This is a genomic window from Paractinoplanes globisporus DSM 43857 (assembly GCF_000379645.1).
GTDB lineage: Bacteria > Actinomycetota > Actinomycetes > Mycobacteriales > Micromonosporaceae > Actinoplanes > Actinoplanes globisporus.
Genome location: NZ_KB903357.1, coordinates 55720 through 284811, shown reverse-complemented (window position 1 = coordinate 284811; position 229092 = coordinate 55720). Strand labels below are relative to the sequence as shown.

Annotated in this window: 199 protein-coding genes and 1 pseudogene (2 of these 200 cut by a window edge); 91 read left to right on the top strand and 109 right to left on the bottom strand. The window is 71.4% G+C overall.

Features of this window, described 5'->3' with window-relative positions:
- From A3CQ_RS56685 to A3CQ_RS0149080, 4 genes are all read right to left on the bottom strand, one after another.
- On the bottom strand, window positions 1-442 hold the beginning of the coding sequence (locus A3CQ_RS56685; protein WP_020518347.1) for a right-handed parallel beta-helix repeat-containing protein. Its footprint begins 1118 nt before the window's first position; the window shows 442 of its 1560 coding nt (coding positions 1-442); it begins with the start codon at window positions 440-442; its stop codon lies beyond the left edge, outside the window.
- Window positions 443-573: 131 nt separating this feature from the next.
- Entirely contained in the window at window positions 574-2814 is a 2241-nt protein-coding gene (locus A3CQ_RS56680) for a glycosyl hydrolase family 95 catalytic domain-containing protein (protein WP_020518345.1), read from the bottom strand.
- An 11-nt stretch (window positions 2815-2825) separates the two neighbouring features.
- Window positions 2826-3782, bottom strand: a complete 957-nt coding sequence (locus tag A3CQ_RS0149085; protein WP_020518344.1) for an acetylxylan esterase — start codon at window positions 3780-3782, stop codon at window positions 2826-2828.
- A 4-nt stretch (window positions 3783-3786) separates the two neighbouring features.
- Window positions 3787-5883 carry an alpha-galactosidase gene (locus A3CQ_RS0149080; RefSeq protein ID WP_020518343.1) on the bottom strand — a complete coding sequence of 699 codons (2097 nt, stop codon included), beginning with the start codon at window positions 5881-5883 and terminating at the stop codon, window positions 3787-3789.
- A gap of 116 nt (window positions 5884-5999) precedes the next feature.
- Here A3CQ_RS0149080 and A3CQ_RS0149075 point away from each other — a divergent pair, with 116 nt between their 5' ends.
- Window positions 6000-7154 carry an ROK family transcriptional regulator gene (locus A3CQ_RS0149075; protein ID WP_020518342.1) on the top strand — a complete coding sequence of 385 codons (1155 nt, stop codon included), beginning with the start codon at window positions 6000-6002 and terminating at the stop codon, window positions 7152-7154.
- A gap of 32 nt (window positions 7155-7186) precedes the next feature.
- On the opposite strand, the gene A3CQ_RS0149070 is transcribed toward A3CQ_RS0149075, so the two are convergent.
- The 4 genes from A3CQ_RS0149070 to A3CQ_RS56675 are packed head-to-tail and all read right to left on the bottom strand — an operon-like array spanning window position 7187 to window position 11361.
- Window positions 7187-8008, bottom strand: a complete 822-nt coding sequence (locus tag A3CQ_RS0149070; RefSeq protein ID WP_020518341.1) for a carbohydrate ABC transporter permease — start codon at window positions 8006-8008, stop codon at window positions 7187-7189.
- Window positions 8005-8889: a carbohydrate ABC transporter permease gene (locus A3CQ_RS0149065; RefSeq protein WP_020518340.1), complete on the bottom strand. Its 885-nt coding sequence runs from the start codon at window positions 8887-8889 to the stop codon at window positions 8005-8007. The genes A3CQ_RS0149070 and A3CQ_RS0149065 overlap by 4 nt, the downstream gene beginning before the upstream one ends.
- Window positions 8882-10162 carry an ABC transporter substrate-binding protein gene (locus tag A3CQ_RS0149060; RefSeq protein ID WP_020518339.1) on the bottom strand — a complete coding sequence of 427 codons (1281 nt, stop codon included), beginning with the start codon at window positions 10160-10162 and terminating at the stop codon, window positions 8882-8884. The genes A3CQ_RS0149065 and A3CQ_RS0149060 overlap by 8 nt, the downstream gene beginning before the upstream one ends.
- Window positions 10159-11361, bottom strand: coding sequence for an ROK family transcriptional regulator (locus tag A3CQ_RS56675; protein ID WP_020518338.1), 1203 nt, complete (start codon window positions 11359-11361; stop codon window positions 10159-10161). The genes A3CQ_RS0149060 and A3CQ_RS56675 overlap by 4 nt, the downstream gene beginning before the upstream one ends.
- Before the next feature lie 72 nt (window positions 11362-11433).
- Between A3CQ_RS56675 and A3CQ_RS56670 the strand changes: the two genes are divergently transcribed.
- The 3 genes from A3CQ_RS56670 to A3CQ_RS0149040 are packed head-to-tail and all read left to right on the top strand — an operon-like array spanning window position 11434 to window position 15387.
- Window positions 11434-13548: an alpha-N-acetylglucosaminidase gene (locus A3CQ_RS56670; RefSeq protein WP_063713689.1), complete on the top strand. Its 2115-nt coding sequence runs from the start codon at window positions 11434-11436 to the stop codon at window positions 13546-13548.
- Window positions 13545-14441, top strand: coding sequence for an N-acetylmuramic acid 6-phosphate etherase (locus A3CQ_RS0149045; protein ID WP_020518336.1), 897 nt, complete (start codon window positions 13545-13547; stop codon window positions 14439-14441). The genes A3CQ_RS56670 and A3CQ_RS0149045 overlap by 4 nt, the downstream gene beginning before the upstream one ends.
- Window positions 14431-15387: an N-acetylglucosamine kinase gene (locus tag A3CQ_RS0149040; protein ID WP_026207066.1), complete on the top strand. Its 957-nt coding sequence runs from the start codon at window positions 14431-14433 to the stop codon at window positions 15385-15387. The genes A3CQ_RS0149045 and A3CQ_RS0149040 overlap by 11 nt, the downstream gene beginning before the upstream one ends.
- A gap of 18 nt (window positions 15388-15405) precedes the next feature.
- Here A3CQ_RS0149040 and A3CQ_RS0149035 read toward each other — a convergent pair whose 3' ends face one another.
- Genes A3CQ_RS0149035 through A3CQ_RS0149025 form a run of 3 tightly spaced genes read right to left on the bottom strand, consistent with a single transcriptional unit; the run spans window position 15406 to window position 18951 of the window.
- Entirely contained in the window at window positions 15406-15891 is a 486-nt protein-coding gene (locus A3CQ_RS0149035) for a glutathione peroxidase (protein WP_020518334.1), read from the bottom strand.
- A gap of 45 nt (window positions 15892-15936) precedes the next feature.
- Complete coding sequence (gene fadD8 / locus A3CQ_RS0149030) at window positions 15937-17502, bottom strand: fatty-acid--CoA ligase FadD8 (RefSeq protein WP_020518333.1); 1566 nt, start codon at window positions 17500-17502, stop codon at window positions 15937-15939.
- A gap of 3 nt (window positions 17503-17505) precedes the next feature.
- The gene (locus A3CQ_RS0149025) at window positions 17506-18951 is read right to left on the bottom strand and encodes an aldehyde dehydrogenase (protein ID WP_020518332.1); all 1446 of its coding nucleotides are present in this window, start codon (window positions 18949-18951) and stop codon (window positions 17506-17508) included.
- 147 nt (window positions 18952-19098) lie between these two features.
- Between A3CQ_RS0149025 and A3CQ_RS0149020 the strand changes: the two genes are divergently transcribed.
- Window positions 19099-20733, top strand: coding sequence for an FAD-dependent oxidoreductase (locus tag A3CQ_RS0149020; protein WP_020518331.1), 1635 nt, complete (start codon window positions 19099-19101; stop codon window positions 20731-20733).
- 71 nt (window positions 20734-20804) lie between these two features.
- Here A3CQ_RS0149020 and A3CQ_RS56665 read toward each other — a convergent pair whose 3' ends face one another.
- From A3CQ_RS56665 to A3CQ_RS0149005, 3 genes are all read right to left on the bottom strand, one after another.
- Window positions 20805-22994, bottom strand: coding sequence for a putative bifunctional diguanylate cyclase/phosphodiesterase (locus tag A3CQ_RS56665; RefSeq protein ID WP_020518330.1), 2190 nt, complete (start codon window positions 22992-22994; stop codon window positions 20805-20807).
- Between the two features lie 13 nt (window positions 22995-23007).
- A complete protein-coding gene (locus A3CQ_RS0149010; RefSeq protein ID WP_020518329.1) occupies window positions 23008-24240 on the bottom strand; it encodes an FIST signal transduction protein in 1233 nt (410 codons plus the stop codon).
- Between the two features lie 91 nt (window positions 24241-24331).
- Window positions 24332-25576: an SGNH/GDSL hydrolase family protein gene (locus tag A3CQ_RS0149005; RefSeq protein WP_020518328.1), complete on the bottom strand. Its 1245-nt coding sequence runs from the start codon at window positions 25574-25576 to the stop codon at window positions 24332-24334.
- A gap of 136 nt (window positions 25577-25712) precedes the next feature.
- Between A3CQ_RS0149005 and A3CQ_RS58365 the strand changes: the two genes are divergently transcribed.
- Window positions 25713-26567, top strand: coding sequence for a DedA family protein (locus A3CQ_RS58365; protein WP_157297221.1), 855 nt, complete (start codon window positions 25713-25715; stop codon window positions 26565-26567).
- Here the strand turns inward: A3CQ_RS58365 and A3CQ_RS0148995 are convergent.
- From A3CQ_RS0148995 to A3CQ_RS0148980, 4 genes are read right to left on the bottom strand one after another with little or no spacing between them, the layout of a single operon-like run.
- Entirely contained in the window at window positions 26475-28187 is a 1713-nt protein-coding gene (locus A3CQ_RS0148995; protein WP_020518326.1) for an amylo-alpha-1,6-glucosidase, read from the bottom strand. The genes A3CQ_RS58365 and A3CQ_RS0148995 overlap by 93 nt on opposite strands.
- Before the next feature lie 27 nt (window positions 28188-28214).
- Entirely contained in the window at window positions 28215-29024 is an 810-nt protein-coding gene (locus A3CQ_RS0148990; protein ID WP_020518325.1) for a carbohydrate ABC transporter permease, read from the bottom strand.
- A complete protein-coding gene (locus tag A3CQ_RS0148985; protein WP_020518324.1) occupies window positions 29021-29902 on the bottom strand; it encodes a carbohydrate ABC transporter permease in 882 nt (293 codons plus the stop codon). Before A3CQ_RS0148985 ends, A3CQ_RS0148990 begins: the two co-directional genes overlap by 4 nt.
- The gene (locus A3CQ_RS0148980; RefSeq protein ID WP_020518323.1) at window positions 29899-31155 is read right to left on the bottom strand and encodes a sugar ABC transporter substrate-binding protein; all 1257 of its coding nucleotides are present in this window, start codon (window positions 31153-31155) and stop codon (window positions 29899-29901) included. Before A3CQ_RS0148980 ends, A3CQ_RS0148985 begins: the two co-directional genes overlap by 4 nt.
- 226 nt (window positions 31156-31381) lie before the next feature.
- Between A3CQ_RS0148980 and A3CQ_RS0148975 the strand changes: the two genes are divergently transcribed.
- Window positions 31382-32395 carry a LacI family DNA-binding transcriptional regulator gene (locus A3CQ_RS0148975; RefSeq protein ID WP_020518322.1) on the top strand — a complete coding sequence of 338 codons (1014 nt, stop codon included), beginning with the start codon at window positions 31382-31384 and terminating at the stop codon, window positions 32393-32395.
- Between the two features lie 91 nt (window positions 32396-32486).
- The gene (locus tag A3CQ_RS56655) at window positions 32487-34670 is read left to right on the top strand and encodes a CBM35 domain-containing protein (RefSeq protein WP_157297219.1); all 2184 of its coding nucleotides are present in this window, start codon (window positions 32487-32489) and stop codon (window positions 34668-34670) included.
- Here A3CQ_RS56655 and A3CQ_RS56650 read toward each other — a convergent pair.
- A complete protein-coding gene (locus A3CQ_RS56650) occupies window positions 34660-35160 on the bottom strand; it encodes an Lrp/AsnC family transcriptional regulator (RefSeq protein WP_211216831.1) in 501 nt (166 codons plus the stop codon). The genes A3CQ_RS56655 and A3CQ_RS56650 overlap by 11 nt on opposite strands.
- Window positions 35161-35387: 227 nt before the next feature.
- Here A3CQ_RS56650 and A3CQ_RS0148960 point away from each other — a divergent pair, with 227 nt between their 5' ends.
- A complete protein-coding gene (locus A3CQ_RS0148960; RefSeq protein WP_020518319.1) occupies window positions 35388-36374 on the top strand; it encodes an aldo/keto reductase in 987 nt (328 codons plus the stop codon).
- 46 nt (window positions 36375-36420) lie between these two features.
- Window positions 36421-37149: a peptidylprolyl isomerase gene (locus tag A3CQ_RS0148955; RefSeq protein WP_051115569.1), complete on the top strand. Its 729-nt coding sequence runs from the start codon at window positions 36421-36423 to the stop codon at window positions 37147-37149.
- A 38-nt stretch (window positions 37150-37187) separates the two neighbouring features.
- On the opposite strand, the gene A3CQ_RS56645 is transcribed toward A3CQ_RS0148955, so the two are convergent.
- Entirely contained in the window at window positions 37188-37823 is a 636-nt protein-coding gene (locus A3CQ_RS56645) for an NAD(P)-dependent oxidoreductase (RefSeq protein WP_020518317.1), read from the bottom strand.
- 125 nt (window positions 37824-37948) lie between these two features.
- On the opposite strand from A3CQ_RS56645, the gene A3CQ_RS0148945 reads away from it, so the two are divergent.
- Window positions 37949-39340: an MFS transporter gene (locus tag A3CQ_RS0148945; protein ID WP_020518316.1), complete on the top strand. Its 1392-nt coding sequence runs from the start codon at window positions 37949-37951 to the stop codon at window positions 39338-39340.
- Between the two features lie 77 nt (window positions 39341-39417).
- Complete coding sequence (locus tag A3CQ_RS0148940; protein WP_020518315.1) at window positions 39418-40116, top strand: hypothetical protein; 699 nt, start codon at window positions 39418-39420, stop codon at window positions 40114-40116.
- A gap of 27 nt (window positions 40117-40143) precedes the next feature.
- On the opposite strand, the gene A3CQ_RS0148935 is transcribed toward A3CQ_RS0148940, so the two are convergent.
- Window positions 40144-40770 (bottom strand): TetR/AcrR family transcriptional regulator, encoded by a 627-nt coding sequence (locus A3CQ_RS0148935; protein ID WP_020518314.1) that lies wholly within the window; start codon window positions 40768-40770, stop codon window positions 40144-40146.
- 121 nt (window positions 40771-40891) lie between these two features.
- Here A3CQ_RS0148935 and A3CQ_RS0148930 point away from each other — a divergent pair, with 121 nt between their 5' ends.
- Window positions 40892-41449: a carboxymuconolactone decarboxylase family protein gene (locus A3CQ_RS0148930; RefSeq protein ID WP_020518313.1), complete on the top strand. Its 558-nt coding sequence runs from the start codon at window positions 40892-40894 to the stop codon at window positions 41447-41449.
- Window positions 41450-41470: 21 nt separating this feature from the next.
- Window positions 41471-42277, top strand: a complete 807-nt coding sequence (locus A3CQ_RS0148925) for a helix-turn-helix domain-containing protein (RefSeq protein WP_026207062.1) — start codon at window positions 41471-41473, stop codon at window positions 42275-42277.
- Window positions 42278-42297: 20 nt separating this feature from the next.
- On the opposite strand, the gene A3CQ_RS0148920 is transcribed toward A3CQ_RS0148925, so the two are convergent.
- Window positions 42298-42981, bottom strand: a complete 684-nt coding sequence (locus tag A3CQ_RS0148920) for a class I SAM-dependent methyltransferase (protein ID WP_026207061.1) — start codon at window positions 42979-42981, stop codon at window positions 42298-42300.
- Between the two features lie 85 nt (window positions 42982-43066).
- Here A3CQ_RS0148920 and A3CQ_RS0148915 point away from each other — a divergent pair, with 85 nt between their 5' ends.
- Both A3CQ_RS0148915 and A3CQ_RS0148910 read left to right on the top strand, forming a co-directional pair.
- Window positions 43067-43498: a VOC family protein gene (locus A3CQ_RS0148915; protein ID WP_020518310.1), complete on the top strand. Its 432-nt coding sequence runs from the start codon at window positions 43067-43069 to the stop codon at window positions 43496-43498.
- Between the two features lie 20 nt (window positions 43499-43518).
- Complete coding sequence (locus A3CQ_RS0148910; RefSeq protein WP_020518309.1) at window positions 43519-44409, top strand: alpha/beta hydrolase; 891 nt, start codon at window positions 43519-43521, stop codon at window positions 44407-44409.
- A 51-nt stretch (window positions 44410-44460) separates the two neighbouring features.
- Here the strand turns inward: A3CQ_RS0148910 and A3CQ_RS0148905 are convergent, their stop codons facing one another.
- Complete coding sequence (locus tag A3CQ_RS0148905; RefSeq protein WP_020518308.1) at window positions 44461-45153, bottom strand: alpha/beta fold hydrolase; 693 nt, start codon at window positions 45151-45153, stop codon at window positions 44461-44463.
- Window positions 45154-45281: 128 nt separating this feature from the next.
- Between A3CQ_RS0148905 and A3CQ_RS0148900 the strand changes: the two genes are divergently transcribed.
- Window positions 45282-48038 carry a helix-turn-helix transcriptional regulator gene (locus tag A3CQ_RS0148900; RefSeq protein WP_157297217.1) on the top strand — a complete coding sequence of 919 codons (2757 nt, stop codon included), beginning with the start codon at window positions 45282-45284 and terminating at the stop codon, window positions 48036-48038.
- 115 nt (window positions 48039-48153) lie between these two features.
- Here the strand turns inward: A3CQ_RS0148900 and A3CQ_RS0148895 are convergent, their stop codons facing one another.
- Window positions 48154-49764 (bottom strand): methyl-accepting chemotaxis protein, encoded by a 1611-nt coding sequence (locus A3CQ_RS0148895; protein ID WP_063713688.1) that lies wholly within the window; start codon window positions 49762-49764, stop codon window positions 48154-48156.
- 92 nt (window positions 49765-49856) lie between these two features.
- Window positions 49857-50207 carry a nuclear transport factor 2 family protein gene (locus A3CQ_RS0148890; RefSeq protein WP_020518305.1) on the bottom strand — a complete coding sequence of 117 codons (351 nt, stop codon included), beginning with the start codon at window positions 50205-50207 and terminating at the stop codon, window positions 49857-49859.
- A gap of 127 nt (window positions 50208-50334) precedes the next feature.
- Here A3CQ_RS0148890 and A3CQ_RS0148885 point away from each other — a divergent pair, with 127 nt between their 5' ends.
- Both A3CQ_RS0148885 and A3CQ_RS0148880 read left to right on the top strand, forming a co-directional pair.
- Window positions 50335-53430: an ATP-binding protein gene (locus tag A3CQ_RS0148885; protein ID WP_020518304.1), complete on the top strand. Its 3096-nt coding sequence runs from the start codon at window positions 50335-50337 to the stop codon at window positions 53428-53430.
- A 6-nt stretch (window positions 53431-53436) separates the two neighbouring features.
- Window positions 53437-53829, top strand: a complete 393-nt coding sequence (locus A3CQ_RS0148880; protein ID WP_051115568.1) for an SRPBCC family protein — start codon at window positions 53437-53439, stop codon at window positions 53827-53829.
- A gap of 51 nt (window positions 53830-53880) precedes the next feature.
- On the opposite strand, the gene A3CQ_RS0148875 is transcribed toward A3CQ_RS0148880, so the two are convergent.
- Entirely contained in the window at window positions 53881-55065 is a 1185-nt protein-coding gene (locus A3CQ_RS0148875; protein ID WP_020518302.1) for a beta propeller repeat protein, read from the bottom strand.
- A 144-nt stretch (window positions 55066-55209) separates the two neighbouring features.
- On the opposite strand from A3CQ_RS0148875, the gene A3CQ_RS0148870 reads away from it, so the two are divergent.
- The 3 genes from A3CQ_RS0148870 to A3CQ_RS0148860 all read left to right on the top strand — a co-directional run bounded on the left by A3CQ_RS0148870 (window position 55210) and on the right by A3CQ_RS0148860 (window position 57502).
- On the top strand, window positions 55210-55434 hold the full coding sequence (locus A3CQ_RS0148870; RefSeq protein ID WP_020518301.1) for a hypothetical protein: 225 nt from the start codon (window positions 55210-55212) through the stop codon (window positions 55432-55434).
- Between the two features lie 378 nt (window positions 55435-55812).
- Window positions 55813-56178 (top strand): DUF5994 family protein, encoded by a 366-nt coding sequence (locus A3CQ_RS58360; protein WP_020518300.1) that lies wholly within the window; start codon window positions 55813-55815, stop codon window positions 56176-56178.
- A gap of 181 nt (window positions 56179-56359) precedes the next feature.
- Window positions 56360-57502: a PP2C family protein-serine/threonine phosphatase gene (locus tag A3CQ_RS0148860; protein WP_245577687.1), complete on the top strand. Its 1143-nt coding sequence runs from the start codon at window positions 56360-56362 to the stop codon at window positions 57500-57502.
- Between the two features lie 4 nt (window positions 57503-57506).
- On the opposite strand, the gene A3CQ_RS0148855 is transcribed toward A3CQ_RS0148860, so the two are convergent.
- From A3CQ_RS0148855 to A3CQ_RS0148845, 3 genes are all read right to left on the bottom strand, one after another.
- Window positions 57507-57698 (bottom strand): hypothetical protein, encoded by a 192-nt coding sequence (locus tag A3CQ_RS0148855; protein ID WP_020518298.1) that lies wholly within the window; start codon window positions 57696-57698, stop codon window positions 57507-57509.
- 4 nt (window positions 57699-57702) lie between these two features.
- Window positions 57703-58662: a nitroreductase family protein gene (locus A3CQ_RS0148850; protein ID WP_020518297.1), complete on the bottom strand. Its 960-nt coding sequence runs from the start codon at window positions 58660-58662 to the stop codon at window positions 57703-57705.
- A gap of 162 nt (window positions 58663-58824) precedes the next feature.
- Window positions 58825-59163, bottom strand: a complete 339-nt coding sequence (locus A3CQ_RS0148845) for an STAS domain-containing protein (RefSeq protein WP_020518296.1) — start codon at window positions 59161-59163, stop codon at window positions 58825-58827.
- A 190-nt stretch (window positions 59164-59353) separates the two neighbouring features.
- Between A3CQ_RS0148845 and A3CQ_RS0148840 the strand changes: the two genes are divergently transcribed.
- From A3CQ_RS0148840 to A3CQ_RS0148825, 4 genes are all read left to right on the top strand, one after another.
- Window positions 59354-60280 carry a YihY/virulence factor BrkB family protein gene (locus tag A3CQ_RS0148840; protein ID WP_051115579.1) on the top strand — a complete coding sequence of 309 codons (927 nt, stop codon included), beginning with the start codon at window positions 59354-59356 and terminating at the stop codon, window positions 60278-60280.
- A gap of 77 nt (window positions 60281-60357) precedes the next feature.
- The gene (locus A3CQ_RS0148835) at window positions 60358-61395 is read left to right on the top strand and encodes a fatty acid desaturase family protein (protein WP_020518294.1); all 1038 of its coding nucleotides are present in this window, start codon (window positions 60358-60360) and stop codon (window positions 61393-61395) included.
- Window positions 61396-61533: 138 nt separating this feature from the next.
- Complete coding sequence (gene trhA, locus A3CQ_RS0148830; protein ID WP_020518293.1) at window positions 61534-62211, top strand: PAQR family membrane homeostasis protein TrhA; 678 nt, start codon at window positions 61534-61536, stop codon at window positions 62209-62211.
- A gap of 16 nt (window positions 62212-62227) precedes the next feature.
- Window positions 62228-62809: a hypothetical protein gene (locus tag A3CQ_RS0148825; protein WP_020518292.1), complete on the top strand. Its 582-nt coding sequence runs from the start codon at window positions 62228-62230 to the stop codon at window positions 62807-62809.
- A 70-nt stretch (window positions 62810-62879) separates the two neighbouring features.
- On the opposite strand, the gene A3CQ_RS61925 is transcribed toward A3CQ_RS0148825, so the two are convergent.
- On the bottom strand, window positions 62880-63038 hold the full coding sequence (locus A3CQ_RS61925; protein WP_020518291.1) for a hypothetical protein: 159 nt from the start codon (window positions 63036-63038) through the stop codon (window positions 62880-62882).
- 107 nt (window positions 63039-63145) lie between these two features.
- Window positions 63146-63586 carry a hemerythrin domain-containing protein gene (locus A3CQ_RS56630; RefSeq protein ID WP_020518290.1) on the bottom strand — a complete coding sequence of 147 codons (441 nt, stop codon included), beginning with the start codon at window positions 63584-63586 and terminating at the stop codon, window positions 63146-63148.
- A 251-nt stretch (window positions 63587-63837) separates the two neighbouring features.
- On the opposite strand from A3CQ_RS56630, the gene groL reads away from it, so the two are divergent.
- Entirely contained in the window at window positions 63838-65409 is a 1572-nt protein-coding gene (gene groL / locus A3CQ_RS0148810; protein ID WP_020518289.1) for a chaperonin GroEL, read from the top strand.
- Window positions 65410-65536: 127 nt separating this feature from the next.
- Here groL and A3CQ_RS56625 read toward each other — a convergent pair whose 3' ends face one another.
- The 5 genes from A3CQ_RS56625 to A3CQ_RS0148785 all read right to left on the bottom strand — a co-directional run bounded on the left by A3CQ_RS56625 (window position 65537) and on the right by A3CQ_RS0148785 (window position 70843).
- The gene (locus A3CQ_RS56625) at window positions 65537-66772 is read right to left on the bottom strand and encodes an ADP-dependent glucokinase/phosphofructokinase (protein ID WP_020518288.1); all 1236 of its coding nucleotides are present in this window, start codon (window positions 66770-66772) and stop codon (window positions 65537-65539) included.
- Between the two features lies 1 nt (window position 66773).
- On the bottom strand, window positions 66774-67637 hold the full coding sequence (locus A3CQ_RS0148800) for a ketose-bisphosphate aldolase (RefSeq protein WP_020518287.1): 864 nt from the start codon (window positions 67635-67637) through the stop codon (window positions 66774-66776).
- A gap of 77 nt (window positions 67638-67714) precedes the next feature.
- Window positions 67715-68560 carry a carbohydrate ABC transporter permease gene (locus A3CQ_RS0148795; protein ID WP_020518286.1) on the bottom strand — a complete coding sequence of 282 codons (846 nt, stop codon included), beginning with the start codon at window positions 68558-68560 and terminating at the stop codon, window positions 67715-67717.
- Window positions 68561-68563: 3 nt separating this feature from the next.
- Window positions 68564-69499, bottom strand: coding sequence for a carbohydrate ABC transporter permease (locus tag A3CQ_RS0148790; RefSeq protein WP_026207055.1), 936 nt, complete (start codon window positions 69497-69499; stop codon window positions 68564-68566).
- A gap of 54 nt (window positions 69500-69553) precedes the next feature.
- Window positions 69554-70843 carry an ABC transporter substrate-binding protein gene (locus A3CQ_RS0148785; RefSeq protein WP_211216825.1) on the bottom strand — a complete coding sequence of 430 codons (1290 nt, stop codon included), beginning with the start codon at window positions 70841-70843 and terminating at the stop codon, window positions 69554-69556.
- A 274-nt stretch (window positions 70844-71117) separates the two neighbouring features.
- On the opposite strand from A3CQ_RS0148785, the gene A3CQ_RS0148780 reads away from it, so the two are divergent.
- Window positions 71118-71948 (top strand): DeoR/GlpR family DNA-binding transcription regulator, encoded by an 831-nt coding sequence (locus tag A3CQ_RS0148780; protein ID WP_040434261.1) that lies wholly within the window; start codon window positions 71118-71120, stop codon window positions 71946-71948.
- A gap of 10 nt (window positions 71949-71958) precedes the next feature.
- Here A3CQ_RS0148780 and A3CQ_RS0148775 read toward each other — a convergent pair whose 3' ends face one another.
- Complete coding sequence (locus A3CQ_RS0148775) at window positions 71959-72519, bottom strand: hypothetical protein (protein ID WP_020518281.1); 561 nt, start codon at window positions 72517-72519, stop codon at window positions 71959-71961.
- Between the two features lie 124 nt (window positions 72520-72643).
- On the opposite strand from A3CQ_RS0148775, the gene A3CQ_RS0148770 reads away from it, so the two are divergent.
- Entirely contained in the window at window positions 72644-73636 is a 993-nt protein-coding gene (locus tag A3CQ_RS0148770; RefSeq protein ID WP_040434260.1) for a GlxA family transcriptional regulator, read from the top strand.
- A gap of 77 nt (window positions 73637-73713) precedes the next feature.
- A complete protein-coding gene (locus A3CQ_RS0148765) occupies window positions 73714-74310 on the top strand; it encodes a cysteine dioxygenase family protein (protein WP_020518279.1) in 597 nt (198 codons plus the stop codon).
- Here A3CQ_RS0148765 and A3CQ_RS0148760 read toward each other — a convergent pair.
- Window positions 74290-75198, bottom strand: a complete 909-nt coding sequence (locus A3CQ_RS0148760) for an aldo/keto reductase (protein WP_020518278.1) — start codon at window positions 75196-75198, stop codon at window positions 74290-74292. The two genes, A3CQ_RS0148765 and A3CQ_RS0148760, sit on opposite strands and share 21 nt — an antisense overlap.
- Window positions 75199-75264: 66 nt before the next feature.
- Here A3CQ_RS0148760 and A3CQ_RS0148755 point away from each other — a divergent pair, with 66 nt between their 5' ends.
- The 4 genes from A3CQ_RS0148755 (at window position 75265) to A3CQ_RS0148740 (ending at window position 79292) form a co-directional block, all read left to right on the top strand.
- Entirely contained in the window at window positions 75265-75996 is a 732-nt protein-coding gene (locus A3CQ_RS0148755; protein ID WP_020518277.1) for an SDR family NAD(P)-dependent oxidoreductase, read from the top strand.
- Window positions 75968-76783 carry an N-acyl homoserine lactonase family protein gene (locus A3CQ_RS0148750; protein WP_211216824.1) on the top strand — a complete coding sequence of 272 codons (816 nt, stop codon included), beginning with the start codon at window positions 75968-75970 and terminating at the stop codon, window positions 76781-76783. Before A3CQ_RS0148755 ends, A3CQ_RS0148750 begins: the two co-directional genes overlap by 29 nt.
- Before the next feature lie 107 nt (window positions 76784-76890).
- Window positions 76891-77943, top strand: coding sequence for a lysylphosphatidylglycerol synthase transmembrane domain-containing protein (locus A3CQ_RS56620; protein WP_157297213.1), 1053 nt, complete (start codon window positions 76891-76893; stop codon window positions 77941-77943).
- Between the two features lie 23 nt (window positions 77944-77966).
- Window positions 77967-79292: an ATP-dependent 6-phosphofructokinase gene (locus A3CQ_RS0148740; protein ID WP_020518274.1), complete on the top strand. Its 1326-nt coding sequence runs from the start codon at window positions 77967-77969 to the stop codon at window positions 79290-79292.
- Window positions 79293-79314: 22 nt separating this feature from the next.
- Here A3CQ_RS0148740 and A3CQ_RS0148735 read toward each other — a convergent pair whose 3' ends face one another.
- From A3CQ_RS0148735 to A3CQ_RS0148695, 9 genes are all read right to left on the bottom strand, one after another.
- Complete coding sequence (locus tag A3CQ_RS0148735) at window positions 79315-80064, bottom strand: carboxymuconolactone decarboxylase family protein (protein WP_020518273.1); 750 nt, start codon at window positions 80062-80064, stop codon at window positions 79315-79317.
- The gene (locus tag A3CQ_RS62400; protein ID WP_020518272.1) at window positions 80061-80915 is read right to left on the bottom strand and encodes an NAD(P)-dependent oxidoreductase; all 855 of its coding nucleotides are present in this window, start codon (window positions 80913-80915) and stop codon (window positions 80061-80063) included. The genes A3CQ_RS0148735 and A3CQ_RS62400 overlap by 4 nt, the downstream gene beginning before the upstream one ends.
- Window positions 80912-81268 (bottom strand): cupin domain-containing protein, encoded by a 357-nt coding sequence (locus A3CQ_RS0148725; RefSeq protein ID WP_020518271.1) that lies wholly within the window; start codon window positions 81266-81268, stop codon window positions 80912-80914. Before A3CQ_RS0148725 ends, A3CQ_RS62400 begins: the two co-directional genes overlap by 4 nt.
- Window positions 81265-82152: an NAD(P)-dependent oxidoreductase gene (locus A3CQ_RS0148720; protein WP_026207052.1), complete on the bottom strand. Its 888-nt coding sequence runs from the start codon at window positions 82150-82152 to the stop codon at window positions 81265-81267. Before A3CQ_RS0148720 ends, A3CQ_RS0148725 begins: the two co-directional genes overlap by 4 nt.
- Window positions 82149-83075, bottom strand: coding sequence for a DUF6282 family protein (locus tag A3CQ_RS0148715; RefSeq protein ID WP_020518269.1), 927 nt, complete (start codon window positions 83073-83075; stop codon window positions 82149-82151). The genes A3CQ_RS0148720 and A3CQ_RS0148715 overlap by 4 nt, the downstream gene beginning before the upstream one ends.
- Window positions 83076-83085: 10 nt before the next feature.
- Window positions 83086-84153, bottom strand: a complete 1068-nt coding sequence (locus A3CQ_RS0148710; protein WP_020518268.1) for an ABC transporter ATP-binding protein — start codon at window positions 84151-84153, stop codon at window positions 83086-83088.
- On the bottom strand, window positions 84150-85844 hold the full coding sequence (locus A3CQ_RS58355; protein ID WP_020518267.1) for an ABC transporter permease subunit: 1695 nt from the start codon (window positions 85842-85844) through the stop codon (window positions 84150-84152). Before A3CQ_RS58355 ends, A3CQ_RS0148710 begins: the two co-directional genes overlap by 4 nt.
- Before the next feature lie 5 nt (window positions 85845-85849).
- Window positions 85850-86860 carry an extracellular solute-binding protein gene (locus A3CQ_RS56610; RefSeq protein WP_020518266.1) on the bottom strand — a complete coding sequence of 337 codons (1011 nt, stop codon included), beginning with the start codon at window positions 86858-86860 and terminating at the stop codon, window positions 85850-85852.
- A 78-nt stretch (window positions 86861-86938) separates the two neighbouring features.
- Window positions 86939-87682, bottom strand: coding sequence for an IclR family transcriptional regulator (locus A3CQ_RS0148695; RefSeq protein WP_020518265.1), 744 nt, complete (start codon window positions 87680-87682; stop codon window positions 86939-86941).
- A 217-nt stretch (window positions 87683-87899) separates the two neighbouring features.
- On the opposite strand from A3CQ_RS0148695, the gene A3CQ_RS0148690 reads away from it, so the two are divergent.
- Window positions 87900-88730, top strand: a complete 831-nt coding sequence (locus A3CQ_RS0148690) for an SDR family NAD(P)-dependent oxidoreductase (RefSeq protein ID WP_020518264.1) — start codon at window positions 87900-87902, stop codon at window positions 88728-88730.
- On the opposite strand, the gene A3CQ_RS0148685 is transcribed toward A3CQ_RS0148690, so the two are convergent.
- Genes A3CQ_RS0148685 through A3CQ_RS56605 form a run of 3 tightly spaced genes read right to left on the bottom strand, consistent with a single transcriptional unit; the run spans window position 88718 to window position 91521 of the window.
- Window positions 88718-90409: a thiamine pyrophosphate-binding protein gene (locus tag A3CQ_RS0148685; protein WP_020518263.1), complete on the bottom strand. Its 1692-nt coding sequence runs from the start codon at window positions 90407-90409 to the stop codon at window positions 88718-88720. The two genes, A3CQ_RS0148690 and A3CQ_RS0148685, sit on opposite strands and share 13 nt — an antisense overlap.
- Window positions 90406-90804, bottom strand: a complete 399-nt coding sequence (locus tag A3CQ_RS0148680; protein WP_020518262.1) for a carboxymuconolactone decarboxylase family protein — start codon at window positions 90802-90804, stop codon at window positions 90406-90408. Before A3CQ_RS0148680 ends, A3CQ_RS0148685 begins: the two co-directional genes overlap by 4 nt.
- A gap of 39 nt (window positions 90805-90843) precedes the next feature.
- Window positions 90844-91521 (bottom strand): GntR family transcriptional regulator, encoded by a 678-nt coding sequence (locus A3CQ_RS56605; RefSeq protein WP_040434286.1) that lies wholly within the window; start codon window positions 91519-91521, stop codon window positions 90844-90846.
- A 106-nt stretch (window positions 91522-91627) separates the two neighbouring features.
- Between A3CQ_RS56605 and A3CQ_RS0148670 the strand changes: the two genes are divergently transcribed.
- From A3CQ_RS0148670 to A3CQ_RS56600, 3 genes are read left to right on the top strand one after another with little or no spacing between them, the layout of a single operon-like run.
- Complete coding sequence (locus A3CQ_RS0148670; protein ID WP_063713687.1) at window positions 91628-92410, top strand: HpcH/HpaI aldolase family protein; 783 nt, start codon at window positions 91628-91630, stop codon at window positions 92408-92410.
- Window positions 92400-93308 (top strand): cupin domain-containing protein, encoded by a 909-nt coding sequence (locus tag A3CQ_RS0148665; protein ID WP_020518259.1) that lies wholly within the window; start codon window positions 92400-92402, stop codon window positions 93306-93308. Before A3CQ_RS0148670 ends, A3CQ_RS0148665 begins: the two co-directional genes overlap by 11 nt.
- Window positions 93305-94753: a flavin-containing monooxygenase gene (locus tag A3CQ_RS56600; RefSeq protein ID WP_020518258.1), complete on the top strand. Its 1449-nt coding sequence runs from the start codon at window positions 93305-93307 to the stop codon at window positions 94751-94753. The genes A3CQ_RS0148665 and A3CQ_RS56600 overlap by 4 nt, the downstream gene beginning before the upstream one ends.
- Here A3CQ_RS56600 and A3CQ_RS0148655 read toward each other — a convergent pair.
- The 8 genes and pseudogenes from A3CQ_RS0148655 to A3CQ_RS0148620 form a co-directional block, all read right to left on the bottom strand.
- On the bottom strand, window positions 94737-95582 hold the full coding sequence (locus A3CQ_RS0148655) for an N-acyl homoserine lactonase family protein (RefSeq protein WP_020518257.1): 846 nt from the start codon (window positions 95580-95582) through the stop codon (window positions 94737-94739). The genes A3CQ_RS56600 and A3CQ_RS0148655 overlap by 17 nt on opposite strands.
- Window positions 95579-96142, bottom strand: coding sequence for a carboxymuconolactone decarboxylase family protein (locus tag A3CQ_RS0148650; RefSeq protein ID WP_020518256.1), 564 nt, complete (start codon window positions 96140-96142; stop codon window positions 95579-95581). The genes A3CQ_RS0148655 and A3CQ_RS0148650 overlap by 4 nt, the downstream gene beginning before the upstream one ends.
- Window positions 96139-97074: a DUF6282 family protein gene (locus A3CQ_RS61555; protein WP_020518255.1), complete on the bottom strand. Its 936-nt coding sequence runs from the start codon at window positions 97072-97074 to the stop codon at window positions 96139-96141. Before A3CQ_RS61555 ends, A3CQ_RS0148650 begins: the two co-directional genes overlap by 4 nt.
- 487 nt (window positions 97075-97561) lie before the next feature.
- Window positions 97562-97761, bottom strand: a pseudogene (locus tag A3CQ_RS59955) (helix-turn-helix domain-containing protein); the annotation flags it as partial.
- Window positions 97762-98024: 263 nt separating this feature from the next.
- A complete protein-coding gene (locus tag A3CQ_RS0148635; RefSeq protein ID WP_020518253.1) occupies window positions 98025-98858 on the bottom strand; it encodes an ABC transporter permease in 834 nt (277 codons plus the stop codon).
- Window positions 98855-99766 carry an ABC transporter ATP-binding protein gene (locus A3CQ_RS0148630; protein WP_020518252.1) on the bottom strand — a complete coding sequence of 304 codons (912 nt, stop codon included), beginning with the start codon at window positions 99764-99766 and terminating at the stop codon, window positions 98855-98857. The genes A3CQ_RS0148635 and A3CQ_RS0148630 overlap by 4 nt, the downstream gene beginning before the upstream one ends.
- Complete coding sequence (locus A3CQ_RS0148625) at window positions 99763-100872, bottom strand: LolA-like protein (protein WP_020518251.1); 1110 nt, start codon at window positions 100870-100872, stop codon at window positions 99763-99765. Before A3CQ_RS0148625 ends, A3CQ_RS0148630 begins: the two co-directional genes overlap by 4 nt.
- 12 nt (window positions 100873-100884) lie before the next feature.
- Window positions 100885-102057, bottom strand: coding sequence for a PP2C family protein-serine/threonine phosphatase (locus tag A3CQ_RS0148620; protein ID WP_020518250.1), 1173 nt, complete (start codon window positions 102055-102057; stop codon window positions 100885-100887).
- A 127-nt stretch (window positions 102058-102184) separates the two neighbouring features.
- Here A3CQ_RS0148620 and A3CQ_RS0148615 point away from each other — a divergent pair, with 127 nt between their 5' ends.
- Window positions 102185-103657, top strand: a complete 1473-nt coding sequence (locus A3CQ_RS0148615; protein ID WP_020518249.1) for an alpha/beta hydrolase — start codon at window positions 102185-102187, stop codon at window positions 103655-103657.
- A gap of 60 nt (window positions 103658-103717) precedes the next feature.
- Here A3CQ_RS0148615 and A3CQ_RS0148610 read toward each other — a convergent pair whose 3' ends face one another.
- From A3CQ_RS0148610 to A3CQ_RS0148600, 3 genes are all read right to left on the bottom strand, one after another.
- Window positions 103718-104494, bottom strand: a complete 777-nt coding sequence (locus tag A3CQ_RS0148610; protein ID WP_157297211.1) for an esterase/lipase family protein — start codon at window positions 104492-104494, stop codon at window positions 103718-103720.
- 27 nt (window positions 104495-104521) lie between these two features.
- Window positions 104522-104779, bottom strand: coding sequence for a hypothetical protein (locus tag A3CQ_RS0148605; RefSeq protein ID WP_020518247.1), 258 nt, complete (start codon window positions 104777-104779; stop codon window positions 104522-104524).
- Between the two features lie 141 nt (window positions 104780-104920).
- Window positions 104921-105940, bottom strand: a complete 1020-nt coding sequence (locus tag A3CQ_RS0148600; protein WP_020518246.1) for a methyltransferase — start codon at window positions 105938-105940, stop codon at window positions 104921-104923.
- Between the two features lie 133 nt (window positions 105941-106073).
- Between A3CQ_RS0148600 and A3CQ_RS0148595 the strand changes: the two genes are divergently transcribed.
- Genes A3CQ_RS0148595 through A3CQ_RS0148585 form a run of 3 tightly spaced genes read left to right on the top strand, consistent with a single transcriptional unit; the run spans window position 106074 to window position 108048 of the window.
- Entirely contained in the window at window positions 106074-106454 is a 381-nt protein-coding gene (locus tag A3CQ_RS0148595; RefSeq protein WP_040434282.1) for a YciI family protein, read from the top strand.
- Between the two features lie 5 nt (window positions 106455-106459).
- Window positions 106460-106765 carry a YciI family protein gene (locus A3CQ_RS0148590; protein ID WP_245577686.1) on the top strand — a complete coding sequence of 102 codons (306 nt, stop codon included), beginning with the start codon at window positions 106460-106462 and terminating at the stop codon, window positions 106763-106765.
- Complete coding sequence (locus A3CQ_RS0148585) at window positions 106762-108048, top strand: RNA polymerase sigma factor (RefSeq protein ID WP_020518243.1); 1287 nt, start codon at window positions 106762-106764, stop codon at window positions 108046-108048. Before A3CQ_RS0148590 ends, A3CQ_RS0148585 begins: the two co-directional genes overlap by 4 nt.
- On the opposite strand, the gene A3CQ_RS0148580 is transcribed toward A3CQ_RS0148585, so the two are convergent.
- The 6 genes from A3CQ_RS0148580 to A3CQ_RS0148555 form a co-directional block, all read right to left on the bottom strand.
- Window positions 108045-110729, bottom strand: coding sequence for a cadherin-like domain-containing protein (locus A3CQ_RS0148580; RefSeq protein ID WP_084699538.1), 2685 nt, complete (start codon window positions 110727-110729; stop codon window positions 108045-108047). The genes A3CQ_RS0148585 and A3CQ_RS0148580 overlap by 4 nt on opposite strands.
- 152 nt (window positions 110730-110881) lie before the next feature.
- Window positions 110882-112819, bottom strand: coding sequence for an elongation factor G (locus A3CQ_RS56595; RefSeq protein WP_040434259.1), 1938 nt, complete (start codon window positions 112817-112819; stop codon window positions 110882-110884).
- 141 nt (window positions 112820-112960) lie between these two features.
- Entirely contained in the window at window positions 112961-113332 is a 372-nt protein-coding gene (locus A3CQ_RS0148570) for a hypothetical protein (protein ID WP_020518240.1), read from the bottom strand.
- Window positions 113333-113372: 40 nt separating this feature from the next.
- Window positions 113373-114101, bottom strand: a complete 729-nt coding sequence (locus tag A3CQ_RS0148565) for a phosphotransferase (RefSeq protein ID WP_020518239.1) — start codon at window positions 114099-114101, stop codon at window positions 113373-113375.
- Window positions 114102-114119: 18 nt separating this feature from the next.
- Window positions 114120-115022, bottom strand: a complete 903-nt coding sequence (locus A3CQ_RS0148560) for a patatin-like phospholipase family protein (RefSeq protein ID WP_026207048.1) — start codon at window positions 115020-115022, stop codon at window positions 114120-114122.
- A 56-nt stretch (window positions 115023-115078) separates the two neighbouring features.
- A complete protein-coding gene (locus A3CQ_RS0148555; protein ID WP_020518237.1) occupies window positions 115079-115558 on the bottom strand; it encodes a MarR family winged helix-turn-helix transcriptional regulator in 480 nt (159 codons plus the stop codon).
- Between the two features lie 94 nt (window positions 115559-115652).
- Here A3CQ_RS0148555 and A3CQ_RS0148550 point away from each other — a divergent pair, with 94 nt between their 5' ends.
- Complete coding sequence (locus A3CQ_RS0148550) at window positions 115653-116519, top strand: alpha/beta fold hydrolase (RefSeq protein ID WP_020518236.1); 867 nt, start codon at window positions 115653-115655, stop codon at window positions 116517-116519.
- Here A3CQ_RS0148550 and A3CQ_RS0148545 read toward each other — a convergent pair.
- From A3CQ_RS0148545 to A3CQ_RS0148535, 3 genes are read right to left on the bottom strand one after another with little or no spacing between them, the layout of a single operon-like run.
- On the bottom strand, window positions 116513-117097 hold the full coding sequence (locus A3CQ_RS0148545) for an NIPSNAP family protein (RefSeq protein ID WP_020518235.1): 585 nt from the start codon (window positions 117095-117097) through the stop codon (window positions 116513-116515). The genes A3CQ_RS0148550 and A3CQ_RS0148545 overlap by 7 nt on opposite strands.
- A complete protein-coding gene (locus tag A3CQ_RS0148540) occupies window positions 117094-117519 on the bottom strand; it encodes an Rrf2 family transcriptional regulator (RefSeq protein ID WP_020518234.1) in 426 nt (141 codons plus the stop codon). Before A3CQ_RS0148540 ends, A3CQ_RS0148545 begins: the two co-directional genes overlap by 4 nt.
- 60 nt (window positions 117520-117579) lie before the next feature.
- Window positions 117580-118410 carry a GNAT family N-acetyltransferase gene (locus A3CQ_RS0148535; RefSeq protein WP_020518233.1) on the bottom strand — a complete coding sequence of 277 codons (831 nt, stop codon included), beginning with the start codon at window positions 118408-118410 and terminating at the stop codon, window positions 117580-117582.
- Between the two features lie 129 nt (window positions 118411-118539).
- Here A3CQ_RS0148535 and A3CQ_RS0148530 point away from each other — a divergent pair, with 129 nt between their 5' ends.
- Window positions 118540-119445 (top strand): SPFH domain-containing protein, encoded by a 906-nt coding sequence (locus A3CQ_RS0148530; protein ID WP_020518232.1) that lies wholly within the window; start codon window positions 118540-118542, stop codon window positions 119443-119445.
- On the top strand, window positions 119438-120064 hold the full coding sequence (locus A3CQ_RS0148525; RefSeq protein ID WP_020518231.1) for a hypothetical protein: 627 nt from the start codon (window positions 119438-119440) through the stop codon (window positions 120062-120064). The genes A3CQ_RS0148530 and A3CQ_RS0148525 overlap by 8 nt, the downstream gene beginning before the upstream one ends.
- Before the next feature lie 141 nt (window positions 120065-120205).
- Here the strand turns inward: A3CQ_RS0148525 and A3CQ_RS0148520 are convergent, their stop codons facing one another.
- On the bottom strand, window positions 120206-121183 hold the full coding sequence (locus tag A3CQ_RS0148520) for a LacI family DNA-binding transcriptional regulator (protein WP_020518230.1): 978 nt from the start codon (window positions 121181-121183) through the stop codon (window positions 120206-120208).
- A gap of 290 nt (window positions 121184-121473) precedes the next feature.
- Here A3CQ_RS0148520 and A3CQ_RS0148515 point away from each other — a divergent pair, with 290 nt between their 5' ends.
- The 9 genes from A3CQ_RS0148515 to A3CQ_RS0148475 all read left to right on the top strand — a co-directional run bounded on the left by A3CQ_RS0148515 (window position 121474) and on the right by A3CQ_RS0148475 (window position 139719).
- Window positions 121474-122727 carry an ABC transporter substrate-binding protein gene (locus A3CQ_RS0148515; RefSeq protein ID WP_020518229.1) on the top strand — a complete coding sequence of 418 codons (1254 nt, stop codon included), beginning with the start codon at window positions 121474-121476 and terminating at the stop codon, window positions 122725-122727.
- Between the two features lie 2 nt (window positions 122728-122729).
- On the top strand, window positions 122730-123635 hold the full coding sequence (locus A3CQ_RS0148510; RefSeq protein WP_245577685.1) for a carbohydrate ABC transporter permease: 906 nt from the start codon (window positions 122730-122732) through the stop codon (window positions 123633-123635).
- Window positions 123635-124441 carry a carbohydrate ABC transporter permease gene (locus A3CQ_RS0148505; protein ID WP_020518227.1) on the top strand — a complete coding sequence of 269 codons (807 nt, stop codon included), beginning with the start codon at window positions 123635-123637 and terminating at the stop codon, window positions 124439-124441. The genes A3CQ_RS0148510 and A3CQ_RS0148505 overlap by 1 nt, the downstream gene beginning before the upstream one ends.
- Window positions 124442-124444: 3 nt before the next feature.
- Window positions 124445-126334 (top strand): glycoside hydrolase family 127 protein, encoded by a 1890-nt coding sequence (locus A3CQ_RS0148500; protein ID WP_020518226.1) that lies wholly within the window; start codon window positions 124445-124447, stop codon window positions 126332-126334.
- A complete protein-coding gene (locus A3CQ_RS0148495) occupies window positions 126262-131832 on the top strand; it encodes an OmpL47-type beta-barrel domain-containing protein (protein ID WP_444510687.1) in 5571 nt (1856 codons plus the stop codon). Before A3CQ_RS0148500 ends, A3CQ_RS0148495 begins: the two co-directional genes overlap by 73 nt.
- A 13-nt stretch (window positions 131833-131845) precedes the next feature.
- Window positions 131846-134851, top strand: a complete 3006-nt coding sequence (locus A3CQ_RS0148490; protein WP_211216822.1) for a family 43 glycosylhydrolase — start codon at window positions 131846-131848, stop codon at window positions 134849-134851.
- 11 nt (window positions 134852-134862) lie between these two features.
- A complete protein-coding gene (locus tag A3CQ_RS0148485; protein ID WP_020518223.1) occupies window positions 134863-135483 on the top strand; it encodes a hypothetical protein in 621 nt (206 codons plus the stop codon).
- A 16-nt stretch (window positions 135484-135499) separates the two neighbouring features.
- Window positions 135500-136420 carry a COG1470 family protein gene (locus tag A3CQ_RS0148480; protein ID WP_020518222.1) on the top strand — a complete coding sequence of 307 codons (921 nt, stop codon included), beginning with the start codon at window positions 135500-135502 and terminating at the stop codon, window positions 136418-136420.
- Window positions 136417-139719 (top strand): beta-L-arabinofuranosidase domain-containing protein, encoded by a 3303-nt coding sequence (locus A3CQ_RS0148475; protein ID WP_020518221.1) that lies wholly within the window; start codon window positions 136417-136419, stop codon window positions 139717-139719. The genes A3CQ_RS0148480 and A3CQ_RS0148475 overlap by 4 nt, the downstream gene beginning before the upstream one ends.
- A 7-nt stretch (window positions 139720-139726) precedes the next feature.
- On the opposite strand, the gene A3CQ_RS0148470 is transcribed toward A3CQ_RS0148475, so the two are convergent.
- From A3CQ_RS0148470 to A3CQ_RS0148455, 4 genes are read right to left on the bottom strand one after another with little or no spacing between them, the layout of a single operon-like run.
- Window positions 139727-140812 (bottom strand): NAD/NADP-dependent octopine/nopaline dehydrogenase family protein, encoded by a 1086-nt coding sequence (locus tag A3CQ_RS0148470; RefSeq protein ID WP_020518220.1) that lies wholly within the window; start codon window positions 140810-140812, stop codon window positions 139727-139729.
- The gene (locus A3CQ_RS56590; RefSeq protein WP_020518219.1) at window positions 140809-141591 is read right to left on the bottom strand and encodes an amino acid ABC transporter ATP-binding protein; all 783 of its coding nucleotides are present in this window, start codon (window positions 141589-141591) and stop codon (window positions 140809-140811) included. The genes A3CQ_RS0148470 and A3CQ_RS56590 overlap by 4 nt, the downstream gene beginning before the upstream one ends.
- The gene (locus tag A3CQ_RS0148460; protein WP_020518218.1) at window positions 141588-142331 is read right to left on the bottom strand and encodes an amino acid ABC transporter permease; all 744 of its coding nucleotides are present in this window, start codon (window positions 142329-142331) and stop codon (window positions 141588-141590) included. Before A3CQ_RS0148460 ends, A3CQ_RS56590 begins: the two co-directional genes overlap by 4 nt.
- 15 nt (window positions 142332-142346) lie before the next feature.
- A complete protein-coding gene (locus A3CQ_RS0148455; RefSeq protein ID WP_026207043.1) occupies window positions 142347-143282 on the bottom strand; it encodes a substrate-binding periplasmic protein in 936 nt (311 codons plus the stop codon).
- Window positions 143283-143411: 129 nt separating this feature from the next.
- Between A3CQ_RS0148455 and A3CQ_RS0148450 the strand changes: the two genes are divergently transcribed.
- Window positions 143412-144635, top strand: coding sequence for a CdaR family transcriptional regulator (locus A3CQ_RS0148450; protein WP_020518216.1), 1224 nt, complete (start codon window positions 143412-143414; stop codon window positions 144633-144635).
- A gap of 16 nt (window positions 144636-144651) precedes the next feature.
- Here the strand turns inward: A3CQ_RS0148450 and A3CQ_RS0148445 are convergent, their stop codons facing one another.
- Window positions 144652-146565: a glycoside hydrolase family 15 protein gene (locus tag A3CQ_RS0148445; protein ID WP_020518215.1), complete on the bottom strand. Its 1914-nt coding sequence runs from the start codon at window positions 146563-146565 to the stop codon at window positions 144652-144654.
- 96 nt (window positions 146566-146661) lie between these two features.
- Window positions 146662-147993 (bottom strand): aminomethyltransferase family protein, encoded by a 1332-nt coding sequence (locus A3CQ_RS0148440; protein WP_020518214.1) that lies wholly within the window; start codon window positions 147991-147993, stop codon window positions 146662-146664.
- A 122-nt stretch (window positions 147994-148115) separates the two neighbouring features.
- Between A3CQ_RS0148440 and A3CQ_RS0148435 the strand changes: the two genes are divergently transcribed.
- A complete protein-coding gene (locus A3CQ_RS0148435; RefSeq protein ID WP_020518213.1) occupies window positions 148116-148673 on the top strand; it encodes a TIGR03086 family metal-binding protein in 558 nt (185 codons plus the stop codon).
- Window positions 148674-148696: 23 nt separating this feature from the next.
- Window positions 148697-149635 (top strand): sigma-70 family RNA polymerase sigma factor, encoded by a 939-nt coding sequence (locus A3CQ_RS0148430; protein WP_020518212.1) that lies wholly within the window; start codon window positions 148697-148699, stop codon window positions 149633-149635.
- A 10-nt stretch (window positions 149636-149645) separates the two neighbouring features.
- Here A3CQ_RS0148430 and A3CQ_RS0148425 read toward each other — a convergent pair whose 3' ends face one another.
- From A3CQ_RS0148425 to A3CQ_RS0148415, 3 genes are read right to left on the bottom strand one after another with little or no spacing between them, the layout of a single operon-like run.
- Window positions 149646-151895: an FtsX-like permease family protein gene (locus A3CQ_RS0148425; protein WP_020518211.1), complete on the bottom strand. Its 2250-nt coding sequence runs from the start codon at window positions 151893-151895 to the stop codon at window positions 149646-149648.
- On the bottom strand, window positions 151892-152569 hold the full coding sequence (locus A3CQ_RS0148420) for an ABC transporter ATP-binding protein (RefSeq protein ID WP_020518210.1): 678 nt from the start codon (window positions 152567-152569) through the stop codon (window positions 151892-151894). The genes A3CQ_RS0148425 and A3CQ_RS0148420 overlap by 4 nt, the downstream gene beginning before the upstream one ends.
- On the bottom strand, window positions 152566-153093 hold the full coding sequence (locus tag A3CQ_RS0148415) for a PadR family transcriptional regulator (protein WP_020518209.1): 528 nt from the start codon (window positions 153091-153093) through the stop codon (window positions 152566-152568). Before A3CQ_RS0148415 ends, A3CQ_RS0148420 begins: the two co-directional genes overlap by 4 nt.
- 116 nt (window positions 153094-153209) lie before the next feature.
- Here A3CQ_RS0148415 and icmF point away from each other — a divergent pair, with 116 nt between their 5' ends.
- The gene (icmF, locus tag A3CQ_RS0148410; protein ID WP_020518208.1) at window positions 153210-156401 is read left to right on the top strand and encodes a fused isobutyryl-CoA mutase/GTPase IcmF; all 3192 of its coding nucleotides are present in this window, start codon (window positions 153210-153212) and stop codon (window positions 156399-156401) included.
- A gap of 20 nt (window positions 156402-156421) precedes the next feature.
- On the top strand, window positions 156422-157156 hold the full coding sequence (locus A3CQ_RS0148405; protein ID WP_040434280.1) for a helical backbone metal receptor: 735 nt from the start codon (window positions 156422-156424) through the stop codon (window positions 157154-157156).
- A 7-nt stretch (window positions 157157-157163) separates the two neighbouring features.
- Here the strand turns inward: A3CQ_RS0148405 and A3CQ_RS0148400 are convergent, their stop codons facing one another.
- Window positions 157164-157694, bottom strand: a complete 531-nt coding sequence (locus tag A3CQ_RS0148400; RefSeq protein WP_020518206.1) for a Uma2 family endonuclease — start codon at window positions 157692-157694, stop codon at window positions 157164-157166.
- A gap of 142 nt (window positions 157695-157836) precedes the next feature.
- On the opposite strand from A3CQ_RS0148400, the gene A3CQ_RS0148395 reads away from it, so the two are divergent.
- The 4 genes from A3CQ_RS0148395 to A3CQ_RS0148380 all read left to right on the top strand — a co-directional run bounded on the left by A3CQ_RS0148395 (window position 157837) and on the right by A3CQ_RS0148380 (window position 163555).
- A complete protein-coding gene (locus A3CQ_RS0148395) occupies window positions 157837-158217 on the top strand; it encodes a DUF2255 family protein (RefSeq protein ID WP_026207042.1) in 381 nt (126 codons plus the stop codon).
- A 14-nt stretch (window positions 158218-158231) separates the two neighbouring features.
- On the top strand, window positions 158232-159254 hold the full coding sequence (locus tag A3CQ_RS0148390; RefSeq protein ID WP_020518204.1) for an aldo/keto reductase: 1023 nt from the start codon (window positions 158232-158234) through the stop codon (window positions 159252-159254).
- Between the two features lie 146 nt (window positions 159255-159400).
- Complete coding sequence (locus A3CQ_RS0148385) at window positions 159401-161068, top strand: S8 family serine peptidase (RefSeq protein ID WP_245577683.1); 1668 nt, start codon at window positions 159401-159403, stop codon at window positions 161066-161068.
- Window positions 161069-161134: 66 nt separating this feature from the next.
- Window positions 161135-163555: a putative bifunctional diguanylate cyclase/phosphodiesterase gene (locus A3CQ_RS0148380; RefSeq protein ID WP_020518202.1), complete on the top strand. Its 2421-nt coding sequence runs from the start codon at window positions 161135-161137 to the stop codon at window positions 163553-163555.
- Between the two features lie 9 nt (window positions 163556-163564).
- On the opposite strand, the gene A3CQ_RS0148375 is transcribed toward A3CQ_RS0148380, so the two are convergent.
- Window positions 163565-164719 (bottom strand): acyl-CoA dehydrogenase family protein, encoded by a 1155-nt coding sequence (locus tag A3CQ_RS0148375; RefSeq protein WP_020518201.1) that lies wholly within the window; start codon window positions 164717-164719, stop codon window positions 163565-163567.
- Window positions 164720-164787: 68 nt separating this feature from the next.
- Between A3CQ_RS0148375 and A3CQ_RS0148370 the strand changes: the two genes are divergently transcribed.
- The 3 genes from A3CQ_RS0148370 to A3CQ_RS0148360 all read left to right on the top strand — a co-directional run bounded on the left by A3CQ_RS0148370 (window position 164788) and on the right by A3CQ_RS0148360 (window position 167901).
- A complete protein-coding gene (locus A3CQ_RS0148370) occupies window positions 164788-165294 on the top strand; it encodes a MarR family transcriptional regulator (RefSeq protein ID WP_026207041.1) in 507 nt (168 codons plus the stop codon).
- Window positions 165295-165421: 127 nt separating this feature from the next.
- Entirely contained in the window at window positions 165422-166324 is a 903-nt protein-coding gene (locus tag A3CQ_RS0148365) for an ABC transporter ATP-binding protein (RefSeq protein WP_020518199.1), read from the top strand.
- Window positions 166321-167901 carry an ABC transporter permease gene (locus A3CQ_RS0148360; protein ID WP_020518198.1) on the top strand — a complete coding sequence of 527 codons (1581 nt, stop codon included), beginning with the start codon at window positions 166321-166323 and terminating at the stop codon, window positions 167899-167901. The genes A3CQ_RS0148365 and A3CQ_RS0148360 overlap by 4 nt, the downstream gene beginning before the upstream one ends.
- 56 nt (window positions 167902-167957) lie before the next feature.
- Here A3CQ_RS0148360 and infA read toward each other — a convergent pair whose 3' ends face one another.
- Window positions 167958-168182, bottom strand: a complete 225-nt coding sequence (infA, locus tag A3CQ_RS0148355; protein ID WP_020518197.1) for a translation initiation factor IF-1 — start codon at window positions 168180-168182, stop codon at window positions 167958-167960.
- A 25-nt stretch (window positions 168183-168207) separates the two neighbouring features.
- The gene (locus A3CQ_RS63885; protein ID WP_026207040.1) at window positions 168208-169086 is read right to left on the bottom strand and encodes a GNAT family N-acetyltransferase; all 879 of its coding nucleotides are present in this window, start codon (window positions 169084-169086) and stop codon (window positions 168208-168210) included.
- A gap of 272 nt (window positions 169087-169358) precedes the next feature.
- On the opposite strand from A3CQ_RS63885, the gene A3CQ_RS0148345 reads away from it, so the two are divergent.
- Window positions 169359-169970 carry a carboxylesterase family protein gene (locus tag A3CQ_RS0148345; protein WP_026207039.1) on the top strand — a complete coding sequence of 204 codons (612 nt, stop codon included), beginning with the start codon at window positions 169359-169361 and terminating at the stop codon, window positions 169968-169970.
- Here the strand turns inward: A3CQ_RS0148345 and A3CQ_RS0148340 are convergent.
- From A3CQ_RS0148340 to A3CQ_RS0148315, 6 genes are all read right to left on the bottom strand, one after another.
- A complete protein-coding gene (locus A3CQ_RS0148340) occupies window positions 169950-170606 on the bottom strand; it encodes a response regulator transcription factor (protein WP_020518195.1) in 657 nt (218 codons plus the stop codon). The two genes, A3CQ_RS0148345 and A3CQ_RS0148340, sit on opposite strands and share 21 nt — an antisense overlap.
- The gene (locus A3CQ_RS0148335; RefSeq protein WP_020518194.1) at window positions 170603-171715 is read right to left on the bottom strand and encodes a sensor histidine kinase; all 1113 of its coding nucleotides are present in this window, start codon (window positions 171713-171715) and stop codon (window positions 170603-170605) included. The genes A3CQ_RS0148340 and A3CQ_RS0148335 overlap by 4 nt, the downstream gene beginning before the upstream one ends.
- Window positions 171716-171719: 4 nt before the next feature.
- The gene (locus tag A3CQ_RS0148330; protein ID WP_020518193.1) at window positions 171720-172541 is read right to left on the bottom strand and encodes an ABC transporter permease; all 822 of its coding nucleotides are present in this window, start codon (window positions 172539-172541) and stop codon (window positions 171720-171722) included.
- Complete coding sequence (locus A3CQ_RS0148325; RefSeq protein WP_020518192.1) at window positions 172531-173421, bottom strand: ABC transporter ATP-binding protein; 891 nt, start codon at window positions 173419-173421, stop codon at window positions 172531-172533. The genes A3CQ_RS0148330 and A3CQ_RS0148325 overlap by 11 nt, the downstream gene beginning before the upstream one ends.
- Window positions 173422-173563: 142 nt before the next feature.
- Window positions 173564-175759 (bottom strand): alpha-L-rhamnosidase C-terminal domain-containing protein, encoded by a 2196-nt coding sequence (locus A3CQ_RS0148320; protein WP_020518191.1) that lies wholly within the window; start codon window positions 175757-175759, stop codon window positions 173564-173566.
- A 160-nt stretch (window positions 175760-175919) separates the two neighbouring features.
- On the bottom strand, window positions 175920-177011 hold the full coding sequence (locus A3CQ_RS0148315) for a LacI family DNA-binding transcriptional regulator (RefSeq protein WP_020518190.1): 1092 nt from the start codon (window positions 177009-177011) through the stop codon (window positions 175920-175922).
- A gap of 305 nt (window positions 177012-177316) precedes the next feature.
- Here A3CQ_RS0148315 and A3CQ_RS0148310 point away from each other — a divergent pair, with 305 nt between their 5' ends.
- From A3CQ_RS0148310 to A3CQ_RS0148295, 4 genes are read left to right on the top strand one after another with little or no spacing between them, the layout of a single operon-like run.
- Window positions 177317-178210 (top strand): carbohydrate ABC transporter permease, encoded by an 894-nt coding sequence (locus A3CQ_RS0148310; RefSeq protein ID WP_020518189.1) that lies wholly within the window; start codon window positions 177317-177319, stop codon window positions 178208-178210.
- On the top strand, window positions 178207-179028 hold the full coding sequence (locus A3CQ_RS0148305; protein ID WP_026207036.1) for a carbohydrate ABC transporter permease: 822 nt from the start codon (window positions 178207-178209) through the stop codon (window positions 179026-179028). Before A3CQ_RS0148310 ends, A3CQ_RS0148305 begins: the two co-directional genes overlap by 4 nt.
- Window positions 179029-179074: 46 nt before the next feature.
- Entirely contained in the window at window positions 179075-180331 is a 1257-nt protein-coding gene (locus A3CQ_RS0148300) for an ABC transporter substrate-binding protein (protein ID WP_020518187.1), read from the top strand.
- Complete coding sequence (locus tag A3CQ_RS0148295) at window positions 180324-181565, top strand: glycoside hydrolase family 1 protein (RefSeq protein WP_020518186.1); 1242 nt, start codon at window positions 180324-180326, stop codon at window positions 181563-181565. Before A3CQ_RS0148300 ends, A3CQ_RS0148295 begins: the two co-directional genes overlap by 8 nt.
- Window positions 181566-181647: 82 nt before the next feature.
- On the opposite strand, the gene A3CQ_RS0148290 is transcribed toward A3CQ_RS0148295, so the two are convergent.
- The gene (locus A3CQ_RS0148290; RefSeq protein WP_020518185.1) at window positions 181648-183606 is read right to left on the bottom strand and encodes an alpha-L-rhamnosidase-related protein; all 1959 of its coding nucleotides are present in this window, start codon (window positions 183604-183606) and stop codon (window positions 181648-181650) included.
- Between the two features lie 93 nt (window positions 183607-183699).
- Entirely contained in the window at window positions 183700-184119 is a 420-nt protein-coding gene (locus A3CQ_RS0148285; RefSeq protein WP_020518184.1) for a hypothetical protein, read from the bottom strand.
- Between the two features lie 140 nt (window positions 184120-184259).
- Between A3CQ_RS0148285 and A3CQ_RS0148280 the strand changes: the two genes are divergently transcribed.
- Window positions 184260-184640, top strand: a complete 381-nt coding sequence (locus A3CQ_RS0148280) for a PaaI family thioesterase (RefSeq protein ID WP_020518183.1) — start codon at window positions 184260-184262, stop codon at window positions 184638-184640.
- Between the two features lie 3 nt (window positions 184641-184643).
- On the opposite strand, the gene A3CQ_RS0148275 is transcribed toward A3CQ_RS0148280, so the two are convergent.
- From A3CQ_RS0148275 to boxC, 3 genes are read right to left on the bottom strand one after another with little or no spacing between them, the layout of a single operon-like run.
- Window positions 184644-185504 (bottom strand): amidohydrolase family protein, encoded by an 861-nt coding sequence (locus A3CQ_RS0148275; RefSeq protein ID WP_020518182.1) that lies wholly within the window; start codon window positions 185502-185504, stop codon window positions 184644-184646.
- An 8-nt stretch (window positions 185505-185512) separates the two neighbouring features.
- The gene (locus A3CQ_RS0148270; RefSeq protein WP_020518181.1) at window positions 185513-187078 is read right to left on the bottom strand and encodes a benzoate-CoA ligase family protein; all 1566 of its coding nucleotides are present in this window, start codon (window positions 187076-187078) and stop codon (window positions 185513-185515) included.
- 4 nt (window positions 187079-187082) lie between these two features.
- Window positions 187083-188741, bottom strand: coding sequence for a 2,3-epoxybenzoyl-CoA dihydrolase (gene boxC / locus A3CQ_RS0148265; protein ID WP_020518180.1), 1659 nt, complete (start codon window positions 188739-188741; stop codon window positions 187083-187085).
- Window positions 188742-188841: 100 nt separating this feature from the next.
- On the opposite strand from boxC, the gene A3CQ_RS0148260 reads away from it, so the two are divergent.
- The gene (locus A3CQ_RS0148260; protein ID WP_020518179.1) at window positions 188842-189681 is read left to right on the top strand and encodes a PaaX family transcriptional regulator; all 840 of its coding nucleotides are present in this window, start codon (window positions 188842-188844) and stop codon (window positions 189679-189681) included.
- Window positions 189682-189703: 22 nt separating this feature from the next.
- On the opposite strand, the gene boxB is transcribed toward A3CQ_RS0148260, so the two are convergent.
- Window positions 189704-191182, bottom strand: a complete 1479-nt coding sequence (boxB, locus tag A3CQ_RS0148255) for a benzoyl-CoA 2,3-epoxidase subunit BoxB (protein ID WP_020518178.1) — start codon at window positions 191180-191182, stop codon at window positions 189704-189706.
- Window positions 191183-191302: 120 nt separating this feature from the next.
- Between boxB and A3CQ_RS0148250 the strand changes: the two genes are divergently transcribed.
- Together A3CQ_RS0148250 and A3CQ_RS0148245 are read left to right on the top strand one after the other, a co-directional pair.
- Window positions 191303-191617: a PadR family transcriptional regulator gene (locus A3CQ_RS0148250; RefSeq protein ID WP_245577682.1), complete on the top strand. Its 315-nt coding sequence runs from the start codon at window positions 191303-191305 to the stop codon at window positions 191615-191617.
- Window positions 191617-192531, top strand: coding sequence for a hypothetical protein (locus tag A3CQ_RS0148245; RefSeq protein WP_020518176.1), 915 nt, complete (start codon window positions 191617-191619; stop codon window positions 192529-192531). Before A3CQ_RS0148250 ends, A3CQ_RS0148245 begins: the two co-directional genes overlap by 1 nt.
- A gap of 2 nt (window positions 192532-192533) precedes the next feature.
- On the opposite strand, the gene A3CQ_RS0148240 is transcribed toward A3CQ_RS0148245, so the two are convergent.
- Window positions 192534-192830, bottom strand: a complete 297-nt coding sequence (locus A3CQ_RS0148240; RefSeq protein WP_020518175.1) for a hypothetical protein — start codon at window positions 192828-192830, stop codon at window positions 192534-192536.
- Window positions 192831-193177: 347 nt separating this feature from the next.
- Window positions 193178-193966, bottom strand: a complete 789-nt coding sequence (locus tag A3CQ_RS0148235; RefSeq protein ID WP_020518174.1) for a maleylpyruvate isomerase family mycothiol-dependent enzyme — start codon at window positions 193964-193966, stop codon at window positions 193178-193180.
- 87 nt (window positions 193967-194053) lie between these two features.
- Between A3CQ_RS0148235 and A3CQ_RS61550 the strand changes: the two genes are divergently transcribed.
- The 3 genes from A3CQ_RS61550 (at window position 194054) to A3CQ_RS0148225 (ending at window position 196063) form a co-directional block, all read left to right on the top strand.
- On the top strand, window positions 194054-194191 hold the full coding sequence (locus A3CQ_RS61550) for a hypothetical protein (RefSeq protein WP_157297207.1): 138 nt from the start codon (window positions 194054-194056) through the stop codon (window positions 194189-194191).
- A 41-nt stretch (window positions 194192-194232) separates the two neighbouring features.
- Window positions 194233-195414, top strand: coding sequence for an EAL and HDOD domain-containing protein (locus A3CQ_RS0148230; RefSeq protein ID WP_245577681.1), 1182 nt, complete (start codon window positions 194233-194235; stop codon window positions 195412-195414).
- A gap of 94 nt (window positions 195415-195508) precedes the next feature.
- Window positions 195509-196063 carry a dihydrofolate reductase family protein gene (locus A3CQ_RS0148225; RefSeq protein WP_020518172.1) on the top strand — a complete coding sequence of 185 codons (555 nt, stop codon included), beginning with the start codon at window positions 195509-195511 and terminating at the stop codon, window positions 196061-196063.
- Here the strand turns inward: A3CQ_RS0148225 and A3CQ_RS0148220 are convergent.
- Together A3CQ_RS0148220 and A3CQ_RS0148215 are read right to left on the bottom strand one after the other, a co-directional pair.
- A complete protein-coding gene (locus A3CQ_RS0148220; protein ID WP_020518171.1) occupies window positions 196039-199056 on the bottom strand; it encodes an AfsR/SARP family transcriptional regulator in 3018 nt (1005 codons plus the stop codon). The two genes, A3CQ_RS0148225 and A3CQ_RS0148220, sit on opposite strands and share 25 nt — an antisense overlap.
- A gap of 37 nt (window positions 199057-199093) precedes the next feature.
- Window positions 199094-202033, bottom strand: a complete 2940-nt coding sequence (locus A3CQ_RS0148215; protein ID WP_026207035.1) for a helix-turn-helix transcriptional regulator — start codon at window positions 202031-202033, stop codon at window positions 199094-199096.
- A gap of 92 nt (window positions 202034-202125) precedes the next feature.
- Between A3CQ_RS0148215 and A3CQ_RS0148210 the strand changes: the two genes are divergently transcribed.
- Window positions 202126-202491, top strand: a complete 366-nt coding sequence (locus A3CQ_RS0148210; protein ID WP_020518169.1) for an RICIN domain-containing protein — start codon at window positions 202126-202128, stop codon at window positions 202489-202491.
- Window positions 202492-202546: 55 nt separating this feature from the next.
- On the opposite strand, the gene A3CQ_RS0148205 is transcribed toward A3CQ_RS0148210, so the two are convergent.
- Complete coding sequence (locus A3CQ_RS0148205; RefSeq protein WP_020518168.1) at window positions 202547-204076, bottom strand: glycosyltransferase family 39 protein; 1530 nt, start codon at window positions 204074-204076, stop codon at window positions 202547-202549.
- 97 nt (window positions 204077-204173) lie between these two features.
- On the bottom strand, window positions 204174-205832 hold the full coding sequence (locus A3CQ_RS0148200; protein ID WP_020518167.1) for a S8 family serine peptidase: 1659 nt from the start codon (window positions 205830-205832) through the stop codon (window positions 204174-204176).
- 259 nt (window positions 205833-206091) lie between these two features.
- On the opposite strand from A3CQ_RS0148200, the gene A3CQ_RS0148195 reads away from it, so the two are divergent.
- A complete protein-coding gene (locus tag A3CQ_RS0148195) occupies window positions 206092-207411 on the top strand; it encodes a neutral zinc metallopeptidase (RefSeq protein ID WP_020518166.1) in 1320 nt (439 codons plus the stop codon).
- Window positions 207412-207444: 33 nt separating this feature from the next.
- On the opposite strand, the gene A3CQ_RS0148190 is transcribed toward A3CQ_RS0148195, so the two are convergent.
- The 3 genes from A3CQ_RS0148190 to A3CQ_RS0148180 all read right to left on the bottom strand — a co-directional run bounded on the left by A3CQ_RS0148190 (window position 207445) and on the right by A3CQ_RS0148180 (window position 212907).
- On the bottom strand, window positions 207445-208419 hold the full coding sequence (locus A3CQ_RS0148190; protein WP_026207033.1) for a helix-turn-helix transcriptional regulator: 975 nt from the start codon (window positions 208417-208419) through the stop codon (window positions 207445-207447).
- Window positions 208420-208475: 56 nt separating this feature from the next.
- On the bottom strand, window positions 208476-212195 hold the full coding sequence (locus A3CQ_RS0148185) for a S8 family peptidase (protein ID WP_026207032.1): 3720 nt from the start codon (window positions 212193-212195) through the stop codon (window positions 208476-208478).
- A gap of 82 nt (window positions 212196-212277) precedes the next feature.
- Window positions 212278-212907, bottom strand: a complete 630-nt coding sequence (locus A3CQ_RS0148180) for a TetR/AcrR family transcriptional regulator (RefSeq protein ID WP_020518163.1) — start codon at window positions 212905-212907, stop codon at window positions 212278-212280.
- A gap of 85 nt (window positions 212908-212992) precedes the next feature.
- Here A3CQ_RS0148180 and A3CQ_RS0148175 point away from each other — a divergent pair, with 85 nt between their 5' ends.
- Genes A3CQ_RS0148175 through A3CQ_RS0148150 form a run of 6 tightly spaced genes read left to right on the top strand, consistent with a single transcriptional unit; the run spans window position 212993 to window position 220431 of the window.
- Window positions 212993-214336: a cytochrome P450 gene (locus tag A3CQ_RS0148175; RefSeq protein ID WP_020518162.1), complete on the top strand. Its 1344-nt coding sequence runs from the start codon at window positions 212993-212995 to the stop codon at window positions 214334-214336.
- A 9-nt stretch (window positions 214337-214345) separates the two neighbouring features.
- On the top strand, window positions 214346-215920 hold the full coding sequence (locus A3CQ_RS0148170) for a succinic semialdehyde dehydrogenase (protein WP_020518161.1): 1575 nt from the start codon (window positions 214346-214348) through the stop codon (window positions 215918-215920).
- A gap of 25 nt (window positions 215921-215945) precedes the next feature.
- Window positions 215946-217127 (top strand): acyl-CoA dehydrogenase family protein, encoded by a 1182-nt coding sequence (locus A3CQ_RS0148165; protein WP_020518160.1) that lies wholly within the window; start codon window positions 215946-215948, stop codon window positions 217125-217127.
- Window positions 217117-218091: an acyl-CoA dehydrogenase family protein gene (locus A3CQ_RS0148160; RefSeq protein WP_020518159.1), complete on the top strand. Its 975-nt coding sequence runs from the start codon at window positions 217117-217119 to the stop codon at window positions 218089-218091. The genes A3CQ_RS0148165 and A3CQ_RS0148160 overlap by 11 nt, the downstream gene beginning before the upstream one ends.
- On the top strand, window positions 218088-219602 hold the full coding sequence (locus tag A3CQ_RS0148155) for a class I adenylate-forming enzyme family protein (protein WP_020518158.1): 1515 nt from the start codon (window positions 218088-218090) through the stop codon (window positions 219600-219602). The genes A3CQ_RS0148160 and A3CQ_RS0148155 overlap by 4 nt, the downstream gene beginning before the upstream one ends.
- 10 nt (window positions 219603-219612) lie before the next feature.
- Window positions 219613-220431: an SDR family oxidoreductase gene (locus tag A3CQ_RS0148150; protein WP_020518157.1), complete on the top strand. Its 819-nt coding sequence runs from the start codon at window positions 219613-219615 to the stop codon at window positions 220429-220431.
- Here A3CQ_RS0148150 and A3CQ_RS62395 read toward each other — a convergent pair whose 3' ends face one another.
- Window positions 220432-222153 carry a serine/threonine-protein kinase gene (locus A3CQ_RS62395; RefSeq protein WP_051115566.1) on the bottom strand — a complete coding sequence of 574 codons (1722 nt, stop codon included), beginning with the start codon at window positions 222151-222153 and terminating at the stop codon, window positions 220432-220434. It abuts the gene before it with no gap.
- 259 nt (window positions 222154-222412) lie between these two features.
- A complete protein-coding gene (locus A3CQ_RS0148140) occupies window positions 222413-224617 on the bottom strand; it encodes a putative bifunctional diguanylate cyclase/phosphodiesterase (RefSeq protein ID WP_157297205.1) in 2205 nt (734 codons plus the stop codon).
- 155 nt (window positions 224618-224772) lie between these two features.
- On the opposite strand from A3CQ_RS0148140, the gene A3CQ_RS0148135 reads away from it, so the two are divergent.
- Entirely contained in the window at window positions 224773-225594 is an 822-nt protein-coding gene (locus tag A3CQ_RS0148135) for a helix-turn-helix domain-containing protein (RefSeq protein ID WP_020518155.1), read from the top strand.
- 14 nt (window positions 225595-225608) lie between these two features.
- A complete protein-coding gene (locus A3CQ_RS0148130) occupies window positions 225609-226391 on the top strand; it encodes an SAM-dependent methyltransferase (protein WP_020518154.1) in 783 nt (260 codons plus the stop codon).
- Here A3CQ_RS0148130 and A3CQ_RS0148125 read toward each other — a convergent pair whose 3' ends face one another.
- Complete coding sequence (locus A3CQ_RS0148125; RefSeq protein ID WP_020518153.1) at window positions 226392-226598, bottom strand: DUF397 domain-containing protein; 207 nt, start codon at window positions 226596-226598, stop codon at window positions 226392-226394.
- A 269-nt stretch (window positions 226599-226867) separates the two neighbouring features.
- Between A3CQ_RS0148125 and A3CQ_RS56580 the strand changes: the two genes are divergently transcribed.
- Window positions 226868-227494 carry a GGDEF domain-containing protein gene (locus tag A3CQ_RS56580; RefSeq protein ID WP_020518152.1) on the top strand — a complete coding sequence of 209 codons (627 nt, stop codon included), beginning with the start codon at window positions 226868-226870 and terminating at the stop codon, window positions 227492-227494.
- A 14-nt stretch (window positions 227495-227508) separates the two neighbouring features.
- Here the strand turns inward: A3CQ_RS56580 and A3CQ_RS0148115 are convergent, their stop codons facing one another.
- The gene (locus A3CQ_RS0148115; RefSeq protein WP_020518151.1) at window positions 227509-227994 is read right to left on the bottom strand and encodes a MarR family winged helix-turn-helix transcriptional regulator; all 486 of its coding nucleotides are present in this window, start codon (window positions 227992-227994) and stop codon (window positions 227509-227511) included.
- Window positions 227995-228053: 59 nt separating this feature from the next.
- Between A3CQ_RS0148115 and A3CQ_RS0148110 the strand changes: the two genes are divergently transcribed.
- Together A3CQ_RS0148110 and rph are read left to right on the top strand one after the other, a co-directional pair.
- The gene (locus tag A3CQ_RS0148110) at window positions 228054-228857 is read left to right on the top strand and encodes a hypothetical protein (protein WP_026207030.1); all 804 of its coding nucleotides are present in this window, start codon (window positions 228054-228056) and stop codon (window positions 228855-228857) included.
- 86 nt (window positions 228858-228943) lie between these two features.
- On the top strand, window positions 228944-229092 hold the start of the coding sequence (gene rph / locus A3CQ_RS0148105; protein WP_020518149.1) for a rifamycin-inactivating phosphotransferase. 2449 nt of this gene lie beyond the right edge of the window; 149 of the gene's 2598 nt are visible here — the first part of the coding sequence; the start codon lies at window positions 228944-228946; its stop codon lies beyond the right edge, outside the window.

Sequence of the window (229092 nt, the reverse complement as noted above, 5' to 3'; positions counted from 1 at the left end):
TCGCGGCGACGTCGACGAACAGCGGGTTGTCCGCGCGCCAGGTCCGCCCGGCCACCGGGTCGTGGATCTGCGTGTACTCCAGGCCGTCGACCCCAGACCAGTACGGCCGCCCGGTCGCCGGGCTGGTCTCGCCGAGCCAGGTGATGTGGGCGCCGTCGACCTCGTACGGGCTGCCCGGCGGGATGGACAGGATGCGCCACGCGCGCCCCGCGGTGGCGCCGGCCTCGGCGACCGTCGCATCGATGACCTTGGGAGCGGCGTAGTCGACGGAGAAGTTCGTGAACGTCACGTTGGTCGAGCGGATCGCCGCGAACGCCGTCTGCAGCCCGTGAAAAATCAGCTCGGCGCCGCGGCCGTCGATGGTGACGTCCCGCATGTCCTCGACCAGCAGCCCGATCCTCTTCTCCCGGTAGCGGGGGTCCGCGCCGACTGTGTTGGACACGTACAGCTCGCGGGTTTCGGCCTGCTCGGGGTACAGGTGGTACGTCCCCGCCGAGAAAGCGATCTCGACGGGGCCGCGGAGCGTCCGGGCCCGCCTGAGCGCGGCCGCGACCGCGGACGCGGAGTCGACGGTCAGGCGGTGAATTCGAGCCCCTCGAAGGTGGTGTCCCGGTAGCGGACGCGGGCCACGGCGCCCGTCGAGGAGTGGATCCGGGCCTGCCGCAGCTCGCCGTCGCGCCAGGTCAGGTCGACCGTGAAGCCGCCGCGGGCGCGCAGGCCGCGGACCGAGCCGTCGCGCCAGGTGGAGGGCAGGGCGGGCAGTAGCTCGATCTCCTCGCCGTCGGACTGCAGCAGCATCTCGGCGATGGCGCCGGTACCGCCGGAGTTGCCGTCGAAGGAGTAGATGTTCTGCGGGGCACCGGCGATGCCGCCGGCGGAATAGCTGAGCAGGTTCGCCTCGCTGGCGTCGGCGATCAGCCGGGTGATGTGGGCGAGCGCCCGGTCGCCGTCGAGCAGGCGGGCGTAGAAGGCGGCGAAGTTCGCCTCCACCCACTCGGTCTGCTCCCACCCGGCCGCCTGCTGCCGGCGTTCGATCGTGACCGCCGACGCGCGGGCCAGCGCGGGCGTGCCGCGCGGGGTGATCTGCCGCTCGGGGAACAGCGCGACCAGATGCGCCGTGTGCCGGTGGGCGGGATCGGCCTCGTCGAAGTCGTCCAGCCACTCCTGCAGCTGGCCGTGCCGCCCGATCCGGAGCGGGGACAGGCGTTCCCGGGCCGCCGCCACCCGCGCGCGCAACGAAGGGTCGACGTCGAGAATGGTGGCGGCCCGGCCGCAGATCCGCAGGATCGCCTCGGCGAAGACGCGGTCGACGGTGTTGCCCATCGCGATCGAGCACGTCGCGCCGTCCGGCGCCAGGTACCAGTTCTCCGGTGACTCGGAGGGCCCGGCCACGAGCCAGCCATGGGCCGGTTCGGGCACCAGATAGGAGAGGAAGAACAGCGCCGCGTCCCGCAGGACCGGGTACGCCTGCTCACGGAGGTACTCCTCGTCGAGGCTGTACTCGTAGTGCTCCCACAGCTGCAGGGCGATCCAGGCCCCGCCGGTGACGTTCAGGCCCCAGCCGATGCCGCTGCCGGGCGCGGTGTAGCCCCAGGCGTTGGCGATCGTGTGCGCGACCCAGCCGTCCGCGCCGTACATCTGCCGGGCCGTGATCTGCCCGGTCTCGGCGAGGCGCCGGACGTAGCGGACCAGCGGGGCGTGGCACTCGGCGAGGTTGGCCGACTCGGCGGCCCAGTAGTTCTGCTGGGTGTTGATGTCGAGGTGGAAGTCGTTGCTCCAGCCCATGCTGCTGGCGAACCCGTCGTTCCACACGCCCTGCAACGCCAGCGGTAGCGGCGAGTCCTCGCGCGAGCCCGCGATGGTGAGGTAACGGCCGTACTGGAAATAGAGGGCGATCAGGTCGTCGTCCCGCTCACCCTGGGCGAGCTTTTCCCGCCGTACGTCGGTGGGCAGCGCGACGGCCGCACCGAGGTCGAGCGACACCCGCCGCATCAGCCGCTGGTGGTCCTCGACATGTGCGCTGCGCAGCGCGTCCCATCCGGTCCCGGCGACCAGTTTTTCCGCCCGCCCGGCCGGGTCCTCGCCGGCCCAGTCGGTGCCGACCGCGATCAGCACGACGACCGCGTCCGCCCCGGTGACTGTGACCGTGTCGGCATCGCGCCGGAACGTTCCGCCGTCGATCTCGAACCGGGCGCGGATCTCGACCGCGGTGCCGTCTTTTCCGTTGCTGTGCAGGGATTCCACGGCCCGGCCGCTGAACGCGAGACCGTCCTCGGTGGTGGTGGTCGCGCCGGGCAGGACGGTGTCGTCCAAGGTGGCCGTGAAACTGACGGCGGCCGGGTGGTCCGCGGTCAGGCGCATCGCGATGACACCGTGCGGGTGAGAGGCGAAGATCTCGCGTACGCGATGGGTCTGGTCCTGATCGAACTCGACGCGGACGACACCAGTGTCGAGGTCGAGCTCGCGCCGGTAGTTCTCGGCGGCGCCATCGGCGAAATCGAGGCGCAGCCGGGGGAGCGGCACGTTGGTGCCGAACGACGACGGGCGGCCGGTCAGATGCTCCGCCGCGAGCCGCTGGGCGTCCCCGTACCGCCCGGCGAACCACAGCCGCCGGATGTCCGGCAGCTCGCGCAGCGCGGTCGGGCTCACGTCGGTGTCGGACGGCGCCCCCGACCACGCGGTCGACTCGGACAGCCGGATGGTCTCGGTGCCGGTGCCTCCGTAGACCATGCCGCCGAGCCGGCCGTTGCCGATCGGCAATGCCTCGAACCAGCGCTCCGCCGGCCGATCGTAGAAGAGAATGGTGGAGGACATCGGCGGTCTCCTCAGGTCAGCTGATCGCGAAGCCAGGGCAACTGGACCGGCGCCTGGAACGTTCCGCCGCCCTCGTGCCGGTTGTACGGCCAGACCTGCATCTGCTTCGGTCCGGCGTAGTGGTTGTAGGCGGCGTACACAGTGGACGGCGGGCACACGTCGTCCATGAGGCCGACGGAGTACAGGGCCGGCGCGGTGGCCCGGGCGGCGAGGTTCACACCGTCGAAATAGGACAGTGTGCGGAAGACCTGTTCGATCCGGTCGCGGTTGGTCGCGCAGAAGACCGAGAGCTCCTGGTACGGGTGCGAGTCCGTGATCTCGGTGGCGCGCCGGAAGCCGGTCAGGAACGGCACGTCGATGAGCGCGGCCCGGACCCGGTCATGCAGGCCGGCCACCGCCTGCGCGATGCCGCCGCCCTGGCTCGCGCCGGCCACCACGATGCGGTCGGGGTCCACCTCGGGCAGAGTCGCCGCCAGGTCCACCGCGCGCAAGGCGTCGGTGAACAACCGGCGGTAGTAGTACTGCTCGGGATCGAGCACGCCGCGGACCAGCAGACCGGTGTGGTGCGGCGTGCCGTCGCCCGGCAGGTCGGGGGTGTCGCCGTCGCCCTGGCCGCGGGAATCCACTACCAGCACGGCGTATCCGGCCGCCGGCCACAGCAGCCACTCGTGCGGCCGGCCGCGCCCACCGCCGTACCCGATGAATTGCACGACGCACGGCACGGCCTCGCTCGCGGTGGCCGGCACGAGAAGCCAGGCGGCCACCCGCTGACCGTCGTAGCCGGCGAACCGTACGTCGAATACGCGCACGCCCGGCAGCAGCGCGTCGTACGGCATCAGCTCCGCCGCCAGATCGTGCTTGCGGGCGGCGGTCAGCGTGCCGGACCAGAACGCGTCGAAGTCGTCCGGTTCGACGCGGGCCGGGCGGTAGTCGCGCAGCTGGGCGAGGGGAAGGTCGAACATGGCCATGGCGTCAGTCCTCGATGCGGATGAGCTGGACGAGGGCGCTGGCGTGGTCGCCCTCGGGCAGGGGGAGGGGAAGGCCGGACCGCAGCAGGACCGCTCCGGAGTGGACGGTGCCGGTGTCCTGGTCCCGGTAGCTGGAATCGGGGTCGAGCGCGGTCAGCCGCAGCGGCGCGGGTTCGTGGCCGTACGGGCGCGAAGGGCACCACGCGAGCACCACGAACTGGTCCTCGTGCGCGTATCCGACCGCGGTCAGCGCGCCGTCTCCGGTCAGCCGGTATGCCGTGCCGTACTGGACCGCGGGCCGGATCCGCTTGTACGTGGCGACCAGCTCGGCGGCCTCCTTCAGCTCGTCCTCGGACCATGTCGTCAGGTCGCCGCCGATGCCCAGCGCGCCGGCCATGGCCACGTGGAACCGGAAGCGCAGCGGTGTCTCCCGGGCCGTGGCCACGTTCGGGCTGTCGGTCACCCACGCCCCCATCACCTGGGCCGGGAAGAGCTGGCTGAAGCCGTGCTGGATGGCGATCCGGTCGACCGGGTCGGTGTTGTCCGACGTCCACACCTGGTCGGTGCGGGCGAGGATGCCGAGGTCGGCGCGTCCGCCGCCACCGGCGCAGGCCTCGATGCGCAGGCCCGGATGGTTGGCGCGCAGCCGGTCCATGATCTGGTAGACCGACCGCGTGTGCTCGATCCACAGCCGGTCGGGGTCGGCGTGGCCGGGCCATCCGGCCTCGGTGAACGGGCGGTTGGCGTCCCACTTGAGAAAGTCGATGTCGTGCTCGTCCACCAGCCGGTCGAGCCAGTCATGGGCCCACGCGGCGGTGTCCGGCCGGGCGAGGTTGAGCACGAGCTGGTGCCGCATCTCCGTGCGGTCGCGGTGGGCCATGTGCAGCACCCAGTCCGGATGCGCCCGGTAGAGGTCGCTGTCCGGGTTGACCATCTCCGGCTCGACCCACAGGCCGAAGCGCATGCCGAGCCGGTGCACCTCGGCGGAGAGCGGCCGGAGGCCCCGGGGAAAGCGGTCCGGGTTGGGCGTCCAGTCGCCGAGGCCGGCGTGGTCGCTGACCCGGCCGCCGAACCAGCCGTCGTCCACCACGAACAGCTCGACGCCGAGCCGGGCCGCCCGCGCGGCCAGGGCCGTCTGGCCGGCCTCGTCGACGTCGAACCCGGTGGCCTCCCACGAGTTGTAGAGCACCGGCCGCGGCTCGCCGGGCTCGGGAAGCACATGCCGGCGGACGTACGCGTGCCAGGCCCGTCCGGCCGCCCCGAACCCGCCGGTCGTGAAGACCCCGGCGAACACCGGCGTGGTCAGGGTCTCGCCGGGCGCCAGCGACCACGTGAGCCCCTCGTGGCCGTGGCCGCCGGTCCACGTCGTCCGGCCGGCCGGGTCGCGGTGCAGGGTGATCCGCCAGCTGCCGCTCCAGGCCAGCGCCGTGCTCCACACCTCGCCGTGCTCCTCGCCGGCCGTGCCGTCGTCCAGGGCCAGCCAGGGGTTGGCGTGGTGGCTGGTCATGCCGCGCCGGCTGGTGAAGACCGTCTCGGCGGTGACGACCTCGGCCCGGCGCAACTGGAACTCGCTGTTCCAGCCGCCGACGAGGTGGCTCACCCGGTAGCCAGTGCGGTGCGGCAGGGTCCACGCCGCGCTGTCGCACCGCTGCACCGTGATCGGGAGCTGCTCGTCGCGGTTCTCGACGGTCGTCCACCGCTCGATCACGTCGCTGTCGTCGTGCACCCGGTAGTGCAGGGTGACGCGCAGCGGGTAGTGCCGGTCGTCCAGGTGGATCCGCAGGTGCCCGTCGTCGGCGTCGTGGCCGGCGTAGCGCCACTCGACGCCGCGGGTGCCGTCGGCGAACCGCACCTGCAGGCTGGGCGGCCCGAAGCGGGCGCCGCCCTCCACGGCCAGCTCCTCCGCCCCGCCCGCCGCGTCGAAGCTGCTTCCGGCCGCCGGTGTTCGCTCGGCCAGTTCCCCCGCCTGAGCCGGTGTCAACGCCCCACCCCAGTGCACGTGCCGCACGTTGTCGTCCGCGTCGAGCCGGACGGCGTACGACGTGGACGGGGTGCTCAGCAGCCACAGGCGCTGGGCGGGCTCGAACAACAGGTGGGGCATCTGGATCCTCGGTGGTGATCGTGGGAGGGTGACCGATGGGTGCGGCCGAGCGTATGGCGGCGTTCTCGGCTAAATCAATACTTGACGAAGGAAATTATTGAGCCTAGATTTCGTCCATGTTTCCCGAAGTCGAGGCCGTCGCGCCCGCGGTGACCGCCGTGTTCACGACCGTCCTGACCGAGGGTCCGATCAGCCGCGTCGCCCTCGCCCGCCGGCTCGACCTGTCGTCGGCCGCCGTCACCAAGGCGGCGCGCCCGCTCATCGAGATGGGCTACCTCGAGGAGCTGGCCGCGACCGAACGGACCGGGCCGGGCGCCGGCCGCCCGGCCAGCCCCCTCGCGATCCGGGCCGACCGCGAGTTCTTCGTCGGCGTGAAGATCACCGGTGACGAGCTCATCGGCGTCGTCTGCGACCTGCGCGCCGAGGTCCGGACGACCGCGCACCGGCGACTGGCCGTTCCGCAGGTCGACCACGTCCTCATCGAGCTCGGCGAGCTCGTCGACGAGCTGCTCGACGGTCCCGGCGACTACCGGGCCCGCACCCGCCGCCTGGGCCTGGCCGTCTCCGGCGACGTCGACCGCTCGACCGGCCTGGTGCGGTACTCGCCGTTCCTGCACTGGCACGACCTGCCCCTGCAGGAGCGGGTTGAGAAGATCACCGGGCTGACCGTCACGGTGGAGAACGACGTGAAGGCGCTGACCACCGCCGAGCACTGGTTCGGCGAGGGCGTCGGCGCCGAGTCGTTCGCGCTGGTGACCGTCGGCGCCGGCATCGGCTGCGGCCTGGTCGTCAACGGCCGTCTCGTCTCCGGCTCGCACGGGGTGGCCGGCGAGATCGGCCACATCGGCATCGACGTGAACGGTCCCGCCTGTCACTGCGGCGGCCGCGGCTGCGTCGAGGCCATCGCGGGCGCCGACGCGATCGTCCGGCAGGCCCAGGCGGCCGCCGGCCGGCCGGAGCTCAGGTTCGACGACGCGGTGGCGCTGGCCCGCGCGGGCGACGGCCCGGTCGGCGCCGTCTTCGCCCGGGCCGGGGACGCCATCGGCTCCGGCATCGCCGCGGTGGCCAACCTGGTCGGCCCGTCCCGCATCGTCGTCTCGGGCGAGGGCCTGGCCGCGTACGACCTGTTCGAACCACACATCCGGGCCGGCTTCCAGCGGCAGGCGTTCGGCGCCGCGGCCGACTGCCCCCTGTCGATCCGCCCGCTGCCGTTCGAGGAGTGGGCGCGCGGGGCGGCGACCGTCAGCATCCAGGCCCTCGTCGCCGCCTGATCGCCCGCGATCCGCGCGCCGGAGCCGTGGCGTCAGCCCTTGACGGCGCCCTGGGTGAGGCCGTTGACGAAGTTGCGCTGGAAGGCCAGGTAGACGACCACGATCGGGCCGATCACGAGAAGGCTGGCGGCGGAGACGAGCGGGATGTTGGTCGAGTACTGACCGACGAAGAAGGCGAGACCGGTGGGTGCGGTGCGCCGCCCGGGGTCCTGCATGAGCACGATGATGAGCAGGAACTGGTTCCACGACCACATGAAGTACAGCACCCCGAGCGTGGTGATCGCCGGCCAGGAGATGGGCAGCAGGACCCGCCGGAGGACGGTGAAGCTGCGCGCGCCGTCGACGCGGGCGGCTTCGAGCAGTTCGGCCGGGACGGACGCGAAATGGTTCTGCATCCAGTAGACGCCGAACGGCATGAACAACGCGGTTTCGGCGAGGATCGCGCCGGCGTACGAGTTGGTGAGGCCGACCTGCTGGAGGTCGAAGTACAGCGCGACCACCACCAGTTCGATCGGCAACGTCAGGCCCAGGACGAACGCGACGGACAGCGCCCGGCCGCCGAGCGGGTTCAGCGTGGCCAGCGAATAGCCGGCGAGGGCGGCCAGGACGAGCGCGAGCGGCACCACGCCGGCGGCGATGAGGACGCCGGAGAGCATCAGCCGGCCGAAGTCGGCGGCCCGCCACGCGTCGGCGAAGTTCGACCAGGTCCAGGTCGTGGGGATGCTGATGCCGGAGACCTGCGCCCCGGAGGGCTGCAGCGCGGTGAGCACGATGCTCACGAACGGAAGCAGCACGGCCACGGCCATCAGGGTCAGCACGAGATATCGCGCGGTGGTGGCCGCTCGCGGCGTCATGGCCTCTCCCGGGTCAGCCGCCGGATCGCCGTCACGAAGACGATCACGACGATGGTGAGCACCACGGCCAGCGCGGCCGCCCGGCCGATGTCGCTCTCGTTGAAGGCGAGCCGGTAGACGAGCAGGCCGGGCACGGTGGTGCGGTTGACGGGGCCGCCGTTGGTGGTGACGAAGGCCAGGTCGAAGCTGGCGAGCGCGGCGATGGTGGTGATGACGCTGGCGATGGTGATCTCGCCGCGCAGGGCGGGCAGCGTGACGGTGAAGAACCGGCGCACCGCACCGCCGCCGTCGAGGGCGACCGCCTCGTACAACGAAATGTCGATCTTCTGCGCGCCGGCCAGGAACAGCACCATGCACAGGCCGCTCATCGCCCAGGTGCCGATCAGGCCCAGCGCGATCAGCGCGAAGTTGTAGTCGCCGAGCCAGGCGCGGGTGATGCCGCCAAGTCCGACGGCGCGCAGGGCCTGGTTGACCAGCCCGTCGTCGGCGTACAGCCACCGCCAGGTGATGCCGACGGCGACCATCGGCAGCACCTGGGGAAGGAAGAAGACGATCCGGAACCCGGTCATGCCGCGCACGCCGCCCTGCAGCAACGCCGTCAGCAGCAGCCCGATCGCGCACGGGATCACCGCGAAGAACACGATCAGGACGATGGCGTGCCACAGCGCGGGCCCGATCGCCGGGTCGGTGAAGACGCTGCGATAGTTCGACAGGCCGGCCGGGGTCGCCGCCGAGATGCCGTCCCAGTGCAGGAACGACAGGTACGCGGTGTGCACCGCCGGCCAGAGCGCGAACCCCGCGTACACCAGCCCGGCCGGCGCCACGTACGCCAGGGCGGTCAGCCGGCGTACGCGGCGCGCGGTGGTGTTGCCGTCAGGCATGGTATTGGGTCCACGACTCCTGCAGGTCGGCGAGGAACTGGTCGGGCGTCGTCTTGCGGCTCAGCAGTCCCTGCACGCCGGCGGTCAACCGGTCGATCATGTTGGGGGAGGCGAAGTCCGGGAAGGGGACGATGCCGTTGTCGTCGACGACCGTCTTGAAGCCGCCGGCGATGTCGGCGAGCACGCCGGTCGCCTTCGGCTGCACGGTGTTGTCGACCGGCATGAATCCCGTGTCGAACTGGATCGTGGCCGCCTGCTCGGAGCGCATGAAGTCCAGGAAAGCGGCGGCCTCGTTCGGGTGCTTGGTCTTTGCCGAAATGGAGTAGGCGACGCTGGCCCCGGAGGCCACCGCCGACGCCCCGGGAAGCAGGAAGAAGCCCACCTTGTCGCCCATCTCCTTGGCGATCGCCCCGGCGGCCCAGTTGCCGGTGATGAGATACGCGCTCTTGCCCTGCACGAAGTTCGCCTGGGCGTCGCTGTCCGCGGTGGCGTTGGCCGACGCCGGCACGTACCCGGCGGCGGACCAGTCGGCGAGCTTCTGCGCGGCCGTCCGGGCGCCGTCCGTCACGATGGTCGAGCCGGGCTTGCCGTAGACCCAGTCGCGGTACTGCTGCTCGTCGCCGAGGACGTTGGTCAGGGCGTTCCACACCTGGAAGCCGCCCACCTGCAGGCCGCCGACGCTCAGCGGGGTGGTGCCGGCGCGCTTCACCGCGGCCAGGCTCTGCTCGAACTGGTCGAGCGTGGTCGGCGGTTTCGCGACGAGGGACTTGTTGTAGTAGACGCCGAGCACCGAGAGGGCGCCGGGCACGGCGTAGAGGCCGCCGGTGCCGTACTGCTTCGCCGACGCGTCGGATTTGAGCACCTCGAGGCTCGAGGCCGGGAATCCGCTGCTCCAGCCATAGGCCTTCTCGTACGGGCTGAGGTCGTAGACGAGACCGGCCGGCACCAGCGAGCGCATGGCGCCGGGGTTGTACTCGGCGATGTCGGGCGGGGTCGGGGAGGCCATCGACAGCTTGATCGACTTGACGTAGTCGGAGAACGGCGTCTGCTGACCGGTGATGGTGATGTTGGGGTGCTGGGCGTGGAACGCGTCGATGAGTGCCTTGGTCGGCGGGTCGTCGGTGTAAGCCAGGGTCAGCGTGACCTGGTCGCTGGTCAGCGTGGTCGAGACGTCGGACGGGGCGGCGGGCTTGCCGCCGCTGGTGTCGGCGCAGGCCGCGAGCGCCGCGACGGCGATCGTGGCGGCGAGCGGACGGAAGAACTTGTCTCTCATCTGTTCTCCTGTGACATCAGGGCTGGTGTTTCGAGTCGTTCGCGTTCGACCCAGGACAGCGAGTGGTGGATCGCGCCCAGCACGATGGCGTCCGGGCCGAGGGTGGAGATCTCCAGGCGCGGCTGGTTGAGCCGCTCGGACCGCAGAGCGTCGGCGAGCGCGTCGAGCAGCGCCGGCCCGAGCACCGCGAGGTCGCCGCCGATGACGATCACCTCCGGATCGAGGAGCGCCCGGATGGCGGCGATGCCCTTGGCGAACCGGCCGCTGATCTCGCGGATCGCGGCGAGCGCCCAGCCCGTGCCGCTCGCCGCCGCGGCCGCCAGTTCGGGCAGGGCCGGCGGCTCGGGCAGGCCGCCCTCGCGGGCCGCGATCCGCAGCAGCTCGCGGCGGCCGACCCAGCGCTCGAACGGACCCAGGTCCTGGTCGTCGGCCACGGTGCCGAGGCCGGTGACGTCGAGGTAGCCGAGGTCGCCGGCGTCGTTGGAGGCGCCGCGGTAGAGCTCGCCGTGCAGGACTATGCCGGCACCGATCCGTTCACCCCAGTCGACGAAGACCAGCGCCTGCTCGGCGTGCGGGGTGCCGCGCCACCGCTCGCCCTTGGTGGCGAGTTTGATGTCGTTGTCCACGGCGACCGCCGCGCCGACCGCCGCCCGGATGCCGTCGACGATGGCGCCGCCGACGGCCTCCGGCATGCTCACGCTGAGCGTGACGTGACCGGTGGCCGGGTCGACGATGCCGGGCGCCGCGGCGGTAACGTGCCAGACGTCGGCCGGGCGGAGGCCGGCCCGCTCCAGCCCGCCCGTGACCGCCGCGGAGAGGGACTCGGCGAGGGCCGCACTGCTCGCCCGGTTCACCGGGAAGCCGGCGTCGGCGGTGACGTCGCCGGCGAGATCGGCGACCACCAGCCGTACGTGCCGGGGCTGCACGTCCACCGAGAGGACGTGGCCGGCCTCGGCCCGGAAGCGGACCATCTGCGGCGGCCGTCCGGCCGGGCTGGCGGCGCGGTCGGGCGCGGAGATCTCGACCAGGCCGGTGGACTCGAGCACCGACAGCGAGCGGGTGACCGCCTGCCGGGAGAGCCCCGTCTGCTTGGCGAGCTCGGAGACGCTTGCCCGGCGGGCGTCGCGCAGTCGCCGGAGGATCGCGGCGGCGTTGACCTCCAGCATGAACTTCGTGCCGACGGCGACTTCAGTCTCCATACCCTCTCCGATCTTGGAATTGTGGGTACCGTAACATACTTACGTACCGTACAGAAGTAATAGGATGTCGCCATGTCAGCACCGTGGAACTCGGCCGTTCAAGGCCTCTGGGCTCGCGTTTCCGGCGGCGCGCCGCCGTTGCGGGTCGATCAGCTGGAGGGCGTACGGCGGTTCGCCGTCCACGCCGAGGGCGGTGTGCTCGCCGTCGCCGCCAGTGACGCGCTGTCGGCGTGCGTGGCCGTGCACCGATATCTGACCGAGGCGTGCGGCGTCCGGGTCACGTGGGGCACCGAGCTCCCGCTCGACCTGGGCGAGCTGCCGGACTCGCCGGTGCTCACCGGCCGGGCGCGGGTGGAGGAGTTCTACTACCTCAACTTCTGCACGTTCGGATACTCGACCGCCTACTGGGACTGGGACGAGTGGGAGCGGGAGATCGACTGGATGGCGCTGCACGGCGTCACGATGCCGCTGAGTCTCGTCGGTCATGAGGCGGTGCTGACCCTCGCGTACACGCGTCTAGGTCTGTCCGATCGGGAGATCCGGGCCTTCCTGGGCGGTCCCGGTTATCTGCCGTGGCTCTACATGGGGTGCCTCGACAGCTTCGCCGGGCCGCTGCCGGCCACCTGGGCCGCCCGCCATCTGGACCTCGGCCGGCGGATCCTGGAGCGCCAGCGCGAGCTCGGCATGACCCCCGTGCTGCCCGCGTTCACCGGGCACGTGCCCGCGAGCCTCGCCCCGGCCGGCGCCCGTACGCGGGAATGGCAGGGCCTGCCGACCACCGTGGTGCACCCTGGCGAGCCGCTCTTCCGGCGCCTCACCACCGAGATCGTCACCGCCCAGCGGGAACTGCTCGGCACCGACCATCTCTACGCGGCCGACCCGTTCATCGAGATGATTCCGGCCGATACGGACGACGACGCCGGCTACCCGGCCGAGGTGGCCGCGGCGATCGTCGGCGGCCTGCGGGCGGCGGATCCGGCTGCCACCTGGGTGCTGCAGTCGTGGCCGTTCTCCTATCAGGCCCACTACTGGAGCCGGGAGCGGGTGGACCGGTTCCTGGCCGGCCTCCCGGGCGACGCCGTCCTGATCCTGGACCTGTGGGGCGAGGCGGACCCGCAGTGGGCCCGGCTGGACGGCTACGCGGGCCGCCGCTGGATCTGGAACGGCCTGCTGAACTTCGGCGGTCGCAGCGAACCGGTGGCCGATCTGCGCTCGGCGGCCGGCAACCTCGAACAGGCGTTGGCCGCCGGCCGCCCGCCCGCGGGCCTGGGCCTCACCATGGAGGCGATCCACACCAATCCCGCCTTCTTCGAGCTGATCGCGGACCGCGCGTGGGCCGGCGAGCCACCCGTTCTCGGCGACTGGCTGCGAGAATTCGGCCGGCAGAGGTACGCGACCACCAGCGCGACGGCCGCGCGGGCGTGGGCGAAGCTCGGGGAATCGGTCCTGGCCGCCCACGCTCGTGCCATCTTCCCCGAGCGGTTCATCTCGATTCTGGTCACGCGGCCCCGCTACGACGCCGAGCCCGATGTCCGCGCGGCCCTCTTCTACCGACCGCCCGACCTGCTGGACGCCTGCCGAGCGCTGCTCGACCTGGATCTGCCCGGGCCGGCCGAGGACGATCTCGTGCTGTCCTGCGCGGCGCTGCTGGTGCGGATCATCGACTTCCGGTACGCCGCCCTGGTCGCGGCCGCGTCGACCGGCCACCTCGATCCGGCCGCCGGTGCCCGCTTCCTCGACGCCTTCGACGACCTCGACGACCTGGTGGCGACCCGCCCGGCCCTGCGGCTGGACACCTGGGTCGCCGGCGCCCGGCGGTGGGCCGACGACGCGGAGAGCCGGTGGGTGCTCGAGGACAACGCGCGCCGCATCCTGACCGCGTGGACCACCACGGACGACCCCCGCCTCGACGACTATGCCGCCCGGATCTGGGGCGGCCTCGTGGCCGGGTATTACAAGCGTCGCTGGGAGAGCTGGCTGAAATTCCTGCCCCAGGCGCTCGCGCCGGGCGGCCGGGCCGCCGCGCAGGCGGCCCTCGACGCCGAACTCGTGCGGCTCACCGAAACCTTCATCGCGGCCGGGCCGCCCCCGACCGGCCCGGCCGGCGACGCCCGCGCGGCCGCCCGGCGAGCGCTGGACCGGTACGGCGACGAGTTTCAAGCGATCGAAAGGACCATCGCGACGTGACCCACACCAGAGCGACCGAACAGAGGGATCCCGGCACCGTCGACATCGACCGGTGGCCGAGCGACCGCATCGTCGAGACGCTGCTCGCCGCGGACACCGCCGCGCTCGCCGCGGCATCGGCTGCCGCTCCCGCGCTGGCGGCCGCGGTCGACCGCGCCCTGGAACGCATCGGCCGGGGCGGCCGGGTGCACTACTTCGGCGCGGGCGCGTCGGGCCGGCTCGCGGTGCTCGACGCCACCGAGGCGACCCCGACGTTCGGCACCCCGCCCGGGTTCTTCACCGCGCACTTCCCCGGCGGGGCGGCCGCCCTGGTCGACTCCACCCTGGACTATGAGGACGCGCGGCCGGCCGGGTACGACGACGCCGGAGGAGTCCGGGCCGTCGACGTGGTGGTCGGCGTCACCGCCTCGGGGACCACGCGGTACGTCGCCGGCGCACTCGCCCGGGCCCGCGAGACGGGTGCCCTCACGGTGCTCGTCACGTGCGTCCCGGACTCGCCGCTGGACGCGGACCTCACGGTCGTCGCGCGGACCGGGCCGGAGGCCATCACCGGGTCCACCCGGCTCGGCGCCGGAACGGCCACGAAGGCGCTGCTGAACGCGTTCTCCACGGCCCTGATGGTGAGGTCCGGCCGGACCTGGTCGAACCTGATGGTCCACCTCGTCGCGACGAACGCGAAGCTGACCGGCCGCGCGACCGGCATCATGGCGATGGCCACCGGCCTGGACACCGAGGAAAGCGCCGCGGTCCTGGCCCGCAGCGGCGGTGACCTGCCGCTGGCCCTGGTGCACGCCCTTTCCGGCCGTCCGCTCGACGAGTGCCGCCGGGCCCTCGGCGGAGGCCGTGGCGTGCGCGCGGCGCTCGAGGTCCTGGCTGTCGTCGATGAGGCCTGACGGCGTGGCGTACGTGGGGATCGACGTCGGCGGCGGCGGTATCCGGATCCGTGCCCAGGTGCACGGGCGGCGGATGGGCGTACACGATCAGGGTCCGGTGCCGCGCGCGGGTGGCCGGATCGACGCGCCCGCCCTCGGTGCCCGGATCGGCGGGCTGGTCGCCGGCATGGACCCCGGCCTCACCGCCGATCGCGTCGCCGTCGGCCTCACCGGCATGCCCGGGCTCCTCGAACGTCCCGCCGAGCTGGCCGGTCACCTTCATCGGAGAATCGCGTCGAGGACCGTCATCATCGCCGGCGACAGCCTCACCACGCACCTCGGCGCGCTGCGAGGGCGGGCCGGCTGCGTGGTGGCGGCCGGTACCGGTGTGATCGTGCTGGGCACCGACCACGCGGCGACGTGGAACCGCGTCGACGGCTGGGGTCACCTCCTCGGCGACGAGGGGAGCGGCGCGTGGATCGGGGCGCGGGGGCTGCGTGCCGCGCTGCGGCATCACGACGGCCGGGATGAGGCGTCCGCCGCTCTGCACCACCGCCTCCGTCAGCGTTTCGGCACGGTCGACGACGCCCTGCACGCGATCTACGGATCGGCGGCCCCGGCCCACGAGCTCGCCGCGTTCGCCCCGGACGTGGCGGCCGCCGCCCACGATGGCGATCCCGTCGCCCGGCAGATCTGGCGCCGGGCGGGCGCGCACCTGGCGGCGGCCGCGCAGGCCGCGGGGCACGGCCTGCCGCCGGAGTACTCCTGGGGCGGTCGGCTGTTCGACGCCGGCGAACTCCTGCTCGACGCCTTCCGCGACGACCTGGCCAGACGCGTACCCGGCGCGCGCCTGTCGCCGCCGTCCGGGCAGGCCGCGGACGGCGCGCTGCTGCTGGCGCAACGCGGCCTGCCGCCCGACCGGCCCACCAGGGCGCCGTACGCGGTGGAGTTCCCCCCGATCGGCTAGCGGCGCCCGTCGGACGGGTCAGGCCGGCAGCGACGCCTCGATCGCGGCGACGACCGACGCGTCCTCGGGGTCGGTGCGCGGGCCGAAGCGGACGACCGTGCCGTCGGGGGTGACCAGGAACTTCTCGAAGTTCCAGCGGATGTCGCCGGTGTAGCCCTCGGCGTCGGGCACGCTCACCAGCTCGGTGTACAGCGGGTGCCGGTTGTCGCCGTTGACCTCGATCTTCTCGGTCAGCGGGAAGGTGACGCCGTAGGTGGCCGAGCAGAACTCGGCGATCTCGTCGGCGGTACCCGGTTCCTGGCCGCCGAACTGGTTGCACGGGACGCCGAGAACGGTGAAGCCGCGGTCGGCGTACCGCTCCTGAAGTCGTTCGAGGCCGTTGTACTGCGGGGTGAGGCCGCACTTGGACGCCACGTTCACCACCAGCGTGGCGACGCCGGGCCGGGGGCCGAGCTGGAGCGAGGGGTCGGTTCCGCCGGGGACCGTCACGTCGAAAATCGTCATGACGCCCAGAATAATGTTCGCGTTCGGGTAGCCGCTCCGGGGCGCTCAGCCGAGGTCGTGGCCGGCGTAGGCGGCCCGCAGCGCCTTCTTGTCGGGCTTGCCGAGTGCGGTCAGCGGGAGCCGGTCCGCCACGATCACGTGCTTGGGCGCCTGGACCGGGCCCTTCCGGTCGCGGACCAGGGCCTTGAGCTGGTCGGCGAGGGTGGCCGGGCCGTCCGCGCCGCCCTCTCGCAGCACCACGATCGCGGTGACCGCCTCGCCCCAGGTCGGGTCCGGTACGCCGATGACGCCCACCTGCGCCACCGCGGGGTGGGTCGCGATCACGTCCTCGACCTCGCGCGGGAACACGTTGAAGCCGCCCGTGACGATCATGTCCTTGACCCGGTCGACGATGTGCCAGTAGCCGTCCGCGTCCTCGCGCGCCACGTCGCCCGTACGCAGCCAGCCGTTGCCGAACGCCGCCGCCGTCGCCTCCGGTTTGTTCCAGTAGCCGGCGGCGAGCAGCGGCCCGGCCACGCAGATCTCGCCCGGCTCGCCGGTCGCCACCCGGTCGCCGCGCTCGTCGAGCAGCGCCGTGCGCAGGAACGCGGACGGCCGCCCGCAGGAGGTCAGCCGGGCGTCGTCGTGCTCGCCGCGGGGCAGGTAGCTGATCGCCATCGGCGCCTCGGACTGGCCGTAGAACTGGGCGAAGATCGGCCCGAGCCGGTCGATCGCCTCGCGCAGCCGCACCGGGTTGATCGCCGCCGCGCCGTAGTAGACCGTCTGCAGGCTGGACAGGTCGCGGGTGCGGGAGTCCGGGTGGTCGAGCAGCGCGTACAGCATGGTCGGCACCAGCATGGTGGCGGTGATCCGCTGCTCCTCGATCGTGCGCAGCACCTCGGCCGGGTCGAAGCGGGGCAGCACGACCATCGACCCGCCCTTGATCAGGGTGGGGACGAAGAACGCGGCGCCGGCGTGTGACAAGGGTGTGCACACCAGGAACCGGGGGGCGTCCGGCCACTCCCACTCGGCCAGCATCACCTGGGCCATGGTCAGCATCGACTGGGCGGTGCCCATGACCCCCTTGGGCCGGCCGGTGGTGCCGCCGGTGTAGGTGATCGACACGATGTGATCGGGCTCGAGCGAAGCGGGCCTCAATGGGCCCGGGCGGTAGCCGTCCGCCGCGGCGACGAGGTCGACGGCGCCGGCCAGGGACGACGGGGCCGGGCCGATGGTGAGCACCTGCTTGAGGCCGGGCGCCTTGGCCAGCAGCCCCTGAGCGCGTTCCGCGAAAACCGGGTCGACGATGAGTGTCCCGATGCCGGCGTCGTTGATCGCGTACGCGTGGTCGTCGAGCGAGCCCAGCGGGTGCAGCGCCGTGCGCCGCGCGCCCAGCACCTGGCCGGCCGCGACGATCAGCAGCACCTCGGGGCGGTTGGTGGACAGCAGCGCCGACGGGCCCGCCCCCAGGGCTTCCAGTGCCTGCACATAGCGGCTGGCGGCGGCGGCGACCTCGCCGCCGGTCAGGGTGGCGCCGCCGAGCTCCATCACCGGCTTGTCGCGGTGCCGGTCCAGCGCCGCGACGACCAGGTGGCCCAGGTGGTTGGGTTGCCGCATCGCCTCCTCGGTCATCGGTCAGCCCATGGGGAGCGCGACGGACTTCAGCTCGACGTAGCCGTCGATGCCCTCCGGCCCGAACTCGCGGCCGATGCCGCTGGCCTTGAAGCCGCCGAACGGCGAGTTGAAGTCGAGCAGGTACTGGTTGATGCCGACGGTTCCGGTACGCACCCGGCGGGCCACGTCGACGCCGTGCTCGACGTCGGCCGTCCACACCGTGCCGGCCAGGCCGTACTCCGAGTCGTTCGCGATCCGTACGGCCTCGTCCTCGCCGTCGTAGGGGATCACGCACAGCACCGGGCCGAAGATCTCCTCCCGGGCGATCCGCATCCCGTTGTCCACGTCCGCGAAGACGGTCGGCCGCACGTACCAGCCCGTGTCGAGGCCGTCCGGCATGCCCGGGCCGCCCACCACGAGGCGCGCGCCCTCCTGCTCGCCGAGCTCGATGTACGAGCCGACCCGCTCCTGCTGGCGGCGGGCCACCATCGGGCCGATGTAGTTGGCCATGTCCAGCGGATCGCCCACGGTCAGCCCGTCCACCATCGCCGCGATCGCGTCGACCACCTCGGCGTACCGGGCGCGCGGGGCCAGGATGCGGCTCTGCGCGATGCACGCCTGCCCGCTGTTCATCAGCGATGCCATCTGCAGACCCTGCGCGACCTCGCCCGGGTCGGCGTCGTCCAGCACGATCGCGGCGGACTTGCCGCCCAGTTCCAGCGTCACCCGGCGCAGGTCGTGGCCGCAGAGCGCGGCGATCCGCCGCCCGGCCGCGGTCGAGCCGGTGAAGGCGACCTTGTCCACACCCGGATGCGTGACCAGATGCTCGCCGACCTCACGCCCGGCCGGCAGCACGCTGACCACCCCCTCCGGCAGCCCGGCCTCGTCGAGAATCTCGCCCAGGACGAGACCCGAGGCGGGCGTCTCGGGCGCCGGCTTGAGTACCACCGTGCACCCGGCCAGCAGGGCCGGCACCAGCTTGGCGAGCGTCACGAAATGCGGCACGTTCCAGGGCGTGATCACCCCGACCACGCCGGCGGGCTCCCGCCGCACCACGACCGGGCTGCCGAACGAGCCGACCCGCCGCTCCTCCCACGGATAGCCGTCGGCGGCCTCGACGAACGCCTCCAGCGCCATCGCGGTGGCGCCGACCTGCCCGACGTGCGAGAACCAGAGCGGCGCGCCCATCTCGGTGCTGATCAGCTCGGCCAGCTCCTCCTGCCGGGCCAGGTAGGCGGCCGCGAACCGCTGTACGGCGGCGAGCCGCTCGGCCGGGTCGGCGCGGGACCAGGGCCCGTCGTCGAACGCCCGGCAGGCCGCCTCGACCGCCCGGTCCACATCCTGCTCGGTCGCCTCGGGAGTGCTGCCCAGCGGTTGCTCGGAATGCGGCGAGACCACCCGGATCCGCCGGTCGGAGGCCGGCGCCGCCCACCGGCCGCCGACGTAGAGCTCCTTGTACTCCAGCATCGTTGCTCCTCACCGGACGGACGCAGAAAACTAGAACGCGTTCTCGTTACCATATACTGCCCACCGGCCCGGGAAAATGGTCGCGAGCCCGCCGTGTTCCCGGTGCCGCGCCGCGGTCATCCGCGGCGTCGCGTACCTTCGGTCGACGTGAGCACTGTCCCGGCACCCGACGAGCGCACCCGCTACTCCTCCCGGCGGACCGACGAGATCGACGTCCAGTCCTGGCCGGCGCTGGGCGACGGCGAGCGCAAGCTGCTGGAGTCGGCCGGCGAGGTGATCCGGCCCGAGCCCGGCGAGGTGCTGTGGGACGGCGGCGAGTCGTACGACTTCTATCTCGTACGCGCCGGCGGGATCTGCCTGATCGACCGGCGCGACGACCGGACCGTGTTCGTGGTGGAGCCCGGCGACTTCCTCGGCGAGCTCGGGATGCTGATGGGGCAGCCGGCCTTCCTCGCGGGCGCGGCGCTGCCCGGGAGCACCTTGCTGCGCGTACGTGTCGAGGACCTGCGCCGGCTCATCGCCACCTCCGTGGAGCTCGGGGACCTGTTGCTCTCCGCGTTCGACGCCCGGCGGCGCATGCTGACCCGGTGGGGCGAGGGCGGTCTCGTCCTCGCCGGCGACGACGATCGCGGCCTGCATCGGTTGCAGGAGTTCGCCGAGCGCAACCACCTGCCGTACCGGACGGTGCTGCGCTCGGACCAGCCGGCATGGGCCGGCCTCGCGGCGACGACCGCGCTCCCGTCGACCGGGGCGGCCGTGGTGACCGGCCAGGGCCGGGTCCTCGCCGACCCGACGACCCGCGATCTGGCCGCCGCCACCGGTCTCGACCTCTCCGGAGTCGGCGACCGGGCACGCTGCGACCTCCTGATCGTCGGCGCCGGACCGGCGGGTCTGGCCGCGGCCGTCTACGGTGCCTCCGAAGGGCTGGACGTCGTGCTCGTCGAGGACGTCGCGCCGGGCGGACAGGCCGGCACCTCGTCGCGGATCGAGAACTACCTGGGCTTCCCCCGCGGCATCGCCGGCAGCGAGCTGGCCCGGTCCGCGATGCTGCAGGCGGTCAAGTTCGGGGCACGGTTCGTCTCGCCGCGCTCCGTCACCGGGTTGTCGCGGGCGGCGGACGGATTCCAGGTCCGGCTCGACGACCAGAACGACGTCGCCGCCCGGGCCGTGGTCGTCGCCAGCGGCGTCCGGTACCGGCGACTGCCGATCCCGGGCATCGCCGACTTCGAGGGCCGTGGCGTCTACTACGCCGCCACCGAGATCGAGGCCCGCGCCTGCCTCGGCCGCGAGGTGGTGGTGGTCGGCGGCGCCAACTCGGCCGGCCAGGCGGCGCTGTTCCTGACCCGGCACGCCCGCCGGGTCCACGTCCTCATCCGCCGCGACAGTCTCACCGACACTATGTCGAGCTACCTCGCCCAGCGCCTCCTCAACCACGAGCGGATCACGGTCCACCCGCGGTCGGAGCTGACCGCCGTGCGGGGCGAGGACCGGCTCACCCACCTGACCTGGCGGGACGGGCGCCGGCAGGAGGACGTCGACCTGGCGGCCGGCGGCCTGTTCTCGATGATCGGCGCACAGCCGCGAACCACCTGGCTGCAGGGCGTGGGCATCGACCTCGACGACAAGGGTTTCGTGAAGGCCCACGGTGCGTTCGAGACCTCGGTGCCTGGCCTGTTCGCCGTGGGCGACGTGCGGGCCGGGTCGGTCAAGCGGGTGGCCTCCGCGGTGGGCGAGGGCTCGGTGGTGATCTCCGCGGTGCACGCCTATCTGCGAGACCATTGACGTTTTCGGAGATGTCCCGTCGGGTCGAGGCCGTTCCTCGCCGAGAGCCGCTCGTCGTGCGCCCGCGGCGGTCAGGCCGCCCGGGCGGTATGTGACAGCCGGCTGTTCAGGTGCGCGTGGAGGTGCTTCGTGGCGGCCTGCGCCGGGAGCGGGCGCGCGAGGTGATAGCCCTGGCCGAGGTGGCAGCCCAGGCGGCGAAGCACGGCCAGCTGGTCCGCGTCCTCGATGCCCTCCGCCACGGTCTGCAGCCTCAATGCCCGGCCGAGCTCGATCACCATGCGTACGACCGCAAGGTCTTCGGGGTTCTGGTTCATGGAACCGACAAAGGACCGATCAATTTTCAGTTCGTCCACGGGGAAGCGCCGAAGGTAGGACAGCGACGAGTACCCGGTGCCGAAATCGTCCACCGACAGGTTGACGCCGAGCTCCTTGAGCTGCCGCATCTGGTGGGCCGCCGTGTCCGGGTCCTTCATCATCGCGGTCTCGGTCAGCTCGAGGGTCAGGGCGGCGGCGGGGACGCCCTCGGTCCGGAGCACGTCGGCGACGTGCGGGACGAAGTCCCGGTCGAGCAGCTGCCGCGGGGCGATGTTCAGGTTCAGCCGCAGCGCCGGGAACCGGGGAAGCCACTGCGCGAGCTGACGGGTGCCCTCCCCGAGCGCCCACCGTCCCAACTCCACGATCAGGTTGCTCTCCTCGGCGAGCGGGATGAACTCGGCCGGCGCCACGAGACCGCGGCGGGGGCAGGTCCACCGCATGAGGCCCTCCATGCCGATCGGCCGGAGGCTGCCGAGGTCGACAAGCGGCTGGTAATGCAGTTCGAGGTCGTCCTGATGCAACGCGCGCTGCAGATCGGCGAGCATGTCGAGCCCCGCGACCGTCTCGGTGAGCATGCGCGGCTCGAAGACCACGACCTGCGAGGCGCCGCCCTTCTTGGCGGCGTACATCGCGACGTCGGCGTTGCTGAGCAGGTCATCGGCGTTGTCGGCGCCGGCGCAGCGGTCGGCGACGCCGACGCTCGCGCCGATCAGCACGTCGCGGGAGGCGATCCGGAACGGCTGGCGGAGCGAGTCGATCAGGCGCTCGGCCGCCGCCACGGCCGTCTCCAGCGAGGCGTCACGAAGGAGCACGGCGAACTCGTCGCCGCCGATGCGTGCCGCTGTGTCGGTGGGCCGGAGGCGTTCCGAGATGCGGCGGGACACGGCGGCCAGCAGCTCGTCGCCGGCCGCGTGGCCGAGGCTGTCGTTCACCGCCTTGAACCGGTCGAGGTCGATGAACAGCACGATGTCGTCGCGGCGCTCGGCGAGAGCGTCGCGAAGGCGCTCGAGGAACAGCGTGCGGTTGGGCAGGCCGGTCACCGGATCGTGGTGGGCCTGGCGCACCGCCGCGACGGTGCGTGCGTCGGTGAGGGCGAGGCTGGCCTGCTGGGCGAACGCCACGAGAAGGTCCACCTGCTCACCGCCCGCACCGCCGTCGATCACAGCGACCAGGCTCCCGGCGATCGTGCCGCCGACGGACACCGGCGTGGCTATAAGGCCAAACCTTTGCGCCGGTACGTCGTGAGAGACGTGGGATCCCGTGCTGATCGACTCGCGGGCGACGTCGAGCACCGCGTCGCCGGGACCTGCGTCGCCGGACACCACGGCCAGTTCGTGAGCCGCGCCGGGCTCGGCGAGAACGAGTACTACAGAAGAACCATTCAACAGTTCGGCCGCACCGGCCGTCACGGCGTCGAGAACTTCGGGGAGCGGACGGCGCGCCGACACCGCCTGCTGGATGGTGAGCAACTGCTCCAGCAGGCGCTGCCGGGCACGCAACTCCGCCACGAGCCGAAGCTCGTGCTCGCGCATCGTCCGCTCGGCGGTCAGGGCGCGGACGTTGCGCAGCACCAGGCTCAGCAGCTGCGCCATGGCCTGGACGGTCTGGCGCTCGGCTCCCTCCAGGGCCGTCTCCCGGCGGCCGACCACGAGGAAGTCCGGCGTGCCCCGGCCGAGACGCGCGGCGAAGGTGTGCATCGACCCCACCCCGGGCAGCTCCACCGACCGGGCGAAGGCGAGGGTGCTGAGCAGCTCACCGCCCGCCCCGCCGGCGCCGAGACCCCAGGCGGCCCGCACGGTGCCGTCGATGACCACGGCGGCGATCTCCGCGTCGAGGACCTCGGCGGCGCGCTCGACGGCGAGTTGCACGACGACGTTCTCCTCGTCGCTGCCGCTGATGGTCGCGAAGTATTCGGTCAGCTGCGATGCCGACCATTGGTCCGTCATGGGATCCCCATCATCACGCGAAAGCGAGAGAGACCATCGTGAGGTGATGCATGCCGTTCGCGCCGCGGTATCGAGCGATCTCGCCGTACGAGTAGAAGCCCCCGAACGGTATGCCCGGGAAGGCGCGCCCGATCTCGGCGATCTCCCGGTGCACGCCGACGGGTCCCAGTTCGCGGCGGCGCACGGCACAGTCGAAGGTGAGCAGGCCGATCGGGGTGGCGTCGCCGAGCGTACGCACGGCGTCCGCGCAGGACGCCGTGGCGCCCGCCACCAGCGACTCGACGTCGCCCTCCATGACCCACGCCAGCCCGCCCTGCGGGATCCCGGCCGAGACCAGCACCGAGCCGTCCGACGGGTCCAGCCCCTGGATGACGCGGATCTCGTCGCCGGAGCGGGTCGCCACGCCCAGCGGGCACTCCAGCGCCCGGAGCCGGAACGAGTCCGACCCCTCGAGCACGGAGCGATCGAGGCCCATCCGGCCGAGGAAGACGTCCATGGCCGGCTCGTTGTCGAACTCGAAGACCTTCAGGCCCTCGCTGTCCGTGACGACCATGGGGTCGCCGGATCGACGCCACCCGTGCGCCACGCCCAGCCCGACCGGCGCCGGCGAGCCGATGGCGACGCCGACCACCGTGCCGCTGAGGATCTCCACCCCGTTGCTGTCGCCGGCGAACTGACAGGTCCGTTCGAACTGCCAGTTGTCGCTGGCCACGCCGCCGATCAACGGGACGGCCGCGCCGGCGGTGCCGTACGCGCCGCGAACGATCTCCACGTTGTCGTCGAGAAGCGCGTCGACGAACAGCAGCAGCACCTTGTGTGGGTGATCCAGCAGGGCCAGGCCCGATGCGGCCTCGCCGCCCGCGGCCCTCTCGTTGCCCGGAACATCACGGCCGACGGCGATCTCGTAGCCGAACCCGTCGCCGCCGAACGCCACGACCGACACCGAGAAGTCGGCCGGCTCGCCCGAGGTCGCCATCGGCTCGACGGTGGAGCAGCCCGCGATCTTCGTCGCCGGGCCGGCGTGGGCCCGGACACCCTCGATGAGCGCCGTCATGTCCATGTACTCGCGGGCGAAGACGAGCACCAGACCCGCGTCCGGCCGGTCGGCGACCGCGGCCGCCGTGGCCTGGGCGCCGGCGGTGAATCCATCGGAGTCCGTGCTCGAGCCGACGCCGAACCATCGACCTTCCACGCGGTCGGCGCCGGGCTGGTCGAGGTTCAGGTGGTCCTGCATGAGATCGGCCATGTCGCGTCTATCGGCACGGCCCACCCGGACATGAGCGGGTCGGCCCGGCGAAGTCCCGGCACGTGACCGCGGACTTCGCCGGGCGTCCCGTCTACAGCTCGTCGAGATCGATGGTTTGTGCCATGGCGCGCATGCCGGCGTCGTTCGGGTGCAAACCGTCGCCGCCGTCGTAGGCCGGGTTCAATCGGTCGGGGTCGGCGGGGTCGGCGAGCGCCCGATCGAAGTCGGCCACCGCGTCGTACTCGCCGCTGGTACGGATCCAGTCGTTGACCGCGTCGCGGACCTGCTCGCCGCGCTCGGTGTAGTAGCCGGGATAGATCACCCCGGCGAACGGGAGGATGGTGGCGCCGATCATCTTGACCCCGCGTGCGTGGGCGGCCCGGATCAGCGTCCGGTACCCGCCGATCAGCTGCTGCGCGGTGACCGGCACGGCCTCCGGCCCCTCGCCCAGGCCGATGTCGTTGATGCCTTCGAGCACGATGACCGTACGGACACCGGGCTGGCCGAGCGCGTCGCGGCCGAACCGTGCGGTGGCCCGGTCGCCGAACCCGGGGTTGTTGTCGGTGAGGACCTTGTTGCCGCCGATGCCCGCGTTGACAACGGCCTTGTGGCTTCCCGCGGCGACCAGCCGTTCGGCCAGCTCGTCGGGATAGCGGTTGTTCGCGTCCGGCGTCGAGAACGACCCGTCGGTGATGGAGTCGCCGAACGCGACGACGGCGTCGCCGGGCCGGCCGGAGACATCCACGCCGGCCAGGTAGTACCAGGATTGCGACGTTTCGGTATAAGCGTCGGAGGATTTGTCGGTCAGATGGTTGCCCGCGGCCCGGTAGGACGTCGCGAGCGCGAACGGGTGGAAGGTGGCCGGTCCGGTGCGGTCGGCGAAGTACAGCGTCACGGTCAGTTCTTCCAAGGCCGTGACCCGCAGGGACACGGCGTCCGAGTTTGCCTGCCGGCCGGCCGGGACGACGGTGGAACGCCGCCCGTTGAAGGTCACCGGGCGCAGTGAGCCCGGCTGGACCGCCGCGCCGTCGGCGGCCCGGGCGATCGAGGCGCCGGTCACCCGTAGGGGTCCCGCGCCGTACACATTGGAGATTCGGATGCGGACCTCGGAGCCGCCGCGGCTGACCCGGACCGGCTGCCGGAGCGACTGGTTCTCGAAGCCGTCCGCCCAGTTCGTGCCGCCGAAGGGATCCGGCGCCGCGGCGATGTTCGCGGTCTCCCAGGTCGCGGTCCAGTGGCGTCCGGGATGTGCCTGGGCCGGCGTGGCGGTCATGGAGGCCACCACCAGCGACGTGAGCAGCGCGATGAGCGTCGCGCGCAGAGCCCTGATGCTCATTCCTACCTCTCTTCGCTGTATTGATCGATCTGTCTGGATAGTTAGACAGTCTGGCCGATCCGAACTCATCGGTATCAGGGGTTTATCGGGGTATGGCCGGATGGCTCGGCGCGGGGAGATCAACCAGGCTGAGCAGGTGATCGCAGACCTGGTGAACGCGGCGACGGCCTTTGTCGGTCAACTTTCCACGTTCGACGAGTGGAAGGTTCTCCTGATCACGTTCGTGTCGACCGGGATCGAGATGACCTTCCTGGCCGGGCTGCTGGTGCCGGGCGAGTCCGTGGTCATGCTGGCCGGATCGCTGCCACACGGGCCGGTCGGTGTCGCGGCCGCGGTCGTGGCCGGCACGGCGGGCGGGCTGACCGGGCAGATCTGCGGGTACGCCGTGGGCCGCGCCTTCGGACCGCGTCTGCGCGGCACGCGGCTGGGTCGCCGGATCGGCGCCGAGCGTTTCGACCGGGCCGAGGCGTACCTGCGTGATCGGGGTGCCCCGGCGCTGGTGGCGGTGCGTTTCGTGGCCGTCATCCACGCCGTCGTGCCGATTGTCGCCGGCATCGTGCGGATGCCGTTCGGGCGCTTCCTCGGCTGGTCGGCGCTGGGCACGGCCCTGTGGGTGGGCGCCTTCGCCGGGCTCGGCGCGCTGACGGCGGGGGCCGACACGACCGGCGGCGTGACGGTGGTGCTCACCGCGATCGGCGCGACCTGCCTCGGCGTGGTGCCGTTGGGCGCCCGCCTGATCCGGCGGGCCTTCGCCGGCCGGTCGGCCAAGACCCGCGCCGGCGCCGTGGACGGGCTATCCACGGACGGGCTGGCCACGGACGAGCTGGCCCTGGAAGGGCTGGGCCAGCATGGGCTGGGCCGGGACAGGCTCGGCCCGGGCTGGCTCGGCCTGGAGGGGCTAGGCCTCGACGGGCTGGGCCGATCGGCGCTGGTGAGCGGCGGCCAGGATGAGGTAGCTGCTCGCGGTCCAGGTGTAGGCGCGGTCGCGTAGTCCGGCGCCGGTGGTGGCGTCGAAGTTCTCGGCGAACCCGGATCTCTCGCACAGTGCCCGGAAGCGTTGGCTGATGGTGTCGGCGAGGTCGATCAGGCCGGCCCGGCGCAGGCCGTCCTCGATCAGGACGGTCGGTGGCGCCCAGATCGGGCCGCGCCAGTATCCGTCGGCCGCGTAGTCGGGTGAATCGACGGGTTCGGTGGCCAGGCCGTGTTCGGTGAGGTGCCGTTCGATCCCGGCGGCCAGCTCGGCGCCGATGTCCGGCGGCAGGTCGGCGCCGAGCACGATGGGCATGAGGTCGAGCAGGCTGCCGCTGGCGCGCAGCCGTCCGGTGCCGGCGGTGCGGGCGACGAACCGGGAGCCCTGCCACAGCGTGCCGAGCATTGCCTTCCGTACCGTCTCGCGCTCGTGGCCCCACTGCCGGGCCTCGTCGGGGCGGCCGAGCTCGGCGGCGAGGGTTCGCAGCTCCGCCAGTTGCAGGATGAGGTACGCGGCAAGGTCGGCCGTCTCGATGACGCGGTCGCCGTCGAACGTGGTGGCGTTGTCCCAGCCGCTGTCGTTGCCGTGCTGGTAGTGCGGCAGGTCGTGACCGGGCACCCGTCGGCGGTCCAGCCAGAACCGGGTCCACGCGGCCAGTCGGTCGTACACCTGGACCAATTGGTCGTCGCCGAGCGGGAGTTGTGCGCGCAGCCGGCTCAGCGCCCACCCGTGGATCGGCGGCTTGACGAAGTTGTAGAGCACCTCGGAGTGGGCAACCGAGTCGGGCAGGGCGCCGGTCGGGTCCTGATGGTCGAACGGGAGCTGGAACTGGTCCCAGGCCAGGGCGGGATCGCCGGCGGCGAGGGCGAGCGCGTTGAAACAGTGGTCCCAGCTCCAGACCTTGTCCATCCAGTGCTTGGACATCAACACGCCGGGCCGGCCGAGGAAGCCGGCCGGCTCGACCGTGGCCGACCAGAGGACGTACGCCGCCAGCTCGGCGGCCGGAGTCTCCGCCGCACGCCACGGTGCTACCGAGTCCACGAAGGCGCCGAACTGCCGGGCGGTCCCGGCGGCCGCCTGATCAAAAGTGAGCGCGGCGACGAAGGGGGAGCGGCCGGCGTCGTACTCCTCGATGGCCAGCTCCCACGCGTCTCCGGCGACGGTGAGGTGGCGGTCCCGCGGGCCGAGAGCTTCGATCCCGGCGGCGGCGGACGTCCCGGCGAGCACCGTGATCCGATACCGGCGCCCGGTCTCGTAGGAGGTCAGCACGTAGGCGCCGTCGACCGGGTCGCGGTACAGGTAACTCCCGCTGAACGGGGTCAGGGCGCCGGCGACGACGTCGATGCGAAGCCCGAGGCCGTTCCCCCGTACGCGAATGGTGTCTGCGTCTTGATAGGTCAGTTCAATGTGATGGTTCTCGTGATGCCAGGCCAGCAGCGACGGGGTGGCGACGATTCGCGTTTCCGCGCGCGCGTCCCCGTGCAGCGGGACGAAACGCAGCACCGGGTGCATGCCGGTCTGATGGGAGACCAGGTGCAGGTCGTCGGCGTGGGTCTTCTCCGCGATGACCGGGGATATGTCGAACCACGATCCGCGGTACGAGAACGGAATGTCGCGGATGCCGAAGGTAGGACCTTGCACGATGCCTGCTTTCAGTCATTCAGTCATTCAGTCTTTTACGGCGCCGGCGGTGACCCCGGCCGCGACGTACCGCTGGGCGATGACCAGCAGGACCGCGGCGGGGATGGAGGCGACCACGGCGGTCGCCATGATGGCGTTCCACTGCTGGTTGTTGTTGCCGATGTAGTGGTAGATGCCGAGCGTGACAGGCTGGTGGGCGCCGCCGCCGTCGAGGGTGCTGGCGAAGACGAAGTCCGACCATGCCCAGAGAAAGGCGAACAGGCTGACGGTGACGATCGCATTGCGGCTGACCGGCAGGATGATCGAGCGGAAGATACGGAACGTCGCGGCGCCGTCGATCCTCGCGGCGTCGGTCAGCTCGTCCGGGATGCCCGCCATGAACGCCGTGAAGATCAGCACGCCGAACGGGACCGCGATCGTCGAGTCGGCCAGGATCAGCCCCGGCACGCTGTTGAGCACGCCCGCTTTGAGATAGATCGCGTAGAAGCCCATCGCCATGATGATGCCCGGGATCATCTGCGCGATCAGCAGAACAAAGCTCAGCGCCCGCCCGCCGCGGGGGCGGAGTCTCGCGAGCGAGTATCCGGCCGGGGCGGCGAGGCCGACGGTGAGCAGCACCGTTCCGGCCCCGACAAGCAGGCTCGTGCCGAGGTAGGGCAACTGCTGGTCGAGAACCGCCCGGTAACCCTCGACGGTGCCGCCGAACGGGAACAGATGCGGCGGGCTGGCGCGCATGTCGGTGTCCCGGGTGAAGGACACGTTGATCATCCAGTAGAGCGGGAACAGCATGATCGCGGTGAGCGCGACGCCGGCCGCGGTCTTGAGCCGCCGGGTCACCGCGCCTCCTGCCGTCGCTGCACCCGGATGTAGATCAGGCCGAAGGCCAGGGCGATCACGATGAGCAGGTTGCCGACCGCGGCGCCCGGGCCGAACTTCGGCAGCAGGCTGCCGAAACCGAGCCGGTACGACCAGGTGGCGAACGTGGTCGAGGAGTCGGTCGGGCCGCCCTTCGTCATGATCCAGATGATGTCGAAGACCTTCAGCGTGTAGATCAGACCGAGCAGGAGCGTGATCGCCGAGACCGGCCGCAGCAGCGGGAACGTGACCCGCCAGAAGCGCTGCCATCCGCTCGCGCCGTCCAGCGCCGCCGCCTCGTGGATGTCGGACGGAATAGCCTGCAGACCGCTGTAGAGCACGACCAGGTTGAACGGTATGCCGATCCAGACATTCGCGATGATCACCGACACCAGCGACCAGTGCGGCGAGGTGAGCCAGTTGACCGGGCCGGCACCGGCGAGTCCGAGCGCCCAGTTGACGATCCCCGAGTCGCTGTTGAGCATCCACGACCAGGTCGACGCACTCACGATCAAAGGCAGCAGCCACGGTACGAGGAACAGCGCGCGCAACATCGCCGACAGCGGAAAGGTCTGGGTGAAGAACACCGCTAAGGCCATACCAATGGAGAACTGGAAGAGGATCGACACGAGCGTGAACACCACGGTGTGCGCCAGCGCCGGCCCGAAGGTGGGGCTCTCGAACAGCTGGGCGTAGTTGCCGAAGCCGGCGAACGGCGCACCGCCCTGCACGAACGAGCGCACGGTGTAGTTGCGCAGGCTCAGGTCGAGGTTGCGGTAGAGCGGGTAGGCGTAGAAGGCGGCAAGGTAGAGGACGACCGGGGCGAGGAACGCCCAGGCCGTCCACCGACCGGATTTCATTTGGCGGCCGTCGACTGGGCGGCGGTCAGCGCGTCCTGGGGCGACTGGGATCCGCTCAGCGCGGCCTGCACGGCGGTCCACATCGGCTCGGAGATCTTCGGGTACTTCGTGCCGAGGTTGTCGCTGGTCCGGCCCTTCGCGGCCCCGACCGCCTCGACCCAGACCTTCAGCTCCGGGTTCTGCGCGACCTGCTTCTGCTGCACGGCGTCGGTGGCGGCGACGTACGACAGGGTGGTGTCCGTCGTGAGCGCGTTGTCTGAGCTGGTCAAGCAGCTGATGATCTTCTCAGCGGTGGCGTAGCGGCCGGTGTCCTTCTGCACCGGTGCGGTGACGAACTCACCGCCCGTGGGCGCCGGGGCCGTGCCGCCGGCCTGGGACGGGATCGGGATGATGCCGTACTCGAAACCGGTCTTTTTGGCGTTGGCCAGCTGCCACGTGCCGTTCTCGCTGAACGCGAAGTCGCCGGTGGCGAACTCCTGCCAGCTGGTGGTCTGCGTGTTGTTGATGACCGAGTTGGGGGCGTAGCCCTTCTTCAGCCAGTCCGTCCAGAGGCTCAGCGCGGCGACGGCCTGCGGCGAGCCGAGCTGGGTGAGGTTGGCGCCCGAGCCCCAGAACCAGGGCAGGAACTGGAACGAGCCCTCCTCGGTGCCGATCGCCGAGAACGTGATGCCCTTCTTGCCGGCCGCCTTCACCTTCTCCAGCGCCGCCGTCAACGAAGCCCAGTCCTTGATGGTGGCCGGGTCGACCTTGGCCGCGTCGAGAACCTTCTTGTTGTAGTAAAGGGCCAGCGTGTTTGCCCCGATCGGAATGCCGTAGGTCTTACCGTCGAACTGTCCGGCCGCCAGCAGGTTGGGCTCGACGGCCGAAGTGTCGATCTTGGTCTCGTCGGTGGTGGTGAGCACGCCGGCCTCGGCCAGGGTGGAGACGACCGGGTTGTCGACGATCAGCACGTCGGGGGAGTTGCCCTGCTGGGCGGCGAGCAGCGCCTTGTTCGTCAGATCCGAGGTGTCATAGCCCGTGCGTTTGACCGTCACGCCCGCGTCCGTGCCGCACTTGGTCAGCAGTGTCACCCACGCCGAGCTGTCGTCGAACTGCGGATACGGATCCCAGATCTGGTAGGTGCCGCTCGCGGTGGTGCCGCCCGAGCCGGATGAACCGGACGAGCCGGACGAACAGGCAGTCGCCATGGTGGTCAGGAGGACGGCGGACAGTGCGACGGCCGCGTGCCGGCGTCCGCGACGAGTGATCTTCATGAGGTTGAGCCCCTTCACCTGTGGGGGTGCGAACCGATTCGACGAACCGATTCGACGGGACGGTAGATCGCTCATGCGGCCGTGGTCAAGGCCTGCGTTCCGGTATTGACATACTTCGGCACGCGGTCATACGTTTGCCGCGAACCGATTCGACGCAGTGGTGTCCCGGAGTCCGGCCCGGCCGGTCGCTGCGTCATGATGTCCAGACCCGAGGCAGGAGGACGCGATGAACATCGGCGAGATCGCCCGGCGGGCCGGCGTGTCCCGCAGCACCGTGTCCTACGCGCTCAGCGGCAAGCGGCCGGTGACCGAGGAGACCAGGCGGCGGATCCAGGCGGTGATCGACGAGCTGGACTACCGGCCCAACGCCGCCGCCCGGGCACTCAAGGAGGGCCGTACCCGTACCCTCGGTCTGGTCATCCCGCCGGCCAGCCTGCGCCTGACCGACATGCAGCTCGGCTTCGTCGCCAGCGTCGTCGAGGCGGCCGCCCACGCCGACCTGGACGTGCTGCTGTCGCCGTCCGGCGGTGATCACGACCGTTCGTTCGAGCGGGTGGTCTCCGGCCGGCGGGTGGACGGGGTGATCCTCATGGAGATCCGGCTCGAGGACGCGCGCGTCGCCCGGCTGCAGCAGGCCGGCCTGCCCTTCGTCACCATCGGGCACACCGCCAACCCGCACGGCACCTGCTGGGTCGACGTCGACTACGCCACCCTCATCGCCCGCTGCGTCCACCACCTCGCGGACCTCGGCCACCGCGACATCGCCCTGATCAACCGGTCGGCGGAACTGGTCGCCGCCGGCTACGGCCCCGCGCACCGGGCCCTCGAGGGCTTCGCCGAGGCCGTGGCCCAGCGCGGCCTCACCAGCACCGCCCTGACCTGCGGCGACGACGCCCCGGCCGGGGAGACCTGCATCGAGCGGCTCCGCGAGGACCACCCCGAGATCACCGCCGCGGTCACCGTCAACGAGGCGGCGCTGCCCGGTATTCAGCGGGGACTGGAGCGCGCCGGGGTCAGCGTCCCCCGTGATTTCTCGATCGCGGGTGTCGCCGCCCGGCACTGGGCCGAGGACTTCCGCCCGCAGCTCACCGCGGCCGACGTGCCGACGCTGGAGATGGGCACGAGCGCCGTCGACCTGCTGCTGGAACGCATCGCGGCGCCGGACGCGCCCGTTCGCCATCTCCTGCTGACCCCGCCGATCTCGCTACGCGCGAGTACCGGACCCGTCCCCATCAGGTAATCCGCGTCCACCTCCCACGCGCCGCGCCAACCGGGCCGGCGTGGCGATCACTCCTGCCCTCCGCACGTGCAGTAGAAGAGGTGATTGTCCGATGACACCCCGATCGAGACTTGGCCGCCGCGTCCAGGCGGCGGTGCTGAGCCTGGCGCTGACGGTGCCCTTGCTCGCCGCCGCTGGGAGCCCGGCCGCTGCCGGAAGCGCCGCCGCTGGGAGCCCGGCCGCTGCCGGAAGCGCCGCCGCCGCCGACCCGGCGCCGGTGAAGGCGCTCGGTGTGAACCTGGCCGAGACGACCGGGCCGGCGACCGGCGTCGGTGAAGGCTTTCTCTACGGCCTCACCGAGGACGGCAGCCAACCCGACGACCAGTACCTGAAACCGTTGCACGTCAACGCCTTCCGCGGCGGCGGCTGGTTCTCCGGCGGCTGGATCAAGGACAAGTATCAGTACGGCGACGCGACCAAGGCGGACATCGCCTCGATCATCGCGCAGGCCAAGCGGCTCCGGAAGTCGTCCGACCGCCCGGTGCAGTACCAACTGCTGCTCAGCGACCTGTACGGCGCCAACGCCGGCGAGCCTGCCGACACGGTCTGGCCCTGCGCCGACGGGGACTGCTCCAACTGGATCACGTTCCTCGACACCACGATCGGCGCGCTCAAGGGCTCCGGCGTCAACTTCGCCTTCGACATCTGGAACGAGCCGGAGTTCTCGTTCTTCTGGGGACCCGGGGTCAACACGCCGCAGTACTTCCAGATGTGGGACACCGCGTACCGGGAGATCCGGCGCCTCGCCCCGCACGCCACCATCGCCGGTCCGTCCTTCGCGTTCACCCCGGCCCGGATCCCGGAGGAATGGACTACCTGGCTGACCCACGTCAAGGCGGCGCACACCGTGCCCGACATGATCACCAACCACGACGAAGGCGACGTCGACGACCCGGTCACGGTCGCGCAGGACCTCGATCGCGACATCGCCGCCGCCGGTCTGCGGCCGATCCCGCTGTCGGCCAACGAATATCAGCCCGCGGACCGGCAGACCGCCGGCGTCACCGCCTGGTACCTCGCACGGTTCGCGCAGTCCGGCTACACCAACGCGATGCGCGGCAACTGGCAGTGCTGCATGATCCCCAACCTGACCGGGGTCCTCGCCCGGACCGGCAGCGGCTGGGCGCCCACCGGTAACTGGTGGACCATGCGCACGTACGCCGATCTGACCGGCTCGCTGGTCGCCACGTCCGGCCAGGTGGGCACGACCGCGATCTCGGCCGCGAAGGACCCGTCGCAGCACCGCGCCGTCGCCGTGGTCGGCGATTCAGATGGATATACCGGCCCGGCCACCGTCACCTTCACGGGGCTGTCGTCGACGCCATGGCTTCTGCACGGCAAGCAGCTGCACGTCACCGTGTACCGGATTCCCGACCGGACGCCGCTCTACGCGCCGCAGGTCGTCGTCAACAAAACCCTGACCATTTCCGGCGGTACGGTGGCCATACCGTTTGACTTCCAGGCCGCGCACGACGCGTTCGCGGTCTACCTGTCCTGGGACGACCCGCAGACCGTCACCGTCCAAGGGCCGGAAACCCTGACCGCGGGCGCCACCTACGACGTCCCGGTCACGTTCACCAACAGCAGCGGCGTCGTCGACCACGACGTACGGCTGTCGTTGACGGCGTCGTCCGCCTCGCTCGCGGTCCACTGCGCCCGGGGATGCTCCACCGTGCCCACCTTGGCACCGGGCAGGACGGCCACCGCGATCTACCGGGTGACGGTGACGTCGGCCCTTCCCGTCGGCGGCTACCGGTTGACCGGCACGGCCACCGCGGCCGTACCCGGTCGGAAGATCACCGCGCAGGACGCGGCCGAGATCGCGGTGCCGTGCGGCATCGGCGACATCTGTGAGTCGGAAACCGGAACGTTGGCCGGCGGCGCCTGCTCCGCCACCGATCACCCCGGGTACACCGGCTCCGGCTTCGTCGCCTGCTTCACCGCACCCGGACCCAGCGCCACCCAGCAGATCGGCGCGCCGGTCGCCGGCACGTACACCCTGGATCTGCGTTACAGCGCCGGCCCCGACGGACCGGCCGGCACCCGAACGGCGTCGGTCTCCGTCAACGGCGCCTTCCAGCGGCAGATCGCCCTGCCACTGACCGGAAGCTGGAACACCTGGGCCGACGCCACCACCGACGTCCAGCTCGCCGCCGGAACCAACACGGTCACCGTCTCCTACCAGGCCTCCGACACGGGCTGGTTCAACCTCGACCACATAGTCGTCAGCCCCTAGATTCATCGACCCGTCCGTCGCCGTCCGGGCGACGGACGGGCTCCGCCGCCGCGGCCGGAAGCGGCAGCGGCCGGGTCGGCACGGGTGTGGAGACCACGATCGAGGTGGTCGTCTGTCCGAAGAGGAGGAACTTGTCGAGAACCTCCTCGAGCTCGCCGATCGACGGCGCGTGCATCTTGAGCAGGAAGCAGTCCTCGCCGGTGATGCGATAGCACTCGACCACCTGTGCCGTCTCCTGTGCCGCCTGGGCGATCTTGGGCAGCTGGCCGGGGCCGGGCCGGATGCGGACCAGCGCGGTTATCGGCATGCCGAGCGCGGCCGGGTCGATGTGCATCCGGTACCCGGCGATGACGCCCGCGGTTTCCAGCCGCTGCACGCGTTCGGTGATGGCGGGCGCGGACATGCCGACCCGGCGGGCGAGTTCCGACATCGACAGGCGCGGGTTGTCCGTCAACTCGGACAAAAGACGCAGGTTGACGGGATCCAGCAGCCTTGCCCTTGGATCTCCAGGCACGTAGACCCTCCGACCTTCATATTGTCCTTCCTTTGGAAGCTACCCCCGCGCGGGAGCCGGCCGGGAGCGGCCTGACGGTGGACCGCCGACGACGCCTTGGATCTGTAGGGAAGTCGGGTCTCCGACCTTCATCTTCCCCTTCACGCGGCGTCCCGTGCTTCGGAAGATAACTCCCATCAACGAACTCGATGGAGAGGACGACGATGCGGTACGTCCGTTTGGGCTTGTCCGGTCTGAAGGTGTCGCGGATCGGCCTGGGCATGATGAGCTACGGAGATCCGAGCGCCGAGGCGTGGTACCTGTCCCAGGACGCGGCCGAGCCGATCGTCCGGCGCGCGGTGGATGCCGGGGTGACGTTCTTCGACACCGCCGACATGTACTCCGACGGCGCCAGCGAGGAGATCACCGGACGGCTGCTCGGCAAACTCTTCGGCCGGCGCAGCGACTATGTCCTCGCCACCAAGCTCTACTACCCGATGGGGCCCGGCGCCAACGACCGCGGACTGTCCCGCAAACACATCATGGACGCCGTCGACGCCTCGCTGCGGCGGCTGGGCACCGACCACATCGACCTCTACCAGATCCACCGGTGGGACCCCGAAACACCCATCGAGGAGACCATGGCGGCTTTGCATGATGTCGTACGCGCGGGCAAGGTCCGCTACCTCGGCGCCTCCCTGATGTACGCGTGGCAGTTCGCAAAGGCGCAGTACACGGCCCGGGCCGGCGGCTGGACCCGCTTCGTGTCGATGCAGACCCGCTACAACCTCGTCTACCGCGAGGAGGAGCGGGAGATGCTCCCGTTCTGCGCCGAAGACGGGGTGGGTGTGCTGCCGTACAGCCCGTTGGCCCGGGGCCTCCTCGCCGGCGCCCGCGAACGCGGCGGCGTACGGCACACGCCGCGGGCGATCGCCGAGCTCGGTGACAAATTGTGGGAGGAGGAGAACGACCGCGACTTCGACATCGTCGACGCGCTGCGCTCGGTCGCCACCGAACGCGCCCTGCCGCCCGCGCAGCTCGCGCTGGCCTGGGTGCTGGGCAAGCCGCCGGTGGCCGCCCCCATCGTCGGAGTGACCAAGCCCCACCACCTCGACGACGCCCTGGCCGCCGCCGACCTGTCCCTCAGCGACGAGGAGGTGGCACGGCTGGAGGCCCCGTACCGCCCGCGGGCACCGTACGGCCATTCCTAGCCTCCCGTGCTTGATCATATCAATGGCCATCGATTAGACAGGGCAGGTGATCCAGACATTTCTCCACCGAGTAGTTGTCGTGATCCTCGCGCTGGTCGCGTTCGGCGTTGGTTCCGCCGGGCCGGCACTCGCGACCGGCGCGGTCCCGTCGCAGCCCACCGGCGGCCCGTGCCAATACACGCCGACACCGGACGATCCCGCCGCACGTCCGGTGCCGCTGCCCCGCGACCCGTCGCCGACGCCGAGCCACGGCATCGCGTACGCGCTGCTGCTCACCAACCTCGGCCCGATCCCGCTGCGACTCGACCGGGCCGCGGCGCCGTGTACGGTGCAGAGTTTCCTGCACCTGATCCGGCACCGCTTCTACGACCGCACGATCTGCCACCGGCTGACCGCGTACCCGACGCTGAGCGTGCTGCAATGCGGCGACCCAACGGGCACGGGTGAGGGCGGCCCCGGCTACCGCTACAAGGACGAACTGCCGACAAACCTGCCACCCGCGCCGACCGACCCGACCGGCGCGCGCCGCGTCTATGCCCGGGGCGTTCTGGCCATGGCCAACGCCGGACCGGACACCAACGGCAGCCAATTCTTCCTTGTGTACGCCGACTCCGCGTTGCGGCCGAACTACACGATCTTCGGCACGGTCGGCCCGGTGGGTCTGCGCACGCTCGACCGCGTCGCCGCCAGAGGAGTGGAGCCCACCGCCGACGATCCGGCGCCCGTCGACGGCGCGCCGGCGCGGCGCACCGAGATCCTGAGGGCGCTTCACTGAGCACGACGCCATCAGTGACCGGCTAGCCGCGGAGCCGGTCAGCTTCCGATGCCGAGGGCGGCGTTGATCGGCTCCCCGCCGGTCACGCACCGCAGGAGGCAGTCGGCGAGGTCGGCACGCGAGACGCGGAAAGCGCCGCGCACGTTGCGGCCGACAACGGTCCGGTACGTGCCGGTGTGCGGCCCGTCGTTGAGCATCGGCGGGCGCACGATCGTCCACGCCAGGTCGCCGGCGCGCACGACCTCCTCCATCCGGCGCTTGTCGGCGATCGTGTTCTTCAGCAGCAGGGTCGCCAGCAGCGGCTTCAGAACCAGGCGGGTCAGCGGGCCGTCGCCGTCGGTGGTGAGGGTGCCGGCGCTGACCACCACCAGGCGGCGTACGCCCGCCTTGCTCATGGCCTGGACGATACTGGCCGCGCTGTCGCCGCAGACGGTGGTCGGCGCCCGGCCGTCCCGGGACCCCACCGCGGAGACCACGGCGTCGTGGCCGGCGATCGCGGGGCCGATCGCGGCGGGGTCCATGACGTCGGCCTCCACCAGGCTCAGGCCCGGATGGGACTCGGTGAGCCGGTCCGGGTCCCGGACCACCGCCGTGACCTCATGGCCCGCGGCGCAAGCCTGCCGAATGAACTGTCGCCCGGTGCCTCCGGTCGCCCCGAACAGCGCGATCCGCATCGTTCCTCCATGCCGTGAGTTGAGCCATATCGTCGCACAGGTTGAACACCGGTGTACGAGTTCCTGCTAGCTTACAACTCGAACGTGGTTGTTCAAGTTAGTGGAACCTGGGGAAAGGATCGGCCATGGTGGGTACGCCGGATCGGCGCCGATGGTGGCTGCTCGGCTTGCTGAGCGTGGCTCAGCTCATGCTCGTCCTCGACGTGACGGTCGTGAACGTGGCTCTGCCGGACATCGGCGCCGACCTGGCGTTGCCTCGCGGGGTCGTGCCGTGGGTGTTGACGGCGTACACGCTGACGTTCGGCGGCCTCATGCTGCTCGGCGGGCGCGCCGCCGACCAGTTCGGGGCCCGGCGGATCCTCATCGGCGGGCTGGTGATCTTCGTAGGCGCGTCCCTGGTCTGCGGGCTCGCGACCGGCGGGACCATGCTGCTGGCCGGGCGTGCGGCGCAGGGGATCGGCGCGGCGCTGATGTCGCCGGCCGCGCTGTCGGTGGTCAGCACGACCTTTTCCGGCAAGGACCGGGCACGGGCGTACGGCGTCTGGGCGGCCGTCGGTGGTGCCGGCTCCGCGCTGGGGGTGGTCCTCGGCGGCCTGCTGGCGTCCGGCCCGGGCTGGCGGTGGGTGTTCGTCATGAACGTGCCGGCCGGACTGGCTCTCCTGGCGCTGCTGCCCATCCTGCTTCCCGCCGATCGCCGGCTCCGCGCCGGACGTGGTGCGATCGACGTGGCCGGCGCGCTGTCGGTCACCCTCGCCACGGGTGCCGCGATCTACGGGCTCGTCAACGCCGGTGGAAACGGCTGGCTCGCGGCGTCGTCGCTCGTGCCGCTGGCCGCGGCGGCGCTGCTCTACGGGGTCTTCGCCGCGGTCGAACGGGCGGCCGCGGCACCGTTGATGCCGCCGCGGCTGCTGACCCGTCGCCCCGTACTTGCCGCGGCGCTGCTGATGCTGGTCGCCACCGGGCTGCTGGTGGGCATGTTCTTCCTCGGGTCCTTCTCCCTCCAGCGTCTGCACGGCTACAGCGCCGCCCGGACGGGCCTGGCCTTCCTGCCGATCGCGCTCGGCACGATCATCGGGGCACACAGCGGCAGCCGGGCCGTGCCGAAGGTCGACCGGCGAGCGCTCGCCGTCGGCTCGCTGGCGATCATCGCGGGCGGCTGCGCGCTGGCGGCCGTCGCGGACGGTCCGGCCGGCATGGTGGCGGGGCTGAGCCTGGCGGCGATCGGTGCCGGCGCCGCCATGGTCACGGCGGTCACGACGGCACTGGCCGATGTCACCCCGAGCGAGGCGGGGACGCGATCGGGAGTCGTGAACACCTTCCACGAACTCGGCGGAGCGCTCGGGGTCGCCCTTCTGTCCACCGCGGCCGCGACGGGCACGGCCGGCGAGATCAGCACGGCCGGCGTCACCCTCGCCCTCGCGGCCGCCGCGGCCGGGGCCGTGGCCGCGGCGGCGCTCAGCCTATGGGTGGTACCGGCCGGGGTCGCACCTATGGACGCGCCACACCCCGTCCATTGACGCCGAACCACCACACCCGCGCCCAGCAGGGCCGGACAGCTGCCAACGACTCGAATTGGGAAACGAGGAGAACAAACATGAGCGCCGACCGCTCGGCACACCCTGCCGCGGATGCCATCGACACCCGGCTCGTACGGGCCATCGTGCGGCTGACTGCGACGATCGGAGGGCCGCTCTTCCTGGTCACCGTGATCCTGCACCCGGCACGCGACGGTCATGACATCGCGGCGCACGCCGGCTGGTACGCCTTTACCCACTCCATGGAAGCGATCAGCCTGCTCATCCAGGCGATCTGCCTCGCCGGTGCGCTGGCTCTGGGCATGGGCGGGCTCCGCGCGCGCGGGCTTGCCGCATGGTTCACCGCGCTGGCCGGCACCGTCCTCTGGTTCGGCCTCATCGTCTACGACGGCGGCCACAACCCGGTGACGGCCAGGTACGCGCCCGACCTCGTGCACACTTCCGGAGACCTCGACGTCGAGGGCGGCATCATCGTGCTGGCCGCCAACGTCCTCTTTCCGCTGGGGTACGTTCTGCTCGCCATGCAGCTCAACCGTTCCGGGCAGCGGTGGACCGGCCTGCTGCTGGGTTTCGGCGGCGTGCTGTACGCGATCGGCGGCACGGTGGCGCTGTTCGGCTTCGGACCACACTCGATGGTCACGTCGGTCCTGGAAATCGCCGGCGCCGCGCCGTACGCGTTCGGATACCTCATGCTCGGCCGATCCGGCGGCCAGATCCACCGGGCGACCGCAGCCGCCGCCCGGACGGAGCTCGCGTGACCATCGCAGCATCGACCGATGCGCGCATCAGCCGAGAGGCGTACGGGCGTTCTCGCCGGGTGGAGTGAAGGCGGCGATCAGGGTGGCCGAGATGAGCCCCGGAACCTGGTCGACCTTGACGCGGCCGGCGGCGGCCTCCTCGGCCGCGGCGTGCATGAGACTGAAAACCGTCGTGATCAGCCAGCGTTTCGGCAGGTCGGTGCGGAACGCCCCGGTGCGCTGTCCCCGCTCGACCAGTGCCCGGACCCGGCGCAGGACACGGTCGTGCACGCTGCGGATGCGATCGGCGGGGAGCTCACGCTGCGCGGCCAGCAGAACGTTGCGGAACTGGTCCACGATCTGCCACGACGACGCGACCAGGCGGGTGAGCGCCTCCACCGGGTCACCGGCCGTGTCGGTCGCGGCCAGAACCTGGTCGGCCCGCTCGATCGTGCGCACCAGGGCGGCGTCGACCAGCTCGGCGCGGGTCTTGAAGTGACCGTAGAGCGTGACGCGCCCGACGCCCGCGGCCGCGGCGATGTCCACGACGCTCGCCTCGGGATCGCGAGCGAGGCAGGTCACGGCCGCGTCGAGGATCGCCTGGACGCTGCGGCGGGCGTCCGCACGCTGCGCTCGCGGAGCCGCGGTGCGGGTGCCGCTCGCCGACGTCGCCACGTTCTTCCCTCCGACCAGCTCACCGTAGTTCGGACAACCCTGTTCACTTTACCGCGAGCCGGCGCGGGGTTTACCTCGGAGGGAATTGTTCTGCGCCGGCCGCGGGCGCAGTGTCGACGGCATGACCAACTATCCGGTCCACACCATTGACACGGCGCCCGACTGGGCCAAGCAGCCCCTCGCCCGGCTCCAGGAGGCCTTCGGCTTCATTCCGGCCGCCGCCGGGATGATGGCGAACTCGTCGCCCCTGATGAATTCGTTCTTCTCGGCATTCGGCTATTTCCGGGGCGAGGGCACTTTCACCCCCGCCGAACGGCAGGTGCTGTTGCTGTCGAATGCGGTGGCCAACGAATGCGCGTGGGCGGTGGCTTTTCACTCGCTGGAGGCGATCGAGGACGGTGTGCCGCCGGCGGATGTGGAGGCCATCCGGCGGCGAAGCCTTCCCGCCGATTCGCGATCGGCCGCGTTGTCGGCCCTCGCCCGTGCCCTGATCGGCAAGCGCGGACACCTCGACGAGGCCGGCACCGCCGCGTTCCTCGCCGCCGGGTTCGACGAGAACCAGATCCTCGAAGTGATCACCGCCGTGGCGATCTCGGCGATGACCAATTACGCGGCGACCGTCGCGGACCTCGAAATCGAAGACCGATTGCGGCCGTACGCCTGGAACGGTAACGCCTGAGCCCGCGGGCATACTGTGGTGATGTCCGACGTCGGCACGCTGATCCGGCATTGGCGGCGCGCCCGGGGCCTGAGCCAGTTGGCGCTGTCCGCCGAGTCCGTCGTCTCGCTCCGGCACCTGTCGTTCATCGAGACCGGCCGGGCGAGCCCGTCGCGGGCGATGGTGCTGAAGCTCGCCGAGGTGCTGGACGTGCCCTTGCGGGAGCGCAACAGTCTCCTGCTCGCCGCCGGGTTCGCCCCGGTCTACCGGGAATCGGCGCTCGACGTTCCCGAAATGGCCGCGATCCGCGCCGCGCTCGACGCGATCCTGACGCACCAGGAACCGTACCCCGCCCTGGTGATGGACCGGGAATGGAACATCCGGCGTACCAATGCCGCGGCCGCCCGCTTCTTCGGCTTTCTGCAGGCCGGGCACGACACGGCGGCGCCGGGCCCGCCGAATGTGCTTCGCCGGATGTTCCACCCCGACGGTGTCCGGCGCTACGTGCGAAATTGGCCGGACGTGAGCGAAGCGCTGGTGCGCCGGGTGCGGCGAGAGGCGGTCGGCGGTCTCGCCGACGAGCGGGCACAAAGCATTCTGCGGGAAGTTCTCGCCTACCCGGGCGTCCCGGCCTCGCTCAAGTCACTGGACGCCACCGTTCCGACATTGCCGGTGGTCCCGATTGAATATGCGCGCGACGGTCGCGAGTTCGACTATTTCTCGACTGTGACTACGCTCGGCACCGCGCAGGACATCACACTTCAGGAATTGCGCATCGAGTGCTTCTTCCCGGCGAATGAGGAAACCCGCCGGCTCGCGTACGCCCTGGCGGAGTCCGCGGCCAGCTGAAGCGCGCCGCGGTCCGATCGTCACCGTCGCAGCGTGCAGACGTGCATGGAGCCCAGTTGTGCGTCGGCGTACGCGTCGGCCGGCGGTATCCGGTAGCTCGCGAGGATCTGTACCCGGTCCGCGGGCAGGTGCCTCCGGCCGGGGTCGCCGACGAGCACCTGCGCTCCGCGGGCCGCGGCACGTTCGAGGAAGGCGAGCATGCGGCTGGCCATCGGCTCGATGTAGAAGACGTCACCGGCCAGCACCACCTCGGCGTCGCCTCCGTCGCCGTCGAGCAGGTCGGCGTGGCTTTCGATGACCGGTACGGCGTTGGCCGCGGCGTTCAGCCGGATAGCCGCGACGGCGTACGGGTCGATGTCGTTCGCGATCACCGACGAGGCCCCGGCCTTGCCGGCGGCGATGGCGACCAGCCCGGAGCCGGAGGCCACGTCCAGGACCCGGCGGCCGGCCACGATCTCTGGATTGTCCAGTACGTACCGGGCGACGGCCCGGCCACCGGCCCACGCGGAAGCCCAGAACGGCGGGACCGGCATCGCCTGCGAGCGCGCCTCCATCCGGGCCCACCACACCGTGGCGTCCTCGGCCACGTACAGCCGGACCTCGGGCACAAAGGGCACCTCGGCCAGCCGGAGCCGGTCCAGCCCGCTGCCCGGTGTCGCCACCTCACGCTCGAGATCGAGTAGGGCCTGTCCCGCTGTATTCATCGATCAAGCATGGACCCCGCCGCCGCAACCGCCTTCGCCGCCCCCGGCATCCCGTACCGTCGGTGCTGAAACGGGGGTGGTCGCCATGTACGACCCGAAGCGGGGATACCCGGTCGTGGTGCCGTGCGTGCTGTACGACGACCTGGTGTCGGCGGCGGAATGGCTCACCACCGTGCTGGAGATGCGGCAGGTGGTCCGGGCGGAGCTGCCGGGCGGCTGGGTCGGGCACATCGAGCTGGAGCGGGCCGGTTCCATCATTCTTCTGGGTCGCCGGGGCGGTGAGTCCGCGGGCGCCAACAGTGTCACCCAGGTGTTCGTCGACGATGTCGCGACCGCCTGCGGGCGGGCCGCCGGCGCCGGTGGGACCGTGCTGGAGGCGCCGGCGGACCGTCCGTGGGGCGTGCGGCAAGCCCTCGTGACCGATCTCGAAGGCCAGCGATGGGTGCTCTGCGAGCATCTCCGCGACACCGACCCGGCCGACTGGTACGGCACGGTCTTCGGCCCCGTGCCGGGCTGACGAGGCGGAAGGAAGCGATCGTGAGCATCACGACGGAAGACCGGCGGATCGAGGGCCCGCACGGTGAGGTGCCGGTGCGGATCTACCGGTCCGGCGAAGGCGGCGCGGCGTACGGCCTCGTCTGGGCGCACGGCGGAGCCTTCGTCGGGGGTGACCTCGACATGCCCGAGAGTGACTGGGTCGCCCGGCAGCTCGCCCGCCGCGGGGTCGTGGTCGTAGCCGTCGACTACCGGCTGGCCCCGGTGCCGGAAGTATGGCTGGCGGCCGGCGGCGATGACCGGCTGCCGCCGGGGCCGGCGGAGCGGTTCCACTATCCGGTCGCGTCCGAGGAGGTGGCCTCGGCCTTCGCCTGGGCGACGACGTGCGACGCGCGGATTCCGGCCGGCGACTGGGCCATCGGTGGCGCCAGCGCCGGGGCCAACCTGACCGCCGGCGCTGCCCTGCGACTGCGGGATGCCGGCGGTCCGTTGCCCCGGACGCTGCTGCTGGCCTATCCGGTGGTGCACGCCGAGCTGCCGCCGTTGCCCGCGGAGCTGGCGGCGAAGGTGCGGGCCCTGCCGCCGCAGAGCGCTCTGGGCGCGGAGGCGGTCAGCATGCTGAACCTCAATTACGTCAGGGATCCCGAGGCGCTGAAGGAGCCGTACGCGTTCCCCGGTGGCCACGACCTCTCCGGTCTTCCGCCGACGTTCGTCGTCAACTCCGACCGGGACAGCCTGCGGGCGTCCGGCCAGAAGTTCGGCGCGGAGCTCGCCGCGGCCGGAGTCGACGTCGTCGTGATCCGCGAGGACGGAACCGCCCACGGCCACCTCAACGAGCCGGACAATCCCGCCGCGCTGCGCACCGTGACGCGCATGGCCGACTGGCTCACGTCGGGCAGCCTCCTCGGCGTCGCGCACGAACGGGAAGACTGACCCGGGCGAAGTGGGCGCTGCCTCCGGGGCAGAGCCCACCACGCGCCGGGGTCAGCGGCCGGCCGAGGCGGCGGCCTGCTTGATGAGGTCGGCCGTGGCCTGCGGCTGGGACACGTAGACCGAGTGGCTGGCGGCGACCTCGCTCACCGTGGCGCCGGCGCGTTCGGCCATCGTGCGCTGCGCCGAAGGCGGGATCATGCGGTCGTCGCCGGCCACCAGGTACCAGGCGGGCCGGACGCGCCAGGCCGGGCTGGTGATCTGGCCGCCGAGGGCGTCGAGCCCCCACGGGACCTGGGAGTCGGCCATGAAGCGGGCGTCGGCCTCCGGCAGGTCACCGGCGAACGAGGCGTGGAAATTCTCGCGGTCCAGGAACAGGAAGCCGTCCTGGGGCGGCAGGATCGGCGGCTGCGGGCCGTCGGCCGGGAACGTGCTGATCAGGGTGTTCACCGACTCGTTCGCGTCGGGCACGAACGCGCTGATGTACGCCAGCGCGGCCACCGACTCGTCGGTGCCGGCCTCCGAGATCACCGCACCGCCGTACGAGTGACCGACGAGCACGCACGGGCCGTCCAGGGAGCGCACGACTCGGAGGGTGGCCAGGACGTCGCCGGCGAGCGACAGGGTGGGGTTCTGGACCACCGCGACCCGGAAACCGTCCGCGGTGAGCAGCCGGTGCACGTGCTGCCATCCCGACCCGTCCACGAATCCTCCGTGGACCAGGACCACGTTCTTGATCTGAGACATGACCTCTCTCCTTCGAGCGACTGCGATTCCACGGCGCGAGGACCGCGTACGACAGATGGTCCGGTCGGCGGCGACGACGAGGCATCAGGGAATCCCCTCGGCGCGAGTGGCTGGTGGATGATGTCGGCGTGAGCGTGGGACCTGACCTGTACGGCCGTGACGACGCCCTGCGGGCGGTGGCCGAGCTCATGGCGGGCGGGGGCAGCGCGGTTGCCGTCGGCGACCCGGGCTCGGGGAAGAGCACTCTGCTCAGGGCCGCCGCCGACCTGGGCCGGAGCCGGGGGAGACGGGTGCTGTCGATCACGCCGACCCCGTTCGAGCGGGGGCTGCCGTTCGCCGGCCTGGCCGAGCTGGTCGGCCAGACCCCGGCCGGACTCGACCGGCACCTTCCGGAACCGCAGCGACGGGCGCTCGCCGTCGCCCTGCGCCGGACCGAGGCCGACGGCCGCGAGGTCGATGCCCTGGCCGTGCCGCTGGCCGTCGGCGGGCTGCTGACCAGCCTCTGCGAGTCGGAGCCGGTCGCCCTGCTCGTCGACGACCTGCAGTGGCTCGATCAGGCGAGCGCCGGCAGCCTCGGCTTCGCCCTGCGCCGCGTCGTGGACGACCCCCGGCGGCTCAGCCTCCTGGTCGCGACGCGACCCGACCCGTACACGGGGCAAGATCTGATCCGAAGCCTGCCCGGGCCCCGGCGGGAGATCCTGCTGCGCCCGCTCGACGAGGCGGCGATCGGCCTGCTGCTCCGCGAGCGCCTCGGCCCGCGGTGGACCCCGCCGATGAGTGCCGGGGTGGCCCGCGCGAGCGGCGGGAACCCGCTGCTGGCTCTCGAGATCGGGCGGGCCATGCAGGACGGCGTGCCCGGCCGGCAGACCCATGATCCGGTTTTCCCGATGCCGCCGAGCCTGGTCGAGCTCCTCCGCGAGCGGGTGGAGAAGCTGCCTGAGGACGCGCGGGAGGTCCTCCTGCTGGCCTCGGCCGCGGGCCGGCTCACGCTGGCCCAGCTGCGCCGGATCGCCGAGCCTGCCAAGCTGCGAGCCGCCCTGGAAACGGCCGCGGACGCCGACGTGGCCGTCGTCAGCCCCGAGTCGGCGATCACCTTCACGCACCCGCTGCTGGCCTCGGCCATCTACGACGCCGCCGCGCCGGCCGACCGGCGGTGGGCGCACCGCCTGCTCGCCGAGAGGCTCGACGACCCGGTGGAGCGCGCGCGTCACCGGGCGACCTCGATCACCGAACCCGACGAGACGGTGGCCGGTGAGCTGGAGAGCGCGGCCGACGTCTCCCGTGGCCGCGGCGCCCTGCACCTGGCCGGCGAGTTGCTGGAGGCGGCGGCGCTGGCCACCCCGTCGGAGGCGGACACCGCGGCCGGATTCCGGCGCCGGCTGCGCGCCGCCGACACATACATCGACGCCGGAGATTCCCTGGCGGCGCAGGCGGCGCTCGACATAGCAACGGCGCTGGCCACTCTGGCCCAGCAGCAGGCACAGATGCTGGTCCGCCGGGCCCGCCTGGCCGACTATCTGGTCGGGGCGCGTTCCCTCGCCGAGCAGGCGTTCCGGCTGGCGCCGAGTGCGGGCGTGGTCCGGGCCGAGATCCTGATGACGCTCAGCGACTACCACCGCATGGCGGGCGACGGCCGCGGCGCGCTGCGGCTGAACGGGCTGGCGATCGCCGAGACGGAGGCCATCCGGCGCCCGGACCTCCAGCTCGAGGCGCTGAACCAGCGGCAGGCCACCGAGCGGCACTGGGGCCTGGGACGCCCCGAGGAGACCGTGCGGGAGATCGAGCGGCTGGCCGCGGCCTCGGAGCTGGAGCCGTCCGCCGCGGAATGGGCGTGGGCGCACAGCTTCTACGCGGCCTGGAACGACGACGCGGCCGAGCGGTACACCCGGGACGGCATCGCCCACACGATCGAGACCGGCCGGTACGGCGACCTGTCGAGCCTCTACATCTGCCTCGTTCTCGTTCTCATCCGCCGGTCGCGGGTGCGCGACGCCCAGGCCGCGGTGGCGGAGGCCGACGGCCTCGGCGCGTGGGGGACCCACGCCCCGCAGGAGAACATGGCCCGCATCCTGGTCAAGGAGTACGCGGGTGACCTGGACGGCGCCCGCGAGCTGGCCCGGGACGCGGTCGCGAAATCGCGGACCAGCGGGCTGACGTACTGGCGGGGCGGCTTCCTCGCCCAGCTCGGATTCATCGAGACCTCCGCGCGGAACTGGCCGGCGGCGCTCGAGCCGCTGCGCGAGCTGGCCGGCATCTTCGCGGAGACGGAGATGGTCGACCTGGAGCAGTTGCTCTGGGCGGTCGACTATGCCGACGCCGCCCTGCAGACCGGTGCCACCGACGAGGCCGAGGCCGCGATCGCTGTCCTCCGGCGCCAGGCCGCGGCCGGCCGGCCGGAGGCGGAGGTCGCCGCCGACCGCTGCCAGGCGCTGGTGAGCGCCGTGCGCGGTGACGTGGACGGCGCGGTGACCGAGCTCCGTGCGATCGTCGACCGGCCGGGAACCGAGTGCCCGTTCGAGGCGGCCCGCTCCCGGCTGGCCCTGGGCCAGGTCTACCGCCGCGCCGGTTACAAGGGCATGGCCGTCGAGACGCTGACCGCGGCCGCCGACGCCTTCGACGAGCTGGGCGTACCGCGATGGGCGGAGCGGGCGCGCGACGAAGCCGGCCGCAGCGGGCTCCGGCCGGCGACGGGCCTGCTCACCGCGACCGAGAGCCGGGTCGCCGAGCTGGTCGGATCGGGCCGGTCGAACCGGGAGACCGCCGCCGAGCTATTCATGTCGGTGAAGACCGTGGAAACCAATCTCACCCGCATCTACCGCAAGCTGTCCGTACGCACGAGAACCGAGCTCGCGAACCTGCTGAACCGATCGGACCCGGACGGCTAGGGATCACTCCGGGCGCAGGGCCGCGGCCGGCTCCCCGGGCTCGGCGGCCTCGCTCGGGCCGGCGCTGACCGTGCTGTGCTCGAGGAACTGCCGGGTGTTTCCGAAATGCGGTGGGTCACACCCGGAAGCGGGCCACCACCGACTGAAGTTCCTGGGACATCTGGGCCAGGTCGTGGGCCGAGCGCTGGGTCTCGGCCACGGTCGCGGTGGTGGTGCGGGCGGCCTCGGCGACGCCGGCGATGTTGCCGGCGATGCTGGAGGTTCCGCTCGACGCCTCGCCGATGGAGCGGCTCATCTCGTTGGTGGTCGCGGTCTGCTCCTCGACGGCGGAGGCGATCGTCGTCTGGTAGTCGTTGATCTGGGCGATGATCTCCGAGATCCGGCCGATCGCGGCCACGGCGCCGTCCGTGTCGGCCTGGATCGCCTCCACCCGCTGGGAGATGTCCCCGGTGGCCTTCGCCGTCTCCTGGGCGAGGTCCTTGACCTCGCTCGCCACCACGGCGAAGCCCTTGCCGGACTCGCCGGCCCGGGCCGCCTCGATCGTGGCGTTGAGCGCGAGCAGGTTGGTCTGCTCGGCGATCGCGGTGATGACCCGGACCACGTTGCCGATCTCGGCCGACGACTCGCCGAGCTTGGCGATGCTCGCGTTGGTGGCGGCGGCCTCGGTGACCGCCTGCGAGGCGACGCCGGCCGCGTCGTTGGCCGACTGGGAGATCTCCCGGATCGCCGAGCCCATCTGCTCGGTTCCGGCGGCCACGGTCTGCACGCTGCGCGAGACGTCCTCGGAGGCGGCGGCGAGCAGGCCGGTCTGGGAGGAGGTCTCGTGGGCGGTGTTGGCGATGGCCTCCGCGGACACCGACAACTGGCGGGACGACTCGGCGAGGGTCCGCGAGGAGTCGGCGAGCGCGGCGACGGTCTGCCGGATGGAGGCCGTGGCCTGGTTCACCGCGCCCGCCATCATCCCGACCTCGTCGGCGCCGGTCGCGGCCGCGCTCCCGGTCAGGTCGCCGGCCGCGACGGCGTCGAGCACGGTGCGGACCCCGGCCAGCCGCCGGGAGATGCCGCGGCCGATCAGCAGGGCGAGCGCGACCGACAGGAACACCCCGGCCAGCACCAGGATGAGGATCGTCCGGCGGGCGCCGACGGCGTCCTGATGTGCTCCGGTGCTGGCCTTCACCGCCTGCGCGCGCTCGAGGGCCATCAGCTTGTCGACGGCGGTGTTCATCGTGGCCTCGGAGTCGCCCCACAACTTGTACTGGTCGGCGAGCGAGGTGGGCAGGGTGACGCCGTCCGGCGGAGCGTCCTTGAACAACAGGAGGTTGACCAGCGCCTTGTACTGCGTCCAGGCGGCGCCGAAGGCCGTGGTCTGTGTCTGCCAGACGGTCGACGGGTCGGGCACGGACGCGTACTGGCTGCCGGCCGCGTCCACCGCGGCCTGGCCGTCCTTGGTGAGCTTCTCGTCCGCCGTCTTGTCGGTGGCCGTCTGGGCGCCCTGGTAGAGGAAGAGCGCACGATACATGTCCGACATGCCGTTCTGCAGGCTGACCAGCGAATCCAGCCGGCTCAGGTTGGCCGTCTTGAGCCCCTGGACGCGTACGTCCAGTGAGCCCAGCCGGGCCCAGGCGACCCCGGCCGTCCCCATGGCCACGACCGCCACCACGGCCACCGCCAAGACGATCTTGGCGCTCACGCGCATGTTGTTGAGGCGATTCGCTCGCGCACTCATGTTTTTCTCCGATGTCTGACGATGCCCCCTTCCTCCAGTTCGGTGGGATCGCCCATCTGCTGAGCGCCAACGCGAGGGCCGCCTCGCAGCGGTCAGGAGTCCCAGACCTGGATGGCGGTCTGGTGCCGGATCCGGCCGCCGGCCGTGGCCGCGACGGTGGCGCAGACGACGGCGGTGCCGTCCGGGTACCGGCAGTGCTGTGTGTACGCGAGCCCGTCGGGCGTCGCCACGCTGTCGCGGACCTCGTGCTGGATGTTGCGACCGCAGACGTCGCGGTAGTAGGCGCCGATCGCCTCGATTCCGGACAGGACGAGCGGCGCCGCCGGCGGGTGGTCCTTGTCCAGGACGGTGAGGGTGGCGTCGTCGGCGTACCAGGCGAGGACGCCCTCGGCGTCGCGGGCCTCGATCGACTTGCTCAGGGCGGTGATGTCGGTGGTGGTCATGGAAACCTCCTGGTCGATGCGATGGGTAGATGCGATGGGTCGTTCGATGGGATGAGCTTGCGCGGCGCCCGTCCGGTTAGCGTCAGAGCTGCGTCAAAGCCGTCCGGCGGGGGCCTACGCTGGCGCCATGCTCCGGCTGCGACTGCTGGGTGCGCTGACCGCTGAGATCGACGGCCGGCCCGTGACGATGCCGTCCAGCGAACGGGCCCGGGCGTTGATCGGCTGGCTGGCGCTGCACCCCGGTTGCCACGCCCGGAACACGGTCGCGGCCCGGCTGTGGCCGGACGCCCCGCAGGCCGCCGCGCGGGCCAGCCTGCGGACCTCGGTGTGGGCCGTCCGCCAGGCGTGGGGACCGGCCGCGGACGTGATCGTCTCGTCCCGCCTGGAGATCGGGATACCGGCCGGGCGGATGTGGGTGGACGTGCTCGACGACACGGCCGCCGCCGGCGACGAGGCCCTGCTGCCGGGCATCGACGACGAATGGGCCGACGAGGCCCGCGCGGCCCACGTCGAGCGGCGTCGGCAGAGCCTCGCGGAGGCCGCCGCCGAGGCGGAGAAGGACGGCCGGTGGGACGACGCGGTGCGTTTCGCCCGGGAGCGCTGCCGGCTCGACCCGCTGGACGAGACCGCCCACCGCGCCCTGCTGGACCGGCTGACCGCGGCCGGCGACAAGGCCGGAGCGGTGCGGGCGGCCCGCGACTTCACCGAGGTCCTGCGCTCGGAGCTCGGGGTACGCCCGGCCCCGGCGACCCGGGCCGCGCACGCCCGGCTGCGGACCGGCACCACCGCCGATCGCCGTCCGGCGCTGTTCGGCCGCGGCCCGCAGCTGCAACGGCTGACCTCGGTGTGGCGGACGGCCGCCGACGGCGCCGGACAGGTGGTCGTGCTGTCCGGCGAGGCCGGGATCGGCAAGACCAGCCTGCTCGCCGAGGCGGTCCATCGGGTCAGCACGGGCGGCGGGCGTACCGCGGTGGCGGCCGGGACGGGCGCGGTCGGCGAGACCCCGTTCGCCCTGTGGCTCGAGCTGGCGCGCCAGCTCGTCGCCACGGTCGTGCCACCACCGCGCGGCGCCGGCTGGCCGGTGGAACTGAGCCGGCTCTCGCCCGAGCTGGGCGCCCGCCTCGGACATCCGGAGGCGCCGCCGGCGGTGACCGCCCCGGAGCTGGAGCGGTTACGGGTCTTCGAGTCGGTGCTGCGCCTCGTCGAGTGGTCCTGCGTGGATCGGCCCGCGCTGATCGCCGTCGACGACGCCCACCGCGCGGACCGGGTCAGCCTGCGGCTGACCGCGCACGTCGGCCGGCGGCTGACCCAGTTGCCGCTGTTGCTCGTGGTCGCCCGCCGGGATCGCCCGGCACGTCCGGAGCTGGACGCCGTCCTGGCCGACCTGGCCGGCCGATCCGTCCCGGTCACCGAAATCCACCTCGGCCCGGTCAGCGACGCCGAAGTGGCCGCGATCGCGGCGTCCCTGCTGGTCGACGACACCGCGGCGCCCGTCGACGACGCCGTGGTGCGCAAGGTGATCACCGCGGCCGAGGGCAATCCGCTCCTCGCGGTGGAGAGCGCCCGGGTGCTCGCGGCCGGCGGCGCCGGGCCGCCGCCGAACCTGCGGACCGCCGTGCGGGCCACCTGCGGCCTGCTTCCGGCGGACGCCCAGACGCTGATCAACCTGCTGGCCGCGGCCGGGCGGCCGCTCGCCAGCGCGGAACTCGACGGCCTGGGGATGCCGGGGCTGGGCCTGGCCGAGGAGGCCGCGAGCGCGGACGGCCTGCTCGTACGCCGGGACGGCCGGTTGGGCTTCCGCCACGAGCTGCTCCGCGAGGCCGTGTACGCCGATCTGCCGAATCCGGCGCCGTTGCACGACCGGATCGCCGTCGCCCTCGATCACCGTGACCGGGCCGAGGTCGCGCACCACCTGAGCCTGGCCGGCCGGGACGAGCAGGCGGCGGGGGAGTGGGCGGCGGCCGCCGCGTACGCCCGTTCGGTCGGGGCCTTGACCGAGGCGGCCGAGTTCCTCACCCGCGCCGTCGACCGGACGCCCGGCGCCGGCGATCTGTGGCTGGAGCTGGAGGAGATCCGGGCGTGGCTGGGCCAGCACGCCGAGATGGAAGTGGCCTGGGAGCGTGCCCTCGCCCTGCTGGATCCGGCCGACATCGCGCCGGTCTGGTGCCGTCGCGGCCGCCAGCTGCGTACCGTGGTCTGCCATCCCGAGGCCTCCCTGCGGGCCTACCGCCGCGCCGAGGCTTTCCTGACCGACGCGTCGAGTGCGGCCACCCGCGCCGACGTCCTGATCGGACTGGCCTGGGGCGAGGCGGTGGCCGGTGATCCCGCCGCCGCGGACGACCTGCTCGCGGCGGCCGAGGCGTTCCTTCCCCCACAACCCGATCCGGAGGTACGCGCCGACATCGTCGAGATCCGGATGCAGGGGCTGATCCGGCAGGGCCGCTTCGCCGAGTCGGCCGCGATCGCCGAGGCCGCCGGACCCGACGCCGCCCGCCGGGGGCTGCCCGGCCGCGCGTACGCGCTGTGGCTCAACGCCGCGTGCGCGCTCGCCTGCGCGGGCGACTATGACGGCGCCCTCGCCTTCGCGGACCGGGCGGTGGCCACCACCGAGCCCGTACCCGTGCTGCTGCTCGGCAGCCTGGCCGCCCGCGCGCACATCCTGGCCCGCCTGGAGCGGCACACCGAGGCGGCCGACACGACCCGGCGGCAGCGGTCCCTCGCGGAGCGCCTCGACTCGCCCGCCCTCGCGGCCACCGCGGCCCACGACGCCGGTCTGGTCGCCCTGGCCGCCGGCGATCACGCCGAGGCCGCCGCGCGGCTGGGGGAGGCCCTCGACGCGCGGGCCGCGGTCAGCCGGCCGTCGGCGGGACTGTTCCGGGCCGAGGCGCTCGCGCTCGCCGGTGACGCGCGGGCCGCCGCCGCCCAGCTGCGCGCGGCCATGCTCGAACCGGTCGGCCGGGCGGACCAGCCGTGGGCGCTCGTGCCGCGAATAGCGTGGGTGCAGGGCCTCATCGCGCGGGTCCGCGACGACCGCGTGCTGGCCCGCCGGCGGTTCGAGGAAGCGGCCGCCGGCTGGCGGTCGATGCTGGACGCCGTCTCCGAGATCACGGCCGAGGGATACACCGCCGCCCTCGTCGACCTCGGCCGGCCACCGGTAGCCGGGCTGGTGGAACCGCGGCGGGAACTCGAGCGTGTCGAGAACGCGATGACTTCGTGGAGGTGATCACCGATGCCTACATTCACTCTCACCGCACGAGCCGAGGCACCGGTCGAGGAAGTGTGGAAGCTGCTGCACGATCCCGCGCGCTTCCCGGAGTGGTGGGCGGGCATCGAGACCGTCGCCACCGCCGGGGACGGCCGGTACACCATGTGGCCGACCGGCTATCCGGACTTCCCGATGGCGCAGCAGCTGCGGGCCGACGCCCCGGACGGCCGGGTGACGATCTCCTGCCTGGTCTCCGACCTGGTCTTCCGCTGGCGGCTGCGCGCGGACGACGAGGCGACCGACATCGACGTCGAGGTCGAGATCCCGGACCGTGAAGCGCATCGGCTGCCGGACCAGCGCCGGCAGCTCGAGCTCTCGCTGGCCACGCTCACCGCGCTGGCGGCCCGGATCAGCTGATGGCCGGATGGGCCGTCACCGGCGTGGCGTGACGGCCCATTGGTCCGATGGTCAGCTGCCCGTGCCGCGCATGGACAGCGTGCGGTCGCTGATGGAGCCGCTCCCGTTGAGGTCCCAGCGCGTCCCGGCGGCGAAGACCGTCGGGCCGGTGGTCGCGGCCACGGAGTAGAGCAGCCCGCCGATCTGCTGCTGCGGCACGGTCTCGCTGGTGAACGCGGTGCCGTTCCACCGCTGGACGATCGGCTGGCTCTGCCCACCGGCCGAGGCATAGCCGACGGCCCACACCTGGTTCGGCGCGACGCCGGCGACGCCGTACAGGATGTTGTTGCCGGATCCGCCGGTCGGCGCCGTGGGGATCTCGCTCCAGGTCAAACCATTCCAGTGGTACGCCACCGGCGTGGAATAACCATTCTTCGAGCCGACCGCCCACACGTCGTTCGCGGACAGCGCGGCGACCGAATGCAGGAACGTGCCGGATCCCGACTCGGGCATGGGCGTCTCCGTCCAGGCGGTCCCGTTGTAGTGGACCGCGAGCGGGTGCCCGAGCACGCCCTTCTCGCCGCTGTTGGTGTAATAGCCGACCGCCCAGACGTCGTTCGGCCCGGTGCCGGCGATGCCCTCCAGGGAGGTGCCGGACGTTCCCGGGTCGGGCGCGGTGACCTGCGACCAGGCGCTGCCGTTCCAGTGCAGCATCAGCGCCTCGCCGTGCAGGGAGCTGTCGTAGTACCAGCCGACCGCCCAGGCGTTGCCGGTCGAGAACGCTTTCACCCCGTACAGCTGCCGGAAGTTTGTTCCTGGTTGTGGTGTCGCGACCGTGGACCAGGAGGTGCCGTTCCAGTGCTCGGCGAGGGTGGTGCGCGGCATCCCGTTGACGCCGGACGACCCGTTGGCGTAGCCGACCGCCCACGCGTCGGTCGCCGAGCTGGCGTCGACGTCGCGCAGCTCGTTGTAGTATTGGGTGGCGTTCGGGCTGGTCACGGTCGACCACGAGGTGCCGTTCCAGCGCTCGATCAGGGTGCGCGGGGCGGCGAGGTTGGTGTCGTACCAGCTACCGACCGCCCACGCGGAGGTGGCCGACAGCGCGGCGCTGCCGTAGAGCTCGTTGGCGATGGTGCCGCGGTTGGGTGTGGTGAGCACGGACCACGAGGTGGCCGCGCGGGCCGGCGCGGCGACCGCCGCCACGAGCGCGAAGCCCGCGACCACGGCCAGGCCGCTCCGGTAAGCCTTTCCGGACATGGCAGAACTCCTCCGTCGCGGGCGGCCGGGTCCACAGTCCGGCCACCGTACGGGAGGACGATCGCATCAGGCGCTGGAACGGACCTGACGCGGCGCTGAAATGCGTTCCGGCCGCTCAGACCCCGCTGGGCTAGCGTGGTGGACATGGCGACCACGGTGTTACGCGTCCGGCTCATCGGTGGTGACCGCATGGACATCACGTACGGCAGATCCGATATCTCGGACGAGGACGAGGTCGTGGAGCACGTGATCTCGACGCTGGCGCAGGATTCGGGAATGCTGCGCGCCCAGCACGGCGATCGGCTGATCGTGCTTTACGGCCGAGGTGTCGCCGCGATCGAGGTCGCGCCGCGCGGTGCTGTGCTGTAGGCCCCGCTGACCGCGAAGGGGTGGCGGTGCCGGCACATCGCATCGGCTCCATGGTCGATGGCCGACAAGGGCCGTCCGGCGCCGTCGGTGCCGGGCGCGGGAGACGGCGCCACGAACAAAGTGGCGTGGTCGTGATTCGGTGTCATTCAGTACCTTCAGGTCGGTGACGCCCAAAAGTCGGCGTTACCCCACCGTACGCGCCTTCCACTCGATAGCGAGTACGGTGGGTGTTGATCGATGGCGCCGTCATCGGTGCCGGCCTCGGCCGGTGTGCGTGGCCGGAAGCCGCGTGCCCCACGGCCTCGATAGACCTCGTCCTCGCCCGCTCGACCGGGTTGGGCCCGCGCCTGCGACGGTCCCCGGACGACGGGAATGCCCATGGCACGCCTGAAATACCCCTCCGATTCAGCGCATTTCGACCCGCCTCGGGTGCGGCTCGAGCCGGTCCGTGACCATCACCTGCTGCTCGACGGCAGTTGGTGGCCCGACTCGGGTGATCTGGACGTGGAGTTGCACGCGCTGCTGCCGATCCTCGATCGGGTCCGCGGGCCGGTGACGCGGCTGCTGCTCAGCGCCGTGGGCTGGACGACCCGGCCGCACCAGGTGGTCGACGTCGATCGCACCGTCAGCGTCGGCTACCTGTCCGATCAGCCGCCGTCGATGATGACCGTTCTCTGCGCCGACGGCGGTACCTTCATGATGCGTGTCATCCCGTGCGGGCCGGCGCCCGAGAGACTTTCGTAGCTGTCGCTCTGCTTCGGGGATGAGAGACTCGGCTCGTGAAGCAAGCAGTGCGCCCGGCCATCGATCGCGTCCGCCCCTAGTGCGGGATCGAGGCCGCCGGTTTGGTCCCGGGAGCGAGCCGGCGGGCCGCGCGGCCCCGGCGGATGTCGCGTTCCCGGCGGATGTCGCGTTCCCGGCGCTGGTGGAGGACGACCTCGACGACCTTTACGACAACGCGCCGTGCGGCTTCCTCTCCACGCTGCCGGACGGCACGATCGCCAAGGTCAACGCCACCCTTCTCGCCTGGCTGGGGTACACGGGCGCGGACCTGATCGGTCGCCGCCGCTTCGTCGATCTGCTCGCACCCGGCAGCCGCCTCCTCTACGAGACGCGTTACGTGCCACTCCTGCGGCTGGAGGGCGAGGCCCGGGGCGTCGCGCTGGAGATGCTCGCCGGCGACGACCCCGTACTGCCGGTTCTCATCACCTCCACGGTCAAGACCGGGCGGGACGGCGTTCCGCTGCTGATCCGCACCACCGTCTTCGACGCCCGCGAGCGACGCGCGTACGAGAACGAGTTGCTCCTGGCGCGTCAGGCCGCCGATCGGGAACGGGACCGTCTCCGCCTGCTCGTCGGCGGGCTCCAGCGCAGCCTGCTGCCCGCGTCACTGGCGGTTCCGCCCGGCATGACCACGGCTTCCCACTACCGCATGGCCGCCCCCGACGAGGTCGGCGGAGACTTCTACGACCTCTTCCGGCTGCCGGACGACCGGTGGGGGTTCTTTCTCGGCGACGTACGCGGGAAGGGGATAGCCGCCGCCGCGGTGACCGCCGCCGCCCGGTACACGCTGCGCGCGGCCGCCGTCTACGACCCGGAGCCGGCCGCCGTGCTGCGGAATCTCAACACCGTCCTCTACCAGGACTACGCCGCGCCCGAGCACCGGCACTGCACCGTCATCTTCGGTGTGCTCGAGCGGCAGGGCGACGGCTTCACCGCAACCGTCGCCTCCGGCGGTCACCCGCCGGCCCTGGTGGTCCGCGCCGACGGCTCCGCCGCGTACCACCCCACGATGGGCGGCACGCTGATCGGCATTCTGGCCGAGCCGCGCCTGGTGACCCGGACGATCTCCCTGCGGGCGGGCGACACCTTGATCCTGTACAGCGACGGGCTGACCGAGGCGCGAACCCGGACCGGCCGGCGGTACGGCGACGAGTCGCTACGGCAGTTCGTGCGGAATCTGGGTCCGGCCGGCGCCGCGGCCGTCGTCGACGCGCTGAGCGGACTGCTCACCACGTTCGCCGAGGTCGACGACGACGTCGCGGTGATCGCGCTGACCGTGACCTAGCGGTTCACGCGTGCCCGGGGTGGATCGACAGACGCACCCCGGTGCCGGTCTCCTCGACCATGAAGCCGTCCGCGGGCTCGTCGCCGGTGAGCATCGCGTCGTAGAGCTCGGCATTGGTGATGTCGATCCGGCCGCCGGCCCGAGCGATCAGCACGATCAGGACGGCTCGCAGGTTCGTGTCACTGAGGTAGCGCACGCGGTCACCTTCCTCGAACTTGCAAGATCCGGTCGATGGGCAGGCGCGGGCTGCGCGGCGCGACCGCCGGGCCGTGCTGGTGTCCGAGACGCATTGCCAGGTACGGGTGGCCGAGATCGGCGAACGTGCGGCGCAGCGACTGCCGGGCCGGCAGGCGCTCGATCGGCGCGCTGAACGGCAGCACGGACACGTCCATCGCCGTCGCGACCAGCCAGGCCGCCGACAGCGCCTCGCCGGCGCGTAACCAGTCCGCCCTCTCGTCGCCGGGACCGAAGAGCACCGCGAACGTCGCCGCCCGGTCGTGCGCGGCCGCCTGCCGGGGCAGACCGAGATCCCCGCCGGCGCCGGCGATCCGGTCCCGGCCGGCCCAGCGCGCCAGCTCGTCGTACCACTGTGCCTCGACCGGATCGACCTCGTGGGTGGGCTCCGACGCCAGGACCAGGCGCAGGATCTCGTCCGGACGCAACACGTGCAGCCGTACGCCCTCGTCCTCCACGGCCGTACGGAGCGCGGCCAGGTCGGCCGAGCGCAGCGGGCCTCCGGTGACCGGGCGTGGATCGGTGTGCCGCAGCCGGATGTTCTGGGCGCCATGCGCGGCCCGCCGGCCGATCGGGGCCACCGCGTCGATGCGCAACCGGGCCAGGTGATCGGGGTCGGCGTCGTCGGGCTGCCGGGTGGTCGTCGCGCGCCAGCCCTGAGCGGCCAGGGCCAGCCGGGCGTGCTGCAGGGCCGCGCCGCAACCGATCTGGGCGAGCCGCCCGTCGGGATCGCCGGCATGGGCCATCCGGCCCGGTTCGAGGAACAGGTCCAGACCGTCGTCGGACAGCCGCCACTGCCATGGCTGAGCGTTGTCGGCGGACGGCGCATACCGGGCGGCGGAGACCGCACGGTACAGCGCCTCGGTCGAGGTGCGGGCGTCGATCGGCCGGGCCACGGGCACGTACGAGGGAGAGTCGGTCGGCATCGCCTTGGTCCTGTCGTCGGGCCCAGGTGAGCGCCGGTCCCGAGAAGGCACGGCAGGGGACAAGGTCCATCGAGGACGGGTGAGATCCGTCATGGGCCCTCGGTCAGGGCCGGTTCACGGACGTGTGACTCCGAATCTTCACCATACGCTCTCCGGCCGTGGTCAGGCCGTCTCCGTGTCATCCGATACCAGCAGGTCGTAGAGCCCGCTGATCTCGAGAACACGGCCCACCGCTCGCGACACCCGGCCCACGACGAACCGGCGGCCGACCTCGCCGGCGTGGTGGTAGGCACTGACCAGAATGCCGAGGGCCGCCGAGTCGAGGAAGCTGACGGCGGCCAGGTCGGCGACGACGCGTACGGTGTCCGGCTTGTCGAGCTCGTCGATGAGCAACGCCCGCAGCGGCTCGACGGCGGTGAAGTCGATTTCTCCGGTCAGGAGAACGATGCGGGTTCCGTCGTCGGAGGTGATCTCGGCCGTCCATGGCGGGCTGCTGGTCATTGCCGCGTCCTCGGGTCGCAATGGTGCGCTCGGCCGCCGGCACCGCAACGCTTGGCCTGAAAACATCCTCATACCCGCGGCCACCGAGATCATGCGCCGTGACCGCGCTCGGCGTCGCCGGCTCGCCCGGACAGCCGCCATGGGCGAATACTGGCTGCTTAGCCGAGCGGCCTGGGGGTATGCCGTGGCCGTGACGGCTCAGCGTTCCGTGCGGTGGGTGGGCGCCTGGCGGCAGCTGCGTCGCCGGGTGGGGTGGCTCGATCATGTGATCCGGGCCGGCGTGCGTTACGACGAGGCCGACGGCGGCCGGCTCGCCGCCGCGGTGACGTACTACGCGTTCTTCGCCACCTTCGCGATGGGGTTGCTGGGCGTCGCGATCTTCGGCTTTCTCCTGGACGACCCGTCGGTGCTGAGGTCGGTCGAGCGCTACGTCGCGGAGGACCTGCCGCACCTCGACGTGCAGGCGCTGCGCAACGCCCGGGGCGCGGTCGGCGTCATCGCGTTCATCGGCCTGCCGATCACCGGGTGGTTCTGGGTGGATGCGTTGCGCTCGTCGATCCGCCGGATCTGGCGGCTCGCCGAATATCCCGGCCGCCTCGCCATCCGGGTGCTCGTGGACCTGCTCGTACTGGCCGGGCTGGGGTTGCTGCTGACCGCCTCGCTGGCGGTGGCGTACGCGACCACGGTCGCGGCGAACCGTCTGGTCGATGCCGCGAACACCGACGGCGACCTCTCGCGATGGCTGCTCAGCGCCGTCGGGCTCCTGGTGGGCATCGGGGTGAACACGGTTCTCGCCTGCGCCGCGCTGACCGGACTTCCACGCGTACGGATGCCGCTGCGGCGCCTGCTCGGCCCGGCGGTGCTGGTCGCGCTCGGCTTGGAACTGCTCAAGACCCTCGGGCGCCTGTACGTGCAGCACACCGAGGCCAATCCGACCTATCAGCTCGTCGCCGGCTCGGTCGGACTGCTGGTCTTCCTGAACGCGATCAACCAGATGGTGCTGTTCGCGGCGGCGCTCACGGCGACGAGCACCGCCGGTCACACCTCGGATTTCGCCGTCGATCCCGGGCGGGAACCTCGTCCAGCTCGTACGGCGATCGGGCCGGCCGACGAATAAACAAGGGTGCTGGCACCCCTTGCCCGGGGGGTGCCTGCACTCCTGATTTCGTGGTCCGGCGCGCCGAGACTGAGACGATGACGGTAACCACAGCACGACCGCGGGCCACCGCCGGCAGCGATTTCGCGGGCTTGAACCGGCTGGTGAACGCGAGCGGCCTGCTGCGGCGGAAACCGGCCTACTACGCCCTGCGCATGACGATCGTGGGCTTGATGGTCGCGGGCGGCTGGGCGGCCTTCTTCCTGATCGGGTCCTCCTGGTGGACGCTGCTGGTGGCGGCGTTCATGGCGGTGACCTTCGCCCAGCTGGGGCTGCTCGGGCACGACCTGGCCCACCGGCAGGTCTTCCGGACCAAGCGGCCCAGCGAGATCGTCGGCCGGATCGTCGCCAACCTCGGCGTGGGCATGAGCTACGGCTGGTGGATGGACAAGCACACCCGCCACCACAACAACCCCAACCACGACGACCTCGACCCGGACGTCGCGCCCGAGGTGCTGATCTGGGCCAGCAAGTCGGCGCTGGGCCGGCGGGGTCTGGCCGCGTTCATAACCCGTCATCAAGCGGGGCTCTTCTTCCCGCTGCTGACCCTGCTCAGCACCGACCTGAAGGTGTCCAGCCTCAAGGCCTTGCGCGCCGGCATCGTCAAGCGGCCGGTCCTCGAGTCCGCGCTGCTGCTGGTGCACGCGGTCGCGTACCTGTCGGTGCTCTTCATCGTGCTCTCGCCGCTGCAGGCCGTCGCCTTCCTGGTCGTGCACCAGGCGCTGTTCGGTGTCTACCTGGGCATGACGTTCGCGCCCAACCACAAGGGCATGCCCCACCCGACCGGCGACGAGGACTACCTGCGCAAGCAGGTGGTGACCTCCCGCAACGTCCGCGGCGGCCGGCTCACCGACATCGCCCTCGGCGGCCTCAACTACCAGATCGAACACCACCTGTTCCCCGCCATGCCGACCCCGAACCTGCGCAAGGTCCAGCCGATCGTGCGGCAGTACTGCGCCGAGGCCGGCGTGCCGTACGAGGAGACCGGACTGATCGAGTCGTACCGGCAGGCGCTGCGGCACCTGCACGAGGTCGGAGCCCCGCTGCGCACGGCCCGGCGCACCCGGCGTCCATGATGGATGCGGGTCAGGCGTGGACCAGGACGCCGGCCGACACGGTCGTGTCCGCGGCGGTTGACATCAGCGGCGACTGATCGCATCGCTGCGAGCGGATCGAGCGTTTATGATCCGAATACTCGAGGTGATGCCGTGTCGATGGATGGGTCGCCGGCCGCGGTCTGTTACGACGCCGCCCACGGAGTCGATTACCCCAGGCCGCGGCTGCGTGGTGTGCTGCATCAGGTGTCGTTCGTGGTCTGCCTGGTGGCCGGACCGCTGCTGATCGTCGTCGCGCACGGCGTGACCGCCAAGATTGCCGCCGGGGTTTACGCGGCCGGCGTCACCGGGATGTTCGCCGCCAGCGCCCTGTACCACCGGATCAGGTGGCGGGAGACGGCACGCCGGCGCATGCAGCGCCTCGACCACGCCATGATCTTCATTCTGATCGCCGGCACGTACACCCCCGTCCTCCTGCTTCGCATGCCCCAGCCGTACGGCGTGATCGGGTTGTTTGCCGTCTGGGGACTCGCCCTGGGCGGCCTTGCCGTGCACATGGTCTGGCTCGACGCGCCTGAGCGGCTGATCGGCGGCATCTACCTCGGCCTGGGCTGGCTCGCGGTGCCCGCCTTCCCCGTCCTGCTGCACCGCATGGCCCCGGGCGGGCTTGTCCTGATCATCGCCGGCGGACTGCTCTACACCCTCGGCGCCCTCGGCTATCACCGCCGCTGGCCCAACCCCGCGCCCACCGTCTTCGGCTTCCACGAGGTCTTCCACACCTTCGTCACCGCCGCCGTCGCCTGCCACTACCTCGCGATCGCGTTCTTCGTCCTGTAACGAGAGGCCAGATCCCATGATCGCGGCCCTGGTGACGACCGCCGCCGTCTCGGCCGCGTCCGCGTTCGTCCCGGCCATACCGATCGAGGCCTACCTGGTCGCGGCGGTCACGACGACCGGCGCCGATCCGGTGGCACTCGGTATCGCGGCCGGACTGGGCCAGACGGCCGGCAAGCTGTTGACCTTCCTGGCCGCGCGCGGCGTCGTCCGGTCGAGCCGACTCCGGCGATGGCTGGAACGGCGCACCGGGCCAGCGGGAGGTTCGCCGCACCGCACATGGGCGCGCCTCGCCCTGGCCCGCGAACGCATGGCCGCGGCCCTGAGCCGCGCCGTGCCGCCGGCGATCGGGCGCTGGTCGAAGGCCGCCGCCCGGTCCGTACGTGTCGCGTCCAAGCGGCTGATCGTCCTTCTGGACCGACCCGTCCTCGCGGTGCCGACCGTGTTCCTGAGTGCGCTACTCGGCATACCGCCGCTGCTGGTGACCACTGTCTACGCTGCCGGCACCCACATGTCGGCCACAACCTTCGGTGTCATCTGCCTCGTCGGGCGCTCGATCCGCTTCATCGCCATCGCGCTCGCCCCCCAGCTGGTGAAGTAACTCTTCCCGCCGTCAAGCACACCGGCCTGGACGACGATCCCGGTGTCCTTGCCCCGCGGATCACGGACGGCTAGTGGCGGACCGACCGGCGGCGGACCACTCCGATCGCGGCGGTTCCGATGAACAGGACGATCCCGATGATCGCGAGCCAGAGCAGTCCGTTGATGGCGAAGCCGACGATCGTCAGAATGAGCCAGAGCATGAGAAAGACGATCAAGAGTACGAGCATGACTGCTGAGCCTCCACACCCGGCGCATGAGCAGCGCGCCGATTACCGGCAGCCGGGGTCTGGGGCGACAATTTCACCGTACGCCCGTTTTCGGCCTGCCGCTTGTCTCAGCCGGCCATGATCCGGACATCCTGCATCGCGCCGGCCATCATGTGCAGCCGGTCCGCGGGGACGTAGCGGCGCAGCAGCGGGAACTCGTCTCTCTCCTCGTGCGCGGCGTGGCTGAGCAGCGCTCCGGACAACGCCGCGAACCTCTCGTCGAAGGCCGGGTGCTCGACGCCGAGCCGGCCGAGCTCGGCGAGCGACCGATCGAGCCGTTCGCCCTCCACCTGACAGGCGAGGGCGACGGCGTCGCCGTCCGGGCCGCTGTTGCGGACGGCCGGATGGGCAACGGACCGTTCCGCGAGCTCGTGCAGGTGGACGGCTTGTTGCAGGGCGGCGAGCGGGTACTTCTTCCGGTTGCGCTCGGCGCCTCGGACGGCGGCGCACAGCCGGCGGATCTCCTCGTGCTCGCGACGCAGCACGTCCACGGCGTCGGGCAAGATCACTACCTGGAAATCTTCCACGGTCGGCCTCTCGGCGGGACGAACGGCGCCGGGGTCCAAGGCGATGACACCGCCGACTGTACGCGTCGCTTGTGCTTTCGGGGGATGGGTGCTCCACTGTCGTTAGCACTCGCCTGGTGCGAGTGCCAACCGAATGGGATGGAGCCCCCGGGAGGGGGACCGTGGCAGCGGCCATCGCAGGTCGGCCCGAGCAGGTGCTGCACGTGGGCACGACGATGGTGAGGATTCCACAGATGGCGAAGTTGATCGCGTTCGGTGAAGAGGCTCGCCGTGGCCTGGAGCGGGGCATGAATGTCCTCGCCGACACGGTGAAGGTGACACTGGGCCCGAGGGGCCGCAACGTCGTGCTGGGCACGAACTGGGGCGCACCCACGATCACCAACGACGGGGTGAGCATCGCCCGGGAGATCGAGCTCGACGACCCGTACGAGAAGCTCGGCGCCGAGCTGGTCAAGGAGGTCGCGAAGAAGACCGACGAGATCGCCGGGGACGGAACGACGACGGCGACCGTGCTGGCTCAGGCCCTGGTACGCGAAGGGCTGCGCAACGTCGCCGCCGGCGCGAGTCCGATCGCGCTCAAGCGCGGCATCGAGCAGGCAGTCGCCGCGGTGACCGAGGCGCTGGCCAAGCAGGCCCGGGACGTCGAGACCAGGGAGCAGATAGCGGCCACCGCGTCGATCTCGGCCGGCGACACGGCGGTCGGCGAGACGATCGCCGAGGCGATGGACAAGGTCGGCAAGGAAGGCGTCATCACCGTCGAGGAGGGCAACACCTTCGGCCTCGAACTCGAGCTCACCGAGGGCATGCGCTTCGACAAGGGCTACATCTCCCCGCACTTCATCACCGACGCCGAGCGGCTGGAGGCGGTGCTCGACGACCCGTACGTGCTGATCGTCGAGGACCGGATCTCGAACCTGAACGATCTGCTGCCCATCCTGGAGAAGGTCATCCAGGCGGGGAAGCCGCTGCTGATCGTCGCGGAGGACGTCGACGGCCAGGCCCTGGCGACGCTGGTCGTCAACAACCTCCGGGGCACGTTCACGTCGGTGGCGGTCAAGGCGCCCGGCTTCGGTGACCGGCGCAAGGCCATGCTGGCCGACCTCGCCGTGCTCACCGGCGGCCAGGTCGTCACCGCGACCGTCGGCATCACCCTGGACAACGCCGGGATCGATGTTCTGGGCCGGGCCCGCCGGGTCGTGGTGACCAAGGACGAGACCACCGTCGTGGACGGCGCCGGCGACGCCGCCGAGATCAACGGGCGGGTCGCCCAGCTCCGGGCCGAGATCGACGGCAGCGAGTCCGACTACGACCGGGAGAAGCTGCAGGAGCGGCTGGCGAAACTGGCCGGCGGGGTTGCGGTGATCAAGGTCGGGGCGGCCACCGAGGTCGAGCTCAAGGAGCGCAAGCACCGCATCGAGGACGCCGTGCGCAACGCCAAGGCCGCCATCGAGGAAGGCCTGCTGCCCGGGGGCGGGGTGGCGCTGGCCAACGCCGCCGACACCGCGTTCGACAAGCTCGACCTGACCGGCGACGAGGCCACCGGCGCGAACATCGTGCGGGTCGCGCTCACCGCGCCGCTGCGGCAGATCGCCGAGAACGCCGGACTCGAGGGCGGCGTCGTCGTCGGCAAGGTCGGCTCACTTCCGGCCGGTCACGGTCTCAACGCCGCCACCGGCGAGTACGTCGACATGATCGAGGACGGCATCGTCGAACCGGCCAAGGTGACCCGGTCGGCGCTGCAGAACGCCGCGTCCATCGCCGCGTTGTTCCTCACCACCGAGGTGCTCGTCGCCGACAAGCCCTGACCCGGCGCGGAAATGCCGATCACCTGGACCTGACCGTCGAGAAGGAGCGGCCGCGATCGCGTCGGCCGGCACCCGGCCGGCGCCGCGGTAGAACGTCCCGGGCTGGTTGGGGGCCGTGTCTCGACGGTCATGTGGTCTGGCCTTCAGTCCGTAAAGGGGCGGGGTTGGATTGACCATTCTGGGCCAGGACGGTGAGGAAGCCGCCGACGAACGTGTCGCCGAGCCCGACGGTCGTCGGGTTCTCGGCGCGCAGCGCGAAGCCGGGGACGCAGTCGACACGCTCGCCCAGGCGCGAGCGCAGGGCCGCCGCGAACGCGACCGACTCGGGCCGCCGTGGCATCCGGCGCAGGCGTTCGACGTCGTCGTCCGTGAAGTCGTCGCCGTAGCAGTAGCGGGTGGCCGCCATGACGGTGCCGGTGTCGAGGGCGGCGGTGCGATCGCGCGCGCCGAGCGCCGCGGCCCAGTACTTCGTGTGCAACACCAGCGCCGGCACCGGGATGAGCGCGTGCAGGGCGGTGAGTGCCTCGGCGACCTGATCCGGGTCCAGCAGGTCGACCGTCGTTCCCAGGTACGCCTGCAGCTCGTCCTCGTTCAGCCCGTACACGTCGATCTCGTCGAGCAGAGCGTCGCGGACCCGGCGGCTGAAGGCCGGCTCGTGGTAGGCGGCGTCCTCGAAGTAGGTCACCGCGTCCGGCGGCAACTGCCGCATGTGCTCGCGCAGGAGGGCCAGCCGCGCGTCGAGCTCGGCCTCGTCGCGCATGGCGTTGAGACCCGAGATCAGGAAGACGGACGCGTGGCTGAGCCGGGCGCCGAGATCGCCGGTGAGCCGCATGTCGCCGTTGGCCGGGTCGTTCACGTAGATCAGGCGGTTGGGGGACGGCGCGACGATGTCGAGGTCGCCGGCACGGATCCGCAGGCCGCGGTCGTACTGGACGATGAGGTGGGGATAGAAGGTGTCGTCGGCGCCGCTGTTGACATAGACCGTGTCCGGCGGCAGGAGCCGTCGGAAGGTGTCGTTGACGGTCACCAGGTGCAGCGTCGACGGCACGCCGAGCCGGCTCATCAGGATCCCCGCCCGCACCGAGGTGCCGCCGAGAGTCTCCCGGTGCGGGAATCTGTTCGCGAAGGCCGACAGGGCCGGGGCGGAGGCGACGTAGTGCTCGCCGCCCGCGCCCCGGGCCACGTATCCCAGGATCGACACCACCAGGTCCCGTTCGCCGACGACCGGACCGGCCGGCGCCGTCAGCTCTTCGGCGACGATGCCGTAGTCGGCGATCAACTGCGCCAGGGCGGAGGCGGTCAGCTTCAGCTCGTAGTCGACACAGCCGCCGAGGCCGAGCAGTACGCGGGACGGGTCGGCCATGTCAGTAGAGCGAGCCCTTGCCGGCCGCGCCGAACAGCTCGATCTTCTGGGCGGCGACCACCTTCATGGCGTCGATGCACGCGGGCTGGATGGCGTTCGGCTCGCGCACCTTGGGATCGTTGCCGAGCACCTCGCGCATCTTGTTGTGGTAGGCGACCTTGATGTCGGTCGAGATATTGATCTTGTTGATGCCGATCCGGGCGGCCTCGCGGATCTCGTCGTCCGGGTTGCCGGAGCCACCGTGCAGCACCAGCGGGATCTGCACCCGGCTCTTGATCTCCTTGAGCAGGTCGAGCTTCAGCTCCGGCTTGAGGTGCGCGGGATAGAAGCCGTGGAACGTGCCGATCGCGATGGCGAGGCTGTCCACGCCGGTCTGCTCGACGAAGGTGACCGCGTCGTCCGGGTCGGTATAGATGATCTCGGCCGCGCCGGCCTCGGCGTAGCTGTCGTTGCCGCCGATCGTGCCGAGTTCGCCCTCCACCGACACGCCGAGCACGTGCGCGGAGTCGGTGACCTTCTTGGTGAGCGCGAGGTTCTCCTCGAACGGCTTGAGCGAGCCGTCGATCATCACCGAGGTGAAGCCGTACTTGATGGCGGTCAGGACCTCGTCGTAGGTGGCGCCGTGGTCCCAGTGGATCGCGATCGGCACGGAGGAGCGGTGCGCCCGCGAAACGATGCCGGCGATCATGTCGGGGCCGACGTGCTTCACCTCGTCGGGGTGGATCGCCACGATCAGCGGCGCGTTCGTCTCCTCGCTGATCTCCACGATCCCCTTGAACATCGCCCAGTCGCTGATGTTGAAGGCGGGCACGGCGAAGCTGTGTTCGTTGGCGACGTCCAGAATCGCCTTGCCGGTCGTCAGCATTACGGTGTTTCTCCTTCGAAAGGGGGCACTTACTCCGGTTTAGGGCGGTGGCGGGGCGGTTGGATGGGGGGCGTAGCTCAGGCCTTCACGGCGCCGGCGGTCAGGCCGCCGATGAAGCGCCGCTGGAAGAGCAGGAAGAGGACGAGGACGGGGATCGAACCGAGGATGCTCATCGCCATCATCTGGTTCCACTCGTACGAGTGCTGGCCCATGAGCAGCTGAATGCCGATCGGCACGGTCCGCATGTCGTCGGTGCGGGTCAGCGTGAGAGCGAAGAGGTACTCGTTCCACGAGATCATGAACGTGTAGACCCCGACCGCGATCAGGCCGGGCACCGAGATCGGCACGAGGATCCGCCACAGCGCGGTCCAGCTGGTCCCGCCGTCGACCTTGACGGACTCGTCCAGCTCGCGGGGCAGCGTGTTCAGGTACGCGGTGATCATGATGATCGCGTACGGGAGGGTGAACACCATGTGCGTGAGGATCAGGCCGGGATAGGTGTTGTACAGCCCGAGCGCGACGACGAGGCCGAAGTACGGGATGACGAGCGTGATCGGCGGCACGGCCTGCACGCTGACGATCACGGCGTTGACGGTCTTCTGGAACGGGAACGTGAAGCGGCTGAACGCGAACCCGGCCATCAGGGCCACGAGCAGCGTCAGGATGGTCACCGAGAAGGCGACGATGTAGCTGTTGAGGAAGAACCGCAGCTGGGTGCTGCTGCCGAGGATCTCCCGGTAGGCGTCGAACGAGAACGTCTTGGTGATCAGCCGCGGCGGGTTCTGGAAGACGTCCCCGTTGCCCTTGAACGACGTGGACAGCATCCACAGGACCGGCAGGCCGGCGAACAGGCCGCCGAGGACGAGCCCGGTGATCACGCCGGCCTTGGCGAGCGTGCGGCGGGTCTTGACGGTGGTGGCCATGTCTCACCGCTCCCTTTGCTGGCGTACGTAGAAGAAGGCCAGGACCATCGTCAGCAGCAGCACGATCACGGCGGCGGCGGACGCGGTCGAGAACTCGTACTCGCTGAAGGCCTGTTTGTAGGTGTAGGTGCTGAGCATCTCGGTGGCGTGCAGCGGACCGCCGCCGGTCGTCAGCCAGATCAGCGCGAACTGCTGGGACGTCCAGATCAGGTCGAGCACGGCCATGCTGATGATCACCGGCCGCAGCTGGGGCAGCGTCACGTGCCGGAACCGCTGGAGCCAGTTCGTGCCGTCGACGGCGGCCGCCTCGTACAGGTCGCCGGGAATGCCCTGAAGCCCGGCCAGCAGGCTGATCATGAAGAACGGGTAGCCGGACCAGATGTTGATGAACGTGACCACCCAGAGCGCCTTGCCCGGGTCACCGAGCCAGTTCACGCCGTCCTGGATGAGCCCCAGCGAATGCAGCACGTAGTTGACCACGCCGGACGGGTCGAGCAGCAGCCGCCAGATGACGGCGATCACCGCGATCGTGAACAGCCAGGGCAGGATGTACACGATCCGGAAGACGGCCTTGGTGACGCCGCCGAGCAGCGGGGTGTTGAGCATCATCGCGAAGGCCAGGCCGAGCAGCAGGTGGGCCACCATGCTGACCGAGATGAAGATCGCGGTGTTCTTGATCGCGATCAGGAAGTCCGGGTCGGTGAGCACCTTGGTGTAGTTGGCGAACCCGGCGAACACCGGGTTCTCCTGGACGATCACGTTGTCCCGGAACGAGTAGCTGATCACCATGACGATGGGGACCACCATCAGGACCACGATCAGGATGGCCGTGGGGGACAGGTAGCCGTACGGGACCAGGCGCCGGGCCAGCGTCTTCTTCTTCGGCGGCGCCGCCTGCTCGACCGGCGCGGCGGCCTTCGAGGCCATCAGGGATGTCATCGCTGTCTCCTAGATCGGGCGCCGCGCCGTTGCCGAGCGCGGCGCCCGGACGGGCTAATCGATCACCGACGACCAGGACTCCTGCGCCTTGGCGAGCGCGTCGTCGACGCTCGACTTGCCGGTCAGCACGAGCTGGAGCTGCTCGTCGAAGCTGCGCATCAGGTCCTCGGACTTGGCCAGGCCGACGAACTCGTTGGCCGGGTAGCCCTGCTGGTAGATGTCGAACGCGGTCTTGAACATCGGGTCGCTGCCGCTGAAGTCGGGCTTGGCGTTCTTGTTGCCCGGGAAGCCGTTGGCGATCGTGCTCAGCTTCGCGTTGGTCTCCTGGCCGAGCAGGTAGGAGACGAACTTGAACGCCTCGGCCTTGTGCTTGGTCGAGTTGGAAATTCCAATTCCCCAGCTGGCGTACGGGATGCCGCGCTTGCCGGTGTAGGTGTCCTCGGCCGGCAGGGCCGCCACCTCGAACTTCAGGCCGGGCTTGTTCTTCTTGATCAGGTTGATGTGGGCGAGCGAGTCGATCATCATGCCGACCTGGCCGTTGGTGAACTTCTCGACCTTGTCCTGCTCCTTCATGGTGAGCGAGCCGGGTGCGATGACGCCCGCGTCGTTCAGGCTCTTCACGTACTCGACGGTGCTCTTGACCGGCGCGCTCTGCAGGTTGGGCTTGCCGTCCTGCAGCATGCTGCCGCCGGAGGCCCACAGCCAGGACATGACGTCGTTCTGTACGCCGTTGGGGACCGCGGTGTCGAGCGGGAGCGCCCAGCCCTTCACGTCACCGCCGGACGCGCTGATCTTCTTGGCCGCGTCGAGGAACTCGGTGCGCGTGGTGGGCACCTTGGCCACGCCGGCCTTGGCGAGCAGGTCCTTGTTGACGAAGAGCGGGTAGACGAAGTTGACCACCGGGATCATGTACGTCTTGCCGTCGACCTGCACCTGGCTGGCGAGCTGGCCGCTGTCGTAGTTCGCGTCGGTCATCAGCTTGGACAGGTCGGTGATCGCGCCCTGCTTGGCGAAGTCGTTCACCCAGGCGCCGTCGAGACCGACGACGTCGGGCAGCGTCTTGGAGGCGGCGCCCGTGACCAGTTGCTGCTTCGTCGCATCGTACGGCGCGCTCAGCAGTTTGATCTTGATGGTCGGGTTCTGTGCCGTGAAGTCACTGACGATCTTGTCGAACTCCCCGGCCGGAAGCTCGGCCCCCCACCACTGGGCGAACTCCAGCGTCACGCTGCCGTCGGACGCGGTGTCACCCGAGTCGCCCGAGCCGCACGCCGCCACGAACGCGACCGTCGCGGCCGCCGTCACCGCCCCTATCACTCGCTTCAGCCGGGATGCACGCATCGTCATGGAGGGCTCCTTCTATATCGAGATCTTCCTGTTCTCTGCCGTGTTCGCGTCACGTTAGCAGCGTGTTACCGACGCAGACAAGAGAAGAACTGCAGAAAACAGCGGAGTGCGGCATACTGTTGCGTCATGAGGGCGGCGTGCAGTCTTAGTTTGCCAAGGCGGCACGGGCTTTCGAGGGCACTTGCCCATCCCTGCGGCTCTTCGCGGCTCTTCGCGGCGGCGTGCTCAGTGGACACGCATTTGTGGCATACTGCCGACTGACAAGGGGGAATCAGTGAGCGTTGACAGGGACGAGCGGCCCCGTCTGCCTGCCGGACGCAAGGCTCAGCTGGCCGCGTACGTGGCCGACACCGGCCAGGTCACCGTGGGTGAGCTGGCCGAGCGCTTCGGAGTCTCGATCGACACGGTGCGCCGCGATCTCGACCAGCTGGCGGCCGAGGGCAGTCTCGTGCGCACGTACGGCGGCGCGGTCAGCCTGTCCACGGTCTCCCGCGCCACCGACCGCGCCGTCGACCAGCGGCTCACCGTGCAGGAACGGGAGAAGGAGAAGATCGCGGCGCTGGCCGCGGCGCTGGTCCAGGACGGCTCGACCATCATGATCAACGGCGGGACCACCACGCTTGCGCTCGCCCGCGGCCTCGGCCAGCATCGCGACCTCACCGTGGCGACGAACAACCTGCTGGTGCCGGGCGCGCTCCCGCCCACGGCCGTCCGCGACATCTACGTCTTCGGCGGCGCGGTGCGCGCGCTCACCCTGGCCACGGTCGGCCCGGTCAGCTTTCGTGCCAACACCGGCGCCGAGCTGGACATCAGCTGCGATCTGGCGCTGATCGGCGTCGGCGCGGTCGCGGCCGACGCCGGCTACACGACGAGCAACCTCGCCGAGGCCGCGATGATGCAGGAGATGATCTCCCGGGCGGCGCGGGTGGCGATCCTCGCCGACTCCTCGAAGTTCGGCCGCCGGCTGTTCGCCCAGGTGTCGGAGCTCGGCGCCGCCGACTACCTGATCACCGACACCGCGCCGCCGCCCGACCTGCGCGACGCCCTCTCGTCGAGCGGCGTGGAGCTGCTCCTCCCCGGCGGTTCGGCTCCCCGGCCGGCGTAATCCTGGGGGGTCAGTCCAGTCCGAGCGCGACCAGGATGGCCACCCCGAGAGTCGCGTCCAGGGCCAGGCAGAACGCCGCCATCGATCCGGGTACCACCCGGCGCCGCAGCAGGTGCGCGAGGTCCCAGACGCTGTGCAGCAGCAGTCCGGTTGCGACGAGCCCGGCCGCCCACCCCTGGCCGAACAGTCCGCCCACGGCCAGCAGACCGAAGACCGCCACCGCGGCCCATTGCAACGCCAGGCCGGTCGAGCGGTGGCGCAGGACGGCCCAGGTGAGGACGCCGACGGCGAGCACCAGGAGGATCCAGGTGGCGACGGCGTTCCCCCCGGCGAACCGGGTGACGGCGATGACCAGGCAGGTCAGGACGAACACCGGCCAGGCGGCGCGGGGCGTCCGCAGGGCCGCGCTGCCGGCGTAGATGAGGGCGGCGGAAGCGAGGATCCTGCTCAGCGGCGCGGTGGCGCCCCCGTCGAGGAGGATCAGCGCGGCGGCCGCGATCCCGGCGAACAGCAGCAGGACGGTGCGCACGGGCGACAGGCCGACGATCAGCGGCGGGGATTCGGTGTTCACTCGTGCAGGCTGACAGCGGCACACGGGCCTGACGACGGGTGGCGGTGAGCACGTCCGAAAACTTGGCGAGCATGTCGGGAGGACATCTCGCGTGCGCGGGCCCGGCGCCCCTAACGTGCGTCTCATGCAGACCCGGGCCGAGGAGCCGCGTCGCGTACTCGTCGTCGCCTTCGAGGCGGCGGAGCTGCTCGACATCGCCTGCGTGGTCACGGCATTGCAATACGCGAACCATTTCTGCGGCCGCACGATCTACCTTCCGGTGGTGGCGTCGCCCGGCGGGACCGAGATCAACACGGCCACCGGGCTGGTGCTGAACGCGCAGACCAGCCTGGAACGGGCCCGGGGCCCGTTCGACACCCTCATCGTGTCCGGCGGTACCGGGTACGTGAAGGCGATGGAGAACGCCCGCCTGGTGGCCCACGTCCGCCGCCTGGCCCGCGAGACCCGGCGGGTGGCGTCGGTGTGCACCGGCGCCGGCGTGCTGGCGGCCGCGGGGCTGCTCGACGGACGCCGTGCCGCCACGCACTGGGATCACGCGGCGTTCCTGCGGGACCGGTTTCCCCTGGTGCAGTTCGACAGCGACCCGATCTTCATCGCCGAGCCGGACGTCTGCACCTCGGCCGGTGTGACCGCCGCGCTCGACCTCACGCTGGCGTTCATCGAGGCCGACGTCGACGCGGCCCTGGCCCGGGACGTGGCCCGGCAACTGGTGGTCTACCTGCAACGCCCGGGGAACCAGGCGCAGATGAGCATGTTCACCGCGCCGCCGCCGGTGGCGAACACGGTCGTGCAGGACACGGTCGCGTACGCGGGCGCGCATCTGGACCAGGAGCTGACGACGACCACCCTGGCCGGCCGGGCCGGCGTCAGCGAGCGGCACCTGAGCCGGCTGTTCCTGCGGGAGCTGGGTGTCACCCCGGGCCGGTTCGTCCGCCGCGCCCGCACCGAGGCCGCCGCCCACCTGCTCGCCGGTACCGACCTGACCGTCGAGGCCGTGGCGAGACGCTGCGGGTTCGGCACGGCCGAGGCGCTGCGCCAGGCCTTCGTCAGCGCTATCGGCGTCTCGCCCTCGCACTACCGCGCGACCCAGTCGCACACCGTCCGGACGAGGCCGTGACGACGTACTCCCCAAGTTTCCGGACCTTTGCGAGCCGGAGGAATGATGCCGGGCGTTTCTTGGCGCAGGGTGGCGACATGAGCGACCACGACTTGCGTGACTTCATCGACGATGTCGCCGTCATCGTCAAGGACACCGACGACGAGAACGAGATCACCCGGCGGATCGCGGCCCGGTTGTCCGCCCTGCTGGCCGGCGACTACCGGATCCCGGCCGAGCTCACCCGGCCGTCGCCCGAGCACCACCTCAACTACCCGCTCCACATCGCGGCCGACAACAGCTGGTGCATGGTGGCCGTCGTCTGGAGCCCCGGTCAACGCACCCCGGTCCACTCCCACGAGACCTGGGGTGTCGCCGGAATCTACGCCGGCGCCGAACACGAGTTCCGCTACGTCAAGCCGGCGGCGGACGGGACCGGCCGGCCGCTGACGCCGGCCGGGGAGCAGGTGTGGCGGGCCGGGCAGGTCACGGTGTGCTGCACCACCGACGACGACGTGCACGCCGTCGAGTCGGTCGGTGGCGAGGCCACGGTCGGCATCCACGTCTACGGGGGCAACATCGGCACCATCCGCCGCCGGTCGTACGACCCGGCCACCGGCGCCGTCGACTGGTTCGTCTCCGGCTGGGATCAGAGCCCCGCCCTGGCCGGAGCGTCAGCTCCACGGCAGGCGTGACCGCTCCTGCCAGTACTCGGCGGCCGGCACGGCAAGATTCAACGGCGGAGCCGCGTAGTGCACCGCTCGCAGGTTCGATGCCAGCTGGGCGGCGGTCGCGGCCCCGGAGAGCACGATGGCCGCCCACGGCTGGTGCAGCGCCGCCGCGAGCGCCGCGACGTCGCCGGGCGCGTCCGCACCCACGGCGAGCCGGCCGTTGGCGAGCGCCTCCTTCACGATGACCAGGCACCCGGCGTCGTTCGCCTCGGCGAGCGCCGGGCCGGCGCTGGGCTCCAGCAGATTCCAGGTGGCCTGCACACTGCGGAACAGCGGCCGCCCGCCGACCCGGACACCGAGCGCGGCCCGGATCGCCTCGGCCTGGGCGGGACCGCTGGTCGACAGCCCGATCACCGTGCCCCGCTCGGCGAGGCCGGCGAGCCGGCGGTGCAGGACCACGTCGTGCAGCGCGGGACTGTCCGGTGTGACCGAGTGGATCTGGTAGAGGTCGAGGTGGTCGCCGAGCAGGGCCCGGGTCTCGGCGAGCTGCCGGTCGAAGGTGGCCACACCGTGGTCCTTGACCTCGTTCACCTCGGCGTCCGTCCGCCAGCCGGCCGTGTAGGTGTAGCCCCATTTGCTGCCGACGACGATGTCGACGGCGTCCGGCCGGGCGGCGATCCACTGGGCCAGGAACTCCTCGGCCCGGCCGTAGGAGCGGGCGACGTCGAAGTACCGGACGCCGGCCGCATACGCCCGGTCGAGGAGCTCGTGCGCGCGGGCGCGCATCGCCTCGACGGTCCGGTCGGCCGGCAGGTCCGCGGCGCGACCGAGATTGATGTAGCCCGGCCGGCCGACGGCCGCCAGCCCCAGCCCGATCCGGGACGCCCCCGCGAGGCGATCGACTATTTCCATGGTCCGCAGGATAGGCCGTTCGCCGGGACCTTGAAGAATGTGTGACGGTCATACAATAATGGCCGCATGGAGCTGGTTGCTGTCGTCACCGGGGCGGCCCGGGGGATCGGGCGCGAGGTGGCGGTGCGGCTGCGCGACGCGGGTTACCGGGTCGTCGCGGCCGACATCTCCCCGGCCGTGGGTGAGCTGGCCGAGTCGGGCCACATGGTGCCGGTCGTCGCCGACGTCACCGCGGACGACGCCCCGGCGGCCGTGATCGGGCGGGCCGTCGGCGAGTTCGGCCGGCTCGACGTGCTGGTCAACAACGCGGCCCGGTTCCTGCGGCGGCCGCTGCTCGACACCGGCGACGACGACTTCGATCTGCTGTTCGGCACCAACGTGCGGTCGGTGTTCCGGCTCACCCGGGCGGCGCTGCCGCACCTGATCGCGAGCGGCGGCTGCATCGTCAACACGGCCTCGATCTCGGGGCTCGTCGGTATCGCCAACCAGAGCGTGTACGCGATGACGAAGGGCGCCATCGTCCAGCTGACCCGGCAACTCGCGATCGAGTGCGCCGCGCGGGGCGTACGCGTCAATGCCGTCGCCCCCGGCGCGGTCGACACCGAGTTCATGGCCGAGGCCCGCGCCGCCGATCCGGACCCGGCGGCCAGTCTCGCCGTCACGCTGGGAAACCACCCGATCGGGCGGATGTCGACGGCGGCCGAGGTGGCGCGGGCGGTCGTCTTTCTCGCCGCGCCCGAGTCGGCCGGCATCACCGGTACGATCTTGAGTGTGGACGGTGGCTATGTCGCCCGGTGAGTACCAGGTGACGATCGTCAAGTACGGCACCCGGCAGACGACCCGAGGCGACGTCTATCTCAACTACCACCTGTACGGCGAGCCGGACGGCCCGATCGGGATGGACTACTTCTTCTGGGTCGTCCGCGACGCCGAGCGCACGATCGTGGTGGACACCGGCTTCTCGGCGGCCGGCGGCGCCCGTCGCCGGCGCACCACACTGCTCGACCCGGCCGCGGCGTTCGACGCGCTCGGTGTCGACCGCGCCGCCGGGCCGCCGGTCGTGGTCACCCACGCCCATTACGACCACATCGGCAACCTCGGCCTCTTCCCGGCGTCGCCCCTGATCGTCGCCGCCGCCGAGTACGACTTCTGGACCGGCCCGTACGCGCGCCGCACGCTGCTGCACCACTCGGTCGAGGACGAGGAGATCGACGGCCTGCGCGGGGCCGATCGGGACGGCCGGCTGCGGACGTTCGATGACCAGCTCGACCTGGCACCGGGCGTACGGCTGATCCGGGTCGGAGGGCACACCCCCGGGCAGAGCGTCGTGCTGGTGAACACCGGCGCGGGCCCGGTGCTGCTGGCCTCCGACGCGGTGCACTACTACGAGGAGTACGAGCGGAGCATGCCGTTCAGCCAGGTGTCCGGCCTGGTCGACATGTACGCGGCGTTCGAGCGGATCCGCGCGATGGTCGCCTCCGGCCAGGTGCGGCACCTGGTCGCCGGCCACGACCCGGGCACGCTCGCCCGCTTCACCCCGGTGCCGGACGGCCCTCTCGCGGGCCTGGCGGCCACCATCGCCTAGATGTCTGTTCATCCGCGCTACCGAAACCGGTCGCGGAACAGCCGCCGGAGGGGACCTCCGTGGACGGATGATGGGCCGAACGACGTTTCCCCCTGGTGGAGGATGACGTGTCGGCGCGTTCGGGCGTTTCCGCGGTCCGTGGGTGGCAGGTCGCACTGCTGCCGATCGCCCTCGCCGTGGCGGCCTGGGCCGCCGTCCGGGCCGCGACCGCGGGAGCGTCGTTCACGACGGCGATCGGGCTCATCGGCGAGCTCACGCCGGCGCAGGTCCTGGGGCTGGGCCTGGTCTGGTTCCTCGGGCTGTACGCGCACGCGATCGCGCTCGCCGCGTCCCTGCCCGGGCTGACCCGCCTCCGCGCCCTGACGCTGAACCTGACCGGAAGCGCCGTGTCGAACGTCCTCCCGCTGGGCGGCCTGGCCGGCGCCGCCCTGAACCTCACGATGATCCGCTCCTGGGGACACGGCAGCCTGGACTTCGCCCGCTTTGTCGTGGTCTCGAAGTCCTGCGACGTCATCACCAAACTGCTGCTGCCCGCGGTGGCACTGCTCGCGCTCCTGAGCTCCGGCGCGCTCGCACCCGCCTCGGCGGGCCCCTGGACCATTCCCGCGGCCGTCGCCTTCGCGGCCGGATGCCTGCTGCTGTGGGCGTTGTGCGGCCGGGCGACGCCGCTCCTGCGCCTGGTCGAGCTGGCGGGCCGGGCGTGCTCCCGCCTCACTCGCCGGACGGACCGGCCCGTGGGCGCGTCCTGGCGGGCGACGGTGCTGGATCTGCTGGCGGGTGTGGACCGAATCGTGCGTCAGGGCCGCGTGGCGCTGACGCTGGGCATGGCCGGCTACTGGCTCGGCCAGGGCGCGCTGTTGTGGTGCTGTCTCCGAGCCGTCGGCGTGGACGCGATGCCGGCCGTGGTGTTCGCCGGGCTCGTCGCCGAACGCCTGATGACGCTCACGGTGGTCACCCCCGGCGGCACCGGCCCGGCGGAGGCGGGAATGGTCGCGGTCCTCATCGCCCTCGGCGCCGACGCCACCGGTTCGCTGGCGGGTGTGCTGCTCTTCCGCGCCTTCGTGGTCGTCGCGGCGATACCGGCCGGCGCGCTGGCCGGCCTCGGCTGGTGGTCCGCCCGGCAGGTGCGCGGGAGAAATCCCGGAGGACGCCGGCCGTAACGAACGACGCCTACGCTTCCGGCATGGTTGAGGCGACGGACCTGCGGGTGCGGACGCTCGGCGCCGGCCGGATCCGGTCGCCGCTCGGCGGGCTGGTCACCCGGCACGGCACCACGGAGCACTACGTCGACGAGGCCGACCGGGTGCTGTTCGACGACACGCTGGCGATGCTCGCGGCGCGCACCGGGGAGCCGCCGTCGTTCGAGCCCGGCGGCCCGCGCCGGCAGATCTTCTTCCACCCGTCCACGGTCCGCGTGGGCATCGTCACCTGCGGCGGCCTCTGCCCCGGCCTCAACGACGTGATCCGCGGCCTGGTGCTGGAGCTGACCTCGCACTACGGGGTGACCCGGATCCTCGGGTTCCGCAACGGCTACCGCGGCCTGGTGGCCCGGCACGGCCACGACGTGGTCGAGCTGACCCCGGCCGGCGTCGAGCACATCAACGAGCACGGCGGCACGATCCTCGGCACGTCCCGCGGCAACCAGGACCCGGCCGAGATCGTCGACCACCTCGAGCAGCGCGGGGTGAACGTCCTCTTCGTGATCGGCGGGGACGGCTCGATGCGCGGCGCCCAGCGGATCACCGCCGAGATCGCGGCCCGCGACCGTCGCATCGCCGTGGTCGGCGTCCCGAAGACCATCGACAACGACATCCCCTTCATCGGCCAGAGCTTCGGTTTCCAGACCGCGTTCGGCAAGGCGACGGAGTCGATCCGCGCCGCGCACAACGAGGCCCGGGCCCAGCCCGGCGGCATCGGCCTGGTGCAGCTGATGGGGCGGCACAGCGGCTTCATCGCCTGCTACGCGGCCCTGGCCACCAACGACGCCGACTACGTGCTGATACCGGAGGTCCCGGTCGACGTGGATGGCTTCCTGCCGCACCTGCGCCGCCGGGTCCGGGAGCGGGGCCACGCCCTCGTGGTGGTGGCCGAGGGCGCCGGTCAGGAGTACCTGGAGCAGATCGGCTCCGACGCCTCCGGCAACAAGCGCCTCGGCGACTTCGGCGTCTACCTGCGCCGCCGCATCGTCGACGAGTTCGCCGCCGCCGGCGAGGAGGCCAACCTCAAGTACATCGATCCGAGCTATCTGATCCGCAGCGTCCCGGCGAACCCGTACGACAGCGTCTACTGCCTTCGCCTGGCCCAGGCGGCGGTCCATGCCGCCATGGCCGGTCGCACCGACATGGTCGTCGGCACCTGGCGCAACCGCTTCGTGCACATTCCCATCCCGCTGGCCGTCTCGACCAGGAACCAGGTGGCCGCCGACGGCGACCTGTGGATGTCGGTCCTGGAGGCCACCGGCCAGCCCGCGAGCTTCGCCGGCACGCACCGGGCCACCGCCGTCGCCTGACCCGGGCCGGCCGGGCTCGCGGCTACGCGTCCATCTCCTCCAGGAGGATCGGCGCGGCCGCGGTCACGCCGTGGATGCCGAGCACCGAGGCGATCTCCATGACCTCCAGGATCTCCTGCGCGGTCGCGCCGTGCCCGAGGGCGTTCTCGATGTGCAGCTTGAGGCCCCGGGCGTACAGGTGCGTCGCGGCCGTGTCGAAGGCGATGTAGACGAGCTCCTTGACCTTCGGGTCGAGCGTGCCGGAGCGCCACGGCACCGACGAGAACGCCGTGTAGGCCTCGAACATCTCCGGGTCGAGCTCGAGCATCTCGTCCCAGAACGCGTGCCAGTACCCGCGCGTCGCGGTGAACTCGGCCTTGATCTGCTCCTGCCGCTCGGAGAGCGGGGCCGGCCCGGTGCGCAGGCCCTTCTCCTCGAGCACCTCGACCAGGATCGGCACGCCGATGTTCATGGCGTGGATGCCCAGCGTGGCGGTCAGCTCCAAGACCTCCATGATCTCCTGCGGGGTGGCGCCCAGCTTCAGCGCCGCCCGGATGTGCTGACGGACGCCCGGCAGGTACATGTGGGTGGCGTTCGCGTCGATCGCGATGTAGATGAACTCCTTGACCTTGTCGTCGAGGTGGTTCTTGCGCCACGGCACGGCCGAGAGCTCCAGGTACGCCGCCAGGAACTCGGGGTCCAGCCGCAGCACACCCTCCCAGGTGTCGCTCCACGCTCCGCGTACCCGGATGAAGTTGGTCTTGATCTCTTGCTGGCGGGCGGTGAGCGTCACGGGATCTCCTTGCGCAGCCAATTGACGATCTCGGTGTGGTCGGCGGTCTCCGCCAGCGATTCCGCCGCGCGTGCCCACAGGTCGGTGGCCGCGTGCCCGAGCGGATCCGGGGCGCCCACCTGGTCGGCCAGGGCGGTCGCGATCCGCATGTCCTTGAGCATCAACCGCAGACCGAATCCGGAGTCGTACGTCTGCGGAAGTATGAAGTTGGGCCATTTGTTCTCGGTCGAGCCGCTGCGGCCGCTGGAGCCGTTGAAGATCTCCAGCATGGTCGCCGGGTCGAGGCCGAACCGCTCGCCGGCCAGCATCGCCTCGCAGGTGACCAGCAGGTGGGTGGCCGACAACAGGTTGTTGAGGGCCTTGACCGCGTGGCCGCTGCCCACCGCCCCCGCCCGCGTCGCGTGGCCCAGGCAGGCCAGGATCGGCGCGATCCGCTCGAGGTCGGCCGGCTCGCCGCCGGTCATGATGGTCAGCTCTCCGGTGCGGGCCCGGGCGACGCCGCCGGAGACGGGAGCGTCGACCAGCGTGACGCCCTGGTCCGCCAGGGACGAAGCCAGCGCCCGGGTCCGCAGGGGTTCGGACGAGCTCATGTCGACGACGACCGTTCCCGGCGCGAAGCGCCCACTGTGGATGATCGCCTCGACCACGTCCGAGCTCGGCAGCATCAGCACGACCGTCGCGGCGTCCCGCAGCGCGGCGTCGAGATCGCGGGCGGCGGTCCCGCCGGCGTCGGCCAGGGCCTGCCGGGCCGCCGGGGCGACATCGAAGCCGCGTACGTCGTGGCCCGCGCGCACGAGGCGGGCGGACATCGGGCCACCCATGTTGCCGAGCCCGATGAAGGCGACCGTCATCCGGTGACCTCCTCCGCCCACCGCGTCGCGCCCAGGGAGACCGCCGTGTGCGTCATGAACGAGCCGGGCGCGGCGCCGTGCCAGTGCCGTTCCCCGGGCGGCACCCACACCGTGTCCCCGGCCGCGATCTCCCGGGGCGGAGAGCCGTCGGTGCAGATCAGCCCGCGCCCCGCGAGCACCTGCAGAATCTGCCCGTTCTCGTGGGTGTGCCAGAAGGTGCGCGCGCCCGGCGCGAAGAACACCGTGGTGATGGTGGTCCCGTCGGTGGCGGGCAGCACCGGGTCGAACCAGGCCTCGCCGGTGACCGTCGCCGGCCGCTGCTCCGAGGGGCCTTGCCCGCGCACGATTCTCATGGCTTCTCCTGCAGGCGTACGCCGCCGGAGAGGTCCCCGATGGCGTCGACGACGGTGTTGCTGATCCTGTCGGCGTACCCGAGCGCGCGGGCCATGCCGAAGGTGGCCACCGGGCCGGCCGCGTTGAGGCCGGCTACGCCGAGCCGGGCGGCCAGCTCGACGTAGAGGTTGACGTCCTTGAGCATCAGCGAGTTGGTGAGGCCGCCCTCGAGGTAGTCCCCGTGGATGATCCTCGGGAACCGGTTGAGGGTGGCGAAGTTGACGCCCGAGCTCGCGTTGAGCACGGCGAGCAGCACCTCCAGGTCGAGACCGGCCTTCTTGCCGGCGACCATCACCTCGGCGGTGGCCGACAGCGCGATCGCGTTGAGGAAGTTGTTGAGCAGCTTGACGGTGTGGCCCGCCCCGCTCGCTCCACAGTGGAAGATGTTGGTGGCGAACAGCTCGAGCACCGGGCGAGCCTCGTCGAGCCGGTCCGCCTCGCCGCCGACCATGAGCGTGAGCGTGCCCTTCTCGGCCGCCGCGGCCCCGCCGGAGATGCCGGCGTCCAGGTACGCCACCCCGCGCCCGGCGAGCAACCCGTGCAGCCGCACGGTCGAGTCGGGCGCGGCCGTGGACAGGTCGACGACGATCTGCCCCGGCCGCGCGCGGGCGAGCACGCCGTCGTCGCCGAGCACCACCGCCTCGACGACGTGGCTGTCCGGCAGCGACAGCAGCACGATGTCGCTGCCGTCGGTCACCTCGCCCGCCGACGATGCCGCCCGCGCCCCGGCGGCCGCGATGTTCTCGGGGCGCACGTCGTAGCCGAGCACCTCGTGCCCGGCGCGCACGATGCACGCGGTCATCCGGCCGCCCATGTTACCGAGTCCCGCGAATCCGATCCTCATTTCAGCAGCAGCTGTTCCGCGTTGGCGCCGACCAGCTGCCGGATGTCCGCCGCGGGCAGGCCCGCGTCGAGCAGCCCCCGGGCGGCCCGCCGGTAGAGGGTCACCGGCAGCGGGTTGTTGCGCTGGCCCGAGTCGGACGAGATGACGGTCTGCCCGACGCCCACCGCCTCGATGAAGGACAGCAGCTCGCCGAGGTCCCGGCGCCGCTCGGGATGGCCGTAGTACATGACGGCACAGTGCTCGATGAAGACACCCTGCCGCGCCCAGGCCGCCGCCTGCTCGACCGAGGCGCCGACCACGAAGACCGGGTGGTTGACCACGATCCGCCGGACGCCCGCCTCGAGCGCCGCGTCGATCAGCCGCTGCGACTCGGTGACGCCGAGGTGGCCGCAGGTGAGCACGGCGTCCTCGGACGCGATCACGTCGAGGATGTCGCGCACCTCGGGCCGCACCGCGCCGCTGTCGTCGAGGATCGAGATGATCTCGTTGGGCCGCAGGTCGACCTCGGGCGTGGGGAAGCCCGAGTCGTGGTGCTCGTGATGGTGGACGTGGGCGGCGGAGGAGAGCGTGGGGAACCAGACCATCCGGCCGCCCATCCGCAGGGCGAGTTCCACGGCGTACGGGTTGAGGCCGCCCACCGTGCGGTTGAGGGCGATCCCGCCGTACACCTCGGTCGAGATCTCGTCGAGGCCGGCCGCCCGCAGCGCGAGGATGTCGGTGACCATGCTGTGGTGGTGCGACTTGGCGACGATCGCGCGGAAGCCGAGGCTCGACGCGTCGCGGGCGGCGTCGAGGATGCTCATCCGCCGGGGGAACGGGCTGGGGCCGGGGTGCTGGTGCAGGTCGACGGCGCCGACCAGGAGGGCGTCGGCCTCGGCATCGGGGATCTTGCGGTCCTCGTCGGTTTCGAAGGCGTAGTCCACTGCGATCTCCTTAGGGCTCGGCGGTGACCAGGACCTGGTCCTCGGGGCGCCAGTGGGCGATGACCCGCGCGCCCGGTTCGATGGCCGGCGACGTGCCGGCCGGCAGGACGGTGCAGCCCACCGAGTCGTCGCCGAAGGCGAGTTCGACCCGGTGGAATGTGCCGTAGAACGAGACGTCGGTGACCACCGCGGGTGCGGTGTTGGCGCCGGCCGGCACGGACTGCTCGTCGAGGGCGACGGCAATCCTTTCGGGCCGTACGACCAGGGCGCCGTCCCGGGGCCGGCCGGTGATCGTCCACTTGCGGTCGTGCCAGGCGTACACGTCGGGGGCGACGAGCCGCCCGGCGAAGACGGTGGACTCGCCCAGGAACCGCGCCACGAACAGGGTCGAGGGCCGGTGGTACAGCTCGGCGGGCGTGCCCACGGCGACGATCCGGCCCGCGTCGAAGATCGCGATGCGATCGGACAGCGTCATGGCCTCGTCCTGGTCGTGCGTGACGAAGACGAAGGTGAGCCCCAGCTCGTCGTGCAGCCGCTTGATCTCGCGCTGCAGGGTCTGCCGCAGCTTGCGGTCGAGCGCGCTGAGCGGCTCGTCGAGCAGCAGCACGCTGGGCGAGAAGACCACCGCGCGGGCCAGCGCGACCCGTTGCTGCTGCCCGCCGGAGAGCTCGTGCGGGCGGCGGTTACCCATGCCGGCCAGGTCGACCAGGTCGAGCGCTCCGCCGACGAGCCGCTCGGTCTCGGCGGCCGGCACCTTGCGCTCGCGCAGCGGGAACGCGACGTTCTGGGCCACCGTGAGGTGCGGGAAGAGCGCGTAGTTCTGGAAGACCATGCCGAAGTTCCGCTTGTGCGGCGGCATCTGGGTGATGTCCCGGTCGTTGAGCCGGACGCGCCCGGAGGTGGGCTCGGTGAACCCGACGATCATGTTGAGCGTCGTGGTCTTCCCCGAGCCGCTGGGTCCGAGCAGCGTGATGAACTCGCCCGGCTCGATGTCGAGGGTGACGTGGTCCACCGCCGGCGGTTCGGTGGAGCCGTACCGCTTGCTGAGGTCGACGAGCTCGACCCTTCCACCTTTCATCGGATGCCTCCCTGGCGACGCCGGGCGCCGGCGACCTGTGCCAGCAGGATGGGGACGCTGACCAGCACGACGATCACGCTCGACGCGGCGGAGATCGTCGGGTCGATCTGGACGGTGACGCTGTTGTACATCTGGACCGGCAGCGTGATCGCCCCCGGCGCCTGCAGGAACAGGGCGATGACCACCTCGTCCAGCGAGGTCACGAAGGCCAGCACGGCGCCGGAGAGGATGCCCGGCAGCACCAGCGGCAGGGTCACCCGCCGGAACGCCGAGACCGGGCTCGCGCCGAGGCTGCCCGCCACGGCGGCCAGGCGGACGTCCATGCCCTGCAGCCGCGCGGTCACCGCGATCACCACGAACGGGATGGCCAGCGCGGTGTGCGCCAGGATGATCCCGATGAGCGTGCCGCTCAGGCCCACCCGCAGGAACGCGGAGAACACCACCAGGGCGACCAGGATGTGCGGGACGATCATCGGGGAGAGCAGGAACCCGTTGATCGCGCCGCGCCAGCGCGAGCTCACCCGGGCCAGCCCGAAGGCCGCCATGGTGCCGAGCACGGTGGCGAACAGCGCGGTGAGGATCCCGGCCTGCAGCGAGTTGAGGATCGACGCGGTCCATTCCGGCGACGTGAACAGCTCGTGGTACCAGCGGAGCGACCAGCTGTGCGGCGGGAACGTGAAGGTCTGTGAGGCCGAGAAGCTCATCGGGATGACCGTGAGCGTGGGCACGACCAGCAGGATCGCGACGATGGCCGTGTAGGCCCGCAGCCACGGGCGAACCTCCGACGAGCGCCCGCCGCCGGCCGTGAGCCGCGCCGGCTGGCCGCCCGCGGCGACGGCGGCGATGTTCTGCCCGGCCAGGCGGCGGGCGAAGCCGAGGACCACCAGCGTGACCACGAGCAGGAACATCCCCATCGCGCCGGCGCCGCCGAAGTCGAGCAGCTCCCGGGCGCGCACGTTGATGACCTGGGCGATCATCGCGGTCTGGGTGGAGCCGAGCAGGGCGGGCGTGACGTAGAAGCCGAGCGCCAGCACGAAGACCAGGGACATGCCGGCCACCACGCCGGGCATCGAGAGCGGCAGGTAGACCCGGCGGAACGAGCGGGCCCGGGGCGCGCCGAGGCTCTGCCCGGCCGCCACCAGCCGGCCGTCGATCTGCGACATCGCGCTGTACATCGGCAGCACCAGGAACGGCAGGAGCACCTGGGTCATCGCGATGCCGACGGCCAGGGGAGTGCCGAGCAGGGTGACGCCGCCCAGGCCGAACGGCCGCAGGAGGTCCTGCACCACGCCGCCGTCCTGGAGCAGCACCATCCAGGCGAAGTTGCGGGCCAGCATGCTCGTCCAGAAGGGAACCAGCACGACGGTCACCAGCACCGCCCGCATCGTGCGGCCGGCCAGCGTCATCGCGTACGCGTAGGGATAGGCCAGCAGCACCCCCACGAGCGACACCACCAGCGCGATCAGCAGCGTCCGGCCCAGCACCCGCAGCGTGTAGCCGTCGGTGAAGAGCGAGGCGTAGTTCCCGAGCCCGGCGTTCGGCTCGGTGAAGCTGTCCACGACGACGTTGACCAGCGGCACCACGAACAGGATCACCAGCGCGGCCACCGCCGGCAGCAGGAGCGGCCAGCCGGAGGCGCTCGCCCGGGCGATCCGGGCGGGCGCCACCGCCGTGGCGGTCGGGACGGCCATCTCGGTCAGCCGACCTTCCAGCTCGTGTAGCGCTTGGTCAGGGCGTCGGTGTTGTCGATCCACCACTGCTTGTTCTGCTCCAGCGCGGTGCCGCGGTCCGACAGGAAGGCGTTGTACTTCTTCTGGTCGGCGGTGTAGTCGATGGCGTTCACGTCGATGTCGGTCCGGGCAGGCGCCACCCCGGTCAGCTTCGCGTACGCGGTGGCCTGGGCCGGCTCGGTGACGAAGGCGAGCATCTGCTCGGCGAGGTCCTTGTGCGGCGCGCCCTTCGGGACGAGCAGCGCGCCGATGTCGGTGGTGGTGAAGTCCCAGACCGGCACGAGGTTGGCGCCGCTCTTGGCGGTGGCGATGGTCCGCGCCGAGACGGTGATCGTCATGGACGCCTGCTTGTCGACCAGCATCTGCTGGATCTGGCCGTAGCTGGTCGCGAAGACCAGCGAGCTCTTGATGGTGTCGAGCTTCTTGAACGCCCGGTCCAGGTCCAGCGGGTAGACCTGGGCGGCCGGCACCCCGTCGGCGACGAGGGCGGCCTCGAGCAGGCCGGCCTTCGGGTAGTCGAAGACGACCCGCTTGCCCGGGAACTTCTTCACGTCGAAGAAGTCCTTGATCGTCGTCGGCTTGGCGGCCGGGAAGAGGTCGGCGTTGTAGCTGAAGATGTTGGCGTACCGGTAGGTCGGGACGAAGCAGTCGCCGGTGGTCCCGGCCGGGAACTTGCTGCGGTCGATCGCCGGGTCGTTCAGCTTCTCGAAGAGCTTGTCGCAGTAGGCCCCGGCGTAGATCCAGCTCATGTTGGCCAGGTCCCACGTCGCCTTGCCGGCCGTCACCATCGTCTTGACCTGGGCGACCTCGGCCGGGCTCACGTTGGTGAACGTGGTGCCGGTCTTCGCGGTGAAGGGCTGCTGCAGGGCCGTCTTCTCGTCCTCCTGGAACTGCCCGCCGGTGCTGGCCCAGGTCAGTTTCTGGTCCGACGAGCCGCCGCCGGAGTCGCCGCCCACGCCGCAGGCGGACAGCGTCAACAGAGATATAGTTATAGCGGTAAATATGCGGTATGTCCTCATCGTGCCAGCCTTTTCTGATGGCTCCGGACTCGGGTGTCAGTCCGCTCGGCCGTCGAGCGGGTTGAGCATGCGCCGGCTGATCGACTCCGCGCCCGACAACAGGGCGCGAGCCACCGGACTGTCGATTTCCTCGGGTACGAACTGAGCGATGCCGACCACGGCCAGCGTCGCGAGGAGCTGGCCGGTCGGGTCCACGACCGGCGTGGCCACGGCGCTGACGCCGTTCTCGTGGCTCACCCGGACCGCGATCCCGGTCCGGCGCACGTCGGCCAGCTCCGCCGAGGTCGCGTTGACCGGCGGTGCGCCCGGGCGGAACCGGTAGAAGGACTGGTCCCGGTGGGCCCAGAAGATGACGGTCTGTGCGGCGTCCGGCCCGAGCTGGCTGCCGACCGCGATCGAGACGTGCGCCGTCCGGCTGCGGTCCTCGCAGACCTGGGCCACCACCGGACAGTGGCCGTTCCAGACGCTGAGCACCACCGTGTGGCGCACGCTCGCGCTGATCTCCTCCATCACGGGACCGGCCAGGTCGAGAACCCCGAGCCGGGACAGGGCCATGGTGCCCAGCTCGGCGAGCAGGACGCCGAACTCGTAGTGGTTGCGGTCGCGACGCTGGAGAAGGCCGTGGTTCTCCATCGACGCCAGGTAGCGGTGTGCCGTGGACTTGCCGACGCCCAGCTCCTCGGCGGCCGAGACCAGGTCGATGGTCTCGCTCGCCGCGAGCAGCCGGAGCAGCTGGACCACGCGGGCGACCACCTGGAGGTCTCCGCTGGCGATCTCCATGACGTGCCCTCCCTCGGTGTTGTGGGGCCCGTCCCGCAATGCGGGGTGGTCATCCGGATATCCGGTACGAGGAATCTAGGTGATCCATCCCGACGCGTGTCAAGGTCCGGACGAGATTTCCGCCGTACTTCTCGGAAGTTAAATCTCCAGGGGTGACCGGAGACCGGCCGAGGTGGCATGATTGTATGATTGCCCTACAATCCAGAGGAGACCGGGGATGCGCGGACTGGCCGGCAAGGTGGCCGTGGTGACGGGCGCGGCCGGAGGCATCGGCGCGGCCACCGCGCGGCGGCTCGCGGACGAGGGAGTCCACGTCGTCGCGGTGGACACCGACGAGGAGCGGGCGGCGGCCGTGGCCAAGTCGCTCGCCACCGAGGGGCACTGGGTGCGCGCCGACGTCTCGGCGGAGGAGGACGTCGCCCGGTACGTGGCCGCCGCCGTCGACCGGTTCGGCCGGATCGACCTGCACCATCTCAACGCCGGCATCCCCGGCTCGTTCGCCACGCTGCCCGAGCTCAGCGCGGCCGAGTTCGACCGGGTCATGGCGGTCAACGTCCGCGGCGTCTTCCTGGGCGTCCGGGCGGCCTTCCGGCAGTACGCGGCGCAGGGTGGCCCCGGGAGCATCGTGCTCACCGGCTCGATCGGCAGCCTGCGCGGCAGCGCCGACCTGTTGGCGTACCAGACGTCCAAGCACGCGGTGCTCGGCCTCCTGCGCGGCGCCGCGATGTACGGCGGCCCACTGGGCGTGCGGGTGAACGCCGTCGCGCCCGGCATCGTGCCCACCGGCCTGTTCGCCGCCACGCCCGAGGTGGCCGGCGGCAAGGACGACATGTCGCGCCGGGCCGCGAGCACACCGCTGCGGCGGGCCGGCACCGGCGACGACGTGGCCGGCGTGGTCGCGTTCCTGCTCGGCGACGACGCCGCGTACATGACCGGGGAGGTCGTCTCGGTCGACGGCGGCGCGAGCATCGTGAGCACGGTCCGGCCGTCCGGCGGCGCCGGCGCCTGGGACTTCGCCGCCTACGACCGCTCTCTCTACGGCTCCTGACCGGTGACCGGCAGGGGCGCGACCACGCCGATGTCGGTGTGCACGTCGACCACCACCGGCCGGTCGGCGCTCAGGGCAACCTCGAGCGCCTTGGCCAGGTCGCCCGGCCGGTCCACCCGGATGCCGAGCGCGCCCATCTCCTCCGCGATGCGGGCGAAGTCCACGTCGCGGTAGGTCCACAGCTCCCGGGAGCGGCCGGTGGGCTGTCCCCCGTACGCCCGATCGAAGCCTCTTTTGCTCTGGTTGCCGCCGCCGTTGTTGTTCACCACCGTGACCAGATTGATCCGCCGCCGGACCGCGGTCTCGATCTCGCCGAGGTGGTAGTACAGCCCCGCGTCGCCGGTGAACGCCACCACCGGCCGCTCCGGCGCGCCGCACTTGGCGCCGACTCCCGCCGAGAACGCCCAGCCCAGGTGGCCCGCGCTGCGCAGATAGCCCTGCCCCGGCGAGGTGGTGTCGTGGAACTGCGCCATCCACATGCCGGCATGCCCGGTGTCGACCGTCAGGACCGCGTCGGCGGGCAGGCCCGCGGTCAGCTCGGCGGCGATGCGCTCGGGCCGGATCGGCACCGCGTCGCTGGTGAGCACCTCGCGGTAGCGCGCCCGCCAGCCGGCCTTCAGCCGATCCACCTCGGCGAGCCAGGCCGTCCGGTCCGGTGTCCCGTGATCCGCGGCCGACGCCAGCATCCGGGCCAGCGTGAGCTTGGCGTCGGCGGCGATCGACGCCCGCAGCGGATAGTTGCGCCCGAGGTGGGACGGCTCGATGTCGATCTGGATCGCCGCGGTGCCGATCGGCGGCACGGCCCAGAAGTGCGTCGTCATGCCTCCGGTGCGGGTGCCGACGAAGCAGACCAGGTCGGCCCGGGCGACGACCTGGTTGGCGCATTCCCGCGAGTACGAGCCGGCCACGCCCGCCGAGAGCGGATGGGTGCCCGGGATCGTGTCCTTGCCGTTCGCGGAGGTCGCCACGGGGATGCCCAGCGCCTCGGCCAACGCGACGAGCTCGGCCCCGGCCCCCGAATGCCGCACCCCGCCACCGGCGACGATGACCGGCCGGTCCGCCCCCGCCAGCAGCCGCAGCACGTCGGCCACGCTCTCCTCGTCCGGCGCGGTGCGGATCGGTGGTACGAGGCCGAACTCCGGCTCGACCAGCGGTGAGGCGTCGGTCTCCTCGGCGTCGAGCTGACCCTCGTTGCCCCGGATCTGCAGGTGGACCGGGCCGGGAGCGCCGGTGGTGGCCACCCGGAACGCGTGCCGGAGCATGTCGGGGAACCGGCCGGCGTCGTCGACGGTCGCGTTGAGCTTGGTCACCGGCCCGAACGCGGGCAGGTCGTCGACCTCCTGGTAGACGTGGCGGAACTGGGTGGCCGGCGACCGGCCGCCGGTCAGCGCGACCACCGGGGAGCCGGCCAGGAACGGCTCGCGCAGGCCGGCCGCGAGGTTCAGCGCCCCGACCACCTGGGCCATCGCGACGCCGGGGCGGCCGGACACCCGGGCGTAGCCGTCGGCCATGTAGGCGGCCGCCTTCTCGCCGTGCGTGACCACCCGCTCGATGTGCGGATGGTGGCGTTCGAGCTCGGCGAGCGTGCGGCGCAGGATCGCCGGCACCAGGAACACATGCGTCACGCCGTAGCCGTCGAGCATGTCCGCGACGACCCGGGCGCCGGTGCGGCCGGTCATGCGGCCGGGGCTTCCGTCAGCACCTCGTTGATCACCCGCTCGGCGAGCCGGAACGACTCGAGGGCGGCCGGCGCGCCGCAGTACGCCGCGGTCTGCAGCAGCACCTCCTGGATCTCCTCGACCGTGCAGCCGTTGCGCAGCGCGCCGCGCACGTGCACCGAGAACTCGTGCGGGCGGTTCAGCGCGGTCAGCATCGCGAGGTTGAGCAGGCTGCGGGTGCGCCGGTCGAGACCGGGCCGCGACCAGATGTCGCCCCAGCAGCTCGCCGTCACGTACTCCTGGAGGGACCGGGTGAAGTCGGTGGCCTGCGCCATCGACCGGTCCACGTGGGCGTCGCCGAGCACCTCGCGCCGCAGCCGGGTGCCGCGCTCGAGCCGGCCGTCGTCATCAGTCATGGATGGAGCGTACGACGGTCATACAATCTTGCGGAAGGCTCAGCCCGCGTCCTGCTCGGCGAGCGCGACCCTTCCGGCCCGGCCCGCCTCCTCGACGTGACGGGCGCAGGCGGCCCCGGCGGCGTCGGCGTCGCCGGCCTCGACGGCGTCGACGATGGCGTGCAGCTCCTCGAGGCTGTGCCGCAGCCGGCCCGGCACCGACAGCGAGAGCGAGCGCAGCACGCTCACCCGGGCGTGCAGGCCGGCCACCACCGACCGCAGCGCGTCGTTGCCGCCGCCCTCGAACAGCACGTCGTAGAACGCGTCCTTGGCGGCCAGGATCGGCGCGCCCCTCGCCGCGAGCCGGTCGATCTTCTCGAGCGCGCGGGTCAGGGCCTTGCGCTGGGCGGGGCTCGCGTTCGCGACGAAGAGCCGGCCGGCCAGCGCCTCCAGTGCGGAGCGCACCTCGTAGAGCTGGCGCGCTTCCTCGGCGCTGACGCTGGTGACCACGGTGCCCTTGTTGGGGATCGCGGTCACCAGGCCCTCGGCGGCCAGCTCGCGCAGGGCCTCGCGCACGCTGGTGCGGGAGACGCCGGTGAGCTCGACCAGCTCGCGCTCGATCAGCCGCTGGCCCGGCGCGAGCCGCCGGTCGATGATCGCCTGGCGCAGGTTTTCCGTGACCTGCGAACGGATGAGGGCCGGGGCGCGCTCCACCCGCAACGCATCGGCTCGGGTCATCGCCATACCCCCTGTTCCGCCGTGGTGGCTGCCATCGTACCGGTTGTGTCAGATCGTATGACGATGATACATTCCCGAGACCCAAAACCCCTTGTGAGGAACCATCATGGCGCGATTGGGTTTCGCTCGCCGGCTGGCCACGGCCGACCGGTGTCTCTTCGGTACCTGGGTCAAGATCCCGGCGCTCGAGCCGGTCGAGATCCTGGCCGACGCCGGGTACGACTTCATCGTGATCGACCAGGAGCACGCGCCGCTGACGCTCGAGTTCACGTACCAGGCGACCGTGGTGGCGCAGGGCGCCGGCCTGTCGGTCCTGGTCCGGGTGCCCGACCGCAGCGGCAGCCACCTGCAGCGGCTGCTCGACGCCGGCGTCGACGGGATCCTGGTGCCCCGGGTGACCACCGTCGAGGAGGCGGCCACGACCGTCCGGCAGATGCTCTTCCCGCCCGCGGGCGACCGCGGCATGGGCATCACCTCCCGGGCCGGCCGGTGGGGCGGCCTCGACCGTACGGAGTATCTCCGCTTCGGCGACGAGGAGGTCATGCGCGCCGTGCAGCTCGAGGAGCGCGCCGCGATCGAGGCGGTCGAGAAGATCCTCGACGTCCCCGGCCTCAACGGGGTCTTCCTCGGCATGGGTGACCTCCAGCTGTCGTCCGGCCTTCCGCAGTCCGACCCCGACCTCCAGCGGCTCACCGACCGGTTCCTGACCGCCGCGGGGGAGCGGGGCGTCCCGGCCGGCACCGCCGTGCAGACCGCGGCCCAGGCCCGCGAGGCCGCCGATCGCGGCTTCCGGTACGTGATGGTCAGCAACGACACCAGCCTGCTCAGGAGCGCCGCCTCGTCCGTCGTGGCCTCGCTTTTGGAAATGGGAGACCCTCATGGCGTATGACCCCACCGACCTGCGCTCCACCCTGCCGTCGGCCGCGGCGACAGCGACGCCCGAGCGGTTCTCCGGTTCCGAGCACGTCAGGCTCCGCGACCTGGCGCCCGCCGAGAAGACCGGCGATGTCGCAACCTGGTACGCCCGCGGCCAGAACTTCGTGGTCGGCTACTCGGACATCGATGGCACCGCCACCTTCACCCGTTCGCGGCAGCCCGACGAATATGTGGTGCTGCTGGCCGACGACGCGCTCGCGGCCGTCGTCGACGCGCCCGGCGAGCAGGTCTCGGCGCGCGGCCGCACCATGCTGGTCGTGCCACCCGGCGACAGCACGGTCACGGTCACCGGGACGGGCCGCGTGCTGCGGCTGCTGACCACGCGCTCGGAGGACGTGGCCACCCTCGCCGCCAACGCGGACTCCTACGCCGAGCCGCACGAGAACATCCCGCCGTTCGAGCCCTGGCCCCAGCCGCTCGGCGGGTACCGGGTGCGCGCCTACGACCTGACCGTGCCGCCGCTGGCCAACCCGGCGTTCCGCCTCTACCGCTGCACCACGTTCATGGTCAACTTCATCGACCCCAAGCAGGGCCCCCGCGACCCGTCGAAGCTCTCGCCGCACAAGCACGACGACTTCGAGCAGTGCTCGATCGTGCTGGCGGGGGAGTACACGCACCACATCCGCTGGCCGTGGACCACCGACAAGGCCCAGTGGCGCGCGGACGAGCACGAGACCGTGCTCGCCCCGGCCGTCACCGTCATCCCGCCGCCATCCCTGCACACCAGCGAGGCGATCGGGGCCGGCGCCAACCACCTCATCGACGTGTTCTCGCCGCCGCGGTTCGACTTCTCGGCGATGGAGGGCTGGGTGTTCAACGCCGCCGACTATCCCGCGCCGGACGCCCGATGACGGCCCTGCGGGTCGCGATCATCGGCGCGGGCCTGGGCGGCATCGCGGCCGCGGTCAAGCTCCGGCGGCTCCGGGACGTCTCGTTCGTCATCTTCGAGCAGTCGGCCGGGGTGGGCGGGACCTGGTTCGACAACCGCTATCCCGGCTGCGAGGTCGACGTGCACTCGCACGCGTACTCGTTCTCCTTCCTCAAGTACGACTGGCCGCGTACCCACGCGACCCAGCCCGAGCTGCTCGCGTACGCCGAGCACGTGGTCGAGCGCTTCGGCCTGACCCCGCACCTGCGGCTGAACACCCGGGTCACCGACCTGGTGTGGGAGGAGTCGACCGGCCGCTACACGCTGTCCACCGAGCACGGCGACAGCGCCGAGTTCGACGCGGTCGTCTCCGCGCTCGGCCTGCTCAGCGTGCCGCGCTATCCCGAGTGGCCGGGGCTGGACACCTTCGCCGGTCCGTGCTTCCACACCTCGCGCTGGGAGGAGCACGACCTCGCCGGCAAGTCGGTCGCGGTGGTCGGCACCGGGTCGACCGCCGTGCAGATCGTCCCGGCGATCGCGCCGGTCGCCCGCCGGGTGCACGTCTTCCAGCGCGAACCCGGCTGGATCGAGCCCAAGAACGAGCGCGAACTGAGCCCGCGCGAGCGCTGGGTCTACCGGAACGTGCCGCTCGCCCAGCGGCTGAGCCGGGCCTTGATCTTCCACCGCGGCAACCGGCGATTCCGGGGGTACGACGTGGGCTCGCGCCGCCAGCGGCGGATGCGCGAGCTGTGCCAGGGGTTCATCGCCCGCGCCGTCGACGACCCGGCGACCCGGAGCGCGGTGACCCCGGACTACCCGTGGGGCTGCAAGCGACCGGTCCTGTCGTCCACCTTCTATCCCGCGCTGAACCGCGACAACGTCGAGCTCGTGCCGCACGCGGTGCGCCGGGTGACCCCCACCGGCGTGGTCGACGAGACCGGCACGGAACGCGACGTCGACGTGGTCGTGCTCAGCACCGGCTTCCAGCCCACCCGCTTCCTGGCCGGCATCGACGTCAAGGGCCGCGACGGTCGCAGCATCCACGACGCCTGGCGCGAGCGGGCCAGCGCCTTCCTCGGCATCACGGTGCCGGGCTTCCCGAACTTCTTCCTCCTCTACGGCCCCAACACCAACGGCGGGGTGTCGGTCATCGCGCAGCTGGAGCGGCAGGCCGAGGTGGCGGTGCGGGCCGTGCGGCGGATGGCGCGCACCCGGCGCACCGTCGACACGTCGCCGGCGGCGGCCCGCCGGTACCTCGCGTGGATCGACCGGCGGATGACGACCAGCGCGTCGGCGATGAACGCCGGCTGCCACAACTACTACCACGACCCGGCCGGGCACAACGTGACCCAGTGGCCGGGCGGCCACCTGCTCTACGCGGCGGCCACCCGGGTCCTCGCCCGGTTCGGGATCAGGACAGCACCGTAGGGTGCCCGCCGGCCAGCGACACCTCCGCCACGTGCAGGCCGTCGTCCCACGCGGCCGACGGGAAGCGGGACCACACCGCGGCCTCGTGGAACGGAAGGATCCGCCCGGTCTCGCCGCCGACCGCGGCCAGCATCCGGTCGGCGAGATCGAGCCAGGCCGCCGCGCCGCCCGTGGTCATCGCGATCGGCGCGAGGACGCCGTCGCCGCGCAGGCCCTCGAGGTTCTCGTAGCTGTAGACGTTGTCCCCGGCGAACAGCCAGGCGCCGTCCGCCTCGTTGGTGACCGCGACCAGCTGCGAGCCGGCCGTATGGGTGTCGTGGGCCGGCCACAGCTCGAGGCCCGGCGCGACCTCGGCCGGGCCGTCGGCCAGCGTGTGCGGGCGGGCGGCGAGCCGGCCCGGCAGGTCGGCCTGGCACGACCGGGTCAGGAACTCGTACCGGGCGGGCCGCGCGGCCGCGGCGAGGTAGCTCTCGATCTCCCGCCGCTGGATCCAGACGTGCGCCTCCGGGAAAGCGTCGACGCAACCGGCGTGGTCGAAGTGGTTGTGAGTCAGCAGCACGGTGTCCACCTGCCCGGGACGCACACCCACCCGGGCGAGCACGTCGACCGGCGCGCGCCAGCGGGTCTCGCCGTACTTCGCGGTGAGCCGCCCATAGGCCGCCTCGTCCGCGAAGCCGGTGTCGACCAGCACGCAGCGGTCGGCCGAGCGCAGCAGACCGAAGCAGTACGGCATCCGCCGGTGGCCCTCGTTCGGCTGGGCGGCGAACAGGTTGCTCGCCGGGAACCGGTCGACGTAGCCGTACTCGAGGATCCAGACGGACCAGCTCACGACGGCGGCCGGACGTCGAAGACCGCGAGCTGCCAGGCCACCATCGTGTAGTAGCCGACGATGGTGACCAGCTCGAACAGGCCGGCCTCGCCGAGCGCGCCGACCGCGGTCGCGTACTCGTCGTCGTCGAGCGTGCCCCGCCCGAGGATCCGCACGGTCGTGCGGAAGCAGCACGCCTCGACCTCGGACAGGCCGGCCGGCTCCTTGCCGTCCGCCAGTGCCGCGAGGTCGTCCGGGGTCAGGCCGGCGGCCGCGCCCGCGAGCCGGTGGGCGTGCAGCTCGAAGGGGCTGTCGTGGTGCTCCCCGACGAGCAGGATCGCGATCTCCCGGGCCCGGGCCGGCAGCCGCGAGCCGAACCGGACCGCGCCGCCGATCTTCTGCAGCGCGTGGCCGAACGCCGGGCTGAGGATCCAGACCGCGGGCGGCCCCTGGAGCCGTCCGTCCGGCGTGACCAGCGTGAACGGGCTGTCCGGCGCCGCGCGCGGGCCGGTGGCGTACCAGTCGTAGAGGGCCCGCTGGTCGTCGGTCATGTCCGCCGGATCGACGTCGTCGACTCTCATGCCGGTTCTCCCAGGAACGCTCGGGGGTTGGTGGAAACCATGGTGCCGATCTGCCCGGCGGTCCAGCCGAGATAGGCGAGCTGCTCGACGAACATGCGCAGGCACTCCGGCTCGGGCGGCGCCCATCGCGAGAACACGTCGGTGGTGAGGATCGCCCGCCCCGGCCCGACCGCGGCCAGGGCCTCGTGCACGTCCCGGATCGTCAGGTGCCCGTCCGGATGCACCAGCGGCGCGTTGCAGAACTCGAGGAAGGCGCCGGTGTCGGCGAGGTCGCGCAGCACGGCCGGGTCGGTCGTGTAGTGCAGTGGATGGGTGATCAGCAGTCGCTGGCCGGCCCGGGCGCAGTAGGCGGCGACCGCCCGGCTCTCCGCGACGGAGGCGTGCCCGGTGGCCAGCGCGAGGCCGAGCGCGCGGCAGGCATCGACGACGGCGCGGGCCCGCCCGGACAGCGCGCCGGAGCCGTCGAGCAGCGTGACGGTCGTCCGCGCGTGGTATTCCGCGAACGACGGCGCGGCCCGCCGCAGCAGCATGGCGATGTACCCGTCGCGGGCGGCGTCCGCGGCGGAGCCCCAGGTCGGCAGGAACACCACCCGGGCGCCGTGTGCCGCCGCCAGCTCGACGACGCTGGGTTCGAGCCCGCCGGCCGGCGGGTTGAGCGTGATGCTGCCGTGCACGGTGAACCCCGTCCCGGGCAGCGCCTCCCGCACCGCGCGGGCCCGGTCGGTGGTCGACCACAGGTGGGACTTCAAGACCCACCCCGCCATCCCGTACGCCCGGGCGAGCCGCGCGACGGCGATGTCGTCGCCCCGGTTCGGCAACTCCGCCGACACGTCCGGCTGCCCGTGGACGTGCACGTCGATCGCACCGCGCAACAGGCGGTCGAACTGATCGGGCTGGGCCGCCGCGAGCAGCTCCTGGTTCGGCTCGGTCATCCGGCAGATTGTATGACGGTATGACGACAGACTCAATGACGCGTCAGGTCGGGTCGAGGCCGACGAAGCGGAGCCGCCGGCCACCGAATCCCAGGACGCTCTGGACTTGGTGGCGAAGGAGCCGCCCGGCGCGGCCGAGGTGGAGGAGCTTCGCATAGGCGCGTGGCCGGCGGTTTGCGGCTCACACCGGCCGGGATGCGCCGCCCGGGCAGAAACTGGTGACCGGCGAAGACATCGGGCAGGTGGTGCTTCGCCCACCGCGACGTGTCCTCGCCCTCCAACCACACTGAGTCACACTCCGGGCAAAGCAGGAACTCCGCTCCGTCCTGGATGCTCCGATAGATGTTCTTTTCGCCCTTCTTCTCGTTGTGGTGCAGGACGAGGATGGCCTGCACGATCGCGGTTGCGCGGCGGGGGCAGCAGCCCGGCGGGGTTCACGACCTGACCGCGGCCCGCACCCACACCATCATCGACACGATGGCTTCGCGACGTAACGCCAAGCGGTCGTGACGCCGATCTGGAATCCGCAGGCCAGCCGGGTCAGGGTGTCGCCGTTACGCAGGTAGGCCAGAGCGAGCAGGGCCTGCCGGCCGGGTCGAGCCGCCGCCACCAGGATCGCCGCTGGTCACACCGGTTTCGGAATCGCGGCAGGGTAAGACAGCACAGCGAGGCTCCCGGTTGGGGCATCGGATCTCAGCAATGTCCCGCGGGGGGCGACCGGGCGAGATCCATCGCTGCGCCACGTTCACCACATTTGACGGATATCGTCCGCCGAGAGAGGCCGGACTCGCCGCAACCACGTAGCAGCCCGGGCCATGGCACGCCCAGCCGGACCATACCCAAAGCCGGGCGGGCCGACGCGGCGCGCTCACGGCCGTAGCCGATCGGACGCAGACCTACGCTCGGCACGAGCGTAGGTCTGGAGGACCCGAGACGATGAACGCGGCGCGTCAGTTCGCGATGTCCTTCGTGAGGAAGTTTGCCCAGGCCGCGCCGAGCAAGACCACCAGGTAGACCAGCTGGATGCCGGCGCCCCGCTCGATGTCGCGCCACAGGACCGGCTCGCGGAAGAAGTCGACCCAGGCCAGCCAGTAGCGGGTCGGCAGGTAGGGGCGGATCGCCGCCGCCGCGTCCAGCGTGACCAGGACCTGGCTGGTCACCAGCACGGCGAGGGCGCCCATCGCGGCGCCGAGTGCCGAGTCGGTGACGGTCGAGAGGAACAGCGCGATCGCGGCCACGCCGAGCATCGAGATCACGATGTACGCCACCGTGCCGAGCAGGCGGAGCACCAGGCCGGCCGGGCTGATGGTGACCCCGGACAGCGAGGTCACGTCGGGCGGCAGGGTCACGCCGGCCGCGCTCGTGCCCACCCCGAAAAGCACAAGCCCGGTGACGTACGACGTGATCAGCACCGTCATGATCGCGAACAGCACGAAGGTCACCAGCGAGACCAGCTTGGCGACCAGCAGCCGGGAGCGGCCGACCGGGCGGATCAGCAGGTAGCGCAACGTGCCGGTTGACGCCTCGCCGGCCACGGAGTCGCCGGCCAGCACCGCCACCGACACCGGCAGGAAGACCGGCAGCACCAGCGCCATCGCCGCGGCCGGGTAGAGCGTGCCGTTGCTCAGCACCGCCGACAGGAAGGCCCCACCCTGACCGGGCGGCGGCGGGATCCGGGTGGTGGCCAGGAAGACGGCCACCGTGAACGGCAGGGCACAGAGCAGGCCCGCGATCACGTACGTCCGGGGGCGCCGGAAGAGTTTCGCGAGCTCGACCCGGATCATCGGCCCGCCTCCACCCGGTCGGCGCTGGTGGTGGTCGCGTCCAGCACGACCTGTTCCAGCGTGCGCCGCTCGACGGCGAGCGCGGTCACCGTCACCCCGGCCGCGACCAGCTCGGCGTTGAGCGTGCCCGGGTCGTCGTGGCGTACGGTCAGAAATTGTCCTTGATGGTTTTCGACGCGGCCGTCCAGCAGGGCCAGCGCCCGTTCGGGAGTCGGCGTGCCCACGGTCACCCGGCCGGTCGGTGTGCGCAGATCGTCCAGTTCGTCCTGCACGACCAGACGTCCGCGGTCCATCACGCCGACCCGGGTGCAGAGCGCGTCGACCTCGGCGAGCAGGTGGCTGGAGAGGAACACGGTGGCGCCCTCGCCGTTCAGCTCGGCGAGCAGGTCACGGATCTCCCGGATGCCGCGCGGGTCGAGCCCGTTGGTCGGCTCGTCCAGGATCAGCAGCCGCGGTGTGCGCAGCAGGGCGCCGGCCAGTCCGAGCCGCTGCCGCATGCCCAGCGAGTACGCGCGGACCGGTCGGCGGTCGATGCCGGCCAGGCCGACCCGTTCCAGCGCCTCGTCCACCCGTTTGCGGCGATCCCGTCGCGAGCCCCCGGGCCCGGCCGCGTCGAAGAGTGCCAGGTTGGTGCGCCCGGACAGGTTCGGGTACGCGCCCGGGCCCTCGACCATCGCGCCGATCGAGGGCAACACCTCCCGGACCCGTTTGGGCACCGGTTGCCCGAGCACCTCGATCTCGCCACGCGTCGCAAAGACAAGACCAAGCAGCATGCGTACGAGGGTGGTCTTGCCGGAGCCGTTCGGGCCGAGCAACCCGTACCGGTCGCCCTCGCGGACGTGGAGGTCGACGCCGTCCACCGCGACGGTGCGGCCGAAGCGCTTGGTGAGGTCCCGGGTAGTGATCATCCAGGCGCCTCCGCCAGTCCGACGGCGAGCCGTTGCATCAGTGGCGTCCCGACCAGGCCCGCGACCAGGTACGTCCGGTTGCCGGCCCGCACGGCGAGCACGCTGAGCAACCCGGTGGCGATCACGGCGGCGTCGACCCCTTCGATCTTCTGCCCGTACGTCTCGATCTGCTGGTACGCGGGCCCGCCGAAGCGCCCGGGCAGCGCGGCCACCACGACCGAGCTCAGCCCGGTGCCGTAGACGCCGGCCGCGGACAGGCCGGCGATCGCGTCCCGGCGCGGAAGGCCCGCCAGCGCGGCCGGCAGTGCCACCGGCCGCCTCCGGTTGATCGCGCCGAGAATGTCGGGCGCGGTGGTGGTCGTGTACCCGATGCCCGGCCGCGGCGCCGGCGGGATCAGCACGGCGTCGTCCGGCGCGCCGAAGTGGATCTCCAGGAAGCGGGTGACGAACACCGGCCGGCTGCCGCCCTTCGCGGTGATCTCGGTCTGCAGCGGCAGCCCGTTCCCCGGGTCGGCCCAGACGTCCACATGGTCCACGGTGGTGTCCGCGCTCGCCGGGATCAGCCGCAGCCCGGCCGCCTCGACCCCGGCGACCCGCTTGCCGCCCAGCTCCTCGACCCGGTCACCGGCGGCGGTGGTCAGGATCCGGCGCGCCAGCTCGGGCGGGGTGAGGTCGGCGGCCCGCGGGAGGCGTACCGGCTGGTCGCCCTCGATCCGGGTGAGCTGGTTGTCGCCGAAGTCCCAGACGAACTGCGCCTGCGGGGTCTGGTAGAGGTCCCGCTCGGTGCCCTCGCCGAGCACGTCGACCCGCCAGCGGTCCTTGGCCGCGTACCACGTGCGCATCTCGGTGGTCCCGCTGGCCAGGGCCGTGACCTGCGCCAGGTTGGGCAGCGCGGGCAGCCCGAGCAGGCCGGTGCTCTGCGCGTACCCGTGATAGGCCTGCGCGCCGGATGCGGCAATCCGGGCCCGCAGGGTCGCGGGCTCGACGCCGGCCGCGGGGGCGGGCCAGACCGCGATCGTCACCGGGACAGCGGCGAGCACGGCGACGAGCCCCAGCACGAGGGCCCACCGGCGAAGTCCCTGCGCGGCGACGACGGTGCGGACCATAGGCCAGCAAAGCTACCCGCGCCAGCGGAGCATCGCGGCGGTGGCGTCGTCGCGCAGTTCCCCCTCTTCGTAGGAGACGATGGCGCGGATCAGGCGGCGCATCGTCTCCGCCGCCGGGGTGCCCTGGCGCAGGGCGTCCACCAGGAACTCGCTGAGCCGTTCCACTCCGAACTGCGTGCCCGACGCGTCCCGCGCCTCGGTGATGCCGTCCGTGTAGAGGACCAGCGAGTCGCCCGGCTCCAGCTGCTCCTCGATGACGCGCGGCGGGCGCGCGACCATGTGGCCGAGGCCGAGCGGCAGTGCGTTGGGCGCGGGAAGCGGGGGGAGTGCCCGTCCGCCTCGCACGAAGAGCTCGGCGGGATGACCGGCACTGATCCGCCGGTACCGGCCGGTCGGCATGTCCAGCTCGGCCACCAGCGCGGTGACGAAGGCGCCCGGATACTGCGCGCGGATCCACTTGTCGATCGACCGGCACGTGTCGGTCAGGGAGAGGCCGGACCGGCGGGCGTTGCGGTACGTGTTCAACGTCAGCGTGGTCAGCGCGCTCGCGGCGATCCCGTGACCGACCGTGTCGAAGAGCGCGACGTGCAGGACGTCACCGTTGGCCGCGTAGTCGAACGCGTCGCCGCCCACGTCGTAGCACGGTTCGAGCACGGCGGCGACCGTGGTCCCGTCGACCGTCAGGGTGAGCGGCGGCAGCTGGTTCCAGATGATCTCCGCGGCCAGCTGCATGGGCAACCGCCGGCGGGTGTGCTCGACCGCGTCGCCGTAGAAGCGCCGGCTGGCGATCAGCTCGGCGACCAGGGCCGCGATCACCTCGAGGTCCTGCCGCGCGGAGTCCGGCGGGCGGGCCTTGACCCGGAGCTCGAAGACGCCCAGCCGCTCGGCTCCGTGCAGCAGCGGCAGCCACAGCACTCCGCCGTCGCCCTCGTCGAGCCACTGCGGCTGGGCCGTCGTGAAGGCGCGGCCGGCCGGCGTGCCGTCCACCGCCCGCACGGTCGCCCGGGCGGCCCCGCTTGCGCGCAGCGGGTGCAGCGCCACCTGACCGTAGTCGACCAGGAGCACGGTGGCGGTACGAGCGTCGAGCAGGGGCGCGGCCGACGCGAGCACCCTCGGCAGGTCCTCGGCCCGGCCGTGGTGCCTCAGATCCATGAGCCGGCGTACGGCCTCCATCGACGCGAGCATCAGACCCATCTTCCTGCCCGTACGGCGAAACCGCAGCGCGACAGCGTGGCGACCACCCCGGGCGGATGATGCCGCCGGGGGCGCAACCGACCAGGCTGGTGCATTCGCGACGGTTCGGAGGAATGCCGTGAGAACACGTCTGCTCGCCCTTGCCCTGACGCTCGGGATCGTCGCGGCCGCACCGAGCGCGTCGGCGGCGGTGGGAGCGTCGGGTACCCGGCCGAACCCGTATCCGATCAGCTGGACGCCGTGCCCGGACCGGCCGGACGCCCAGTGCGGCACCATGCGAGTGCCGCTGGACTGGTCCCGGCCGGGCGGCGAGAAGATCACACTGGCCATCGCCCGCCGCCTGGCCACCGACCGCGCCCACCGCGTCGGCGCGCTGTTCGTCAACCCCGGCGGGCCCGGAGGCGAGGGCGCCGCGATCGCCGCCAACGCCGACCTGATCTTCTCGCCCGAGCTCGTGGCCCGCTTCGACATCGTCGGCGTCGACCCGCGGGGCATCGCCGGCAGCACCCCCGTGACCTGCCGCGTCCCGGGACCGCAGCCCGGCTACACCCTGTTCCCGCGTACCGAGGCGCAGTTCGCGCAGATGGTCCGGCAGAACCGCGAGCTCGGCCGGGGCTGCCTGGAACGGACCGGCGCGCTGCTCGGCCATGTCGACACTGTCAGCGTTGCCCGCGACCACGAGGCGGCACGGATCGCCATCGGTGAGCAGAAGTTCAACTGGCTGGGCCTGTCCTACGGCACCCAGATCGGGGCCAACTACGCGGAGCTCTTCCCGGGCCGGGTCCGGGCGATGGTGTTCGACGGCGCGCTGGACCACAGCGCGTCGAGCGTGGGCCTGCTGGCCGACGAGATCGCCACCGTCGAGGACGCGTTCAACCGTTTCGCCGAGTGGTGCCGGACGACGTCGGCCTGCGCGATGGCGGGACAGGACGTGGCTCGCGCCTACGACGAGATCGTCGCGCGTGCCGACGCGTCGCCGATGCCGGTGCCCGGCGCGGACCACCCGGTCACCGGTGAGGACATCCGGATGGCCACGCCGCCGTTCCTGGAGTTCAAGGAACCCACCGTCTTCGCCCCGGTCTCCGGCTGGCTCCGGCTGGGCGCCGCGATCCGCGACACCCTGGCCGGCGACGCGTCGGCCTTCGCCACCCCGCCGCTGCAAAGCCCCACCGAGGGTCTCTTCGGTGCGCTCTCGGTGGTCTGTCAGGACTATCAGCTGGAGGTGCGGACCTTCGCGGACATGCAGCGCCGCATTCAGCTCGGCCGGTACCTGGCGCCCCACCTGCAGGGCGGGAGCCAGAGCTGGCTGATCAATCGCTGCATCGGCTGGCCGGTGCCGCCGTCGAACCCGTCCCGCGCGCTGGACGTGCGCGGGGTGCCCCCGATTCTGATCGTCAACGCGACGCACGACGCCAACACCACCTACAAGTGGGCGCACGTCGTCGCCGGGCAGATCCGGGGCAGTGTGGTCTTCACCCGGGTCGGCGACGGCCACACGTCGTACCTCGTCTCGCCGTGCGCCCGCGCCGTGATGGACCGCTACCTGATCGATCGGACGCTCCCCGGCCCGGACCAGGTGTGCACCGACTGATACGCACACGAACCAACCCACCCTGTGCGACCGGCACGGAACGGCGGTTCCGAACGGTCCCTAGCCGGGACCGGTCGGGCAGGCGGTCGGCTGGGTCAGGGGGGAGGTGCCGAGGGCGCGCAGCACCAGAGCCGTCACGGACGGGTCGGTGGGCAGGTCGCCGTGGGCCACCCGGGCGGTGGGGCAGATGCTCTGCAGGGGCACGTTGATCGCGCCGTCCAGCCGGGCCGAGTCGGGCGGTTGGACGGTCTCGTCGTTCTCGGTCCAGATGGACAGCCAGGGCAGGCCGTCCGGCAGCGGGCCGTCGATGCTGGTCAGCAGGTCGCTGCCGGGAGCCAGCTCGCGACAGGCTCGCGGGCAGGCATCGGGTGCCAGCGCGGCGCCTTCGCCGGCGATGCGGGCGCCGTGCAGCGGGGAGCCGAGCGTCACGATCCGCCGGGCCACCTGGGCGCCGTCGTGCCGGTCCACCCAGAGCCGGGTCACCACGCCGCCGGCCGAGTAGCCGATCACGTCCACCGACGACGAACCGTCGCGCAGCGCGGCGCGTACGGCATCATCGAGGACTTTGGCCTGCGCTAGCAGGTCGCCGGTGCCGTCCCCGGGCAGCGTCAGCACGTCGGTGGTGCGGCCGGCCTCGTTCAGTCGCTCGGCAAGCCGGCTCAGGGCGGTGCGACTGCCGCCATAGCCCGGAACCAGCAGTACGGTGCCGGGCCGCGCCTGATCGGGGCGGACACCGCTGTCCCTGCCGCCGAAGATCCGGACGCCGGCCACGACCACCAGCGCGACGATCACGGCCGCGGCGGCGCCGCCCAGCAGCAACCGCCGTCGAGGTGACACCCCTCCATCATGCCGCTCCCCGCCGGACTACCTCCGAGGGTCGGCGGCGGGCGCGGAACGGAACACGGTCGCCGCGGGACGCTGCGCCGCCTTCGGATCGGCGACGACCGGCTCAGGCGATTCGGCCCCTTCCGGGTCGTGGATGCGGCGGTGCAGCCCCTCCGCCTTCTCCCGCATCTGCCGCAGCGTGAGGTCGTCCCGCTCACCGACCAGCTCCACCTCGATCCGGCAGAACCGGTCACACGGGTATTCGACGACGAACGTCGCCTGCGCGCCGGCCGTCACCGCAGCTCCGAGGCGCTGACACCGTCGAGTTCTTTTCGCATGTCGCGATCGTAGTCGCGAAGCCGATCGCCAGTCCCGCCGACGGTGCGTTCCCGTAGGACACACCGGCGGGGAGCCGCCCTCCGGTACCATCCCGGCCGCCTACGGCTCAACCGGCACTGCCTCGATCACGGAGACATCCGTGGTGGTGGGCACGACGCGGGTCACGCGCAGGCCGGCCGCGCCGAGCAGGGCCTCGTACTCGGCGCGCGTGCGTTCCTGACCGCCGGGCCCGACCAGCATGTTGAGATCCGAGAACGCCGCCGGCAGGTCCGCGGGCGGATACGGCGGTCCGGTGAGCACCCGCTCCAGCACCAGCATCACCGAGCCGGGGTGCATCGCGCGGCGGCAGGTGCGGGCGATGGCCAGGGCCCGCTCGTCGGGCCAGTCGTGCAGGATCGACTTCAGCAGGTAGGCGTCGGCGCCGGGCGGGACGGCCGTGAAGAGATCGCCGGGATGGACCTCGCAGCGATCGGCCACGCCGGCCGCCGCGAGCACGGCCGGTGCGGCCTCGACGACGTGCGGCTGGTCGAGCAGGAGGCCGCGCAGATACGGGTGGCGGCTCAGCACCGTCGCGAGCAGGGCGCCGTTGCCGCCGCCGACGTCGGCGACCGTGCCGAACCCGGCGAAGTCGTACGCCTCGAGGACGGCGTCGGCGACGTGGCGGGACAAGGCGGCCATGGCCGCGTCGAAGCCGGCGCCGGCCGCGGGGTTGCGGGCGCGGTACTCCCACACGGTCGCGCCGTGCACCGATTCAAAGGCATTTTCGCCGGTACGGACGCTGTGCTCGAGCGCGCCCCAAGCGCCCCACATCGACGGGGCGCCGGCGAACGCGGCCCAGTCGCCGAGGCCCTCGGCGCGCAACTCGGCGCCGAGCGCGGTCGAGGCGAAGCTCCCGTCGGGCGCCTCCGCGTAGACGCCGGCAGTGGCGAGGGCGCGCAGCAGCCGGTGCAGTGCGCGCGGGTCGCAGCCGGTGACCGCGGCCAGGTCGTCGGCGGTGCGCGGGCGCTCGGCGAGGAGGTCGGACAGACGCAGTACCGCCGCGACGTACAGGGCCTGCGAGATCCGGAACCCGTTGATCAGGCCGAGCAGGTGGCGGCGACGATCGGCATGCTCGCTCATGAGGAGGATCGTCGCAGGCCCGGCGGGGTGCGTTCACGGGTAACTTCCGGGATGGTGTCGTATCGGGGCGCGGCCGTTCGTGGAATTGGTGTGGGTCGGCCGGCCCGCACCTCGGGAGCAGGAGGAGACGACCGTGACGGAGTATCTGATCACCTTCAACGACGAATGGGTGCCCGACCACACGGAGCAGCAGATCAACGACAAGGCCGTGGCCGCCCGGGTCGTGCTCGAGGAGATGAAGGACCAGGATGTCCTGATCTTCACCAACGGCGGTCTCGATCGGTCCACCGCGCTGTGCAGTGTCGAGTCGGTCGACGGCAAGGCCGCCTTCACCGACGGGCCGTACGCCGAGACCAAGGAGCACCTCGGCGGCTTCTGCGTCGTCCAGGTGTCCGACGACGAGGCGGCGCGATACTGGGCCGGCCGGCTCGCGACCGCGCTCGACTGGCCGCAGGAGGTGCACCGGTTCCGGATGACCGGGCAGTCTCGGCGTACCGGCGCCGAACCGAAGTGAGCCCGGTGCCCAGGTACCTGCTGTCCGCCTACGGGCCCGCCTTCCCCGACACCGGCGCCTTCGACGAGAGGCTTCGGAAGGACGGCCACCTCGTCTTCGCCGGCGGCCTGGAACCCGCGATGACGGCCACCACCGTCGACGGGCGCGGGGCTCTCACCGATGGGCCCTACCTGGAGACGCAGGATTCCCTCGGCGGCCTCTGGGTCATCGAGGCGGCCGACCTCGACGTGGCGCTGGCGCTCGCCGCCGAGGGGTCGAGGGCGTGTCGCGGCAGCGTCGAGGTCAGACCATTCCGAACCGCCAAATCGTGATCGGTACTACCGCCGAACAGGCAATCACCCGGACCCACCAGGAGGAATGGGCCCGGCTGGTGGCCGACCTCGCGCGCCGTTTCGGCGACCTCGACGTCGCCGAGGAAGCGACGGCCGAGGCCTTCGCCGCGGCCGCGGAGCGGTGGCCACGCGAGGGCGTACCGCCGAATCCAGGTGGTTGGCTCGCGACCACCGCCTCCCGCAAGGCGATCGATTGGCTCCGTCGCGAGTCGCAGCGCGACGCCAAATACCAGGCGGCCCGAATGGTGTACGACGACTCCCCGCCCGAGCCGACCGGACCGGTCGAGGACGACCGGCTCCGGCTGGTCTTCACCTGCTGCCACCCCGCGCTCGCCATGGAGGCCCGGGTGGCGCTCACCCTGCGCCTGATCGGCGGGCTCACCGTCGCCGAGATAGCCCGCGCCTTCCTGGTGCAGGAGACCGCGATGGCGCGACGGATCACGCGCGCCAAGGTGAAGATCAAGGCGGCGCACATCCCCTACCGGGTGCCCTCGGCCGGCGACATCCGGGAGCGGCTCGCCGGCGTGCTCGCGGTCGTCTACCTCATCTTCAACGAGGGCTATCTGGCCGGCGAGGGCGACGACCTGGTGCGCGCCGACCTCACCGACCAGGCTGTCCACCTCGGCCGCCTGCTCCGGACGCTCCTGCCGGACGACGGCGAGGTGGCCGGCCTGCTCGCGCTGATGCTCTTCACCGACGCCCGGCGCTCGGCACGCGTGTCGCCCACCGGAGAGCTGGTGACCCTCGCCGAGCAGGACCGCGGCGCTTGGGACCGCACCCTGATCGCCGAGGGCAACGCCCTGGTCCGCGAGCGCATCCGGGCGGTGGCGGCCGGCGGCGGCCCGCCCGGGCGCTACCAACTTCAGGCCGCGATCAACGCGGTCCACGCCGAGGCCCCGTCCGCCCGCGACACCAACTGGCCCGCGATCGTCGCCCTCTACGGCAGCATGCTGCAGATCGACCCCTCGCCGATCGTGCGGCTGAACCGCGCGGTCGCGATCGCCGAGGTCGACGGCCCCGAGGCCGCCCTGGCCGAGATCGACCAACTGGCCGGACCTCTGGACGGCTACCACGCCTTCCACGCCACTCGAGCCGACCTGCTGCGCCGCCTCGGCCGCACCGGCGAGTCCCGGTCGGCGTACAACCGGGCCATTGGTATGGCCGGCAACGCCACGGAACGGTCCTACCTCACCCGCCGCCGTGACCAACTCCCCGGCGCCGGGTCCGGGACGTCCACGCGCCCCGGACCCGGCGGGTGCTAGCGGGCCCCGGTCATCAGGACGAAGCTGAAGCGGTACTCGCGGTGGTGCTTGAACTGCCCGATCGTCGCCGTCGACCCGGCGTCGAGGGTTCCGGTGCCGGTGTAGGTGCGGGACCGCTTGGCGTAGTCGACGATCCGGACCGTCGACGAGGCGTTGCGGCGCGTGCCGTCGGCCGTGATCGTCACCTTGATCGGGCGGCCCCGCCCGTCGCGGATCGTCGCCGTGCCGCGGATCGTCGTGCGGCCGCCCTTGGTGGTCACCTGGTACGCGCCGGCCACGACCGTGCCCGAGACGACGTCGCCGTGCCGGCCGGAGACCGTGAAGACCAGGCGCTGCCGGGTGGGCGGCGCCGGCGCCGTGACGTGCACGGTGACGGTGGCCGGGGCCGACCGTGCCCCGGACGGGTCGACGGCCACGTAGCCGAAGGTGTCGTCGCCGGTGAACGACGGGCTCGGCGTGTAGGCGAACGAGCCGTCGGCCTTGAGCGCCACGGTGCCGTGCTTGGCCGCGGTCGCCGGCGCCGCGGTCAGGGTGTCCCCGGTGTCGCTGTCGGTGTCGCCGTTGAGCACGCCGGGCGCGGCGACCACGAGTTGCCGACCCTGCGGCACGGTGAACTCGTCCGGCGCGGCGACCGGCGCCGCGTTGACCGCCGACTCGATCGTCACTCCGTCGATGTCGACCGACGGGAAGCCGGGCGTCACGTCGCAGGCGTCGCCCTGCCCGTCCGCGTCCTCGTCGTTCTGGTCGGGGTTGGCCGTGGCCGGGCAGTTGTCGCTGCCGGCCGGCACCCCGTCGCCGTCCTCGTCCACGACGACCGGTGCGGTGGCCGCGGCCGCCTGCCCGGAGCTGCTCGTCACGGTCACCTTGACCAGGCCCTGGTACTTTCCGGGATACGTCCAGCTCACCGTGGGTGTGGCGGTGGTCTTGTCGACGGTGCCGTCGTTGTCGAAGTCCCACCCGTAGCTCAGCGTCCCGCCGGCCGGGTCGAACGAGCCGGAGGCGTCGAACGCGACCGGCTTGCCGGTGGCGCCGAGGTAGCCCTCGCCCACCCAGGCGTACGGCGCGGTCACCGACGACTGGACGATGTCGCCGATCGCACCGGCCACATCGGCGGTCCCGGTCGCCTCGAGCACCTTGCCCCCGGTCCCGTCGGCGAGCGGCTTCAGGTTGTCCGCGGCCCCGGTGTCGACCACATTGATCACCGCGGGGTCGATCGCGTTGGCGTGCGCGATCACCTTGGCCGCGGTGAGGCCGCTGACCGGCTCCGGATCGTGCGCCGGCGCGTCGGTGAAGACGATCACCTCCTTCTTCACGCCCGGACGCCAGTCCAGATTCAGGGCGGAGGCGATACCCGAGTACGCCGATTCCGGCGTGTCGCCGCCGCCGTTCGCGGTCAGCGTGGCCACCGCCGACTTCACCACCCCGGAGTCCGACGTGAAGCCCTGGTCGACGCGGCCGGCGTAGTCGTCCGGGTCACCGGTGTAGTCCGGCTGGTCGCGGAAGCTGACCACGGCCATCCGGTACGACGACGTGCCGGCCGCGAGCTTGTCGGCCACCGCGTCGACCTGGTTCTTGACCGCGTCGATCGTGCTGGACATGGACCCGGTCGTGTCGATGACGAAGGCGAGGTCGAGACTGCCGCCTTCGGCGGCCGGGTGCCCGGCGCCGAAGCTGTTGCGGGCCGCGAGCAGGGCCGCATACGCGTCGTGTCCCGCGCTGTTCGGGTGGTACCACTCGTCCGTGGTCAGGGTGGCGAGTTTTTCGTTCAGCCACGACTGCGGGTTGCTGTGCGTCGGCCGTGGGTCCGGCTCGTGCCCGTCGAAGGTGCCGATCACGTTGTCGATGTAGGTCACGAACGGCTTCCCGGCCGCGGTGTTGGCGGCGGCGACCGCGGCCTGCTGCGCGGTCCGGCCGTCCACGCCGAGCTTGCGGACGTTCGTCCCGGCGTCGTACGTGTCGGTGACCTCGTGCAGGAGGTTGTGCGACTTGAGGACGTACGAGTAGGACCCGATCAACTGCGGGTAGCCGAGCAGCACGATCTGGGCGTCCGGCCGCAGCTTCGCGCGCAGCTTGGCGAAGGCGTCGGTCAGGTTCGCCCGCACCCCCGCCAGCCCGGTCTCGGCGTCGTTGACGTGCGTGCGGCAGTGCCCGGGATCGCGCAGGCCGACGATGAAGCACTGCTTGACGATCTCGGAGAACTCGACGTCGTCGCCGCCGAAGGTCAGCAGCACCAGGTCGGTGTCGGCGCCGACCGAGTCGATCTGGGCGTCCAGCGTGCCCTGGCATTTGCCGTCGCTCAGCCGGGCGACCGTCTCGTCCGGCGCCTGCTTGGGGCATGCGATCCCGCTCGGATAGCTGAACGGCTTCAGGGGCCGCTTGCTGGTCAACGTCTTGATCACGCCGCCCGAGCAGGCCCGGTTGACGACCTCCGGCGCGTAGCCGTTGGCGCTCAGCGTCCGCGCGTACCGCATGGCCCAGTTGTTGGTGCTGCGAAAACATCCGGACAGCGCGGTGTACGACCCGGCGCCGTTTCCGGAGGAATATGAATCGCCCACCACCACGATTTTGATGGGCTGTTCACGGGTCGCGGCCTGTGCTTCCGGCCGGAGACTGAAACCGACGATCCCCGCCGCGGCGGCCACCACGGTGGCCGTGATCAATGCGATTCTTCGATGCCCCATGGCACTCCCATCAGTGTGGATGCGGCCACCATCGCAATGCTGGGCAACAATTAGCAATGCCGGTTACAGCGGTTCGGGGTCAGTGCGACGGGCACGAACAAAGGCCGATCATCCGATGCATTCCAGAAACACCCTAAAGTGGTACGCCTATTTCACGGCCGCATTCGGTGCCGAGTTGGCGGTTCCCCGCGTACCGGCTGGTATCCGGAGAAGGCCGACTCGAGCACGCCGTCCCCGTTCGTGACGGCCGGCAGTCGGCTCTGAAGGGCTTGAACCTCGGCGGCCGGCAGCTCGGCCTCGATGCTGACGTCCTGGCCGTGCATCGACTGTGCCCGGACCGCCGCGCCCTGCCGCGCGAGCATGGCAAGGATGCTGCCCACACTCGCCGCCGGCGCATCGATCCGCGCGCGGGACATCGGCTCGCAGACGTAGGTTCCGGCGTTGTGCAGAGCCCGCATCAGGACCAGCGGCGTCAGTTTGCGGAAGTCGGCGGCCGTGCTCGTCGGCCCGCGTCTCGACGGCGGTCCGTCGGCGACGCTGTAGTTGCTGCTGGTCATGGTGACGAGGCAGTCGTTCACTGCCCAGCCGTACAGACCCTCCTGGAGCGCGGCGCGGACGTACTGCTCCATCGCGCTCGCGAATTCTCCGACGGTGCCGAAGACGTACAGCGGAATCGATTGATAGCCGACGTCGAGGCGGAACGCGAATCCGGTCGCGGCCGGTTCGACGCGCAGGCCGATCGCGGCGTGGAAGGGGTTGGTCGCGCTGTTGAGCGTCTCCTCCGCCGCGCCGGCGCCGGCCGGCCGCTCGATGTACAGCGGCGTGGTCTCGCGGAACGTCACCGCGATGCCGTAGTCGGCGGCGAGCGTCGCCTCGATGACCTCCTTCTGGACCTCGCCGTAGAGCGATACGGCTACCTCGCCGGACGGCTCGGAGCGGATGTTGATGAGCGGATCCTGCTCCACGAGCTGGGTCAGGGCGGCCCGCAACGCGACGTGCTGCTCGTGCCGGTCGGGCGTGATCCGAGCCTCCAGGGTCGGCGGCGCGAAATGATGCGGCACCGTGTCGTCCTGGTGCACGCCGATCTGCTCGCCGATGCGGACGTGCGCGAGACCCCACAGCTTGCCGATGTCACCCGCCTCGACGGCGCCCCGGCGCACCCACGCGCCGCGCTCGAAGACGCTGATCCCGGTGACCTTGTCCTCGTCGTGGTGCACGCGGTCGCGTACGCGCAAGGCACCCGAGAACATCCGCACGTACGCGATCTTCTCGCCGCCGGTACCCCGCTCGATCTTGAAGATGCGGCCGGAGCGCGGTCCGCGATCGTCGCGCTCGGCCACCGGCAGCAGGCCGACCAGCCCGCCCATGAACTCGGCCGTGCCGGTGCCGGTCATCGCCGAACCCACGTAGACCGGGTACACGAGTGATTTCGCCGTCTGCTCGGCGAGAGCCGCTCGCAGCCGGGCCGGCGTGACCCGGGCCGGATCGGCCACGTACGCCTCGAACAGCGCATCGTCCTCGTCGACGAGCGCTTCGACCAGCGCGGAATGGAGTCTGTCCGGCTCGGGTTCGACGGTCGCCGCCGCTCGCGTGCCGGCGCCGACGGCCCGGGTCAACGGCACGGCGCGTACGGCCAACCGCCGTTCGATCCCGCGCAGCACGGCGTCCACGTCGGCGCCACCACGGTCGATCTTGTTGATGAACATCAACGTCGGCACTCGCAGGCGCTGCAGCGCGCGCATGAGCACGCGCGTCTGCGGCTGCACGCCCTCCACCGCGGAGATCACCAGCACCGCGCCGTCGAGTACGCCGAGAACCCGATCCACCTCCGCGATGAAGTCGGGGTGGCCGGGCGTATCGATGATGTTGACCGACACGTCGTCGATCACCAGCGAGGCGACCGCGGAGCGGATCGTGATTCCGCGCCGGCGTTCCAGGTCGAGCGAATCAGTCAGCGTCGTACCGTCGTCGACGCGCCCGATCGCACCGATGGCGCCCGCCTCGAAGAGCAGGCGCTCGGTCAGCGTCGTCTTACCGGCGTCGACATGAGCCAAAATTCCAAGATTGAGTGCGCGCGACAACAGCCACATCCTTCGAACCGGTGAACAGGATTTCGAGAGACATGACAGCTGTGCGCATTCGGACTCCTCGGGTCGGCAATTCCCGCCAGCTAATCACGGGTCCGGGCCGCGGGCGACCGATTTAGTGACACCGCCCGGGCGGACGGATCATCAGGCGGTGGCCGTGGGAGTGATACCGGCCGCCGTGTCGAGCTCTTGCAACAGTTCGTGAGCGGCCAGCTCGATGTCCTTGTGGCGCCATTCCGCGGCTCGGTAGACGCAGGCGATCAAGCCGGTGCGGTGGATGCGGCGGAAGTCGCCGTAGACGAAGGCGTACCGGCCCTTGGTCTCGTCGCCGGCGCCGTCGGTGAGGCCGAGGTGCCACGCGCCGTACTCCTCCCACGAGTGCCGTTCCAGGAACGCGTTCTCGGCGTCGGCGCGTGGCTGGACGCTGCCCCAGTCACTGTCGAGCACGTACTGCCGGGCTTGGATGAGTTGCCGCGCGCGCTCGCTCGCCGCGGGATTGACGTAGTAGGTGGCCATGCCTACCTGGTTACCCCGCGAGGTGAGGGCCGATGCGTTCTCAGACCGCTCGAACCTCGGCGAGCCGCTTGATCGAGTACGCGTCGTCCCAGCAGACGGCGGCCTCCCAGGCGGCCGACGCCTGTGCGGCGATGTCGTGCGCGCGGTCGTCGAGGCCGGCGGCGTTGCCGGGCAGCACGAGGTCGAGGTCGGGGACGTCGACGTGCGCCTCGTCCCAGTCGATCAGCGCGACCCGGTTCGCGGTCATGCGTACGTTGCCGGGGTTGGGATCGCCGTGCACGACGCACGTCGGGCGTCCGGCCAGCCGTGCCCACGCCGCCCGGCATCGGGCAACGCCCTCCGGCGGCATCGCCCCGAGGTCGACCTTCGTCCCGGTCTCGGCGTGCAGGAGGTCGGTCGACGATCGCCAGCCCGGGCGCTGCGGCCGGTCCCGCGTCAGCCGGTGCAGCTCGCGGAGTGTGCCGGCCACGCGACGCCAGTCGGCCTGCGACTCGGGCGGTCCGCCCTCGAGGTAGGTCATCACCACCAGACCGTCGGCGAACAGCCGGCCGTCCGTGGTCGGGATCGGCACCGGCACGGTCAGGCCCGCACGGTCGAGGTAGTGGAGGAGGTCGGTCTCCCACGCGAGATCGGCGTCGCTCCGCCCGCCGAGACGACCGACGGCGAGTTGCCCGTCGACGCGTACGCGCCACACGTCGTTGGCGACGCCGCCGGCGAGCGGTTCGACGCGATCGGCCTGACGCCACTGCCCGAGTGCCTCCCACCCCACGGGCCACACCTTATGGGGTCAGTACCCGGCGTCGTCCAGCGCTTTTGTGGCGAGCTCGCGGCCGAGGGCGATCATGTCGGCAGCGCGGTGGAACTCCAGCACGCCGCCCGCGGAGACCGGCACCGCGATGTGCACGTCCGGCGGCAGGCCCGCCATCCGGTACCGGGCGATCATGTCCTGCATCGCGTCCAGCGAGTCCGTGATGACCTCGGACAGGCGCGGGCCGGCCGGAACGACGACCCCCTCCGCCGATGCCCCCGGGCTGCCGGCGTCGGCGCGATGCTGCATCGCCTGACGCAGGCGCGCCCGCCACTCCCCGGAACGTTGCCGTTTGGCCGCCGTACGGATCGGCGCGGCGGACTCGTGATCCGGGCGGCGGCCCAGCAGGGAGACGGCCACGGTCAGGTCGGCCGATGCCGAGGCGGTCGGCTCGATCGGCACCGGGTTGAGGAGTCCACCGTCGGCCAGCACCCGACCGTCGGTGAGCACCGGCGTGATCAGCCCCGGGATGGCGATCGACGCCCTGATCGCCGAGCGCAGGGACCCCTTCTGGAACCACACCTCCCGCCGGGCGGTGATGTCGGTGGCCACCGCCGTGTACGGGATCGGCAGATCCTCGATCTGCGTATCGGCGAGAAACGTGCCGAGGTGATCGATCAGACGATCTGCTGTGATCATGCCGGGCGCCGACCACTTGGGGTCGAACAACCGCACCACGTCCCGCTGCTTGAGCCCGGCCGCCCACTGCGTGAACTCGGTCAACTGCCCGGCGGCGAACACTCCGCCCACCAGCGCGCCCATCGACGACCCGGCGACCGCGACGATCTCGAAGTCCCGCTCGCCGAGCACCTCGATGACGCCGATGTGCGCGAACCCGCGCGCGCCACCGGACCCCAGAGCCAACGCGACTCGTCGCGACACGCCCCGATGCTAGTGGCGGCGGCCGAGGTCCAAGGGGGCGGACGCCATTTCGTCGCTCAGGCCGATCCGTCGAGGTCGCGGGCGAGCCATCCCGGTGTATCGAAACGGATGGGAACCGCGCCGACGAGTTTCGTCAGGTGGCCTTCGAGGGTGGCGAGCTGGGCCGCCCCGATCTGTCGCTCCCACTGGGCACGTAACTCGTCGAAGATCGCTTCGCCCTCGCGCATGACCTCGAAGCCGAGTGGAGTGACCTCGAGGCGCTTGCGTCGGGCATCGCGGGGATCGGGCTCACGCGTGACGTAGCCGCGTTCCTGCAGCACAGCGATGGTCTTGGCCGCCGATTGCTTGGTGATGGACAGTTGGCGGCCCAGTTCGGAGGCGCTGTCGGCTCCGGCCGCGATGGCCCGCATGGCGAAGTCATGAACCGGCCGCACGTCGTGGTAGCCGCGGCGGGCCAGCTCTTCCTTCGCGGCGTCGACGAGGGTGCGGAAGCCGCCGAGCAGGAGCAACGTCAGATCAGCGCCGGAGCGGGACATGCCTTCAGGCTACGGCCCGCCCCCACTGGACGAACGACAGTCAGGCTGTCTATTGTCGTAATCGACACCCTGACTGTCTATTCGAGGAGAAGCCATGGCGGACATCGCCCACCACACCGCCCACGTCAACGGCACCAGCCTTCACTATGTGAGCGCCGGCACCGGCGGATCGGCGATCCTGCTGGTCCACGGCTTCCCCGAAAGCTGGTGGGCCTTCCACAAACTGATTCCCCTACTCGCGACGGCCCACCGCGTCTTCGCCGTCGACCTGCGCGGCTTCGGCGACTCGGACAACGGGCCGGGCACCTACGACAGCGCCACGTCGGCCGCCGACCTCCACGAGCTGATCGCTCACCTCGGCGTCGGCCCGGTGCATCTCACCGGGCAGGACGTCAGCGGCGCCACCGTCTTCCGCCTGGCGACGACCCACCCCGAGGATGTCCGCAGCCTGACCGCGATCGAGACGGGCCTGCCCGGTTTCGGCTGGGAAGCATTCGCCGATGTCGCCCACGGCGGCGCGTGGCACGTCGGCGTCCTCGCCGCCCCGGGCATCCCCGACATGCTGCTGGCCGGTCGCGAACGGGCATTTCTCGGCCAATACGTGTTCCCGTCCATGACCGCCGTGCCGGAGGCGATCACCGACGCCGACATCGACGAGTTCGTACGCGGTTACGCGCGGCCCGACGGCTGGCGCGGCGCCGCCGGCCTGTACCAATCGCTGCTGCGCGAGGGGAACGAGATCAAGCGTCTCGCCGAGTCACCCGGCCTCACCGTGCCGGTGCTCGCCGTCGGCGCCGGCGGCGGCTCGTTCACCGCGGCCACCATGTCGCGGGCCGCGTCGACAGAAATCCGCTCAGCTCAGCTGGACGGCGTCGGCCATTACGCCGCGATGGAAGCACCGAACGAGCTCGCGAAAGCCGTCATGGGCTTCCTCGACAGCGTCGATGCAGCACATCAATGAAGGCTGGAACGGCTGGTAGGGCGGAGGCGGAAGTGTTCCACCTTCACCACCTCCGCCGGGACGTCGGCCCGCAGCGGCGACCGGGTGAGCCAGACCAGCGCATGCTCCCCCTCGCGGACCGGCAGCCCGGGAAAGTCGTTCGCGGCATACTCGGTCTCCAGCACGGCCAAGGTGTCCGCCGAGCGCTGGGCGGGGGCGGTGAAAGGGCCGGCCCAGTACCAGATCGTCGCGTGCAGGACCGATTCCGGGTCGGCGGCGCCGCGGTCGAACACCGGCACCGGGACGATCTCCCGGAGCAGCAGGACATCGTCCGAGTCGAGCATCGTCGCGTTCGCCGCCGGTCCGTGTTTCGCCCAGGCCGGGCCGGAGTAGAAGGATGTCAGGCCTTCCCGGCGCGACCGCATGTCGGTGAATCCGCGCAGCCACACGAACTGGCCGGGCCGGTCGAGATCGCGGAACTGGCCGAGCACGGCCATCCCCAGTTCCTCCTGCGTCTCGACGAACTCGCGATCGAACAGCTCGATCAGCTCGTCGCGGCGTCCCGCACGCAAGGTGTAGCGGCGCAACTCGACAATCATTCCAAGATCCTTTCCAGTACGCCGGTGACGGTCGAGCGGGCCAGCGCCGCCCGGAACGCTTCGGTCGCCTCGTCGTACAGGTCGGTGAGCACCGGACGGATGCCGCGTCCGACCGGGCACTGCAGGTTCGGTTCGGAGCTGTGCAGGGCGAGCAGCGGCTCCGGCGAGACAGCGAGCCAGACGTCCAGCAACGTGATCTCGCCGGCCGGCCGGCCGAGGGAGAAGCCGGCGCCGTTGCCCCGGCGTGCCGTCACCAGGCCGGCCCGCTGCAGGTCACCGAGGCTGCGCCGGACGATGACCGCGTTCGTGTTGACGCTGGCCGCCACCTCGTCGGAGGTGAGCACCTCACGACCTCGCCGCCGGGCCAGCTCCAGCCAGGCGAGGGCGTGAGCCGCGATCGTCAACCTGCTGTTGGCCGCCACCCCGACAGTCTCACCGGCGAGCGCCCCGGAAGCAACTGTCCTTGTTACATTCGATCGCCGTCAGTCGGGCAGCGCGTAGTAGTCCTCGGTGATCACTGGCTCGAAGCCGAGCGAGGTGTAGAGGTTCAGCGCGCGGTCGTTGTCCGTGGCCACTTCCAGGTGGACCGTGGTGGCGCCGGCGGCGCGGGCGGTCCGGCACATGCGGTGCAGCACGTCGCGGCCGATGCCGCGGCCCTGCTGGCCGGGGTGGATCGCGAAGCCGTAGATGCCGGCCCGGTCGCCCTCCACGTACAGCCGGGCGGTGCCGATCGGCCGGCCGTCCTGCTCGACCACGAGGGCGTTCGGGTCGTGGGTGGCGGTCGAGGGTGGCTCCCAGTCGAACGCCAGGCGCAGGATCTCGCGTAGCGCCTGCTGATCGGCGGGCGTCGCGGCGCGTACGGCAATATCGGCTTTTGCCGGAACCGAAGCCGGCTCGCCGTGCAGTTCCAGGGCGTGCTCGCTGTGCTCGAGACGCCCGCCCCGCCGCAGGGCCAGCGACCGGCCCGCGGCCGAGGGGCGCGGCACGACCAGCAGAACCGCATCGTGCTCGCGTTCGCGGCACAGACCCTGGGCGGCATCCAGCAGCGCGGTGCCGATCCCCCTCTTGCGGGCGGCGGGATCGACCATGCCGGCCAGTTCGAGAGTGGGCGCGCCGTGCGCGTAGATGCCCAGGAAGCCGAGCAACCGGTCGCCGTCCCACCACAGGACGTCCTCGGCGTCGTCGCCGGAGCGGTGGCGCAACGTCTCCCACTCCAGTTTCAGCCGGCCGCCGTCGGCATCGACAACCCGGCGCTCCAGGTCGGCGATGGCGTCAAGGGCCGCCGCGGACAGCCCGGTACTGAGTTCGACCACGACGTCACCCCATCACGCGGGTCAAGCGGATTTCCGCCGTACGCCGCCGACAGCGCCCGGGCGATGTCATCAGCGAGGGATGAGCCGTCGCGGACGGCGGGACGCGACGATGTCGGATGTGAGGCCTCGATGAGCGCAGTCGCCTGGATCATTCTGCTGATCTTCCTGCTCTCGGCCCTCGGCCTGCTGGGCTGGGTGGTGCTGGGCAACTCCCTGGTGCGGGTGCCGTCGGGCAGCCTCGGGTTGCTGATGGCCAAGGGGCGGGCGACCGATCAGACATTGTTGCCGGGACCGCATTTCGTGTTCGCGTTCCGCCGGCGGATGGTGGAGGAGTACCCGTCGGTGGAGATGGCCTACCGAGCCGACGGGATCGGCGACCCCGCCGACGGAAACACGGGCGGCGGGTCGGCGACGCTGGAGAGTCCGGGACCGCCGCTCCGGGTGACGCTCGGTGATCGGACCGAGGCGACGGTCGCGATGACGGTGCGGTTCCAGCTGGTGCCCGAGCGCCTGCGCGAGGTGCATGAGCGGTTCGGGCCGTACGGCATCTTCGGCGTGGTCCGCGACCAGAGCGCACGCGCGATCCGGGCCACGCTCTCCGACACCGATTTCGGGATCGAGCAGTTCTTCGGCGCCGACCGCACGGCGTGCGAGGAGCGGCTGGCCGAGGCGGTCCGCAAGGCCGTGCAGCCCGACGGGATCAAGGTGACCGGGTTCGTGCTGGGCGCGGTCGAGCTCGGCAAGACCGGCGAGGTCATCCAGGCGACCGTGCGGGCGCGGTACGAGCTCGAACGGGAGCGTGCGGAGGCGGAGACCAGGTCGGTACGTGCCCTGAACGACGCGAACCTGGAGGAGCGTCTGGGTGCTCCCAGCGACGCGGCGTGGCGGTACCGGGAGACCGACCTGTGGCGTGAGCTGGTGGAGCGAACCAACGCGCTGCAGGTCGCGCTGCGGGCCGGCCCCGGGTCCGCGCCTCCTCCCGGACGGGCCGCGGACGACTCCGCCAACCCGGCCGGGGCCCGGCCTGATGAATGAGGAACGCACCTTCGGTGACCGGGTGCTGGAGGTCATCGCCGTGGTGCTGCTGGCCGTCTCCACGCTGGGCACCGCCTGGTGCGGTTATCAGGCCTCCCAATGGTCAGGCGTTCAGACCGAGTACAACCAGCAGGAGACCAACCATCGGCTGGAGGCGAACCGGCAGTTCGCCCGGGCCATCCAGACCTTCTCGTACGACTCCAGCGTGATCGCGTTCTACGCGCAGGCGGTGCAGGCGCACAACACGAGGCTGGCCGACTTCTACCGCACCGTCATGGCGCGCAAGGACCTGCTGCCGTTCCTGGACAAGTGGGAGGCGACGGTCCGCGCCGGCGGCACGCCGACGCCGCTGCTCGAGGATCCGCAGTACATCGGGGCTCAGGCCGGCGGGTACCAGAGTGAGCAGGAGGCGGCCGAGCAGGCCGCCCGCGCGGCGCAACAGGCGGCCGACCGGTCGCAGGTCTACACGCTGAACACGATCCTGCTGGCCGTGGCGCTGTTCTTCGCCGGAGTCACGTCCTCGTTCCGATACCGATCCGCGCGCATCATGCTGATCATGCTGGCCCTTCTGACCCTGGCCATCGCCGCGACGAGGCTGGCCGACCTGCCGGTCGCCTGACGGGTCGCCCGCCTGACGGGTCGCCCGCCTGACGGGTCGCCCGCCCGACGGGCCGGGTCGAGCGGGCCGGGTCGAGCGGGCCGGGTCGAGCGGGCCGGGTCGAGCGGGCCGGGTCGAGCGGGCCGGGTCGAGCGGGCCGGGTCAGTCGAGAGGGGCCGTGGACTCCCGCGTGATCAGGCGGGGGCCGATGGTCTCGATGCCCGAGCCGAGCGTGCCGTCGATCGCCGCGAACAGCCGCTGGGCGGCCAGCCGGCCGAGCTCCTCGAGGTTCATGTCGATCGTGGTCAGCGGCGGGCGGGCGTTGACCGCGAGGATGTTCCAGTTGTCGAAGCCGATCACGGCGACCTGGGCCGGAACGGCGAGTTTCTCCTGGTGCAGGACGTCGAGGACGCCGCGGGCGATCTCGTCGGAGCCGGCGAAGATGGCGTCGATGCCGGGGTCGCGCTGCAGCAGCATGCGGGTGGCGCCCCGGCCCCACGCCTCGGACCAGGCGCCGAACCAGACCTGGTCGCCGGCCAGCGGGAGGCCTTCCTGGGCCAGGCGGTCGAGGGCGCCGCGGGCGCGGTCCTGCGCGGCGCCGTAGGACGGGTCGCCGGTGATGTGGGCGATGCGCCGGCGGCCGTGCCGGATCAGGTGGTCGACGGCCAGGCGGCCGCCGCCGACGTTGTCGGTGACCAGGGACAGGTCGGCCGGGTTGTCGGAGGGGGAGTAGGCGTAGATGACCGGAACCGGAAGCTCGCCCAGGGACGGCCGCGCGTCGGGCCGGGCGCCCACCACGATCAGCCCGTCGACCCGCCGGGACAGCAACGCGCGCAGATGATGCCGTTCGCGAAGATTGTCGCCCCGGGCGTCGCAGAGGAACACCGACGTCTGGTCGGAACCGAAGGCGTCCTCGGCCCCCATGAGGATCGGAATCGAGAATCGGCCCTCGAGGTCGGACGTGAGCAGACCGACCGTTCCGCTGCGCTGAGTGATCAGCCCCTGCGCGAGCGTGTTGGGGGAGAACGACAGCGCCTCCGCGGCCTGAATGACCTTGGCACGAGTCTCGGCGCGTACCTGCGGCTGGTTGTTGAGCGCCTTCGACGCGGTCGCGATCGAGACGCCGGCCAGCTTGGCCACGTCACGCAGCGTAGATCGGCCGGCCGGGCGTGGACCGTCCGCACTGGACCCCGGCTCTATCGGACCCCTTGACAACAGTTTTTCCTCCGTATTACGTTCCTGAAAACCTTTTCGGTCTTCCGCAAACTCCCCCGGAAACGCCCCACCTGCGTATGAGAGTACCTGTGGCGACGTCGCGACCGAAACGGCCCGAAAACCTTTTGTGGTGTGTCTCGGAGGGCAACGTGCGGCTCGACATATCCAACAACATCCGCAGAGCGATCGCAGGCATCGCTGTCGCAACACTGACCATGACCGGGCTGGCCGCGTGTGGTGGCGGCGACGACAAGGGCTCGTCCGCCGCACCGGCCGCGGCCGGCGTCGACGGCGTCGACGACGGCTCGGAACTCACATTGTGGACGCGTGCGCCGCTGGAGCTGCAGGCCAAGGCTCTGGTCGAGGCGTACAACGGCAGCCACAAGAACCAGGTGAAGCTGACCATCGTCCCCAACGACGACTACGTGGCGAAGGTGGGCGCGGCGGCCGGCAGCGGCGACCTGCCCGACCTGTTCGCGGCGGACATCGTCTACGTCCCCAACTGGGCCAAGGCCGGCCTGTTCGCCGACCTGACCGACAGCATCGCCAAGCTCCCGTACGCCGACAAGATCAACAAGGCGCACCTGGACGCCGGCACCTTCGAGAACAAGAGGTACGTGCTCCCCTTCGTACTCGATCTGTCGGTGATGTTCTGGAACAAGGATCTCTACAAGGCGGCCGGTCTCGACCCGGAGAAGGGCCCGACCACCCTCAAGGAGTTCAAGGACCAGGCCCTCGCGGTCCAGAAGCTGAAGAAGCCGGGCGTCTACGGCACTTTCTTCGGCGGCAACTGCGGCGGCTGCAACGTCTTCACCTGGTTCCCGATGGTCTGGGCCAGCGGTGAGGACGTGATGAACCCCGAGGGCACCAAGTCGCTGCTCAACGGCACGGCGGCCAAGGAGGTCTACTCGACCTGGCACGACCTCCAGGCGGCCGGCGCCATCGCTCCCGGCTCCAAGGAGGAGACCGGCGCCACCTGGGTCGCGGGCTTCCAGGAGGGCAAGGTCGGCGTGATGCCGTACCCGGCGACGCTGCTGACCACCGCCGACAAGACCGTCAAGACCGGCGTGGCGGCGCTCCCGGGCGTCAACGGCGGCGGCTCCACGTTCGTCGGCGGCGACGGCATCGGCGTCTCCAAGGACTCGAAGAAGTCCGCGCAGGCCTGGAACTTCCTCGCCTGGATGATGTCCGAGAAGGGCCAGGTCGACGTCCTGGCGAAGAACGGCACCTCGGTGGCCCGCAGCGACCTGGTCAACAACCAGTACTCGGCCAAGGACCCCCGGGTCGCGCTGATCAACGAGGTCGCGGGCCGGCCGGAGAGCAAGACCCCGGTGGCCATCAACTTCCAGCAGGCGTTCAACGCCCCGGGCAGCCCCTGGGTCACGTTGTTCCGCAACCAGGTCTACGGCGACGGAGCCAACCTGGACAAGGACAACGACGCCATCAGCCAGGCCCTCAGCCAGCAGTGACAGTGCGAAGCATTCCCGCTGTCGCGGCGGAGACCCACCCCCGCCGGCGGCGTCGCTGGTCGTCGTCGCTGGCGGGGTGGGGGTACGCGCTCCCCACCGCCGCGTTCGTCCTGATCTTCTTCGTCGTGCCGATCGGCATCGTGGCCCGGATGTCGGTCTCCGACTGGAAGCTGTTCACCGGCGACCGGGGCTGGAACTCGGGGAAGAACTTCCAGTCGGCCCTCGACGACCGGCTGCTGTGGCCGGCGGTGTGGTTCACCGTCAAGTACACGGTCGTCACCACGGTCATCCTGCTCGTGCTGGCCCTCGGGCTCGCGCTGCTGGTGCAGGAGTCGTCCCGCTGGACCGGCTTCCTGCGGACGTCGTTCCTGATCCCGTCGGCCCTCGGCCTGGCCTCCGCCTCGCTGTTGTTCTACGCCCTCTACTCCCCGCAGAGCAGCCCGCTGCTGGGCTTCACCGACAAACCCATTTCCTTCCTGGGTACGCCGATGTCGGCGCTGTGGTCGACCGTGGTTCTGATCGTGTGGCGCTACGCCGGCTTCTACATGCTCCTGCTGGTGGTCGGGCTGCAGAGCATCTCCGGCGACGTCTACGAGGCGGCCCGGCTCGACGGCGCCAACCGGTGGCAGACGTTCCGCCGGATCACCCTGCCGCTGCTGCGGCCGTCCCTGGCGCTCAGCACGATCCTGTGCGTCACCGGCTCGCTGCTGGCCTTCGACCAGTTCTACATCCTCACCAAGGGCGGCCCGGACAACAGCACGATCACCATCGTCCAGCTCGTCTACAACTCGGCCTTCCAGGGCCGCAACGACCTCGGCCGGGCGGCCGCGCTGTCGATCCTGGTGCTGGGCGCCCTGCTGATCATCAATCTCGTTCAGTTCCGCAGTCTCCGCGGCAAGGAGAACTGATGCTGCGCACTCCCACCCGCGTCTTCACCGGCGCGCTGGCACTCCTGTTCCTCTTTCCGCTCGTCTGGGCCGCGGTCGCCTCGGTCAGCCCGCAGGGCGGCACCGCGCAGACCCACGGCTGGGGTCTCGGCAACTACCAGACTCTCGCCCACTACCAGGCCGGCATCGTCCAGTACCTGCTGAACTCCACGGCGGTATCGCTGATGACCGTCGCGTTCACCCTCGCCGTGGCCACGCTGGGCGGGTACGCCTTCGCGATGTTCAGCTTCCCCGGGAAGAACGTGCTGTTCCTGGTGACGCTGGCGATCCTCATGGTGCCGTACGCGACGCTGCTCATCCCGCTGTACGTGCTGCTCAACGACCTCGGCCTGCAGAACTCCCTGGTCGGGCTGGCCCTCGTGCTCACCATGTTCCAGCTGCCGTTCGCGGTGTTCATGATGCGCATCTCGTTCGAGGCCGTGCCCAAGGAACTGCGCGAGTCGGCGCTGGTCGACGGCTGCGGCAGCTTCCGGGCCCTGTGGCACATCCTGCTGCCGGCCGTCCGCGCCGGCCTGGTCACGGTCGGCATGTTCGCCTTCCTGGCCGCCTGGAACGACTTCATCACGCCGCTCGTGCTGATCAGCGACTCCAGCAAGGCGCCCCTGCCGCTGGCCGTGGCCAACATGCGGCAGCAGGTCATGGGGATCGTCGACTACGGCGCCACCGAAGCCGGCGTGGTCGTGCTGGCCCTGCCCTGCATCTTGATCTTCCTCGCCCTCCAGCGGCACTACGTCCGTGGGTTCATGTCCGGCGCTCTCAAGGGTTGACACGTGACCGTCTCCATCAGCAATGACAAAGCCACCCCCGCCGCACCCACGACCGGAAGACTGCGCCCGCTGGGCCTGCGCGAGATCACCCTGAAGCCGGGCTTCTGGCAGCAGCGTCAGGACACCAACCGGAACGCGTCCCTCGCGCACATCGAGCACTGGCTGGAGAAGACCGGCTGGCTCGGCAACTTCGACGCCGCCGCCGAGGGCCGGTTGCCCGGCGCCCGCCGCGGCCGCGAGTTCTCCGACACCGAGACCTACAAGCTCCTGGAGGCGATGGCCTGGGAGTACGGCCGGACCGGTGACCCCGCCCTGGACGAGCGCTACCGGGCGATCGTCCGCCGGGTCGCCGCGGCGCAGGAGCCCGACGGGTACCTGAACACGAACTTCGGGCGGCCCGGCCAGGCCCCGCGCTACAGCGACCTGGAGTGGGGGCACGAGATCTACTCGTACGGCCATCTGATCCAGGCCGGCGTGGCCCGGGCCCGGGCGACCGGCCCCGACGAGCTGTTCCAGGTCGCCGTGCGGGCCGCCGACCACGTCTGCGAGGTGTTCGGGCCGGACGGGATCGCCTCGGTGTGCGGGCACGCGGAGATCGAGCCCGCCCTCGTCGAGCTGTACCGGGTGACCGGCGAGCGCCGCTACCTCGAGCAGGCCCGCCTGTTCGTGGAGCGCCGCGGCAACCAGGTCCTCGCCGACATCGAGTTCGGCCGCTCCTACTTCCAGGACGACATGCCCACGCGGCAGGCGGAGGTGCTGCGCGGGCACGCGGTCCGGGCCACCTACCTGGCCGCGGGCACGGTGGACGTGGCCGTCGAGACCGGGGACGCCGGGCTGCTCGATGCCGTGACCCGGCAGTGGCGCAACGCGGTGGCCCGGCGCACGTACCTGACCGGCGGCATGGGCTCGCGGCACCAGGACGAGGCCTTCGGCGACGACTACGTGCTGCCGCCCGACCGGGCGTACTCGGAGACCTGCGCCGCGATCGGGTCGGTGATGCTCAGCTGGCGGCTGCTGCTGGCCCACGGCGACGCGGAGTACGCCGACCTGATCGAGCGCACGCTGTTCAACGTCATCGCCACCTCGCCGGCCGACGACGGCCGCGCCTTCTTCTACACCAACACCCTGCACCAGCGCACGCCCGGCACCGAGCCGGCGCCGGACGTGCTCGTGCCGCGCGCGGCGTCCAGCCTGCGCGCGCCGTGGTTCGCCGTCTCCTGCTGCCCGACCAACCTGGCCCGCACCTACGCGAGCCTCGCCGCCTATCTGGCGACCGTCGACGACGACGGCCTCCAGATCCACCAGTACGCGGCCGCCACGATCCGCACCGGCCGATTCGGCTGCGAGATCGACACGAGTTACCCCCACGAGGGGCGCATCACCGTCCGGATCACCGAGTCACCCGACACCCCTTGGACGCTCAGCCTCCGAGTGCCGCACTGGGCCACCGGCGCGACCCTCGACGGCCGTCCGGTCGAACCCGGCTGGGCCCATCTGAACCGCCGCTTCTCCCCGGGCGACGTCGTAGTTCTCGAACTGCCCATGCAACCCCGCATCACCGCGCCGGATCCGCGCATCGATGCCATCCGCGGCTGTGTCGCCGTCGAACGCGGACCGATCGTGCTCTGCGCCGAGTCCGTGGACCTGCCCCCGGGCGTCGACCTGAACGCCCTGCGGGTACTCCCGCACGCCGAGGAACGCGACGGTGCCGTTGTCGTCACCGGCCTGACCGTCCAGCCGCCGCCACACGGCTGGCCGTACGGCATCGCGCCCGAACCCATCACCGGGACCGTCGACGTCCCGCTGCGTCCTTACCACCGATGGGCCCGCCGGGGCCCGTCGACCATGCGCGTCTGGCTGCCCCTCGCCGACGGAAGGACCAACCAGCAGTGAAATTCGCACCCTATGGGGTCGTCGCGGCAGTTCTTGCGACGGTCCTGATGCCCCCTGCCGCGGCTCAGGCCGCTCCCACCGCCGACACCCCGTACCCCACCTTCAAGGGCGACGCCGACCCGGTGCCCGCCGAGGGAACCGGCTACCACGTCCGCAACCAGCTCCAGGCCATCTTCGACGCCGATGTCGCCGCCGGCGCCGGATCGAGCACCGACCAGGACTTCTGGATCGACCGCATGCTCGCGCGCACCGGCAACCAGCCGGGCGGGTCGAACGGCGACGCCAACCAGTACCTGTTCAGCCGCGGCCGGGCCGTGTTCATGAAGACGCACAGCCCCGGCGTGCTGGGCTTCGGCGGCGAGGTCGCCTACATCGAGTCGATCGCCGACGGTCAGGGCGCGTACACGATCACGGCCGCGGTGAACGGCGCGGACGTCACGCTGACCGAGGACGCCGCGTCCCGCAAGCAGACCCCCAGCTACTTCCGCGGTGTCTTCACCAACACCGCGGCCGGCCTGCGGATCGTCGAGACCAAGTTCATCACCGACAAGAACGTCGCCGTGACGAACCTCGACCTGTCCAGCACGAACGGCGCCGCCAAGGACGTCGTGCTGACGGCCACCTCGGCGTTCGCCAAGACGGTCGCCGACGACAGCGGCGAGCTGACCGGCTCGACGATCGCGTTCAACAAGCTCACCACGATCTTCCCGCGGTTCTCCGGCGACGGCTTCGCGCCGGTCGACGGCACGCTCAAGCAGACGGTCGCGGTGCCGGCGAGCGGGGCGGCGAAGACGAAGCTGCAGCTCGGCTTCATCACCAAGGAGCAGCCGGACTCGACCACCGAGTACCTGCACTACAAGGGACTGGCGCCGGCCGCCGCGTACACCGAGCAGGTCACGGCGTACAACCGGTGGTGGGCCGACAACGTGCCCTACCTGGACACGCCCGACAACAACATCGACAAGACGCTGTTCTACCGCTGGTGGCTGATGCGGTACAACTTCCTCGACGCCGACCTGCCGGGCAACGACTACCAGTTCCCGACGTCGATGGAGGGCGTGCTCGGCTACAACAACGCGATCGTGCTGAGCGTCGGCATGTTCGTCGACGACCTCAAGTACTTCCGGGACCCGGTCTACTCGTACGGGCCGTGGGTGTCCGCCGGTGAGGTCGCCAAGAGCTCGAAGTACGTCGACAACCCGGGCGACCCGGCCAACTGGTCCAACAGCTATACCGAATATCTCTCCGAGGCGGCCTGGCGGTCCTACCAACTGCATGGTGGTCCATCGGTCATCGCCGAGAACCTGGCCAAGTACGCCGAGAACGACGTCAAAGGCCTCCAGCAGGCGTACGACACGAACGGTAACGGCCTCATCGAGTACAACTGGGGCGCGATGACCGGCAACGACGCCGACGCGGTGTCGTTCGACTGGCGCAAGAACCAGAACATGGACCGTACCGAGAACGCGTACCTGTACTCGAACGCGAAGGCCTCGGCCGCCGCCTACCGGACCGCCGGTGACACGGCCAAGGCCGACCAGATGGACCAGCTCGCCGAGCAGATCAAGGCGGCCGTCCTGCAGTACCTGTGGGAGCCGGCCCGGACCACCCCGGACGAGATGGGGCTGTACGGCAACCTGCTCAAGCACAGCCTGGTCAACGGCAACGTCAAGGTGCCGTGGAAAGAGATCAACAACTACTACCCGTTCGCGGTCGGCCTGATGCCCAAGCCGGGCGACGCCGACTACACCCAGCCGTACGTCGAGGCCCTGCGCCTGTTCGCCGACGACAAGCAGTACCCGATCTTCCCGTTCACCACGGCCAACCAGGCCGACAAGGCGGCGGCCGCCGCGCAGGGCGACCCGGGCAGCAACAACTTCTCGGTCATCAACTCGACGGTCGATTTCCGGATGCTCTCCTCGGTGCTGCGGAACTACCCTTCGCCGTATCTGAACGCCGAGTCGTACAAGAAGCTGCTGTACTGGAACGCCTTCGCGCAGTACCAGAACGGCGACAACCGCTACCCCGACCAGAACGAGTTCTGGGCCGACGGCTCGACCGCCAACGGCGGCACCGTGGGGTATCGCTCGTGGATCCACCACACGATCCTCGGCGCCACGAACTTCACCATGATCGAGGACGCGATGGGTCTGCGCCCCCGCTCCGACGCGAAGGTGGAGCTCGACCCGATCGACATCGGCTGGGACCACTTCACCGCCAACAACATCCGCTACCGGGACAAGGACCTGACGGTCGTGTGGGACGCGCCCGGTGGTACGAAGTACTACGGGTCTGACGTTCCCGAGGGCTATTCGGTCTACCTCGACGGCCAACTGGCCTTCACCGCCGACAAGCTCGGCAAGATCGTGTACGACCCGGCCACCGGCACCGTCCAGGCGGCGCCCGGCGTCACGGTCCTCACGCACGCGCAGAGCGAGGTGCAGGCGCCGCAGGACGTGCGGTTCGCGGCGGACGCGCGGATCGTCGACGTGATGGCCAAGGCCGGCGCCGACATCAACCCGGCCAGCACCGGCAAGCCGGACGTCGCCCAGGGCAAGCCGGCCACCGCGACGTTCTCGGCGAGCGGCCGAACCCCGGCCGGCGCGGTCGACGGGACCACCGTCAACGAGCCCTTCTGGGGCACGGCCGGTTCACCCAACGCGTCCGACTCGATCGACATCGACCTTCAAGGTCAAAAGAATATCGACGACGTACGCGTGTACTTCTACAAGACCACGACGACGGCGACCGTGGCCGGGTACGCACCACCGGCCCAGTTCACGGTCCAGTACGACAACGGCGGCGGCTGGACGACGATCCCGGGGCAGACCCGGTCGCCGGCCTACCCGCGCGGCAACCTCAACCAGGTCCGCTTCCCGTCGCTCGAGGCGAGCAAGTTGCGGGTCACCGTGCAGCACGCCCCGGGCTTCAAGACCGCCGTCAAGGAGGTACAGGCCTTCGACTCCGGCGTCGCCGCGCCGCAAGCGGTCAACGCCCCGCCGTTGGCCGACGCGTGGCTGGACTCCTCGTACAGCGCGGCCGGCTCGGCCCGGCTGATCGGCCTCGCGCAGGACGACGGCAACCCCGGCACCGCGCTCACCTCGGCCTGGACGGTGGTGGACGCGCCGGACGGCGGCTCGGCCGCCTTCGACCCGGCGAACGCGCCCAGCACGGTCGCCCGGTTCACCAAGTCCGGCCGCTACACGCTGCGGCTGACCGTCGGCAACGGCACGGCGACCGCGACCAAGGACGTCGTGGTGCAGGCGACCGCGCTGAGCGAGGGCTCGATCAATGTGGCCTCGACGGCGACCCCGACCGCCAGCTTCACGGCCGGCTGGAACTCGGTGAACGCGGTGAACGACGGCAAGCCGTCGCTGTTCACCGGGGGCGCGCAGACCGACCTGTGGGGCACCTGGACCGGCAACGAGCCGGCCACCAGGTGGCTGCAGTACGACTTCCCATCGCCCGTACGCGTCGACAAGGCGTCGATCGACTTCTGGTCCGACTCCACCACCGGCGGCAGCGGGGTGTCCGTGCCGAAGTCGTGGAAGCTGCAGTACTGGGACGGCACCGCGTTCCAGGACGTGACCGGCGCGACCGGTTTCGACCCGGCGGTCCGCGGCAGCACCAACAACGTGTCGTTCGACCCGGTCACCACGACCCGGCTGCGGGCGACCTTCAACGCGCTGCCCAACGCGGCCGGCACGGCGTACTCGGCGGTCGGGGTCTCGGAATGGCGGGTCTTCGCCGCCGCCGCGAGCTCGATCCAGGCCGTGGACGCCCGCACCCAGGTCGGGGTGGCACCGGCGCTACCGGCCACGGTGAACGTCACCTACGCCGACGGCAGCACGCTGCCGGTAGCGGTGTCGTGGGGCCAGATCGACCCGGCCAAGCTGGCGGCCGTCGGCGACTTCACCGTCTCCGGCTTCGTCAACGGCACCACGCTGACCGCCACCGCCCACGTGTGGGTCCGCGGCAGCGACCCGGTCCAGATCACCACGATCGACCCGGTCACGGTCGCCACCAAGGTCGGCGTCGCCCCGGCGCTGCCGGCCGGCGTCACCGCCGGCTACAACGACGGGTCCCGCCAGAGCGGCATCGCCGTCACGTGGGCCGCGATCGATCCGGCTTCCTATCAACATGCGGGCACCTTCGACGTGAGCGGCCAGGTGGCCGGCACCGACAAGACCGCCACCGCCACCGTGGTCGTCGGCGACGGCGGCCCGAAGGACGAGATCGCCCCGGTCCCCGTGCTCTCCACCGACCCGGCGCTGCCGACCGGCTGGACGAACACGAACGTCACGGTCACCGCGACGGCCACCGACAACCAGGACGACCACCCGAAGATCGAGGTCGCGGTCGGCGCGGGCGCCTTCGCGGCGTACACCGCACCGGTCACCGTCTCGGCCGAGGGCTCGACCGTGGTGAAGGCCCGAGCCACCGACCAGGCGGGCAACGTCTCGCCGGTCACCCAGGTCACCGTCGGCATCGACAAGACCGTCCCGTCGGTCACCGCGTCGCTCGACGNGGCGAGCCGGTCGGTGACGATCACCGGCGTCGACAGCGGCTCCGGCGTGGCGGCGGTGCAGTATCGCCTCACCGTCGGCGGCGTGGTCACGCAGGACTGGACCACGGCCGGTGGCCTGGTCCCGATCGGATCGTCGGCCACCACGGTCGACTACCGGGCGGTCGACAAGGCGGGCAACACGTCGGGCACCGGGACCCTCGAGGTCGCGGCCGGGCAGGCCCCGGTCAACGTGGCCCGGACCGGCACGGCGTCCGCGTCGTACACCCCGGGCTGGGTGACTGCCGACAACATCGCCGACGGCGTGCAGCCGACCGGTCCGGTCGGGCCCAACACCGACGTGTGGAACACCTGGCCGCAGGTCGGCGAGCAGTGGATCCAGCTCGACTGGGCGTCGCCGGTCACGGTCGACCGCAGCCGCATCTGGTTCACCGATGACGTCGATGCCTCCGGCGCCGGGGTCGCACCGCCGGCGTCCTGGAAGATCCAGTACTGGGACGGCAGCGCGTGGCAGGACGTCGTCTCTCCCTCCGCCTACGGCACGTCCGCGACCGCGTGGAACACGGTGACCTTCACCAAGGTGACCACCACGAAGCTGCGGGCCCTGCTGCAGTCGAGCGGGACCGAGGACGGCATGGGCGCTCCGGGCGTGCAGGAGTGGGAGGTCTACGACGTCCCGGGCAATCCCGACCCGCAGTTCGACGTCCAGGTTCAGGCCAAGACCCAGTGCATCGGCGGCAAGGCGTACGTCGCGGTGAACGCGGTCAACGCCGATACGACCTCCTTGGACATCGAGCTCATCACACCGTACGGCTCGAAGAAGGTCCAGGCGGTTGCCCCCGGCAAGACGGCCTACCAGCAGTTCAACTCGCGGGCGGCGATCGTGGCCGCCGGGAACGCGACCGTCAAGGTCACCGGCGGCTCGGTCACCACCCAGATCGCGGCGCCGTACGGCGCGGTCAGCTGCGGATAACAGGAGAAGCACCGTGAGACTGCTGCGCGCAGCGGCGGTCGCGGGGATGGTCGTGGCGGGGATGCTCTGCGCACCCGCCACGGCCGCCCTGGCCGCCGATTCGTACACCTTCATCCACCCCGGCAACCCGATCCTCGCCGACGGCTCGTACTACTCGGCCGATCCGGCGCCGCTGGTCGCCGACGACCAGCTGTACATCTACACCGGCCACGACGAGGCCGGGCCCACCACCAACGACTTCCAGATGAACGAATGGGGCGCGTTCCGCACCTCGGACGTCGCCTCCGGCACGTGGACCCACTACCCGTCCCTCGCCCGGCCCGAGACCCTGTTCAACTGGGCCACCCCCGGGCGGGCCTACGCCGGCCAGGTCGTGCATGGCCCGGACGGCCGCTACTACTGGTACCTGCCGGTCAGCGAGCGGACCAGCACCGCCGCCGACAAGTTCGCGATCGGCCTGGCCGTCTCGGACAGCCCGACCGGGCCGTGGACCGACTACGTCGGCGGGCCGCTGATCTCGCAGCGCGTCCCGACCGCCAACGACATCCAGAACATCGACCCGACCATCCTCGTCGACAAGGGCCGGGTGTTCGTCTACTGGGGAACGTTCGGTCAGCTGCGCTGGCTCGAGTACCAGCCGGACATGAAGACGCCGATCGGCACCCAGAAGTCCGTCACCGGGCTGACCGGGTTCTTCGAGGCGCCCTGGATCTTCGAGAGGAACGGAACCTACTACCTCGCGTACGCGGGGAACAACGCCGGCCCGACCTCCGCGTGCACGCCGGCCAACTACCACGCCTGCATCGCGTACGCGACCGCGACCTCACCGACGGGACCGTGGACGTACCGCGGAACCGTGCTCACGCCGGTGTCGTCGACGACCAGCCACCCGGGCATCATCCAGTACCACGGCCAGTGGTACCTCACCTATCACACGGCCGATGCCGTGGGTGGCGGGCACTTCCGCCGCTCCGTGGCGATCGACAAGGTCGAGTGGGACGACACCCAGTCGCCGCCGCGGATGAAGCAGGTCGTCCAGACACCGGTCAAGGAGCGCGACCGCATGCCGCGGGCGAACATCGCCCAGGAGGCTAAGGTCACCGTCTCCAACGACCCGGTGCCCACGCAGTACTGGGTGAAGGCGCTCAACGACGAGATCGTCCGGGCCAACCCGCTGCCGCCCGACATGTGGGGCACCTGGACCGGCAGCAACCCGCCGCAGCAGTGGGTCCAGTACACCTGGGACCAGCCGATGCGGATCAGCGGCTCGCAGATCGACTTCTGGAACGACCAGGCCCAGGGCACCGGCGTCGGCGTAGCCGCCCCGGCCCGATGGAAGATCCAGTACTGGAACCCGGCCACCGGCCAGTGGGCCGACGTGCCCAACCCGAGCGGCTATCCGACGAGCACCTCGGGCTTCCAGAACACGACCTTCGACCCGGTGACCACGACGCAGGTCCGGGCCACCTTCGACGCGTCGACAAACGGCAGCACGTACTCGGCCGTCGCGGTCGAGGAGTGGAAGATCCTGGCCGCCCAGCCGGCCACGGTCGCCGCCCCGCCGCTGACCGTGGAGACCGGCGAGACCGAGCTGCCGGGCACCGTGCCGGTCACCTTCGGGCCGGAGACCCTTCAGGTGCCGGTCTACTGGGATCCGGTCACCGCGGCCGACGTCGCCGATCCGGGAACGTTCCAGGTCCAGGGGGACGTGCTCGGCTACGCGGCCGGCAAGGTCAGCGCGACCGTCACGGTCATCTCGCCCGGCGACACCGCCGGTGACGTGACCGCGCCGACGCTGACGCTCACGCCCAGCGGCAGCGCCGGAACCGGCGGCTGGTTCAGATCGGGAGTCAGGGTGCGGATCGCCGCCACCGACGACCGCGGCGGCCGGACCACGATCTCGTCGGCCGTCGACAGTGGACAGCCGGTGATCGCGGAGCCGGTGCGCTACACCGACGTCACGGTCACCGGCGACGGGCAGCACACGGTCAGCGCGACCGCCACCGACCGCGCCGGCAACACGTCGGCCGCGGCCGGTCTCCCAGTGAAGATCGACGCCACCGCGCCGGTCAGCGCCGGGACGGTCGCCGGCCGTGCCGTGACGGTCGCCGCCACCGACGCCACGTCGGGCGTCGCGCGGATCGAGTACGCGATCGACACCGGGGCGTGGACCGTCTACTCCGGACCGATCGCGGCGCCCGACGCCAACAAGCACACCGTGTCGTTCCGGGCGACCGACAACGCCGGAAACCTCGAGACGGCGAGGGCGGCGACCATCCCGGCCGACCTGTCCGGGCCGCTGTCCGGCAACGTCGGGCCGATCGCCACGCCGACCGCGTCGTACACGGCCGGCTGGAACAGCGTCACCGCGCTCAACGACAACGCCGACGTCGCCAACCCGGGACAGGCGCAGATCTGGGGCACCTGGTCCGGCACCCGGCCGGCCACCCAGTGGATCCAGTACGACTGGTCGCGGCCGATCCGGCTCACCGGCGCCGAGCTGAAGTTCTGGCGCGACTCGAACAAGGGCACCGGCGACGGCGTCGCCGAGCCGGACGGCTGGAAACTCCAGTACTGGGACGGCAGCGCGTTCCAGGACGTCGCCGGGGTGACCGCCTACGGCACCAGCTCGACCGCGTTCAACACGGTCAGCTTCACGCCGGTCACCACGTCACGGCTGCGCGCCACCATCGACGCCAACTCCAACGGCACCACGTACTCCGCGGTCGCCGTCACCGAGTGGCGCGTCTTCGCCCAGGAAATTCCCGTTACCGCCACGGCCGCGCCCCGGTGCATCGCGGGCAAGGCGTACCTCGCCGTCGACGCCCACAACGGCGGCGAGTCTCCTGTGGACATCACGGTCGAAACCCCGTACGGAAGCAAGGTTTTCCCGGCGGTGAAGACCGACGCGTATCAGTCCTTCGCGGCCCGCGGCACCACGATCCCGGCCGGCGCCGCCACGGTGACCGTGTCCGGCACCACCCTCCATGCCCCCTACGGCGCTCTCACCTGCAACTGATAGGAGCACGAATGAACATCCCGAAGAAGCGGCTGATCGCGGTGGCCGCGCTGGCCGGCGTGACCGCGTTCCCGACCGCCGCCGTCGCGGACCCGGGCGACTCGGCCGACGTCGACGTCACCGTCGACATCGCCCCGATCAAGGTGCCCGGCGTGCTGGCGATGACCGTGGCCGGCGGCGCGGTGGCGCTGCACGAGAACGGATCCACGCTGACCGTCCGGCAGTTCACCGGCACCCTGCCCACGGTGACCGTCACCGACACCCGCACCGCCGACGAGATCCCGGCCGGCTCCAGCTGGGCCGTGCTCGGCTCCTCGAGCGACTTCACCGGCACCTCCGGCCAGGCCCCGATCACCGCCGACCACCTCGGCTGGAAGCCGCGCCTGGTCGACGGCGGCAACAGCGAGGGACAGGTCAGCGAGGGCGAGGAGGTCGTCACGTCGCTGGACGAGCCGACCCAGCCCGGCAACAACGTCGGCCTCACCGACCAGGAACTGCTGGTGTCCACGTACGACTCGGCGTCGGTCACCGGCGACGCGTACTCCGTCGACGCCGACCTGTTCCTGCGCACCCCGGCCGACGTGGCGGCCGGCTCCTACAAGTCCAAGCTGACCCTCTCCCTGTTCGAGTAAGGAAAGGACCCCTCCCATGATCGTCCAGGTGATCGCGGCCGTTCTGCTGGCTGCCACCCCGGTCCATGCTGACGCCAAAGTCACCTGGACGGTCCAACCGGCCGACGGGAGCCGGTGGATCGAGCGCACCCTCGACCCCGGCCAGAAGGTCACCGAGAAGCTGGCGGTACGCAACCTGGGCACCACCGACACGGTGTTCGCCCTGAGCGCGGCCGACGGCTACCTGACCGGCCAGGGCCACTTCAACATGCTGTCGTCGGACAAGAAGTCGGTCGACGGCGGCACCTGGATCACCGTGCAGCCCAGCGTCGCCGTCCCCGCCGGCCAGACCCGGGTCGTCCCGTTCACCATCACCGCGCCGGCCGGCGCCACCCCGGGCGATCACCCGGCCGGCATCGCCGCGTCGGTGCTCAGCAGTTCCGGCACCGTGCAGGTGGAAAGCCGCGTCGGCTTCCGGGTCATGCTCCGCGCCAGCGGGACCGTCCGGGCCGCGCTCGCCGCGCAGCGGGTCACCGTCCACTATGAGCGCTCCTGGAACCCGCTGCGCTCGGGCACGGTCCACGTCACCTACACGGTGGCCAACACCGGCAATGTGCGGGCCGACGCCCGCGCCTCCGTTTCCGTCGCCGAGCTCTTCGGCGCCCACCATCGTGACGGCGGCGCGGCCGCGGGGGAGCTGCTGCCCGGCGGCACCCGCCCGGCCGACGGCCGCGTCCACGGCGTCTGGGGGCTCGGCCCCGTACACGCGAAGATCCTGCTCTCCCCGGCCGATCCGGCCGGCCCCGCCGACGTGACGGTGTGGGTCGTGCCGTGGCCGCAGCTTTTCGCGGTGGCACTGCTAGTCGCACTCGTCCTCGTCCTGCGGGCCCGACGGCGCCGGTTCGCCCGGTTGCTGGAGGAGGCCCGCCGGGAATCGAGAAAGGATCGCCACCAGTGACTTCGCTCAACCGCCGGCAGCTGTTCCAGCTCTCCGCCCTCAGCGCCGCCTCCGCCGGTTTCCTGGCCGCGCTTCCCCCCGGCGCGGCCTCGGCCGCCATGTCGATCGACCTCGGACCCGGATCGACCGCCCCCGTCCGGCCGTTCCCGCTCGGCGACGTGCGGCTGGGGAACGGACTGCTGCAGACCAAGCGCGACCGCACCAAAGCCTTCCTCCGGGCGTACGACGAACGACGGTTCTTGGTGTTGTTCAACAACCAGGCCGGCCGGCCCAATCCGGCGGGCGTCGCGGTGCCGGGCGGCTGGGAGGACGGCGGTCTGCTCAGCGGACACTGGGCGGGGCACTACCTGACCGCCCTCGCGCAGGCCTACGCGGACCAGGGCGAGGCCGTCTACAAGACCAAGCTCGACTGGATGGTCACCGAGCTCGCCGCGTGCCAGGCCGCCATCACGGCCCGCCTGGGAGGAACCGGCGGCGGTGAGCAGCCGGCGCCGGTCATCGGCCGCGTTCCCGGCAAGTTCGGCAACGCGCTTCGCCTGAACGGCCCGAGCAAGGCGCAGTACTGCACCCTGCCCCAGGAGGCGATCAACCAGCTCACCAGCTTCACCATCGCCACCTGGATCAACCTCGGCTCCACCGCGAGTTGGACCCGGCTGTTCGACTTCGGCCAGTCGACCGGCATCAACATGTTCCTGACCCCGCGGGCGGGAGTGACCGGCAACGTGCCGCGGTTCGCCATCACCGTCGGCGGATCGGGCGCCGAGCAGCGGATCGACGGCTCGTCGGCGCTGCCGACCGGCCAGTGGGTGCATCTCGCGGTGACGCTGTCCGGCGGCACCGGCATCCTGTACGTCAACGGGCAGCCGGCCGGCACGAACACGGCCATGACACTGAACCCGTCGAACCTCGGCAACCCCGGCAACCGGTGGATCGGCCGCTCGCAGTACGGCGATCCGTTCCTGGACGCGACGATCGACGAGTTCCACATCTTCGACCGGGCACTCACCCAGCCGGAGCTGGCGTCCCTGCTGGAGTCGCCGGCCGGCACCACCGGCGGCGGCAACATCGCCTGGTACAAGTTCGACGAGACGGACGGCACGGCGCTCGAGGACGCCTCGCCCAACGGCCGCGACGCCGGCATCGTGGCCGCCTCCACGGCCGGGCCGGCCGACTGGATCCCGACCCACCCCGGTTACCTCGGCGCCGTCCCGGAGGACGCGGTGCTGCGCCTCGGGCCGCCGCGCTGGGCGGTCTACGGCGGCAACGCGGACACCAACACGTGGGCGCCCTGGTACACCCAGCACAAGATCATGCGCGGACTGCTCGACGCGTACTACCTCACCGGCAACGCCCAGGCCCTCGAGGTCGTCACGACGATGGCCGACTGGGCGCACCTGGCGCTGACCGTCGGGGACAAGAACCATCCCGGATACGCGGGCCCGCTGACCCGCGACGACCTCAACTACATGTGGGACCTCTACATCGGCGGCGAGTTCGGCGGGGCCAACGAGGTCTTCCCGGAGATCTACGCGCTGACCGGCGACGCCAAGCACCTCGAGACGGCCAAGTGCTTCGACAACCGCGAGTCGCTCTTCGGGGCCACCGTGGAGAACCGGGACATCCTCGTCGTGACCCCGGCCAACCGGCCCGGCCGCCGCCGCGACGTGCGGCTGCACGCCAACACCCACGTGCCGCAGTTCATCGGGTACCTGCGCATCTTCGAGCACGGCGGCGCGGCCGAGTACTTCACCGCGGCCAAGAACTTCTACGGCATGGTGGTGCCGCACCGCATGTTCGCCCACGGCGGCACGAGCGGCAACTACCCGGGCTCCAACAACAACCTCGAGCTCTTCCAGAACCGGGACAACGTCGCCAACGCGGTGGCCACCAGCGGCGCCGAGAGCTGCACGACGTACAACCTGATGAAGTTGGCCCGCAATCTGTTCCTGCACGAGCACGACCCGGCCTACATGGACTACTACGAGCGCGGCCTGCTCAACATGATCGCCGGGTCCCGCGCCGACACCACCTCGACCGGCGACCCGCAGGTCACGTACTTCCAGCCGCTCGGGCCGGGCGCCGTGCGCAGTTACGGCAACACCGGCACCTGCTGCGGCGGCACCGGCCTGGAGAACCACACCAAGTACCAGGAGACGATCTACCTCAAGTCGGCCGACGAGGGGACACTCTGGGTCAATTTGTACGTCCCGTCCACGCTCACCTGGGGATCCTTCACCATCACCCAGTCGACGTCCTTCCCGCGCTCGGACAGCGTGACGCTCACGGTGGACGGCGCCGGACCGCTCGATCTCAAGCTGCGAGTGCCCGGCTGGGCCACGAAGGGCTTCACGGTCACCGTGAACGGCGTCGCGCAGAACCTGGCGGCGCAGCCCTCTTCCTATGTCACGGTGAGCCGCACCTGGAGCCCCGGCGACGTGGTCGAGATCCGGATGCCGTTCAGCATCCGGATCGAGCGGGCCCTCGACCGCCCCGACACCCAGGCGATCTTCTGGGGGCCGGTGCTGCTGCAGGCCCTGGGCGGCGGCACCGCCTGGCGCGAGCTGACGCTGTACCGCGGCCTCAAGCGGGACGGCGACTACTCGCGGGCGGCGATCACCGCCGGGCCGGTCACCGCGGCCGGCGATCCGACGTTCGTGGCGGGCGGGCTCACCCTGCGGCCCTACTACATCAGCGACAACCAGGCCACGTCGTCCTACTTCCGCCGGACCGAGCCGGCGGTCGTGTTCGGCTCGATCGACACCGGGGTCGCCAACCGGAAGCGCAACGACGGGCTGCCGCGGTACGACGTCCCGGTCACCGGCGTCACCTCGCCCGGCACCGACGGCCCGACGTTCCTCGACCTGCTCTGGGACCAGGCGCCGTTCGCGACGCACAGCCAGTTCGTCACGGCCGTCAGCGACACGGCGGCGGCATTCGTGACGGCGGGCGTGTACTCCGCGGCCGAGCGCGACACCATCGTCGCCGCGGCCGTGGCGGCGGCCGGGGAGCTGGCGCCGCCGGTGTCGCTGAAGGTCGAGGTCGAGGCGCGCACGCAGCGGGTCGGCCCGACGATGTACGTCGCGGTCAACGCCCGCAACGCCGACCAGGTGCCGCTCACCATCGAACTCATCACCGCGTACGGCTCACGAACCGTTCCCGGCGTGGCGCCCGGCCACTCGGCGTACCAGTCCTTCAACACCCGCGCCGCGTCGATCCCGCCCGGCACCGTCACCGTCAAGGCCACCGCCACCATCGACGGCGAGACGGTGACGGCGCAGTTCGAGGCCGCCTACAGCTGATCCGCTCTCACCCGCGCTTGCCGGTGCGGACGTAGGACCTGATCTCCTCCGGGGACAGGCCGTCCAATCCCAGGTCGTCGCGCGTCCGGCCCTCGGCCCACCAGTCACGCTCGTTCACGACGTTGTAGATGTTGATGATCGAGTCGATGACCGGCGTTGCGACGCCGATCGCTTTGCCGATGATGCTCCACGGCACCAGGCCGTACGGGGCATCCTCGGTGAAGTACCGGCTCGAGACGGTGTGCGGCCCGGCGATCGGCGTCAGCGAGATGTTCCCGTGGATGCTCATGTAGAGCTCCTGCCAGGTGTACCCCTCGTCCAGGCCGGTGAAGTCCTCGATCGGGGTCAGCCGGTAGCCGAGCCGCCGGCCGATCTCCTTGCGCTCGTTGTCCACCTGGATGTTGATCCGGCACGAGCCGGGGGTGACGCCGTGCTCGTAGAGGAAGAACGGCCGCTTCGCCGAGTTCTCGATCGCGGTGACGCTCAGCAGGCACGGGCCCGCGTGCACGCCGGGGTTCACGATGCTGAGCCCGGCCTCGAGAACATCGGAATACACCTTCTCGTACGGGTGGATGGCGCGCATGTCGTCGATCAGGCCGGCGCCCTTCTCGGCCGGCAGGAACGCGATGTTGACCGGGTTGAAGCCGTGGATGACGACCCGGCACGGCGCCTCCAGCCGGGTGTCGTAGGGCAGGTTGTTGACCTCCGCGACGACCGGGCAGTCCCGGTCGCCGAACGCCGTCCGGAACAGCAGCCCGGCGAACGCGCCCGGATAGACCACGATCACCTGGTCGCCGGTGACCCGGCCGCGCAGCAGCCGGGTGTACGCGTCGTGGGCGAACGCCGGCGTCACGACGAGGATGTACCGCACTCCGTCGATGGCCTCGCCGATGTCGCTGGTGACCTTGTTGAGCCGGAAGCTGCCGTTGATCATTCCGGACGAGTGGATGGTCCGGGTCTCGAACACCTCCCGCATGCCGTCGGAGAACTCGGGCATCTCGAACAAGTTCACCGAGAACCCGCGGGAGGTGAGGTCGACTGCCATCGCGTGTGCCCCGTGGCCCCCGCCGAGCACGGCAACGGTTTCCTTCACGAATGTGTCTCCTGGTCTGTGATCTCGTCGAACGATGTCAGGAACTCCCTGGTCCGCGCGTGCGTGGGATGGTCGAGCACTTCGGCCGGCGTGCCCTGCTCGATGATCCGGCCGCCGTCGAGGAAGACCACCCGATCCGAGATGCGCCGGGCGAACGGGACCTCGTGGGTGACGATCACCATGGTCATCCCGTCATCCGCGAGCTCGCGCATCACGCGCAACACCTCGCGGGTGGACTCCGGGTCGAGCGCGGACGTCGGCTCGTCGAACAGCAGGACCTTGGGCTGCAGGGCCAGCGCGCGGGCGATCGCGACCCGTTGCTGCTCGCCGCCGGACATCTGGTCGGGGAAGGCGAGTCCCCGGTGCGCGAGGTGCACGCGCTTGAGCAGCCGGACCGCCGTCTCGAGCGCCTGCTTCTCCGGCACCCCGGCCGCCTTCCGCTGGGCGACCATGACGTTCTCCACGGCGGTCAGGTGCGGGAAGAGGTGGAAGCGCTGGAACACCATGCCGACGGACTGGCGGAGCCGGGCCAGGTCGTCGCAGACCACCCGGCCGCCGGCGAACACCTCCTCGCCGGCGATCACGATCCGGCCGCGGTCCGGCTTCTCCAGCAGGTTGACGCAGCGCAGCAGCGTGCTCTTACCGCCACCGCTCTGCCCGATGACGCTGACGATGCGGCCCGGCGCCACGGTCAGGTCCACGTTGTCGATCACCGTCCGGCCGTCGAACGACTTCACCAGGCCCTCGATGGTGACCACCGGGGTCTGCCCGCCGGTCATGCGGTCTCCAGCAGTTCCCGGGCGGCGCGCAGCCGCCGGGACCGGGCCGGTGACAGCGGGGAGCCGGCCCGCACCCGCCGTTCCAGCCACAGCAGCCCCTGCGACAGCGGGTAGCAGAGCGCGAAGTAGATGGCGCCGATGACGAGGAAGACCTCCATCTGCTCGAAGGTCTGCGAGGCGACCGAGTTGCCCACGGCCATCAGCTCGCCGGCGGCGATGACGGTCAGCAGCGACGTCGACTTCAAAAGGTCGACGAGCATGGTGTTGGTGCCGGGCAGCGCGAGCCGCAGCGCCTGCGGGAAGACCACATGCGCGAAGGTGGACCAGCGGTTCAGGCCGAGGGCCTGCGCCGCCTCGCGCTGAGCGCCGTGGACGCCGACCAGAGCGGAACGGAAGATCTCAGAGAGGTACGCGGCGTAGAAGATGGCCAGGCTGAGCGCGCCGGCCTCGAACACGCCCAGTTTGATGCCGAACTGGACGATGCCGTAGTAGGTCACCGAGATGATCACCAGGAGTGGGATGTTCTTGAACAGCTCCGTGTAGACGGTCGCCGGGAGGCGGACCAGGGCGATCCGGCTCGTCCGCATGAGGGCCAGGACCAGACCCAGCAGCGCTGCGGCGACGAAGCCGAGCGCCGCATACTCGATCGTTTTCAGCAGGCCGTCCAGCAGCGTCGAGGTCCATTCCGACCAGGCGACGTGGAACGGCCAGTACCCGTGGCTCTGCAGCCAGGAAATCATGTGGCGCTCCCCGTTTCAGATGGTCGGTAGTTTCCAGCCGGCCGGGCGGTCGACGCCCTGGCGCAGGGTCTCCAGATAGGGGTCCGGCTTGCAGAACTGGTTCGGATCGCCGCCCCATTTGGTCACCATCGCCGCCAGCTGACCGTTCTGGTAGAGCTTGTCGATCTGCTCGTCGAGGGCCTTTTCCAGTGCCGTCGACTTCTTCGGCAGATAGAAACTGACCTGGATCTGGCGGAAGTCCTTGAACGCCGGTTTCGCGGCTATCTGCGCGTCGGTCGGCGGCGTCAGATAGGCGAGCTGGAATTTCGAGTTCGGTTGCACCTGCCGCTGATAGGTGACCAGCAGCGGGTCGATGAAGCCGACGTCGATGCGCCCGGCGGCGAGGTCGGCGAAGAATCCGTTGGCGTCCGGGTAGACCTTGGTCTGTGCGCCGTCCACGGCCTTGATGGACTGTTCCCAGACGTACCCGCTGACCGTGCCCAGCCGCAGCCCCTTCAGGTCGTCCACGGTCTTGTACGGCTTGTCGCCGACCACGGCCATGGCCGCCGGCGAGTAGTAGACCGGATCGGTGAACAGGCCTTTCTCGGCACGGTCCTTGCTCCAGCCGATACCGCCGATGGTGACGTCGGCCCGGCCGGACTGCACGGAGTTCAGCATGCCCTTGAAGTCGGTCATCTGAGTCTCGATCCGCAGGCCGAGAGCGCCGGCCGCGGCCTGCAGGATCTCGGCGTCGAGGCCCACCATCGTGCCGTTCTTGATGTCGGTGTACGGCATGTAGGGCTCGATCGCGACCTTGAGTTTGCCCTTTTCGATCGTGCCCAGGCCGGCCGCGGCCGAACCATTCGCTGTCGCCGTCGTCTCGGTGGAACTACAACCGGCGGCCAATAGCACGCCGGCCGCCATGACGACCGCCAAGGCCTTGGCCGGCGAAATCATCCGTCGCTCACTCATCGGACCTCATCCTCGTCGCTCGTCCGGCGGTGTGATTTTGCTGATATTAAGCTCGCTCAGGGGCGAAGTCATTGGGCGTTTAATATAGATGTCTACCTTGATTAGCAAGAACAGTTGTACGCTTTGCACATGGCCCATCCGGTCGTCGCGCCCGTGCTCACGCCGCAGCTCGCCCAGGAGATCGCGGGCGACACCACCGACATCATCGGGTTCAACGTGCTGATCACCGACCGGGACGGCATCGTGATCGGCAGCGGCGAGCGGGCCCGGGTCGGCACCTTTCACGAGGCGTCGATCGACGTCGTCCGCACCCAGCGGTCGGCCACCCACAACGCGGCCGAGGCGCACCAGATGCGGGGCGTGCGGCCCGGCATCACCCTTCCGATCGTCATCGGCGACACCGCGGTCGGCACCGTCGGCATCACCGGCTCACCGGTCCAGGTGCGCCGGTTCGGGCTCGTGGTCAAGCGGCAGACCGAGATCCTCCTGCAGGAGTCCGGGCTGCTGCGCTCCCGTCTGGTGCGCGAGCAGGCGCTCGACGAGCTCGTCCGGGACATCGCCCACTTCAGTGCCGACCTGGGCGAACCCGACCTGGTGGCGTACCGGGCCGCCGAGCTGGGCTATGACCTCGGCGGGTGGCGGATCGCCGTCGTCGTCGACATCTCGGCCCCGAGCGGCGGCGGCGCCCACCCGGCGCCGGCCGATCCTGACGACGCGGTCGAGCCGACCCTGCGCCTGTCCGTCCTGGGCACGATCCGCGCCCTGGTCGCCGGGCCGGACGACATCGCGGCCGCCATGCCCTCGAACCGGTTCGTCGTCCTGCACCGGGTCAGGCCGGCCGGCGCTTCTTCCGGCGACAGCCGGGCCGAGGGCGAGCGTGAGAGCTGTGCGCGGCTCGTCGACCAGATCGGTCGCCGGCACGGCCTCGACGCCGTCGTGGGGATCGGTACGCCCGCCGCCACGATCGCTGGACTCCACGACTCGTACCAGGATGCGAGCACCGCGGCCCGCCTCGGCCGGCGGCTGCCCGGCCGCCCCGCCGTGAATACCATCGACGAGCTGCGGATCCATCAGCTCCTCGCCGCCACCGGCCAGCAGCCGAGGAACCGCTTCGTCGACGCCCTGACGGCCAGGCTGCGCGCCGAGAGCGACTGGCCGGCGCTCCGCGAGACGGTGCTGACCTGGTGCGACAGCGGGTTCAATCTGGTACGCGCGGCAAACGCCCTGCAGATCCACCGCAACACCATGGTCTATCGGCTCAAGCGGATCTCCCGCCTGACCGACCGGCCGCTCGGCGACCATCGGGCGACGCTGGCGCTGTACCTGGCCTGCCTCGCCGAGCAACTCGACTAGGCCCTGGCCGCGTGGTTCACGAGCCGGGGTTGGCCGGGTTGAACTGGCCGGGGATCAGGCTCTGTTCGGCGCGGATGACGTGCATGACGGCGTTGATCAGGGCCAGGTGGGTGAACGCCTGCGGGAAGTTGCCCAGGTGCCGGCCGCTGTACGTGTCGATCTCCTCGGCGTACAGCTCGAGCGGGCTCGCGTACGCCAGCAGCCGTTCGCACAGCTTGCGGGCCTGATCCACCTCGCCGATCTCGACCAGGGCGGAGGCCAGCCAGAAGGAGCAGATGGTGAAGGTGCCCTCCTCGCCGGAGAGGCCGTCGTCGGTCTCCTCGACCCGGTAGCGCAGCACCAGGCCGTCCACGGTCAGCTCCTCGGCGATCGCGCGCACCGTGGTGCGGATCCGCGCGTCGGTCGGTGGCAGGAACCGCATCAACGGCAGGAGCAGCAGCGAGGCGTCCAGCGCGGTCGAGCCGTAGCGCTGGACGAAGACCCCGCGGTCGTCGACGCCCCGGGCGCAGACCTCGGCGTGGATCTGATCGGCCAGGGTTTGCCACTTGTCCGCGTACTCCGGCTCGTCGTACAGCCGGGCCAGGCGTGCTCCGCGGTCCAGCGCCACCCAGCACATCACCTTGCTCGACACGAAGTGCTGCGGCGCGCCGCGGACCTCCCAGATGCCGCGGTCGGGCTCCTCCCAGTGGGCGGCCGCCTGCTCCACCTGCTGCTTGAGCACCGGCCACAGGGACTCCGGCAGCTGCTCGCGGGAACGGGCGTGCAGATAGACGGAGTCGAGCACGGCGCCCCACACGTCGTGCTGCCGCTGCTTGTAGGCCGCGTTGCCGACCCGTACGGGGAAAGCGCCCTCGTAGCCGGAGAGGTGCGGGAGAGACTCCTCCTCGATCTCCCGTTCCCCGCCGACCCGGTACATCACCTGCAGTTGGTGGCCGTCGCGGCAGGCGTCCTGGATGAAGTAGAAGAAGTCGTTCGCCTCGCGGTCGAAGCCGAGCGTGTACAGGCCCCACAGCGCGAACGTCGAGTCGCGCACCCACGCGTAGCGGTAGTCCCAGTTGCGCTCCCCGTGCGGCGTCTCGGGCAGCGCCATGGTCGCCGCGGCCAGCAGCGCACCGGTCGGGGCGTACGTGAGTCCCTTGAGAGTCAGCGCGCTGCGTTGCAGGTAGCTTCGCCACGGATGGTCCGGGAAGTTGCCCAGCGTGATCCACTGCCGCCAGTACTCCGAGGTGCGCTCCATCCGCTCCCGGGCCTGGTCCAGGGTGCGTGGCGGTGGAAGCGGCGACCAGGCCAGCGCCACGAAGTGCCAATCGCCTTCCACCATCCGGGTGCGCGCGTGCAGCCCGCGCCCCTCGATGCCGGGGCGCAGATCGGTGGTCAGCCGCAGCGTGAGATCTCCGCCCTCCGGCGGCTCCGCGACGACCTCGCCGTAGCTGGGGCCCTCGTACCGCCAGACCGGCTCCCGCCGGCCGTAGTCGAACACCGGCTCGCAGGTCATCGAGAGGTCGACAGATCCACTGACACATCTGACCGTACGCAGCAGGCAGTGCTCGGCGTCGAAGTCGGTGGGCGAGCGGCGGTGGGTGTGCGAGCGCTCGTCGATGTTGTGCCACGGCCCCATGCAGAGGGCGTCCCGGACGATCAGCCAGCCGGTCCGCGTCTGCCAGGTCGTCTCCACCATCAGGCTGCCCGGCATGTAGCGACGGGCGGCCGGCACCATCTCGTCGTACGGTCCGAGCCGGAACGAGCCGGCGCTCCGATCGAGCATCGTCGTGAACACGCTCGGCGAGTCCGGCCGGGGCAGGCACATCCACTCGACGGCCCCGTTCGGCGCGATCAGGCAGGTCGCCTCGCAGTCGGACAGGAAGGCATAGTCGGCGATCGGCGGGAACGGACTGCGGGCCCACGGTTGCGATACCGGCTCCTCGCTCATGACTGGATGCTCTCCCGCCCGGGCCGACGGCACCAGGGGGAGAACGGCCGCTGTGCCGTCTGCTGACAATCCGGGCGCCGCCGCCCGCCGATCGGCTCAGTTGCGGCGGTACCGGGTGCGGGCGTGGTCGTCGAAGGGCGCCGGGTGGACGGTGGCGCGCAGCCGGGGGCATTCGAGGTCGGCGTCGGGGGCGGTGCCCGGGCCGGGGTGCTGGCCCCAGACGATCTCGACCTCGGTGCCGGGCTCGGCGAACCGGGTCTCGACCAGGGCGAGCGCGAGGACGGTGCCGGCGGGCTGGAGGTAGTCGGCCTGGTAGGTCACGCCGGCCAGGGTGTCGTCGCGCTCGACGCGGAAACGGCTGTAGTCGTGGACGAAGCCGGGGTCGGCGCCGAAGACGTGGTGCAGGTCGTCACGGTCGAGCGCCAGGGTGACCTTTTGCCGGCGTACGTCGTCGCGGGCCTTGCGCAGTGCGTCGCGGCCGATGAAGTCGTGGTCGAAGGAGATCGAGCGGCCGTAGCCGAGCTCGTACGGCGTGCAGTAGAAGTCCTCGATGTTCTCCGAGAAGAAGCTGCCGCCCAGGGGACGCTGGCCCTCGATGCCGTAGAGCGGCAGCCAGCGGCGGTAGTCGAGGAGGCCGGGATCGGTGTAGAGGGCCGGGGTCGGCGACGGGATCCAGCCGCTCTCCGCGCCGGAGGTCGGGTAGGCCATCGCGCCGACCCGGACGAGACCGAACTCGACCCCGGCGGTTAGCAGCGCCTCCTCGACGAAGTCGTGGTCCGCGTAGTCGCCGATGAACTCGTAACCGGGCTGGCCGGCCATGCCGTGGCGCAGAGCGCGGAAGGTGCGGTCGCCGAGGCGTACCGGCGTGGTGTGGAAGAATTTTGTGGCCGGCAGCGGCCCGCCGAAAACGCGCGCCACCAGGTCGGTCGCGAGCGGCCCCTGGACCTGGAAGCGGAAGAGCACCGGGTCGGCGCCGCCGCGGTACGCCGAGGACGGATCGGTGCGGAACGTGACGTCATACCCGCCGGTCTGGCCGTGGTAGGTGACCCAGTTCTGGGCGACGGGGATGCCGCTGAGCGTGTAGCGGTGCTCGGACTCGCGCAGGAGGATCCCGTCGCTGAGGATGTTGCCGTCCGGGGCGACCGGGATGAACTGCTTGGCCTGCCCGACCGCGAAGGTCCGATAGTTATTCGCGCTGACCTCGTCGAGCAGGCGGGTCGCGTCCGGGCCCTCGATGACGGTGTCGAACATGTGGTGCGAGAGGTCGGCCAGCGCGACCGCCTCGTGCCAGGCGGTCTGCTCGGCACGCCAGCCGGTGTACTCGGGCGGCAGCACCTCGGGCGTCCACGGCGCGGAGTCGGGTTTCCACACCAGGTTGATCGGCGAGCCGGCCTGCTCGATGCCGTCCTGGAGGCTTGGCGGGGTCATGTGGCGAAGTTAACAGGCTCCTGAAAACTTTTAAAGCCCCTGAAACATGGTGATTCCTTTCCGGTGGGCGCTAGGTCTAACTGTTTGACTCGCGGATCCGCCGCGGGAAGGGAGTGTGGACCATGCTCGAGAACCGACTCGACCGGGCCTTCGCCAGTACCCGGAGCGTGCTGTCGACGGTCAAGCCCGGCCAGTTCGACCTGCCGACGCCCTGCGCGTCCTGGGACGTACGGTCGCTGATCAACCACTTCGTCGGCTCGGCCCGCTGGGCGGGCGACATGATCGCCGGCGCGGACGGCACCCCCGAGCAGGACTACGCCGCCGGCGACTTCCTGGCCGCGTACGACGAGTACGTCGCCGCCGCTCTCGAGGGGTTCGCGGTGGACGGTGTGCTGGACCGGACGGTTTCCCTGCCGTTCGGCGAGATGTCCGGCGCGGACCTTCTGGACATCGCGTGCACCGACCAGTTCACCCACGGGTGGGACCTGGCCCGCGCCACCGGGCACGACACCGACCTCGACCCGGAGCTGGCCGGGGCCCTGCTCACCCGGGCCCGGGTCACGATCCTCGACGCGTTACGGGGGCCGGAGGGGGTGGCGCCGTTCGGGCCGATCGTCGAGGCGCGACCGCGGGCCAGCGCGGCCGACCGGCTCGCCGCCTTTCTCGGCCGGGCGGCATGACCCGGGCCGTAGATTCGGGCATCATGGCTCCGGACAATTTCGTCAGCGACACCGAACCGTACCGGCGTGAGCTACTCGCCCACTGCTACCGGATGCTCGGCTCGATCGACGACGCCGAGGACGTGGTCCAGGAGACGTATCTGCGGGCCTGGCGCGCGTACGGCGCCTTCGAGGGCCGCTCCTCGGTGCGTACGTGGCTGTACCAGATCGCGACCAACGCGTGCCTGACCTCGCTGCGGCACCACAGCCGGCGGGTGCTGCCGTCCGGCCTCGGCGGCCCGGAACCGGACCCGGCGACCGAGCCGGTGCCGGCGCCGCCCGGGGTTTCCTGGCTGCAGCCGGTGCCCGACGCAGCGCTGACCGGGGACGCGGCCGACCCGGCCTCGCTGGCGGTCGCCCGGGAGGGCCTGCGGCTGGCGCTCATCGCGAGCCTCCAGTACCTGCCCGGCCCGCAGCGGGCCGTGCTGCTGCTCCGCGACGTGCTGGCCTTCCCGGCGGCCGAGGTGGCCACCCTGCTGGGCACCACGACCGCGTCGGTGAAGAGCACGCTGCAGCGGGCCCGGGCCCGGCTCCGCGAGGTGTCCCCGAGCCCGGAGGACATCACCGCCCCCACCGAGCCCGCGGCCCGCTCGCTGCTCGACCAGTACATCGCCGCGTTCCAGAACTCGGACGCGGCGAGCCTGGAGCGCCTGCTCAGCCGGGACGCCACCCTGGAGGCGACGCCGTTCCGCACCTGGTTCGCCGGCCGATCGACCTGCGTGCCGTTCCTGCGCCAATGGGTGCTCGGCGAGCCCGGCGACTGGCGCATGCTGCCGACCACCGCCAACGGGCAGCCGGCCGCGGTCGGCTACCGGCGGGGCCGCCCGTACGGCGTCGTGGTCCTCACCGTCACCGGTGACCGCATCACCCACGTCGTCTCGTTCCAGGAGCCGTCCCTGGTCGAACGGTTCGGCCCGGCCTGACGGCGCCCGGCTATTCGAAGCGGGCCTTCTCGGTGGCCGTGATCCGGCCGAGAACGGGCAGGCAGGCCGCGATGATGGCGACCGAGACCAGCAGCCCGCCGGTCACGGTCAGCGCGTAGCTCGGGTGCGGGAGCACGACGCCGTGCCGCCCGGGCGCCAGCGCCCGGGCGATCGGGTACGCGACCGTCACCCCGACCCCGGCCGCCACCGCGGTCGCCGCGACCAGCGGCAGCACCGTCTCCAGCAGGACGGCTCGGTAGAGCGTGCCGACGCCGGTACCGGTCACTCGCATCAGGGTGAACGGCCGCTTGCGCTCGACCAGGCTGCCCGAGATCGCGACGGCCAGCCCGCAGCCGGCGACCAGCAGCGTGACGCCGGCCAGGACCGTCACGATCCGCTGGATCTCCAGGAACAGCCGGGCGCGGACGTCGCCGACCTCGCCGAACGTCATCGGCATCTCGAAGGAGTCGATGTCGTCGCGGTAGCCGCTGAGGACGGTCCGTACCCGCTCCAGCGTTGCCGGGCCGTCCACTCCGACCAGGAGGTCGCTGAGCAGTTGCCCGCCGCTGCCGTCCTCGGCCGTGACCGGGCTGTCCGACCGTATGAACGGCAAATATTCATTCAAGGCACGCAGGTTGTCGGTATACATGGCGCTCGCATCCATCCGCACGGCGCCGGCCCCGGCCGGGCAGGCTCCGAGCGCGGGCAGCCGGTGCGCGTCGGAACACCGGACGTCCACTCCGCCGTCGCCGGCGAGCGGTCCGTCGGCCGGCAGTTCCGCCTGGCCGGTCCGCGCGGGCCGGTAGAGCGGAACGGCGACGGCGCCGGGGATCGTGGCCACCTTCGCCAGGAGCGTGGCGGCCTTCTCCGGGGGCAGCCCGGGTATCGTCCCCGGACCGGGCTTCTCCTGGTCGCCCACGAAGAAGCCGACCCGCAGCACGTCCCGCAGGGGGCTGGTCCGGGTGGTGTCCTGGGAGGCGAGAGCCGCCGGCACCAGCGCGGCGAGCGTCGTGCCGACCATCACGGCCAGCATCAGCCCGCTGACCGCCCGGAACGAGGCTCGTGGGTTGTCGGCCAGCCGCCGCGCGGCCAGCAGGCTCGATCCACCGACCGTCCACCGGGCGAGCAGCCGCGCGGACATCATGGTCAGCCATGGTCCGGCGATCATCAGGCCGGTCATCACCAGGACCAGCGCCAGGACCGCGAAGCCCGGCGTCCCGCGGCCGTCCGCCGGTGCGATCACGAGCGGGATCGTGAAGAGGGCGAGTCCGGCCAGCAGCGGCAGCACCCGCCAGAACCGGGGCGGGGGAGGCGTGACCCGGCGGGTGACGCCCAGCGGCGAGATCCGCACCCGGCGCAGGGAGACCAGGCAGGCCACGGCGGCCGCGGCCGGCACCGCGAGGACGGTGCCGACGAATCCCCAGACGGTCGGGGTGATCGTGTCGTCGAAGAACCGGAAGCCGAGCAACGGGATGTGGCCCAGCAGCGGGCGCAGAGCGGCGTAGAGGCCGATGCCGCCCAGGGCGCCGAGCAGCGCGCCGAGCACCGCGTCCACCGAGGCGATCACGTTGATCTGGGACCGCTCGCCGCCGACCAGCCGGATCGCCGCGTACCGCTCCTCGCGCCGGGCGGCGGCCATCCGGGTCGCGTTGCCGATCAGCACCAGCAACGGGACCAGCAGGGCGACCGCGCCGAGCGCGAATCCGAACTGGTAGAACGCCGAGGTGGACAGGCCGCGCGGGGCCGTCTGGATCGCCGCGGTGCGCAGCGTGTGGGGTGACGCCGCGAGCTCGGCCGGCCGGTGCCCGATCACGACGACGAGGTCGTCCGGGCTCTGCAGGCCGGCCGCGCCGATGGTGCCGGCCATCGTGCCGGGGAACCGGTCGCCGAGCTCGTCGGCGGGCGTGGCGCGCAGCAGGGCGGCCAGCGCGGGCGAGGCGTAGTACTGACCGGCGGACGGCATGGCCGGCAGACCCGGCACGACCGGGCCGTCCGGCTTGAGGGTGGCGACGTCGAGCCGATCGATGGTCCGGCCGCCGAATTCGTCCTCGCTGTAGCTCCACAGCAGGGGACCGTTGGCGTCGGTGGTGGCCGTGCACTGCCAGCACGGTTTCGCGATGGTGTCGCGGTACGCGTGGTACATCGCGAGCACCGACAGCAGCAGCCCGACGCCGATGGCGACCGAGAGCGCGGTGACCAGCAGCCGGGCCAGCGCCTCGCGCCCGCTGCGCAATGCCAGGTGGATCCCGACCCGGATCATCGGACCCGCGCTCCCGCGTCGATGACCTGCCCGTCGCGTACGGTGATCTGCCGGTCGGCGTGCGCGGCGACCCGCGCGTCGTGCGTGACCAGCAGGACCGAGGTGTGCTCGGCCCGTACCGTGTCCACCATCAGGTCCATCACCATCTCGCCGGTGAGCGAGTCGAGGGCCCCGGTCGGCTCGTCGGCGAACAGCACCTCCGGCCCGGTGACCAGCGCTCGCGCCACCGCGACCCGCTGGGCCTGACCGCCGGAGAGCTCGCCCGTGCGGCGGCCCTCGAGCCCGGTCAGTCCCAGGCGCGGGAACCAGGACCGGGCCTGCTCGTACGCGGCGGTGCGCCTCTTGCCGGACAGCAGCAGCGGCAGCGCGACGTTGTCCACGGCGGTGAGCTCGGGCACGAGCTGGCCGAATTGGAAGACGAAGCCGAAGGCGGTACGGCGCAGCCGGGTGCGCTCCCGATCGGACAGGGAGTCCATGCGGCGGCCGCCGAACGTGACCGTGCCGTCGTCCGGGGTGAAGATGCCGGCCAGGCAGTACAGCAACGTCGACTTGCCGGACCCGCTCGGCCCCATCACCGCGAGGATCTCCCCGGGTTCCAGCGACAGGGACGCCCCCTGCAGCGCCACGGTGGCGCCGAACGATTTCGTGAGGTCGTTGGCGTACAGGATGCTCATCGGCTGATCTCTTTCCGGAGTTGGTCAAGACGGGCCGCGGTCAGGTCGATCCAGCGCAGGTCGGCCTCGAGGTGGAAGAGGCCGTAGTCGGCGAGCAGCGTCCGGCTCAGCGGGCCGGCCTTGCGCATCGCGGTGAGCTCGCGCATGCGTTCGAGGTGCGCGTCGCGCTGGGCGTCCAGGTACGCCGAGGCCGGCCGGCCCGACAGCAACGCGAGGACGACCTTGACGAACAACGTCGCCTGCAGCATCGGTTCCGGGCGCTCCGGCGCGCCGAGCCACCCCTCGACCTGGGCGACGCCGGCGCCGGTGATGACGAAGCGCTTGCGGTCCGGCCCGCCGCCGGGCACGGCGTCCAGCACCTCGATCTGGCCGTCCCGTTCCAGCCGGTTCAGGGTGCCGTAGAGCTGGCCGAACGACAGCGGCCGCCCGTTGTCGGCGAACAGCGAGTCGTAGGAGCGTTTGAGCTCGTAGCCGTGGCTGGGCTCGGGTTCGAGCAGGCCGAGGAGCGTGGTGGGTACGTTCACCCGGGCACCGTAACGCCGGTGTATTACCCGAGAGAATACCCTGAGGTGATAGTTCAGGGTTATCTCCGGGACGAATACTTGGACATACGATAGTTGGTCGTCCTACTATCTGTTCCATGGCACTCCACACCCCGGTCCATCCCGTCCGCTTCGTCACGGCGGCGAGCCTGTTCGACGGGCACGACGCGGCGATCAACGTGATGCGGCGCCTGCTGCAGTCGCAGGGCGCCGAGGTCGTCCACCTCGGGCACGACCGCAGCGTCGACACGATCGTGCGGGCCGCGGTCGAGGAGGACGTGCAGGGCGTGGCGATCTCGTCCTACCAGGGCGGCCACGTCGAGTACTTCACCTATCTGGTGGAGAAGCTCGCCGAGGCCGGCGCCGGGCACGTGCGGGTGTTCGGCGGCGGTGGCGGCGTGATCGTGCCGGAGGAGATCGCGCTGCTGGCCGAGCGGGGCGTCACGATCTTCTCGCCGCAGGACGGGCAGCGGCTGGGCCTGCCGGGCATGATCAACGAACTGATCCGGGCCTGCGACGTCGACCTCGCCGCGACGGAACCGGACGTCGAGGCCGTGCTGGCCGGCGACCCGGCCGCGCTGGCCCGGGCGATCACGGTGCTGGAGGCGGGCCGGTCGTCCTCGGCTGCCGCGGCTTTTCAACGGGTCGGCCGCACCGTGCCGGTCCTGGGCATCACCGGCACCGGCGGGTCGGGCAAGTCGTCGCTGACCGACGAGCTGCTACGCCGGCTGCGGCTCGACCAGGAGGACAAGCTGCGGGTCGCCGTGCTGGCGATCGACCCGACTCGGCGGCGCGGCGGTGGCGCGCTGCTCGGCGACCGCATCCGGATGAACGCCCTCGAGGCCGGGCGTACGTTCTTCCGCTCGCTGGCCACCCGCACCGCCGGGGCGCAGCTGCCTGAGCACCTCGACGACATCCTGGCCGCGGTGAAGGCGGCCGGCTTCGACCTGGTCATCGTGGAGACGCCGGGCATCGGGCAGGGCGACGCCGGGATCGTGCCGGTCGCCGACGTCGCGCTGTACGTGATGACGCCGGAGTTCGGCGCCGCCTCGCAGCTCGAGAAGATCGACATGCTGGACTTCGCCGACGTCGTGGCGATCAACAAGTTCGAGCGGCGCGGCGCCGAGGACGCTCGGCGCGACGTGGCGCGGCAGCTTGTGCGCAACCGGCAGGCGTTCGGCGTGCCGTGGCAGGAGATGCCGGTGTTCGGCACCAGCGCCGCCCGCTTCAACGACGACGGCGTGACCGCGCTCTACCAGCACCTGCGGGAGCTGCTCGTCGCCGAGGGACTGCCGGCGGGGGCGGGGACGCTGCCGGTCGTCGACGTCCGCACGTCGTCCGGGCTGACCAGCGTCGTGCCCTCGTCCCGCGCGCGGTACCTCGCCGACATATCCGATGCGATCCGTGAATATCACAGAACAACAGACCAACAGGCCGATGTCGTACGCCGTCGGCAGGCGCTCCGCCTCACGGCCGAGATGCTGGGGGAGGACGCGGCGGCTTCACGGGTCCGCGAGCTGCAGGCCGAGACCGACGGCGAGCTGCTGCCCGCGACCCGCGCGCTGCTGGCGGAGTGGCCCTCGCGGGTCGCCGACTACTCCGGCGACGAGTACGTCTATCGCGTACGGGACAAGGAAATTCGCACGCCGTTGACCCGCGAGACCCTCTCCGGCTCGAAGATCCGCCGGGTCGCGCTGCCCCGCACCCGGGACGAGGCGGAGCTGCTGTCGTTCCTGCGCCGACAGAACCTGCCGGGCTTCTTCCCGTTCACGGCCGGGGTGTTCCCGTTCAAGCGGGAGGGGGAGGCCCCGGCGCGGATGTTCGCCGGCGAGGGCGACGCGTTCCGCACGAACCGGCGGTTCCACCTGCTCTCGGCCGGGCAGCCGGCGACCCGGCTGTCGACGGCGTTCGACTCGGTGACCCTCTACGGCCGCGACCCGGACCTGCGGCCGGACATCTACGGCAAGGTCGGCACCTCGGGGGTCTCGATCGCCACCCTCGACGACATGAAGGCCCTCTACGACGGCTTCGACCTCTGCTCGCCGACCACCTCGGTGTCGATGACCATCAACGGGCCGGCGCCGGCGATCCTGGCGATGTTCCTCAACACCGCGATCGACCAGCAGCTCGCGCTGTCGCCCGACGAGCCGCGCGACGAGGTTGTCGCGCGCACGTTGTCGACCGTGCGCGGCACCGTGCAGGCCGACATCCTGAAGGAGGACCAGGGGCAGAACACCTGCATCTTCTCCACCGAGTTCGCGCTGCGCTGTATGGGCGACATCCAGCAGTTCTTCATCGACAACCGGGTGCGCAACTTCTACTCGGTGTCGATCAGCGGGTACCACATCGCCGAGGCGGGGGCCAATCCGATCAGCCAGCTGGCCTTCACCCTGGCAAATGGATTTACCTACGTCGAGTCGTACCTGTCGAGGGGTATGAAGATTGATGATTTTGCCCCCAACCTGTCGTTCTTCTTCTCGAACGGCATGGACGCCGAGTACACGGTGATCGGCCGGGTGGCCCGGCGGATCTGGGCGGTCGCGATGCGGGAGCGGTACGGCGCGGGGGAGCGCTCGCAGAAGCTGAAGTACCACGTGCAGACCTCGGGCCGGTCGCTGCACGCGCAGGAGATGGACTTCAACGACATCCGCACCACGCTGCAGGCGCTGTGCGCCATCTACGACAACGCCAACAGCCTGCACACCAACGCGTACGACGAGGCGGTGACGACGCCGAGCGAGCATTCCGTGCGCCGGGCCCTGGCCATCCAGATGATCATCGACCAGGAATGGGGCCTGGCCGCCAACGAGAACCCGCTGCAGGGATCGTCCGTCGTCGACGAGCTCACCGACCTGGTCGAGGAGGCGGTGCTGGCCGAGTTCGACCGGATCGCCGAGCGCGGCGGCGTGCTGGGCGCGATGGAGACCGGGTACCAGCGCGGCCGCATCCAGGACGAGTCGATGCTGTACGAGCACCGCAAGCACGACGGCACCCTGCCGCTGGTCGGCGTCAACACCTTCCTCGACCCGAACCGTGGCGACACGCCGCCGCCGACGGTCGACCTGGCCCGCGCGACCGCGGAGGAGAAGGAATCCCAGCTGACCCGGCTGGCCGACTTCCACGCACGGCACGCGACCGAGGCGCCGGCCGCGCTCGCCCGCCTCCAGCAGGCGGCGATGACCGGCGGGAACGTGTTCGCCGAGCTGATGAACGCCGTCCGCTGCTGCTCGCTCGGCCAGATCTCCGACGCGTTCTTCACCGTCGGCGGCCAGTATCGTCGCAACGTGTGAAGGACGACCTCGGGTTTTCGATGGCCTTCGCGGCCCCGCCGAGGCGGATCGTCTCGCTGGTCCCGTCGCTGAGCGAGGCGCTCGCCGTGACGGTTCCGGACCGGCTGGTGGCGGTCACGGACTGGTGCACGCATCCGCCCGGGCTCGACCTGCCCCGGGTGCGCGGCACGAAGAACCCGGACCGGGCGGCGATCGTGGCGCTGAAGCCCGACCTGGTCGTGGCCAACCAGGAGGAGAACCGCCGGCTCGACGTCGACCGGCTGCGCGCGGCCGGCGTGCCGGTGTGGGTGACGGCGATCGAGTCCCTGAACGACGCCCTGACCTCGATGCGGCGCCTCTTCACCGACGTGCTGGCCGTCGGCGAGCCGGACTGGCTGCGAGCCGCCGCCGCTGAATGGCGCCATCCGGCGCCCCGGCCACGCCTGCGGGTCGCCGTCCCGATCTGGCGTGACCCGTGGATGGTGGTGGGCGCCCGCACCTTCACCGGCGATCTGCTGGCCCGCCTGGGCCTGGACAACGTCTTCGGGACGGGCGAGGCCCGCTATCCTCGCGTCGAGCTCGACGAACTGCACGCGGCGGCCCCCGAACTGGTCCTGCTCCCCGACGAGCCGTACGTCTTCACGCCCGACGACGGCCCCGAAGCCTTCCCCGGCCTCCGGACCGTGCTCGTGCCCGGCCGCCGGCTGACCTGGTACGGCCCGTCCCTGGCCACCGCCCGCGGCGAACTGCTCGACCTCGTCCGGCCCGAGCCGTAGGCCCGGGTCAGCCGTCGACGTGGTGATCGCTCGGTTTCGTCTGGAGCAGCCAGGCGAGCGGCATCTTGGCCGACACCTCGTAGGCGTTGTCCGGCCCGAGAACGTGCAAGGTCACAGTCTGCGCGGCGTCGCGTTCGACCATCCAATATCGCGGGATTCCGGCCTGGGCGTACTCCCGGACCTTGACGACCTCGTCCATCGCGGCCGAGCCGGGTGAGACGATCTCAACGGCCAATACCAGGCCGGTCAGGGGCAGCCATACGCTGCGGGGCTGCGGGGCCGACCAGACGGTGAGGTCCGGGATGCGGCCCCCGTCGCCGTCGGGGCCGGGAATCTTGACGCCGACCGCCTGAAGTATCTGGTCGGCGGGCCAGCCGGCCATCGCGAGCCAGGCGGAGAGGCGGCTGGCGATGGCGGCGTGCTCGGAATCGGCCAGGGGCGTAACCGACAACGCTCCCTCGGGGCTCAACTCATATCGATGGCCGTGCCGGTCGGCGGCGTTCATCGCCGCAAGGTCATCGAGTGTGACGACGAGCACGCGACCACCGTACCGCCCCGGCTTTCCGGAGCTGTCGGGGAGGGACTGTCAGTACCGGTTACGGCAGTAGCTCCCTCCGACGCGTGGATCGGTGTTTGCTGGGCACGAAGGTATGGAGCAGAAGGATGAGGCTGGTGAGGCCGTGACGACGACATGGAGCGACGCTGACCTGAGCCGGATCGGCGGCACTGACGAGCTGCAGGTCAGCTCCCGGCGCGCCGACGGCACCCTGCGGCCGTACGTGACGATCTGGGCCGTCCGGGTCGGCGACGACCTCTACGTGCGCAGCGCCCACGGCCCGGACAACGGCTGGTTCCGCCGTGCCAAGGCCAGCGGCACCGGCCGCATCCGGGCCGGCGGCCTGGAACGGGACGTCGCCTTCGCCGAGGCCGACCCCGGCGCCCACGCCGGCATCGACCGCGCCTACCACAGCAAATACGACCGGTACGGCCCGCGGATCGTCGGCGCGGTCGTCGGGGCCGCCGTCGCTCCGCTGACCATCCGTCTGATCCCCGCCGAGTAGAAGGAGGCAGACCAATGGACCTTCGACCGCTCGGGCGCACCGGCGTCCAGGTCAGCAAGCTGTGCCTCGGCACCATGATGTTCGGCGACTGGGGCACCAAGGACCACGACGAGAGCATCAAGATCATCCACCGGGCGCTCGACGCCGGGATCAACTTCGTCGACACCGCCGACGTCTACTCGCAGGGGGAATCCGAGGAGATCGTCGGCAAGGCCCTGCGCGGCCGCCGCGACGGCGTCGTGCTCGCCACGAAGTTCTTCATGCCGTTCGACGACGACCCCGGCCACCGCGGCGGCTCCCGTCGGTGGATCATGAAGTCGGCCGAGAACTCGCTGCGCCGCCTGGACACCGACTATCTCGACCTCTACCAGGTCCACCGCTGGGACCCGGCGGTCGACCTGGACGAGACCCTCGGCGCGCTCACCGACCTCGTCCGCGCCGGCAAGGTGCGCTACATCGGCCACTCGACCTATCCCGCGTCCACCATCGTCGAGGCCCAGTGGGTCGCCGAGCGGCGCGGACGCGAACGCTTCGTCACCGAGCAGCCGCCGTACAACATCCTGGTCCGCAACATCGAGAACGAGGTCCTCCCGGTCGCCCAGCGGTACGGCCTGGGCGTCATCCCGTACAGCCCGCTCGCCGGCGGCTGGCTCTCCGGCCGCTACCGCAAGGACGCTCAGGACGGCCCGATGTCGCCCGCGCGGCAGCGCCTGGCCAACCGCTTCGACCTGTCCCTGCCCGAGAACCAGCGCAAGCTCGAGGCCGCGGAACGGCTGTCCCAGCTGGCCGACGAGGCCGGCCTCACCCTGATCCAGCTGGCGATCGCGTTCGTGCTGCGCCACCCGGCGATCACCGCCCCGATCATCGGCCCGCGCACGATGGACCATCTCGAGTCGCAGCTGGCCGCCGCGGACGTGGTCCTCACCGACGACGTGCTCGACCGCATCGACGAGATCATCCCGCCCGGCCTGACCATCAATCCCGCCGAGAACGGATGGGTCAGCCCGTCCCTGCACCCCACCGCCCGCCGCCGCTGAGCCGGCGCGGCGCAAAAGCGCACGGAATCCCTCAGGTCCTCCGAACGCCGGCCGATGGGCGGCTCACGTCGTGATCAAGAGCGACCGTGGGCCGAGGAGCGAACGTGGTCGGCATGAGGGCGGGATTGACGGGTCTATTCACGGTCGTGGCTTTGACCGGAGCGGGGGCGACCCCCGCCATCGCGGCGCCCGGCGAGTCGATGAGCGGCGGACCGATGACCGCGGTGATCGTCCGGACCGACTCCGGAGCCGCCCTGTCGCGGGCCGAGGCGTACGTGCGGCGGGCCGGCGGGACGGTCGACCGGGAGCTTTCGCTGATCAGCGGTTTTGCCGGGCAGGTACCGGCCGGCGCGGTCGCGTCGCTGCGGCAGTCGCCCGGAGTCGCCGAGGTCACCGCGGACGGCACGGTCCGGATGAAGGCGGACACGTGGCTCGACACCGGCGGCGCGAACTCGACGGTGGCGACCGTCAAGAGGGGCGCCGGCGGCAAGAAGGCCAACACCGTGGCGCTGACCGGCGCCGGTGTCGGCGTCGCGCTGATCGACTCGGGCGTGGCGCCGGTCGCCGGGCTCAACCAGCCGGGCAAGGTGATCAACGGGCCCGACCTGTCGTTCGAGTCGCAGACCCCGGGCCTGGCGGACACCGACACCTACGGGCACGGCACGCACATGGCCGGGATCATCGCCGGCAGCGACCCGGCGTCCGGCTTCGAGGGCATCGCCCCGGGCGCCAACCTGATCAGCCTCAAGGTGGCGGCGGCCGACGGCGCCGCCGACGTCTCCCAGGTGATCGCGGCGATCGACTGGGTGGTGGAGCACCGCAACGACGCGGGCCTCAACATCCGGGTGCTCAACCTCTCGTTCGGCACCGACTCGACGCAGAGCGAGGTGCTCGACCCGCTGTCGTTCGCGGTGGAGACGGCCTGGAAGAAGGGCATCGTCGTGGTGGTGGCGGTCGGCAACGACGGTCCCACGGCGTCCCGGGTCACGATGCCCGCCGCCAACCCGTACGTGATCGCGGTGGGCGCCGCCGACACGAACGGCACGGAGACGCTCGGCGACGACACCGTCGCCACGTTCTCCACCCGGGGCAACGCCACCCGGCACGCCGACGTACTCGCCGCCGGCCGGTCGGTGGTATCGCTGCGCGACCCGGGCTCGTACATCGACGTGAACTATCCGGCCGCGCGGGTGAGCGACCAGTTCTTCCGCGGCAGCGGCACGTCGCAAGCCACCGCCGTGGTGTCCGGCACGGTCGCGCTGTTGTTGCAGAACTCGCCGAAGCTCAGCCCGGACCAGGTCAAGAACCTCCTGATGGAGTCGGCCGACCCGCTCGGCACCGACCCGATCGCCGCCGGCGCCGGCGAGATCGACATCTCCTCGGCGGTCACGCTGAGCACGCCGAAGAAGGGGACCCAGTCCTTCCCGGCGGCCACCGGCCTCGGCAGCCTGGAAGCCTCCCGCGGGACGTCGCACGTCGTCGATGCGACCACCGGCACGGTGCTGACCGGGGAGAAGGACATCTTCGGTACGCCCTGGAACCCGGCCACCTGGACCAAGGGCGCCGCCAAGAGCACCCAGTGGACCGGCGGCACCTGGAACGGGAACGTGTGGGCCGGCACCGCCTACACCGGCAGCTCGTGGACGGCGCTCACCTGGAACATCGCCCCCTGGACCGGGACGAACTGGGCCGGCCGGGCCTGGACCGGCTCGAACTGGACCGGCCGGGCCTGGACCGCGGCCGGCTGGACCGGGCGGGCCTGGACCAGCGGTTCGTGGCTGGGCCGGGCGTGGACCGGCCGGGCCTGGACCTGAACGTCTCAGGTGGGCATCCCGGCCGCCGACTGAACGGGAGTCGATCGGGAGGGGAGGGGGTGCGTCATGACGGCTCGGGCTCGCGTCGCCGGACTGACGGCCCTTCTCGCGGCCGGCTCGGTGGCCCTGCAGAGCGCCTGGATCGGCGGGTTCCCCGCGGTCACCGGCCGGCGGGCGGCCATCGCGGTCGTCCTCGCGGTTCTGTTCGCGCTCGGCGAGCGGTTCGTCGTGTTGCTGCCGGTACGCCGTGGCTCGCACACCCTGAGCCTCAGCGAGATCCCCACCGTGGTCGGGTTGATGCTGCTTCCGCCGGGACTGGTGGCGCTGGCCCGGCTCGGCGGTGGCCTGATCGGCCTCACGGTGTTCCGGCGGCAGCGCGGCGGCAAGCTGGCCTTCAACCTGGCGCTGTACCTCACCCAGGTGACCGTGGCGGCGCTCGGGCTACGGCTGCTGGCCGGTTCGTCGGACCCGCTCCGCCCGCTGGGCTGGGCCGGCACGTTCGCGGGGACGTTCACCGCCGACCTGATCTCGATCGTTGCCATCTCCGCGGTGATCGCCATCCACGACGACAGCGTCCAGTGGCGGCGGCTGGCCGTCGCCGACGTCCGGGAACTGCTCCAGCTGCCGTTCGTGCTGGTCACCACCGCGCTGGGACTGGTCACCGCGATCGTGGTGCGGGAGGCCTGGCCGGCGTTCGTCCTGCTCGCGGTCCTGGCGCTGACCGTCCACCAGGTGTTCCGCAGCTACGCGCAACAGACCCAGGGGCACGCTCAGGTGGAGGCGGTCTATCGCTTCACCCGTACGCTCGGCGGCTCGCCGGACGCCGATCAGGTGTGCCGGCTGGTGCTCGGCCAGGTTCGCGACCTGGTTCGGGCCGAGACCGCCGAGCTGGTGCTGGCCGACGACGCCAACCCGGTCCGGATCCGGCTGAGCGGCGCCGAGGCGTACGAGATGACTGGTTTTGACGTCGATGGTGAAACCTGGTGGGGACCCGCCCTGGGCGGGCAACCGGTGCTGCTGCCGGGCACCGGGATGGCGGTGCCGGTCGCGCTCGAGGACGCCACCGGCGCCCTTGTCGTCACCGGCACCCTGCCCGACCTGGCCGCCCACACCGGCGAGCACCTGCGGTTGCTGGAGGCGCTCGGGGCGCATGCCGGCGTGGCCCTCACCAACGCGCGGTTGCTCGAGCGGCTGCGCCACGCCGGCCTGCACGACACCCTCACCGGACTGCCGAACCGCCTCAGCCTGCTGGACGCGCTCGGCAAGGCCGTCGGCCAGGCGCCGGACGGCCAGGTGGTCGGCGTCCTGCTGCTCGACCTGGACCGGTTCCAGGAGATCAACGACGCGCTCGGCCACGCGGTCGGCGACCGGGTGCTGCGCGAGATCGGCCGGCGGATCGAGGACCGGTTCGGCGGCCGGGCCACCGTGGCCCGGCTCGGTGGCGACGAGTTCGGCCTGATCGTCCCGGCCGCCCGGGATCGCGACGAGGTGCTCGAGATCGCGCACGAGCTGCATCGCGCCGTGGCCGAGGTGATCGAGGTCGGCGACCTCACGGTGACCACCCCGGCGAGCGTCGGGGTCTGCGTCGCCCCCGGCCACGGCACCGACCCGGACCGGTTGCTGCAGCGTGCCGACGTGGCGATGTACGCGGCCAAGCACGCCCGCAGCGGCGTCCGGGTCTACCGGGCCGAGGACGACCGGAACACGCCGCGCCGGCTGGCGATGCTGGCCGACCTGCGCACCGCCGTCGAGCGCGGGCTGATCGAGGTGGCCTACCAGCCCAAGGTCGATCCGGCGTCGGGCCGGGTGCTCGGCGCCGAGGTGCTCAGCCGCTGGTTCCGCGCCGACGGGCCGGTCGCGCCGGACGAGTTCATCCCGCTGGCCGAGCGGTCCGGCCTGATCCGCCCGCTCACCCGGCACGTGCTGGAGACCGCCCTGGCCGCCTGCGCGGGGTGGCGGCGGGACGGCCACGAGCTGACCGTGGCCGTGAACCTGTCCCCGCAGATGCTCGCGGACCAGGCGCTGGCCGGTGAGGTTCGGGATGCGTTGCGCCGGCACGGCCTGCCGGCGGCGGCGCTGACCCTGGAGATCACCGAGACCGGCATCATGGCGGATCCGAGCGGCAGCGCCGTCACCCTGGCGGCGCTGCGGGCGATCGGTGTGAAGCTGTCCATCGACGACTTCGGCACGGGGCACTCGTCGCTGGGACGGCTCGCCGACCTGGCGATCGACGAGGTGAAGATCGACAAGAGTTTCGTACGGGACGTCCTCGCGCATCCCGGCCGGCGCGCGGTCACCGAGGCGGCGCTGCACCTCGGGCGGGCCCTCGATCTGCTGGTGGTGGCCGAGGGCGTGGAGACCCGGGAGGAGCTCGACTACCTGCGCGCCGCGGGCTGCGGGGCGGTCCAGGGCTATTACCTGTCCCGGCCGCTGCCGCCCGCGGATTTCACCGCCTGGCTGGTCACTCAGGCGGCGTTGACCGCCTGACGAACGGTGTCAGCCCGTCAGGAGGTGCCTCGCCATCACGATGCGCTGCACCTGGTTCGTACCCTCGTAGATCTGGGTGATTTTGGCGTCTCGCATCATGCGTTCGAGCGGATAGTCCTTGACGTAGCCGTAGCCGCCCAGCAGCTGGACCGCGTCGGTGGTGATGCGCATGGCGGCGTCGGAGGCGTGGCACTTGGCGGCGGCGCCGAAGAAGGGCAGGTCGGGGTCGTTGCGCTCGGACTTGGCGGCGGCGGTGTAGACCAGCTGGCGGGATGCCTCGAGGGTCATGGCCATGTCGGCGAGCATGAACTGGATGCCCTGGAAGTCGGCGATGGCCTTGCCGAACTGGCGGCGCTCCTTCACGTACGCGACGGCGTGGTCGAGGGCGCCCTGGGCGATGCCGACGGCCTGGGCGCCGATGGTGACGCGGGTGTGGTCGAGAGTGCGCAGGGCGAGTTTGAGGCCGTCGCCGACGGGGCCGACGCGGCGGTCGTCGCCGAGGCGGACGTTGTCGAACAGCAGCTCGCGAGTGGGTGAGCCCTTGATGCCCAGCTTGCGTTCGGGCTCGCCGTAGGTGAAGCCCTCGTCGCCGTCCTCGACCACGAAGGCGGTGATGTTGCGGCCGCGCGGGCCGTCGGGGTCGGTGACGGCCAGGACCGTGTAGTACCGCGACGCGCCGGCGTTGGTGATCCAGGACTTCTGCCCGGTCAGCACCCACTCGTCGCCGTCGGCGATCGCGCGGGTGCGCATGCTCGCCGTGTCGGAGCCGGCCTCGCGCTCGGACAGCCCGTACGAGAACATCGCCTCGCCGCGGGCCACCGGCGGCAGGTAGCGCTGCTTGACCTCGTCGGAGCCGCCGAGGATCAGCGGCATCGTGCCCAGCTTGTTGACCGCGGGGATCAGGGACGAGGAGGCGCAGGCGCGGGCGACCTCCTCGATGACGATACAGGTGGCGAGCGCGTCGGCGCCGGCTCCGTCGTACTGCTCGGCGATGTGCGGGGCGTGGAAGTCGGCCGCGCGCAGGGCGTCGTAGGCCTCGACCGGGAAGCGGGACCGATCGTCGACATCCGACGCGTACGGCGCGATCTTGTTGTCGGCCAGGGCACGGATCGCCTCGCGCAGCTCGTTGTACTCGTCGGGCAGCCGGTACACGTCGAAGCTCATGCGTCCGATAGTAGGACGTCCGACTATTGGATGTCCATGCGCCGACCGATCTGCCGTACGATGTCGAGGTGAGCGCACCCGACCGCCTGCACCTGGACCCCATCGCCGAGGCGCGCCGCCAGTGGGCCGACCACGGCTGGGAGGATGCCGCGGACGGGATGGCGGCCGTGACCTCCCTCATGCGCGCCCAGCAGATCGCCCTCGCCCGGGTCGAGACCGTCCTGCGCCGGCACGGCGTCACGTTCGCCCGCTACGAGGTGCTGATGCTGCTCCTGTTCAGCCGGGCGGGCTCGCTGCCGATGGCCAAGATCGGGCAGCGCCTGCAGGTTCATCCCACGAGCGTCACCAACGCCGTCGATCGGCTCGAGGCGGCCGGTCTGGTCCGGCGCACGTCGCATCCCACCGACCGGCGCGCGACCCTGGTCGACCTGCTCGACCCCGGGCGCGAGCTCGCCCTGGCGGCGACCAAGGAGCTCAACGACGAGGTGTTCACCGCGCCGGGCATCGCGCCCCCTGGCGTCACCACGCTGGTCGACATTCTCACCGAGCTGCGCCGCGACGCCGGCGATTTCTGAGCGGCCGTACGGGCGGGGGCCGCGGGGTTCCGTCGCATAATTCAACGGGCGTTGACTTTCATGCCCGTCGAACTTATCGTCGGCGGCGGACTCCTCAACCGTGGAAATTCGAGAAGGGCTCTCCGCCATGACCGACGAGAGCGCGATCATCGAGGTATCCGGGCTGGTCAAGTCGTTCGGGCAGTTCCGGGCGCTCGACGGGCTGGACCTGAGCGTGGCCCGCGGCGAGGTGCACGGCTTCCTCGGTCCCAACGGCGCCGGCAAGTCGACCACCATCCGGGTGCTGCTCGGTCTGCTCAGGGCCGACGCCGGTCATTTGCGGCTGCTCGGCGGCGATCCGTGGCGCGACGTGGTGAGCCTGCACCGCCGGTTGGCATACGTGCCCGGCGACGTGATGCTGTGGCCCGGCATGACCGGCGGCGAGGCGATCGATCTGCTCGGCAAATTGCGGGGCGGCCTGGACGAGACCCGTCGCAAGGAGCTGCTGGAGCGCTTCGATCTCGACCCGACCAAGCGCGGCCGGCAGTACTCCAAGGGCAACCGGCAGAAGGTGGCCCTGGTCGCCGCGCTCGCCTCCGACGTCGACCTGCTCATCCTGGACGAGCCGACCTCGGGCCTGGACCCGCTGATGGAGGCGATCTTCCAGGAGGAGATCGCCAAGGAGAAGGCGCGCGGCCGCAGCGTGCTGCTGTCCAGCCACATCCTGAGCGAGGCCGAGGCCCTGGCCGACCGGGTCAGCATCATCCGCGCCGGCAAGGTCGTCGAGACCGGCACGCTCGACCAGCTGCGGCAGCGCACCCGCACCACCGTCCACGCCGTCTTCGCCGACCCGCCCGCCTCCCTCGACGGCCTGCACCTCGTGCACGACGCCCGGCTCAAGGAGGGCCGGTTCACCGGCACGGTCGACAACGACCAGCTCAGTGCCGCGATGGCCGAGCTCAGCCGGTACCGGCTCACCTCGCTGACGGTGGCGCCGCCGTCCCTCGAGGAGCTCTTCCTTCGCCAGTACGGCAACGGGGACGCGGCATGAGCCAGGTCTTGACCGGTGCGCGGCCGCTGCTGCGCGCCTCGCTCAAACAGGACGCCCGCAACATCGGCCCGTGGATCGTCCTGATCTCCGCGCTGTCGGCGACGTCGGTTCTCGCCTACGGGTGGGTGTTCCCCGACCTGCAGGACCGGCTGCAACTGGCGGCGACGCTCGGCTCGAACCCGGCGCTGAGTCTGATCTTCGGACCGGCCCGCGACCTGATGACCGCCGACGGCTTCAACGCCTGGCGGGCCGGGGCGCTCGGCACGTTCTTCGCCGGACTGATGACCATCTTCATCGTGGTCCGCAACAGCCGCGCCGCCGAGGACTCCGGCCAGGCCGAGCTGCTGGCCTCCGGGGTCATGGGCCGCCAGACCCGCCTGGCCGTCGCCACGCTCATGGCGGTGCTCGCGTCGATCGCCCTCGGCATCGTGTCCTGGCTGCTGACCATCGCGTGCGGCGGGGGCCTGCTGAACTCGCTCGCGCTGTCCTCGACGTACACGGCCTCGGGTTTGATGTTCGCCGGGGTTGCCGGCATCGCGGCCCAGCTCGGCTCGGACGCGCGCACCGCGAACAGCATCGCCGTCGCCGTGCTGGGCATCACCTTCGTCGTGCGCGGTTACCTCGACGCCAGCCAGGCTTCGCCGTGGGCCACCTGGCTGACCCCGCTCGGCTGGCTGGAGGAGGTCCGCCCGGCCACGGAGAACAATGCCTGGCCGCTGCTGCTCGCCCTGGGCCTCGCCATCGCGCTGACCGGTGTCGGGCTGGTCCTGCACGCGCGCCGCGACTTCGGCCAGGGCGTGGTCGCACCCCGTCGCGGCCCGGCCCGAGGTGGCTGGGTGGCCAGCGTGTGGGGTCTCGCGCTGCGGATCAACCGGGGCTCGCTGATCTCGTGGCTGGTGGCGTTCGCCGGGCTCGGCGCGGTGTTCGGCTTCCTGGCGACCTCGGTCGGCGACATCCTCGCCGACAGCCCGCTGGTCAAGTCGAACGCGACCACCGAGGGCGGGCTGATCTTCGCCTTCATCGTGACGATCCTCCAGCTGGCCGGCATCATCGCGGCGGTCTTCGGGGTGCAGATCGTCATGCGCGTGTACGCCGAGGAGATCGACTACCGGGTCGAGCCGGTGCTTGCCGGCGCGGTCAGTCGGTCCAAATATTTGGCCAGCAACGCGGTCATCGCCTTCGCGGGGCCCGCGGTCGCGCTGCTGGTCGCCGGGACCGTGATCGGGTTGATCGCGTCGGCCGCCGAACCGAGCATCGCCGCCGGGGACGTCATCCTCCAGGCGGCGGCGACGATCCCCGCGGTGTGGGTCCTGGTCGGCCTGGCCCTGGCCACGGTCGGCGCCAACCCGCGCGCCCGGCTGGCCGGCTGGCTGGGCGTGGTCGCCGTCTTCGCGCTGACCCTGCTCGGGCCGCTGTTCCGGCTGTGGGACTGGATCCTGGGCATCAGTCCGCTGTGGCATGTCCCCAACGTGACGGTCCCGAGCCCGGACTGGTCCGGTCTCGGATGGGTGAGCCTCGTGGCGGTCCTTCTTACCGCCGTGGCGTTCGCCGGCTTCCGGCGCCGCGACGTTCTCTGACCTCCGGCGGTGCGGGCGACCTGCCTTCCGGCCGATCGCCCGCGCCGCCCCCGGCGTCAACTGCGGTAGCGGAAGACGATGCGGCCCCGGGTGAGGTCGTACGGGCTCAACTCGACGAGCACTCGGTCGAACGGCAGGATCTTGATGTAGTTCTTCCGGATCTTTCCGCTGATGTGGGCCAGGACCTTGTGGCCGTTCTGGAGCTCCACGCGGAAGGTGGCATTGCGCAGGCATTCGAGGACGGTGCCCTCGAGCTCGATGCCGTTCGATGTTCTAGGCATGGTCAGCGCCTCCTCTCGTTCGCGGTCATCGCATGACCAGCTCGAGGGTGCTGCCGGTGCGCCGCGCGCCGAAGCCCTCGAACAGTGCCGTCGCGGCGACATTGGATTCGGTTATCTCGGCCGAGGCCGTCTTCTTGCCGACGGCGTGCAGCGCGCCCAGCGTGTGGGCCAGCAGCGCCCGGGCGATGCCGCGGCGTCGATGGTCAGTCCGTACGGCGATCAGACCTATTCGCGGCAGCCGGGTCACCATCGTGACCCGCAGCAGACCGACGTACTCGCCGTGCGCGGCGGCCACGGCATAGTGCGCCGGGTCGAGCACCGGGCGGGCCAGCACCTCGGCCGGCATGTCCGGCCATCCCGGGCCGACCTCGTCGCGGATGGTGCGGTCCAGGGCCTGGAGCGCAGCCTGCTCGGCGGTGCCGCAGGCCTTGATCGTCACGCCCGGCGGCGGCTCCGCCGAGCCGGGGTCTTCGGGGCTGGCTGCGGGGCCGGCGGCCCCGAGGCTGGCGGCTCCACGGCTGGCTGCGGGGCTGGCGGCCCCGAGGCTGGCGGCCCCGAGGTCGGCGGCACCGGGGGTGACGGCCGGGGAGTCGGGGCCGGTCGGCAGGGCGTACTCCCATTCCCGGCGCCGGGTCGTGAAGCCGGCTCGCCGCCACCGGGCGGTCAGGTCGAGGTCGGCCTCGTCGACCACGGTGTGCAGCGGCCGGGGCAGGGCGGCCGGCATGACCTCAGCCAGCCGGTCGAAGGCCGCGTCGTGCCAGGCGTCGATGCTGACGAACAGCCGCCCGTCGGGCCGCCGCGACGTCTCGCCCCGGCCGACGACGAGGTCGTCCTCCAGCACATGCCATCGTTCCGGCGCGACCCGGGAAATCAGCAGAGCGTGCGGGGATTCCACAGGATTCATAGGTTGGTGCCTTTCGGGATCGCCAGATGGGGGCGCTCCCGGGCGTCACCTATGTCAGTGGCCGGTCCGTGACGGCGAGGGGAGCACCCACTCGAAACAAACGTTCACGGGTCTCACCTCCTCAAGCACTGTCACGGCGGGACGAAAGCTACCAGGCTGCCCGTCAAACCGTCCAACCATTTAACGCCCAGATTCTTGGGATACCGCCGAGGCGCCATTGGTATGAACGTCCAAAGAATGATGAAGAGGCTGATCACCGCCGGACTGGCGGCATGAAGGCGTGGACCGGCGTCCGCGACGCCACCCGGCCCCCGTCGGTCTGCCCGCAGACCTTCTCGTACCCGCCGGGATCGCCCGTGCAGTTCCAGGGCGCGGACGACTGCCTGTACCTCGACCTGCACGTCCCGCGGGACGTCGGCGGGCCGATGCCGGTGATGGTCTTCGTGCACGGCGGCAACACCGGGGGAGGCAGCGTCGACGACCCGAGGCCGGTCTCCGGCGGCGGGAACGTCATCGTGGTGACCGTCAACTACCGGCTCGGCGCGCTCGGTTTCCTGCGCGACCGGTCGCTGCACGACCCGGACGCGGGCAACTTCGCGCCGGCCGACCAGCAGGCCGCGCTGCGCTGGCTGCGTACCGATATCGGGGCCTTCGGTGATGCCCAGCCCGGGCCTGACCGGGCCCCACGGCAGGGGCTGGCGGCCGAGCTGATCCGCCGGTGGACCACGTTCGCCCGCGACGGGCGGCCCGGCGCCGGATGGGACGAGAACCGACGGGACGACGCCCTGTCGTTGTCCAGCACCCGGATCGCGCCGGTCGACGTGGGACGGGAGCACCGGTGCGGGTTCTGGCGTTCCGGTCCGCTACGGGTCGACCAGGCCTGACTGGTAGGCGAAGACGACGAGTTGTGCTCGGTCCCGCGCGCCCAGCTTGACCATGGCCCGGCTGACGTGGGTCCGGGCCGTCGCCGGGCTGACCACGAGCCGCCCGGCGATCTCCTCGTTGCTGAGCCCCTCACCGACCAGCGCGACGACCTCCGTCTCGCGGTCGGTGAGCGTGTCGAGCCGCGGGTGCGGTTTCCGGGCCCGCGACGGGCGGGTGGCGAACTCGCGTACGACCCGGCGGGTCACCGACGGCGACAGCAGCGCCTCGCCCTCGGCGACCAGGCGGATGGCCCGCAGCATCTCGGCCGGCTTGGTGTCCTTGGTGAGAAACCCGCTGGCGCCGTGGCGCAGCGCGTCGAAGACGTACTCGTCGAGCTCGAACGTGGTCAGCACGATCACCCGCGTACCGCTCATCGTCGCGTCGGCGGTGAGCCGGCGGGTCGCCTCGATCCCGTCGATGCCGGGCATCCGCACGTCCATGAGCACCACGTCGGGGTGGGTCTCCCGGGCCACCGCCACCGCGGCCAGCCCGTCGGCGGCCTCGCCCACCACCCGCATGTCGTCCTCGGACCCGATCAGAGCGCTCAGCCCCAGGCGTACGAGATCCTGGTCGTCGGCGATGAGAACCCCGATCATGACCCGGCCACCGGCAGCACCGCGTGGACCCGGAATCCGCGGCCCGGCAACGGCCCGGCCGTCAGCTCGCCGCCCAGCGCGGTCGCCCGCTCGCGCATGCCCGCGATGCCGGTGCCGTGGTGCGACGGTGCTCCGCCGATGCCGGTGTCGGTCACCTCGAGCTCGACCGTCTCAGTCCCGTACCGGATGGTCACCTCGGCGTTCGCCGCGCCGGCATGACGGAGCACATTGGTCAGAGCCTCCTGCACGATCCGATAGGCGGCCAGATCGACCACGCCCGGCAGAACCTCGGGTGGCGTCCCGTCGATCGTCAGGAACACCGGCAGACCGGCGTCGGCGAGCCGTTCACGCAGCGCGGGCAGCTGACCGAGCCCGGGCATCGGCGTGCGGTCGTAGCCCCGGCGCACGGCCACCAGCGTCGCCCGGAGCTCGTCGAGTCCCTGTTTGCTCGTACGGCTGATCGCGGTCAGCGCGGCCTCCGTCTGCTCGGGCTTGCGGTGCAGCAGGTGCAGCGCGATCTCGGCCTGCATGTTGATGGCGGCCAGCCCGTGGCCCACGACGTCATGGACCTCCTGGGCGACCCGCAGCCGCTCGTCGTCGGCGATCCGCCGGGCGGCATCGAGGCGGGCGCGGGCGGTTGCCTCCCGGCTCAGCCGCACCGTGGCGCCCACCGCGAAGGGCACCACCACCCAGGCCGCGGCCGGGGCGAGCCCCGCGATGCCCGGATCGCCGTCGAACGGGACGAACGCGTGCACGCTCACCGCCACCAGGGCGGCACCGGCGAAGACGGCGGCCGGACGCAGCGGCAGCTCGGCCGCCACCGTGTACACGGCGACCAGGAAACAAAACATGATCGATCCGTACGCGTAGTCGCCGTTCAGGTAGGCGGTGGTGGCGGCGGTGACCACGGCGAGCGTGACGACCGGCCAGCGGCGGCGGACGGCCAGTGCCGCCGCCGCGACCGCGATCAGCACGTCGCTCACCGTGTCCAGGGGCGTGGCGCCGGGCTGGTTCTGAGCCGCGAACCTGGTCGTGACCAGCCCGAACACCAGCAACACCGCGGCGAGCAACCCGTCGGCGAGCCAACGGCGGACCGAAATGACGTCCACGAAGTTAGAGAATGTCACGGCGGCGCAGGACAAGCGCGCCGGCGACGAGGAAACCGGCCAGGTAGAGCGCGACGACCAGCGCCGCCTGGCTCCCGCCGACGAGGGCGTCGACGCCCGGGGTGTCCGGCGTGCTGCCGAGCGCGGCGGCCAGGGCGCCCGCGTTCGGCCCGGGCAGCCCCTTCTGCGCCTGCGCGATCCAATCCACCAGCGGCGCGGCCAGACCCGCGAGCAGGTTCTGTACCGCCAGCAGCCAGACCAGGCCGAGGCCGAGCGCCAGGGCGACCCCGCGCAGCAGCACCGCGAGCACCACCCCGAACGCGGTCCACATGGCCGCGATCAGCCAGCCCGCACCCAACCCGGTCGCGAGGTCGCCGATCGACGGGAACGCCATCGGCTGGTCCTCGACCGCCGCGATGATCAGGCTGGCGGCCGCGCCGGCCACGAAGAGCGCCAGCACGAACGCGAGCGCCGCGACGGCGAGGGCCGCGAGCTTTCCCGCGTACACGGCAAGCCGCGACGGGCCCAGGGTCAGCACCGTCTTCCAGGTGTCCCAGCCGTACTCGCTGCCGACCGCCAGCACGCCCAGGATGACCAGGATCGCGCCGAGGAAGACCGGCAGGCCGGCGACGGAGTTGCCGACCAGTTGCGCCGGAATCATCGCCGCGAGACCGCGGTCGGCCGTCGGACCACCGGTGCCACTGCGGTAACCGGCGTACGGAATCACGTACGTGAACAGCAGGCCGAGCACGAGCGCCACCGCCAGCAGCAGCCAGTTCGCCGGGCGCTTGACCAGCTTGAACAGCTCGGCCGTGACGTTACCCCACATCAGTCTCACCCCCGGTGAGCTCGAAGAATGCCTGTTCCAGATCGCGTTCGACGGTCCGCAGCTCGCTGACCGTCACCCCGGCCGTCACCAGCGACGTGTTGATCTCACCGGCCCGGTCGGCGCCGACGGCGAGGTTCAGGCCCCCGTCGGCCAGGGTCACCGCCTCGGCGCCGAGCAGCTCCCGCGCCCGCGCCGCCGCCCGGTCGAGCGGCGCCGCGACCACCCGCAGATCGGCGCCGCCACGCAGCTCGGCCACGGTGCCCTCGCGAACCAGCCGGCCGCGGAAGATGACACCGACCCGGTCGCAGATCTGCTGCACCTCGCCGAGCAGATGGCTCGACACCAGCACCGTGCAGCCGGCCGCGCCGAGCCGGCGGACCATCGTGCGCATGTCGGCCATCCCGGCCGGGTCGAGACCGTTTGTCGGCTCGTCGAGGATCAGCAGCCGCGGGTCCTTCAGCAGCGCCGCGGCCACGCCGAGGCGCTGCTTCATGCCCAGGGAGTACTTCGCGTACTTGTCGCCGGCCCGCCCGGACAGATCCACCATCTCGAGGACCACGTCGACCCGCCGGGCGGCGACACCCGCGTGCCGGGCGAGCACGCGCAGGTTGTCCCGGCCCGACAGGTACGGATAGAACGCGGGCCCCTCGATCAGGGCGCCAACTGAGGGTTGCGAGCCCGGGGGGCGGCCGTTCAACAGCACCGTGCCCGCCGTGGGCCGGACCAGACCGAGCAGCATCCGCAGCGTCGTGGTCTTGCCGGCGCCGTTCGGGCCGAGGAAGCCGTACACCTCGCCGGCCCGGACGGTGAGATCGAGATTCTGTACGGCGAACAGTTCGCCGTACCGTTTGGTCAAACCTTTCGTGACGATCGGTTCCATGACCACGACTGTGCCCGGCCCGGAGACCCGCCGCGTCCGTCGAGACGCGGCCTTGGACGTACGTCAGCGGACGTAGAGCGGGCCCCGTTGTGGTGCACGGCCGCGTATCGAAGGGGAGGCGCGGCCGTGCACCAGGAAAGCGTCAGCGATGCAGGACGGTGATGGTGTGGCTGCCGCCGGGGACGTCGATCCGGGCGTAGCCGCCGGTGATCTGCGGGTGGATGACGCGGCCGTTGTCCAGGATCGTGCTGCCCCTGGTCGCGGGGACGGCGATGGTGCCGCTGGTCGTGCGGGGCGCGGTGACGGACAGGTCGAAGCGGTGGCGACTGGAGGTCCAGCGGGCACTGATGTCGCCGTACCTGGTGGGCACGACGCCCTCGGCCCAGGCCAGCCGGCCGGGGCGGGGCTGGATGGACCACGTGGCGTAGCCGGCGCCGACGGGGCTGACGCCGAGGACCTGCTGGGTCAGCTGGACGGTGGGGGAGGCGGCCCAGCCGTGGGCGAGGCTGGCGGTGGCGCGGTTGACGCCGCCGTCGTTGTTCTTGAACTCCCAGAGGCCGCCGGTGTAGAGCGGGTTACTCGGGTCGACCATCGGTCCCCACGTGCGGCGCATGAGGGCGAGGGCCCCGTCGACGTCGCCGGCGGCGAACCGGCCGGCGGTTTCCATGCCGTTGCCGAATGGTTCGATGGTATGGCCGGTGGGGTCCTGGAGCCCGGGGCCGAGGATCGCGCCGTACGGCGTCCACAAGGAAGAGAGCGCCCGCAGCACGCTCGCGCGCCGGTCGGCCGGGACGAAGTCGTACTGCAGGGCGAGGGCGTTGGCGTCCTCGACGAGTACGTCCGGGTGGTCGGTGCTCTGCCCGTACGCGTCCAGGGTGGGGTTCCACAGGCGTGCGTTGACGGCGGTCTTGATGGCGTCGGCCTTGGCGTCGTCAGCGGCGGCCGCGTCCGAAGAGCCCACTGTGCGCTCGAGCCAGGCCATCTCCCGCAGCAGGATGTAGTAGTCGATCGAGTATTTGGTGACCTCGCCGGTCTGGGTGGCCTGCCAGAAGTCGCGGTCGTTCGAGGCCACCAGGTTGCCGGCGGTCAGGAAGGTGTCGTTGTAGGCGAGTTCCCGGCGCAGGTTCGGCAGGCGGCCGACGATGTAGTCGCGGTCACCGGTGTAGCGGTAGTAGTCGATGGCGGCCCGCGCCCCGTACCCGGAGTAGTTGTTGGAGTAGAACAGCGGCGACCCCGCGGGCGACGTGCGCTTGGCGAAGTCGGGCGAGCCCGGCAATGCGCCGTCGGCGCGCTGGGTGGCGAACAAAGCCTCCAATGAGGACTTGAGGTACGAGGCGCCGACGTCGCCCAGGGTGCTCAGAATGGTCGGACCCTGCACCAGCAGATCGCCGGTCCAGATGCTGCGATCGCGCTTGGCGCCGTCGTAGATGCGTTCGTCCATCAGTCCATTGAGCCCGGCCGGCTTCATGTTCAGCTGCAGCGTGTAGGCGCCGGAGTACCACATGCGGTTGAGCTGGTCGTCGCTGGAGAAGAACCACCCGCGGTAGTCGCGGGCCGTGGCGCGGTAGGCCTGGAAGTCGACCCCGAGCCCGGCGAGGGCGATCGTGCCCGGGGTGGTGAGGGTCAGAAGGACAAACCGAAAGCCACCGTGGAATCCACCGGTGATCCGGCCCGGAGCCGTGACCTGAAGCGTGTCCGGTCCGCCCACGCCGGCCAGTCCGCGGGACTCGTCGGAGGCGGGCGCCCCGGGGGAGGTGACGACGGCGGCGCCGGCGGCGACCGCCTGGTCGAGGGGCCGGTCCAGGTCGATCGTGCGTGCGGTGGAGTCAAAGCCGGTTATCGTACGCGGCTGAGCGCCCCCGAACGTGATGGTGTTCCCGATCTCCAGGCTCACGGCTGACGCGACCGTGATCCGGACGTCTCCGGCGGCAGCGTCGGCGGCGGTCGTGGTCGCCGCCGGGCGGCGCAGGTACTGTCGCGCCTCACCGGTCACGAGCTGGAGGGTCGCGGCGCCGCTGACACCGGCGATGTCCACATAGGGCGTTCCGGCGATGTCCTTGCCGAAATCCAGAAGTACCGAGGCCGGTGTGCTGCCCGCCGTGGTGGTCAGGGTTGTCGTCCGGCCGTGGCCGCGCACGAGCGACTCGGGATGGGTGACCGCGCCCCGGCCCTCGGCCCGCACCGCCGTGACGGGGGAGGTCGCTGGGCCGAGAACGTAGGACCGCCACGACCGCGAGTGGGCACCGGCACCGGCCGGCGCCGCGGTGAGGCTGGTGATCAGAACGAGTCCGATGATCAGAGTCCGTCGTGCCGTCGAGGCACGCAGGGAATAGCGCAACGTCGTTCCTTTCTCGAGGGGAACGGAACTTGTAACGTTTCATCGAGGCGGGTTGAGAAACGTTTCTCACGCGTTTCGCCGACCATACGCATCGATGTCGCGGCCGGTCAAGGCTTCCGCGTCAGGCCACGAAGGCGAACTCCACGGAAAGCGGGAAACGTTACCCGTCGGTCGGCGTCCGGGTCGCCGCCGGATCTGGCGCGGGCCGCGGTGCTGCCGCTCGCGCCGGGCCGGCCGTGGTGCGCCGGACGACGAGCGTGGGCGACAGCTTCACGTGCGCCGTCCGGCGGTCACGGTCGGCGATCCGGTCGACCAGCAGCCGGGCCGCGTTGGCGCCCATCTGGCGGCCGTCCTGGTCGACGCTGGTCAGCGAGATCGGGCCGAACGCCGCGAGGGCGCTGTTGTCGTAGCCGACAACGGAGACGTCGCCGGGAACCGACAATCCGGCCTCGGAGATGGCCTCCAGCGCTCCCAGCGCCACGACGTCGGCGCCGGCGAAGATCGCTGTCGGCCGCTGGTCCCGGCTCAGCAGTTGCTTCGCCCCGAGGTAGCCGCCCTGGTGGGTGTAGCTGGTCGAGGCGATGTCGATCTGATCGGCGAGCCCGTGCTCGCGCATCGCGTCGCGGTAGCCGTTGGCACGCTGGGCGTTGGGCATCTCCAGCAGGCGTACGGGATCGGTCTCGTGGTGTTCGATGTGCGCGATCCGGCGGTGGCCGAGCCCGGCGAGGTGCTCCACGACCAGGGCGGCGCCGGCCACGTCGTCGTCGGTGACCGTGTCGTAGGCGGTCGACGAGCCGTGCCGGCCCACGACGACCGTGGGCACGCTGCGCGCGACGTTGTTCAGCCGCGTCCTCGACGAGACCGGGGCGATGAGGACCAGGCCGTCCATGCTGCGGTCGATCATGGCCTCGATGACCCGGGCCTCCTCCTTCTCGCCGTTGCAGCCCGGCGCGAGCAGCACCTGGTACGCGGTGTCGCCGAGCTGCGCGGTGATGCCGTCGAGGATGTCGGCGAAGAACAGGTTGCGCAGCTCCGGAATCATCACGCCGATCGTGTACGTCTGCCCGCGCAGGCCCCGGGCCGCGGCGGAGGGCCGGTACCCGAGCTCGTCGATCGCCTGCTGCACCTTCGCCCGCATGGCCGGGCTGGCCCCGTACGCGTTGCGCAGCACCTTGGAGACGGCCGTGGTGGACACCTGGGCGTGCCGTGCGACGTCGACGATCGTGATCCGCCGGTGGGCTGGCTTCGGCACCGCGTCTCCTCTGGGTCGGCTAGCACGAGCGTACTGATCAACCGCCGGAAAGCGTGCGCGCCCGCCTCCGATCGGTGTGAAACGTTATTCAAAACGGCCTCACCACTCCCTTGACGCTGTTCGGCACCTGCTCGTAAGGTCGGCGAAACATCGTGGAAAACGTTACCCATGCCACACCAGCCGCGAGGCGACCGCTCGGCCCTCGGCGCCGACCGCGGACCGCGCCCCGGACGTACGTCTGAAACGTTTCGAAGAAGTGGGTTCCCGTGACAATCGATACGAAAGCCCCGCCCGGGAGGGCCGTCGTGACCGCGACGCGGTCGCGGCGGCCCCGGGTGACGCCGCCCTGGTGGTTCGTCGCCCCGGCCATGCTGCTGTTCGCGTTCGTCGTCCTGGTTCCGAGCGCCCGGGGCCTGTACTACGCCTTCACCGACTGGGACGGGCTCGATCCGGAGTTCTCCTTCGTCGGCCTGCGCAACTTCGCCGACATGCTCGACGACCCGAACGCGCTGCGGGCGGTCTGGCACACGATCCTGCTCGCGATGGCCATCACGGTGATCCAGAACGGGATCGGGCTGCTGCTGGCGCTCGGCGTCACCACGCTGATCAAGACCCGGAATGTCCTGCGGGTATTACTGTTCGCGCCGGCGGTGGTCACACCAATCGTCACCGCGTACCTGTGGCGAAATCTGCTCGGCCCGGACGGCGCGGTGAACAGCCTGCTCGGCGCCGTCGGTCTCGGCTCGTGGGAGCAGGACTGGCTCGGCAACCCGCGACTGGCGCTGTGGATGATCGTGCTGGTCATAGTGTGGCAGTTCGCCGGGTACTCGATGGTGATCTTCCTGGCCGGGCTCCAGTCGATCCCGCGGGAGATCTACGAGGCCGCCGCGCTCGACGGCACCGGACCCTTCCGCCGGTTCTGGTACGTCGTCCGTCCGCTGCTCGCGCCGGCCATCACGATCAACCTGATGCTCTCGATCATCGGCGGCATCAAGTTGTTCGACCAGGTCTACGCGCTGACCGGGGGCGGGCCCGGGCACGCCACCGACACCATCTCGACCCTGATCTACAAGGACGCCTTCACCCTCGGCGAGTTCGGCTACAGCATCGCGCTGGCCGTCGTGCTCACGGTGATCGTCGCCATCGTCTCCGCCGGGCAGTACTCGGTGCTGTCCCGCAACGAGAGGGCGGCGTCGTGACCCGGTACACCAGGCGAACCTTTTTGCTCGAGATGGCCATGGTCGCCGTGGCGATCGTCTTCGCCTTTCCCGTGTACGTGCTGGTCAATCTCGCTCTGCGGGCGCCGTCGGACACCTCGTCGCCGATCCGCCCGACCGCCGCGCCCACGCTGGACAACTTCACCCAGGCCTGGCAGCAGGCGGGACTGGGCGGCGCCCTGATCAACAGCGTGGTGGTGACCACCGTGAGCGTGCTGATCGTGCTCGCGGTGTCGTCGCTGGCCGCCTACCCCCTGGCCCGCTCGACCGCGCACTGGTCCCGCGGCACGTTCCTGCTGATCATGCTGGGGCTGCTCCTGCCGTTCCAGCTCGCCTCGCTGCCGCTGTATCAGACCATTCGCGACCTCGGCCTGCTCGGCTCGGTCTGGTCGTTGGTCCTTTTCTACTCCGGCCTCCAGGTTCCCTTCACGACCTTCCTGTACGTCGGGTTCCTGCGCGCGCTGCCACGTGACTTCGAGGATGCCGCCTCGATCGACGGTTGCTCGCCCCTGGAGAGCTTCCGCTTCGTCGTCTTCCCGATGCTCAAGCCGGTCACGGTCACCGCGCTCGTGCTCAACGCGGTCGGCGTCTGGAACGACTTCTTCACCCCGCTGCTCTACCTGTCCGGCAGCGACCACCAGACCATGCCGGTCGCGATCGCCGGCTTCGTCGGCCAGTACGTCTCCGACTGGAACCTCATCTTCGCCGCGCTGCTGATCAGCGTCGTGCCCGTTCTGGCGGTCTACCTCGCCCTCCAACGCAGCATCATCAACGGCTTCGCCGGAGGTCTGAAGGGATGACCGTACGACCCGCAAACCCAACCGATCTCCGACCTGGGAGAAATTGATGAGAAAACACGCCTTCGTGGCCGCCCTGACCGTCGTCACTCTCACGGCCGCCTGCTCCGGTGGAACCAACGCCAACTCCGGCGGCGGTGACAACAAGACCCTGACCATCGCGTCCGTCGACCAGGGCTCGATCGAGAAGGTCGTCGACGCGTTCAAGGCCGCCAACCCCGGTATCACGGTCAACCTCACGACCGCCGGCGCCGACCAGTATCAGCAGCAGATCCGCACCCAGCTGGCGTCCGGCACCGCGCCCGACGTGATGACCGTGTGGCCCGGCAACGGCAACCCCGGCGCGACGTACGTGCTCGCGAAGCCCGGCTATCTGCTCGACCTGTCCGACCAGCCGTGGGCCTCGCAGCTGCCCGACTCGTTCAAGAGCGTCGCCCAGTACGACGGTAAGACCTACAACGCGGTGTTCGGCCTCAACGGCATCGGCGCCGTCTACAACGACGACGCCATTCAGAAGGCCGGGCTCACCGCGCCGACCACCTGGACCGAGTTGCTCACCTTCTGCAAGGCGGCCGCGGCCAAGGGCACCCCCGCCTTCGCGCTGGGCATCCAGGACAACTGGGTCACCCAGCTCGTGCTGTACGCCCTGGTCGCCACGACCGTGTTCGGCCCGGACAAGGACTTCGCCACCAAGATGGCAAACGGTCAGGCCACTTTCGCCAACTCGCCGTGGACCACCGCGATGGCCAAGTACCAGGAGATGAGCAAGGCCGGCTGCTTCCAGAAGAACCCGCTCGGCACCAGCTACGAGGCCAGCCAGACCCTCGCCGCCACCGGCAAGACGCTCGGCATCGTCCAGGGCAACTGGGTCATCGCCCTGCTCAAGGGCAAGAACCCGAGTGGGAAGTTCACCATGAAGGCGCTGCCCGCCACCGACGACCCGGCCGGCTTCCTCATGCCCGCCGCCGCCGGCGCGGGTTACGGCGTCAACGCCAAGGCGAAGAACAAGGAACTCGCCCTCAAGTTCGTCACCTTCGTCATGTCGCCGGCGGGGATGAAGACGTTCAACGAGGCCCAGGGCAGCCTGCCCACCCTGTCCGGCGCCGGAACCACCGTCGACCCCGGCCTGACCGAGCTGACCACCTATGTGAAGGACAATAAGACCGTGCCGTTCATGGACCAGCTGTGGCCGAACGCGAAGGTGCAGCAGACGATGCTCAGTGGCCTGCAGGAGATCTTCAGCAACCAGTCCACGCCGGACAAGGTCCTCGCCGCCATGGACCAGGACTACAAGGCCGGTGCCTAGCCGTCCCGCCGGGGCCCGCCCGGGCCCCGGCGCCGGCGCCGACTTCCCCGACGACTTCCTCTGGGGCAGTGCGACCTCGGCTCACCAGGTCGAGGGCGGCAACACCAACAACGACTGGTGGGACTTCGAGCACGACCCGGCCACCGCGGCCCGCGAGTCCTCCGGCGACGCCATCGACCACTTCCACCGCTACTTCGAGGACTTCGCCCTGCTGTCCGCGCTGGGCCACAACGCCCACCGCCTGTCGCTGGAGTGGTCGCGGATCGAGCCCGCGCCCGGCGAGTTCAGCCGGGCCGCGCTCGCGCACTACCGGCGGGTGCTCACCGCGCTACGCGACGAAGGCCTGACCGCCTTCGCCACCCTGCACCACTTCACGCGGCCGCGCTGGTTCGCCGCCCGCGGCGGCTGGCTCGCTCCCGACGCGGCCGCCACCTTCGGCCGGTACTGCGCGCGCGTCACCGCCGAGCTGGGCGACCTCATGCCGTACGTCTGCACCATCAACGAACCGCAGATGATCGCCCTGCACGGCTACCTCGAGGGCTACCACCCGCCCGGCGTCACCAACCCGATCCTGTGGAAACGCGCCGGCGACGCCCTGCTCGAGGCGCACCACACCGCCGTCTCCGCCGTGCGGGCCACCTCCGACGCCCAGGTCGGACTGGCCGTGCAGCTGCCGCTGCTGGCCCCGGCCCGTGAGGACGACGCCTGCGTCGCCTTCTGCGAAGCCATGCGCTACGAGATCGTCGACCGCTACCTGGACGGCGTCGATGGCGACTGGCTCGGCGTGCAGTACTACCGCAAGCAATGGGTGGACCCGTCTTCACCCACCCGGTTCGCGGCGCCGCCGCCCGGCACGCCGCTGACCCAGATGGGCTGGGCGGTGCATCCGGACGGCCTGCGCCAGATGCTGCACCGCGCGGCCCGCGCCTCGCTGCCGCTCTACGTCACCGAGAACGGCATCGCCACGACCGACGACGCCGAGCGGGCCGACTACCTCGCCACCCACCTCGCCGCCCTCGCCCAGGCCCGCGCCGAGGGCGTCGACGTGCGCGGCTACCTGCACTGGTCGGCGTTCGACAACTTCGAATGGAGCGAGGGCTACCGGCCCCGGTTCGGGCTCATCGCCGTCGACCGGGACACCTTCACCCGCACCCCGAAACCGAGCGCGTACGCCTACGCCCGAGTCGCCCGCACCGGTCGTCTCGACGCGCTCGCCGAGCAGGAAAGCACCTGACCTCGACGCGCTCGCCGAGAAGGAAAGCACCTGACCTCGACGCGCTCGCCGAGGCGGAGAGCACCTGAACCTCGACGCGTGGTCAGAGGACGAACTCGCTGTGCCCGGCCGGCGCGGTCGACTCCTTTCCCGATGGCGGGACGAAGCGGACCGGGACCGGGCTGTCCACCCGGACCTGGCCGTTGTCCACCTCGACCCGGACCAGGCCGTGCGGGGTCGGGACCGCGCCCGCCACGCGCTGGACGGCGCCCGGCCGGGGTGCGACCCGCACCGCCCCGTAACCGGGCTCGTCCGGCGTTACGCCGAGCACGTACCAGATGAGGTCCTTGGTGGGGGTGGCGCTCCAGGCGTGGACCGGAGTGCCCCAGCCCCAGCACTCGCCGAAGGTGTCGAAGCCGTCGTGCAGGAAGACACTCCAGCGCCGGAGCAGGCCGGGGAGGCGATCGGCTTCGCCGGCCGCGGCGACCGCATCGTGCACGACGTAACTGAAGAACGGCTCGGCCAGCACGATCTCCTGGTCGACGTCCCAGTCGATCCGGTAGATCCCCTGCGACTGCTCCACGATCTTGTCCATGTCGTAGCCGCCGTCCTCGCCGCCGATCCAGGAGCGGACGACGAGCCGGGAGGCGTCGGTGATCACGTCGACGATGCCGGCCCAGCGCTCCCGCGGGGCGAGCCCCGACACGATCGCCACCGCGCCGGCGGCCTGCGAGAGGGCCGGCATCCGTACGCCGTCGAGGATGTGGTCGACGTAGCTGCCGCGGTCCGGGTCCCAGAAGTCCTCGTAACCGGTACGGGCCCGCTCCCAGAGCCCGAGGGCCCACGCGGCCGACGCCGTGTTTCCCAGCCACTCCGCCATCTCGGCGTACTCGGCGAGCCCCCGTGCCCACAGCCCGGTGCTCAGCGACGAGCGGCCGCTGGAGAACACGCTCGCCCAGTCGATCAGGTTCCATTCGGGCAGGTCGCTGAGCGTGCCGCGGTCGTCGATGTAGGGCTCGTACCAGCGCAGCACCCGCTCGGCCACCGGCAACAGCCGGAGCGTGGCCGCCCGGTCGCCGTCGTGCCGGAACTGGTTCCACACGCCGTGGATCCAGTGCAGCGCCCAGTCCGGGATCGTGTAGCCGCCGGAGTACTCGATCTCGCCGACCACGCTCATCGGCAGCATGCCGTCCGCGCGCGGCGAGGCGCCCAGGGTGACGTAATTGCGGGCCAGCCGCCAGTCCTCGTTGGCGACCAGGTGGACCATCTGGTGCACGACGCCGTCGCCGACCCAGGCCCGCTGCTCCCGGGTCGGGCAGTCGGTGAAGGCGTCGAAGGAGTTCAGCTCGGTGGTGCGGATCCCGGCCCGGTAGAGGCGGTCGAGCTCCGGGTCGCTGGAGTGGAACTCGGCCCCGCCGGTGAACGGATAGTGGTACTCGTTCACGGCGATCTCGCGGACGGTGACCTCGCCGGTGCCGGGCGGGATCAGCAGGAAGAGCTGCCGCAGACCGTTGAGGTCGACCGCCCGGTACCGGTCGGCGAAGCCGCGGGTGACGTAGCTGGCGCTGCTGCGGGGCGCGGAGGCGACCGGCCCGGCGACGGCGTCGTAATCGGCCGATTCCTGATAAAGCAGATCCAGCCGTACGCCGGGCGGCGCGTCCACGTCCAGCTCGACGTGGCCGGCGACGATCCGTCCGAAATTGACGGTCAGCAGGGTTGCCGCATCGGGGCTGAGGTCGACGGTCAGTGGCAGCTGAGCGACGCGCCCGGCCTCGCCGACGCGGAGCTGGCGAATCAGCCGCTCGGCCGGGTGGTCGGGCAGGTCGGCGACGGCCGGCGCGCTCCGCACGACCGCCGAGGGCGCCACGACCCGGGCGCCGCCGAGCGTCCCGATGCCGCGGGGGAGCATCGCGCCGTACGGGTCGACCGGCGGCCGGGATTCGGCGAGCGCCCCGTTGTGGCCGGCCTTGAGAACCGTGGCCGGGACCCAGGCGGAGTCGTCGAAGTCCGGCTCCCGCCAGCCCGGGTCGAGCTCGCGGGCGTCGAGCAGCTCGATCGGCACCCCGTCCAGCGCCTTTCCGGAGCCCAGAGATCGCCACGCCCGCGACCGGACCGCCCGCCACCGCTCGTCGGTGACCAGCCATTCGTCACCGACCTAGGCCTCGAGCACGAGCTGCGCGTCGCGGCCCATCAGCCCGCTGGAGGCGGCCGGCTGCCAGAACGAGTTCGCGTGACCGTAGTAGGTCACCAGCACCGCGACGACGTTGCGCCCGGGCCGCAGGTGACCGGCGATGTCGTACTCGTCGTACCGCAGCCGGCGCGGCTGGGACCGGATCGGCCCCCGGCCGACCTCGACGCCGTTGACCCACAACAGGTACCGGGAGTCGGCCGAAACCCGAAGCGGCACCCGCGCCGGCACCTCCGGGAGATCGAGGACCCGCCGGAACTGGGCCCGCGAGAAGCCGGCGGGCGGAAGATCCGACCCCACGCTCGTCGGGTCGACCGAGAACGGCGGGACATCCGGCGCCACCCAGTGCCCGCGCCACCGCACACCGGGGAAGTCCGTCGTCGACATGGCTGCTCCTCACCCGTGCTGCCGCTTGATACGTTTCAACGTCATCCTCGCAGCTTCCGCGGCGTTCCGGAATGCCCTGGGAGTACACCCCAGCGCCGGGTGCTCGACCGGCGCGTACTCCGATGATCGATGATGGGCTCATGAGCACTGATCAACTCGGACCATTCGCCCAGTTTCTCGGCATCGACCTGGATGCGGCCGATGGGGACGAGGTGAGTGCGCATTGGCCGGTGCGGAGTGACCTTCTTCAGCCGTACGGGATCCTGCACGGCGGCGTGCATTGCAGCGTGGTGGAGTCGCTGGCGAGTCTGGGCGCCGCCCTGTGGCTGGGCGATCGGGGCAAGGTGGTGGGGGTCAGCAACGCGACCGACTTCTTCCGGCCGGTCGGCGACGGCGTGCTGCGGTCGGTGGCCCGTCCGGTTCATCGGGGCCGAACCCAGCAGGTGTGGGTGGTGGAGACCCGCGACGAGCAGGACCGGCTGGTGGCGCGCGGACAGGTCCGGCTGCAGAACCTGACCTGAGCCTCAGTCTTCGCTGCCGAGGCCGGTGTAGACCGCGCTCGCGTTGTCGCCCAGCGCCAGGCGGGCGGTTTCCTCGGTGAGCAGCTCGGCCACTGCGCGGGCGTTCGCCGCCACCCCGGGCACACCGGGCCAGTCCGTTCCGAAGATCCAGCGGCGGGCGAGGCGGGACAGGTCGTGACGGGCGTAGTACTCGGGCAGCCGTTTGGGCGGCAGGCCGGACAGTTCCAGCCAGACCGTCGGGTTGGTGAGCGCCAGGAACGCCGCCGCGTCGTACCACCAGCCGCGGCCGCCGTGGGCGAGAACCACGTTGAGGCCGGGGAAGTCCCGGAGGACCGGCAGCAGGAACCGTGGGTCGGCGTTCTCGTTCATCGAGCCCGGGAACGAGCTGGTCCCGCAGTGCACGACCAGCGGCGCGCCGGCCTCCTCGAGCACCTGGTAGGCCGGATAGAGGGCGGCGTCGTCGCACCGGAAACCGCCGTGGACCGGGTGCAGCTTGAGCCCGGCGGCGCCGAGCGCGAGCTGCCGGCGTACCTCGGCTGCGATCGGAAAATGCAGATGCGGGTTGACGTTGGCCATCGGCCGGAACCTTCGGGGGTTGTGCTCGACCAGCGGGAGCAGGTCCTCGAAGGTCTGCATCCCCGTCGCCTTGGGGCTGTACTCGCAGAACAGCACCGCCACGTCCACGCCCTGGGCGCGGAAAAGCTCGTCGAGGCGCTCCGGCCGGGGCTGCCCGGCCGGGTCCCAGACGTCGTCGAGGATGCCGTCCGGTCCGAAGTCGCGGGCCCACTGCAGCCAGGCCGGCCGCAGCGTGCCCAGCACCGGCACGTGGACATGCACGTCGATGAGGGGCAGTCCGTCGAGCATCCGTTCTCCTACCGTTCGGCGATGAGAGCAACCATTTCCCGTACGCGGAATCTCTGCATCTTGCCGGTGGCGGTGCGGGGGATCTCGTTGACGAACAGGACGTGCCGGGGGCGCTTGAAGGAGGCCAGGCCGTCGCGGCACCAGAGGATCAGCTCGTCCTCGGTGGCCGGCGCCCGCAGCACGACGACGGCCACCGGCTTGTCGATTCCGTACTCGTCGGGCAGACCGACCACCGCGACCTCGGCCACCGCCTCGTGCTCCAGCAGCCGGGCCTCGACCTCGGTGGGGGAGACCCAGATGCCGCCGGCCTTGAGCATGTCGCCGCTGCGGCCGAGGCAGGTGTAGAAGCCGTCCTCCGAGCGCACGTACGTGTCGCCGGTGCTGAGCCATTCGCCCTGGAAGACCAGGCGGCTGGCCTGGGTCCGGCGCCAGTACCCGAGCGCGATCGACTCGCCCCGCACGAACAGCGACCCCGGCTGACCGGGCGCCACCACCGCGCCGGACGCGTCGCGCAGCTCGATCTCGTACCCCGGAACCGGTTGCCCCGTGGTTCCCGGCCGGATCCGATCGGGGTGGTTGGACAGGAAGATGTGCAGCGCCTCGGTCGAGCCGATCCCGTCGATGATCTCGACGCCGAACCGGTCGGTGAAGCGCTTCTGCAGGGCCGCCGGCAGCGGCTCGCCGGCCGAGACGCACAGCCGGACCGCTGCGAAGGCCGTGTCGTCCAGGTCGCCGGCCACCAGCGCGGCGTAGAAGGTCGGAACGCCGAAGAACAGCGTCGGCCGGTCCCGCCGCAGCCGTTCGCCGACGATAGCGGGCGTGGGCCGGCGCGGCTCGAGCAACGTGCTCGCACCCACCGCGAGCGGGAAGAACATCGAATTCCCTATCCCGTACGCGAAGAAGAGCTTGGCGGCGGAGAGGCAGACGTCGTCCGGGCGGATGCCGAGCACGGTGCGGCCGTACGTCTCGCCGACGTGCCGGATGTTGGCGTGCCGGTGCATGGCGCCCTTGGGGGTGCCGGTGGTGCCGGACGTGTAGAGCCACAGGGCCCACGTGTCCTCGGTCGTCGCGGCCGGCTCGCGCTGGTCCGCCGGCTGGAGCTCGCCGGCGGCCACCAGCTCGGACCATGTGCTCGTCAGCACGCCGGGCGGGCCGAGCAGCGCCTTGTCGCCGTCGCAGATGAGGTGGCGCAGCTCCCCGGCGCCGGCCACGGCCTGCTCGACCTGGGTCGCGTAGTCCGTGCCGGCGACCACGACGACGGCGCCGGAGTCGGCGATGATCTCACCGAGCTCCCGGGCGCCGAGCATCGTCGAGACGGGTACGGCGACGAACCCGGCGGTGAACGCGGCCAGGATGCCGGTGAACATCGGGACGTCGTCGCTGGTGACGAAGACGATCCGGTCGTCGTGGCGCAGGCCCAGCGAGCGCAGTCCCGCGGCGACCGTGGCGACGCGCTCGGACAGCTCGGCGTAGGTCAGCGGCTCCGGGCCGGCCAGGGCGACCGCGTCCCCGTTGCCCTCGGCCACTTGCCGGGTGGTGAGCCAGGTACCGGCGTTGAACGGGGTTCCGGACATGGCGTCACACCCGCTTCCGGTCGAAGTCGCCCCGGCGGCCGGTGCCGTAGCGTCTCAGCGCGCCGTCGGGCCCGGAGGCGTTGGGCCGGATGAAGATCCAGTTCTGCCACGCGGTGAGCCGGCCGAAGACCTTGGTCTCGATCGTCTCGGGGCCGACGAAGCGGTGGTTCGCCTCCATGCCGGTCAGCGCGTCGGGGGAGAGGGCGGCCCGCTCCTCGAGCGCGATGCGCAGTTCCTCCTCGAAATCGATGTCGTCCAGCGCGATCGTGACGAGGCCCAGCTCGTCGGCCTGCCCGGCGTCGAGCGGCTTGCCGATGGCGTTGCGGGCGGCGTCGAACTCGAGGTCGTTGCCCCAGAACCGGGATCGCAGCCGGGAGATGTCGTTGCCCATCGGGAACAGGCCGTCGTTGGCCGGGCTCAGCTGGATCGTCGCCGGCGCCGCGCCCGGATCGACGTCCTCGTAGACGCCGGCCAGCATGTACTGCCGGTCGCACGCGAGGGCCAGCTCGAGCAGGAGGCCGGCGAACGCGGTGCCCGGGTCGATCACCGCGATCAGGCTGCGGCTGGTGACGTCGAGCCGCTTGAGCGTCCGCTTGTAGTAGTGCACGACCTCGTTGACGAACCAGTCGCCGGCCAGGTGCCGCAGCTGCTCGTCGTACGCCAGCACCAGATCGGCGTCGCCGGTCGCGCGGAGCACCCAGGTGCCGAGCTCGGTCTCGTTGGTGCGCAGGTGCAGGATCAGGTCGTCGAGCGCCCGGGTCATCGCCAGCGGCCAGTAGTCCACGCCCTGGGCGAGCACCCCGGCCGCGTCCCCCGGCGGCGCCGCCGAGGGACCCTCGATCGTGATGTCGACGCGACGGGCGGAACGGTCGATCGTGGCGCGTACGTACGGGTAGCTGACGGTGTCGTCCTCGTCGGTGCGGGCCAGCGGGGACAACGGCACGCCCCGGGTGCCGGCCGGGCGCGTCGACCCGGCCGCGGCGGCGTCGGCCCGGCCGCGGATCTCCCGGTCCCAGGCGTTGCGGGCGACGGTGGCATCGACCAGGCCCCACTCGACGGCGGTACGGCCGCGGAAGCCCTCGGGCTTGGTGGCGAAGATGTCGGCTCGGTCCTTGCGGACATGCCGCTTGTCGACGACCCGGGTGAGCCCGCCGGTGCCGGGCAGGACGCCGAGCAACGGCACCTCGGGCAGCGACACCGTCGACGCCCCGTCGTCGACCAGCACGATCTGGTCGCAGGCCAGCGCCAGCTCGTACCCGCCGCCGGCGGCCGTGCCGTTCAGCGCGGCGATCCAGGTCTGCCCGGAATGGGCGGTGGCGTCCTCGATGCCGTTGCGGGTCTCGTTGGTGAACTTGCAGAAGTTGACCTTCCAGGCGTGCGTCGACTGGGCCAGCATGCGGATGTTGGCGCCGGCGCAGAACATCCGCTCCAGCCCGCCGGTCATCACCACCGACCGCACCTCGGGGTGCTCGAAACGCAGCCGCTGGACGAGGTCGTACAGCTCGATGTCGACGCCGAGGTCGTACGAGTTCATCTTGAGCTCGTAGCCGGGGGCCAGGCCGCCGTCCTCGCGCACGGCCAGGGTCGCCGTCGCGACGTCGCCGTCGATGTCGAGCCGCCAGTGCCGGTAGGTGGCCGGGGAGGTCGCGAAGCTGACGGTCATGGCGCGCTCCGTGGTGGCAGGAGGAACCCGGACGTCTAATATTCGACATGCGTCAGTAACCACGTCAAGTCGATGTGGAACGATGAGCCCGGGGTGACACGTGAGCGACGGCGACGAGAACACGCGCGAGGGCGCTAGCGCCCGCTCGCTGTTGCTGACGGTGCTGGGCGAGTTCGTCTTTCCGCGCGGCGGGGAGGTCTGGACCGGCACCCTGGTCGACGCGCTGGGCGAGCTGGGTGTCGAGCCGAAATCGGCGCGCCAGGCGCTCGCCCGTACCGCCGCCGAAGGTCTGCTCACCTCGACCCGGCACGGGCGCAAGGTCCGCTGGCGGCTCACCGAGCCGGGCCGCGTGCTGCTGGCCGAGGGCACCGAGCGCATCTACGGCTTCATGCGCGACACCCGCAGCTGGGACGGTCGATGGCTGGTGCTGACCGTGGGCGTCCCGGAGAGCCAGCGCCAGCTGCGGCACCGGCTGCGCACCCGGCTGACCTGGCTCGGCCTCGGCTCGCCGTCGCCCGGTCTCTGGGTCGTGCCGGACGTGACCAAGGCCGGCGCGGTCGGCGAGGTGATCGCCGAGCTCGACCTGGCCGGACGGGCGTTCGCCTGGGCCGGCCCGGCGACCGGCATCGGCGACCCGGCCAAGCTCCTCAAGGACGCCTGGGACCTCGACGACGTCGAGAAGCGCTACCTGGCCTTCATCGACCGGCTGGCCGTCGCCACGGTAGCCTCGGCCCGGGAGGCGTTCGTCAGCCAGGTGCGGCTCATCCAGGAATGGCGCCGCTTCCCGTTCCTCGATCCCGACCTGCCGGTCGAGCTGCTGGACCACGACTGGCCCGGTCCGCGCGCGGCGGCCGCCTTCCACGACCGCCGCAACCGCTGGCACCGGCGCGCGCAGGACTTCTGGGACAAGATGGACGAGCGGGCCGCGGGCCGCAACTGAGCGCCGGCCCCTCGCCGGCCCCTCAGAGCAGGCCCTCCTCGGCCAGGTGGACGTAGTCGAACTCGACCGGCTGCTCGTTGATGCCGGTCCTCGGCGGCGCGATCCAGCTCGCGAACTTGCCGTACTCGTACTCGGGGATCATCAGGGCCGCGACCGCCTGCCGGTCCTCCGCGCTGGGCAGCCAGTCGCCGGCCCGCGCGGCCCAGGCCTCGTCGTCGAGCACCTCGCCGGCCGGGCTGACGTGATGCCCGGCGTACACACCGACCTTGCGGTTGAATCCCTCGTGCGGCAGGATCAGCCGATCCTCGAGCCCGGCCTCCTCGAAGGCCCGGTTCCAGCGGCGGACGCCGTGGGTGCAGTCGGCGACGTACTCGTCGCGCAGGTCCAGGTTCAGAGCGCTGAGCATGGGCACGGTCCGGGTGCGGATCTCGCCGTCGGCCACGTAGTTCATCTCGCGGGTCGCCTCCAGCAGGACGTGGTCGTCCTTGCGGCGGCTCTCCATCCAGCGGCCCTTGACCCCGGACGTGTAGTAGTTGCCGGCGTTGGTCGACTGTTCCGAGCCGAACAGGTCCATGGAGACGGCGAACTGGAAGTTCAGGTACTTCTGGATCACGTCGAGCGGGATGGCGCCGTACGGGAAAATGTCTTTGGTCTGGTGTTCCTTCATGACCTGCGCGGTGCGCTCGACCATGCGCTGCACGCCGGTGGTCCCGACGAACATGTGGTGCGCCTCTTCCTTGAGCATGAACTCGCAGGTCCGCGCCAGCGGGTCGAAGGCCGACTCCTTGAGCGTGCCGAGCTGGTACTTGCCGTCCCGGTCGGTGAAGTAGGTGAACATGAAGAACTGCAGCCAGTCGGTGGTCTCCTCGTTGAAGGCGCCGAGGATGCGCGGGGCGTCGGCGTTGCCGGAGTTGCGCTTGAGCAGCTGCTCGGCCTCCTCCCGGCCCTCCCGGCCGAAGAAGGCGTGCAGCAGGTAGACCATCGCCCACAGGTGCCGGCCCTCCTCGACGTTGACCTGGAACAGGTTGCGCAGGTCGTAGATGCTCGGCGCGGTGTTGCCCAGGATCCGCTGCTGCTCGACCGAGGCCGGTTCGGTGTCGCCCTGCACGACGATCAGGCGCAGCAGGTCGGCCCGGTGCTCGCCGGGGACCTCCTGCCAGGCCGGCTCGCCCTTGTGCTTGCCGAAGCTCACCACCCGCTCGGGGTTCCGCTCGGCGAGGAAGATCCCCCAGCGATATTCCTCCATCGGTACGTGGGCGAAATGGGCCCAGCCGTCGCGGCCGACGGCGATCGCCGTACGCAGATACACGTCCTTGGTCGGCAACGCCGGGCCGAGCTGCTTCCACCAGTCGAGGAACTTCGGCTGCCAGCCCTCCAGCGCCCGCTGCAGCCGGCGGTCCTCGTTGAGCCCGACGTTGTTCGGGATGCGCTCGCTGTAGTCGATCTGGCTGAGCGGTCCGGTCGGGAGGGGGGCGGCCCCGGTGCGCGCGTCACTGCTCATCACAGCTCTCCTTCATCAGTCCCTTCTCAAAGTTCTACATCTCGGCGACGAAAGCACAAGAGAGGCGTAGTACATATTCGGCTCTTGCCGATTATCGCTACATGTGTAGAGTTATCGGCTGTGAAGCGCAACCGGTCCCCGTCTCCCCAGGTCGTGCGGGTCATGCACGCCCTCGCGGCCGAGCCGTCACGCTGGCGCTACGGCTACGACCTCGGGGCCGAGGTGGACCTCAAGTCCGGCTCGCTGTACCCGATCCTGGTGCGGCTCGCCGACCGGGGCCTGCTGGAGGCCACCTGGGAGCCCGGGCCCCCGGGCAAGCCGGCCCGGCATCTGTACCGGCTCACCGCGGCCGGGCTCGACCAGGTCGCACAGCTGGCCACCGAAGCCGTTGCCCAGCGCCCGCCGGTGCCGCACCGCCGATGGAAAGAGGCGTGATGGGTTCTCTCGTCCTTGTTCTGATCCTCGGGTCACTGACCGTCGTGACTCTGGCCCGGCTGCGGCGCCGCGGCGCCCGCACGCGACCGGTGGACGCCCCGGCTCGGCTGCTGGCCTGGGCGGTCGGCCTCCTGCCCGCGGACCGGGCGGACTGGGGCCAGGCGATGGTGGGTGAACTGGAGCAGGTCCGGCAGCGGCCCAAGCGCTGGCGCTTCGCCGCGGGCTGCCTCGCCGCCACGCTGCTTCTCCCGGCTCGGCGGGCCGGCGCCGGCCCGCTGGTGATCGGACTGGTGGTCGCCGCGGCGACGGCCGGTGCGGCACTGGTCGCGTACGGCCTGCTGCGTTATCCCGCGATCATCGCCGGCCGCGGTACCTGGGCGGCGCTGATCGCGTTCGCCGCCGTCGTCGCCGGCCTCGCCCTCCTCGCCGTGGTGCTCGTCCGGCAAGGCGCGCCCGGTGGCCTCGCGCTCCTCGGCGGCCTGGGCACGGCCGGAGTGTGGCTTCTCTTCGGGTACGCCGCGGTGACCTACGCGCCGACGCGGCCGGCCCTGTCGTGGTTGCTGCTGGCCCTGCCGCTGGCGCCGCTGGCGGTCGGGGCGGCCGCGACCCGGCGCGGCCGGACCGGGGCGGCCGGCCGGCGGGCCGCGCTGCTGTCCGCCGTCGTCGCCGGGCTGGTCCTCTTCCTCGCCCTGGCCGGCGTTGCTCTGCTGACGGCAGGCGGCCCGTACGACGCCGGCCAGCTCCGCGATTTCCCCGGCAGCGGGTTCCCCGACATGGCCACCTACGCCGTCAGCGACAACCTCGGGACCGCGATGTCGCTGCTTCTGCTCGCCTCGACCGTCACCGCCACGCTCGGTTGCGCGTCGGCGACCGTCGCGGCGTGGTTCCGCCGCGCACCGGCGCCGACGGCCTGACCTCAGTCGAGGGGGGTTGCCTGGTTGCCCGGCACCGCGGACCGGTGCGGCACGTGGGTCTGCGGCGCGAGCTGAACCGTCCAGGTGCGGGCCGCCCCGACGACCGCGATAGCCCGGCAGAGGAGGTCGCAGCCCATCTGGGGGGTGCCCTCGGCGAAGCCGCGGTTGATGAAGGTGATCGCTCGCTGGTGGTCGCCCGCCGCGAGGGCGTCCTCGAGCCCGGCGGCCAGAACCGCGGCGAGCGCGGCGTGGAAGCTGTCTGCCCCTTTTTCGCGAAGAGTCTTGGGGGGCTCGCGCAACGCTGATGCGGAAACCGTGGGCGGGGCTAGCACTTGAGGTCGTTCTCCTCTGGTGTCCGTGTTGCTCGTCAGGCCTGCGCACCGGCCTCGTCGTGACCACGCTGGGTCGGACCGCCGGCTCACGGCCGGCTTGCCTTGCACCCTCACCGCGGGAGCCACCAACGACATCGACGACCTGATCCACCCCCACCCTACCCGTACAACCCGTAACGATGCCCCCTCCGACCCCGGGCAGCTTGTGCTCGTTACCAGCCTGCATCGTCCCGCGCTACGTGGATTGCATCTACGTAGATGCGGTCTACATCAACCGAGCGTAGTGGTGCGGTCGGCACGTAGTGCCGGTGGCGTCAGCCGCTGACGTGGGCGGTGTGGTCGATCCAGTGCTGGGCGAGGACGGCCTCGCCGTCGACGGTGATGTCGGTGGCCTCGGTCAAGGGGAGTCGCCGGGTCAGGGTCAGCAGCAGCGATCGGGCCGGGCCGGTCACCGTCACGTCGGCTGGCTGGGTCTTGGGTTGCCACGTTGCCCCGTCGGGCCGCCGCTCCACGAACCAGGCGCCCGCGGTGTCGGTGGCCAGCCACTGCAGGGTCTGCCCGGTGCCGCGGATGGCGTGGGCCGACTCGGACCGCTGCATCTCCCAGGTGGGGGCGGTGAGCATCGCGAGGTGGTTGCCGATGAGCGCGGCCGCGACGTCGGCCTCGATGTCGGCCGGCCGGCCCGCGGCGGTGGCGGCGTCGACCCCGTGGACGACCGCCTCGTTGAGGGAGCTGGACATCCAGAACTGTGTCCCGGTCCGCTCGTCCATCGCGGGGTTGAACACCGGCGCGTCGAGCGCGTCGTCGGAGCACGCACTCGCCACCCGCCGCGCGGACGCCGCCAGCCACGCCGGCCACTCACCGGGGTCGGTGGGGAGCGCGGCGACCTCGGTCGGCAGCCGGGTGGGGTCGGTGATGCGCCGCTCGATGATCTCCGCGACCCAGTTCTGGGTCTGGCCCACGTGCTCGACCAGGTCCTTGATCGTCCATTCCGGGGCGGTCGGCACGGCGGCGCCGGGTCCGGCCGCGGCGGCCGATTCCGCCAGGCGCCGGGTGTGGTCGACGATCGCCCGCCGGGTCTGCTCCGCGTTCAGCTCGGTCATTGGATCGACCTTTCCATAGATTGTCGTTGTGCCGGGTATGACCATTCCGACCGGCCGAACTCATCGGCGACCGGCGACCGTGAGTCGGTGACCGGCGAGCGTGAGTCGGTGACCGGCGAGCGTGAGTCGGTGACCGGGGAGCGCGGGGTGCGACTTGGTTGCGATCGCGGGCCCGGCTCGTCCGTGCTCATGTCGGGCCCGCGGGGGCCGATGGTCGGCCCGTGAAGACGCACGCGGCGACCGGGGCCTCCACCCAACTTGTTCATGTGGCACGTCAGCCGATCTTTGACCGGGACGGTGACGTGGTCGCGTACGAGTTGTTGTTCCGCGGCAGCATGGACGCGATCGACGCGCAGCGGCGCGACTCCTTCGCGACCAGCCAGGTGATCGTCAACGCGTTCACCGAGTTCGGGCTCGACGAGGTGGCCGGCGACCGCACCTGCTTCATCAACATGACGCGGGAGTTCCTGGTCGGGGACCTGCCGCTGCCGTTCGGCCCGGATCACGTCGTCCTCGAGGTGCTCGAGACCGTGACGGCCGACGACGAGCTCGTCGAGGGGGTCACCGCCCTCGCCGCCGCCGGCTACCGCATCGCGCTCGACGACTTCGTCTGGGGAGCCGGCCACGAGCGGCTCATCCCGCTCGCCTCGTACGTCAAGCTCGATCTTCTGCACGGCGTGACCGAGCGGATCGACCAGATCGTCGACGCCTGCCGTTCCCGGCCGGGCCTCCAGATCGTCGCCGAGGGCCTCGAGACCCCGGAGCACGTCGCGCTGAGCGATCACTACGGCTTCGAACTGCGGCAGGGGTACGTGCTCAGCCGTCCCCAGGTGCTGACCGCCGCGTCCCTCGCGCCTTCCCGGCTGCACCGCCTCGAGCTGGTGGCGGCTCTCGGCACCGCCGACGCCGACCTGGAGAAGGTCATCACCATCGTCGCCGGCGACCCCGCGCTGAGCATGCGGGTACTCCGGGCGAGCAACTCCGCGGCGGCCTGCCCGGCGACGCGTGTTTCGTCGATCCGGCAGGCGGTCGTCATGCTGGGACTCGAGCAGATCCGCCGGTGGGCGATGCTGATGGTGGTCGACGACGTCGCCGAGGCGACTCAGGCGCAGATGGAAGAGGCGCTCATCACGGCCCGGCTCTGCATGAACCTGGCGCCGACCTTCGACATGGATCCCGACGCCGCGTTCGTCGCCGGCCTGATCACCGCGGTGGCGGGTCTGCTGGGCGTCACCCCCGCCACGCTGGCCCATCACCTGCCGTTGACCACCGAGCTGGAGTCCGGCCTCACCCGCGGGACCGGGCCGCTGGGCCGCCTGCTGCGCACGGTCGAGGCGTACCAGCGCGGCGATCTGGAGGCGCTGGCCGGCCGATACTCCTGCACCGACCTGGCCCGGACCGTCATGGAGGCGATGCGCTGGTCGAAGACCGCCTTCCCGGGCAGCTGACGCCGGAAGGGGACCTGAAGGAAACCGTAAGCGGCCCCCGGCAGGGTTCTCCCCGTCAGCAAGCGACACCGCAACTAACCGGGGAGAACTTCCGATGCGAAAGCTCATCAACTCCACCTACGTCACCCTCGACGGCGTCATCGAGAACCCGATCTGGACGTCGCCCTACTTCGCCGCGGAGGCGGCCGAGGTGGCCGGCGAGATCACCACCGACGCGGACGCGCTGCTCATGGGACGGGCCACCTACGACGGGTTCTCGCAGGCCTGGCCGGCCATGGACGAGAACGACCCCACCACCGGCGCCGCCTTCTTCAACAACGTCAAGAAGTACGTGGCGTCGACGACCCTCACCAACCCCTCCTGGAAGAACACCGAGGTGCTGACGGGGGATCTGGTCGAGGCGGTCGCGAAACTCAAGGCCCAGGACGGCAAGGACATCGTCCAGTACGGGTACGGCGCGGTCACCGCGCAGCTCGTCCGGGCCGGCCTGGTCGACGAGGTGAAGTTCTGGATCCATCCGGTCATCGAGGGCACTCCCGGCTTCACCAGCGCGCTGAGCGACGTGAAGGCCACCTTCGAGCTGATCGGCACCCGGGTCTTCACCAACGGCGTCATCGTCGCCACCTACCGGCCGAAGGTCACCGCCTGATCCAGCGTGAGCTTGGCGCCCTCGGCCACCAGATCGTCGAAGCGTTCCTGCCCGAGAGCGGCAACGGCCCGTCGCGCGGCCCGGTCGAGCTCGTCCTGCTCGGCCGGGGCGGCCGGGGCCGCGTTCTGGTCGCGGGCGGTGGCGGCGGCGCCCAGCAACCGGGCGGCCACCGCCGGTTCGGCCAGGGCGGCCATGCCCTCGACCGCGCCGATGCCGTCGCGGGTGGAGCCGATCGAGGCCTCGTACGACTCCACATGCAGGGCCCAGGCGGCCGCCGGGTCGCCCTGCAGCTCGCGTGCGTGGCCCAGCTCGACCAGGATCATCGGCAGGTACGGCGGCGGCTGCGGCTCGATCCGGCCCCGGTCGGCGATCCGGGTCAGGTGGATGACGGCCTGGTCGAGCCGGCCCGATCGGCGGGCCGCGAAGCCGAGGCTCATCTCGGCGAACACCACCGCGGTGGGCGCGCCCTGTTCGACGGCCAGCCGATAGGCGCGTTCCGCCAGCTCCCGCGCGGCCTCGTGATCCCGGCCCTGCACGGCCAGCCAGGCGAGCCAGGACAGCTTGGCGCCGACCTGGGGCCACAGCGAAAGCTCGGTCGCCCAGCGCAGCCCCTCCCGGTGCACGGCGGCGGCCCGCTCGTACTGGCCGCGGAACTCGGCCAGCCCGCCGAGCCAGTCGCCGGCCCGTAGCCGTCCCCAGCGGTCGCCGAGCTCGGCGAAGAGTGCGTCGCTGCGGGTGGCGGCCGCGTCCAGCGCGGACAGATCGCCGGCCGCGTGCGCGAGCATGGCCCGCGACGCCAGCACCGCCGCCTCGGTCCAGGAGTCGTCGAACTCCTCCGGCAGCAGCGCGGCGGCAAGCGCCAGGTCACCCCGGTCGAGCACGGCGTCGGCCACGAACCAGGCCGACCGCCCCTTCGGATCAAGAGCAAGCACATCCCGTACGCCGGAGGGCACCTGCTCGCCCTGCAAAAGCGCGAGACCGAGCCGCCACGGCGTCGCCAGGCGCTCCTGTACGGGCGTGCCGGACGTGGCGAGGGCCGCGCGCGCCTCGCTGAGCCGGCCCCGCAGGACCCAGTACCAGGTGAGCGCGAGCGCCAGCTCCAGGCCGCCACCGTGCGTGAGCGCCGCCCGGAGGTTGGCCCGCTCGGCGTCCAGGATCGCGAGCCATTCCCGCTGCCCGGGCCCGCGCAGTTCCGGGTCGGCGCGCGAGGCCAGCGCCAGGAAGTACGCGGCGTGCCGGCTCCGGATCGCGCCGGCGTCGGGGAGCCGCGCGGCGCCGAACTCCGCCACCGACTCCAGCAGCCGATAACGCGGCCCCGGCTCGGCCACGACGAGGGACCGCTCCACGAGCCGATCCATCGCGTCCAGGCCGGCGTCGCACACCTGCTCGGCGGCCTCGGGCGTGCAGCCGTCGCGGAACACCGAGAGCCGCGCCAGCACCGCGCGATCCTCCGGGTCCAGCAGATCCCAGCTCCAGGCGATCACCGCGGTCAGCGTGCGCTGCCGTTCCGGCACGTCCCGCTGGCGCGTGGTGAGCAGCAGGAAGCGGTCGTCCAGGCGGTCCACCACCCCCTGCACGCCGAGCGCCCGCACCCGGGACGCGGCCAGTTCCAGGGCCAGCGGCAGGCCGTCCAGCCGTCGGCAGAGCTCCGCCACCGCGGGCGCCGTCCGCTCGTCGAGCCGGAACTCGCGGTGCTGAGCGGCCGCGCGCACCGCGAAGAGCCGGGCCGCGGCCGACCGCCGTACGGCGTCGATGTCGGCCGGATCGGACGGAAGCGCGAGCGGACCCACCTCCCAGACCCGCTCGCCGGTCAGCAGCAGCGGCTCGCGGCTGGTGGCCAGCACCCGCAGCCCGGGCGCGTCGCGGAGGAGCCGCCCGACCAGGGTGGCGGCCGCCCCGATCACGTGCTCGCAGTTGTCCAGCACGAGCAGCGTCTCCCGGTGCCGCAGCGCCGCCACCAGCCGATCGGCCGCCGACCCGGTCGTGCCCGGCGCCTCGTGCAGGCCGAGCACCCCGAGCACCTGCTCCGCCACCCGCGGGTCGCCCGGCGGCAGCGGCGCCAGCTCCACCAGATGGACGCCGTCCGGCGGCGACTGCTCGGCCGCCGCCGCCGCCGCGAGCCGGGTCTTGCCCACCCCGCCCGGACCGACCAGGGTGAGCAGCCGGCCGGCCGGGATCAGCGAGCGCAGCTCGGCCAGCGCCCCGGCCCGGCCGATCAGCTCGTCCAGCTGGGCCGGCAGGTTGTTCCGGAGGATCGCGGCCTTGGCCGGCGGGCTGAGGCCCGGGTCCTGGTCGAGGATCTGCCGGTACAGGGCGGCCAGTTCGGGACCCGGGTCGAGGCCCAGCTCCTCGGCGAGCCGCTCGCGCAGCCCGGCATAGCTCTCCAGCGCCTCGGCCTGGCGGCCGGCGGCGTACAGGGCGCGGATGCGCAGGGCGCGCAGGCCCTCCCGCAGAGGATGGCGTTCGACCAGCTCGGCCAGCTCCGCGGCGACCAGGTCGTGCTCGCCGCGGGCCAGCCGGGCCTCGGCGAGCCGCTCGTGGACGACGAGGCGCTGCTCGGCGAGCCGGGTCGCCTCGGCCCGGGCGAACTCCTCGTCGGCCACGTCGGCGTACGCCTGGCCGCGCCACAGCGCGAGCGCCGCGACGAGCCGGTCGACGTCGGTGGTGTCGGCGAGCGCGGCGAACCGGTCGGCGTCCACGTCGCCGGCCCGCAGGCGGTAGCCCGGCGGCCGCGACTCGATCAGGTCGCGGGCACCCGGTTCGGCGTCGTCGAGCGCCTTGCGCAGCTGCGACACCCGCACCTGCAGGGCGGCGGCCGGGTTCGCGGGCGCGTCCTCCCCCCACAGATCCTCGATCAGGCGGTCGGCGGAGACCACCTGGTCGCGGTGCGCCAGCAGGTCGGCGAGCAGCATCCGCACCTTGGCGCCGGGCACCACCACCGGCTCGCCGTCGTCGGTGGCGACGGCGAGCGGGCCGAGGATTCCGAAGCGCACAGCGGGACATGGTACGGCGGCCGGCCGGCCGGACGCGTCAGCCGGAGGCCAGCAGGCCGAGCCGGTGCGCGGTGGTCGCGGCCTCGGTACGGCTGGAGACGCTGAGCTTGGCCAGGATGTTCGACACGTGCACGCTCGCGGTCTTCGGGCTGATGAACAGCGCGCTGGCGATCTGACCGTTCGACCGACCCTCGGTGACCAGCGCCAGCACCTCCCGTTCGCGGCCGGTCAGGCGCAGCCGGATGCCGGGCGCCCTGGGCCCGGCCTTCTCCAGGCGCAGCCGGGCGCGGCCGGCCAGCGCGCGCACGTCGTCCGCGGTCGCCGACCCGAGCTCCTGGGCCAGGAGCAGGCTTTCCCGGGCGGTGGCGGTCGCCGCGCCCGGATCCGGCTGCGGGCCGGAGCACTCCGCCTCGGCCAGCCGGAAGAGGCAGTAACAGAGCGGGTACGCCTCCTCGGCGGCCCGGGCGGCCGCGACCGCGGTCCGCCAGGCCTCGCGCTCGCCCTGCCGCACCCGGCGGGCGGCCTCGGCCGCGGCCATCGCCCGGTACGCCCGCATCGGCGGCGTCGTCGCGGGCAGCGCCGCCGCGAGGGCGAGCAGCGCCTCGGCCCGCTCCTCGCCCGCCGGGTCATGCTGCCCGGCCGCCGCGATGTCGGCCTCCACGCGGGCGCCCAGCCAGGTCAGCGGCCAGACATAGCGCACGTCGAGCACGGTCGGCGGGCGCTGCAGCCCGGCCCGGATCAGCTCGCGGGCCTCGGCGTGCCGGCCGGCGGCGCGGCTCTGTTCGGACGTGATGAAGACCATCGGCGCGGTGAAGTGCGCGTCGCCGGTGCGGCCGGCGTGCCGCCGTGCGTCCCGGACGTCCTGCACGGCGCCGGCCGCGTCGCCCTGCCACGACCGCAGACCGCCCCGGATCAGCAGCAGCGTGTACGCGACGATGCCGGTGGGATCGTCGGCGAGCGTCTCCGTGATCACGTCGAGCCCCTGGCGCCAGCGGCCGAGCCGGATCAGCGGCTCGGCCAGGGTGCCGGTCAGCATGGCGGCCCAGGACCGGGTGTGGCCGAGCCGGGCGGCCAGAGCTATCCCGGCCCGGGCGCTGTCGGCGGCGGCCGCGTGCCGGCCGAGCATCTCCAGGGTGTCGGAGTAGTTGATGTGCCCGCGGAGGGCGACGTCGACGATGCCATGTTTCTCGGCGAGGGCGATGCCCTCGCGCAGCGGGCCGAGGCCGTCCTCGCCGTGCAGGTATCCCGAGACGCTGCCCAGGGTGATCAGCGCGTCGGCCTGCTGGGCCGGCGCGCCGACCGTGGCCGCCGTCCGCGCCGCCTCGGTGGCCACGGCGCAGGCCTCCTCGGGCCGCCCGACCCACCTGATCGAGGTGGCCAGCGACGCGAGCACGACCGCGCGTGTCACCGTGGCCGGCTCCGCTGGCAGCAGGGTCAGGGCCTCGCGCAACTCGGTCGCGGCCTCCTCCTCGCGGCCCAGGGCGCGCAGCATGAACGCGCGCCGTTCGATGATCCGGGCGCGCTGCACGGGCTCGGCGCCGGTCGGGACGGCGGCCAGCGCGCGGTCGACGATGGACAGTCCGCGGCCGGGATCGCCGGCCGCCCACGCCGCCTCCGCCGACAGCAGGGTGAGCTGGATCCAGTCCAGGCCGGCCACCTCCTCCGCGTCCGGGACACGGGACCAGATCTGCATGGCCCGCTCGAGGTGGCTTCCGGCCTCCGCCGACGCGTACGCCGACGCCGCCTGGCGGCCGGCGCGCACCGACGCGGCCAGCGCCCGGGGAAGATCCTGCGCCGCGTACCAGTGGTGGGCCAGGGTCGCCGCCACGCCGCCGTCGTCGCCGAGCAGCGCGGGATCCGCGGCCAGGGCGGCGCCGTACGCGGCGTGCAGGAGCACCCGCTCGCCGGGGAGCATGTCGTCGTAGACCGCGTCGCGGGTCAGCTCGTGCCGGAACGCGTACCCGTGCCCGGTGGCGTCGACGACCAGCAGATGATGCTCGACGGCCTCGCGCACGGCGGCCCGCAGGTCCGCCTCGGGCAGGCCGGCCACCGCCTCGAGCAGCCGGTGGTCGACGCGCGGCCCGGCCGCCGCGGCCGCCCGGAGCACGCGCTGGGCCGGCTCCGACACCGTCTCGGTGCGGGCCAGCAGCACGTCGCGCAGCGACGGGGGCAGGTCACCCGGGTCGGCGCCGGCGTCCACCGCGGCGACGATCTCCTCGACCAGGAAGGCGTTGCCCTGCGAGCGCTCGAACACCACGGTCGCGAACGCCACGGGCGGCGGGGCGTCGCGGATCGCGTGCAGCTGGGCGATGACCTCGTCGCGGGTGAAACGGCCGAGCTCGACGTGCTCGACGGCGCGCACCCGCTCCCAGGCGGTCAGCAGCGGGCGCAGCGGATGGCGGCGGTGCAGCTCGTCCGAGCGGTACGTCAGCAGCAGGAGCACGCCGAGGTCACGCAGGGTACGGACGAGGAACACCACGAGGTCGCGGGTGGACCGGTCGGCCCAGTGGAGATCCTCGATGATCAGCAGCAGGGGCTGTCGCGCGGCCAGCCGGGTGATCAGCCCGAGGACGTGTTCCAGCAGCCGGGCCGGCGAGCCCTCGGCGGCGGACGCGTCGGCCACCGACGGGTCGAGCTCGGGCAGCAGCCGGGCGAACTCCCGCCGGGCCGGACCGAGCAGCCGGTCGAGCTCGCCGGCCGGGACGGACCGGGCCAGCGCCCGGAGGACGTCCACCAGCGGCGCGAGCGCGAGGCCCTCGCCGCCGAGCTCCGCGCAGCCGCCGCTCAGCACGCGCACACCCCGCGCGGTGGCCGTCCGGGTCAGCTCCCGCACCAGGCGGGACTTGCCGACGCCGGCCTCGCCGCCGAGCAGCACCACCGCGGGCCGCCCGCCGGCGGCCCGATCGAGCTGGGCCCGCAGCCGCGCGAGCTCGCTGCGGCGGCCGACGAGGACGGGGCTGACGACGTCACGACTCACCACGTCAAGCTTGGGGCCGGCCCGGCGTACCCGGATCGCCGAGCCCGAAGTACCGCATCTCCCCGGCGTCCAACCCGTTCCTTTTCCTGGATGTGCAGGGCGGGTCCCAGGGCGACGGCGCCCCGATCATCCAGTGGACGCTTTCCGGCGACAACCAGGTCTGGACGATGCAGCCCTCGGGCAGCCACTTCGAGCTGATCAACAGGAACAGCAACAAATGCATCACCACGGACGGCGTCGCCGGCCACCAGGTCTACCAGTGGTACTGCAGCGGGACCGACAACCAGCTCTGGGACACCTCGCTGACCGCCGGCAACCTCACCGGGTACCGGATCAAAAGCGTCGCCAGCGGCCTCGCCCTGGACGTGGCCGGCAGCAGCGGTGCCCGCGGCGCGGCGATCGACACCTGGTACTGGAACGCCACTCCCAACCAGTACTTCCTCGCGTCGGCCGCCTGATCCGGCCGGCCGGGCCGGCGCCTCGACTCAGGCGCCGGCTCGCCGGGGCAACGCGTCAGTCGTAGTGCTGCAGGAGCGGCCACAGTGCACGCCACGGCTCGCGCGGTCCGCGGCACACCAGGATGGCGACACCCTGCTCCTCGTTGTCCACGCCGACCCCGTTGTCCAGCTCGCCCATGGTGGCGCAGGTCGTGAAGACGGCGTTCAGCCGGGACGGGTCCAGGCCCACGACGACCGCCACGCTCGCGGAATCCGGTGGCGGGCCGAAGTTGTACAGCTCGTTGTGTCCGCTGTAGACAGCCGGCAGGTGGTACCGCGGGCCGTATTTGTCCAGTGCTCCCGCCTCGCCGTAGTTCGCCGTCAGCAGCACGGCGCGTGCCTGGTCGGCGGCGGGCAGTCCGGCGAACACGTCGGCCACCTGGCGCACGTAGACCGGCCAGCCGACCTGGTCGCCGACCACGGAGCTGGCCGCGGGCACGCCGGTCGAGCCCAGCGAGGTCACGGGGATCAGCGGCAGGCCGACCACCAGCGTCGTGGCCGCCGACAGCGTCACACCGGCGATGGGCCAGACCCAGCGGGCGCGGCGGCGACCGGCCCAGCGCGCGACGACGACGGCGCCGGCCGCGTACAGGAACACCAGCAACCCGATCGGATAGTAGGGCTGACCGCCGGTGATCAGCGTCAGCGCGGACGCCGCCAGGTACGCCCAGGCGAGTGCCCGCACCGGCCGCCAGGCTTCGTCGCGGAAGACCCGCACGAGCCCGATGATCCAGATCGCCGCGGTCGGCGGGCCGAGCAATGCCAGCTGCAGCGGGACGAAGGTGATCCGGTCGTCCTGCCCCTTGTTGCGGGCGATGGCCGCGGACATCTCGAGCTGGGGCCAGCCGTGCGTGATCTGGTACACCACGTTCGGCGCACCCACCACCACGGCGATCGCCACGCCCGCCCACAACCAGGGTGATCGCAGCGCGCGCCGGGGCCCGCTGATCAGCAGCCCCACGGCGAGCCCGATCAGCAGCAGCGTGACGAGTTGCTTGTTGTACAACCCGACCCCGGCGGCGAGTCCGGCGGCGAGCCACCACCGGGGCCGGTCGCGCAGCAGGGCACGGCAGGCGAACAGGATGACCAGGAGCCACACCACGAGGTCGAGGTTCGCGGTCGCCAGGATGTGCCCGAGGATGGCCACGGCGGTCGTCGCGAGACCGGCGGTGGCGAGCACCTGCGCGGCGGTGCCCCCGCCCAGCTCGCGAACGATGAGCGCGGCGACGACCAGGGCGGCCGCGGCGCAGAGGATGGCCGGCAGCCGCAACGCCACCAGGTTGTCCCCGAACAGCGCGGTGGCGGCCCGGCCCAGCAGCGGCGTCAGCGGCGGCTCGTCCACGTAGCCCCACGCCAGGTGCCGGCCGAGGATCCGGAAGTACAACTCGTCGCGGTGGTAGCCGTACCCACCGGCGGTGGCCAGGAGGAGCGCGACGCACAGCCCGGTGACCACGGCGACGGGGCCGGCCGCGAACCGCGGCAACTGGCCGGCGCTTTCGCTGGGTAGCACCAGATCATCGCGGCCGATCTCGTCGCGCGCTTGCATCGCGGTTCCCCCCATGACGACAGCCGGCGATCGTAGGCAGATCGTAGAGCCCACGCGGCCCGCTCACGAGAGATCGTGAACGGGCCGCCGGAATTCGTCAGTGGCCGCCGACCGCCGCGTAGGCGTCGACGATGCCGAATCCGTAGAAACCGTTGAACTGCTTGCCGCCGGAGCAGTAAGCGTCGAACTCGGTGGACCGGCCCTCCTGCACGTATGACTGCAGGCGCGGGTCGGGGCAGGCGTGCTCGGCCGCGGTCCGGTAGAGCTGACGCTCGACCAGGTCCGGCAGCATTGTCTTGCCGCCGTTGCGGAAGTCGCGGACGCCGTACCGGCTCACGATCAGCGCGCCCACGCCGGCCGCGTGCGGCGAGGCCATCGACGTGCCCTGCAGGTAGGTGTAGTAGCCGCAGACCCCGGATTTTGTGCAGTCCTTGAAGACCGTGCCGGTGCCGGCCGCCGTGACGTTGCCGTCGGCGTCGACCAGGCCCTTCTCCTTCAAGACCTTCACCGGGTACGTGGACAGGATCTCATTGCCGATGGTCTGGAACGTCGGGGTGCCGAAGCCGTCCCGGAACCAGCCGCCGGGTGCCGCCACCGAGGTCTGCTCGGTGCCGTAGTTGGAGAAGTCCGACTTGCGACCGGACGGGCCGAGCGACGAGACGCCGATGACGTGCGGACCCTCGGTCGGCAGATCCCAGCAGGTGCTGTTGTCGATCGGCCGGCTGTAGGGCGTGCCGCCGTAGTCCGGGCTCGAGGTGTCCGTGCGCGGGGCGCCGAGGTCCTCATGGTTGTTGCCGAGCGCGGCGAACAGCGATACGCCCCGCCGGTGCGCGTACTCGAGGGCCCGCCGCATGGCCGTGATGATCGCTCGCTGCTCGGCCTGGGCGGTGGGGGAGTCCGCCGGGTTGGCCGTGCAGTTGTAGAGCCACGGGTCCACGTAGAACGACATGTTGACCACGTCGATGCCGTGGTCGCCGGCGTACGTCAGCGCGTTGACCACCGGGTCGAGGAAGAAGTACCCGGAGTCCTGGCCGCCCTTGAGCTCGACCAGCGTGACCTTGGGGGCGATGCCGGAGAGGCCGACGCCGTTGGCCGCGGCGCCGATGGTGCCGGCGGTGTGCGTGCCGTGCCCGTCGTCGTCGGTGCCGGTCGGGTCGAGACAGCTCGCCACCTCGCACGGGCCGTCGATGTCGGGCAGGTCCGGCGCGAAGTTGCGGGAGAGCCGCGAGCTGTAGTTCGGCGCCAGATCGGGGTTGGTGGCGTCCAGTCCGGTGTCGAGGATGCCGACCGTGACGCCGTGGTCGCCGGCCTCGATCCGGCGGGCCTTGTCCGCCCGGACCATCGACAGGCCCCACAGCTTGTCGTCGAGCGGGTCCATCTTGGCCGGGCCGTGCTGGCCCGTTCCGCCGGTCCGCGTGTTCAGGCCGGTCTCGACCCGCTCGATGGCGTTCGGCGCGTACCCGATGGCCCGGCGTGCGCTCGCCCCGATCAGCCGGCCGGAGGCGGCGGCCCTGCTCTCGAACTGCGCGTCGGCCGCCGTGACCCGGTACACGCCGACGGCGTCGTTGCTGCTCACGATCGTGCCGCCGGCCGCGGCGATGGCCGCCGCCGCGTCCGCCGCGGAGACTCCGTCGGCGGCGACAACCGTGTAGTCGACCGGGGCCGACGGCGCCGCCGTGGCGGTGGCCGGCACCGTGGAAAGGAAGGCCAGACCGGTCGCGGTGACGATGGCTCCGGCGGTGAGGCGTCTTCTCATGGAATCGCTCCTCCTGGGTTTGTTGAACGAATCCCACCGGAAAAGATCTCGGAGAGCCAGGTCGACCGCTGTCAATTTCTGTCCTCGTGGTGCCCGGTGCCGGCGGCGCGGCTCGGCTACCAGGGAGGATTCGGAAAGATCTGACTGAAGGACCGACCAATTGGGCCATTCACATCGATCGGCTCATCTCCGCGGGATGAGGAAACCGGGGTGCGGAACTGCGAACGTGAAGAGTCGCCGACGCTGGAGGACCGATCAGATGACCGGGCACCGCGCGCGGACCTTGCTGGCCGCCGGAGCAGTCGTACTTGTCGTCCTCACCGGATGCGGCGGCACGAAGAGTCCGCCGTCCGCGGCGACCGGCACGATGGCTTCTCTTCCGCCGGGGGAGGTCGTCAACCTCGCGCTGAGCGACATCGAACGGTTCTGGACCGCCACCTACCCCACCATCAGCGGCGGGAAGGCGTTCCAGCCGATCCAGGGCGGCTACCACCCCTACACCCAGAGCTCCCCGCCGCCGGCCTGCGGCGGCGAGGAGGGCGTCTACCAGCCCAACGCGTTCTACTGCCCGATCGGCGACTTCATCGCCTGGGACGCCGAGAAACTGATCCCGCAGCTGCAGAGCAACTTCGGCCAGCTGCTCGTCGCGCTGGTCATGGCCCATGAGTACGGGCATGCCGTCCAGCACCGCCAGGGCGTGACCGATCAACCCACGGTCGTCCTGGAGCAGCAGGCCGACTGCTACGCCGGCGCCTGGCTCGCCGACGCGATGGCCGGCCACTCCGGCTCGTTCAAGGGCATCACGCCGGCTCAGATCGACGACGCGCTCGCCGGCATGCTGCTGCTACGCGATCAACCGGGCACGTCCGCGACGAACGAAGGGGCGCACGGCAACGCCTTCGACCGGATCCGGGCCCTTCAGGACGGTGTGCAGAACGGGGCCGTCAAGTGTTCCGGCTACAACGCCACGAACCTGCCGATCACCGAGGTGCCGTTCACCCGGGAACGGGACGCGGCGACCGGCGGCAACCTCCCGTACGACGAGGCGGTCGACACCATCCTCAAGGACGTGGAGGCCTACTGGGCCAAGGCGTACCCGCAGCTCACCGGCCAGCCGTGGAAACCGCTGACGGTGCAGCCGTTCGATCCGTCCTCGGCGCCGGCCTGCCCGGCCCCCGACGCCATCGCCGGCGGCGCCGCCTTCTACTGTCCCGACGGCGACTTCATCGCGTACGACGACCAGAAGCTCCGGGCACTGTACGAGCAATTCGGCGACAACGCCGTCGGGCTGATCCTCGGCGACCTGTACGCGCGGGCCGTCCAGCATCGCCGCGGTCAGTCGACCGAGGGCAGCTCCGGCCAGCTCGCGGTCGACTGCCTCAACGGCTCCTGGACGTACGACCTGCTCCACCGGGGCACCCAGACCGATGCCACCACGTTGTCGCCCGGCGACCTCGACGAGGCCGTCGGTGCGCTGCTCGCGCTCGGCCGGGCCACCGGCGGATCCGGGGCGTCCGGTTTCGACCGCATCGCCGCGTACCGCAACGGGGTGCTCAACGGGCTGTCGGCCTGCAAATGACCCGGATCAGCCGGCGCTTCGGGCGCCCGGTCGTCAGGCCCAGCCCTTGCGCGCCGCGTGCCAGCCGAGTTGTACCCGGGTACCGACGCCGGCCCTCGCCATGAGCTGATGGATGCGGCGCTGCACCGTGCGCAGCGACAGCCCGAGCTTGCCGGCGACGGCCTGGTCGGTCAGCCCGCTGAGCAGGAGCGCCAGGATCCGCCCGTCGATCTCGTCGATCTCGGCCGGGCTGCCGCCGGAACCGGCCAGCAGCGGATAGCCGCGTTCCCAGAGCACGTCGTGGAAGGCGAGCATCGCGTCGAGCAGCCCGCTCGGGTGGATGAGAACCGACGCGGCGGCGGTGTGCTGGTTGTGCCGCAGCGGCAGCATCGCCACCTCGCGGTCGACGATCACCGCCTTGACCGGCACCCGGTCGACCACCCGGATCTCCTGCCCGGCGGCGGCGCTGGCGACCACGTCGTCGATCACGCCCGGCGGGTCCAGCACCCGCCGGTCGATGATCGCCCGGTAGCGGACGCCGCGGCGCAGGCACTCGTCGCCCGCCACGTTCTCCCGGTGCGGGACCACGGACAGATGGGGCACCACGAGGGACAGCACCTCCTCGCGGGCCGCCTCCTGGAGCTGGGCGAACCGGTGACGCACCGCGTCGACATCGGTGATCACCTCGATGACGTCGGCGGCCGTCCGGCCGGCGCTCGCCGACCGGTACGTCTCGGCCAGCGCGGCGATGGCGAGTTCCGCCGCGCGGAGATCGTCGTGCCGGCTGCGCAGCAGACCGGCCAGGGCGATCGCCGGCGGGGCCGCGGCGAACCGCACCGGCCCGTCCCCGGCCGGCGGCGGCTGCGCGGTGGCCAGTCCCCGCCCGACCAGCCCGGCCAGCGCGGCGGCGAGCTCGGCCCGGGCGAGGCCGGCCTCGGGGAGCAGGTCGTCCACGGCGGCGACGCCACCCGCGACGAGCAGGCGATAGGCCTGCTCCTCGGCGGAAGCGAGGCCAAGGGCGGCGAGCATGGTCCGAGCGTACGAGCGGAGGCCGCGGCCGCCAACGGACCGCGGCCCTTCGCCGCTCATCTGAGGCCGTACGCCCTGATCACCTCCTGGGTGACCGCGTTGCCGGCGCTGTCCCAGGCGCGCGCTCTCAGCGACACGTACCCGTCGCGGGGGGCGACGAAGGACGCCGACCAGCCGCCGCCGGCCCCGCCGGTCAGCGACGCCGGGAGCCAGGTGACGCCGTCGTCGTAGGAGACCGAGAGCGCCGCCCCGGCGATCCGCCCCGCGCCGGCCGCGCCGGCCAGGTGGCTCGCGGTCAGCCCGATCGACTGCCGCCCGCCCGGCACGTCGCCGGCCAGGTCGGCGCCGACCCGGTAGTCCAGCTGCAGGACGGGCATCAGGTCGACCTTGCCCGGCGCCGCCGGCACCGACTTGACGGTCCACACGGTGTGGGTGCGCGGCGACAGGCGGAAGACCGCCGGGTCCCGGCTCGCGACCAGGTCCAGGGTGTACGTCGCGGGTCCGGCCGGGATCGGGTACAGGAACCCCGACGCCCAGTCGGACGTGCTCACGAGCGTGCCGTCCTCGTACACCTTCATCTGTTTGGTGTCGCCGTCCTGGAGGTAGCCGGCGTGCTCCGCGCCGCCGTCCGCCCACGGCTGGACGTTGATCGCGATGGAGAGCTCGTCGCGGGTGGACGACCAGAAACCGCCGCCGTTGCGCGGCCGCACGACCGGGCCGAACCAGTCGCTGACGGTGCGGACGCCGCGCCGCAGGGCGTGCACCTCGGCGCTGGACACCAGGTTCAGTCCGGGCCCGGTGACCGCGGCCTCGGCCCACTCCGTGCCGGGCTGGGCCGAGGTGTAGTCGACCCGGGTGCCGGGCATCGTGGCCCGCAGCAGGGCGCCGAAGCCGTACGTGCGGTACGGCCGGTAGTCCCAGCGGAACTCGCCGCTCGGGTAGCGGGTGTGCCCGTCGAGGCTGTGGAACCGCATGTCGACGGTCGCCAGGTCGCCCGGCCGCGGCCGGTAGGCGAGGTTCTCCGGTATCCGGCCGGGATGCGGGTCGACCAGGTCGTAGACGTACGGCGAGTCGGGCACCCCGGCCACGGTGAGCCGCAGCCGGCCCTGCCGCGCCCGCGGGATCAGGTTCGCTCCCTCCCGGGCGGTCACCGACACCACGGGAACGGTGCTGTAGCCGCCGTCGTCGGTGCCCACGTAGTCGGCGAGCTTGCCCGGTCCGTCGTTGACCACGATGAGCAGCCTCGCGCCGGCCGCCGCCGCGTTCCGGGCGCGTTCCGTGCCGGTCAGCGAGTCCGACCGGGTCACGAGCACGGCCCGGCCCGCCGCCCGGACGCCGGCGTAGTCGGCCGCCGCCCCGGCGCCGGCGTAGACCGTGTCGAGGGCGTCGTGCCCGTCGTAGAGCGCGGATCCCGCGAGGCCCTGGATCATCAGCTGCCGGCCACGGTCGGCGACGGTGAGCAGCGGGTACGCCTTACGCCAGCGCGCCTCGAACTCGAAGTCGCCGGTGGTGACCGGGGCCGTCGGCAGGGCGTACATGGTGTCGTACACGGCCGGCAGCAGGTACTGGGCGGCGATCACGCTGTCCGCGTCGAAGCGTCGGTACCAGTCGAGGTACAGCATGCGATCCTCGGTGGTGCGCGGCACCTGGGCGGTGACCTCGCGCGCCCGGCGTGCGTCGAGCACCAGCGACCGGCTGTGGTCGAGCACGACCTCGGGCGCGCCGAGCAGGGCCAGGCCCGCCGAGTCCGGCCCGTGGCTGCCGGCCACGTCGGCGTACGCCACGACGCTGTACGTGCCGGCGCGCAACCGCAGGTCGGCCGAACCGTCGACGAAGACGTACGACGGGTCGGGGACGCCCGCCTGCTGGAGCTCGACGTACCCGGACACCGGCGCGCCGGCCCGGTCCTTCACGTCGACGTGCAGGGTGTACCGCTCGTCCTCGCGGTAGAGCCCCACCTGGGTGCGGACCGCGGCGCCGGTCGCCGGGTCGGTGGCGACGATCTGGCCGAGGTAGCGGCGCCCGGGAGCGGCCAGGTCGGGCCGGGCGCCGGCGGTGACCGCCGCCGTCCCGTGCGCGGGTACCGTGACGGACGCCGCCGAGAGACTGAACATGCCGTCCGGGGCCGGCTTCCCGGCGTCCGCTCCCGGGTCGGTGTCGTACGGCCCGCCGGCCACCGTCACCGTCTCCCGCAGATTCAGGGTGACCGCCGCGTCGCCGTCGTTGGTGTAGGTGACGGTCCGCTCGGCGGTCCGGCCGTCCCCGTGCGGCCAGGCGTCGAAGCCGAGGTAGGCCGAGCCGGTCGCGCTGATCGTGGCGCGCAGCGCGGCATCGATGTCGGCCCGCCCCGCGCCGGACTGGTAGGCGGTGCCGGACAGCTGCCGGGAGCTGCTCATCAGCGCGTCCTTGAGCTGGGCGGCCGTCCACCGCGGGTGCCGCTCGGCGAGCAGCGCGGCGGCCCCGGCCACGTGCGGGGTGGCCATCGAGGTGCCGCTCATCGTCTGGTACCAGCCGGTGGTGGCGGTGCCGCCCGCCTTGGCGGCCAGGATGTCGACGCCGGGCGCGGCGATGTCCGGTTTCAGGGCGTAGTCGCCGATGCGGGGGCCCATCGACGAGAACGATGCCAGCTGATCATCGGAATCGACCGCGGCCACGGTGAGCGCGGCGTCCGCCGCGCCCGGCGCCGAGATTGCGGCCTCGCTGCCGGCGTTGCCCGCCGCGACGACGAACAACGTGCCGGTCTGCTCGGTCAGCCGGTTCACGGCCTGACTGAGCGGGTCGCTGCCGTCGCTCGGGGACGACCCGCCGAGGCTCATGCTGATCACGCGGGCGCCCTGCCCGGCCGCCCACTCCATGCCCGCGATGATCCACGAGTCCTCGCCGTACCCCTGGTCGGAGAGGACCTTGCCGACCAGCAGGTCGGCGCCCGGTGCCACGCCCCGCTCGGCGCCGCCGGAAGCGTTTCCGCTGCCACCCACCGTGGACAGCGTGTGCGTGCCGTGACCGTTGCCGTCGCGGGCGGTCTCGCCCGGCACGAAGCTGACGGCCTGGCTGACCCGGCCCTCGAGGTCGGGGTGGTCGAGATCGGCGCCGGTGTCCAGCACGGCGACCTTGACCCCGGCGCCGTCGACGCCGGCCGCCCAGGCGGCCGGCGCGCCGATCTGCGCGGTGCTCTGCGCGAGGTCGGCGCGCTCCCGGGCGTCCAGCCAGACCTTGGTCGTCCTCGCCGGGACCAGCGCGGTCCACGCCTGCCGCACGCGGCTCTTGGCGGCACGAACGGCGCGGCCGTGAATGCTCGGCAGCGTGCGAACCGCGCTGACGCCGGCCGGGACGGCGGGCAGCGCGGCGGCGGCCGGCGGAGAGGCCAGGATCAGCGGTACGCCATCGCTGTGCGCGTCGTCGTAGCCCTGCTCGATCAGCGCCGTCACGTCGAACAGCCGGCGGTCGACCCGACCGGCGGCCAGGTACGGCAACGCCTCGTCCGGCAGGACGTACAGGTCGGTGCCGACCGTCTCGGCCCGGACACCGCCGTGCGCGCCGTGCGGACGGGTGACGTCCACGGTGTGCTTGCCGCCGCCGGCGTCGGACACCCGCACCACGTCGCCGGTCACCAGGGTGACGGTGTGGGAGCTGCCCGGGGTGGCCCGGGCGGCCGGGGTGACCGCCGCCGCCGGCGGCACCGGAATCGCGGCCCCGGAGAGGAGGAGGGCGACGACGCCGGCCACGGGCGCGGTCAGCGCACGTCCGGATCGTCGCCCGGGCTGGGGGAGAGTCATGGCCAACGGTCTACCGGCCGGTGTCCCCGTCCCGGAATCCTCCCGGACTGGCGAGGACGTGCATTGGCGGCGACCCGCCGTCTCAGCGGTAGATGCCCAGGAGCGCTCGGGAGGCGGCCTCGACGATCTCGTCCGTGGAGGCCTCGAGAGTGCCGTCCAGCCAGGCGGTGATGAGCTCGGCCATGCCGCCGATGAAGAGCAGGCCGCCGATCTCGTCCTCGGTGGAACTGCGGCCAGGAGAACCGCTGCGGCCGGGGGAGCCCAGGAGCTTGCGTGACTCGACCGCCGATTCGTGCGCGAGGTGGCGGAGCAGCTCGGTGCGGCGCCGCCGCAATGCCGGCACGGCCACGGACTCCACGATGGCGACCCGGCCCTTCCGGGGGTCGTCCACCAGCAGTTCCATGAACGCCCGCACCGAGGCGCGCACCCGTGCGACCGGGTCGTCGCCGGCGGCCTCGGCGGCGGTCCGGCTGGTCACCTCGATCTCGGCCGCGACCCCATCCATCACCGCTTCGAGCAGCGCTTCCAGCCCGGTGAAGCTCTCGTAGAAGTAGCGCTCGGTGAGGCCGGCCTCGGCGCAGACGGCGGTCATCGTGGTGCGGGTCCGCGGGTCGGCCCAGACCGTGAGGGCGGCGGCGAGCAGCCGGGTGCGGCGCTCGGCCACCCGGTCGGTGGCGCTCACGCCCCGGTAGATCCCTGACCGCACGGCCATGACGCCAACGATGCCACAGGGGACCCGCGAAGGTTGACAGGACGCCCTTCCCGAATCACGCTGGGCGGAACGAGCGAGGTGAGCCATGACGGCCGAGACTCTGCAGCTGCGCGACCTCCCCGACCTGCGCCGTGACGACCGTGGCCTGCCCTGGATCGGCCAGATCCTCGCCTACCAGCGCGACCCGGTCGGGCTCTACCGGCGCCACTGGGAGCACTACGGCCCGGTCGCCCCGTCCCACATGCTCGGCAAGAAGACCGCGATGCTGCTCGGCCCGGACGCCTGCGGCGAGGCGCTGCAGAACAGGGACAAGGCGTTCGCCAACGGGCCGGCCTGGTCACAGCTCGTCGGCCCGTTCTTCCACCGTGGCCTCATGCTCATCGACTTCGAGGAGCACCGGGATCATCGGCGGATCATGCAGGAGGCGTTCACCCGGCCCCGGCTGGACGGATACACCCGCCGGCTGCACCCGGCCATCGAGCGGGGCATGGCGAGCTGGGAGCCCGGCCTGCAGTTCCGGGCGTACCGGCGTCTCAAGCAGTTGACTCTCGACATCGCCGCGGACCTGTTCATGGGCGGTGCGCGGGAGACCAGCCCGGCCGAGATGGACCGGATCAACCGGGCGTTCATCGCCTGCGTGCAGGCCGCCGCCGGCATCGTCCGGGCCGACGTGCCGCTCACCCGCTGGGGCCGGGCGTACCGCGCCCGCAAGGTGCTGGAGAACTTCCTCCGGGGCTATCTGCCGGCCAGGCGGGCCGAGGCGACCGACGACATCTTCTCGGTGCTCTGTCACATCGAGACCGACGACGGCGAGCGCTTCTCCGACGACGACGTCATCAACCACATGATCTTCCTGATGATGGCGGCGCACGACACGTCGACCATCACCACCTCGGCGATGCTGCAGTACCTCGGCCAGCGCCCCGGCTGGCAGGACCGCTGCCGGGCCGAGGCGCTGGCGCTCGGGCCGAGCCCGGCGATGGCCGAGCTGGAGTCGCTGGTCTCGATCGACCTGGTCATGCGCGAGGCGCTGCGGCTGCGGGCGCCGGTGCCGGTGCTGGTCCGCCACACGGTCAAGGACACCGTCGTGCAGGGTGTCCGCATTCCGGCCGACACCTTCTGCACGCTGGGCCTCCAGTTCACCCACCTGATGGAGGAGTACTGGACCAACCCGATGGTCTTCGACCCCGAGCGCTTCGCGCCCGGCCGCCGCGAGGACCGCTCGCACCGGTTCGCATGGGAACCGTTCGGCGGCGGCGTACACAAGTGCATCGGTCTTCATTTCGCCGGCCTCGAGGTCAAGGCGATCATGCATCGGCTGCTGCGCGGATACCACTGGAGCGTCGACCCCGGCTATGTCGCGCCGCTCGACCAGCACTCGCTGCCGTTCCCGAAGGACGGCCAGCCGATCGCCCTGGCCCGGAACTGAGCAACGATCATGGCCACGGTCAGCGCCTACCGCCCGGCCTGGCTGACCGACGCCCGGCTCGCGTCGCTGCGACGCTGGGTCGCCGTCAGCGGCCCGGGCGAGGGCACGACCACGGCGATCGCGCCGTTCGATGCGCTGCCGACCGTTCCGGTGCCGGCGTGCACGCCGGACGACGTCGAGAGGGCCGTCGCCCGGGCCCGGGTGGCGCAGGAGCGGTGGGCCGAGCTGTCCTACGGCGCCCGCGCCGAGGTGGTGCTGCGCTTCCACGACCTTCTCGTCGAGCGGCAGGACGAGGTGCTGGACCTCATCCAGTGGGAGATGGGCAAGGCGCGGTTCCACGCCTGGCAGGAGATCCTCCTGCTCGGCACCGTGGCCCGGCACTACGCCCGGCACGGGCGGACCTATCTCGAGGACCGGTCCGTGCGTCCGGCCGTCCCGGTGGTCACGAGCGCGCGGGAGCTCCGCATCCCCAAGGGCGTCATCGGGATCGTCTCGCCCTGGAACTATCCGCTCTATCTCGGCGTCGGTGACCTGATCCCGGCGCTGCTCGCCGGCAACGCCGCGGTGAGCAAGGCGGACGAGCAGACGCCGCTGACCCTGCTGTGGGCGCGGGCCCTGATGGCCGAGGCGGGCCTGCCCGAGAACGTCTGGGAGGTCGTCTCCGGCGACGGGCCGGCGATCGGGGCGGCGGTCGTGGATTCCGTCGACTTCCTCTGTTTCACCGGTTCCACCGCGACCGGCCGGCTGGTGGCCGAGCGCGCCGCGCGTCGCCTCATCGGGACCTCGCTCGAGCTCGGCGGCAAGAATCCCTTGGTCGTACGCGCCGACGCCGACCTGGATCTCGCCGCGCGCGGCACCGTCGCCGCCGCGTTCGCCACCAGCGGCCAGATGTGCATCCACATCGAACGCGTGATCGTGCACCGGGACGTGTACGACGCGTTCACCGGCGCGCTCCTCGCCGCCACCAGCGCACAGCGGCTGGGCCAGGGGTTCGGCTTCGGTTACGACATCGGCCCGCTGGCCAACCGGGCCCAGCTGGACCGGGTCGGCGCGCACGTGCGGGACGCGGTCGCCAAGGGCGCCACCGTCCTGGCCGGCGGCCGCGCCCGTCCCGACATCGGCCCGTACGCCTACCAGCCCACCGTCCTCGCCGGCGTCACCGACGACATGGACGTGTGTCTCGGCGAGACGTTCGGCCCGGTCATCGCCCTGCACCGCGCGGACGACGACGCCGCCGCGGTCGCCGCGGCCAACCGCGGCCGGCACGGCCTCTCCGCAAGCATCTTCAGCCGGAACATCGCCGAGGCGCAGGCGATGGCCCGCCGGATCCGCGCCGGCGCGGTCAACATCAACGACGGCGCCGGTCTCGCCATCGGCACGGTGGAGGCGCCGATGGGCGGCCGCGGGGACAGCGGCCTGGGCCGCCGGCACGGTCCCGAGGGCATCCGCAAGTACACCGACGCGCAGACCGTGGCCGTCTCCCGTCTCGGCCCGGTCGGCCCGCCGCCGGGCCGGCCGGCGGAGTCGTTCGTGGCACTGGGCAACAGGCAGTTGAAGCTGCTACGGCGGCTCGGCATCCGGTGATCTTCGCTCCGGGGAAGGGAACAGCATGGACTTCGACGACACTCCGGACGAGGCGGCCTGGCGCGCGCACGTCCGCTCGTTCCTGGAGCATCACCGCGGCGAGCACGACGCCGCCCGGGCCTGGCAGGCCACCCTGTACGAGGCCGGGTTCGTCGGCGTCACCTGGCCGGTCGAGGCCGGCGGCCGCGGCGGCACGCCGATGCAGCAGGCGATCGTCGACCAGGAGATGGCCCGGCTCGGACTGCCCTCGCTGGTCAACCTGATCGGCATCGGCATGTGCGGCCCGACCGTGATCATGCACGGCAGCGACCGCCAGAAGGAGCGGTATCTCCAGCGGTTGCTGCGGGCCGACGACCTCTGGTGCCAGCTGTTCAGCGAGCCGGCCGCCGGCAGCGACCTGGCCGCGCTGCGGACCCGGGCCGTCCGCGAACCCGGCGGCGACTGGCGGGTCAATGGCCAGAAGGTGTGGACGACCCTCGCCCACCTGGCCGACTACGGGATCCTGCTGACCCGCACCGATCCGGACGTGCCCAAACACCGCGGCCTGACCATGTTCGTGGTCGACATGAAGGCCCCCGGCGTCACCGTACGGCCGCTGAGGCAGATGAACGGCGACGCGCACTTCAACGAGGTCTTCTTCGACGATGTCCTCGTGCCCGACGCCGAGCGGCTGGGCGAGGCCGGCGACGGCTGGCGGGTCGCTTTGACGACGCTGATGAGCGAGCGCCTCTCACTCGGCGGCGGCGGTACGTCGATCGGCCCCAAGCCCGAAGCGGTGGCCCGGCACGTCGCCGAGCACCTCGGCGCGCTGTCCGCAGACCGGCAGGCGCTGGCCCGCCAGGAGCTGGGCCGCGGATATGTCGCCGCGCTCGGTGCCCGCTACACCGGGTACCGCCAGCTCTCGAAACTCAGCCGCGGCGAGCTTCCCGGTCCGGAGGCGTCGGCGGGAAAGCTGAGTGGCACCCGGTCGGCGCGCGATCTGACCGATCTGGCCGTACGCGTGCTCGGCGCCGACGCGCGCGTCGCGGCGACCGGCGACGGCGACCGCACCTGGCCGACCATGCAGGCGGTACTGCCGGGCATGGCGATCGCGGGCGGAAGCGACCAGGTGCTGCGCAACATCATCGGCGAGCGGGTCCTCGGCCTGCCCGCCGAGCCCCGTACCGACAAGGGTGTTTCGTTCAAGGAGAGCCTCCATGAACTTTGACCTGGACCAGGAGCACCTCGATCTGGCCGGCGGCGCCCGGGAGTTCCTGGCGGCGTCGGCCTCCCCGGCCGCGGCCCGGGCCGCCCTGGAAGAGGGCGCCGCGGTCCGGCCCGGGCGGGCGGAGCTGGTCAAGAGCGGCTTCGCGACGATCACGATCCCGGAGAGCGCCGGCGGGGGCGGCGGCAGCGTCCTGCAGCTCGCCGTGGTGGCCGAGCAGGCCGGGCGCGTGCTCGCGGGCCCGTCCCTGGTGACCTTCGCGCGGGCGGCCGTGCTCCTGGCCGGCGATTCCCGGCTGGCCGGCCTCGCCGACGGCAGCCTGGCCGTCGCGGTCGCCGACGACGACGGCCCGGTCCTGGACGCGATCGACGGCGACACCTTCCTGGCCCGGCGCGACGGCGCCCTGGTCTGCGGCCCGGGCACGGTCACGGCCCGGGAGCCGATCGACGCGACCCGCGGTCTCGGCGATGTCGCCCTGGGCGAAACCGTCGTGCTGGCCGCGGACGCCGCCGACCGGTGGCGGCGGGGCGAGCGGGTCGGACGGACGATCCTCGCCGCCGAGGGCCTGGGCGCCGCCGCCCGCCTGCTGGAGATGGGCGTGGCGTACGCGAAGCAACGGCAGGCGTTCGGGCGGCTGATCGGCTCGTACCAGGCGGTCAAGCACCTGCTCGTCGACGTCTACGTCGAGGTGGAGCAGCTGCGGTCGCTGGTCTGGTGGGCCGCTTGGGCCGCCGACCGCGCGCCCGCGGAACTGCCCCTGGCCGCGGCCGCCGCCAAGGCCGCCGCGGCCACCACGCTCGAGCACGCGGCCGAGGCGGTGATCCAGGTGCACGGCGGCATCGGGTTCACCTGGGAGCACGACGCACACCTGTACTGGCGGCGCGCCAAGGTGGACCGGTTCCTCCTCGGCGACGACGTCGCGGCCTTCGACGAGGTCGCGCGACTCGCGATGGAGGCGACACGATGAACGCTCCCGGTGAGCACAACCTCGCGGTCCTCGCCGAGCGGGCCTTCGAGCGGCTCGGCGACTACGAGTCGCTGTTCTTCGAGGGGAAGTGGCTGACCTCGGCCGAGATTCACGAGCGGTCGGTCCGGGTGGCCGGTGGGCTGCGCGCGCACGGGGTCCGGCCCGGCGACCGCGTGGTCGTGCTGACGTCGAACACCCCCGAGGTGTTCATCTCGTACCGGGCGATCTGGCGGGCCGGCGCGGTGGCGACGCCGGTGATCTTCCTGCAGAGCCCGCCGGAGCTGCGGCACATCCTCTCCGACTCCGGCGCCACCGCGGCGATCATCAGCCCGGAGCTGGCCGGCCTGTTCCGCGGCGCCGCCGACGGGCTGGGGATCACGACCTTCGTCATCGGCGAGAACTACGCCGAGCTGGAGGCGGGCGAGCCGGCCGGCATCGAGCCGCGCGGGGACGACGACCTCGCGGCTCTTCTCTACACCGGGGGCACCACCGGACGGGCCAAGGGCGTCATGCTCAGCCATCGCGGGCTGTGGGAGTCCGGTCGCGGCATCGACCGGGCCACCCGGACGACGACGGCGACCCGGGCGCTGCTGCCCCTGCCGCTGTCGCACGCCTACGGTCTCATCGTCGCCATCGGCGAATGGCACGCCGATCGGCGGCACGTCTTCGTGCTCCAGCGCTGGTTCGACCCGGCCGGCTGGGTGGAGATGGTCGCCGAGCACCGGCTGGAGACCAGCCCGGTCGTCCCCGCGATGCTGCCGGTGCTGCTCGCCCAGCCGCGTGGCGACCGCGACCTCTCCTCGCTGCAATACTTCGGTTCGGGCGGCGCGACCCTTCCGCCCGCGGTCCGTGTCGCGGCCGAGAAGGCCTTCGGGGTGACCGTGCTGCAGGGCTACGGCTGCACCGAGTCCAGCGGGGTGGTCTCGACGGAGACGATGCCCGAGCACCGGGCCGGCAGCGTCGGCAAGGCGGCCCCGCACGTCGAGGTGAGAATCCTCGACCTCGCCGGGAAGCCGGTGCCGGCCGGCGAGGACGGCGAGATCTGCGCCCGCGGCCCGGGAGTGATGCTCGGGTACTGGAACGATCCGGAGCTGACCGCGCAGACCGTACGGGACGGGTGGCTGCACACCGGCGACATCGGCCACCTCGACGAGGACGGCTTCCTCTACGTCGTCGACCGGTTGAAGGACCTCATCATCCGGGGCGGCTTCAACGTCTTCCCGCGCGACGTCGAGGACGTGCTGCTGGAGCACCCGGCGGTGCAGCTCGCGGCGTGCGTGGGACGGCCGGACGCGGAGCACGGCGAGGAGGTGGTCGCCGTCGTCCAGCTCGCGCCCGGTCAGCGGGTGAGCGGGGCCGAGCTCGTCGAGTTCACCCGGGCCCGGCTGGCGAGATACAAGTACCCGCGCCAGGTCACCGTGCTGGACGCGGTCCCGCTGACCAGCGTCGGGAAGATCAACCGCAAGGCCGTGCGCGATCTCGTGAGAGCCGGAGGCGGCGATGAATCGTAAGATCTCGGGGATGGCCGTGATCGTCACGGGCGGCGCGCGCGGCATCGGCCGCGCCACCGCCGAGCGACTCGCGCGGCTCGGGGCGTCGGTCGCGGTCGGCGATCTCGACGCCGACCTCGCGGCGTCGGTCGCCGCGCCCTTCGGCGACCGGGTCGTCGGCGCACGGCTGGACGTCACCGACCCCGACTCGTGGCGCGACTTCCTGGCCGCGGTCGGCGACCTCGGCCCCTGGGACGCGCTGATCAACAACGCCGGCATCATGCCGCTCGGGTCGCTGCTCAAGGAGCCCCACCAGCTCACCCGGACCATCTTCGACGTCAACGTGTTCGGAGTGATCAACGGGACGAAGGCGGTCGCGCCCGGGATGATCGACCGCGGTCACGGCCACATCGTCAACGTGGCCTCGGCGGTGGGCCGCCTCGCGGTCGCGAACGGCGCCACCTACTCGGCCTCGAAGTTCGCCGTGGTGGGGTTCAGCGAGGCCATGCGGGCCGAGCTCGCACCGGCCGGCGTCGACGTCACGCTCATCCTGCCGACCGTGGTGCGGACCGAGCTGTCGGCGGGGATCCCGGCCGCTCGCGGTGTCAAATCGGTCAGCGCCGAGGACGTGGCCAAGGTGATCGAGCTCGCCCTGCGCAAGCCGCGGGCCGAGCTCTGGGTTCCGCGCTGGGTTCAGGGGCCCACGAAGGTCACGCAGGCCCTGCCGCGCCGGGTGGCGGCCGTGCTCGACCGGCTCTCCGACGCCGGGAAGGTGCTGAGCCAGGCCGATCCGGCCGCGCGCCGGGCGTACGAGGAACGAGCCCGGCGCGGCGCCCGCGAAGAAACCTGATCAGCCGGTACGGGTGTCGAGGTTGGAGTACCAGACCTTGGCCTTCGTCGACCCGTTTGTGGTGGTGACGCCGAGCTGGATCTTGCCCTTGGCCAGGTCGGGGTCGGACACGGCGCCCTGCACGGCGTCCTGCCCGTCGATGGTGACGGCGGCGTGCTGGTCGGAGATCACGATGGCGAGGTCGTGCTGGCCGCCCGGTTGCACGGTGACCGACGACGTCTTGCCGAGCGAGCTCAGCAGGACGCCGTCCAACTTCTCCAGCTCCACCTGGTCGGCGCAGGCGGTCACCTGGTAGCCCCGGGCGCCGTCGAAGCGGAACCAGACCATCGCGCAGGCATCGGGGCTGGCCAGCTCGACGCGTACGGAAATGGTCTGGTTTCCGGAGAACGCGTCCTCCGGGCCCGGGCACTGATACGTCGTCCCGCCGTTGACCTGGGCCTCCAGCCGGCCGTTGCGGAACGTGCAGCTGCCGAATTCCGCCTTGCTCTCGTGGAACCGGCCCGGCCCGCTCAGCGGATCGGAGAAGGACGGTCCGCGCATGGCGGGCGTCATCGACACGGGCGCCAGCTTGGCCTGCGGTTGGGTCGCCTCGGCGACGGGGTCGCCGGTCGTCCGGGCGTAGGCGACGGTCGCGGCGGCCACCGAGGCCGCCATCACGGCGCCCACGGCGTAGGCCAGGCGCCGCGTCGTCACGCGGGACGAGGACGCCCGGCGCCGCGAGGCCGCCTGCCGGGACGCCACGCGGCTCAACGGCGCGGGGTCGGCCAGGGCCGGCGGCGGGCTGTCGACCGGGGCGTGGCCGTTGGCCGGCGCCGGTTTCGGGCCCTCGGCGATCACCTGCGAGAGCAGATCGCGCGCGTCGAACCGCGAATCGGCCCGCCTCGTCTTCGGGCCGGCGTGCGGCACGTTCACGGCGAGCAGTTGCTGCAGCAGCTCGTTGGCGGCCGGCCGGTCGGCGGGGTCCCGGGCGAAGGCGCGGGTCAGCAGGTCGACCAGCGACGACGGCACCCCGCGCAGTTCCGGGGCCTTGGTGAGGATCTGGGCGGCGGTCGCCACCGGCGTGTCGCCGTAGAACGGGTTACGCCCGGTGCCGGCGAAGACGATCACGCCGCCCCAGGCGAAGATGTCGGCCGCGGGGGTGATCGGGCCGACGTCGGGGTCGAGCCGTTCGGGGGCCATGTAGTCGACGGTGCCCACCCACCGGCCGGGCCGGGTGTATTTGGTCGTCCCCTCGAGGGCCCGGGCGATGCCGAAGTCGATCACCTTGGGCAGGCCGAGCGACAGCAGGACGTTGCTCGGTTTCAGGTCACGGTGGATGATGCCGGCGCCGTGGATCGCGGTCAGCGCCGCCGCCACGCCGACCGCGACGCTGTGCAGGTCGCCGGGGGACATCGGGCCGCGCTCCTCGACCACGTCCTGCAGGCTGGGCCCCTCCACGTACTCCACGACCAGGTAGGGCGTGTCGTTGTCGGGATCGGCGTCCAGGACCGCGGCGGTGCAGAACGACGGAACCTGCCGGGCTCGTTCCACCTCGCTGCGGAACCGGGCCCGGAACTCGTCGTTGCTGGCGTGCTCGGGCCGGATCACCTTGACGGCGACGGGCCCGCCCTCCGGGTCGCGGCCGAGGAAGACAGTGCCCATCCCGCCCTCACCGAGCCGCGAGAGCAGGCGGTAGTCGCCGAGTCGTCGCGGGTCGCCGGGCCGCAGTGGGCTAGTGGTCATGGGAGGTGCTCCCACCCCGGTGTCGTTGGCATACCCATCCCGTACGCGAAGGAAGTTCACTCAAGGTGACGACTTCCGATCTGGACGGTCCCCGATCTTACGACCGAAAGGCTCGCATAGGCGCACGTGACCGCCATTATTTTGCACACTCTTCTTGTTACTCACGGGTTTTGGCACATTGACGCCTGGCAATACGGAGCGTAAGGCGCGGAAGTCTGGCGCGGTATGTGGCAATTGAGGACCCGAACCGCGGGCCTGCTCAGCGGATCGGCGACGGAACCAGGATCGCGGCCAGCGGGCCGGGGTGTCCGAGGTGGAAGCCCTGGCCGAGCGGGCAGCCAAGGTCGATCAGCATCGTGGCCTGGTCCTCGTCCTCGATGCCCTCGGCCACCGCGGTCAGGCCGACCGCGTCGAAAAGCTGCCACAGCGTGCCGAGGATCCGCATCGCCGCCGGGTCGCAGGCGATCTCGTGCACGTACGTGCGATCGATCTTGACGATGTCGGCCGGGAACCGGTGCAGGTAGCGCAGCGACGCGTAGCCGGTCCCGAAATCGTCGATCGCCACCCGGACGCCGGTGGCGCGCAGCCGGGTCAGCGTGCCGATCACCTCCGACTCGTCGGCGAGCACGTTCTCGGTCACCTCGAGAACGAGCCGGCGCGGGTGCAGCCCGGCGTCGGCCAGCGCGGCCGCCACCTGGCCGGGGAACTGGGGATCGACCAGCTGCAGCGGCGAGACGTTCACCGACAGGTACGCCCCGGGTGCGCCGGCCCAGGCCGCGAACTCCGCACACGCCCGCCGCAGCACCGACATCCCGAGGTCGCCGATCAGCCCGGCCCGCTCGGCGACCGGGACGAACACCTCCGGCGGCACCGACCCGAGCCGCGGGTGGTTCCAGCGGGCCAGTGCCTCCACGCCGACCACCCGGCGATCGCCGAGCCCGACGATCGGCTGGTACATGACGTGCAGGTCGCCGTCGGTCAGCGCCCGGCGCAGCTCGTCGCGCAGCATCAGCTCGCGGTCGAAGTCCTCGCGCATGGACGGCTCGAACAGCGAGCAGGTGTTCTTGCCCCGCGCCTTGGCGTCGTACATCGCCAGGTCGACGTTCTTGCGCAGGTCCTCGGCACGGGTCGCGCCGTCGGCGATCGCGATGCCGGCGCTGGCACTGATCTGAATGGTGCGCGCGCCGGCCGCGAACGGCTCGTGCAACCCGGTCAGCAGCCGCTGCGCCAGCTCGGGCAGTCCGTCGATCCGGGCGGTGAGCACGGCGAACTCGTCGCCGCCGAGCCGGGCGACGGTGTCCGGCTCGGGGAAACAGTGCCGGAGCCGGTCGCCGACCGTGCGCAGCACGTTGTCACCGGCGTCGTGCCCCAGCGTGTCGTTGATCATCTTGAAGTCGTCGAGGTCCAGGTAGACGATCGCGACCGGCGTGCCCGCGGCCAGTGCGCCTTCCAGCCTCTCGGTGTACAGCGCGCGGTTGCCGAGCCCGGTGAGCGGATCGTGATACGCCTGATGGCGCAGGCGGCGTGCCAGCGTCGAGTTGTGCAGCAGCGTCGACAACTGCCGCAGCAGGATCATGATCATCCCGGCCAGCAGCGGCACCGCCTCGGCCGCGTCCACGCCGATCCCCTGCCCGGCCGCGACGGCGACGGCCAGCCCGAACGGCACGTACGGGAGCATGATCTGCCGCCGGGTGGTCACCCCGGTGTCGTTCAGCACCATCGGCCGCCGGGTCGCCAGCCACCCGGCCGCACCGCACGCCGAGAACGCGATGAACCAGCCGGCGTCCGAGGGTTGCCCGGAGTAGTAGGTGCCGGACGAGGTGTCCAGCGCGAACAACACGTCCGAGGCCGTCATGCCGGCCAGGCCCAGGATCAGCAGCAGGACGATGCCGCGGTCGCCGCGCCGGGTCCGGGCGGCCAGCAGCACCGCGATGGTGGCCAGCACGATGTCGCCGATCGGATAGGCCATCGACACCACGAACGCGAACGGCGAGTCGGCGCCGGCCTGCCACACCGACCGGACGGTGAGCACCCAGCCCACGACGAACAGCGCGCTGCCGGCGATCATGCCGTCGAGCAGCACGGTGAGGCGGTTGCCGTTCGAGGACCAACCCGAGATCAACCAGAGGCCGGCCGCTCCGAGCAGTGGGAACAACAGGTAGCCGGCGTCCGCGAACGAGGGGAACAGCACCTCGGCGTGGACGACCAGCTCGTTCCACGACCAGTAGAAGTTGCCCAGGCCCCAGCTGAGGCAACCGGCGGCGATCAGCGCCCAGCCGCCGCGAGCACTGCCGGACGCGCGGCGTGCCGCGGCGCCGCAGAAGACGGCGGCCACGCACGCGATGGCGCTGCTGCCGAGCTGGGTGTACGAGGCGGCGGGGCCGCCGGACAGGGCAACGACCACGGCGCCGATCGCGAAGCACATCACGACCAGCGCGATCACCTGTCCACGGCGACCTGACATGGCCGCTTCGATCGGCCGCCGGATCCCCGACTTGAGGCCTCCCCCCACCATGTCTGACCGTGTTCGCGTGTGCACTTTCGGTCCCGTCGTCCCGGGGGTACGGTGTGGGCCACATTGCCCGTCCGGTCTCGAGGCCGCGGTACGGAGGAGAGAGCGTGCCGGTCACCGGTCAGCGTGTGGTGCGTCGGACCCTGGGGCGCAGGCTGACCCGATTGCGTGTGGCGGCCGGAAAGAGCAGACGCGAGGTCGCGGAGGCCAAGCTCGGCATCTCCGAACCGACCCTGCACCGCATCGAGACCGGCAAGGTTCCGGTCACGGTCGCGAACGTACGCGCGTTGTGCTGGTTGTACGGGGTGGACGAGAGCGTCACCAACGCGCTGTCCGACCTCGCGCTGGGCACGTCCCAGGAGGAGTGGTGGGACGCCAGCCCGGCGATCCCGGACTGGTTCAAGCTCTACGTCGGGCTCGAGGCGAGCGCCAGCGCGATCAGCACGTACGAGGGCGAGGTCGTCCCCGGTGAGCTGCAGACGGAGCAGTACGCCCGGGCCATCTACGGCGCCGAGCAGTCGGTGGAGAAGGACGCGACCGATCGGCACGTGAACCTGCGGATGCAGCGCCAGGCCGCGATGGCCGCCCGGCACCCCAAGCCGCGCCTGGTCACCGTGCTCGGCGAGGGCGTGCTGACCCGGCAGGTGGGCGGCGCCGAGGTGCTCGCCGGGCAGGTCAAGCACCTGTGCGAGGTCGCCAAACAGGAGCATGTCGAGATCCTGGTGCTGCCGTGGTCGGCCGGTGCGCATGCCGCCATGGCCGGCGCGTTCCGGATCATGGACTTCGAGGACCCCGAGGATCCCGACGTGGTCTACCTGGAGTCACACGTGGGCGCGCTGTACCTGGAGGAGCCGGAAGAGGTGCGGGAGTACCGCCGCATCTTCGACCTGATCTGTGCGGTTTCCGTGCCGATCGCGGAATTTCGCTGAGAGGCAGGGCCGGCATGACTGAATCCCGCAAGGCGGCGACCGCGGCCCGGATGTACGACTACTACCTCGGCGGCTCGCACAACTTCCCCGCGGACCGGGAGGCCGCCGACTACGTCATCGAGCGGTACCCGTTCATTCCGGAGGCGGCCCGGGCCAACCGCGCGTTCGTCGTGAACGCGGTCCGGCACCTGTCCGAGTCCGGCATCCGGCAGTTCCTCGACATCGGCTCCGGAATTCCGACGGTGGACAACGTGCATGCCATCGCCCGGCAGATTCATCCGGAAACCCGGGTCGCGTACGTCGACATCGATCCGGTGGCGGTGGCCGAGAGCCTCGACATTCTCGACGGCGACGACCTGGCGGTGGCGGTGCGCGGCGACGTGCAGCAGCCGCAGGCCGTTCTCGACCACCCCGAGGTGCGCCGGTTGCTCGACTTCGGCCGGCCGATCGGCGTGATCCTGGCCGCCGTGCTGCATTTCGTCCCGGAACACCGGGCGGCGGAGGAGGCGGTCGGCACGCTGGTCGGGTCCGTCGTCCCGGGCAGCCGCTTCATCATGTCGCACAGTGCCACCGAGAGCTTCGAGCTGTTCACCGCGGCCGAGGACGTCTATCAGCGGCGGACCTCGACCCCCGGCACGGTCCGGACCCGCGCGGAGGTCGAGCGGCTGTTCACCGGGCTCGAGCTTCTCGAGCCCGGAGTGGTGTGGGCGCAGGAATGGCGTCCCGGCGTCGCGGTGGAGAAGGTCGAGAGCCCCCGGCTGGGCGGCATCTGGGCCGGCGTCGGCAGCAAGCCCTGATCAGCCGAAGAGCAACTGGTCGAACTCGCCCTTCTTCGCGCCGTCGAGGAACGAGTCCCACTCCTCCACGGTGAAACGCACGGTGCTCACGTCGGGTCGTTTGCTGTTGCGAACCTCGATCAGACCGGCGTGCCGCCGTACCTCGACGCAGCTACCCCCGTTGCCGGTCGACCGGCTCGACATCATCCACTCGACGTCGCGATGCATAGCACTGCTCCTTCTTCAATGACGACACGATTGTCACTCTTCGTAGTTGGATCGGGTGTCGACCGTGGCCATATCTGGACATAGGGCGCGAATGCTAACCCCCGTGAGCCCTTCTTCTTTCGTCATGAAATCTTGCACACTGAGCGTAGTCGATGTCTGAGCGCCCCGGTGTCCACAGACTGAACTTCTGCACTGTGAAATCTTGCACGGTGGAAGTTTGACAGGGGATGATGACCATCCGACGCGGCAGCGGTCAGAGGAGGCGTCAATTGGATATCCTCAGTCACGCTGACCGTTACGCGGCGGCGGCGCCCGGCGGCGATGGTGCCGTCGCTGCCGAGCTCGCGCGGCTGCGGGCGTACGTCGACCGGCTGGAGTCCGAGCGCGCCGCCCTGTGGTGGGCCATCCACCACGACGACCTCACCGGCCTGGCCAACCGCCGGCTGCTCAACACGGTCGGCCCGGGGATGCTCCGCGACGCCCGGCGGTACGCCGTGCTTGTGCTCGACCTCAACGGCTTCAAACCGGTGAACGACCGCTACGGCCACGCCGTCGGCGACGAGGTGCTGTGCACGGTCGGGCGGCGGCTGTCCGGCTGCCTGGTCGACGATCTGGCGGTCCGCCTCGGCGGCGACGAGTTCGCGGCGATCCTCACCGAGTCCTCGCTCGTCGGCGCCAGCCGGGACTGGCCGTCGCTGGTCCGCGCGATCTCGGAGGCGCTGGCCGAGCCGATGGACATCGACGGCAACCGGCTCGCCGTCACCGCCTCGATCGGCGTCACCACGGGCGGCCGCGAGCCGGCGACGGTGACCGAGCTGATCCGCCGGGCCGACCTGGCGATGTACCACGCCAAGTCCAATCGCTACTGCTCGTACATCGCCTTCGACCAGCGGTAGGGCGCCCGGACCGGTTACCGGGCCTCGGGCAGCAGCTTGCGGAGCAGGCGGTCGAGGGTCTGACGCTCCCGGAGGGTGAGCGGGGAGAGCAGGTCGGTCTCGTCGCGGTTCTCGGCCTTCACGTGTCGCTCGAACGCCCCGTGGCCGGAATCGGTGAGGCGCACCTCGACGCGGCGGCGGTCGCCGGTGTCGTGGGTGCGCGCGATCAGGCCGGACTCCTCGAGCGGGGCGAGCCGGGCCGAGAGCGCGCCGCGGGTCAGGCCCATGGCGTCGGCGAGCCGGGACGGGCTGGTCGCGTAGGGCGGGCCCAGCCGTCGCAGGGTGAGCAGGATCTTGAACTCCCACAGCTTGAGGCCGCTGCCCACGAGGGCCTGGCGGCGGGACTGACTCAGGTAGCGGGACGCCGTCGCGAGCCGGACGACGATCGCCTCGGTGAGCGGGTCCAGCCAGTCGAGCTCCCTGGTCCAGGTCTCGACATGCCGATCGACCGAGCCCTCCACGCGTACCCCCGAAAGTAGTTTTCTTGTGGATAGTTTTCTGCAAAATTACCGTTCCCGCCATGACGGAACTTGTGGATGAGGTTGTGGCGGCGGCGCTCGAGCTCGCCGGGGGCGGACGCTGGGAGCGGGCGCTCGCTCTGCTGGACGCGGCGCCGGGGGACCCGAGGATCGCGCTGGCGGCGGCCGAGGTGGCGCTCGAGCGGGACTGGTGGGTCGGCACCGACACGGCGGGGGCACGGCTCGCGGCGGCCGAGGAGGCCGGCGCGAAGGGCTGGGCCTGGGACTTCCTGGGGCTGCGCAACGACTACCTCCAGCTGATCCATCCGGTGGGCGGCAGCTTCCAGCCCGGGCCGTGGGGAAAGGACCCCGAGCTTCTCGCCCGGCTGCAGGACCGGGCCGAACTGCTGCGGCGGACGGCGCCCGGCCCTGCCGAGGCCGGCTGGGCCGAGATGTATCTCGGGCTGATCGCGGACAACCTGCGTGCCGACCGGGAGGCGGCGCCCGCGCACTACGAAGCGGCCCTGGCCGCGGCCGGGCGCGACGACGTGCTCGCCCGGGAGGCGCTGCGGCACCTCGGCGATCACGACCACGACAACGGCGATCACGCGACCGCGCTCGAGCGTTGGCGGCGGGCCACGGCGCTGGGTGCGGGCGCCGGCCGGGTCACGGGCACGCTCTCGCAACAGTTGCTGCTGGCCGTGCTCGCGCGCGATGCCGGCGACGAGGCGGGCGCGGTGGCCCTGGCCGGCGAGGTGAGGCGGTGGGCGGAGGCGCTCGGCGCTGTCCGCGTCCGGGACAACGCCGGCGGATTTCTCACGGGGGCGGACCCGACGGCGGCCGCTCCCTCCCACCCCAACATATAACGCATCGGGGCACTTGCGGCAAGACCCCTGTCATACTGCAGAATCGTCCACCTATGCCACGACCTGCGGATATGGGGAGCGATCGGATGATCGAGCAGTACGTCCTGGATCTTCACGAGGTCGGCGAGGGGCAGGTCGCGATCGTCGGCGGCAAGGGCGCCCACCTGGGGGAGTTGTCGCGGATCGAGGGCGTTCGCGTGCCGGCCGGCTTCTGCCTCACGACGGCGGCCTTCCG

Coding starts and splice junctions, on each gene's coding strand:
- A3CQ_RS56680 (WP_020518345.1), bottom strand. CDS start 2,814: ATGTCCTCCACCATTCTCTTCTACGATCGGCCGGCGGAGCGCTGGTTC.
- A3CQ_RS0149085 (WP_020518344.1), bottom strand. CDS start 3,782: ATGGCCATGTTCGACCTTCCCCTCGCCCAGCTGCGCGACTACCGCCCG.
- A3CQ_RS0149080 (WP_020518343.1), bottom strand. CDS start 5,883: ATGCCCCACCTGTTGTTCGAGCCCGCCCAGCGCCTGTGGCTGCTGAGC.
- A3CQ_RS0149075 (WP_020518342.1), top strand. CDS start 6,000: ATGTTTCCCGAAGTCGAGGCCGTCGCGCCCGCGGTGACCGCCGTGTTC.
- A3CQ_RS0149070 (WP_020518341.1), bottom strand. CDS start 8,008: ATGACGCCGCGAGCGGCCACCACCGCGCGATATCTCGTGCTGACCCTG.
- A3CQ_RS0149065 (WP_020518340.1), bottom strand. CDS start 8,889: ATGCCTGACGGCAACACCACCGCGCGCCGCGTACGCCGGCTGACCGCC.
- A3CQ_RS0149060 (WP_020518339.1), bottom strand. CDS start 10,162: ATGAGAGACAAGTTCTTCCGTCCGCTCGCCGCCACGATCGCCGTCGCG.
- A3CQ_RS56675 (WP_020518338.1), bottom strand. CDS start 11,361: ATGGAGACTGAAGTCGCCGTCGGCACGAAGTTCATGCTGGAGGTCAAC.
- A3CQ_RS56670 (WP_063713689.1), top strand. CDS start 11,434: ATGTCAGCACCGTGGAACTCGGCCGTTCAAGGCCTCTGGGCTCGCGTT.
- A3CQ_RS0149040 (WP_026207066.1), top strand. CDS start 14,431: ATGAGGCCTGACGGCGTGGCGTACGTGGGGATCGACGTCGGCGGCGGC.
- A3CQ_RS0149035 (WP_020518334.1), bottom strand. CDS start 15,891: ATGACGATTTTCGACGTGACGGTCCCCGGCGGAACCGACCCCTCGCTC.
- fadD8 (WP_020518333.1), bottom strand. CDS start 17,502: ATGACCGAGGAGGCGATGCGGCAACCCAACCACCTGGGCCACCTGGTC.
- A3CQ_RS0149025 (WP_020518332.1), bottom strand. CDS start 18,951: ATGCTGGAGTACAAGGAGCTCTACGTCGGCGGCCGGTGGGCGGCGCCG.
- A3CQ_RS56665 (WP_020518330.1), bottom strand. CDS start 22,994: ATGACGGACCAATGGTCGGCATCGCAGCTGACCGAATACTTCGCGACC.
- A3CQ_RS0149010 (WP_020518329.1), bottom strand. CDS start 24,240: ATGGCCGATCTCATGCAGGACCACCTGAACCTCGACCAGCCCGGCGCC.
- A3CQ_RS0149005 (WP_020518328.1), bottom strand. CDS start 25,576: ATGAGCATCAGGGCTCTGCGCGCGACGCTCATCGCGCTGCTCACGTCG.
- A3CQ_RS0148985 (WP_020518324.1), bottom strand. CDS start 29,902: ATGAAATCCGGTCGGTGGACGGCCTGGGCGTTCCTCGCCCCGGTCGTC.
- A3CQ_RS0148980 (WP_020518323.1), bottom strand. CDS start 31,155: ATGAAGATCACTCGTCGCGGACGCCGGCACGCGGCCGTCGCACTGTCC.
- A3CQ_RS0148975 (WP_020518322.1), top strand. CDS start 31,382: ATGAACATCGGCGAGATCGCCCGGCGGGCCGGCGTGTCCCGCAGCACC.
- A3CQ_RS56655 (WP_157297219.1), top strand. CDS start 32,487: ATGACACCCCGATCGAGACTTGGCCGCCGCGTCCAGGCGGCGGTGCTG.
- A3CQ_RS0148960 (WP_020518319.1), top strand. CDS start 35,388: ATGCGGTACGTCCGTTTGGGCTTGTCCGGTCTGAAGGTGTCGCGGATC.
- A3CQ_RS56645 (WP_020518317.1), bottom strand. CDS start 37,823: ATGCGGATCGCGCTGTTCGGGGCGACCGGAGGCACCGGGCGACAGTTC.
- A3CQ_RS0148945 (WP_020518316.1), top strand. CDS start 37,949: ATGGTGGGTACGCCGGATCGGCGCCGATGGTGGCTGCTCGGCTTGCTG.
- A3CQ_RS0148940 (WP_020518315.1), top strand. CDS start 39,418: ATGAGCGCCGACCGCTCGGCACACCCTGCCGCGGATGCCATCGACACC.
- A3CQ_RS0148930 (WP_020518313.1), top strand. CDS start 40,892: ATGACCAACTATCCGGTCCACACCATTGACACGGCGCCCGACTGGGCC.
- A3CQ_RS0148925 (WP_026207062.1), top strand. CDS start 41,471: ATGTCCGACGTCGGCACGCTGATCCGGCATTGGCGGCGCGCCCGGGGC.
- A3CQ_RS0148920 (WP_026207061.1), bottom strand. CDS start 42,981: ATGAATACAGCGGGACAGGCCCTACTCGATCTCGAGCGTGAGGTGGCG.
- A3CQ_RS0148915 (WP_020518310.1), top strand. CDS start 43,067: ATGTACGACCCGAAGCGGGGATACCCGGTCGTGGTGCCGTGCGTGCTG.
- A3CQ_RS0148905 (WP_020518308.1), bottom strand. CDS start 45,153: ATGTCTCAGATCAAGAACGTGGTCCTGGTCCACGGAGGATTCGTGGAC.
- A3CQ_RS0148895 (WP_063713688.1), bottom strand. CDS start 49,764: ATGAGTGCGCGAGCGAATCGCCTCAACAACATGCGCGTGAGCGCCAAG.
- A3CQ_RS0148890 (WP_020518305.1), bottom strand. CDS start 50,207: ATGACCACCACCGACATCACCGCCCTGAGCAAGTCGATCGAGGCCCGC.
- A3CQ_RS0148885 (WP_020518304.1), top strand. CDS start 50,335: ATGCTCCGGCTGCGACTGCTGGGTGCGCTGACCGCTGAGATCGACGGC.
- A3CQ_RS0148880 (WP_051115568.1), top strand. CDS start 53,437: ATGCCTACATTCACTCTCACCGCACGAGCCGAGGCACCGGTCGAGGAA.
- A3CQ_RS0148875 (WP_020518302.1), bottom strand. CDS start 55,065: ATGTCCGGAAAGGCTTACCGGAGCGGCCTGGCCGTGGTCGCGGGCTTC.
- A3CQ_RS0148870 (WP_020518301.1), top strand. CDS start 55,210: ATGGCGACCACGGTGTTACGCGTCCGGCTCATCGGTGGTGACCGCATG.
- A3CQ_RS58360 (WP_020518300.1), top strand. CDS start 55,813: ATGGCACGCCTGAAATACCCCTCCGATTCAGCGCATTTCGACCCGCCT.
- A3CQ_RS0148850 (WP_020518297.1), bottom strand. CDS start 58,662: ATGCCGACCGACTCTCCCTCGTACGTGCCCGTGGCCCGGCCGATCGAC.
- A3CQ_RS0148845 (WP_020518296.1), bottom strand. CDS start 59,163: ATGACCAGCAGCCCGCCATGGACGGCCGAGATCACCTCCGACGACGGA.
- A3CQ_RS0148835 (WP_020518294.1), top strand. CDS start 60,358: ATGACGGTAACCACAGCACGACCGCGGGCCACCGCCGGCAGCGATTTC.
- trhA (WP_020518293.1), top strand. CDS start 61,534: ATGGATGGGTCGCCGGCCGCGGTCTGTTACGACGCCGCCCACGGAGTC.
- A3CQ_RS0148825 (WP_020518292.1), top strand. CDS start 62,228: ATGATCGCGGCCCTGGTGACGACCGCCGCCGTCTCGGCCGCGTCCGCG.
- A3CQ_RS61925 (WP_020518291.1), bottom strand. CDS start 63,038: ATGCTCGTACTCTTGATCGTCTTTCTCATGCTCTGGCTCATTCTGACG.
- groL (WP_020518289.1), top strand. CDS start 63,838: ATGGCGAAGTTGATCGCGTTCGGTGAAGAGGCTCGCCGTGGCCTGGAG.
- A3CQ_RS56625 (WP_020518288.1), bottom strand. CDS start 66,772: ATGGCCGACCCGTCCCGCGTACTGCTCGGCCTCGGCGGCTGTGTCGAC.
- A3CQ_RS0148800 (WP_020518287.1), bottom strand. CDS start 67,637: ATGCTGACGACCGGCAAGGCGATTCTGGACGTCGCCAACGAACACAGC.
- A3CQ_RS0148795 (WP_020518286.1), bottom strand. CDS start 68,560: ATGGCCACCACCGTCAAGACCCGCCGCACGCTCGCCAAGGCCGGCGTG.
- A3CQ_RS0148790 (WP_026207055.1), bottom strand. CDS start 69,499: ATGACATCCCTGATGGCCTCGAAGGCCGCCGCGCCGGTCGAGCAGGCG.
- A3CQ_RS0148785 (WP_211216825.1), bottom strand. CDS start 70,843: ATGACGATGCGTGCATCCCGGCTGAAGCGAGTGATAGGGGCGGTGACG.
- A3CQ_RS0148770 (WP_040434260.1), top strand. CDS start 72,644: ATGCAGACCCGGGCCGAGGAGCCGCGTCGCGTACTCGTCGTCGCCTTC.
- A3CQ_RS0148765 (WP_020518279.1), top strand. CDS start 73,714: ATGAGCGACCACGACTTGCGTGACTTCATCGACGATGTCGCCGTCATC.
- A3CQ_RS0148760 (WP_020518278.1), bottom strand. CDS start 75,198: ATGGAAATAGTCGATCGCCTCGCGGGGGCGTCCCGGATCGGGCTGGGG.
- A3CQ_RS0148755 (WP_020518277.1), top strand. CDS start 75,265: ATGGAGCTGGTTGCTGTCGTCACCGGGGCGGCCCGGGGGATCGGGCGC.
- A3CQ_RS0148740 (WP_020518274.1), top strand. CDS start 77,967: ATGGTTGAGGCGACGGACCTGCGGGTGCGGACGCTCGGCGCCGGCCGG.
- A3CQ_RS62400 (WP_020518272.1), bottom strand. CDS start 80,915: ATGACGGTCGCCTTCATCGGGCTCGGCAACATGGGTGGCCCGATGTCC.
- A3CQ_RS0148725 (WP_020518271.1), bottom strand. CDS start 81,268: ATGAGAATCGTGCGCGGGCAAGGCCCCTCGGAGCAGCGGCCGGCGACG.
- A3CQ_RS0148720 (WP_026207052.1), bottom strand. CDS start 82,152: ATGAGGATCGGATTCGCGGGACTCGGTAACATGGGCGGCCGGATGACC.
- A3CQ_RS0148710 (WP_020518268.1), bottom strand. CDS start 84,153: ATGAAAGGTGGAAGGGTCGAGCTCGTCGACCTCAGCAAGCGGTACGGC.
- A3CQ_RS58355 (WP_020518267.1), bottom strand. CDS start 85,844: ATGGCCGTCCCGACCGCCACGGCGGTGGCGCCCGCCCGGATCGCCCGG.
- A3CQ_RS0148695 (WP_020518265.1), bottom strand. CDS start 87,682: ATGGAGATCGCCAGCGGAGACCTCCAGGTGGTCGCCCGCGTGGTCCAG.
- A3CQ_RS0148690 (WP_020518264.1), top strand. CDS start 87,900: ATGCGCGGACTGGCCGGCAAGGTGGCCGTGGTGACGGGCGCGGCCGGA.
- A3CQ_RS0148685 (WP_020518263.1), bottom strand. CDS start 90,409: ATGACCGGCCGCACCGGCGCCCGGGTCGTCGCGGACATGCTCGACGGC.
- A3CQ_RS0148680 (WP_020518262.1), bottom strand. CDS start 90,804: ATGACTGATGACGACGGCCGGCTCGAGCGCGGCACCCGGCTGCGGCGC.
- A3CQ_RS56605 (WP_040434286.1), bottom strand. CDS start 91,521: ATGACCCGAGCCGATGCGTTGCGGGTGGAGCGCGCCCCGGCCCTCATC.
- A3CQ_RS0148670 (WP_063713687.1), top strand. CDS start 91,628: ATGGCGCGATTGGGTTTCGCTCGCCGGCTGGCCACGGCCGACCGGTGT.
- A3CQ_RS0148665 (WP_020518259.1), top strand. CDS start 92,400: ATGGCGTATGACCCCACCGACCTGCGCTCCACCCTGCCGTCGGCCGCG.
- A3CQ_RS56600 (WP_020518258.1), top strand. CDS start 93,305: ATGACGGCCCTGCGGGTCGCGATCATCGGCGCGGGCCTGGGCGGCATC.
- A3CQ_RS0148650 (WP_020518256.1), bottom strand. CDS start 96,142: ATGAGAGTCGACGACGTCGATCCGGCGGACATGACCGACGACCAGCGG.
- A3CQ_RS61555 (WP_020518255.1), bottom strand. CDS start 97,074: ATGACCGAGCCGAACCAGGAGCTGCTCGCGGCGGCCCAGCCCGATCAG.
- A3CQ_RS0148635 (WP_020518253.1), bottom strand. CDS start 98,858: ATGATCCGGGTCGAGCTCGCGAAACTCTTCCGGCGCCCCCGGACGTAC.
- A3CQ_RS0148630 (WP_020518252.1), bottom strand. CDS start 99,766: ATGATCACTACCCGGGACCTCACCAAGCGCTTCGGCCGCACCGTCGCG.
- A3CQ_RS0148625 (WP_020518251.1), bottom strand. CDS start 100,872: ATGGTCCGCACCGTCGTCGCCGCGCAGGGACTTCGCCGGTGGGCCCTC.
- A3CQ_RS0148620 (WP_020518250.1), bottom strand. CDS start 102,057: ATGCTCGCGTCGATGGAGGCCGTACGCCGGCTCATGGATCTGAGGCAC.
- A3CQ_RS0148600 (WP_020518246.1), bottom strand. CDS start 105,940: ATGAGCGAGCATGCCGATCGTCGCCGCCACCTGCTCGGCCTGATCAAC.
- A3CQ_RS0148580 (WP_084699538.1), bottom strand. CDS start 110,729: ATGGGGCATCGAAGAATCGCATTGATCACGGCCACCGTGGTGGCCGCC.
- A3CQ_RS56595 (WP_040434259.1), bottom strand. CDS start 112,819: ATGTGGCTGTTGTCGCGCGCACTCAATCTTGGAATTTTGGCTCATGTC.
- A3CQ_RS0148570 (WP_020518240.1), bottom strand. CDS start 113,332: ATGGCCACCTACTACGTCAATCCCGCGGCGAGCGAGCGCGCGCGGCAA.
- A3CQ_RS0148555 (WP_020518237.1), bottom strand. CDS start 115,558: ATGTCCCGCTCCGGCGCTGATCTGACGTTGCTCCTGCTCGGCGGCTTC.
- A3CQ_RS0148550 (WP_020518236.1), top strand. CDS start 115,653: ATGGCGGACATCGCCCACCACACCGCCCACGTCAACGGCACCAGCCTT.
- A3CQ_RS0148545 (WP_020518235.1), bottom strand. CDS start 117,097: ATGATTGTCGAGTTGCGCCGCTACACCTTGCGTGCGGGACGCCGCGAC.
- A3CQ_RS0148530 (WP_020518232.1), top strand. CDS start 118,540: ATGAGCGCAGTCGCCTGGATCATTCTGCTGATCTTCCTGCTCTCGGCC.
- A3CQ_RS0148525 (WP_020518231.1), top strand. CDS start 119,438: ATGAATGAGGAACGCACCTTCGGTGACCGGGTGCTGGAGGTCATCGCC.
- A3CQ_RS0148515 (WP_020518229.1), top strand. CDS start 121,474: ATGACCGGGCTGGCCGCGTGTGGTGGCGGCGACGACAAGGGCTCGTCC.
- A3CQ_RS0148505 (WP_020518227.1), top strand. CDS start 123,635: ATGCTGCGCACTCCCACCCGCGTCTTCACCGGCGCGCTGGCACTCCTG.
- A3CQ_RS0148485 (WP_020518223.1), top strand. CDS start 134,863: ATGAACATCCCGAAGAAGCGGCTGATCGCGGTGGCCGCGCTGGCCGGC.
- A3CQ_RS0148480 (WP_020518222.1), top strand. CDS start 135,500: ATGATCGTCCAGGTGATCGCGGCCGTTCTGCTGGCTGCCACCCCGGTC.
- A3CQ_RS56590 (WP_020518219.1), bottom strand. CDS start 141,591: ATGACCGGCGGGCAGACCCCGGTGGTCACCATCGAGGGCCTGGTGAAG.
- A3CQ_RS0148460 (WP_020518218.1), bottom strand. CDS start 142,331: ATGATTTCCTGGCTGCAGAGCCACGGGTACTGGCCGTTCCACGTCGCC.
- A3CQ_RS0148455 (WP_026207043.1), bottom strand. CDS start 143,282: ATGAGTGAGCGACGGATGATTTCGCCGGCCAAGGCCTTGGCGGTCGTC.
- A3CQ_RS0148450 (WP_020518216.1), top strand. CDS start 143,412: ATGGCCCATCCGGTCGTCGCGCCCGTGCTCACGCCGCAGCTCGCCCAG.
- A3CQ_RS0148445 (WP_020518215.1), bottom strand. CDS start 146,565: ATGAGCGAGGAGCCGGTATCGCAACCGTGGGCCCGCAGTCCGTTCCCG.
- A3CQ_RS0148440 (WP_020518214.1), bottom strand. CDS start 147,993: ATGACCCCGCCAAGCCTCCAGGACGGCATCGAGCAGGCCGGCTCGCCG.
- A3CQ_RS0148435 (WP_020518213.1), top strand. CDS start 148,116: ATGCTCGAGAACCGACTCGACCGGGCCTTCGCCAGTACCCGGAGCGTG.
- A3CQ_RS0148430 (WP_020518212.1), top strand. CDS start 148,697: ATGGCTCCGGACAATTTCGTCAGCGACACCGAACCGTACCGGCGTGAG.
- A3CQ_RS0148425 (WP_020518211.1), bottom strand. CDS start 151,895: ATGATCCGGGTCGGGATCCACCTGGCATTGCGCAGCGGGCGCGAGGCG.
- A3CQ_RS0148420 (WP_020518210.1), bottom strand. CDS start 152,569: ATGAGCATCCTGTACGCCAACGACCTCACGAAATCGTTCGGCGCCACC.
- icmF (WP_020518208.1), top strand. CDS start 153,210: ATGGCACTCCACACCCCGGTCCATCCCGTCCGCTTCGTCACGGCGGCG.
- A3CQ_RS0148405 (WP_040434280.1), top strand. CDS start 156,422: ATGGCCTTCGCGGCCCCGCCGAGGCGGATCGTCTCGCTGGTCCCGTCG.
- A3CQ_RS0148390 (WP_020518204.1), top strand. CDS start 158,232: ATGGACCTTCGACCGCTCGGGCGCACCGGCGTCCAGGTCAGCAAGCTG.
- A3CQ_RS0148380 (WP_020518202.1), top strand. CDS start 161,135: ATGACGGCTCGGGCTCGCGTCGCCGGACTGACGGCCCTTCTCGCGGCC.
- A3CQ_RS0148375 (WP_020518201.1), bottom strand. CDS start 164,719: ATGAGCTTCGACGTGTACCGGCTGCCCGACGAGTACAACGAGCTGCGC.
- A3CQ_RS0148365 (WP_020518199.1), top strand. CDS start 165,422: ATGACCGACGAGAGCGCGATCATCGAGGTATCCGGGCTGGTCAAGTCG.
- A3CQ_RS0148360 (WP_020518198.1), top strand. CDS start 166,321: ATGAGCCAGGTCTTGACCGGTGCGCGGCCGCTGCTGCGCGCCTCGCTC.
- infA (WP_020518197.1), bottom strand. CDS start 168,182: ATGCCTAGAACATCGAACGGCATCGAGCTCGAGGGCACCGTCCTCGAA.
- A3CQ_RS63885 (WP_026207040.1), bottom strand. CDS start 169,086: ATGAATCCTGTGGAATCCCCGCACGCTCTGCTGATTTCCCGGGTCGCG.
- A3CQ_RS0148345 (WP_026207039.1), top strand. CDS start 169,359: ATGAAGGCGTGGACCGGCGTCCGCGACGCCACCCGGCCCCCGTCGGTC.
- A3CQ_RS0148340 (WP_020518195.1), bottom strand. CDS start 170,606: ATGATCGGGGTTCTCATCGCCGACGACCAGGATCTCGTACGCCTGGGG.
- A3CQ_RS0148330 (WP_020518193.1), bottom strand. CDS start 172,541: ATGTGGGGTAACGTCACGGCCGAGCTGTTCAAGCTGGTCAAGCGCCCG.
- A3CQ_RS0148325 (WP_020518192.1), bottom strand. CDS start 173,421: ATGGAACCGATCGTCACGAAAGGTTTGACCAAACGGTACGGCGAACTG.
- A3CQ_RS0148300 (WP_020518187.1), top strand. CDS start 179,075: ATGAGAAAACACGCCTTCGTGGCCGCCCTGACCGTCGTCACTCTCACG.
- A3CQ_RS0148285 (WP_020518184.1), bottom strand. CDS start 184,119: ATGTCGACGACGGACTTCCCCGGTGTGCGGTGGCGCGGGCACTGGGTG.
- A3CQ_RS0148280 (WP_020518183.1), top strand. CDS start 184,260: ATGAGCACTGATCAACTCGGACCATTCGCCCAGTTTCTCGGCATCGAC.
- A3CQ_RS0148275 (WP_020518182.1), bottom strand. CDS start 185,504: ATGCTCGACGGACTGCCCCTCATCGACGTGCATGTCCACGTGCCGGTG.
- A3CQ_RS0148270 (WP_020518181.1), bottom strand. CDS start 187,078: ATGTCCGGAACCCCGTTCAACGCCGGTACCTGGCTCACCACCCGGCAA.
- boxC (WP_020518180.1), bottom strand. CDS start 188,741: ATGACCGTCAGCTTCGCGACCTCCCCGGCCACCTACCGGCACTGGCGG.
- boxB (WP_020518178.1), bottom strand. CDS start 191,182: ATGAGCAGTGACGCGCGCACCGGGGCCGCCCCCCTCCCGACCGGACCG.
- A3CQ_RS0148245 (WP_020518176.1), top strand. CDS start 191,617: ATGGGTTCTCTCGTCCTTGTTCTGATCCTCGGGTCACTGACCGTCGTG.
- A3CQ_RS0148235 (WP_020518174.1), bottom strand. CDS start 193,966: ATGACCGAGCTGAACGCGGAGCAGACCCGGCGGGCGATCGTCGACCAC.
- A3CQ_RS0148225 (WP_020518172.1), top strand. CDS start 195,509: ATGCGAAAGCTCATCAACTCCACCTACGTCACCCTCGACGGCGTCATC.
- A3CQ_RS0148205 (WP_020518168.1), bottom strand. CDS start 204,076: ATGCAAGCGCGCGACGAGATCGGCCGCGATGATCTGGTGCTACCCAGC.
- A3CQ_RS0148200 (WP_020518167.1), bottom strand. CDS start 205,832: ATGAGAAGACGCCTCACCGCCGGAGCCATCGTCACCGCGACCGGTCTG.
- A3CQ_RS0148195 (WP_020518166.1), top strand. CDS start 206,092: ATGACCGGGCACCGCGCGCGGACCTTGCTGGCCGCCGGAGCAGTCGTA.
- A3CQ_RS0148190 (WP_026207033.1), bottom strand. CDS start 208,419: ATGCTCGCCGCCCTTGGCCTCGCTTCCGCCGAGGAGCAGGCCTATCGC.
- A3CQ_RS0148185 (WP_026207032.1), bottom strand. CDS start 212,195: ATGACTCTCCCCCAGCCCGGGCGACGATCCGGACGTGCGCTGACCGCG.
- A3CQ_RS0148180 (WP_020518163.1), bottom strand. CDS start 212,907: ATGGCCGTGCGGTCAGGGATCTACCGGGGCGTGAGCGCCACCGACCGG.
- A3CQ_RS0148175 (WP_020518162.1), top strand. CDS start 212,993: ATGACGGCCGAGACTCTGCAGCTGCGCGACCTCCCCGACCTGCGCCGT.
- A3CQ_RS0148170 (WP_020518161.1), top strand. CDS start 214,346: ATGGCCACGGTCAGCGCCTACCGCCCGGCCTGGCTGACCGACGCCCGG.
- A3CQ_RS0148165 (WP_020518160.1), top strand. CDS start 215,946: ATGGACTTCGACGACACTCCGGACGAGGCGGCCTGGCGCGCGCACGTC.
- A3CQ_RS0148160 (WP_020518159.1), top strand. CDS start 217,117: ATGAACTTTGACCTGGACCAGGAGCACCTCGATCTGGCCGGCGGCGCC.
- A3CQ_RS0148155 (WP_020518158.1), top strand. CDS start 218,088: ATGAACGCTCCCGGTGAGCACAACCTCGCGGTCCTCGCCGAGCGGGCC.
- A3CQ_RS0148150 (WP_020518157.1), top strand. CDS start 219,613: ATGGCCGTGATCGTCACGGGCGGCGCGCGCGGCATCGGCCGCGCCACC.
- A3CQ_RS62395 (WP_051115566.1), bottom strand. CDS start 222,153: ATGACCACTAGCCCACTGCGGCCCGGCGACCCGCGACGACTCGGCGAC.
- A3CQ_RS0148140 (WP_157297205.1), bottom strand. CDS start 224,617: ATGTCAGGTCGCCGTGGACAGGTGATCGCGCTGGTCGTGATGTGCTTC.
- A3CQ_RS0148130 (WP_020518154.1), top strand. CDS start 225,609: ATGACTGAATCCCGCAAGGCGGCGACCGCGGCCCGGATGTACGACTAC.
- A3CQ_RS0148125 (WP_020518153.1), bottom strand. CDS start 226,598: ATGCATCGCGACGTCGAGTGGATGATGTCGAGCCGGTCGACCGGCAAC.
- A3CQ_RS0148110 (WP_026207030.1), top strand. CDS start 228,054: ATGACGGAACTTGTGGATGAGGTTGTGGCGGCGGCGCTCGAGCTCGCC.